Source organism: Pseudomonas sp. LLC-1, from assembly GCF_002992185.1.
Classification (GTDB): Bacteria; Pseudomonadota; Gammaproteobacteria; order Pseudomonadales; family Pseudomonadaceae; genus Aquipseudomonas; species Aquipseudomonas monteilii.
On sequence record NZ_LUVY01000012.1, the window covers coordinates 113559 to 339280 of the forward strand.

Sequence of the window (225722 nt, forward strand, 5' to 3'; positions counted from 1 at the left end):
GCTGCGCGTGACCGGTTGATCACCAATGCAACCAGACGCCTGACGCTGGGCAAGAAATTGCTGCTGGTGTTCGTGACCGTGGGGGTGGGGCACCTGTTCGAGCCGCTGGTTTCATCGCTGGCACCCTTGCTGACCCGAGGCATGGCGGCATTCGTGGCCGCCGTGGTGGTCATCCCCATCAGCCTCAAGGTCATGGTCTGGCTGGATACGCTCGACCCACGCGAGCTCATACAGCGTTGGCGCCGCCGGGGTTAGCTGCCGGTGGCCTGGGGTAGCTGGCTGCGCAGTTCGCTCAATTGTTGTTCCAGCTGCTGGATACGTTGCTTGTCCTTGATGAGCAACAGGATGGTGTGGCGATCGTCCGGTGAGAGTGCGCGCAGGCGTTCGAGCACGTCGCCCTCCCAGCCGGCTTCACATTCGTGCCCGGGCCGCTGTGCCGTTTCACCCAGCAGTAGCCAGTCCAGGGAGCATGCATGCTGCCTGGAAATCTCCACGCAAAGTGCGTACGGGATGCTGTCGCGCACCTTCCAGCTACTGAGTGTTTGCGGGCTGATGGAAAGTGCACGGGACAGGTCGGCGTCGGACTGGGAGCGGGTAAGAAGCTTGAGGCGCGTGAGCACCTCGGCAAGTACGTGAGTACTCATAACAAATATCCATGACTGGTTTAATGATATTCCATGGGCTTAAACTACTCGTTATGAATACAGCCCTGCGTTTTAAGGAGCATTTCTGCAATGAGAACCACCAAATTGAAGAATACACCCATAGTTGCAGCCAATACTTACACACAGGCCTGCCTGGTCAATGCTAGCAGGTACTTGCCGTGAGTACTTACAAGCTGGTTTGTCCGCATTGCCACAGCCGTATGCGCATACGCACTAGCGAAGGGCGCCATATTTTCCTGCGGATCGCTTATTTGCAATGCACCACCGAGGCGTGTGGCTGGTCAGTGCGGGCCGAATTCGAAATGACCCACGAACTCTCCCCGAGCGGTATGCCCAACCCGGAAGTCTACCTGCCTTCAGCCAATGGTGATTTGCGCAAGGCCGCCTTGCCGGGTACAGGCCAGGGTAGCCCGCTTGGGTGAGGCACCGTCGGGTACAGGCAATAAAACGTGCAGATAAAAAAACACCCCGCCTAGGCGGGGTGTTTTGTTTTGCCGAAACTGCCGGGGTAATCAGCCGATCAGTTGCAGGCCGGCTTGCTGAACCAGTTCCAGCAGTGGCTGCGGGTACACACCCAGCACGAAGGCGAGAATGGCAATGGCCAGCAGCATGACGCCACCGGTGCGCTGTTCCCACTTCAGCGGGGCGTCGTGGCGACGCAGGTTCGGCTCGACCAGGTACAGGGTGACCATGACGCGCAGGTAGTAGTACACGCCGATGGCGCTACCGATCACCAGCGCACCGACCAGCCACCACAGGTGCGACTCGACGCCGGTGGCGATGATGTAGAACTTGCCGATGAAGCCAGCGGTCAGCGGGATACCCGCCAGCGACAGCATCATCACGGTCAGTACTGCGGTCAGGTACGGACGGCGCCAGAACAGGCCGCGGTACTCGTACAGCGCATCGGCGTCACGGCCGCCGTATGGCGAGGACATCAGGGTGATGACACCGAATGCGCCCAGGCTGGTGATCACGTAGGTGACCAGGTACACGCCCATGGCCTCCAGGGCCAGGCCCTTGCTGGCGACCAGGGCAATGACCAGGTAACCGAAGTGGGCGATGGACGAGTAACCGAGCAGGCGCTTGAGGTTGCTCTGGGTCAGCGCCAGCAGGTTACCGATCAGGATCGAAGCGACGGCGATCACTGCCAGTACGGTGCTCAGCACGCCGCTGCTGGCAGCAGGGGAGAGCATGAACAGGCGCACGACCACGGCGAATACCGCTACCTTGCTGGCGGTGGCCAGGAACGCGGCGACCGGTGCCGGGGCGCCTTCGTACACGTCCGGAGTCCACAGGTGGAACGGCACCAGCGACAGCTTGAAGGCCAGGCCGACCAGCATCATGCCCAGGCCCAGCTGGGCCACCAGGCTTGGCATGCTGGTGGTTGCCAGTGCCTTGCCGATCTGGTCGAAGCTCAGGCTGCCGGCATCGGCGTACAGCAGGGCCATGCCGAACAGCAGGAAGGCGGAACCGGCAGCCGACAGCACCATGTACTTGATGCCGGCTTCCAGTGACCGCTTGTTGAAGAAGGCATACGCCACCAGGCCGTAGACCGGTACCGACAGCAGCTCCAGGCCGATGAACAGGCCGGCCAGGTGGTTGGCGCTGACCAGCACCAGGCCACCCAGGGCCGACATCAGCAGCAGCAGGTACAGTTCTTCACGGTTGCCCGGGAAGCCCTTGGACCCTTCGCCCAGGTAGGCGTGGGCCAAGGTGACGCAAGCCAGCGTCGCCACCAGGATGATCGCCATGTACAGGCAGGCGAACTTGTCGATGGTGATCAGCGGGGTGACCGCCAGCGGCGCGACCTTCAGCGCCGGCAGGATCGACAGCAGGGCCAGGTTCAGGCCCACGGTGGACAGCAGGAAGGTCTGCGAGTGGTTGCGCTTCCAGGCGATCGCCAGCATCACCACCACCGTGGTGATGGTGGTGATCAGCATCGGCGCCAATGCGATGAAGTGTTGAGTGGTGAATTCCATAGCGCTCTTACCGGGCCGAAGCGAGTTGAGTGAAAGCGGAACCGAGCCACTGCTGCACACCACTCATGGTGGCGGCAGAGGTGTCGAGGAACGGCTGCGGATACACGCCCAGCAGGATCAGCAACACCGCCAGGCCCAGCACCATGACCAGCTCGCGACCGTCCATGCCGGCCAGCACGGTATCGCTCTTGGCCGGGCCGAAGTAGGCGCGGTGGATCATGATCAGCGAGTACACCGAACCGAAGACCAGGCCGGTGGTGGCGATCACGGTGATCCACGGCACATGCACGAAGCTGCCGATCAGGATCAGGAACTCGCCGACGAAGTTGCCGGTACCTGGCAGGCCCAGCGATGCCGCCGCGAAGAACAGGCTGATGGCGGGCAGGTAGGCGATGCGGTGCCACAGGCCGCCCATCTGGCGCATGTCACGGGTGTGCAGGCGCTCGTACAGCTGGCCGGACAGGATGAACAGTGCGGCGGCCGACAGGCCGTGGGCCAGCATCTGGATTACCGCGCCTTGCAGGGCCTGCTGGCTACCGGAGTAGATGCCGATCAGCACGAAGCCCATGTGCGAGACGCTGGAGAAGGCGATCAGGCGCTTGATGTCGGTTTGTGCGAAGGCCAGGAAGGCACCGTAGAAGATACCGATCAGGCCCAGGGTCATGGCGATGGGCGCGAACTCGGCCGAGGCGTTCGGGAACAGCGGCAGTGCAAAGCGCAGCAGGCCGTAGGCCGCAGTCTTCAGCAAGATACCCGCCAGGTCCACGGAGCCTGCGGTCGGTGCCTGGGCGTGAGCGTCAGGTAGCCAGGAGTGGAACGGCACCACTGGCAGCTTCACCGCGAAGGCGATGAAGAAGCCCAGCATCAGCACGTACTCGACACCGGCTGGCAGCTCGGCCTTGAGCAGGTCGCTGTAGTTGAAGGTGAGCACGCCGGTGGTGTTGTAGTTGACCAGCACCAGGCCCAGGATCGCCACCAGCATGATCAGGCCGCTGGCCTGGGTGAAGATGAAGAACTTGGTCGCCGCGTAGATCCGGGTTTTCTTGCCGTCTGCCGAGCTGTGACCCCAGAGCGCGATGAGGAAGTACATCGGCACCAGCATCATTTCCCAGAAGAAGAAGAACAGGAACAGGTCCAGGGCCAGGAACACACCGACCACGCCGCCGAGAATCCACATCAGGTTGAGGTGGAAGAAGCCGACGTGGCGCTGGATTTCTTTCCAGGAACACAGTACCGACAGCACACCGAGCAGGCCGGTGAGCAGGATCATCAGCAGCGACAGGCCGTCGAGGGCCAGGTGGATGCTGATGCCGAAGCGCTGGATCCACTGGATTTTGTATTCCACGGCCCAGGCAGGCTCGGCGCCCGGAGCGGGGGCGAGGGTGTAGTCGCCGGTGCCCCACAGCCACAGGCCGATGCCGAGCAGCAGGGACATGGTCAGCAGCGCGATCCAGCGCGGCAGGGTGGCGCCGAAGCGCTCACCCAGCCAGCACAGGAAGCCGCCGATGAAGGGGATCAGGATCAGCCAAGGCAAAATCATGACGGGTTGGTTTCCTTTGGCAAAGTCGCAAGATTCATAGTCATACCGCAGCCACTACCACAGCGCCGAGCACCAGCACGGCACCCACGGCGATAGAGGCGGTGTACCAGCGCAGTTGGCCTGTCTCGGTCTTGCTCATGGCGACGTGGCCGCCACGCGCCATGCGAGGGATCAGGCCGATGCTGCGGTCAACCGGGTCCTTGCGCAGGATGTGGCTGATCAGCAGGTACGGTTTGACGAAGAGCTTGTCGTAGATCCAGTCGAAGCCCCAGGCGGCGAACCACCAGGCCGACAGGACGCGGCCGATGCCGCTGTTGGCAACTGCGCTGACGAAGGTGCGCTTGCCCAGGAACAGCAGGGCCGACAGCAGGATACCGGCGATGGCGATGGCACCCGAGGTGATCTCCAGCGCGTGCTTGGCTTCGCCACCGGCATGGCCGGCGCTTTGAGGCAGCACGCCTGCCAGCGGCGGGTGAATCAAGGCACCGACGGCGGTCGACAGCACGATCAGCACGCCCAGTGGCAGCCAGTGGCTGATGCCGTGGCCGGCGTGGGCTTCGGTCTTGGCTTCGCCGTGGAAGGCGATGAAGATCAGGCGGAAGGTGTACAGCGAGGTCATGAACGCACCCACCAGGCCGGCGTACAGCAGGCCGGTGTTGCCGCTGGCGAAGGCTTCCCAGAGGATCTCGTCCTTGGAGTAGAAGCCCACGGTCACGATCGGCAGTGCAGCCAGAGCAGCGCCACCGACCACGAAGCTGGCGTAGGCCAGCGGCAGTTTTTTCCACAGGCCGCCCATCTTGAAGATGTTCTGCTCGTGGTGGCAGGCAACGATCACCGCACCGGAGGCAAGGAACAGCAGGGCCTTGAAGAAGGCGTGGGTCATCAGGTGGAAGATCGCCGCGTCCCAGGCACCGACGCCCAGGGCCAGGAACATGTAGCCGATCTGGCTCATGGTCGAGTAGGCGAGGATACGCTTGATGTCGGTCTGTACCAGCGCGGCGAAGCCGGCCAGCACCAGGGTCACACCGCCGACAACGCCTACCAGGTGCAGGATGTCCGGCGCCAGCAGGAACAGGCCATTGGTGCGGGCGATCAGGTAGACGCCTGCGGTCACCATGGTCGCGGCGTGGATCAGTGCCGAAACCGGGGTCGGGCCTGCCATCGCGTCGGCCAGCCAGGTCTGCAGTGGCAGCTGGGCCGATTTACCGACCGCACCACCCAGCAGCATCAGGGTTGCCAGCACCATCCAGGTGTCGCCCGCCTGGAACTTCTGCGGTGCCAGCACCAGCAGTTCCTGCACGTTCAGGGTACCCAGCTGGGCGAACAGGATGAACAGGCCGATGGCCATGAACACGTCGCCGATACGGGTGACGATGAAGGCCTTGAGTGCCGCGTTACCGTTGTTGCGGTTGCTGTAGTAGAAACCGATCAACAGGTACGAGCACAGGCCCACGCCTTCCCAGCCGAAGTAGATGAACAGCAGGTTATCGCCCAGGATCAGGAACAGCATGCTGGCGATGAACAGGTTGGTGTACGAGAAGAAGCGCGAGTAGCCGGCTTCGCCACGCATGTACCAGGACGCGAACAGGTGGATCAGGAAGCCCACGCCAGTGACCACGCCCAGCATGGTGACCGACAGGCCGTCCAGGTACAGGGTGAAGTTCGGCGCAAAGCCGTCTACCGACATCCACTGCCACAGCAGCTGGCTGTACGCGCCGCCTTCAGGCGGGGCGACGTTGAATTGCCAGATGACATAGGCGGCGGTGGCGGCCGAAAGGCCCACCGAGCCAACGCCGATCAGGGCGGACAGGTTCTCCGAGAACCGCCCGCGCGAGAACGACAGCAGCAGGAAGCCGACGAGGGGGAAGACGAAAGTCAGGAAGAGAAGGTTCATCCGCGCATCTCACTGGCAGCATCGATGTCGAGAGTGTGGAAGCGGCGATACAGCTGCAGCAGGATGGCCAGGCCAATACTGGCCTCGGCGGCTGCCAGGCTGATCACCAGAATGAACATCACCTGGCCGTCGGGCTGGACCCAACGGGCACCGGCGACGACGAACGCCAGGGCAGAGGCGTTCATCATGACTTCCAGGCTCATGAGTACGAAGAGGATGTTGCGGCGGACCATCAGGCCAACCAGACCTAAGCAGAACAGGATGCCGGCGACTGCCAGACCGTGCTCGAGAGGGATAGCACCCATGATTTACTCCTTCGCCTCGTTGCGGCCCAGGTGGAAGGCGGTGACGGCTGCAGCCAGCAGCAGCATCGACGCCAGTTCGACCACCAGCAGGTAAGGGCCGAACAGGCTGATACCCACTGCTTTCGGGCCCACGGTGGTACCGCTGATGCCAGCACCGCTCGGGGTGACGAACAGCACGTACAGCAGTTCTGCCAGCAGCAGGGCGCCGAGGATCACTGGCCCGACCCAGATGCCGGGCTTGAGCCAGCCCCGTTCCTGGGCGACCGAAGCCGGCCCCAGGTTGAGCATCATCACCACGAACACGAACAGCACCATGATGGCGCCGGCGTAGGCGATCACTTCCAGGGCGCCGGCGAACGGCGCACCCAGGGAGAAGAAGATCATGGCCACGGAAATCAGCGAAATGATCAGGTAAAGCAAGGCGTGCACGGGGTTGGTACCGGTCACCACCCGAAGGGTGGAGACCACGGCGATCCCGGATGCGAAGTAGAAAGCGAATTCCATCTTTCTGTCCTTATGGGAGCAAGCTCTTCACGTTGATCGGCTCGGCTTCGTTCTGCGCAGAGCCTTTCGGCTTGCCAGCGATGGCCATACCCGCAACACGGTAGAAGTTGTAGTCAGGGTTCTTGCCGGGGCCGGAGATCAGCAGATCTTCTTTCTCGTACACCAGGTCCTGACGCTTGAACTCGGCCATTTCGAAATCCGGCGTCAGCTGGATCGCGGTGGTCGGGCACGCTTCTTCACACAGGCCGCAGAAAATGCAACGCGAGAAGTTGATGCGGAAGAATTCCGGGTACCAACGGCCGTCCTCGGTCTCGGCTTTCTGCAGCGAGATGCAGCCAACCGGGCAGGCCACCGCGCAGAGGTTGCACGCTACGCAGCGCTCCTCGCCATCGGGGTCGCGGGTGAGGACGATGCGGCCGCGGTAGCGCGGCGGCAGGTACACGGGTTCTTCGGGGTATTGCAGGGTGTCGCGCTTGCGGAACCCGTGGGAGAACACCATGGCCAGGCTGCGCAGCTGTGTGCCGGTGCCCTTAACGATGTCGCCGATATACTTGAACATGGGTCAAATCCTCACTGGGCCGCGACGGCTGGCGTGTTGTAGAGCACGATCGCAGCGGTCACCAGCAAATTGATCAGGGTCAGCGGCAGGCAGAACTTCCAGCTGAAGTCCATCACTTGGTCATAGCGTGGGCGCGGGATCGAGGCGCGCAGCAGGATGAACAGCATGATGAAGAACGCGGTCTTCAGCGCGAACCACAGGAACGACAGTTGCGGCAGGATGCCGAACGGGCCGTGCCAGCCGCCGAAGAACAGGGTTACCAGCAGCGCCGAGATGAGGATGATGCCGATGTACTCACCGACGAAGAACATGCCCCATTTCATGCCGGCATACTCGATGTGGTAGCCGTCGGCCAGTTCCTGTTCTGCTTCTGGCTGGTCGAACGGGTGACGGTGGGTCACGGCGACGCCAGCGATGAAGAAGGTGCAGAAGCCGAAGAACTGCGGAATGATGAACCACAGGTTCTGGGCCTGGTATTCAACGATGTCGCGCATGTTGAACGAGCCCACCTGCACCACCACGCCCATCAGCGCCAGGCCCAGGAACACTTCGTACGACACGGTCTGTGCCGAAGCACGCAAGCTGCCCAGCAGGGCGTACTTGTTGTTCGACGACCAGCCGGCGAACAGCACCGCGTAGACCGACAGGCCGGCCATGGCGAAGAAGAACAGCAGGCCGATGTTCAGGTCAGCAACGCCCCAGGTCGGGGTGATCGGGATGACCACGAAGGCAATGAGCAGGGCGCTCATGGCCACGACCGGTGCCAGGGTGAAGATGACGCGGTCGACGAACGGTGGGTTCCAGTCTTCCTTGAAGAACATCTTCAGCATGTCGGCTGCGATCTGGAACATGCCGAACGGGCCTACGCGGTTCGGGCCGTAACGGTCCTGCCACCAGCCCAGCAGGCGGCGCTCGACGAAGCTGAGCAGCGCGCCGCAGACCACCACCGCCAGCAGGACCACGATGGCCCGCAGCACGGTGAGGATCACGTCGATTACTTCGGGGGTGAACCAGCTCATTGTGCTGCCTCCTGCAGACCTTCGACGGATGCACCGAAGATGGCAGGCGGAATGCCGGCCAGGCCTTTCGGCAACGCGACCAGGCCTGCGCCCAGCTCTTCATTGATGCGCAGCGGCAGGCGCAGGGCCACACCGGCCACGTTCAGGCTCAGCAGGGCACCGTCGTTGACGCCCAGGCGGTCGGCTTCGGACTTGGCCAGGGCCACGTAGGCAGCCGGGATGCGTTCTTGTACCGGGGCGGCGCGCGAGGAGCTTTCTTCGCTGCCGAACAGGTGGAAGAACGGCACGGCGGTCCAGGTGCCACGGGCCGGGTTGAAGGCACCCGGAATGGCGTTGAACCAGTTCAGGCGGTCGCCTTGCGACTCGATCAGGCGCACGCCCGGGTCACCGGCACGCAGGTGGCCACCGACCTCATCCTGAAACTTGTTCCAGGCTTGTGGCGAGTTCCAGCCCGGCGACCAGGCGAACGGCACCTGCTGGCGCGGTTCGGCGGAGCCCGAGTAGCCTTCCATGGAGAAGGCGAACGCGGTGTCCTTGTCTTGCGGGGTGCGCGGTTCGTGCACGCTGATGTTGGCGCGCATGGCGGTGCGGCCAGAGTAGCGCAGCGGCTCACGGGCCAGCTTCATGCCCTTGATGCGGAACGCGGCGCTTGGGGCGGCGTTGACGATGCCGGCCAGTTGCGGGGCGGCTTCGGCGCAGGCGCTGGTGACGTGGTCCAGCTGGGTCCAGTCGACCGGCTTGTTCAGCAGGGTGGCACGCAGGGCGTGCATCCAGCGCCAGCCTTCGTGGATCTGGATGCTGCTGTCCAGGTATTGCGGGTCGAACACCTGGAAGAAGCGCTGGGCACGGCCCTCCTGGCTGACCAGGGTGCCGTCGCCTTCGGCGAACGAGGCAGCCGGCAGCACCAGGTGGGCGCGGTCGACCGTCGGGGTTTTCGAGTGGTCGGCAACGATCACCACCTTGGCCGCAGCCAGGGCTGCATCGACCTTGGCGGCCGGTACGCGGGCGTACAGGTCGTTTTCCAGCACGACAATGGCGTCGGCCTTGCCACTGATGACCGCGTCCAGCGCAGCATCGACGGACTCGCCACCGAGCATGGCCAGGCCGATGCTGTTGGCTTCAGGCACCACCAGGCTCAGCGAGCCGTTCTTCTCGCGCAGCTTCAGGGCCTTGGCGATGTTGGCGGCCGCTTCGATCAGCGCCGGGTCGGCCAGGGAAGTGCCGGCGACCACCAGTGGGCGCTTGGCAGCGACCAGGGCGTCGGCGATGCGCTGGGCCAGGGCCTTGGCTTCGTCGTCCAGGCCGGCAACGGCAGGTGCGCTAGGGTCGATGGCGTGGGCCACGGCGAAACCGATGCGGGCCAGGTCGGCCGGGGCTGCGTGTACGCACTCTTCGGCAACGTCGTCCAGCTTGGTTTCAGCCAGGGAGGCGATGAACAGCGGGTACAGCGCGTGCTGGCCAATGTTCTTCACGGCGGCGTCGAGCCACGGCTGCACCTTCATGGCTTCGGCCATGGCCTCGGCCTTGCCTTTGGTGGCCTGGCGCACGGCCAGGGCAACGCGGGCAGCGGTCTGGGTCAGGTCTTCGCCGAGCACGAACACAGCGTCGTGGTCTTCGATGTCGCGCAGGGTCGGCACTGGCAGCGGGCTGTTGTTCAGCACGTTCAGGGCCAGGCGCACACGGGCCAGTTCGCCTGCTTCCATACCGGCGTAGAAGTAGTCGGCGCCGACCAGTTCACGCAGGCCGTAGTTGCTTTCCAGGCTGGCGCGTGGCGAGCCGATACCGACGATGGTGCGCCCGCGCAGCAGGTCGGCGGCCTTGTCCAGGGCGGCGTCCAGGCCCAACTTGGTGCCATCGGCCAGATGTGGCTGGCGTGGGCGGTCCTTGCGGTTGACGTAGCCATAGCCGAAGCGGCCACGGTCGCACAGGAAGTACTGGTTGACCGAACCGTTGAAGCGGTTCTCGATACGGCGCAGTTCGCCGTAGCGCTCACCCGGGCTGATGTTGCAGCCGCTGGAGCAGCCGTGGCAGATGCTCGGGGCGAACTGCATGTCCCACTTGCGGTTGTAGCGCTCGGAGTGGGTCTTGTCGGTGAACACGCCGGTCGGGCAGACCTCGGTCAGGTTGCCGGAGAACTCGCTTTCCAGCACGCCGTCTTCGACGCGGCCGAAGTACACGTTGTCGTGGGCGCCGTATACGCCCAGGTCGGTACCACCGGCGTAGTCTTTGTAGTAGCGCACGCAGCGGTAGCAGGCGATGCAGCGGTTCATCTCATGGGCGATGAACGGGCCGAGGTCCTGGTTCTGGTGAGTACGCTTGGTGAAACGGTAGCGGCGCTCGTTGTGGCCGGTCATTACCGTCATGTCCTGCAGGTGGCAGTGACCGCCTTCCTCGCACACCGGGCAGTCGTGCGGGTGGTTGGTCATCAGCCATTCGACGACGCTGGCGCGAAACGCCTTGGACTCGTCATCGTCGATGGAGATCCAGGTGCCGTCGGAGGCAGGGGTCATGCAGGACATTACGATACGACCACGGGTGTCGTTCTCGTCGGTGTACTGCTTGACCGCGCACTGCCGGCAGGCGCCAACGCTACCAAGCGCCGGGTGCCAGCAGAAATAAGGGATGTCGAGGCCGAGTGACAGACACGCCTGTAACAGGTTGTCTGCACCGTTGACTTCGAGCGCTTTGCCGTCTACGTGGATAGTGGCCATTGTTCAAAGTTCTTCGTTGGCCCGCGTGAGCGGGCGTGGCTAATGGAAATCGGTGAGCTTGCGGCACGCCTCGATGGACTCGGGCCTGTCGGCAAGCTGGCGAGTGGCACGGACCACCCGCCTTAATCGTCTTGTTATGCGCCGACCACGATCGGCTTCGCCAGGTTCGGGCGCAGGGTGCCAGCGCTTTCAGGCGCCACACCGGCCTCGAACTCCGAGCGGAAGTACTTGATGGCACTGCCCAGCGGCTCGACGGCACCGGGTGCGTGAGCACAGAAGGTGCGGCCTGGGCCGAGGAAGTTGACCAGCCCCAGCAGCGTCTCGATGTCTTCGGCGCGGCCCTGGCCTTTCTCCAGTGCGCGCAGCATCTTCACGCTCCACGGCAGGCCGTCACGGCAGGGGGTGCACCAGCCGCACGATTCGCGGGCGAAGAACTCTTCCATGTTGCGCAGCAGCGACACCATGTTGATGCTGTCGTCCACCGCCATGGCCAGGCCGGTACCCATACGGGTGCCGACCTTGGCGATGCCGCCGGCGTACATCTGCGCATCGAGGTGCTCGGGCAGCAGGAAGCCAGTACCGGCGCCGCCTGGCTGCCAGCACTTGAGCTTGAAGCCGTCACGCATGCCGCCGGCGTAGTCTTCGAACAGCTCGCGGGCGGTGACGCCGAACGGCAGTTCCCACAGGCCCGGGTTTTTCACCTTGCCGGAGAAGCCCATCAGCTTGGTGCCGTGGTCTTCGCTGCCTTCACGGGCCAGCGACTTGTACCAGTCGTTGCCGTTGGCGACGATGGCCGGCACGTTGCACAGGGTTTCGACGTTGTTCACACAAGTCGGCTTGCCCCACACGCCCACGGCGGCAGGGAAGGGCGGCTTGGAGCGCGGGTTGGCGCGGCGGCCTTCCAGCGAGTTGATCAGCGCGGTTTCTTCGCCGCAGATGTAGCGGCCGGCACCGGTGTGCACGAACAGCTCGAAGTCGAAGCCGCTGCCCAGGATGTTCTTGCCCAGCAGGCCTGCGGCCTTGGCTTCATCGATGGCGCGGTTGAGGTTTTTCGCTGCGGTGGTGTATTCGCCACGCAGGAAGATGTAGCCACGGTAGGCCTTCAGGGCGCGGGCGCTGATCAGCATGCCCTCGACCAGCAGATGGGGCTGTTGCTCCATCAGCATGCGGTCCTTCCAGGTGTTCGGCTCCATTTCGTCCGCGTTGCACAGCAGGTAGCGGATGTTCATGGATTCGTCTTTGGGCATCAGGCCCCACTTCACGCCAGTGGGGAAGCCTGCACCACCACGGCCCTTGAGGCCGGAGTCCTTGACGCTTTGCACGATGTCGTCAGCCGACATCTGCGCCAGCGCCTTGCGCGCCGCAGCGTAGCCGTTCTTGGACTCGTACTCGGCCAGCCATACCGGCTCGCCGTCGTCACGCAGGCGCCAGGTCAGCGGGTGGGTTTCGGCGGTACGCGCAATGCGGTTGGCCGGGCCGAAGGAAGTAATGGTCATACGTAACCCTCCAGCAGTTTGGAGACGCCAGCAGGCTGTACGTCGCCAAAGGTGTCGTCGTCGATCATCAGCGCCGGGGCCTTGTCGCAGTTGCCCAGGCAGCACACCGGCAGCAGGGTGAAGCGGCCGTCGGCGGTGGTCTGGCCAAGGCCGATGCCCAGCTCGCTCTGGATCTGGCTGACGACCGATTCATGGCCGCCGATGTAGCAGACCATGCTGTCGCACACGCGGATGATGTGGCGGCCGACCGGCTGACGGAAGATCTGGCTGTAGAAGGTGGCGACACCCTCGACGTCGCTGGCAGGGATGCCCAGCACTTCGCCGATGGCGTGGATGGCGCCGTCCGGCACCCAGCCACGTTCCTTCTGGACGATCTTCAGGGCTTCGATGGACGCCGCGCGCGGGTCCTCGTAGTGATGCATTTCGTGCTCGATGGCCGAGCGCTCGGTTTCGCTCAGGGCGAAACGGTCTGTCTGGATAAGCGTGCTGTTCATGCTTAGCGGTCCACGTCAGCCATAACGAAGTCGATACTGCCCAGGTACGCAATGAGGTCGGCGACCATGCTGCCTTTGATCACCGAAGGGATCTGCTGCAGGTGCGGGTAGCTCGGCGTACGAATCCGGGTGCGGTAGCTCATGGTGCCGCCATCGCTCGTCAGGTAGTAACTGTTGATGCCCTTGGTCGCCTCGATCATCTGGAACGACTCGTTGGCCGGCATGACCGGGCCCCACGAGACTTGCAGGAAGTGCGTGATGAGGGTTTCGATGTGCTGCAGGGTGCGCTCTTTCGGCGGCGGCGTGGTCAGCGGGTGATCCGCCTTGTACGGGCCTTCCGGCATGTTGCGCAGGCACTGGTCGATGATGCGGATACTCTGGCGCATCTCCTCGACACGGACCATGCAGCGATCGTAGGCATCGCCGTTGTGGGCCAGCGGTACTTCGAACTCGAAGTTCTCGTAGCCGGAGTAAGGGCGGGCTTTACGCAGGTCGAAGTCGCAACCGGTGGAACGCAGGCCGGCACCGGTGGTACCCCACTCCAGGGCTTCCTTGGTGTTGTACGCGGCAACGCCAATGGTACGGCCCTTGAGGATGCTGTTCTGCAGGGCAGCCTTGGTGTATTCGTCGAGGCGCTTGGGCAGCCATTCGACGAAGTCCTTGACCAGCTTGTCCCAGCCGCGCGGCAGGTCGTGGGCGACGCCACCGATGCGGTACCAGGCCGGGTGCAGGCGGAAGCCGGTGATCGCTTCGATCACGGTGTAGGCGCGCTGGCGGTCGGTGAAGGTGAAGAACACCGGGGTCATGGCGCCCACGTCCTGGATGTAGGTACCCAGGAACAGCAGGTGGCTGGTGATGCGGAAGAACTCGGCGAGCATGATGCGAATCACGTCGACTTTCTGCGGCACCTTGATACCGGCCAGCTTCTCTACGGCGAGCACGTACGGCAGGTTGTTCATCACCCCGCCGAGGTAGTCGATACGGTCGGTGTAGGGGATGAAGCTGTGCCAGGACTGGCGCTCGGCCATTTTTTCGGCACCACGGTGGTGGTAGCCGATGTCCGGTACGCAGTCGACGATCTCTTCACCGTCCAGCTGCAGGACGATACGGAAGGCACCGTGCGCCGAAGGGTGGTTGGGGCCGAGGTTGAGGAACATGTAGTCCTCGTTGGCGCCCTGACGCTTCATGCCCCAGGCTTCCGGGTTGAAGCGCGCCGATTCCTCTTCAAGCTGCTGCTTGGCGAGGGTCAGGCTGTAGGGGTCGAACTCGGTGGCACGGGCCGGGTAGTCCTTGCGCAGCGGGTGGCCTTCCCAGGTGGGCGGCATCATGATGCGGCTCAGGTGCGGGTGGCCGGCAAAGTCGATGCCGAACATGTCCCAGACTTCACGCTCGTACCAGTTGGCGTTTGGCCAGATACCGGTCACGGTCGGCAGGTTCAGGTCGCCTTCGCTGAGCGACACCTTGATCATCACGTCGCTGTTACGCTCGACCGACAGCAGGTGGTAGAACACGCTGAAGTCGGCTGCTGGCAGGCCACGGCGCTGGGTGCGCAGGCGTTCGTCGACGCCGTGCAGGTCGTACAGCATGCTGTACGGCTTGGCCACGCCACGCAGGAAGCTGAGCACCTCTTTGAGCTGGGCGCGCTTGACCCACAGCACGGGCATGCCGGTGCGGGTTTCCTGGGCGACAAATGCTTCGGCGCCAAAACGGTTGTTCAGTTCGACGACCACATCCTGGTCGTCAGCCTTGTAAGGCGGAATGAAAATAGCGTTGTCCGCTGTCATGGTCTCGGTCGCTTTGGGTCAACGTTAAGAATGAAGCCAGGCCGCCGGCTCCTTCGGGAGCGGGCGGCAGGTCGCTGGATCAGACTTCGTCGGGGCTGCGCAGGTTGGTTACTGCAATGCGCTGCTCACGACGCAGGTCTTTCTGGGCTGGCATCTCGGCACGGTAAATACCTTGATCACCAACAACCCAGGAAAGCGGGCGTCGTTCTTGGCCGATCGACTCCTGCAACAGCATCAAGCCTTGCAGGAAAGCCTCAGGGCGTGGCGGGCAGCCAGGCACATAGACGTCCACGGGGAGGAACTTGTCGACCCCCTGAACGACCGAGTAAATGTCGTACATGCCACCGGAGTTGGCGCACGACCCCATGGAGATGACCCACTTGGGCTCGAGCATCTGCTCGTACAGGCGCTGGATGATCGGCGCCATTTTGACGAAGCAGGTACCGGCGATGACCATGAAGTCGGCCTGACGCGGCGAGGCCCGGATGACTTCGGCGCCGAAGCGGGCGATGTCGTGGGGTGCCGTAAAGGCCGTGGTCATTTCCACGTAGCAGCAGGACAGGCCGAAGTTGTACGGCCAGAGGGAGTTCTTGCGACCCCAGTTGACCGCACCACGCAGCACATCTTCAAGCTTGCCCATGAAGATGTTCTTGTGGACCTGGTCCTCTAGCAGTTGGTCGGTGACGGTTTCCCGTTCACCTACCGGGTACTGCTCGTTAGGCGCATCCGGATCGATTCTGGTGAGATTGTATTGCATTGCCAAAGCCTCATTGTTTCAGCTTCGCTTGCCGCTTGCGGCGACCTTCGGGAGCCCAATCAAGAGCACCGACGCGCCATAGGTAGACAAGACCTGCCAACAGAATTGCTATGAAAACGAGAGCTTCGACGAACCCGGTCCAGCCGCTTTCGCGGACGGACACAGACCATGCAAAGAGAAAGAGGGCTTCAATATCGAAGATCACGAACAGCATCGCGACCAGATAGAATTTGGCGGACAGGCGCAGGCGGGCGCTGCCGACGGGCAGCATGCCGGATTCGAAGGGTTCGTTCTTGGCGCGGCCCCAGGCCTTGCTACCGAGCAGGCTGGACAGGCCGAGCATGAAGGCACACAGGCCGACGACACCCAGGAGGAAGATGGCAAAGCCCCAGTTGTGGGCGATGAGTCCTGCCGAATCGGACATGCTAGAGATCCTTATACAGAGACCCAGCTCTGCAGTCTGAAATAAGTAAAGCGGCGACGTGGTGTCGCAGGTGCAGTGACCAAATGTCGCAGCTGAATCAATCGCGCTGATTTTATGGGTAAACCCGGTGCAAGTAAAATTTCTGTCGCAAATTTATTCGTAGGATTAAGAACAAAACACGCTCGTAACTGGCTGAAAGCCTTGAGATTCGGGCATTGCGTGCTGTTTTGTTAATTATGTTTCTTGCGACTGGTAACGAATTACAAGTTTCGGAATGATAATTAATATCATTTGACCTGATGCCTTCTAATTTGGCTGTTCTGCGCCTTGTAAAGTTCATCTGGCGATTCCCCCTACTTGCAAATGCGAAGGGCTCTTGTTCTAGCAGCTTCCGGCGCTGCGCGCACCGCTCTGGGTCAATACTTTATCGATTGAGCCATGACCGACTGATGAAGCGATCGCCCACTGGCCGAGCCAGTAGGTAAGGATGATCAGGTAGGGCGCGGCAGCGAACGGGCTGACAAAGCGGTCAATGCCGATCAGGCTGTCGGAGAGCACGAACAGGCCGGCGCCGAGTGCGGCCAGCCCGCCGCAGGCCAGGGCGCGCCAGAGCATGGCGCTGATGGCCAAGGCGTAGAGCGCGACCGGGACCAGTAGCGGGCCAAGGCCGTGACTGGCCAGAACGCTGAGCAAGGTGAGGCCGGTGACGGCGCTAAGCAGCAGTGCGGGCAGGGCTGGGCGCAGGGTATGGCTGCAATACGCACGCAGGTAGGCGAGGTGGGCGCAGAGGAAGGCGGCCAGGCCGAACACGAAGAGGTCGGCGGGGATAGCGAGCAGGATGTCGCCGAGTACCGAGAAGGCCAGGCCGATCGAGATCCACGTGCGATAGGCTGAAGCGGGGGCGCTGCGCAACCAGGCGATCAGGGCCAGCACCGGGATGGGCTTGGCCAGCAGGGCAAGCACGGTGTTGTCGCTGGCCAGTGCATATATATAGAGAGCAGCGGCGGCCAGGGCGAGAATGATCAGGTGGCTTGGACGAGGCATGGGCGGTCCTTGCTACTGTGCTGCCTCAAGCATAGACCTGATCGTGAGATTTGCGTTTGTCTGTGCGGGCCCTTCGCGGATAAATCCGCTCCTACAGGTGCGCACAGGCTCTGTAGGAGCGGATTTATCCGCGAAGGGCCCGTACAGGCAAAAAAAGGCCCGGGGCTTTCGCAAGCCCCGGGCCTCTGTCAGCAACCCACTATCAGTGGAATTGCTCTTCCTCGGTCGAACCGGTCAGTGCAGTCACCGACGATGCGCCACCCTGAATCACGGTCGTCATGTCGTCGAAGTAGCCAGTGCCCACTTCCTGCTGGTGCGCCACGAAGGTATAGCCTTTGCTGGCGTCCGCGAATTCCTGCTCTTGCAGCTTCACGTAGGCGGTCATGTCGTTGCGGGCGTAGTCGTGCGCCAGGTTGAACATGCCGTGCCACATGTTGTGAATGCCGGCCAGGGTGATGAACTGGTGCTTGTAGCCCATGGCCGACAGCTCGCGCTGGAACTTGGCAATGGTGGCGTCGTCCAGGTTCTTCTTCCAGTTGAAGGACGGCGAGCAGTTGTACGACAGGATCTGGTCCGGGTACTCCTTCTTGATCGCTTCGGCGAAGCGGCGGGCTTCGTCCAGGTCTGGCTTGGCGGTTTCGCACCAGATCAGGTCGGCGTACGGCGCATAGGCCAGGCCGCGGGCGATGGCCTGGTCGAGGCCGGCGCGTACCTTGTAGAAGCCTTCACGGGTACGCTCGCCGATCACGAACGGCTGGTCGTACGGGTCGCAGTCGCTGGTCAGCAGGTCGGCGGCGTTGGCGTCGGTGCGGGCCAGGATGATGGTCGGAACGCCCGACACGTCGGCTGCCAAGCGCGCGGCCACCAGCTTCTGTACGGCTTCCTGGGTCGGTACCAGTACCTTGCCACCCATGTGGCCACATTTTTTGACCGAGGCCAGCTGGTCTTCGAAGTGCACGCCAGCGGCGCCTGCTTCGATCATGTTCTTCATCAGTTCATAGGCGTTCAGTACGCCGCCGAAACCGGCTTCGGCGTCAGCCACGATGGGCGCGAAGTAGTCGATGTAGCCATCGTCGCCCGGGTTCTTGCCGGCTTTCCACTGGATCTGGTCGGCGCGGCGGAAGGCGTTGTTGATGCGCTTGACCACGGTCGGTACCGAATCGACCGGGTACAGCGACTGGTCAGGGTACATGGACTCGGCCGAGTTGTTGTCGGCGGCTACTTGCCAGCCGGACAGGTAGATGGCCTGGATGCCGGCTTTTACCTGTTGCACTGCCTGGCCGCCGGTGAGGGCGCCCATGCAGTTCACGAAATCTTTTTCTGGGCGGAAGGACGGGTGGGCACCTTCGGTGACCAGCTTCCACAGTTTTTCTGCGCCTTGGCGAGCAAAGGTGTGCTCCGGCTGGATGGAGCCACGCAGGCGAACGACATCGGCGGCGGAGTAGGTACGGGTCACGCCTTTCCAGCGCGGGTTCTCGGCCCAGTCTTTCTCGAGGGCTGCAATTTGCTGTTCGCGTGTCAGTGCCATGGAAATAAGCCTCGTCGCATCGATCTTGGGTTAATTGTGCTGATGCCCGGGTGCAGATCAGGGTGCCTGGCGGCTGTCCTGTTCTAGAGAGTGCGGCGGCGAACGCGAAGGCTCGAAGGGGGAAGGGTGGGCAGGCCAGGCGAAGGTGTGCTCCGGCAGGTCGGCTCGTGGTTGCCTTGCTGCGGTGCTACGCGATTGCCAGTACTGCGGTGATGCGCTTCCGTCCCTCGGGACAACTTCTTCGTTGCAGTCGCAATCCCGTCGAACCGCCTTGTGGGCCGTATAGACACGAGGCGCCTCCAGGGGTGGGAGGAGTACGCCTCGAAGGCCCTTGCCAGGGCCCCTGATTAGCGGGAGCGAGGCCATCATGCCCTTGGGAAAAAGGGCATGTCAAATGTTTTGTAGTGGAATTTTTCACTTACTACATCTTTGGTCTAATGCGACTTGGCAGTCAGTTTCAAGGCCTTTGGTCGAGGCCTTGAATTGCCTGGGATCAGTCGAGAAGGTCGACTTTGACACGTAAAGTCATGTTTTCACCCCGCTGGGTGCTGTAACTGCGGCTTGACGTGCTGCGGTCGGCTTGGCTCTGCTGGTTGTAGCCTGTCAGGGTGATCCATTCGCCGAGCTTGCCGGTGACGGTCGTGTCGGTACTTTGCACTTTCACTACATCTGCACGTTCATGGCTGATGCGGTCATTATTGGTGCTTATTTGCAGACGAACCGTATCACCGCTCAGGCTTGGCGTAACGTAGAAACCCTGGGTCACGTTGCGGTATTCGGTGTTGCTCTGCAGGCGCCCGTAGCCGTCGGTGCTGGTGCTGGTGATCGGGATGCTCTGGCCAACCTGGATCAGCGCCGGCTGGCCTTCGCTGGCCTGGATCTGTTGCATGCCGCCGTCGCGGTTGCTGGTACCGTAGTGGATAACACGGGCATTGCCACGGTTGTCCTGAAAGTTGCTGTCGTTGTTGTCGACGCTGATCAGCAGGCGTTTGGGGGCGGTGTCCAGTTGTTGCAGCAGGGCGCGCAGGTCGTCGATGCGCTCGGGGCTGGCGTTGACGATCAGCTTGTTCTCGAAGGCGCTGACTGTGCCGTCCTTGCCGATGAATGCCTGCGCCGCAGGCAGCAGTTCGGCGCTGGCGCGGTGCTGCAGCGGCACCACCTCGGTGGCGGCCTGGGCGACGAGGCTGGTAACCAGCAGCAGGGTGGTGAAAAGGGGGCGTAGCGGCATGTCCATGATCTCCGCGGGGGGAATCGCCAGAATGGCCAAGGCATCCTGCTTGTGCCGGGTGCACATTAAAACCTGCCTTTTATACTGGCTTTATCTAGGCAACTATAAATTATAGTCAGCCAGATAATTGCAGATAATTCCACGATGCAGGCTTGGTTGGTCAGCTCGCGCACATCACGCTGTGGCTGCTGTCGGACAAATTACGTAACATTCCCGCTACAATTTTTTGCCCGTTCTAAAGGCCGTACAGCTGCCTCGGGCGCTCCTGTGGCTCTGTGGGAGTGCTCCAGACAAGTGCTCGCCATACACAGGAATCTCATGAAACCCGCCCGACTACGCGCCGACCTGCTCGCCGGCCTCACCACCTCGTTCGCCCTGGTGCCCGAGTGCATCGCCTTTGCCCTGGTGGCTCACCTCAACCCTTTGATGGGCCTGTATGGCGCATTCATCATCTGTACCCTGACTGCGCTGTTCGGCGGTCGGCCCGGGATGATCTCCGGCGCCGCGGGCTCAATGGCCGTGGTGATCGTCGCGCTGGTGGTGCAGCACGGCGTGCAGTACCTGCTGGCAACGGTGTTGCTGGGCGGTGTGGTGATGATCCTGTTCGGCGTGCTGCGCTTGGGCAAACTGGTGCGCCTGGTGCCGTACCCGGTGATGCTTGGCTTCGTGAACGGCTTGGCCATCGTCATCGCCATGGCTCAGCTGGAGCACTTCAAGGACGGTGAGCACTGGCTCAGTGGTGCGCCGCTGTATCTGATGATCGGCCTGGTAGCGCTGACCATGGCGGTGGTTTACGTGCTGCCGAAGCTGACCCGCGCAGTACCACCGGCGCTGGTGGCGATCCTGGGTGTTGGCCTGCTGGTGTACCTGCTGGGGCTGCCCACCCGCACCCTGGGTGACATGGCGCACATCGCTGGTGGCCTGCCAGGGCTGGCGCTGCCGGATGTGCCCTGGAACCTGGAAACCCTGAAGATCATCGCCCCCTACGCGGTGCTGATGGCCATGGTCGGCCTGCTGGAAACCCTGCTTACCCTCAACCTGACCGATGAAATCACCGAGAGCCGAGGTTTCCCGGACCGCGAGTGCGTGGCGTTGGGCGCGGCTAACATGGTCTCGGGCCTGTGCGGCGGCATGGGTGGCTGCGCGATGATCGGGCAGACGGTGATCAACCTCAGCTCCAATGGCCGTGGCCGGCTGTCGGGGGTGGTGGCCGGGGTAATGATCTTGCTGTTCGTCTTGTTCCTGTCACCGCTGATCGAGCGCATTCCGCTGGCGGCACTGGTGGGGGTGATGTTCGTGGTGGCCCAGCAGACGTTTGCCTGGGCGTCGCTGCGGGTGCTTAACAAAGTACCGGTGAACGATGTGCTGGCGATCATTGCGGTCACTGTCGTGACAGTGTTTACCGACCTGGCCATGGCGGTGCTGTTCGGCATCATCATCGCGGCCCTTAATTTTGCCTGGCAGCATGCGCGGGAGTTGTATGCGGACTGCCATGAGGATGCGCAGGGCGGCAAGCATTATCAGGTACATGGCACGCTGTTCTTTGCCTCTACCACCTCGTTCCTCAATCAGTTCGATACGGCCAGCGACCCTGCTCAGGTTACGCTGGATTGCCAGCATCTGAGCTTTGTCGATTACTCGGCGATTGCGGCATTGAAGACCCTGCGTGAACGGTATGCCAAGGCGGGCAAGCAGTTGCGCGTGGTGCACTTGTCGGAGCGCTGCAAGAAGCTGTTGAAGCGGGCTGGTGAACAGCACTGAAGATAGTTGCTGCCTGTGCTGGCCTCATCGCGGCTAAAGCCGCTCCTACAAGGGGTGTGCGATCCCTGTAGGAGCGGCTTTAGCCGCGATGAGGCCGGTGCAGGAGAACGGCTTACTCGCCGCGGTTCTTCTTCACAATTGCATCGGCAATACTGGCCGGTGCCTCGGCATATCGGGTGAACTCCATCGAAAAGCTCGCCCGGCCCTGGGTCATCGAGCGCATCGAGGTGGCGTAGCCGAACATTTCGCCCAGCGGCACCTCGGCACGGATCACCTTGCCTGCCGGCGTTTCGTCACCGTCCTGAATCATCCCGCGGCGCCGGCTCAGGTCGCCCAGAATGTCGCCCTGGTACTCCTCCGGCGTCACCACCTCCACCTTCATCACCGGCTCCAGCAGCACCGCGCCACCTTTCTGCGATAGCTGTTTGGTGGCCATCGACGCAGCGATCTTGTAGGCCATTTCGTTGGAGTCGACGTCGTGGTAAGAGCCGTCGAACACCGCGGCTTTGAGGTTGATCAGCGGGTAACCGGCGAGCACGCCGTTCTTCATCTGTTCCTCGATGCCTTTCTGGATCGCCGGAATGTATTCGCGTGGTACCACGCCACCGACAATCTCGTTGATGAACTCCAGGCCTTCCTTGCCTTCGTCGCCGGGGGCGAAGCGGATCCAGCAGTGACCATACTGGCCACGGCCGCCGGACTGGCGGACGAAACGCCCCTCGATCTCGCAGGTATTGCGGATTTTTTCGCGGTAGGCCACCTGCGGCTTGCCGATGTTGGCCTCGACATTGAACTCGCGGCGCATGCGGTCGACGATGATGTCCAGGTGCAACTCGCCCATGCCAGAGATGATGGTCTGGCCGGTTTCTTCGTCGGTGCGTACGCGGAATGACGGGTCTTCCTGGGCCAGCTTGCCCAGGGCGATGCCCATTTTTTCCTGGTCGGCCTTGGTCTTCGGCTCGACGGCCACGGAAATCACCGGGTCGGGGAAGTCCATGCGCTCAAGGATGATTGGCTTGTCCATGTCGCACAGGGTGTCGCCGGTGGTCACGTCCTTCATGCCGATCAGCGCGGCGATGTCGCCGGCACACACGTCTTTGATCTCTGCGCGCTGGTTGGCGTGCATCTGCACCATGCGGCCGATGCGTTCCTTCTTGCCCTTGACCGAGTTGAGTACCGCGTTGCCCGAGCTGAGCACGCCGGAATACACCCGGGCGAAGGTGAGGGTGCCGACGAAGGGGTCGGTGGCGATCTTGAATGCCAGGGCCGAGAACGGCTCTTTGTCGTCGGCGTGGCGCTCCAGGTGCTTCTCTTCGTCGTCGGGGTCGGTGCCCTTGATCGCCGGGATTTCCGACGGGGCGGGCAGGTAGTCGATGACCGCGTCGAGCATCAGCGGCACGCCTTTGTTCTTGAACGAGGAGCCGAGGATGGTCGGTACGATTTCGTTGGCGATGGTGCGTTGGCGCAGCGCAGCCTTGATCTCGTCGACACTCAATTCCTCGCCTTCGAGAAACTTCATGGTCAGCTCATCGTTGGCCTCGGCGGCGGCCTCGATCATATGCGCACGCCATTCGTCGGCCAGCGCCTGCAGTTCTGCGGGAATGGGTTCTTCGCGGTAGCTGGTGCCCTGGTCGGCATCGTTCCAGTAGATGGCCTTCATTTTCACGAGGTCGATCTGGCCGACGAAGTTTTCTTCGCTGCCGATGGCCAGCTGGATGGGTACCGGGTGGTGCCCCAGACGCTGGTCGATCTGCTTGACCACGCGCAGGAAGTCGGCGCCCTGGCGGTCCATCTTGTTGATGTAGGCCAGGCGTGGCACATGGTATTTGTTGGCCTGGCGCCAGACCGTCTCGGACTGTGGCTCCACCCCGTCAGCGCCGCTGAACACCACCACCGCGCCATCGAGCACGCGCAACGAGCGCTCCACCTCGATGGTGAAGTCGACGTGGCCGGGGGTGTCGATGATGTTGAAGCGGTACTTGTGCGCGAACTGTTTGGTCGAGCCTTGCCAGAACGCCGTGGTCGCCGCCGAGGTGATGGTGATGCCGCGCTCTTGCTCCTGAGCCATCCAGTCCATGGTCGCGGCGCCATCGTGCACCTCGCCCATCTTGTGGTTGACCCCGGTGTAGAACAGGATCCGCTCGGTAGTCGTGGTCTTGCCGGCGTCAACGTGTGCGACGATGCCGATATTGCGGTACAGCTCGATGGGCGTTGTGCGGGCCATGGCGGACTACCTGCGGATGGGCGGATTCCACCACGTTAGCAGACCGGTGGAATCCTGCCCTGCCGCCGGGCCGTCAGTCGGCCTGGGCTTGCAGCATCCATTGGCCATCGACTTCACGGGCCAGGCCGCTGGCTGGCAGCAGGGCCAGCAGGCGCGGGTGCAGGGCGGCTTCGGTGAAGGTCTTGAGGGTGGTCAGGTCCAGCGCGCCGACCAGGTTGAGATCGGCTTTGGTGTACGACAGCCAGGCCTTTTTCAGCGCTTGGGCAACATCGCTACCCGAGGTGCTGGCGAAGCGGCGGTGCCACTGACGGCCGTCGAAGGTGAAGCTGTGGGCGTGGCTGTAGGTGCTCTCGTCGCCACCTTCGGCGCAACGGTGGCAGCGGCACGGGCCTTCGCCGAAGGCATTGCGCAGGTAGCTGTTGAAGTCCACGACGGGCTTGAGGGACAGGCGTTTGTCGACATCGAACAGGTCGGCGATCAGGGGTTCTTCGGCGCTCACTCGGGATCCTCGTGTGGTGTGGCGTGCATCGGCGGGCACCCTAACAGATCGGGGCATTCAGATCACCTTTTGCAGGCCCGGCCTCTTCGCGGGCTCGCCCGCTCCCACAGGTGCTGTGCACACCCCGGGCAACATGCGATCCCTGTGGGAGCGGGCGTGCCCGCGAAGAGGCCGGTAGAGACAATAGAGATCACCTGCCGTACTCTACGCGCCCATACGCCTTCACACCCACAGAGGTAACCCGCTTGAGCACCAAGTACCCGTACATCGCCACCGTGACCATCAGCGCCGAAGACCGTGGTGGAGATACCGAGGCATCGGAAAACCCCAACATGCGCGTTGGCCTGGAGGCGGTGACCGAAACCCTGAAGAAGGTGCATTTCGTCGGTACGCTCGCAGCCCCCGAGAAATCGGCCACGCACATTTGCGTGACCCTGGAGAACGGCCTGACCTACTACGGCCCGATCGTCAACGGCCATGCCGAACTCGAAGGCGGCTGGATTGCCTTCGAGTCCGACATGCTCACCCCGCAAGAACTGGGGCTGTAAGCCTCAGTTCAGCTCGGCCAGGCACTGCTCGAGGATATCCAGGCCTTCTTCGAGCACCTCGGCCTCGATGGTCAGTGGTGCCAACAGGCGGATGATGTGCCGTGACTTACCGCTGGGCATCAGCAACAAGCCCTTGGCCCGCGCTGCGTCCATCACCTTGGCCAGTTGTGCCGGCGCCGGGCTGCCATCGGCATTGACGAATTCGATGCCACGCATGGCGCCCACGCCGGTCAGGCGGCCGATGAACGGGCTCAGGCCCGAGGCCTGCCAGCGCTGGTGGCGGCTGACGATGGCCTGCTCCTGGCGTTCACCCCAGGTGGCGATGTTCTCGTCGGTCATCTGTGCCAGGCTGGCCAGCGCCGCCGCACAGGCAATCGGGTTGCCCGAATAGGTGCCGCCCAGGCCGCCCTTGGGCAGGGCTGCCATCAATTCCTTGCGCCCGACCACCGCACCCAGCGGCATACCGCCGGCAATGCTCTTGGCCAGCAGCAACAGGTCGGGCTCGATGCCAAGGCGTGGGAAGGCGAAGCGTTGGCCGGTGCGGCCGAAGCCCGACTGGATTTCGTCGATGATTATCAGGATGCCGCGCTCGTCGCAGAAGCGACGCAGGGCCTGGGCGAAGGCGGGGTCAAGGGCGAGGAAACCGCCTTCTCCCTGCACCGGCTCGAAAATGAACGCTGCCACGTCTTCCACAGCCAGCTCGACGCTGAACAGGCGGTCCATGGCCTTGAGCGCCTGCTCGCAGGTCACGCCGGTGTCGGCGCTGGGGTAGGGCAGGTGGTACACCGGCCCAGGCAGTTCACCGACCCGCTGTTTGTACGGGGCGACCTTGCCGTTGAGGTTCAGGGTGGCCAGGGTGCGGCCATGGAAGCCGCCGTCGAAGGCGATGATGGCCCGCTTGCCGGTGGCACCACGGGCCACTTTCAGGGCGTTTTCTGCCGCTTCCGCGCCGCTGTTGGTGAGCATGCCGGCCAATGGGTAGCTGACGGGCACGAACTCGCTCAGTTGTTCCATCAGTGCCAGGTATGGGCCGTGCGGGGCGGCGTTGAAGGCGTAGTGGGTCAGGCGGGTGGCCTGGGTCTGGATCGCCTCGACCACGGCGGGGTTGCAGTGGCCCAGGTTGAGCACACCGATACCACCGACGAAGTCGATGTAACGTTTGCCGTCGGTGTCCCAGACTTCGGCATTACGGCCATGGGAAAGTGTGATCGGGTGAACGATGGCAATGGATTGGCTGATACTTTCCTGGTTCATGGGCACGCGGGACCTTGTTCGAGTTTCTTATTATCCAAGCGTGTTGAGGGGTTATTCCGCAAACGAATTATTCGATTGCGGTCATTCCGTGGATTCGTGATCTTGCCGGCGTGGTCAATATCAATCGCCCTCAGCCACCCGCTCCCGGATCCATTGTACAAAAGCCCGGATCTTGGGCACTTCGGCCGCATGCTCGGCATGGGCGATGAAGTGCCGGCCATTGCTCGCCACTGGGTGATCCCAGGCCACCACCAGCTTGCCCTCGCTCAGTTCCTCTGCCACCAGGTAGCGCGGAATCAGGGCGATACCGCAGCCCGCAATCGCTGCGCGAATGCACAGGTAGAACGTGTCGAAACGCGGCCCGTGGTAGCTGTTCTGGCTATGCAGCCCCAGCCCCAGAAACCATTCGTGCCAGGCCTCCGGCCGCGACACGCACTGCAGCAGCCGGTGCTCGGTCAGCGCCTGGGCACTGTCGAAAGGGTGGTTGGCCAATAGCTGCGGGCTGCACACCGGCACCACTTCTTCGCTGAACAGCTCGATGCAGGTTGCCCCCGGCCAAGTGCCCTGGCCGAAGAAAAACGCGATATCAGCCTTGGCCTGCACCAGGTCGAACGGTTCCAGTTCGTTGCGCACGTCCAGGTGAATGCGCGGGTAGCGGTCGCCGAAACCCTTGAGTTTGGGCACCAGCCAGCGGGCGCCAAAGGTGGGCTGAGTGGCAATGCGCAGCACTTCAGTTTCATCGCCGTAGCTGAGGATGTAGCGGCTTGAGATATCGATCTGGGTGAGGATCTTGTTCACTTCGGTGAGGTACAGCGCGCCGGCCGGGGTCAGGTGCAGGCGGCGGCGAATGCGCTGGAACAGCGAGTGCGAGAGCATGTCCTCAAGCTGCGCCACCTGCTTGCTGACGGCGCTCTGGGTCAGGTGCAGTTCCTGCGCCGCGCGGGTGAAGCTGAGGTGGCGGGCGGCCGCTTCGAAGCACTGAAGGGCGGTGGTCGAAGGCATCAGGCGTTTGGACATGACGGGCAAATACCGAGCAAAAAAGGAAGGAGTTCATTCCAAAGAGGAATCATGTGGTTCGAAAAGGTCGTTTGTTGACCCCGGCCTATAGATTAATACTGACCTGGATCAACGATTACAACCGGTCATGCGAAGAGGAGGTCAGTACCCGCTTCCGGCATCTGCAAAACAACAACAACGACTATCAGAAATTTAAAAGAATTCTGCTCCGACCTTCAGCCGCCTCGCTGCGGCCGACCCATTCGAGGGTTCTTCATGGCTTCGCAAGACAACAAGAAACAGCGTTCCCTGCAGCACGGCCTGACCTCCCGTCAGGTGTCCATGATCTCCATTGCGGGCATCATCGGCGCCGGCCTGTTCATCGGCTCCTCCAACGCCATCGCCACCGCCGGCCCGGCCATCCTGATCTCCTACGCCATGACCGGCCTGCTGGTCTTGCTGGTGATGCGTATGCTGGGCGAAATGGCCATCGCCAACCCCAACAGCGGCTCGTTCTCCACCTATGCCTCCGAAGCCATCGGCCCATGGGCGGGCTTTACCATCGGTTGGCTGTACTGGTGGTTCTGGGTGCTGATCATTCCGGTCGAGGCCATTGCCGGTGCGGACATCCTGCATGCCTACTTCCCTGGGGTGCCATCGTGGCTGTTCGCCTTCCTGATCATGCTGGTGCTGTCGGGTACCAACCTGATCAGCGTGAAGAACTTCGGTGCCTTCGAGTACTGGTTCGCCCTGGTCAAGGTGGTGGCGATCATTGCCTTCATCGTGGTCTGCACCTTGGCCGTGCTCGGCTTCTGGCCGCTGGCCGAAGTGTCCGGGGTCAGCCGACTGTGGGACAACGGCGGCTTCATGCCCAACGGCTTCGGGACCGTGCTGGGTGGTGTACTGATCACCATTTTCTCGTTCTTCGGTGCCGAAATCGTCACCATTGCCGCTGACGAAACCGCCAACCCGAAAGACAAGATCCGCCGTGCCACCAACCTGGTGGTGTACCGCATCGCCATCTTCTATCTGGCGTCAATTTTCCTGGTGGTGTCGCTGGTGGCCTGGAATGACCCTGAACTGAAGGCGGTCGGTTCGTTCCAGCGCGTACTGGAGGTGCTGAACGTGCCGGGTGCCAAACTGCTGGTTGACCTGGTGGTGCTGGTAGCGGTGACCAGTTGTATGAACTCGGGGCTGTATACCGCGTCGCGCATGCTCTATTCGCTGGGTGCCCGTGGTCAGGCTCTGAGCGTTACCAAGCGCATCTCCGGCTCCGGCGTACCGACCGTGGCGGTGATCTTCTCTACCCTGGCAGGCTTTGCCGGTTGCTTCGTCAACTATGTGTTCCCGGGCAAGGTGTTCGGCTTCCTGCTGTCCACCACCGGTGCCATTGCCTTGCTGGTGTACCTGGTGATTGCCGTGTCGCAACTGCGCATGCGTGCCCGTGCCGAGCGCGAAGGGCGGCCGCTGGAGCTCAAGATGTGGCTGTTCCCGTGGCTGACCTGGCTGGTGATCGGCACCATCGTCATGGTGCTGGGCTACATGCTGTTCAGCGATGCCTACCGCTACGAAACCCTGATGACTGCTGGCGTAACCCTGTTCATCCTGCTGGTTTCGCTGACCCAGCGGCGTGCCAAGGTGGTTGCCCAGACGGCCTGATGTTTCTGCTTTAATGGGGGCGTTGCGCGCCCCCATTTCAATAAGCACAGGAAGCGTATGAACGACCAAGCCCTTTCTCTCCAGGCCCTCGCGGCACCCGATGGCACGTGTTATGGCTGCGGGTGCTCCCACCCCAGCGGGCTGCACCTGCAAAGCCACTGGGACGCCGACGGCGTTCATCTGATATGCCGTCATGCGCCCGACAGCACCTTCATCGGCTGGCCCGGCCTGGTTTACGGCGGCCTGCTGGCGATGCTGGTCGACTGTCATTCCAACTGGACGGCCATGGCTTACCACTACCGCAATGAACGCCGCGAGCCGGGCAGCCTGCCGCGCATCGACTGCGTCACGGGTACGCTCAACCTGACCTACCTGAAACCCACGCCCATGGGCGTCGCGCTGTTGCTCAAGGCGCGTGTGGAAGGGGACGTGGGGCGCAAGAGCCGGGTGATCTGCGAGGTCTGGGCCGACGATGTGCTGACCGTGACCGCCGACTCGGTGTTCGTGCGTGTCGACACCGAAAAACTCAAGCTCAAGGCCCACGGTCAGGCCTGAGTTGCCAGCGCTGATGCGTGGTCGGTGATGGTCAGCGGCCGGGGATGTCTCTAGAGTGACAGGTTCATTCCCCAGGCAAGGTTGATCATGACCGATCTCAGTGCTTTCCCGATTACCCGCAAGTGGCCCGCCAAACACCCAGAACGCCTGCAGCTGTATTCGCTGCCGACACCCAACGGCGTCAAGGTGTCGATCATGCTCGAAGAAATCGGCCTGGCCTACGAGGCGCACAAGGTCAGTTTTGACAACGATGACCAGTTGAGCCCCGAGTTCATCTCGCTCAGCGCGAATAACAAGATCCCGGCCATCCTCGACCCCAACGGGCCGGGTGGTCAGCCGCTGCCGCTGTTCGAGTCGGGGGCGATCCTGCAGTACCTGGCGGAGAAAAGCGGCCAACTGCTCAGTCAGGACCCTGCCCAGCGTTACCAGACCCTGCAGTGGCTGATGTTCCAGATGGGCGGCATCGGGCCGATGTTTGGCCAGGTTGGCTTTTTCCACTTTTTTGCTGGCAAGGAATATGAAGACAAGCGTCCGCGTGATCGTTATGTCAACGAGTCCAAACGGCTGCTGGGTGTGCTGGATCGGCACCTGAAAGGGCGGGAGTGGATGGTTGACGAATACAGCATCGCCGACATCGCCATCTTCCCGTGGGTACGCAACCTGGTGGAGCGTTACAACGCCCGTGAGTTGATTGGTTTCGATGCGTTCAAGGAAGTGCAGCGCGTGCTGGCCGCCTTCCTCGAACGGCCAGCCGTGCAGCGCGGCCTGAAGATTCCTGCCTGACGGACCTAGAAGACCTGGTTCAACAACCAGTACAGCGACCCTGCCAGCACCATGGCTGCCGGCAGGGTCAGCACCCAGGCCATCAGCAGGTTGATCAGTGTGCGTTTCTGAATGCCTGAGCCGTTGGCGACCATGGTGCCGGCCACACCAGAGCTCAGCACATGGGTGGTCGAAACCGGCAACCCGAACATGTCCGCCGCGCCGATGGTGCACATCGCAACCACTTCAGCCGAGGCGCCCTGGGCATAGCTCAGGTGGGTCTTGCCGATCTTCTCGCCCACCGTCACCACGATACGCCGCCAGCCAACCATGGTGCCCAGCCCCAGCGCGATGGCCACGACCACCTTCACCCACAGTGGAATGTAACGGGTGGCATCGTCCAGCTGGGCCTTGAACAGTTCTACATGGCTGCGGGTGTCGGCATCGAATGCCACCAGCTGGTTTTTCTCGATCAGGCGAATGGCTTCGCTGGTCAGGTACATGTCGTTGCGCACATTGGCCATGGCTTCGGCCGGCACGCGCTTGAGCGAGCCATAGCCTTTGACCTGGTCGCCGATCATCCCGGTCAGCGCCGCGAGTGCCGGTATCAGTTGCGGGCTGGCCTTGGGCTCGGCAATGAACAAGGTCAGTACCTTGTGCGGGTCGGCCGGGGCCGCTTGCGGGTCGCTGCGCACCAGCGCCTGGCGGGTTGCTTCGGCAACGGCAGAAAACTGCAGGGCCTGTTCGTTGGGCATGGTCTTGTTCAGGGCATAGGCCATGGGCAGGGTGCCGACCAGGATCAGCATGATCAGGCCCATGCCTTTCTGGCCGTCGTTGGAGCCATGGGCAAAGGATACGCCGGTGCAGGTGAGGATCAGGACGCTGCGGATCCACCACGGTGGCGGGGTGCGGCCTTCCGGTGCCTGATACAGTTCCTTGCGCTTGACCAGTGCGCGTAACGCCATCAGCAACAAGGCCGCGCAGGCAAAGCCGATCAGAGGTGAGAACAGCAAGGCATAGCCGACTTTGCTGGCTTGGGCCCAGTCCACGCCACTGGTGCCGTCACGCCCATGCATCAGCGCGTTGGCCACACCCACGCCGATGATCGAGCCGATCAACGTGTGGGAGGACGATGCCGGCAGGCCCAGCCACCAGGTGCCGAGGTTCCAGATGATGGCTGCCAGCAGCAGGGCGAAGACCATGGCAAAGCCGGCCGAGGAGCCGACCTGCAAGATCAGCTCTACCGGCAGCAGGGCAATGATGCCGAACGCTACCGCGCCGCTGGAAAGCAACACGCCAAGGAAGTTGCAAAGCCCGGACCAGACGACCGCCACTGGTGCTGGCAGCGAGTGGGTGTAGATGACCGTGGCGACTGCATTGGCGGTGTCATGAAAACCATTGACGAATTCAAAGCCCAGGGCAATCAGCAGCGCCAGGCCCAGTAGAAGGAACGGTGTGACCGTGGTGATCACCGTGCCGCTGGCCGTCACATCCTGTTTCAGGCTCCAGACGGTATAGGCAATACCGGCCAGTAGCAGGCCGAAGAACAACACGAGGGTGGCGCGCCCTGGCGTGTGGGCAAGCTGCGGGCGGGAATCGCGCTGGGCCAGTTGCGGCTGGCTGGCCAGTGGCGGGGTTGCCATGGGTGCTCCGGTTGGCGTTGGGCGTGGGTGCCGAAGGCCTTGAGCATAGAAACAATTCGTAACCCGGCCGTGACCTCGATCAATGAATTATCTAGGCTCAAGACAGACGGTAATGGCAGGAGTAACTGATGATTCGCTGCAAGCGTGTCTACGAAGGGGTTGAGGATGAAGATGGCCAGCGCGTGCTGGTCGACCGCCTGTGGCCGCGCAACATACGCAAGGAAGACCTGCATGGGCAGTGGTTGCGCGAAGTGGCACCTTCGTCGGCATTGCGCAAGGCATTTCACCAGGGCGAGGTCGATTTTGCCGGGTTTACCCAGTGCTATCGGCAAGAACTGGCGGCCCGCCCCGAACACTGGTATCCGCTGTTGGATATGGCCGCGAAGGGCACGCTGACATTGCTGTATGCCGGCAAGGACACGGGGCATAACAATGCCCAGGTGCTGGCTGAGTGGCTGGAGGCCGAACTGGACAGGCGTGGGCCTGGCAGTTCGCCAGTGTGTTACGCCCAGTGAGCGATATGCGATGTCTTTACAGTTAACCCCCGCCAGCGACCGCCATTGTACCTTTGCCCGAGACCTCACGCGCCGCGCCATGTTGCCGTACTACCGCGAGTACGACCTGTTGTGGATCGAAGAAGCCTTCGACGAGGCCTGGGGCTGGCGCGAGCAGTGGCTGGTGACCGAAGGCGACACCCTGCTGGGTTTCTGCAGCCTCAGCCAGGACCGCCAGGCGTTGTTCATCCGCGAGTTGCACCTGTTGCCCGAGCACCGTGGGCGCGGGGTCGGCAGCTGGGTATTGGAGCAGTTGGCGCTTTGGGCCAGGCAGCGGCGCCTGCCGCTGCTGCGGCTGATGGTGTTTCGCAGCAACCCGGCCCGTCAGCTGTATCAGCGCCACGGTTTCGTTGAAATGGGAGAAGACGATTGCTTTGTGCGTATGCAGCGCGCCATCAACTAATAGCCCAATGATGGCTTGTCGCGGTCCAAGAGCATGTGCATAGTGGATCCACGTGCCTAGGGCTGCCTGCAGAGGGTTGGCCGGGCATCAGGGATATCAAGGAAGAGGAGAAACCCCAATGAATGGAATCGGTCCGCGGCTGCGGGAAGAACGCGAACGACTGGGCATGACCCAGCGAGTTTTTGGCGATATCGGCGGTGTCGAGCCCAATGCTCAGGGCAAGTATGAAAGCGGTGAGCGTACCCCTCGGATCGATTACCTGGCCGCGTTGTCTGTCAGGGGGGTGGATGCACTGTATGTGCTTAGCGGTACACGCACCCCTGCACCGCTCGAAGGTTTGAGTACGGATGAGTCCGGTTTGCTGGGGGCATTCCGCCAACTGCCGTTCGAGGATCAGGCGGCGATTTGGCACCTGTTGGGGCGTTTGTCCAGCAACGGTAAACCCCGGCAAACAGCGAGGCCTCTGCCCGTTGAGCGTCAGGCGTTTCTGACGGAATCAATGCGTTAGGCCCACCGTGAAAAATTTTGTTAAGGTGGCGGGATCCAATCGCCCTGCTGACGAGGTGTGTGCTTGATTAGGGTCTTAGTGGTCGATGATCACGATCTGGTACGAACCGGTATTACGCGCATGCTTGCCGACATCGACGGCCTGCAGGTAGTGGGTGAGGGGGACTCGGGCGAGTCGGCGCTCAAACTGGCCCGTGAGCTCAAGCCGGATGTGGTGCTGATGGACGTGAAAATGCCCGGCATCGGTGGCCTGGAGGCTACCCGCAAATTGCTGCGCAGCCATCCGGACATCAAGGTAGTCGCCGTGACGGTGTGCGAGGAAGACCCGTTCCCCACGCGCTTGCTGCAGGCCGGCGCTGCCGGCTATCTGACCAAGGGGGCAGGCCTTGATGAAATGGTCCAGGCTATTCGGCTGGCCTTTGCCGGCCAACGCTATATCAGCCCGCAGATCGCCCAGCAGTTGGCACTGAAACCGTTTCAGCCGCAGGGTTCGCCGTTTGACGCGTTGTCCGAACGGGAAATCCAGATTGCCCTGATGATCGTCGGCTGCCAGAAAGTGCAGATCATCTCTGACAAGTTGTGCCTCTCGCCCAAGACCGTCAATACTTACCGTTATCGGATCTTTGAAAAACTCTCGGTCACCAGCGACGTCGAACTGACCTTGCTGGCCGTTCGCCACGGTATGGTCGACGCAAGCCTGTAAAACCTCATGTCTCAAGTGTTTGATGCCAGCGCATTCCTGGCGACCTGCAGTGGTCGCCCGGGCGTTTACCGGATGTTCGATGCCGAAGCCCGGCTGCTTTACGTGGGCAAGGCCAAGAACCTCAAGAAGCGCCTGGCCAGCTATTTCCGCAAGACTGGCCTGGTGCCCAAGACCGCCGCGCTGGTAGCGCGCATTGCGCAGGTCGAAACCACCATCACCGCCAACGAAACCGAGGCGTTGCTGCTGGAACAGAACCTGATCAAGGAGTGGCGCCCGCCCTACAACATCCTCCTGCGCGACGACAAATCCTACCCCTATGTGTTCCTGTCCGATGGCGAGTTCCCACGGTTGGGCATTCACCGTGGGGCGAAAAAGGCCAAGGGCCGCTACTTCGGCCCGTACCCCAGCGCCGGGGCCATCCGCGAAAGCCTCAGCCTGCTGCAAAAGGCCTTTTCCGTGCGCCAGTGCGAGGACAGCTATTACGCAAACCGCACCCGGCCTTGCCTGCAGTACCAGATCAAACGCTGCAAAGGGCCCTGCACCGGGTTGGTGACTGCCGAGGAATACGCTGAGGATGTGCGCCACTCGGTCATGTTCCTGGAAGGGCGTAGCCAGCAGTTGGGCAACGAACTGAATGCCGAGATGGAAACGGCCGCCATGGCCCTCAATTTCGAGAAAGCTGCCGAACTGCGTGACCAGATCGCCCTGCTGCGGCGCGTGCAGGACCAGCAGTACATAGAAGGTGGCAGTGGCGACGTCGATGTCATCGCCGCTTTCGTCAACCCGGGCGGCGCCTGTGTGCACCTGATCAGCGTGCGCGGTGGGCGAGTACTGGGCAGCAAGAACTTTTTCCCGCAGGTGGGTATCGAGGAAGAGGTGGCCGAGGTCATGGCCGCATTCCTTTCCCAGTACTACCTGGGCAACGCAGAGCGCGAACTGCCTGGCGAGTTGATCGTCAACGTGGTTCACGAAGACTTTGAAGCCATCACCGAAGCGCTGCACACGCTGCGTGGCCGCGAACTGACCATCAGCCACCGGGTGCGCGGTACACGCGCCCGCTGGCAGCAGCTGGCCGTGACCAACGCCGAGCAGGCGCTCAACGCCCGCCTGGCCAACCGCCAGCACATGGCTGCCCGCTTTGAGGCCCTGGCCGAAGTGCTGGGCCTGGATGAAGTGCCGCAGCGCCTGGAGTGCTACGACATCAGCCATTCCAGCGGCGAAGCCACCGTGGCCAGCTGCGTGGTGTTCGGCCCCGAAGGCCCGCTGAAGTCCGATTACCGTCGGTTCAACATCGAAGGCATTACCGGCGGTGATGACTATGCCGCCATGCATCAGGCGCTGACTCGCCGCTACGGGCGTATCAAGGACGGCGAGGGCAAGCTGCCCGATGTGTTGCTGGTGGACGGCGGCAAGGGCCAGCTGAACATGGCCCGCGATGTGATGCAGGAACTGGGCTTCAACGACCTGACCCTGCTTGGTGTGGCCAAAGGCGTCACCCGCAAGGCAGGCTTCGAGACCCTTTATCTGAACGACGTGCACCACGAATTTACCCTCAAGGGTGATTCTGCGGCTCTGCACCTGATCCAGCAGATCCGCGATGAAGCCCACCGTTTTGCCATCACCGGTCACCGCGCCCGTCGTGGCAAGGCCCGTCGGGTCTCCAGCCTTGAAGATGTGGCCGGGGTAGGGCCGAAGCGCCGCCGTGACCTGCTGAAACATTTCGGCGGCCTGCAAGAGCTCAACCGCGCCAGTATCGATGAAATCGCCAAAGCCCCCGGCATCAGTAAAAAGCTTGCCGAATCAATTTATGCCAGCCTGCATAGCGAGTAGAATGCCGGGCTCAACTTGCAGCCAGTCGTACCGATGAATATTCCAAACCTGCTCACCGTTCTACGCGTCCTGCTCATCCCGATCTTCATCCTGCTGTTCTATGTGCCCTATCACTGGAGCTACATGGCCGCCAGCAGCGTGTTCGCCGTTGCCGCTGCCACCGACTGGCTGGACGGCTACCTGGCGCGTCGCCTGCAGCAGAGCACGCCGTTCGGTGCCTTCCTGGACCCGGTGGCCGACAAACTGATGGTGGCCGTGGCCCTGGTGCTGCTGGTGCAGACCCACGCCAACTTCTGGCTGACCCTGCCGGCTGCAGTCATCATCGGCCGCGAAATCGTGGTGTCGGCACTGCGCGAGTGGATGGCCGAGCTGGGCGCACGCGCGCATGTGGCGGTGTCCAACCTTGGCAAGTGGAAGACGGCAGCGCAGATGCTGGCACTGGTGATTCTGCTGGCCAACCCGCCGGCGGTGACTTTCTGGGTCATCCTGGGTTACGGGCTGCTGCTGGTGGCGGCGGGGCTGACGCTGTGGTCAATGGTGCACTACCTGCTGGCGGCCTGGCCGCACCTGCGCGAAGGTTCGGAGCAGAAATAAAAGTTTTTTTGAATCAAGGGGTTGACGCTGTTTTAGAAATCGCTAGAATGGCACCCATCACGACGCGGGAATAGCTCAGTTGGTAGAGCACGACCTTGCCAAGGTCGGGGTCGCGAGTTCGAGTCTCGTTTCCCGCTCCAAATAAAGATCTACAGATTTTTATTCGAAGTCTGTAAGTCGTGAAAAAAGGGCCTTCGGGCCCTTTTTTCGTTTCTGCGGTAATCATCTTGGCAAGCTGGTTATTCACCCCGTGCCGGCAGTAGTGAAGACTGTCCAGCAATAGCCTCGGGGGAAGTACAAGGTACGCCGTCTTCAGGCAGCGTACCGGCCCATCACTGTGCTTTCAGCACCTTCGGATTCGAGTTGCCCCAGATCGTGTAGAGGTCGGCCAGCAACGCGCCGTTGATGGTTTCCAGCTCTGCCTGGGTGATTTCCTGATCGCCCTGCTTGCCGTAGAGCACCACTTCATTACCCGGCTTGACCCCCGGAATATCGGTCACATCGACCATGAGGGTGTTCATGGTGACCTTGCCAATTACTGGCGCCCGCTTGCCATTGATCAGTACCGAGGCCTTGTTGGAGAAAGCCCGGCGATAGCCGTCTGAGTAGCCTGCGGGAATGTTGGCAACCAGCGAGTCGCGATTCAGGGTGTAGGTGCGGTCGTAGCTGATGGTACTTCCGGCGGGGTAGTGGTTGACAGCTGCGACCTGCGACTTGAACTGCATGACACGCTGGAACTCTTCGTGGCCGCCAACCGGGTAGCCATACAGCGCCGCGCCGGGGCGCACCATGTCCAGCCAGCCCTCAGGTACTTCTAGCGTGGTGAAGGTATTGGCGCAGTGCAGTAGCAGTTTGCTGCGATCCAGTTTGGCCTGTTCGATCAGCAACGCTGACTGTTCCTTGAATGTGGCAAGCCCTTTGAGGACATCCTCACGCGCCTCCTCCGGGAAGTGGGTCATGATGCCGACCACTTGCAGGTGCGCGAGGGTAGCCATGGCAATGGCGTCTTTGCGACCCTGGGGCGTCCCCATCTCCACACCGTTACGTCCCATTCCGGCCGAATTGAGTGCCAGGTGCACTTTCAATGGGTGGCCATTGCGCTTGGCCAGGGCATCCAGTTGCTGTGCCACCTCCAGGTTGCCTACCAGTTCGTCCATGTCGTAGGGAAGTGCATCCTGTACCTCGCCAAGGCTGGCAGTTCGCAGTCGCATGAGCCGGCCTTTGAAGCCTTTCTCACGGGCGACGCGTGCTTCTTCATTACTGGCAACGCCAATGCAACCGATACCCATACGAATGGCCGATGGCACCAGCAGGGCAATCCCGTTGCCATAGGCGTCAGCTTTCATGACTGCGCAGACCTGACTCTTGCCGGCGACCAGCTTCTGTATGCGTGCGATGTTGTGTTCGAAGGCAGCCTGGTCGATTTCCAGCCAGGCATTGCTTTGCGCCATGCGTGCTGCTGCAGGTACGTCGTTGCTGCTGGCGTCAAGCAGCGGCGCGGCGTGTACGAAGCTTGCGCTGCTGGCGAGCGCCATGGCGATAGCGATGCGACTGAGGGCGTGTCGGGTCATGTCTGGCTTCCGTTCTTATTGAGGAGAGCGAGCCGGCGCCCCCTCGGGAGCGCAGACCCGTCTCGAAAGTTTCTCGGATAAAGAGACGCGAAACCTGTCGTGATGCAGGTGGCCGGCAGCGGATCAGGTCGTTGCGACCGGGACAACGACGGTTTGCGCTGAGGCTCGGAAAGCGCGGCGGGTTCGTTACGCTCGCCTCAGGATTTATCGACAGTCGCCAACTTATGCTGCAACCCCTCCAGAAATACCCCTTCTGCCATCGTCAGCTTCTGCTCCCGATTCCACAGCAGATACACGTCCACATCAACGATTCCCTCAGCCGGTGGTAATCGCCACAGCAACCCTTCCTCGATATCCTTTTGCAGCATATGGTCCGGCAAACACCCGATTCCGTACCCCGCGCACACCAGTCGGTGAATCTCCTCGAAGCTGGAGGAGGAGGCCACAATTCGCCCGGTGAACCCCTGTTGATCCCGAAATACCGCCAACGGCGACAGGTTTCCGCCCAACTGATCGCTCACGAAGCTGACAAAGTTCTCTCCCTGCATCTCCTCCAGCGCCACGTCTGCGCGCCCGAACAACCGATGACGTCGTCCGCAGAAAAATGCATAACGCTGGCGCAGCAGTTGCCGCTGCTCCAGTTTCTGTTGCGGTATCCGGCATAGACCTAAACCCACCGTCGCCGTCTTCTGCAGCAGTGAACTGATGATGTCCGAACTGCGTAGCACCTCGATCTCCACCTCCACCCGTGGGTGCGCTTCGTGAAAATCTGCAAGAAATTCGTCGTACAGCGTCGACTGCAGCCCGCTGATGGTCAGCAGCCGGACTTTGCCGGCCACGCCATCGTTTCGTTCCTCGACGGCAGCGCTGATCCGCGAAACATCGCCATAGATATCCGTGGCAATGCGCAACACTTCCTCGCCGGCAGAGGTCAGGTCAAAACGCGGCCCACGCCGCAGAATCAGGGCACAGTCCAGCTGCTCCTCCAGGCGCTTCAGTGCTTGGCTTACCGCCGACTGGGTGATGTGCAAACGCGCGGCTGCGCGGCTGACACTGCCTTCCTGGCCGATCACCAGGTAGGTGCGTAACAGGTTCCAGTCGAGCCGGTCGTTGAGGAAGCGACGACCCTCCCATTTGTTGACCAAGCCGTCAGCTTGCGACGCAGGCACTTTCATCTCAGGCTCCATTAGTAGCACTGCTAATACGGCGATTAAGAATTAGCAAATTGACTAATCATAGCCAGCGGGGCGATAAAAGACAAAAGCGCCAAAGAGCGCACCGTTTTAGCCAGAAACACTGCCTTTACAATTATTTCAAGAAGGGCCTTGCCATGCACACGTCCACTCAGCCGAGGCGCGCTGCGGCTGCCGCATTCGTCGGCACCACCATCGAGTTCTACGACTTTTACATCTACGCCACCGCCGCGGCGCTGGTGCTCGGCCAGGTGTTCTTCCCCAGCTCCAATCCACTGCTCAGCACCCTTGGCGCTTTTGGCACCTTCGCCGTCGGCTTTATCGCCAGGCCCATGGCCGGCATGGTCTTCGGCCATCTGGGTGACCGTCTGGGTCGCAAGAAGATGCTGTTGGTGACCATGGCGCTGATGGGCCTCGCCACCACCGGTATCGGTCTGCTGCCAAGTTACGCAACGGCCGGTATCTGGGCGCCCATCGGGCTGATCGCGCTGCGTATCGTGCAGGGCATCTCGGTAGGCGGGGAGTGGGGCGGTGCGGTGTTGATGGCCAGCGAACACGCCCCGGCCAAGCGCAAGACCTTCTATGCCTCTTTTGCTCAGCTGGGTAGCCCGGCCGGCCTGTTGCTGGCGCTGATCGCCTTCCGCCTGGCCTCGATGCTTGACCAGGACGACTTCGTCAGCTGGGGTTGGCGCATTCCGTTTCTGATCAGCGGACTGCTGATGATGGTTGGTCTGGCGATCCGCTTCGGGGTCGACGAGTCACCCGAGTTCAAGGCCGCGCGCGAGAATAAAGAGGTAGTCGAATATCCGGTCGCTGAAGTGATCCGCAGTTGCTGGCGACAAATCCTCTTTGCCGCGCTCGCCGTAACCATCGGCTCGGCCGGGTTCTTCTTCACCAATACCTTCATGATCACGTACGTCACTACCTACCAGGGCATTGCGCGCTCGACGATCCTGGACTGCCTGTTCCTGGTGACTATCCTCCAGTTCCTCACCCAGCCTTTGGCCGCGTTGCTGGCCGAGCGCATCGGCGAAGGGTGCTTCCTCAAAGGGGTCGCATTGCTGTGCATGGCCGTGCCCTATCCGATGTTCATGCTGGTGGGTACCCAGAATCTGTTGCTGATGACCCTTGGCATCGCCTTGGCGGTAGTCACCTTGTCGGCCCTCTACGCGGTGATCGCGGGCTACATGGCCCAAGCCTTCCCGGCCCACCTTCGCTACTCGGGCATCTCGCTGGCCTACCAGTTGATCTGCGCCCTGGCCGGGGGCAGTACGCCGATCATCGGCACACTGCTGGCCAACCAGTTCGCCGGGCAATGGCTGCCGCTGGCGCTGTTCTTCACCTTGCTGTCCACGCTTTCCCTGATCGGTGTCTGCGGCCTGTCGCGCCTGCGCAGCGACACTCAACCCGACGCCGTACTCGCTCGTTAACCAGGAGTTTCCATGAGCAAGCCCCATCACATCAGCGACGTCGAATGGCACGCCCGTTGCGAACTGGCCGCGCTGTACCGCCTGGTCGCGCACTTTCGCATGACCGACCTGATCGACACCCACATCACCCTGCGTATCCCAGGGCCGGAGCATCACTTCCTGATCAACCGCTACGGGGTGATTTTCGACCGTATGCGCGCCTCGGACCTGGTGCGCATCGACCAGTATGGCAATGTCGTTGGCGGTAACACCGACGCGCAACGGGTGAACGCCGCCGGGTTCGTGATCCATTCGGCCATCCACATGGCCCGCCCGGACATGGCCTGCGTGGTGCACACCCATACCGCCGCCGGCATCGCGGTGTCGGCCCAGGAGCACGGGCTGTTGCCAATCAGCCAGCATGCGCTGAAGTTCTACGGCAAGCTCGCCTATCACCAGTACGAGGGCATCGCGCTGTCGCTGGACGAGCGCGAGCGGCTCATCGCCGACCTTGGCCCGCACAAGGCGATGATCCTGCGTAACCACGGCCTGCTGGCCGGTGGGCAGAGTGTGGCCCATGCCTTCCACGAGCTGCATTTCCTGGAGCGCGCCTGCCAGGCCCAGGTGCAGGCCCTGGCCGGTGGCAGCAAGCTGATCTTCCCCTCGGAAGCCGTGTGCCGGCATACCGCGGCGCAGTTCGACCGGGATGAGGCGGACGAGATCATCGCCCTGAGCTGGAACGCTGCCCTGACCCTGATCGAAACCCAACGCGAGTCTTACTGCTCATGAAACCGCTGGTGCTTTTATCCGCCGACAATGTGTTGCTTGGGCAGTTGCAGGCAGCGTTCGCCCGCCAGGCGCCGGGGCTGCGCGTGGTACTGGCTGGCGACCCGGCCGCCGTGGATGCAGAAGTCGCCGCCTGCTGGTTTCCGCCAGCGGGCAGCCTGAAGGCATTGCCCTGCCTGAAGCTGATCCACTCGGTGGCTGCCGGTGTCGATCACTTGGGCACCGACCCCGACCAACGCAACCTGCCGGTATGCCGCGTGGTCGACCCGGCGCACCGCCAGGGCATGGCCGAATACGTGCGCTGGGCCGTGACCCACTACCACCGGGATTTCGACCGGGCCATGCAGCAGCAAGCGCGTCAGGTATGGCAGCGTCACCCGCAGAAACCCGCCGCACAATACCGCGTGGGCATCATGGGGCTGGGCTCGCTCGGCGGCGTCATTGCCGAAGAACTGAGCGCTGCGGGTTACGTGGTACGCGGCTGGTCGCGCACCCTGAAAGCGATAGAGGGCGTGCAGACTTTCGCCGGCGAAGCGTCCTTCGTCGCGTTCCTCGATGGCCTTGATCTGCTGGTGAACCTGCTGCCGCTGACCAACGCTACACGCGGCATTCTCTGCCAGAAGACCTTTGACTCACTGGCGCCTGGCGCGGCCGTGGTGAACTGCGGGCGTGGCCAGCATGTGCAGGTAGACGAGCTGATCGGCGCCGTGGAAAGCGGCCGCCTGCGCGGGGCCTTGCTGGACGTGTTCGAGAAGGAACCGTTGGCACCGGACAGCCGACTCTGGATCACGCCAGGCATCGTCGTCACGCCGCACATGGCGTCGGCGGCGTCACACGATTGCATCGCCCAGCAGATCGCAACAAATGCCCGGCGCCTTCACGAAGGCCAGCCGTTGCTCAACCGGGTGGATGTGCACCTCGGTTACTGAACCCACCGCCTGAACTGATGAGGAAACACACCATGCTGACATGCAATGGGGACCGGCTGTGGGACAGCCTGATGCAGATGGCCAAGGTAGGCCCAACGGAAAACGGTGGCAACTGCCGGCTGGCGCTGTCTGCCGAGGACAAGGCCGGGCGCGAGTTGTTTGCTGGCTGGTGCCGCGACCTGGGGATGACTGTCCATTTCGACGCCATTGGCAACCTGTTCGCCCGCAAGGTTGGGCGCGATGAGTCGATGCCGCCGGTAGTGATGGGTAGCCACCTGGACACCCAACCCAAGGGCGGGCGTTTTGATGGTATCTACGGCGTGTTGGCCGGGCTGGAAGTGCTGCGTAGCCTGCGCGATCAAGGTATTGAGCCGCTGCGGACGCTGGAAATTGCGGTATGGACCAACGAGGAGGGCGCTCGCTTCACCCCGGCGATGCTCGGCTCGGCGGTGTTCACCGGCGACCTGGCGCTGGAGCGTGCATTGGCGGTGAAGGACGCGGCCGGGGTCAGCGTGGCGCAGGCACTGGAGGACACCGGTCATGCCGGCAGCCTGCCGCTGGCGCGTGAGTTCGATGCCTATTTCGAAGCGCATATCGAGCAGGGGCCGATCCTTGAGGATGCCGGCCTGCCGGTTGGCGTGGTGACGGGCGGGCAGGCGATCTGCTGGCTGGACATCGAGGTCAAGGGCATTCCCGCGCACGCTGGCACCACGCCGATGCCGCTGCGCCGTGATGCGATGTTTGCGGTGGGTGAGATGGTCACGGCACTGGAACAACTGGCCCGGGACTTCGCGCCCAAAGGGCTGGTCACGGTGGGGCAACTGGAGATCGCCCGGTCTTCGCGCAATACCATTCCAGGCCGGGTGGCGTTCACGCTGGATCTGCGGCACCACGAGGATGAGCAGATCGCCGCGATGGAGGCCAGTGCGCGTGAGCTGATCAATGCCATTGCACTGCGCCGAGGGTTATCTGTGAGCGTTGAGCGCCACTGGCTGAGCCCGGCGACGCCGTTCGATGCGCAATGCATCGCGGCGGTGCAGCAGGCGGTTGACGAGCTGGGTTATGCGCACCAGCGAATTGTCAGTGGAGCGGGGCATGACGCCATTCACCTGGCGCGGCATTGCCCGACGACCATGGTGTTCATTCCGTGTGTTGGGGGGCTCAGCCATAACGAGGCGGAGGATGCCCTGCCTGACGATGTGAGCAAAGGGTGTGATGTGTTGCTCAATGCCGTGCTGAAGCGCGCCGACCGGAGCTGACACGGCCCGGCGTTGCCGGGCATCGCCAGCCATCGACCGCGAAGCGGTCGCGGCAACAAAAAAGTCATGAACTTTTCCAGTAATTGGCGCCCGCCAGCCGCGCGCCACGGCTTCGCTTTGCCCGAAAAACAAGAAATTGCCGTACCGATTGCACCTGCCAAACAACAACCAAAACCCACTTCCGGGAGTAAATGGCATGAACAGCCCTGCGTACACCAAGGTTGCCAGCGAGCAACCGACCCAGACCACCGATATGAAAAAGGTCGCCATCGCCAGCGTGATCGGCACCACTGTCGAATGGTACGACCTGTTCCTTTTCGCCACGGCCTCGGCCCTGGTGTTCAACAAGATCTTCTTCCCAGGCTTCGATCCGCTGGTCGGCACGCTGCTGGCCTTTGGTACCTTCGCCTCAGCCTACGGCGCGCGGATCGTCGGCGCCGCACTGTTCGGCCACTTCGGTGATCGCCTCGGGCGCAAATCGATGCTGCTGATCTCGCTACTGGCCATGGGGGCTGCCACCTTTGGCATCGGTCTGCTACCGGACTACCAGTCCATCGGCATCTGGGCCCCCATTTCACTGCTGACGCTGCGCATCATCCAGGGCCTGGCCCTGGGGGGAGAATGGGGCGGCGCCGTGCTGATGGCGGTGGAGCATGCGCCCAAACACCAGCGTGGCCTGTACGGTTCGTGGGTTCAGATCGGCGTTCCGGCCGGCACCATGCTTGCCAACCTGGTGTTCCTGCTGATCGCCACCACCTTGAGCACCGAAGAGTTGCTTGCCTGGGGCTGGCGCATCCCGTTCCTGGGCAGCGTGCTGCTGATTGCCCTGGGCCTGTACATCCGCCTGAACATTCACGAAACCCCGTCGTTCAAGGCCGTGGAGAAAACCGGTGAACAGGTGAAGGTTCCGCTGTTCGAGGTGTTCCGCAAGTACTGGAAACAAGTGCTGCTCGGCGGCGTGGCGACCATGTCCACCGGTACTTCCTACAACCTGATCGTTGCCTTTGGCCTTACTTACGGCACCCAGACCCTCGGCTTCTCACGCGGCGAGATGCTGACTGTGGTGCTGGTGTCCTGCGCCGCGTGCATCTTCATGCTGCCGTTTTTCGGCGCGCTGTCGGACAGGATCGGGCGCAAGCCGATCATCATCGGCGGGATCATCGCCGAAGCGCTGGTGGCCTTCCCGATGTTCTGGCTGATGGACACCAAGGAGCTGCCGCTGGTGTTCGCCGGTTACCTGCTGCTGATGACCGCCTTCGCCGCCAACTACGGCCCCATCGCGACGTTCCTGGCCGAATTGTTCGGCACCCGCGTGCGTTACTCGGGGTTGTCGATCAGTTACATGCTCTCGGGCCTGCTGGGCAGTGCGGCCACGCCGCTGGTGACCACGGCATTGCTGTCGATGACCGGCAAAGGCTCTTCGGTGGCCTGGTACATGGTCGGTTCGGCGGTGGTGTCGCTTGTGGCCTTGCTGCTGCTCACCGAAACCTTCAACAAAGACATCAACACCAAGGCACGTGGCTGAGCCCAGGGAGAGCATCGATGAAAAAGACCTTGCTGGCCGTCAGTGCCATTGTCGTGCCGCTTAGCCCGACTGCCTTCGCCGACCTGGTGAAAGACAGCCAGGCGAGCCTCAACCTGCGCAACTTCTACTTCAACAACGATTTCCGTGACAAGCCCGGCGCTGCCGGGCAAAGCAAGACTGAGGAATGGGCCCAGGGTTTCGTCTTCAATTTCGCCTCTGGCTTCACCGACGGCACTGTGGGCGTGGGCCTGGACGCCATCGGCCTGATGGGGGTAACCCTGGACAGCGGCGCTGGCCGCCACCGCGGCAGTAGCATGATCCCGGACGACGGTGCCGGTGCAGCCAGCGAGTGGAGCCGCTTTGGGCTTACACCCAAGATGAAGTTCTCGAAAACCGAGCTGCGCTACGGCAGCCTGCTGCCCAAGTTGCCGGTGCTTACCTACAACGATGGCCGACTGTTGCCGCAAACCTTCGAAGGCGGTCAGGTGACCTCCAGCGAGATCGATGGGCTGACCCTGACCGGCGGGCGCCTGGAGCATGTCACCGGGCGTGGCTCCAGTGACCGTACCGGGCTGGCGGTGGCAGGCGGCAGCCGCGAAAGCAATGAGTTCCTGTTTGCCGGTGGTGACTACAAGTTGGGCAAAGACCTGCTGGCGCAGTACTACTTCGCCAACATGCAGGACTACTACAACCAGCACTTCGTCGGCCTGACCCATACGCTGCCGTTCGCCGACGGGCAGTCCTTCAAGACCGAGCTGCGTTACTTTCGCACCACTTCTGACGGTGGCAACGGCAGCGCCGCCGGGCGTGCGAGCGGTTACCGGGTGAGCGGCTACACCGAGGACGGCAATGGTGAAATCGACAACCGCACCTGGAGCGCGGCGTTCACCTACAGCGTGCAGGGCCATGCGCTGATGGCCGGTTACCAGGTGGTTTCCGACGCCAGCAACTTCGTCCAGGCCAACCAGGGCTCCCTGGCCGGCAAGGGTGCCGGTGGGGCGAGCGTGTACCTGCACACCGACCGCATGCTGGCCAGCTTCAACCGGGCCGGTGAGCGTACAGGCTTCGCTCAATACAGCTACGACTTCGCCGCTGCCGGTGTGCCTGGGCTCAAGGCCTCGCTGATGTACCTCAAGGGTGACGACATCAAACGTGTCGGGGCGGATGACGGTTCTGAATGGGAGCGAGACATCGGCCTGGACTACGTGATCCAGAGTGGCACCTTCAAGGGGCTGGGCCTGGCCTGGCGCAACGGTGTGCTGCATTCCGACATCGATCCGAATCAGGACCAGAACCGCCTGATTCTGAGCTATAGCCTGGCGCTTTTCTGAAGGAGACAGCCATGGAACGTATCAACGCGGCACCCGGCACCATTGGTCCGGTCGGACCTTACTCGCAAGCGGTGGTGAGTGGCCACCTCGTGTTCACGGCGGGCCAGATTCCCTCGATCGGCAGCCTTGAAGAGCAGCCTGAAACCTTTGCTGAACAGGTCCGACAGACGTTTGCCAACCTGGGGGCGATTCTCGACGCGGCGGGGTCCAGCCTGAGCCACATCGTCAAGGTCAATGCCTATCTCACCGACCCGGCGTTGCTGGAGGAATTCAACCAGGTCTACCGGGAAGTCCTCGGCCATGCGCCGCCAGCGCGCACCACCGTGTGCGTGCAACTCTGGGGCGTCAGCCTGGAAATCGACTGCATTGCAGAGCTCGTCGAAGGGGGTTGCTGATGGACGATGTAGCCCTCTCACAGTTGCTCGACCAACTGCGGTCAGTGAGTTTCGCCACCCTTGGGCACTTCCTGGAGCAAGGGTTCGTCAGCCATGAGATTCGCGCGATGGTGCCGAATGTCCACTTGGTCGGTCGGGCAGTGACCTTGCGTGTGGCCCATGCGGATGCCATTGCCGTTAACCGTGCACTGGCTTCTTTGAGGCACGGCGACGTACTGGTGATCGACATGGCAGGCGATCATGCCCACGCCTGCGTTGGAACCGTCACCCAGTGCGCTGCGCTCTGCGCTGGCGCGATGGGTATTGTCGTTGACGGTGTGGTCACTGACCTCGTCGAGTTACGTGCCGCCGGGTTGCCGGTGTTCGCCCGTGGCACCACGCAACTCACAACCAAGCTGCTGGGTAGCGCTTCCAGTGCCTTCAACATACCGGTGTGTTGTGGTGGCGTAGTGGTCAATCCGGGGGATGTGGTGATGGCCGATGACAATGGCGTGCTGATTTTGCCACCGCAGGTGGTCGCAAAAGCCATTGCGCAAGCGCAGGCGTCGGACCGGGGCGAACCGGCGCTACTGGCCCGCTTGAGAGCAGGTGAGGCCGTGGAATCGGTGCTTATGACCGAACCGGTCGAGGCTTAGGAAAGGCGCACGACAGAATCGGCTGTTTTGCCTGGTTAAACAGCTTGTTCTGGTCGTGCCGGTGCAGTTTTACGACAACAACAGGGAAGGGCGAGAAGGCATTCTGGCTGCGTCCGATAGCGGTTTCATGCGGCTTCGGACGACCTACGAGGCAAAACAAAAACAGGATGCTTCATCATCTCTCGCTCCATGTTCTCTGCCCTGATGAAAAGTGCGGGCCGCCCCTCATCGGCCCGCGATAAATCAAAACTCACTGGGACCCTGCTCATGAAGATCAATTGGTTGACCTTGTCCGCAATGATGCTCGCGCTATCCTCCGGCGCTGCGTACGCCAAGGACTGGAAGGAAATTCGTTTTGGTGTGAACCCGGCCTATCCGCCGTTCGAATCCACCGCCCCTGATGGTTCCCTGCAAGGTTTCGATATCGACCTGGGCAATGCCATATGCGCTGAACTCAAGGTCAAGTGCACCTGGGTGACCAACGATTTCGATGGCCTGATCCCGTCACTGAAGGCCCGCAAGATCGATGCCGTGCTGTCCTCCATGACGGTGACCGAACCCCGCAAGAAACAGGTCGACTTCTCTGATCGGCTCTTCTCCGGCCCGACTTCCATCGTGACGCGCAAAGGCTCCGGTCTGGAGCCCACTGCCGAATCGCTCAAGGGCAAGACCGTAGGCTTCCAGCAGGGCACCATTCAGGAAGCCTATGCCAAGGCGAAACTGGCGCCAGGAGGCGTTCGGATAAAGGCCTACCAGAACCAGGATCAGGTGTACTCGGACTTGGTGTCTGGCCGGTTGGACGCCTCGATCCAGGACATGCTCGAAGCAGAACTGGGCTTCCTCAAGTCTGCGCATGGCGCCGACTTCCAGAGCAGCAAGGGCATCAGTGACCCTATGGTGCCTTCCGATATCGCCATCGGTATCCGCAAGGGCGACGATGAATTGAAAGGCCTGCTCGACAAGGCCATTGCACAGATGCATGCCAGTGGCACCTACCAGGAGATCCAGCGCAAGCACTTCGGCGACCTGGACCTCTACAACAACTGACGATCTCGTCATCCGCGCGGTTGCTTGCGGCAGCTGCGCGGTGTTTTCAATCAGGTAGGTATCGTGAACGATCTCTTTCCATCTCTGTCGTTGCAGGGTTTCGGGCCGTTGCTGCTGCACGGCACTTGGGTCACCCTGAAGCTTTCTTTACTCTCGCTGGCGCTGAGCATTGGTATCGGCTTGCTGGGTGCGGTGGCGAAGCTGTCACCCCTGTCGATCTTGCGGGTTCCGGCAACCCTCTATACGACGCTGATCCGTGGTATTCCCGATCTGGTGCTGATGCTGTTGATCTTCTATAGCCTGCAGGGCTGGCTGAGCAGCCTGACCGATGTCATGGGTTGGGAACACATTGACGTCGACCCCTTCGCTGCTGGCGTCGTCACGCTCGGGTTCATCTATGGTGCGTACTTCGCCGAGACATTCCGAGGCGCGATCCTTTCGGTACCACGGAGCCAGGTAGAGGCGGCCACGGCTTATGGCCTGGGACGTACCCAGCGCTTCGTTCAGGTGGTCTTTCCGCAGATGATGCGCTTCGCCTTGCCGAGCCTGGGCAATAACTGGCTCGTTTTGCTCAAGGCTACTGCGCTGGTGTCGATCATCGGCCTGGCTGATGTCGTCAAGGTGGCCCAGGATGCCGGCAAGGCCACGTTCAACATGCTCTATTTTCTGGTCCTGGCTGCGCTGCTGTACCTGCTCATCACCAGTTTTTCCAATATCGTCCTGCGCCGGTTGGAAGCGCGATACAACCTTGGGGTGAGAGGGCACGATCATGCTTGAACTGATTCAGGAGTACTGGAGACCCTTCCTTTACAGCGATGGGTACAACATGACCGGGCTCGCCATGACGCTCTGGTTGCTGTGTTTTTCCCTGGCCTTGGGCTTCGTGCTGTCGATTCCGCTGGCTATCGCTCGCACGTCTCATTGCCGAGTGGTGCGTTGGCCAGTGCAGTTCTTTACCTATCTGTTCCGCGGCACGCCGCTCTACATCCAGTTGCTGATCATTTACACCGGCCTGTACGGAGTCGCAGCCGTACGCGAGCAGCCGGTGCTGAATGCGTTCTTGCGCGATGCAGTGAATTGCACATTACTGGCTTTCACACTCAACACGTGTGCCTACACGGTGGAGATCTTTGCCGGGGCCATCCGCAGCATTCCCCATGGAGAAATCGAGGCGGCGCGCGCCTATGGGCTCAAGGGCTGGCGGCTCTACACGCAGCTCATCGTGCCTTCGGCGCTGCGCAGGGCATTGCCGTATTACAGCAATGAAGTGATTCTCATGCTGCATGCGACCTCGGTGGCCTTCACGGCAACTATCCCGGACATTCTGAAGGTCGCCCGTGACGCCAATGCAGCAACCTTCCTGACTTTCCAGTCTTTTGGACTCGCCGCGCTGATGTACCTGGGCCTGACCTTCGCTTTCGTCGGCCTGTTTCGGCTGGCTGAACGGCGCTGGCTGGCCTTTCTCGGCACCCCTCATTAAGTCCCCGGATCTTGATTCGCAATGAAAATGCTGCGTCGAAGTAACGCAGCCATTGGAGAGCCTTATGTACAAGCTGACAGTAGAAGCACTGCACAAGCGATATGGCGACAACGAAGTCCTTAAAGGCGTGTCGCTGAATGCCCGCCAAGGGGACGTGGTGAGCATGATCGGTGCAAGTGGCTCGGGCAAAAGTACCATGCTGCGTTGTATCAATTTCCTTGAGCAGCCGGATGCCGGTGCCATCATCCTTGATGGTGAGGCCATACGCATGCGCGGGCCTGCGGGGGCCATGCGTCCGGCGTGCGGCAAGCAGTTGCAGACATTGCGCACACGGTTGGCCATGGTGTTCCAGCATTTCAACCTGTGGAGCCACCTGAGCGTGCTGGACAACATTACGCTGGCGCCCGTTCGCGTCCTCGGCGTCAGTCGAAAGGAGGCGCAGGAGCGCGCCCGGTCGTATCTGGACAAAGTGGGCTTGCCATCGCGCGTCGCCGACCAGTACCCGGCCTTCCTCTCCGGGGGCCAGCAACAACGGGTGGCGATAGCCCGTGCGTTGGCGATGGAGCCAGAAGTCATGCTCTTCGACGAGCCAACATCGGCCCTCGACCCTGAGCTGGTGGGTGAGGTGCTGAAGGTTATCCAGTCGCTGGCGGAAGAGGGCAGAACGATGCTGATGGTTACCCACGAGATGGAGTTCGCCCGCCGCGTTTCCAGCCAGGTGCTGTTCCTGCACCAAGGCAAGGTGGAGGAGCAAGGTGGTTCAGAGATACTCGACAAACCGCAGAGCGGGCGCTTGCAGCAATTTCTTTCTGGTCGGCTGAAGTGAGCCGCTGGAAATGATCGAGAGCAGCGAATCATCCCTCGCTCTGGACCGTATTGACCAAGCCATTCTGGAAGTGCTGCGCCATGAAGGGCGCATCACCTACCAAAAGCTCTCCGAGCGCGTACACCTCACGCCACGCCCCTGCCTGGAGCGGGTGCGCAAGCTGGAGCGCATGGGCGTCATCCGTGGCTATTCGGCCGTGATCGATCAGCGCAAGCTGACACCCGGTTTGTCACTGCTGGTGCTCGTGGCGCTGTCCAATCAGAGTGGTCGGGCTGCGCAGAAAGCCTTCGAGGCCAAGGTGCAGAATTGCCCGCAGGTGCTGGAATGCCACTTGGTCAGCGGCGCGTTCGACTACAGCTTGCGCATGCGTTGCCGTGATATGGAACACTACCGGGTGTTGACTGAAACCTGGTTCGACGATGCGGAGCTGCATATCGACAAGCTGGTCAGTCACCCCGAGTTGGCCGTCGTGAAGACGGTCAAGGAATAGCCTCGGGAGAGCGTGCAAGGTACGCCGACTGCTGACGGCGTACCGTTCCATCGGCGCTGATCAGGCCCACAACCCAAACAGCACCAACGCAACGACACCAAGCCCGACCGCAACCGAACAACCGCCCAGCGACAACGCCGCCCGGCCTTGCCGGTACCAGCCGTCGTGGCCAAGCTGCCGAGCCGGTGCCAGCAGGCTGCGCCAGCGCAGCTCCGTCTCGTGAAACGCCTGCAAGTTTGCCGTATCCGCATCCAGCCAGCGGCGGAAGTCGATCCGCTCGCACGCCGTTACCTGAGGGCTTTGCAAGCGCACATACCATTGCCCGGCAACACTTGCCAGTACGTCCCGGCGCGAGCGGCCGGCCTGCAACGCCTGGTCCATGTGCCGCTCGATACTGGCCAATGGCAGGTCGAGGCGGGCGGCGATGCTGGCGAAGTCCAGTTGATCGAGGCGGTTGAGCAGGAACACTTGCTGTACGCGCCGGGGCAGCCGCTTCAGGGCATGCAGCAGGGCGTGGTCGGCATCGTGTTCGGCAACCGGGCCTGGGTGCTCAAGGGGCAGTAGCAGACGGGTCATGGACAGCTCCTTGCTTTACAAAGGGGGAGGGGATGGGGGCATCTTCCTTGATGCGTGATCAGCGTAGACGAAACGAGATTGATTCTCAACTGCTGATTCCGCAAAGTTTTGTAATGAGCGTTCACGCCCTGAAACACCTTTGCTATCATGCGCGCCATCACGATCTTCATTAGCCTGAAGAGCCAAAAAAAAGACCCGGCAAAAAGCCGGGTCAAAAACCGTGATTAGCCTGATGAGGAGATAATCTGAGAGCGACCTAAGCTCCAGGTTATCCAGCGGATCTCGCGATCAGCTGAGTGCAATAATAATCGTTATCATTTGCCAGTCAAATGAATTTTCGTCCTTTCGGTAAAAAAGTTTTACCGATGCGCTTCCTTGTCCCGGCAATCGGGGCCTTTGCCGTTACGCGGCTATCACGTTTTCTCCCTTCTTTCTTGCCTATAAACCCGGATCTGCGGTGCGTTTGTGCTCCAGCAGTGCGCGGGCCATGTCCATCATGTGCATCAGGGCGAAGGTCAGCTCGCGCTGGCTGCCGTGCTGGTGGGTGGCTGTTTCCTGGGCGGTGGCTGCAGCGCAGCGCAGCAGGGCGATGGCGTGCTCCTGGGCTTGGTCGCCGGTTACACCCTCGTGCAAGGTCCAGATCTTGTTGTCCAGCGTGGGGCGTGGCGGGTTGGGGTTGAGGTAGTAGTCGAGCGCGCGACGGGCTGCTTCGCTGTCGAGATCTGTTTCGTCGTTTTTCGATGGTTTCATCCTGATACCTGCTAGAGCCAGTAAGTAAAGGGTGAACCCGATACTAATACCTAGAGTATTTTTATGCGTTGAGATAAATAATACTGAATGTTTATTGAGCGCCTGAAGGCAGTCCGTATCGTGCCAGCGATGAATATGGATAAATGGATTGCCCTCGTCCGCGACCGGATGGAGGAGCTAGGGCTCACCCAGGAGCAGCTTGCCGAGCGCGTTGGTGTGTCTCAAGGCAGTGTGGGGCATTGGGTGAACAAGCGGCGTCAGCCGAAGATCGAGTCGATGAACCGCACGTTTGTCGAGATTGGCATGCCCCATTACAACGTCAGTCTGCAGCTGCGCATTCAGGGCCAGGTTGGCGAGGAGCGTGGCGCCTACGGGGTGGATGATGCCGAGGACGACCTGGACCTCATGCAGTACATCGTGTGTTTCCGCTACCCGGTCAAGGACTGGAGTGAGTTGGGTGCTACAGATGCTGAGGAGCCCAGCGTGTTCGAACAGACGGATTACCTGGCCCAAGGCAAAGCATTCTGGCTGACAGTTGAGAACGACGCGATGAGCACCGTCAGTGGTCGCAGTGTGCCACAGGGCATGCGGATGCTGGTTGATCCTGGGGTGGAGGTTGAGGCGGGGCGTTTGGTTATCGCTCGTCAGCCGGGCAAACCCGCGATTTTTCGCGAGTTGGCTGAGGACGGCGGGCAGCGGTACCTGAAGGCCCTCAATAACAACTACCCGACGCTGCTCTGTGAAGAAGGTTGCGAGTTTCTCGGAGTGGTCGTGCGAGTGCACGGTGCCTTCTAGCATGAAGGGGCTGCAAAGCAGCCCCCACTGACCTCACTCTGTCAGCTCGACCAGCACCGTCCCTTCGCTGACCATATCCCCTTCCTGGCAGAACAACGCGTTCACCGTCCCGCCATGCGGCGCACGAATGCTGTGCTCCATCTTCATGGCTTCCAGCACCACCAGCGCGGCACCTGCTTCCACCACTTGCCCCGGCTCGACCAGTACCCGCACGATGCTGCCGTTCATGGGCGCGCCCAAGCCGCCCTGATGGCTGTGGCTGGCCTCGGCTTCGGCAATCGGGTCGAAGGCCTCGATGGCGTGCATCTCGCCATCCCAGTGCAGGTAAAGCGTGCCACCCCGGCGGATCGCCAGGTGCTGGCGGCGCACACCGGCCTGGTCATGCACCAGCTGTTCGCCCACCAGCTGGTAGGTGGACGTAGCGCTGCGCTCCAGGGCAACCGCCTGGTCCTGGCCACTGCTTACTAAATGCAGGCTGGTGCGTGCCGGCAGGCCCAAGCGCAAGCCGTTGCGCTCACCCCACGGCGAACGGCGGTCGTCATCACGCTGATGCCCGGCCTGGCCTTGCAGCCAGGCTTCGGCTGCGGCTTCCCAGAAGCTGGCCGGCAGTGCGTTTGGCGCTGGTAGCAACACCTCCTGGTGACGCGGAATGAAGCCGGTATCCAACTCAGCCTCAGCAAATGCCGGGTGGGCCAGAATGCGGCGCAGGAAGGCGATGTTGGTTTTCAGCCCGCCAATGGCGAACTCGTCGAGCATGGCCAGCAAGCGCAGGCGTGCCTGTTCGCGGTCTTCGCCCCAGGCGATCAGCTTGCCCAGCATCGGGTCGTAGAACGGCGACACCACGTCACCTTCACTGACCCCACTGTCCACCCGCCGGCCTTCACCCGGCGCCGACTCACGGTACAGCGCCAGCTTGCCTGTTGCCGGCAGGAATTCGTTGGCCGGGTCCTCGGCATACAAGCGCACTTCGATGGCATGACCGATCAGCGGCACTTGTTCCTGGGTAATCGGCAACGCCTCACCGCAGGCCACGCGAATCTGCCAGGCCACCAGGTCCAGGCCGGTGATGGCCTCGGTGACCGGGTGTTCCACCTGCAGGCGGGTGTTCATCTCCATGAAGAAGAACTCACCGCGTGCGTCGAGCAGAAACTCTACGGTACCGGCCCCTACATAGCCGATGGCCTGGGCTGCGCGTACTGCCGCCTCACCCATGGCCCGGCGCAGTTCAGGTGACAGGCCGGGAGCAGGGGCTTCTTCGACTACTTTCTGGTGGCGGCGCTGAATGGAGCAGTCGCGTTCGTTGAGGTACAGGCAATTGCCGTGCTGGTCGGCGAACACCTGGATCTCTACGTGGCGCGGCTTGAGCACGTACTTTTCAACCAGCATGCGCGCGTCACCGAACGACGACTGGGCTTCACGCTGGGCCGAAGCCAGGGCGTCGGCCAGCTGGCTTTCTTCCTCGACCACTTTCATGCCCTTGCCGCCGCCGCCGGCACTGGCCTTGAGCAGCACCGGGTAGCCGATGCGTTCGGCAGCGGCGCGGAAGGTGTCCAGGTCCTGCGCTTCACCGTGGTAGCCCGGCACCAGCGGCACCCCGGCAGCCTCCATCAGCGCCTTGGCTGCCGACTTGCTGCCCATGGCATCGATGGCGCTGGCCGGTGGGCCGAGGAAGATCAGCCCGGCCTGTTCGATGGCGCGTGCGAAGCCTGCGTTCTCGGACAGGAAGCCATAGCCCGGGTGGATGGCCTGGGCGCCACTGGCCTTGGCGGCGGCCAGCAGTTTGTCGACCAGCAGGTAGCTTTCGGCGGCCTTGGTGCCGCCCAGGTCAACGCGGATATCCGCTTCGCGGCTGTGCCGGGCGTCACGGTCGGTGGCGCTGTGCACGGCGACGGTGGTCAGGCCCATGGCCTTGGCGGTACGCATTACCCGGCAGGCGATTTCGCCGCGGTTGGCGACCAGCAGGGTGGTCAAAACGGGGCGGCTCATGGGCGCGGCTCCTTCTTGTCATCGGTTTGCCAGGCGGGGCGGCGTTTTTCCAGGAAGGCGCGCAGGCCTTCCTGGCCTTCGGCGCTGACGCGGATGCGGGCGATGGTGTTCTCGCAGTAGCGCCGCAGGGCCGGGCTGAGTTCGCCGTCGTCCACTTCGCGCAGCAGGTCCTTGGTGGCGCGCAACGCCTGCGGGCTGTTCTGCAGCAGGTTGGTTACCCAGGCTTCGACCTGAGCGTCCAGTTCGCTGGCCGGATACACCTCCGCCAACAAGCCCAGTTCGCGGGCCCGCACGCCACTGAAACGCTCGGCAGTGAGGGCATAGCGGCGCGCGGCGCGCTCACCGATCGCCTTGACCACGAACGGGCTGATCACTGCCGGGGCCAGGCCGATGCGTACTTCCGACAGGCACAGCTGGGCGTCTTCGGCGCCAATGGCCATGTCGCAGCAACTGATCAGGCCCAGCGCGCCGCCAAAGGCTGCACCTTGCACCACGGCCAGGGTAGGGGCCTTGAGGCGGTGCAGGGCGTACATCAGTTCGCCCAGTTCGTGGGCATCATCCAGGTTGGTGTTGAAATCCAGCTGCGCCGATTGCTGCATCCAGGCCAGGTCGGCGCCGGCGCTGAAGTGCCGGCCACGGCCGCGCAGCAGCACGAAGCGCAGGCTGGCGTCTTCGGCCAACTGGTCGATGGCCACGATCAGCTCGCGGATCATCTGCGCATTGAAGGCGTTGTTCTTGTCCTCGCGGCTCAGCCACAGGGTGGCGAAACCGCGTGGGTCGCGGATCACTTCGAGGGTGCTGAAATCGCTCATGGGTCACATCCGGAAAATGCCGAAGCGGCTCTGTTCGATCGGCGCGTTCAGCGCGGCAGACAACGCCAGGCCAAGCACGTCGCGGGTTTGTGCCGGGTCGATGACGCCGTCGTCCCACAGGCGGGCGCTGGAGTAGTAAGGGTGGCCCTGGTGCTCGTACTGGTCGAGGATCGGCTGCTTGAGCCTGGCCTCGTCCTCGGCACTGAACGGCTGGCCGCTACGCTCACTTTGCTCGCGCTTGACCTGGGCCAGCACGCCTGCGGCCTGTTCGGCGCCCATCACGCCAATGCGTGCATTGGGCCACATCCACAGGAAGCGCGGGTCGTAGGCGCGGCCGCACATGCCATAGTTGCCGGCGCCGAAGCTGCCGCCGATGATGACCGTGAACTTGGGCACTTGGGCGCAGGCCACGGCGGTCACCAACTTGGCACCGTGCTTGGCGATGCCGCCTTCTTCGTACTTCTTGCCGACCATGAAGCCGGTGATGTTCTGCAGGAACAGCAGCGGGATGCCGCGCTGGCAGGCCAGTTCGATGAAGTGCGCGCCTTTTTGCGCGGCTTCGGCGAACAGGATGCCGTTGTTGGCCAAAATCGCCACCGGGTAGCCATGCAGGTGGGCGAAGCCGCACACCAGGGTGGTGCCGAACAGCGCCTTGAACTCATCGAACACCGAGCCATCGACCAGCCGGGCGATCACCTCACGTACATCGAACGGTTGCTTGGCGTCGGCCGGCACCACGCCATACAGCTCGTCGGCCGCATACAGCGGCGCCACAGGTGCCAGGCGCTGCAGCTTGCCCAGTTTGTGCCAGTTAAGGTTGGCCACGCTGCGCCGGGCGATCGCCAGGGCGTGTTCGTCGTTGTCGGCATAGTGGTCGGCCACGCCGCTGGTGCGGCAATGCACATCGGCGCCGCCGAGGTCTTCGGCGCTGACCACCTCACCGGTGGCGGCTTTTACCAGCGGCGGGCCGGCGAGGAAGATAGTTGCCTGTTGGCGCACCATGATCGCTTCGTCGGCCATGGCCGGCACATACGCACCGCCAGCGGTGCACGAACCCATCACCACGGCGATCTGCGGGATGCCCTGCGCGCTCATGTTGGCCTGGTTGAAGAAGATCCGCCCGAAGTGTTCGCGGTCCGGGAATACTTCGTCCTGGCGTGGCAGGTTGGCGCCGCCCGAGTCCACCAGGTAAATGCACGGCAGGCGGTTTTGCAGGGCAATGGTCTGCGCGCGCAGGTGCTTTTTCACCGTCAGCGGGTAGTACGAACCGCCTTTGACCGTGGCGTCGTTGGCCACGATCATGCATTCCACGCCTTCGACGCGGCCGATACCCGCAATCACGCCCGCAGCCGGCACGTCTTCGCCGTACACCTCATGGGCGGCCAACTGGCCGATTTCGAGGAACGGCGAGCCTGGGTCCAGCAGGCGGTCGATACGCTCGCGTGGCAGCAATTTGCCGCGTGAAGTGTGCCGCTCCTGGGCTTTGGGCCCGCCGCCCTGGGCCACCTGGGCAAGCAGGCCGCGCAGGGCCTGGACCTGTTCAAGCATGGCCGCGCTGTTGCCGGCGAATTCCGCCGAACGCGGGTTGATCTGGGTGTGCAAGGTAGCCATGTGCGCCCGTCCTTTATGTTCAGCGGGTTTCGTTGAACAGTTCGCGGCCAATCAGCATCCGGCGGATTTCGCTGGTGCCGGCACCGATCTCGTACAACTTGGCATCGCGCAGCAGGCGCCCAGCCGGGAACTCGTTGATGTAGCCGTTGCCACCGAGAATCTGGATCGCCTCCAGGGCCATTTGCGTGGCGCGTTCGGCGGTGTAAAGGATGACCCCGGCGGCGTCCTTGCGGGTGGTCTCGCCACGGTCGCAGGCCTGGGCGACGGCATACAGGTAGGCACGGCTGGCGTTGAGCTGGGTGTACATGTCGGCGATCTTGCCCTGGATCAGCTGGAACTCGCCGATGCTCTGGCCGAACTGCTTGCGGTCATGAATGTAGGGGACCACCAGGTCCATGCAGCTTTGCATGATGCCGGTCGGGCCGCCGGACAGCACCACGCGCTCGTAGTCCAGGCCGCTCATCAGCACGCGCACGCCGCCGTTGAGCTGGCCGAGAATGTTCTCTTGCGGCACTTCCACGCCGTCGAAGAACAGCTCGCAGGTGTTGGAACCGCGCATGCCCAGTTTGTCGAACTTGTTGCTGCGGCTGAAACCTTTCCAGTCACGCTCGACGATGAAGGCGGTGATGCCGTGCGGGCCTTTGTCCAGGTCGGTCTTGGCATAGATCACGTAGGTGTTGGCGTCGGGGCCGTTGGTGATCCAGGTCTTGCTGCCGTTGAGCACGTAGTGGTCGCCGCGCTTTTCGGCGCGCAGCTTCATCGACACCACGTCGGAGCCGGCGTTGGGCTCGCTCATGGCCAACGCGCCGATGTGCTCGCCGCTGATCAGCTTGGGCAGGTACTTGAGCTTCTGCTCATGGGTGCCGTTGCGGTTGATCTGGTTGACGCACAGGTTGGAGTGGGCGCCGTACGACAGTGCTACCGAGGCCGAGCCACGGCTGATTTCTTCCATCGACACCACGTGGGCCAGGTAGCCCAGGCCGGCGCCGCCGTACTCTTCTGGTACGGTGATGCCCAGCAGGCCCATGTCGCCGAACTTGCGCCACATGTCGGCGGGGAACAGGTTGTCGTGGTCGATTTGCGCGGCGCGCGGGGCCAGTTCGGTCGCGACAAAAGCGCGGACCTGGTCGCGGAGCATGTCGATGGTTTCGCCCAGGGCGAAGTTCAGGGAGGGGTAATGCATGCTGGGGCACCTTCTTGTTCTTGAAATTGGGTTACACCGTAGCTCAAGGCCTTTAAACCGGCCCTGTGGGAGCGGGTTCACCTGCGAATGGGTCAGCAGGGTCACCGTCATTGCCTGACTGATCGCATTCGCGGGTGAACCCGCTCCCACAGGGCCGGTGTCATGCCAACAAACCCGGTGTTGTTGATCACCTTTACGTTAACGTAAACCTGCATGCGATCACTGTCAATCTGCTCGTCACCTTTACGTAAACGTAAATCTGCGCCAGAGTATTCCCGCTGCTTCAGCCGTGCCCAGAACAACCACAAGAAGGGACACTCATGAGTCAACCGAGCTATACCCGCGGTCGCCAGGACCAAGCCTTGCTGACCCAGACCATCGGCCAGGCCTTCGATGCCACGGTGGCCCGCTGTACTGACAGCGAGGCGCTGGTGTCGCGTCATCAGGGCTTGCGCTACAGCTGGCGACAGCTGGCCGAGCAGGTCGATACCCATGCCCGCGCCCTGATGGCCCTGGGCGTCAACACCGGGGACCGGGTCGGCATCTGGTCACCCAACTGCGCGCAGTGGTGCATCCTGCAACTGGCCAGCGCCAAGGTCGGCGCCATTCTCGTCAACATCAACCCCGCCTACCGCGTGGGCGAACTGGAGTACGTGTTGCGCCAGTCCGGCTGCCGCTGGCTGGTGTGCGCCGATGCCTTCAAGACCTCCGATTATCACGCCATGGTCCAGGAACTGGCGCCGGAACTGGCCAGTGCCACGCCAGGCGAACTGGCCTGCGAATGCCTGCCCGAGTTGCACGGGGTCATCAGCCTGGCGGCCAACCCGCCTGCCGGCTTCCTGCCTTGGCAAGCGCTGGCTGAATGGGCAGGGCAGACCTCGACAGAGGCCTACACCGCTCGTCAGCAAAGCCTGCAGTTCGACCAGCCGGTGAACATCCAGTACACCTCCGGCACCACTGGCGCGCCCAAGGGCGCCACGCTCAGCCACTACAACATCCTCAACAACGGCTTCATGGTCGGCGAAAGCCTGGGCCTGACCGAGCACGACCGCATGGTGATCCCGGTGCCGCTGTACCATTGCTTCGGCATGGTCATGGCCAACCTCGGTTGCATCACCCACGGCAGCACCATGATCTACCCCAACGACGCCTTCGACGCCGAACTCACCCTGCGCGCCGTGGCCGAGGAGCGTGCCAGCATCCTGTACGGCGTGCCGACCATGTTCATCGCCATGCTCGACCACCCTTTGCGTGCGCAAATGGACCTGTCGACCCTGCGCAGCGGCATCATGGCCGGTGCCACTTGCCCGATCGAAGTCATGCGCCGGGTCATCGACCAGATGCACATGGCCGAAGTGCAAATTGCCTACGGCATGACCGAAACCAGCCCGGTATCGCTGCAAACCGGCCCCGACGATGAGTTGGAGCTGCGCGTGACCACCGTCGGCCGCACCCAGCCGCAGCTGGAGAACAAACTGGTGGATGCCGACGGCTGCATCGTCCCGCGCGGTGAGATCGGCGAACTGTGCACCCGTGGTTACAGCGTGATGCTGGGTTACTGGAACAACCCCCAGGCCACGGCGGACGCCATCGACCCGGCGGGGTGGATGCACTCGGGCGACCTGGCGGTGATGGACGAACACGGGTACGTGCGTATCGTCGGGCGTAACAAAGACATGATCATTCGTGGCGGTGAGAACATTTACCCGCGTGAGCTGGAAGAGTTCTTCTACACCCACCCGGCGGTGGCCGATGCGCAGGTGATCGGCATTCCGTGCAGCCGATACGGCGAAGAGATTGTGGCCTGGATCAAGCTGCATCCGGGGCACAGCGCCACAGTGGAAGAATTGCAGGGCTGGTGCAAGGCACGCATTGCGCACTTCAAGGTGCCGCGGCATATCCGTTTCGTTGACGAATACCCGATGACGGTGACGGGCAAGGTGCAGAAGTTCCGCATGCGGGAGATCAGTGTGGCGGAGATTTCGGCTGTAACTGCGCAGTGATGTGTTGGCTCTACTGGCCTCTTCGCGGGTAAACCCGCTCCTACAGGTACAGCGCCAACCGTAAATGCGGCGCTGTACCTGTAGGAGCGGGTTTACCCGCGAAAGGGCCATACCTGCCAGTGCAAAAACCTGGTCTACCCTTAGGCTTTCACCGGTGGCTCCTGGCTCGGCGGGTCGCCCACCGTCGGTGGCACAGTCGGCTTGATCGGCAGTTCGTCCGGCTCTTCTTCCGGCACGGGCGGCGGCAAGCTGGGGTCGTCGATGTTGGGATCGGGGGTTTCCGGTGGAATGGGAATGTTCATGGCCTGACCTCGCGTGGGTGAATGAAGAGGTGCTGCAGGCTTCGACTTCGCGCAGCTGCCGTTCGCTCAATTTTTTTGAACCCCACGCCTGTGCCCGGCTCTGAACCCTTACCGCCACCAGCCTGAGGGAGCAAGGTCGATGTCACGTAACGAGCCCTTTGAAAGCGTGCCCATGGCGAACGATCACCCGGACCAGGCCATCGGCCTGTCCCAGGCGCTGCTGGCGCCGCGTATCGTGATCGAAGACACCCAACCCGTGCTCGAAGCCGGCACCTTCGCTGCCAAGGCCATCAGCGGCCAGCCGGTGGCGGTCAGCAGTAACGTCTATTGCGATGGCCACGACCGCCTGGCGGTGATGCTCAGCTGGCGGCAGGCCAACAGCCGCCGCTGGCATTGCGTGCCCATGCACTCACCGGGCAACGACCTTTGGCTGGCCGAATTCACCCCCACCGAGCTGGGCCCACACCTGTTCAGCATCGAAGCCTGGGTCGACCCCTTCGCCACCTATTGCCACGACCTGGAGAAAAAGTACCACGCCGGTGTCGAGGTAACGCTGGAGCTGGAAGAGGGCCGGTTGATGCTGGGCAAAGGCATCGACCTGTGCAAAGGCGCCCTGCGTGAGGAGCTACAGGCCACGCAGCAGCGCCTGGCTACACTCGGCACCGACGACCAGGTAGCGCTGTTTCTCGACCCGGCCACCGCACGCCTGATGAGTGAGGCCGAACACCGCAGCTACCTGGCCCGCAGCCGTGAATTCCCCGTTGATGTCGACCGCCCGGCAGCCCAGTTTGCCAGCTGGTACGAGCTGTTCCCACGCTCGATCACTGACGACCCCAAGCGCCACGGCACGTTCAACGATGTGCATGAACGCCTGCCGATGATCCGCGACATGGGCTTCGACGTGCTGTACTTCCCGCCCATCCACCCCATTGGCATGCAACACCGCAAAGGCCGCAACAATGCACTCACGGCCCAGCCGGGCGACCCGGGCAGCCCTTACGCCATCGGCAGCGCCGAAGGTGGCCACGATGCGATCCACCCGCAACTGGGCAGCCGCGACGACTTCCGCCGCTTGGTGGCTGCGGCTGCCGGGCATGGCCTGGAAATCGCCCTCGACTTCGCCATCCAGTGCTCCCAGGACCACCCCTGGCTCAAGGAGCACCCGGGCTGGTTCAGCTGGCGCCCGGACGGCACCATCCGCTATGCCGAGAACCCGCCGAAAAAGTACCAGGACATCGTCAACGTCGACTTCTACGCCCCCGACGCAGTGCCGAGCCTGTGGCTGGCCCTGCGCGATGTGATCATCGGCTGGGTGGAGGAGGGCGTAAAAACCTTCCGCGTCGACAACCCGCACACCAAACCGCTGCCGTTCTGGCAATGGCTGATTGCCGACGTGCGCGCCCGGCACCCGGACGTGATCTTCCTCGCCGAGGCATTCACCCGGCCGGCCATGATGGCGCGGCTGGGCAAGGTCGGCTATGCGCAGAGCTATACCTATTTCACCTGGCGTAACACCAAACAGGAGCTGCGCGAGTTCTACGAGCAGCTCAACCAGCCGCCGTGGAGCCAGTGCTACCGGCCCAACTTTTTCGTCAACACGCCGGATATCAACCCGTACTTCCTGCATACCTCCGGCCGTGCCGGCTTCCTCATCCGCGCCGCACTGGCCACCATGGGCTCGGGCCTGTGGGGCATGTATTCGGGGTTTGAACTGTGCGAAGGCACGCCGCTGCCGGGCAAGGAGGAGTACCTGGATTCGGAGAAATACGAAATCCGCCCACGGGACTTCACCCAGCCTGGCAACATCATTGCCGAGATCGCCCAGCTCAACCGCATCCGCCGCCAGAACCGCGCCTTGCAGACCCACCTGGGCGTGGCGTTCTTCAACTGCTGGAACGACAACATCCTGTACTTCGCCAAACGCACGCCCGAGCGCGACAACTACATCCTGGTGGCAATCAGCCTCGACCCGCACAACGCCCAGGAGGCGCATTTCGAGCTGCCGCTGTGGGAGCTGGGCCTGGACGACAACGCCGAAACCCATGGCGAAGACCTGATGAACGGCCACCGCTGGTCGTGGTATGGCAAGACCCAGTTCATGCGCATCGAGCCCTGGCATCAGCCATTCGGTATCTGGCGTATCGAAAAGGCCCGCTAGGGCTTTGAACCATGGGGCCGCTTTGCGGCCCATCGCCGGCAAGCCAGCTCCCACTGGGATAGCGCGATGCTGAAGATCTACGCCGTACTTGTGGGAGCTGGCTTGCCGGCGATGGGCTGCGCAGCAGCCCCAAAACCAGGCAACACGGACCTGTAGAAGAAAGGAGTCCCCCATGGCCAAGCGTTCCCGCCCGGCAGCCTTCATCGACGACCCGCTGTGGTACAAGGACGCCGTCATCTACCAGCTGCACATCAAGTCGTTCTTCGATTCGAACAACGACGGCATCGGCGACTTCGCCGGCCTGATCAGCAAGCTCGACTACATCGCCGAGCTGGGCGTCAACACCCTGTGGCTGCTGCCGTTCTACCCCTCGCCACGGCGCGACGACGGTTACGACATCGCCGAATACAAGGCCGTGCACCCTGATTACGGCAGCCTGGCAGACGCCCGCCGCTTCATCGCCGAAGCCCACAAGCGCGGCCTGCGCGTCATCACCGAGTTGGTCATCAACCACACCAGCGACCAGCACCCGTGGTTCCAGCGTGCCCGCCATGCCAAGCGCGGCAGCAAGGCGCGCGATTTCTATGTGTGGTCCGACGATGACCAGAAGTACGACGGCACGCGCATCATCTTTCTCGACACCGAAAAGTCCAACTGGACCTGGGACCCGGTCGCCGGCCAGTACTTCTGGCACCGCTTCTATTCGCACCAGCCCGACCTCAATTTCGACAATCCGCAGGTGCTCAAGGCGGTGATCGATGTCATGCATTTCTGGCTAGACCTGGGCGTCGATGGCCTGCGCCTGGATGCCATCCCCTACCTGATCGAACGCGACGGCACCAACAACGAAAACCTCGCCGAAACCCATGATGTCCTAAAGGCCATTCGCGCCGAGATTGACGCCAACTACCCCGACCGCATGCTGCTGGCCGAGGCCAACCAGTGGCCCGAGGACACCCGCCCGTACTTCGGCGAAGGCGAAGGCGACGAGTGCCACATGGCCTTCCATTTCCCGCTGATGCCGCGCATGTACATGGCCCTGGCCATGGAAGACCGCTTCCCGATCACCGACATCCTGCGCCAGACGCCGGAAATCCCCGCCAACTGCCAATGGGCGATCTTCCTGCGCAACCACGATGAGCTGACCCTGGAAATGGTCACCGACCGCGAGCGCGACTACCTGTGGAACTACTACGCCGAAGACCGCCGCGCCCGCATCAACTTAGGGATCCGCCGGCGCCTGGCGCCACTGCTGCAGCGTGACCGCCGGCGTATCGAGCTGCTCACCAGCCTGCTGCTGTCGATGCCCGGCACACCGACCTTGTACTACGGCGACGAACTGGGCATGGGTGACAACATCTACCTGGGTGATCGCGATGGGGTGCGCACGCCCATGCAATGGTCGCCAGACCGCAACGGCGGCTTCTCCCGCGCCGACCCGCAGCGCCTGGTGCTGCCGCCAATCATGGACCCGCTGTACGGCTACCAGACCGTCAACGTCGAAGCCCAGAGCCACGACCCGCATTCGCTGCTGAACTGGACGCGGCGCATGCTGGCGGTGCGCAAGCAGCAAAAGGCCTTTGGCCGCGGCAGCTTGCGCACGCTCACGCCCAGCAACCGGCGCATCCTCGCCTATATCCGCGAGTACACCGATGCCGATGGCAACACCGAGGTGATCCTGTGCGTGGCCAACGTTTCCCGTGCCGCTCAGGCCGCCGAACTGGAATTGTCACACTACGCCGACAAAGTACCGGTAGAGATGCTCGGCGGCAGCGCCTTCCCGCCGATTGGCCAGTTGCCGTTCCTGCTCACCTTGCCACCCTATGCCTTCTACTGGTTCCTGCTGGCCCCCCACGACCGCATGCCCAGTTGGCACGTACAGGCCACCGAGGGGTTACCCGAATTGACCACGCTAGTGCTGCGCAAACGCCTGGAAGAACTGCTGGAAGCACCGTCAAGCGACACCCTGCAAAACAGCATCCTGCCGCAATACTTGCCAAAACGGCGCTGGTTCGCCGGCAAGGAAGGGCCAATCGACGCAGTCAGGCTGTGCTATGGCGTACGCTTCGGCACCGCCACCACGCCGGTTCTGCTCAGCGAAATCGAAGTGCTCAGCGACGGCACGGCCAATCGGTATCAACTGCCGTTCGGCCTGTTGCGCGAAGAGGACATCAACACCGCGCTGCCGCAGCAACTGGCCCTGTCGCGGGTGCGTCGCGCCCATCAGGTCGGCCTGATCACCGATGCCTTCGTCCTCGAACCCTTCATCCGCGCCGTGCTGCGTGCCTGCCAGGAGGGCATGCGCCTGCCGTGTGGCAACGGCGAGGGTGAGCTGCGCTTCGAAAGCACGGAGCCGTTGGCAGGCCTGGCGTTGAACGACGAAAGTGCAGTGCGCTACCTCAGCGCCGAACAGTCCAACAGCTCGGTGGTGATCGGCGACCGGGTGGTGCTCAAGCTGATCCGCCGGGTCAACCCGGGTATCCACCCCGAACTTGAAATGAGTGCCTACCTCACCGCTGCCGGCTTTGCCAATATCTCGCCGTTGCTGGCCTGGGTCAGCCGGGTGGACGAACAACATGCGCCCCATTTGCTGATGATTGCCCAGGGCTACCTGAACAACCAGGGCGATGCCTGGGCCTGGACCCAGAACACCCTGGAGCGGGCCATCCGCGACCAGATGGAGCCCACCGCCAATGAGGCCGAGCCGCACACCGACGCGTTGGCCGAACTCAGCGGCTTCGCAGCCTTGCTTGGCCAGCGCCTGGGTGAAATGCACCTGCTGCTGGCCGCCCCCACCGACGATGAGGCGTTCCGCCCGCGCCCCAGTAATGCCTGCGACAGCCAGCACTGGGCCACGCAGATCAGCGCCGAGCTGACCCGTGCCCTCGACTTGCTGGCCCAGCACCGCGACAACCTCGACAGTGACAGCCAGGCCTTGGTCAACGACCTGCAGCAACAACGCGACGGCCTGGCCCAACACGTCAGCCAGCTGGCCGGGCAGGCCCAGGGTGGCCTGCTGATGCGCGTGCACGGTGACCTCCACCTGGGCCAGGTGCTGGTGGTGCAGGGCGACGCCTACCTGATCGATTTTGAAGGCGAACCGTCCCGCCCACTGCAAGAGCGCCGGGCAAAACACAGCCCTTACAAGGATGTGAGCGGCGTGTTGCGATCCTTCGACTATGCTGCTGCCATGATCCTGCGCAGCGCGTCTGCGGTCGACCTTTCCGGCCCGGCGCGGCAGGCTCGTCAGCGGGTTGCCCGGCAGTACCTGCATCAGTCGCGCCACGCCTTCGTCGAAGCCTATGGCCTGGCCACCGCCGCCTTGCCCCATGCCTGGCAACAGGCCGAGGGCGAGCGCGCCGCACTGGAACTGTTCTGCCTGGAAAAAGCCGCCTACGAGATCACCTACGAAGCCGAAAACCGTCCGAGCTGGCTGGCCGTGCCTTTGCATGGCCTGCATGGACTGATCAGTACCTGGGGAGAGTCAGAATGAACGTTACAACGCGTGAAAACGGTGGCCTTCGGCAACGGGACCTCGACGCCCTGGCCCGCGCCGAACACGCCGATCCCTTTGCGGTACTCGGCCCCCATGGCGACGGCGCAGGCGGGCAGGTGGTTCGCGCCTTTCTGCCCAATGCCCTGAATGTGCGCATCCTGGCGCGGCATGACGGGCGCGTGCTTGCCGAAATGGAGCAGGGTAGCCTGCCCGGGTTGTTCAGCGCGCACCTTGATGAGGCACAGCCGTACCTGTTGCACATCGGCTGGGCCGGCGGCGAGCAAGTCACTGAAGACCCTTACAGCTTTGGCCCGCAACTGGGCGACATGGACCTGTACCTGTTCGCCGAGGGCAACCACCGCGACTTGTCCGGGCGTTTCGGCGCCCAGCCGATCCAGGTCGATGGCATCGACGGCGTGTGCTTCTCGGTGTGGGCACCCAACGCCCGGCGGGTGTCGGTGGTGGGCGACTTCAACAACTGGGATGGCCGCCGCCACCCCATGCGCTTGCGCCACAGTGCCGGGGTGTGGGAGCTGTTCGTGCCGCGCCTGGGCGTAGGTGAAACCTACAAGTTCGAGGTGCTGGGCAAAGAGGGGATTCTGCCGCTGAAGGCAGACCCGCTGGCCCGCGCCACCGAATTGCCGCCGAGCACCGCGTCCAAGGTCGCCAACGCACTCAGCCATGACTGGCAGGACCACGACTGGATGGCACAGCGCGCGCAGCGCCATGCCTACAACGCGCCGCTGTCGATCTACGAGCTGCACCCCGGGTCGTGGCGCTGCGAGCTGGATGAAACGGGCGAAGTCGGGCGCTATTACAACTGGCGCGAACTGGCCGAGCGCCTGGTGCCTTACGTGCAGCAACTGGGCTTCACCCACATCGAACTGCTGCCGATCATGGAGCACCCGTTCGGCGGCTCCTGGGGCTACCAGCCGCTGTCGATGTTCGCGCCTACTTCTCGCTACGGCAGTGCCGAGGACTTCGCCGCCTTCGTCGACGCCTGCCACCAGGGCGGCATTGGCGTGCTGCTGGACTGGGTGCCCGCGCATTTCCCCACCGATGAACACGGCCTGGCGCGTTTCGACGGCACCGCCCTGTACGAATACGACAACCCCCTGGAAGGCTACCACCAGGACTGGAACACCCTGATCTACAACCTGGGCCGCAACGAAGTGCGCGGCTTCATGATGGCCTCGGCCCTGCACTGGTTGAAGCACTTCCACATCGACGGCCTGCGGGTCGATGCGGTGGCTTCCATGCTGTACCGCGACTACTCGCGCAAGGCCGGCGAGTGGGTGCCCAACCGCCACGGCGGGCGTGAAAACCTGGAAGCCATCGACTTCATCCGGCACCTCAACGGCGTGGCGGCCCACGAGGCCCCGGGCGCGCTCATCATCGCCGAGGAATCCACCGCCTGGCCTGGTGTCAGCCAGCCGACCCAGCAAGGCGGGCTCGGTTTTGCCTACAAGTGGAACATGGGCTGGATGCACGACACCCTGCATTACATCCAGAACGACCCGGTGCACCGCACCTACCACCACAACGAGATGAGCTTCGGGCTGATCTATGCCTACTCCGAACACTTCATCCTGCCCATCTCCCATGACGAAGTGGTGCATGGCAAGCATTCGCTGATCGACAAGATGCCCGGCGACCGCTGGCAGAAGTTCGCCAACCTGCGTGCCTACCTCACCTTCATGTGGGCGCACCCGGGCAAGAAGCTGCTGTTCATGGGCTGCGAGTTCGGCCAGTGGCGTGAGTGGAACCATGACAGCGAACTGGACTGGTACCTGTTGCAGTACCCCGAGCACCAAGGCGTGCAGCGGCTGGTAAGCGATCTCAACCGGCTGTACCGCGAGGTGCCCGCACTGCATGAGCAGGACTGCCAGCCGCAGGGCTTCCAGTGGCTAATCGGTGATGATGCGCAGAACAGCGTGTACGCCTGGCTGCGCTGGAGCAGCAGTGGCGAGCCGGTGCTGGTGGTGGCCAACTTCACCCCGGTGCCGCGTGAGGGGTATCGGATTGGCGTGCCGTTTGGCGAGCGTTGGCAGGAGTTGTTGAACAGTGATGCCGAGCTGTATGCCGGGTCGAATGTGGGCAATCTGGGGGCGGTTGCCAGTGAGGCATTGGCCAGCCATGGGCAGCCGTTGTCGCTAGCCCTCAACTTGCCGCCGCTTGGGGTATTGGTAATGAAGCCGGCTTGATCTGTCGTCTGTACTGGCCCTTTCGCGGGCACGCCCGCTCCCACAGGGACCGCACATGGCCTGAGTGTTGTGCAATCCCTGTGGGAGCGGGCGTGCCCGCGAAGAGGCCGGGCCTGCCTACCACCGCATCCGCACCCCAAGGCTACCAATCAGCCCATTCAGGTCATTGTCATCCACATCACTGCTGTAATCTGCACTCACAAACAACGCCACCGAAGGCGTCACCCGCGCCACCAGCCCCAACCCCAATTCCACCGTGGTCGAGTAGCGCGAGCTGGAGATCTTGTCGACCTGGTCCAGCTTCACCTCGTCGGCATTGCTGAAGTCATACCACACGTTGGTCCGCACATAGGGTTCAATCGGCATGCCGCGCACTTCGTAGCGCCCGGACAATTTCGCACCCACCCGGCCACTCCAGCTCGGCTGGCTGTCGAAGGCCTGCAGGGTTTCTTCCTGCACCTGGTTACCGGGGAAAAACTGTTGGTTGATCAACTGTGCCTGGGGTTCGATCACCCAGTTGCCACCCAGGCGAATCGGGTAACCACCTTCTACCGAAAAGGTCATCGCGTGGCCGCTGTCGTCCACGCGCTGGCCGTTCTCGCCACGCCCCAGCACATCGATGCGCGAGCCCATGGCCACGGCGTCCAGGTGCCAGCCCTGTTCATGGGTCATGCTCCAGTAAACGCCCAGGCTTTCCCCGCTCAGGTTCACCGCATTGCGCTGCTTGTCGCCCAACAGTGGGCGCATGCCATTGAAGCTGCTTTGCAGGTTGTTGTGCCCCACGAAAATCCCGGCGCGGTGCACATTGCCCGCAGCCGTTTCACGCACGAACAGGTCCGGGCCGATCATCAGTTGCTGGCTGGGCGCCTCAAGCTGCTCCGGGGGGGGCGCGCCGTTGCGCGAGGTGGTCGGGAAAAACTGCGCCCACTGGCTGGCAACCAGGTCCGGTGCCGCCTGCCCGTGGCGCTCGCTCATCTTCTGTGAAAAGGCATTCAGCGTGCCGATGCTCAGGCCACTGGCGCTGACCGGGTCAAGCGACAGCTGCGGTACCGCAGCCTGCTGCAAAAAGCCGGGCGAGGTGGGGTCACCCTGCAATTCGTACGCGAACGTTTCCACCGGGGTTGCCAGAAGCAGCGACGTGGAAACCGCGTAGAAAATGCTGTCGAAGCGCAAGGGGTTCGAGGTGCATTTCATGGCGGATCTCCTTTGTTTTTGTGAGTTACAGCCCGAGGACCTGGCCTGTTGTCACGAGCTGTACGGCAAAAACAGAGGGCGACCCAAACCAGCACGCCAGCCTTCGCAAGCGCGCACAAAGGCGCGAGCTAGAGGCCCGGCGCGAGATCTTTACTGCTAGATAATGTTCAGCTAAGGAGACGACGCCGCTTGCGTCAAGAAAGCGTGAAAGAACTGTTCACGCTTCGTGGTTGGGCTCAAGCCCTTGATTTTTTGAGCAAAGAAGTAGGGCATAGCCGGGTTAGCTATTTGCCGCGCCCCGGCTATGAAGAATGATTGCTAGCGCTCACCTGCACTGCCAGGTGATTCAGTCTTCCTCGTGCTGCAATACCATCAGCAGCATCGACCGCCCTTTGACCTCGAACGTGCTGTCGAACTGCAAGTGCTGCCCCTTGCGCAGCTCCGGCCGGTCGGTATCGACCAGGCAGCTCCAGTACTCGCCTTCAGGCACAGCCGGTAACTTGAACGGCACAATGTCATGGTGAGCATTGACGATCAGCAATACGGTGGCCTCGGCACCCGGCCGGGCAATACCGCTGACCTGCGCACGGCCGTCGATCAGCATGCCCAGGCAACGCCCGTGCGGGTCTTCCCATTGCTCCACGCTCATTTCGCTGCCATCGGGCGCCAGCCAGGTCACGTCCTTGACCCCGATGGCCTCATTGTAGTCCCCCACCAGAAAGCGCGAGCGGCGCAGCACCGGGTAGGCCAGGCGCAGGCGGGTGAGGCGTTTGACAAAGGCCAGCAGCTCCTCGCCGTCCTGGTCCAGGTCCCAGTTCACCCAGCCGATCTCGCTGTCCTGGCAGTAGGCGTTGTTGTTGCCGTGCTGGGTACGGCTGAACTCGTCGCCGGCAACGATCATCGGCGTGCCTTGGGCCAGCAGCAAGGTGGCGAAGTAGTTGCGCATCTGGCGCATGCGCAAGGCATTGATGCCCGGGTCGTCGGTCGGCCCTTCCACGCCGCAGTTCCACGACAGGTTGTTATCGGTGCCGTCCTGGTTGTTCTCGTCGTTGTCTTCGTTGTGCTTGTGGTTGTACGACACCAGGTCGCGCAGGGTGAAACCATCGTGGGCGGTGACGAAGTTGACCGAGGCATACGGGCGCCGGCCACGGTTGTTGAACATATCGCCCGAGGCGGTCATGCGCGAGGCAAAGTCGGCCAGCTGGCCTTCGTCGCCTTTCCAGAACGCCCGCACGGTGTCGCGGAAGCGGTCGTTCCATTCGGCCCAGCCCGGGGCAAAGTTGCCGACCTGATAGCCGCCGGGGCCGCAGTCCCAGGGTTCGGCAATCAGCTTGACCTGGCTCAGCATCGGGTCCTGTCGGCAGGCAACGAGGAAACCATGGCGCTCGCTGTAGCCTTCGCGGTAACGGCCCAGGATGGTTGCCAGGTCGAAGCGGAAGCCATCCACATGCATTTCGCCGGCCCAGTAGCGCAGCGAGTCGGTGACCAGTTGCAGCACGCAGGGGTGGCTCAGGTCCAAGGTGTTGCCGGTGCCGGAATCGTTGATGTAGTAGCGCTTGTCGTCCGGCATCAGGCGGTAGTACGAGGCGTTGTCGATGCCGCGCATCGACAGGGTGGGGCCACGCTCGTTGCCTTCGGCGGTGTGGTTATAGACCACGTCCAGAATCACCTCCAGCCCGGCGTCGTGCAGGTGCGCGACCATCTCCTTGAACTCGGCGATCTTGCCGCTGGCCAGGTAGCGCGGGTGGGGGGCGAAGAAGGCGATGCTGTTGTAGCCCCAGTAGTTGTTCAGGCCTTTGTCCAGCAGGTGCTGATCATTGACGAAGGCGTGGATTGGCAGCAGCTCGATGCTGGAAACGCCCAGCTCCTTGATGTGCTTGAGCAGTTCGTCATTGGCCAGGCCGGCGAAGGTGCCGCGCAGCGCTTCTGGTACGGCCGGGTGGCGCATGCTGATGCCGCGGGTGTGCGCTTCGTAGATGATGGTGCGTTCCCAGGGGATGAGCACGCGCTGGTCGCGACCCCAGGTGAACGCGGGGTCGATCACCTTGCATTTGGGCACGAAGGGCGCGCTGTCGCGTTCGTCGAACGACAGGTCGCCGTCGGGGTGGCCGATGGTGTAGCCGAACAGCGCCTCGGACCATTTCAGGCTGCCGACCAGCTGCTTGGCGTAGGGGTCGATCAGCAGTTTGTTGGGGTTGAAGCGGTGGCCGTTCTCTGGCTCGTAGGGGCCGTATACCCGGTAGCCATACACAAGCCCGGGGTGAGCGTCGGGCAAGTAGCCGTGGTAGATCTCGTCGGTGTACTCGGGCAGTTCGATGCGCTCGATTTCCTGTTCGCCGCTGGAGTCGAACAGGCACAGTTCGACCTTGGTGGCGTTGGCCGAGAACAGGGCGAAATTCACCCCAAGGCCATCCCAGGTGGCGCCGAGGGGGAAGGGCAGGCCTTCGCGGATGCGCGATGGTGCAACTGAGCGGGTTTTCTTTGGGGTGCGGGGGCTCATGGCAATCCTCAGGTGGCCTTGGTGGAAGGGGAGTTGTGCAGTCCTGCACTGGCCCTATCGCCGGCAAGCCAGCTCCCACAGGATCTCCACAAGGTTTGAAATCTGCGGTGCACTTGTGGGAGCTGGCTTGCCGGCGATAGGGCCGGTACAGGCTTAACCGGCAGTAGGCTTTTTCACTGCCCGGGGCTTTTTCGCCGCAGCAGGTTTGACACCCGGCAGTGCAGCAACCTTGGGTTCTGCGGGTGCTTTGGGCTCAGCTGCTACCTTGGGCTTGGCCGGTGCCTTTTTGCGCGGCGCCGCCTTGGGCGCTAGTGCCTCAGCCTCGGCCAGCTTGCGGCCCATGTCCCAGTGGCGGTCTTCCTGGCCGGCGGGCTTACCTTCGGACTCCCAGATCTGGTAGGCAAATTCGCGAATACGTTTTTCATCGACACTCATCATGACGCTCCTGATGCTCAAGATTGTTGTATCAACAGGTTGACCGGAAACTCCGCCAGCACGGCGCTCAACATCAGCTCCCTTGAAGGGCTGACCGCCGCACAGGGGAAAAGTCCCGTCGAGTTGACAGGCGACAAGGCAAACGGCAGTACCAGCCGGGTGTCGTCCCAGTTCTGTGCCGGGATCAACGGGGTTGCAGCGCCGCCCAGCAGGCCACTGGCCAGGCGCGGGGCGACGACGATGGCGCGTTCGCCTTCACCCAGGCGGGCAAAGGCGATCACATGGTCTGCATGCCGGCCTTGCACCGTCAGCGGCAGGTAAGCGCCGCGGCGGAACAGGTCGGCGTGGGCCTGGCGGCAGTCCAGCAGCCGGGCGATCAGGGCCTGCTTGATGCGGCCGTCGCGCCAGTGGGCCAGCAGCTCGGTGGCGGGCGTGGCATCGTCCAGGGTGGCACGCCTGCAAGCGTAGTCCACCGCACGGCGGTTGTCCGGGTCGACCAGGCTGAAGTCCCAATACTCGTTGCCCTGGTACAGGTCGGGTACACCGGGCGTGGTCATGCGCAGCAACGCCTGCACCAGGCCATTGAGGGCGCCGGGGCAGGCCAGCAGCTGCGCGGCATCGGCCACGGATTTGCGCAGCTGCTGGTTCTCGTTGTCCAGCAGCAGGCTGTCGATGTAACGGGCACAGGCGTTTTCGTAGGCGTCGTTCGGAGCGCTCCAGCTGCTGCGCAACTTGGCTTCGCGCAGGGCCTTCTGCTGCCACTGGCGGATGCGTTCGGCGTACTGGCGCAGGGCGTTGCCGTCGTGCAGGTCGAGGGCCAGCGGCCAACTGCCCAGCAGGGTTTGCAACAGCATCAGCTCGTCGCCGGGGCTGGGTGCCAGGCCATCGTCCAGCTGCGTACGCAGGGGCTCGGCCAGTTCGCGCCAATGCTCCACCCGGCTGGCCAGCCACGGGCCGCGCTCGCTCAGCACGGCCAGGCGTGCGCGGGTGTCTTCGCCGCGCTTGTGGTCGTGCGTGGCGGTGGCCAGCAGGTTGTCGGGGAAGTCGCGCAGGCGCCGCTGGGCTTCGTTGTGGAGGTGCATGGGCGGGGCGCTGAAACGTTCGGCCTCGAAGCCTACGTCGTTGCGCGACAGCAGCCGGGCACTGCGGTAGAAGGCGGTGTCTTCCACGGCCTTGGCGGCACTGGGCGCGGTCAGCTGCTGGAAACGCACGCAGGCATGGCGCAACTGCTTGCGGGCGCGGCCCGGTGGCAGGTGTCGCCAGCCTTGCCCGCCCAGCCATTGCTCAAGGTGCTCCAGCAGCGGCCAGTCGGCTTCGCCGAGGTCTTGCCGGGCGTTGGTCAGCGCCTGCTGGAAAAACCCTTCGTCTTCAGCCGGCCGCCCGCAGGCGTTGAAGTAAGTGCGGTACACCGGGTAATGCGCTACCAGTGCCTGCAAGGCCCGGCGAATGGCGCCCAGGGTCAGGTCGCGGGTCATCAGGTCGTTGCGTGCGACCTGCAACAAGGCCTGGGCTACCGATTCGCAGTCCCCGGCCAGGCTGGCGTTGAGCACCAGGTGGCGCGCCTGACGCATTTCTTCTGGGAAGTCCGGGCGCTCGGTGACGCTGGCCCACAGCTCCGTCAGCGGCGCTTCGCCAGCCGGGTCGTGCTGCAACAGCGAGATTTGGTTCATGAACTCGTAGCCGGTGGTGCCGTCGGTGAGCCAGTCTCGGTGCAGGTGCTCGTTGGCGCCGAGGATCTTCTCCACATAGATCGGGAAGTGCTCCAGGGCAGCCTGCAAAGGCCGGCGTGCCAACAGGCCATCGACGCGCCGGCGCAGCTTGCGGCAGTAGCCACGCGGGTCGGCAAGGCCGTCGATATGGTCAATGCGCAGGCCGTCCACCAGGCCGCGTTCGATCAGTTCGAACAGCTTGGCGTGGGTGGCCTCGAACACCGCCGTGCGCTCCACCCGCAGCCCGCCGAGTTCGTTGATGTCGAAAAAGCGCCGCCAGTTGATGTCGTCGGCGGCGGTGCGCCAGCTGGCCAGGCGGTAGGTCTGGCGCTCCAGCAGCAGGTGCAGGCGCTTGAAGCCGGCCTCGCTGCGGCTGTCGAACGCCAGCAGGGCCGAGTCGAGGTCGGCGCCCTCGCGGGCCAGGCGGGCCAGTTCGGCTTGCAGCGGGAGGGCATCGGCAAGCGGCGTGGCCGAGTCGCTCAAGGCGGTGAAGTGCTCGGCCAGGGCTTTCAGGGCCGGCTCCGGGCTGAGCGCCAGGATCCAGCCATAGTCGACCGGGCAGATCGGGAAGCGATGCTCGTAATGCGCCACTTGCAGCAAGCCGTGATGCTTGTCGAATTCCAGCGGTATCTCGCCATGCTTCAATGCCACGCCATAGTCGCTGCCCAGGAATGGCAGCAGCAGTTGCCCGGCCAGCAGCGGGTCGCTGGAATGCCACTGGATGTCGAAGAATTCTGCATACGGGCTGCGCCGGCCCCAGGCCAGCAAGCTCTGCCACCAGGGGTTGTCGGCGCCGCCCACGGCCATGTGGTTGGACACCGTGTCGAGGATCAGCCCCATGCCATGCTGGCGCAGGGCGGCGACCAGCCGTTCCAGCGCGGCCTCGCCGCCCAGTTCGGGGTTGACGCAGGTCGGGTCGACCACGTTGTAGCCATGGCGCGAGCCAGCACGGGCTTTGAGGATGGGCGATGCATACAGGTGGCTGATGCCCAGCTGGGCGAAGTACGGCACCAGCGGCACGGCATGGTCAAGGGTGAAGTCGCTGTGAAATTGCAGGCGCAGGGTCGCGGTCAGCGGCTTCATCGGTCGCGCTCCCAGGCCTGTTCGCGGGCCTGGGCCAGCAGTTCCAGGCGCCGTGCGGCATCTTCGTCATCGAGCAGATCGCGGACTGGCAAGGCGAAACGCCGGCGCCAGTTGGGGTGCCCGGCGGTGGTGCCCGGCAGGTTGGGCTGCTCGTCACAACCGAGGAGGTCTTCCAAAGGCACCAGCACCAGCGGCGCGCGGGTATGGCCGACGTAGCGGATGGCGGCATCGATCAGCGCGTCGTTGTCTTTCAACGCACCGTAGTTGGCTTCCAGGGTACGGCGCAGGCCGTCGTGCTCTTTCTGGCGGTCATGGCGCCAGTGCAATTCGGTGGCGGCATCGATCAGCTGCAAGCGGTGGCTCCAGTCGATGTCGCGGTTTTCCAGCCAGCCGGCCAGGGGCGCCAGGTCGTGGGTGCCGGTGGTGGCCAGCGCGTTGTCCGGCCAGTCGAGAATCGGCTTGAACTGGCCGGGCTGGGTTTGCTCGAAGGGCAGCACGCGCATGCCCAGCACGGCTTTCTCTGCCAGGGTTTCGCGCAGGCCATCGGGCACGGTGCCCAGGTCTTCGCCCAGGATGATCGCCTGATGGCGCACCGACTCCAGCGCCAGCAGGCGCAGCAGGTCGTCCAGTGGGTAATTGAGGTAGGCACCTTCACTGGGCTTGGCGCCCTGTGGGATCAGCCACAGCCGGCGCAGGCCCATCACATGGTCGATGCGCAGCCCGCCCGCGTGGGCGAGGTTGGCCCGCAGCATTTCGATGAAGGCGCGGTAGCCATTGCGCTTGAGGCCTTCGGGCGAGAACGCGCAGATGCCCCAGTCCTGCCCGGCGCGGTTGAGGATGTCGGGCGGCGCACCCACCTTGAGGCCCGCCAGCAGTTCGTCCTGGCGGCTCCAGGCCTGGCTGCCGGCACCGTCGGCACCCACGGCCAGGTCGGCGATCAGGCCAACGCTCATGCCGTTGCTGCGTGCGGCGTCCTGCGCACGCTGCAGGCCCCGTTCGGTCAGCCATTGGCAAAAGGCATGGAACTCGACCTTGGCCGGGTAGGCGTTGGCAAAAGCTTCAACTTCAGGGTGGTACGGGTCGTGCCAGGCCTTGGGCCAGTTGCGCCAGTCGGCGCCCAGGCCATGCTCTACCGCCTGTGCTTGCAGTACCTCGAAGCGGCAGTGGTGCTCAAGCGCCTGGCCGCCGGCTTCGCGGAAGCTGTCGAAATCCGCGCGCAGTGGATGGTTGCCCTGGCTAAAGCCTTGGTACAGCGCTTCGAACAGGCGCAGTCGGGCGCTGGCGGCGCGTGGCCAATCGACCAGTGAGCGTTGTTCCAGGTCTTCCAGTTGCTGCTCCAGGCCGCAGGCTTCGATGGCCATGCGCACCTCCCGTTCACCCAGCAGCGCAGCGGGGCTGGCGTACAGGGTGTTGAGCAGCAGGCGGCTGGAGGGCGAGTAGGGGCTGTAGTGTTCCTGGTCGATGGCCGACAGGGCGTGGATCGGGCTGATGGCCAAGGCATCGGCGCCGCGTTCGGCAGCGGAACGGGCCAGTTGCTCCAGGGCCAGGCAATCGCCGTAGCCGCCGTCGCCGGGGCGGCGCAGGCTGTACAGCTGCACGGCCAGGCCCCAGCAGCGTGGCGGGGGTTGCGGCACCTTGTCTTCCAGGCTGTGACAGCGCGGCGGTGCCACGGCCACGGTGAAGCGGCGGCTGTCGATTTCCACGTGGTGGTAGCCAATGGGTAGCTCGCCGGGCAGGCGCGCCTGATCGTCGAGGCTGAGGGTACGTGAGGTGTGGTCTTCCAGGGTGCAGTGCGCGACGCTGGCAGCACTGAAGTAGCGTGCGAGCGCCAGTGGCTGGCCAAGGTCGGCGGTCAGCAGGGGTGGCAGGTGCTCGCTGTCTTCTGCGGCCTCCACAGCGCGCAGGCTGGCGGCAATGGCGGTGTCATCGGCGGCGGGGTGGCCCAGGCCTTCCAGGATACTGCGCAGCACCTCATCACTGACGCGCTGGGGCCGGGCGTTGGCGTCGATCCAGTCGCGGCTCAGCCCGACGCGGTTTGCCAGGCGGTGCAGGGCGGTTTCGCTCATGGACGCTCCAGATCAGGGGGAAGCAGGCTGACCACACAGCTGTAGGCCGCCAGTTGGCTATCGGGGTGTCGGGTGTCGCTGCTGTCGAACAGCCGAGTGGACGCGGCGGGTAATTCGATGGACTGCGGTGTGTCGCCCAGGTTCAGGTCGATACGCAGGGTGTTGCCATCGCCCAGGTGCCAGCGTGCGGTCAGCGCCTTTTCGCCGTGCACCTCGGTGCCCAGTGAACGGCTACCGGGCAGGTGCGGGATGACATGACGGCGGCGCAGGTCGAGCAGTTGCTGGTACAGGCCGTGCCAGCCGGCGATCACTTCGTTGTTTTGCGGGCGTGACGCTTCGAAGGTCTGTTCGGCGTTGGGGTCGGGAATACGCGCGCGTTGCTCGGGGTCGGCGAACGCGTTGAAGTGGGCGAATTCGCCGCGCCGGCCTTCGCGCACGGCGTCGGCCAGTTGGTCATGAAAGTCGGTGAAAAACAGGAACGGCCGGCAGCTGCCATCGTCATCACCCATGAACAGCAGCGGGATCATCGGGGCCAACAGCAGCAGGCCAGTGGCCGCCCGCAAGGCCGGCGGCGGGCACAGGCGGGTCAGGCGTTCGCCCAGGGCGCGGTTGCCGACCTGGTCGTGGTTCTGCAGGAACAACACAAAGGCGCTGGGCGCCAGGTGCCCGCTGGGTTCGCCGCGGGGCGTGCCATGGCGGTTGGCCTGGCCCTGGAACACGAAGCCTTCGGCCAGGCAGCGCGCCAGTTGCTCGATGGGGCGTTGCTGGTAATCGGCGTAGTAGCCTTCGGTTTCGCCGGTCAGCAGCACATGCAGGGCATTGTGGCCGTCGTCGTTCCACTGGGCGTCGAAGCCTTGCTCCAGCAGGCCGGCCTGGTTGTGCTCGTTTTCCAGCACCAGCCACACCTGGCGGCCGGGTTCCACGGCGGCGCGCACGCGTTGCGCCAGCTCGATCAGGAAGTCGGGCTGGTCGATGGCATGCACGGCATCCAGGCGCAGGCCGTCGCAGCGGTAGTCGCACAGCCACATCAGGGCGTTCTGGATGAAGTACTCGCGCACCTGCGGGCGGCGGAAGTCGATGGCGGCGCCCCAAGGCGTCTGCCGGTCTTCGCGGAAGAATGGGCTGGCGTACTGGTGCAGGTAATTGCCGTCGGGGCCAAAGTGGTTGTACACCACGTCCACCAGCACCATCAGCCCGTGGCCGTGGGCTTGATCGACCAAGGCGCATAACTGTTCGGGGCTGCCGTAGGTGTTTTGTGGTGCGTACGGCAGCACGCCGTCATAACCCCAATTGCGTTCACCGGGGAACTGCCCAAGTGGCATCAGTTCGACGGCACTGATGCCCAGTTCGGCCAGGCGTGGCAACTGCCGTGCGACGCCGTCGTAGCCATCGAGCAAGCCGACATGCAGCTCCTGGATCACCGCTTCGTGCCAGCGCCGACCTTGCCACGTGTGTTGCCAAGGGTAACCGGCCACATCCACCACTTGGCTCGGCCCCTGTACCCCTTCAGGCTGGTAGCGCGAGGCCGGGTCGGCAACCCGCAGTTCGCCGTCGATGCGGTAGTGGTAACGGTCACCGGCCTGGCACGGGGCCACGCCGGTGTACCAGCCATCTTTATCCGGCAGCAGCGCGATGGCCGGCTGCTGCTCCAGTTCCACGCTCACGCTGCGCGCATCGGGTGCCCAGAGGGCGAAGCGCGCCGACGTGGCGTCCAGCAAGCGTGCGCCATGCCTGTGCATCTTCTGGCCCTCGCTCAGTAATGGCTCAGCTGTGCCTGCTTGACCAGGTCCTCATAGAGACGGGCATAGGGTTCCACCGCTTGGCACCAGTTGAACGGCTGAGTCATCGACAGGCAGCGCATGGCGTTCAGCAGGTCCTTCTTGCCGTACACATAGAAGGCGCGGCTGAGTGCCTGGCGGTAGCTCTCGACGGTGGACTCGTTGAACAGGAAGCCGGTAACACCGCACTCGATGGTGTCGGCCAGGCCGCCAGTATTGCGCGCCACCGGCAGCGAGCCGAAGCGCTGTGCGTACATCTGGCTGAGGCCGCACGGCTCATAGCGCGACGGCATCAGCAAGAAGTCGCTGCCGGCGAACATGCGCCGTGCGTCGGTTTCGTTGAAGCCGATGCGCACGCCGATGCGGCCCGGGTGGCGCAGCGCCAGTTCACGCATGGCCTGTTCTTCTTCCGGCTCGCCACGGCCGATGATCGCAATCTGCCCGCCTTGCTCGACGATGTAGTCGGCCACGCCCAGGGTCAGGTCCAGCCCCTTCTGATAGACCAGCCGCGAAACGACGGCGAACAGCGGGCCTTCCGAGGCTTCCAGGCCGAATAGATCACGCACTTCCTGGGTGTTGCGTGCCTTGCCTTCCCAGTCGTTGATGCTGAAGTTGTGTTGCAGGTGCTTGTCGGTGGCTGAATCCCAGCTTTCGTCGATGCCGTTGGGGATGCCACCGAGCAGCCCTTGCTGGGCCTTGCTGGCCAGAAAACCGTCCAGGCCGCAGCCAAATTCCGGGGTGGTGATTTCCCGGGCATAAGTGGCGCTGACCGTGGTGATGTGGCTGGAGTAGGCCAGGCCCGCCTTGAGGAACGACAGCTTGCCGTAGAACTCCATGCCTTCCTGCTGCATGGCGTGGTCGGGAATCGCCAACTCCGGGCTGCAACCCCGGCTGTACACACCTTGGTAGGCCAGGTTGTGAATGGTGAACAGGGTAGGCGTGCTTAGCCCGCGCCAGTGCATGTAGGCCGGGGCCAGGCCGGCGGGCCAGTCATGGGCGTGCACCACTTCGGGTGTCCAGTGGATCTTGCCTTCGCCAGCAGCAATTTCGGCGGCGGCCAGGCCCAGGCGGGCGAAGCGGATGTGGTTGTCGGGCCAGTCGCGGCCATTGTTGGCACCATAGGGCGTGCCGTCGCGCTGGTACAGTTCGGGGCAGATCAGCACATAGATCACCAGGCCATCGGCCATGTCCATGCGCCCGATCTTGCACGGCGGCAGTGCCGCGTGGCCGCCCAGTTCACCGACGATGTGGATGGGGTTGTCGCTTTCCATCACCTGGCGGTAGCCGGGGATCAGCACCCGCACATCGTGCAGGTGCGCCAAGGCGCGGGGCAGGGCGGCAGATACGTCGCCCAGGCCACCGGTTTTCACCAGGTCGGCGATTTCCGACGTCACGAACAGGATCTTGCGCTTGTTGGGGTTGTGCTGGCGCTGGGCGCCGGGTGCCGTGCCTGTCTTGGCGAAGTCCGGGGTGAGCGGCTCGCGGTTGTCCGGGTTGAATGAATCTACGTGAGGCTCGACAGCGGCACTGATCATACTTCTCTCCGTCCCTATGCTTTGGCCGGGTGCTGGCACCCGTGGCGATATATCGTGTTGGTTCTCTCTAATTCGAATCTGCGTAGTGCGTTCCATGCCCCTGAGTCGTGCGCGCAGGCACAGCACTGTCGGCATTCCGGCCGCAGGCGATTGGACTGGTTGGGGTGGGTGGGCCGTGGATGGGAATGCCCCATGCGTGTGGCCTACTTAATTCCTGACCCGCCGGCTTTCCTTAAAGTTCGACTTTTTTACGTCACTCTTCCCTTGAGCAAATGGCGGGCCGAAAACCGAGTGTAGGAGAGAAAGCGATAAAAAGGTGACCCACTGGTCACTATTGTCAGGTGCGAAATAGACGCAAACGTTGGCGTATGTGACCAGATGTGAAAAGGTTTGCCGAAGGCGTTTCGCGGGTGCGCCAAATTGTGGCTGGAGTGGGCGGTTGCACCATAGTGGGGCATTGGATGGGCGTTTGCTTCTTCGCGGGTGAACCCGCTCCCACAGGTTATGTGGGATATCAGAGGCAACATGAATCCTGTGGGAGCGGCGGTGCGGCGATCCGATTTACCCGCGAAGGGGACTGACCTGGAAAAGTAGAGTCAGCAGGTGGGAGCCCTACAGCCCCCACTGAGAGGAAGGAAAGATCAGAGGCTGACGGCTTTGCCGTCGGTACGCGCTTGCGCCAGCAGCAGGTTCAGTTGGGCGACCTGCTGGCGCAGCTGGTCACGTTCGTCTTTCAGTTTACGCAGCTCATCACGGCGCACGGAGACATAGAGGGTCTGGGTTGGGGTTGCAGGCATCAAGGTACCCATGAGCACACCTCGCGGTTTTGGCTGGTGACAAGTCAAAGCGTAGACGCTTCACGCGGGGCGCATTCTGAATTCTTTCGCAGGGCTTGGGAACTTTTTTGTTTATCGTGGTCTCGCCGTTCGTCGCTGAACCCTCATGCGGTACGCTGGACTAATCTGAAAAGCTGGACTGTGTCGTCAACCATTTCGAAAGGGGAGCATCGGCTCATGCAACTGGGAATCGTCGGGCTGGGCCGCATGGGCGGCAATATCGCAAGGCGCCTGATGCGCGCCGGCCACCGCACCGTGGTACACGACCGCAACCGTGAGGCCATCACCGGGCTGGAGGGCGAGGGTGCTCAAGGCGCGCACGACCTCGGTGCGCTGGTACAAAAACTGAAAGCGCCGCGCGCAGTGTGGGTCATGCTGCCGGCCGGTGAGCCGACCGAGCAGACCATCGCCCAGCTGGCCGAACTGCTGGAGCCGGGCGATGCGATCATCGACGGCGGCAACACCTTCTACAAGGATGACATGCGCCGCGCCGCTGAACTGGCCAAGCGCGGCCTGCATTACCTGGACGTGGGCACCTCCGGCGGTGTGTGGGGCCTGGACCGTGGCTACTGCATGATGATCGGTGGCGAAAAGGACGTGTTCGAGCGCCTGGAGCCGCTGTTCAAGGCGCTGGCGCCGGGCGTGGGCGACATCCCGCGTACTCATGGCCGTAGCGGCGAGCACCAGCGTGCCGAACATGGCTACATTCACGCCGGCCCACCCGGTGCCGGGCACTACGTGAAGATGGTGCACAACGGCATCGAATACGGCCTGATGCAGGCCTATGCCGAAGGCTTCGACCTGCTGCGCAGCAAGGGCGGCAACGAGCTGCCCGAAGACCAGCGCTTCGACCTGAACGTGGCCGAGATCGCCGAAGTGTGGCGGCGCGGCAGTGTGGTCACTTCGTGGTTGCTCGACCTCACCGCCGATGCCTTGGTGGCCGACCCGCAGCTTTCGCAGTTCAGCGGTTCGGTGTCCGACAGTGGCGAGGGCCGCTGGACCATCGACGCCGCCGTGGAACAGGCGGTGCCGGTGCCGGTGTTGTCTAGTGCGCTGTTCGCCCGTTTCCGCTCGCGTCAGCAGCAGGGCACTTACGGTGACAAGATCCTCTCGGCCATGCGCCTGGGCTTTGGTGGCCATGTCGAGAAGAAAGCCGAATGACCAAACAGACCATTCCTGCTGCACCGCCTTGCACCCTGTTCCTGTTCGGCGCCAATGGTGACCTGGTCAAGCGCCTGCTGATGCCGGCGCTATATAACCTTAGCCGCGACGGTTTGCTGGACCGCAACCTGCGCATTGTCGGCGTCGACCACAACCCGGCCAGCGCCGAGGATTTTGCCGGGCGCCTGCATGCGTTCATGGTCGAACGGGACAAGGGCACGGCCAAATGCCTGGACGAAAAGCTGTGGGCACGCCTGGCCAAACGCCTGGATTACCAGACCGGCGATTTCCTCGATCCGGCGACCTATCAGGCTATCGCCAAGCGCATCGAAAAGACCAGCCATGGCAATGCGATCTTCTACCTGGCAACCTCGCCGCGGTTCTTCCCCGAAGTGGCCCAGCGCCTGGGGCAGGCCGGCTTGCTCGACGAGTCCGCCGGGGGCTTTCGCCGGGTGGTGGTCGAGAAGCCGTTCGGCACCGACCTGGCCAGCGCCGAGGCGCTCAACGCCTGCCTGCTGAAGGTGATGGGCGAGCGGCAGATCTACCGTATCGACCATTACCTGGGCAAAGAAACGGTGCAGAACATTCTGGTCAGTCGTTTTTCCAACGGCCTGTTCGAATCGTTCTGGAACAACCACTACATCGACCATGTGCAGATCACCGCTGCGGAAACGGTTGGCGTCGAAACCCGTGGCGCGTTCTACGACAGCACCGGCGCCCTGCGCGACATGGTGCCCAACCACCTGTTCCAGTTGCTGGCGATGGTGGCGATGGAGCCCCCCGCAGCGTTCGGCGCTGACGCCGTGCGCAGTGAAAAGGCCAAGGTGGTCGGCGCCATCCGCCCGTGGTCGGCGAAAATGGCCCTGAAAAACTCCGTGCGCGGCCAGTACGTCGCCGGCAAGCAGGGGCGCAAGCCGTTGCCCGGCTACCGCCAGGAGGCCAATGTCGCTGCCGACAGCCAGACCGAAACCTTCGTGGCACTGAAGGTCATGATCGACAACTGGCGCTGGGCCGGCGTGCCGTTCTACCTGCGTACCGGCAAGCGCATGAGCGTGCGCGATACCGAAATCGCCATCTGCTTCAAGCCCGCGCCCTATGCGCAGTTTCGCGAGTCGGAGCTGGAGCGGCCCAAGCCCAACTACCTGAAAATCCAGATTCAGCCCAACGAAGGCATGTGGTTCGACCTGCAGGCCAAGCGGCCGGGGCCGGAGCTGGTGATGGAGAACGTCGAGCTGGGCTTTGCCTACAAAGACTTCTTCAAGATGACCCCGGCGACCGGCTACGAGACCTTGATCTACGACTGCCTGACCGGTGATCAGACCCTGTTTCAGCGCGCCGACAACATCGAGAACGGTTGGCGCGCGGTGCAGCCGTTTCTCGATGCCTGGGCGCAGGATGGCGAAGTGCATGAGTACCTGGCGGGTGACGATGGGCCCGAGGCAGGCAACGAACTGCTGGCGCGGGACAAGCGGGAGTGGCACCGGTTGGGGTGAGGTTTTTGTAAGCCTGTGCCGGCCCCTTCGCGGCTAAAGCCGCTCCCACAGGGATATCACTTCCCTCAGGTACGATGCGGTCCCTGTGGGAGCGGCTTTAGCCGCGAAGAGGCCGGCACAGGCAATCACATCAAGGAGGTTGAATGCCCACCCACATCGAAGACTACGCCCTGCTGGGCAACTGCCGCAGCGCCGCCCTGGTCAGCCGCGATGGCTCACTCGATTGGCTATGCCTGCCCCGTTTTGACGCCCCGGCCGTATTCGCCGCACTGCTGGGCAACGAAGAAAACGGCCGCTGGCGCCTGGCCCCCTGCGACCCGGTCGAGCACAGCAGTCGCCAATACCTGGACGACTCCCTGGTGCTGGAAACCACCTGGGTCACTGCCACTGGCCGTACCCGTGTGCTCGACTTCATGCCACTGGGCGAAGTCAATTCGGTGGTGCGAATCGTCGAGGGCATCTCTGGTGAAACCAACTTCGAAATGGACTTGGTCATGCGCTTCGACTACGGGCGCAGCGTGCCCTGGGTGGAACGGCTCGACCCACTCACCCTCAGCGCCGTCGCTGGCCCTGACCGACTGATCCTGTGCAGCACCGTGCGGCCCCATGCCCGCGACCACCATACCGTCGCCCGTTTTCGCGTTGGCACAGGTGAGCGGCACATCTTCAGCCTGCGCCATCAGCCCTCGCACCTGCCCGTGCAACCCGACTGCGACAGTGACCTGGCCCTGAACCACACCATCGACCAATGGCAGGCCTTTGCCGCCCGCTGCCCGCACGTAGGTCCCTACACGGCTTTGGTGCGCCGCTCGTTGCTCACCCTCAAGGCGATGACCTACGCCCCCACGGGTGGCATCGTCGCCGCCGTCACCACCTCGCTGCCCGAGCGCGTGGGGGGGGAACGTAACTGGGACTACCGCTTCTGCTGGCTGCGCGACGCCACCATGACCCTGCTGGCGTTCATGAACCTTGGCTATTTCGACGAAGCCCAGGCCTGGCGTGAATGGCTGCTGCGTTCGGTGGCCGGCAACCCCGAACAGATGCAGATCATGTATGGCCTGGCTGGTGAACGGGATTTGCAGGAATACACCTTGCCGTGGCTGGCCGGTTACGAGCATTCGCAACCCGTGCGGGTGGGCAACGCCGCTTCGCAGCAGATGCAGCTGGACATCTACGGCGAACTGGCCGATGCCATGACCCAGGCGATCAAGGGCGGTTTGCCGCGCCACCCGCGCAGCGCCGCCATCTCGCGGCTAATCCTGCCTTACGTCGAGCGTATCTGGCGCGAGCCGGACGAAGGCATCTGGGAAGTACGCGGTGGCCGGCAGCAATTCGTGCACTCCAAGGTGATGGCGTGGGTCGCCTTCGACCGTGCTGCGGGGCTAGCCGACACCACGGAGGAAGGCCGTGAGCGTGGGCGGCATTACCGACAGGTAGCCGATGAGATTCACCGTGAAGTCTGCGAGCGCGGCCTTGATGCCAGCGGACGTTATTTCGTCCAGGCCTACGGTTCTACAGAAATGGACGCCAGCCTGTTGCAGGTCGCCCTGACCGGATTTCTGCCGGCAGATGATCCACGCTTTTTACGCACGCTTGAACAGATCGAACAGCGCTTGCTGAAGAACGGCCTGCTGTTGCGTTACGACAGCGACAGTTGCAGTGATGGCCTGACGCCCGGGGAGGGTACTTTCCTGGTGTGCTCGTTCTGGCTGGCTGACGTGTATGTATTACTCGGGCGCCAGGCAGAGGCGCAGGCGCTGTATGAACGCCTGACCGGCCTGTGCAACGACCTTGGCCTGCTGGCCGAGCAATATGACCTGGCCGGCCAGCGCATGCTTGGCAACTACCCTCAGGCGTTTAGCCATATCGGCATCATCAACACTGCACTCAACCTGCACCGGGCACAGTGCCCGGTGCGTGATCGGGCGAGTTGCAGATAGGTGCGACGTGCACCAAGGGATTGCACCACGTTGGAGCAAGCGGAGTAGACTAGGCCAAACCCCTTAGGCACGGAGCACCCATGGGCATTCGCGGTACTGATCGGCAGATCGACAACATCGAGTTCAATGTCAGCGACATCGCACGGAGCAAGGCCTTCTATGGCAGCGTGTTCGGCTGGGCGTTCACCGACTACGGGCCTACCTACACCGAGTTCAGCGATGGCCGGTTGACTGGCGGTTTTACCACAGGCGAGCCGGTGACTCCGGGTGGGCCGCTGATCATTCTGTATGCCGACGACCTGGAGGCCACGCAGCAGCGGGTCGAGGCGGCGGGGGCGAAAATCAGCCGGGCAACTTTTGCCTTCCCCGGCGGGCGACGCTTCCACTTCATCGACCCGGACGGTTATGAACTGGCGGTGTGGACGGCCCAGGGCTGATGGCCAACCACAAGATCGAAATCCGCCGGCGCAATATCGAGAAGATTCTGCAGGCGGCGGAAAAGGTGTTCGCTGAAAAAGGCTATGGCGCCACCTCCATGGGCGACATTGCCGAACAGGCCGAGTTGCCGCGCTCCAACCTGCACTATTACTTCAGCACCAAGGACGACCTGTTCCGCGCGGTACTGCAAGACTTGCTGGACGTGTGGAAGCAGGACGCACTGTGCTTCGAGAACTTCGACGACCCACGCGTGGTGTTGACCAGTTACATCCGCGCCAAGATGGGCCATTCGCGTTCGCGGCCGCTGGGTTCGAAGATCTGGGCCGAAGAAATGCTGCACGGGGCGCCGGTGCTGGGGGTGAACCTGGATGAAAGCCTGGTGCCCTGGGCCAAGTTGAAAGAGACCAAGATCCGCCGTTGGGTAGAGGAGGGGCGCATTCTGCCGGTGGAGCCGTCGGCGTTGCTGTACATGATCTGGGCTTCGACCCAGCACTATGCTGACTTTGGCTACCAGGTTGAACTGCTCAATGGCGGGGAGATGCTCTCGGACATGGCGTTCGAGAGCGCGGTGCAGACGGTGACCAGCGTGATCTTGCGGGGGATTGGGCTGGAGCCCTGAACCTGAGAAAAGGGGCCGCATAGCGGCCCCAATTGCTCAGCTGGCTTCGCGATAGGGGTTACGCGGATCCTGCGTCCAGTTCAGGTACGGCTTGCCGGTATCCTGCGCCTCCATCTCGATGCAGCTTTCCACCGGGCAGGTGATCTGGCACAGGTTGCAGCCCACGCATTCCTCCTCGATCACGCTGTAGGCATGCGTGCCGTCAGCCTTCAGCGTGCTGGCAATGGCCTGGTGTGAGGTGTCCTCGCAGGCTATGTGGCAGCGCCCACAACCAATGCAGGCCTCCTGGTCGATATGGGCCACCGATTTATAGTTGATGTCCAGGTACTTCCAGTCGGTGGTATGCCCCACCGCCTGTCCGCGAAATGCTTCGATGGTGGCATGCCCATGCTGGTCCATCCAGCGCGCCAGGCCATCTTTCATGTCCTCGACAATGCGGAACCCGTGCAGCATCGCCGCCGTGCACACCTGCACGGCGCCGCTGCCCAGGGCCATGAACTCCGCTGCATCACGCCAGTTGCCAATGCCGCCAATGCCGCAGATTGGCAAACCGCGTGTTTCCGGGTCGCGGGCGATTTCCGCCACCATGTTCAGCGCAATCGGCTTGACCGCCGAGCCGCAGTAACCGCCGTGGGTGCTCTGGTCCCCCACGATGGGGTGGGCGACCATGCGGTCGAGGTCGACACTGGTGATGGAGTTGATGGTGTTGATCAACGACACCGCATCGGCCCCGCCCCGGTGCGCGGCACGGGCCGATTGGCGTATGTCGGTGATGTTCGGCGTAAGCTTCACGATCACCGGCAGCGAGCAGTGCGTCTTGCACCAGCGGGTGACCATTTCCACGTACTCCGGCACCTGGCCGACCGCCGCGCCCATACCCCGTTCAGGCATGCCGTGCGGGCAGCCGAAGTTAAGCTCGATGCCGTCGGCCCCGGTGGCTTCCACCAGTGGCAGGATGAACTTCCACGATTCTTCCACGCACGGCACCATCAGTGACACGATCAATGCGCGATCGGGCCAGTCCTTCTTCACCTGGGTGATTTCGCGCAGGTTGATGTCCAGCGAACGGTCGGTGATCAACTCGATGTTGTTGATGCCCTGCACCTGGCGGTTGGCGCCGTAGTGTGCTGAGTAACGCGACGACACGTTGACCGCCGCCGGGTCCTCGCCCAGGGTTTTCCATACCACGCCGCCCCAGCCGGCCTCGAAGGCGCGGACCACGTTGTAGGCTTTGTCGGTGGGCGGCGCGGAAGCCAGCCAGAACGGGTTCGGTGCCTTGATGCCGGCAAACACAATAGACAAGTCGGCCATTTACGCTGCCTCCACGTTGAGCATGAGTCGGGCATGGATGGCTTCGGCGGCCAGCTTGCCGTGCTGTACGGCCTGGACGGTAAGGTCCTGGCCCAGGGCGGTGCAGTCACCGCCGGCATACACGCCCGGCAGGCTGGTTTGCAGGGTTTCGTCGACACGGATGCGCTCACCCTCGCGGGCCAGTTGTGCAGCCACCGGGTCGCCGAGGCTGGCATCGTCGAAGCGTTGGCCGATGGCCTTGAAGATGGCATCGGCGGCCAGCTCAAAGGTTTCGCCGGTGTCGCGCAGGCGGCCGTCGGCCAGCTCGGTGCGGGTGAAGCGCATGCCGCGCACCTTGCCAGCCTCATCCAGCAGTACGGCATCGGGGCGGGCCCAGGTGTGCAGGCGCACCTGGTTGGCCTTGGCAATGTCTTGCTCGTGGCCGGTGGCGCCCATGTCGGTGTGGCCACGGCGGTACACCAGGTTGACATCGCGGGCGCCCAGGCGGCTCATCTGCACGGCCATGTCTATGGCGGTGTTGCCGGCACCGATCACCAGGCAGCGGTCGGCCAAGGGCAGTTGGCTCAGGTCATCGGCCTGGCGCAGTTCGCGGATGTATGCGGTGGCGGCGAGCAGGCCGGGGGCTTCTTCATCCGGCAGGCCCAACTGGCGCACGGCATTCAGGCCGAGGCCAAGGAATACCGCGTCGTACTGGTCGCGCAGTTCGCCCAGGCTGAGGTTGCCGCCCAGGCGCTGGCCATGGCGAATTTCGATACCACCGATGCCCAGCAGGAATTCCACTTCACGTTGCGCATAGTCGTCGACCAGTTTGTAGCGGGCGATGCCGTACTCGTTGAGGCCGCCAGCCTTGTCGCAGGCCTCGAACACCACCACGTCATGCCCGTGCATGGCCAGGCGATGGGCACAGGACAGCCCGGCAGGCCCGGCACCGACCACGGCGATGCGCTTGCCGGTAGCCGGGGAACGCTTGAACGGGTGTTCGGTGAAGTGGGCGTTGTCCAGGGCGTAGCGCTGAAGCTGGCCGATCAGTACCGGCGCACACTCCTGCGCGTTGTTGCGCACGCAGGCTTGCTGGCAGAGGATTTCGGTGGGGCATACACGGGCGCAGCTGCCGCCGAGGATGTTGGCGGAGAGGATGCGCTCGGCGGCGCCTTGCAGGTTTTCGTCACTGATGCGGTGGATGAACGAGGGGATGTCGATGTCACTGGGGCACGCGTTGACGCAGGGCGCGTCGTAGCAGTACAGGCAGCGCGCGCTTTCGACGGCGGCCTGGCGAGCGGTGAGGGGTGGGGCCAGGTCGCCGAAGCGCTCGGCCAACTGGTCGGCGCCGGCCCGGGGGCGCGGCAAGTGGTTCAGGGCGTCGATCACGGTTGTAGCCTCTCTATTTTTATAAGTGGCTTGGAATGGGGGCGCGGTGCGCCCCAATCGCCGGCAAGCCAGCTCCCACAGGTACAGTGATGTCCTTGAGGCTGGTGCTATCCCTGTGAGAGCTGGTTTTTCAGGAAAGTCATGCCTGTGAGAGCAGCACTATTCCTGTGGGAGCTGGCTTGCCGGCGATGGGCTGCATAGCAGCCCCAATAGCCTCAGCGCTGTACCGGAGTCGGGCGCTGATGCTCGGCCCTGCGCTCCAGCACCTCATACACCGACGGATAAGCCGGCCGTTCCACATACCGCCCCGCGCCCGCTTCGGCACGCAGGTCGCCATCGGCCCACAGCACCTTGCCCTGGCTGATGGTGTGGCTGGGGATGCCACGCACGGTGCGGCCTTCGAAGATGTTGAAGTCCACCCGCTGGTGGTGGGTCTGGGCGGAGATGGTGCGGGTGCCCTGCGGGTCCCACAGCACCAGGTCGGCATCGGCGCCAACACGGATGGCACCCTTGCGCGGGAACAGGTTGAAGATCTTCGCCGTGTTGGTGGAGGTGAGCGCAACGAACTCATGCATCGACAGGCGCCCGCTGTTCACCCCGGCATCCCACAGCACTGCCATGCGGTCCTCGATGCCGGCGGTGCCGTTAGGAATACGGCTGAAGTCGTCGCGGCCCATGGCTTTCTGCTCGGCGCAGAAGCAGCAGTGGTCGGTGGCGGTGGTGTGCAGGTTGCCCGACTGCAAGCCGCGCCACAGGGCTTCCTGGTGTTCACGCGGGCGGAACGGCGGGCTCATCACGTAGCCGGCTGCAGTGGCCCAGTCCGGGTCACGGTAGACGCTGTCGTCCAGCAGCAGGTGGCCGGGCAGCACCTCGCCATACACCGGCTGCCCCTTGCCCCGGGCGTAGGCAATTTCATCCAGTGCCTCGCGGCTGGACACGTGCACCAGGTACAGCGGCGTGCCGAGGGTTTCGGCAATGCGGATGGCGCGGCTGGCCGCCTCGCCCTCGACTTGGGACGGGCGCGACAGCGGGTGGGCTTCCGGCCCGGTCAGGCCTTGGGCCAGCAGTTTTTTCTGCAGGTGGTACACCAGTTCGCCGTTTTCGGCATGCACGGTAGGCACTGCACCCAGTTGCAGGCAGCGCTCGAAGCTGGCCACCAGGGTGTCGTCGGCGGCCATGATGGCGTTCTTGTAGGCCATGAAGTGCTTGAAACTGTTTACCCCGTGCTTGGCCACCAGCTCGCCCATCTCTTCGGCCACCTGCTCGCTCCACCAGGTGATGGCGACGTGGAAGCCATAGTCGCTGGCGCTTTTATGTGCCCACCCGCGCCAGGTGTGGAAGGCCTCCAGCAACGATTGCTGCGGGTTGGGGATGACGAAGTCGATGATCGAGGTGGTGCCGCCGGCCAGGCCCGCAGCGGTGCCGCTGAAGAAGTCCTCGCTGGCCACGGTGCCCATGAACGGCAACTGCATGTGGGTATGCGGGTCGATGCCACCGGGCATCAGGTACTGGCCACTGCCGTCAAGGATCTCGCAGTCGGTCGGGGGTTCGAGGTTTTGCCCGATGGCGCGGATCAGGCCATCGGCACACAGGACATCGGCGGGGTAACTCTCTTCGTGGGTAACCACGGTGGCGCCACGGATCAACAGGGACATGCCGTTTTCCTCGCAGGCTGACCGGTCTGGGCCGGTTCTTGGAATTGTCACGGGTGCAGGGCGGGCAGGGCGGTTAATCCTGTCAGGCCTGACAAGATTCGAGGCTAGATGCTGATTGGTGATTCATCAAGAAAATTTTCCTATTATTTTTGTGGTTTTTAACTAGCTGATATTTAACGATTAATAATTCAGTTAGCGCTGGTTGTGGGGGTTTCGAAGGTTTTTGACTTACTTGACAAGATGAAATTCTGGTCAAGATTTTTAAGCACGATTACGCGTGCGTACTCCGGCCATCGAATTAGCCCGATGAGCAAACAATTAAAAGAAATCTGGAGAAGGGCCCATGCAACAGAGCAGATCGGAAGTGGTCGAGCAGGATGGCCTGTTCGAGCTGTCCGAGGGCAGTGATGTCCTCGACAGCCCACGCTACAACCACGACATCGCGCCCACCAAAGTGCACCAGCGCACCTGGAACAAATGGCACATCACAGCCCTGTGGGTAGGCATGTCCATCTGCGTACCCACCTACACCTTGGGCGGCGTGCTCACCGCTTACTTCGGCCTCAGCGTGGGCGAGGCGTTGCTGGCTATCCTGCTGGCCAACGTGATCGTGCTGATTCCGCTTACCCTCAACGCGTTTCCCGGCACCAAGTACGGCATCCCGTTCCCGGTGTTGCTGCGTTCGTCGTTCGGCATTCTCGGCTCCAATGTGCCGTGCCTGATCCGCGCGGTGGTCGCGTGCGGCTGGTTTGGTATCCAGACGATGTTTGGCGGGCTGGCCATTCATCTGTTCCTCGGGTCGGTGTTCGATGACTGGAAAGCACTGGGCGGCACCGGCGAGGTGATCGGCTTCATGATCTTCTGGTGCCTGAACCTGTGGGTGGTGCTGCGCGGCGCCGAATCGATCAAGTGGCTGGAAACACTGTCGGCACCGCTGCTGGTGGCGGTGGGCGTTGGGCTGCTGTTCTGGGCGTTGCCGCACATGTCGATGACCGAACTGCTGGCCCAGCCACCCAAGCGTCCGGAAGGGGCGAGCGTGGTCAGTTACTTCTGCGCCGGGCTTACCGCCATGGTCGGTTTCTGGGCCACGTTGTCGCTGAACATTCCCGACTTCAGCCGTTACGCCCGCAGCCAGAAAGACCAGATTCTGGGGCAGATCTTCGGCCTGCCGCTGACCATGTTCCTGTTCGCTTCGCTGGGTGTGGTGCTGACCGCTGCCTCGGCGTCGCTGGTGGGCGAAACGGTGTCAGACCCGGTCAGCCTGATCGGCAAGATCCACAGCCCGTTCTGGGTGGCCCTGGCCATGGCGCTGATCGTGATCGCCACGCTGTCGACCAACACCGCCGCCAACATCGTGTCACCGACCAACGACTTCCAGAACATTGCCCCTCGCCTGATCGGGCGCAGCCGTGCGGTATGGCTGACCGGCTTTATCGGTTTGGCGTTGATGGGGCATGAGCTGCTGAAAAAATTGGGATGGATCGTCTCCGACCTGAGCCTGGAGAGCGTGTATTCCAACTGGTTGCTTGGCTATTCCAGCCTGCTCGGGCCGATTGCCGGGATCATGGTGGTGGACTACTTCCTGATCCGTCGGCAGCAGCTGGACCTGGCCGGGCTGTACCGGGATGACGTGTATCCGGCGTGGAACTGGGCCGGGTTTGCCGCCTTTGCATTGCCGGTGGCGCTGACCGTGATGGCCATTGGCAACAGCAGTTTCAGCTGGTTTTACGACTACGGCTGGTTCACCGGCTCACTGCTGGGTGGGGCGTTGTATTACCTCTTCGCCGGCGTGGTCGCTCGCAGCCCGGCGCGGGTGGCCAAGCCCCTGCCGTAAGGACCGCGAAGAGGCCAGAGCAGAAAACAATAAAGCCTGAAGGAGAAACCTGTGAATCCAGTTCAAGACATCCTGAAGACCACCGCTCACCATGTCGACAGCAACCGTCTGTGGCAATCGCTGATGGACCTGGCCCGCCTCGGTGCCACCGTGAAAGGGGGCGTTTGCCGCCTGGCGCTGACCGACCTCGACCGCCAGGCCCGCGACCTGTTCGTGCAATGGTGCGAGGCCGCCGGTTGCACGGTCAGCATCGACGCCGTCGGCAACATCTTTGCCCGCCGCCCCGGGCGTAACCCCAAGCTGCCCCCGGTGATGACCGGCAGCCACATCGACACCCAGCCTACGGGCGGCAAGTTCGATGGCTGCTTCGGGGTGATGGCCGGGCTGGAGGTGATCCGCACCCTCAACGACCTGGGGTTGGAAACCGAAGCACCGCTGGAAGTCGTGGTGTGGACCAACGAAGAAGGCTCACGTTTTGCGCCGTGCATGATGGGCTCGGGGGTGTTTGCCGGCAAGTTCACACTGGAAGAAACCCTGGCCAAGCGCGATGCCCAAGGCGTGAGCGTTGGGGAGGCCTTGAATGCCATCGGTTATGCGGGCCCTCGTGCAGTGCTGGGCCACCCGGTGGGGGCGTATTTCGAAGCGCATATCGAGCAGGGGCCCATCCTCGAAGATCAGGCCAAGACCATTGGCGTGGTGCTGGGTGCGCTGGGCCAGAAGTGGTTCGACCTGACACTGCGTGGTGTCGAGGCCCATGCCGGCCCGACGCCCATGCACCTGCGCAAGGATGCATTGGTCGGTGCCGCTGCGGTAGTGGAAGCGGTCAACCGCACCGCCCTCGGCCATCAGCCCCACGCCTGCGGCACCGTGGGATGCCTGCAGGCGTACCCCGGGTCGCGTAACGTGATCCCGGGTGAAGTGCGCATGACCCTGGACTTCCGCCACCTGGAGGGCGAGCAGCTGAATGCGATGATTGCCGAGGTGCGCGGGGTGATCGAGGCCACCTGTGCCAAGCATGGCCTGAGCCATGAACTGGTACCCACGGCGGACTTCCCGGCGCTGTACTTCGACAAGGGCTGTGTCGATGCGGTACGCGAGTCGGCCAAGGCATTGGGCCTGCCGCACATGGACATCGTCAGCGGCGCGGGGCATGACGCGATCTTCCTGGCCGAACTGGGGCCGGCGGGGATGATATTCGTGCCATGCGAGAACGGCATCAGCCACAACGAGATCGAGAACGCCACGCCGGGTGACCTGGCGGCAGGGTGTGCGGTGTTGCTGCGGGCGATGCTGGCGGCATCCGAGGCCATTGCCAGCGGGCGGTTGGCAGCCTAGTCAGAGAAAGATGTCGACTGCACTGGCCCTATCGCCGGCAAGCCAGCTCCCACAGGTACTGCATATGCCCTGAGGCTGATGCAGTACCTGTGGGAGCTGGCTTGCCGGCGATCAGGCCGGAACAGGTAATGAAAGACTGGCCAGAAATGCCGATATCTGCTGCCCACCACGCAAATGCACCACCGGTACCTGCGGCCCGATGGCTTGGTGGTTCGCCTCGATCCCTGGCCGATAACCCCGGTCGAACGTCCACACAAACTTCAGGAAACCCAGAAACGCCCGATCCAGCCGCTCGGTACACCCTGCCGGCAAGTCTGGCCGTGGCTTGTTCAGCACACTGCGCAGGATCACCCGCTTCAGGCACGTCAGCCGTGGCGTATCCAGCCAGATGACCAGGTCGGCCCGTGGCAAGCGCAGGTCGAACGTGCGGCGGCTATAGTTGCCCTCGCACACCCACGCATCCCCGGCAACCGCATCACGTACCCGGTTGCGGAAAGTCTCGGCATCCGGTTCTACCCAATCCGCCTCCCAGAACAAGGTATCGAGGTGTACCACCGGCACGCCCAAACGGGCGCCTATCTGCCGGGCGAGGGTCGACTTACCACTGCCTGCGTTGCCCAGAATCACGATGCGTTGCATGGCCAAGTCCTTTTGGAAAAACCGGCAATGCTAATTCATTCGGCCCGCTCAAGACAGCCATCGCGACCAATGTGATAACGCTGCAGGTCCTGCGCCAGGGTCAGTTGCCCGTTGTAGTGGGCAAGGGCTTCGTCACGCACGTTATCGATATTCGGGCTGCGTCTGGGATCGCTCTGGTAGCGGGCGCTGAAATGCGTCAGCACCAGGTTGCGCACGCCTGCCGCTTCGGCAAAGCGCGCTACCGCTGCTGCGGTGCTGTGGCCGAAGGTGACCCCGGTGCGCTCGACCACTGCCTGGGTGAACGTGGCTTCGTGCACCAGCACATCCGCGCCTTTGGCGGCATCGGCCAGCAATTCGGGGTTGTCGTTGTCCCCGCACACGATCACCCGGCGCGGCGGGCGCGAAGGGCGCAAGTAGTCGTTACCGTCCAGCCACTGCCCGCCATGCTGCGTCTTCAGGCCTTTGGCCAGCTCACCCCACAATGGCCCGCGTGGAATGCCTTCGGCTTCCAGGCGCTGGATGTCCAGGCGCGGCTCGGGGTTGAGTTCGGTGAATACGAAAGCGACGCTCGGTACCCGGTGTGACAACTGCACGGTGGTCACTTGCAGGGTCTCGCTGCGCCATTCGGCCACGTCCTCCACGGCCAGCAGGCGCAGTTCGAAGGGCAGGAAGGTGTCGCTGGCCAACAGGCCCTGACGTACCCAGTCATGCAGTGCAGCGGGCAAAATCAGCGCCAGCGGCCGGGTGCGCCCGCTCATCCCGGCACTGGCCAGCAGGCCAGGCAGGCCAAAGCAATGGTCGCCGTGCACATGGGTGATGAAAATGGCACGCAAGTCACGGATCGACAGCGGCGTGTGCAGCAACTGATGCTGGGTACCTTCGCCACAGTCGACCAGGTACCAGTGGCTGCCACTGGCTTCGATCACGGCAGTGGCGCTGACGTTGCGCGCCTTGGTCGGCACCCCGGCAGAGGTGCCCAGGAACAGCAGGTCCATGCTCAGGGCTCCTGATTCAGTCCAGCAGCGACAGGTTGCGCAGCATCACCTGCAGCCCCTGTGGCACCAGTGGGCCGATGCGAGCGAAGTCGGCGCTGTTGCACCAGCGGGCGCGGAACGGGCTGTTGTCGGACTCGTGGCCGTCCAGCCAGTCTTGTTCGTACAGGCCGGCGTCATCGAAGCGCGCATCGTACACCTGCACAATCTCATGCCCTGGCTTGCCGGCATAGGTGAACAGGCTTTCGAGGGTGCCGAGCAGTCTTGCATCGCTGATCGGCTGGCCCAGTTCTTCGTGGATTTCCCGGGCAATGGCATCCTGGGCCAACTCACCGAACTCGACGCCACCCCCCAAGGGGCGGCACAGCGTCTGGCCGGTGGCCGGGTCGTCAAACACGTTGACCAGGATCTTGCCCTGGTGATGGAACACGCACAGGGCCAGAAAACGGATACGGGGTACTTGCAGCGGTTTAGTGCTCAACGGGCTCGTTCCTTCGAGTCGATAAAGGGCGCACACCTTAGCCGGATTACCGCATGCCGTCGATGGTGAGCTAGTCTGCCTGCCGCCAGATAAGCTTGCTGGTGTCATAGCCTTGCTCCTGCGCGATGCTCAGCAGTTGCTCGCGTTGCTGGTCGGTGACCGCCGGCGTGCGCGACAGCAGCCACAGGTACTCACGGTCGGGGTGGCCGACCAACGCCACGCGGTAGTCCTTGTCGTGGTACAGCACCCAGTATTCGCCCTTGGTCAGGCCGGGGGTCAGCCGGCTGAACCAGTTGTCGAAGCGTACCCACAGCTTGTCGGTGCTGCCCGGTTGCTGGGCTTCGGCGACACCTTTGGCTTCATTCCACTGGCCGTCTTTCTCCTTGCATCGGTTGGTCACGTCGATGCGACCGTCGGGGCGCAGGCCGTAGTGCGCCTCGGACTGCACGCAGTTGCGCTGGAAGAACATCGGCAACCGCGCCAGTTCGTACCAGGTGCCTTGATAGCGTTGCAGGTCGACCTGCTGGGTACGCGGCGGCGCCGGGTGATCGTTGCCGGCGCAACCGAGCAGGGCCAGGGTGATGCAGGACAGCAGCAACGGGGTGCGTAGTGCCATGGCGAACCTCCTTGGAACGGATGGGGGCTTACCTGTGTTTCGATGCGGGCGCGGGGCAAAAGTTGTACGGGATTTGCCTTATTCGAACGAGCCGGTCTGCACCTGGCCTGCGCGCACGTAGCGGGCGATGACCACGCCCTTGGGCGACACCTGCGAGTGCTGCAAGGTGAAGGCTGCTGCGGCCGCGTCATCGCCGAACAGGCGTTTTCCGTGGCCCAGCAGCAGCGGGTGGATCAGCAGTTGCAGTTCATCGACCAGATCTGCCGCCAGCAGTTGCTGCACCAGTTCGGCGCTGCCCTGGGTCAGCAGGTCGGCACCGTCTTGCTGTTTGAGAGTGTGTACCGCCGCAGCGATGTCCGCGCCCAGGGCGTGGCTGTTGTGCCAGCCGAGGGTGCCTGGGTTATGGGTGGCCACGTGCTTGGGCACACGGTTGAACAGGTTGGCGATGGAGAAATCTTCCGAGTCGTCTTTTATCTTTGGCCAGTAGCCCGCGAAGATGTCATAGGTACGCCGGCCCAGCAGCAGCTCGAAGGGCTGGCTGAACAGCGCCTGCATTGCCTGGCCGAAGACTTCCTCGGCGTAGGGGACGATCCAGCCGCCGTAGGTGAAGCCACCGCTGGTGTCTTCCTGCGGGCCGCCGGGGGCTTGCATGACGCCGTCGAGGCTGATGAAGGCGGCTACGATGAGTTTGCGCATGGAGACTCTCCTGTTTTCAGCCAGGTTGGCTGTTGGCATGGATGGTCGAATGGCAGCAGGCAGAATCGACAGGGCTTTGTGTTTTTCTGTACTGGCCCTATCGCCGGCAAGCCAGCTCCCACAGGATCAGCACAGGTTTCAAATGCAGTGCAGTACCTGTGGGAGCTGGCTTGCCGGCGATAGGGCCGGTGCAGGCCTACATCACAACCAGTAGGTCACCGCCCACCACCCCAGTCCACCCATCACCACGGTATAGGGCAAGGCCATCCACACCATCCGCCCATACGACAGCCGGATCAACGGCGCAATTGCCGAGGTCAGCAGGAACAGGAACGCCGCCTGCCCGTTCGGTGTCGCCACGCTGGGCAGGTTGGTACCGGTATTGATCGCCACCGCCAGCGTCTCGAAATGCTCACGGCTCATGCCGCCATTGAGAAACGCCTGCTTCACTTCGGTGATGTAGATGGTGGCAACGAACACGTTGTCGCTGATTGCCGACAGCAGGCCGTTGGCCAGGTACAGCATGCCCGGCTGTTGCTCGGCAGGCAGCGTCAGTACCCAGCTGATCAAGGGGCTGAACAGTTGCTGCTGGTGAATCACTGCCACCACGGCGAAGAACACCACCAACAAGGACGTGAACGGCATGGCGTCCTGGAAGGCACGGCCCAGGCGGTGCTCATCGGTGATGCCGGTAAAGGCCGTGATCAGCACAATCACCATCAGGCCGATCAGACCAACCTCGGCCACGTGCAGCCCCAGGCATACGATCAGGATCAGCGCAGCCAAACCTTGCACCCACAGCGCCAGGCGCTGGGCCTGGGTGCGCGCCGCGTCGTCTTCGGCCGCATAGGTGGCCAGTACCTGACGCACGGGTTCAGGCATCAGCGTGCCGTAGCCGAACAGGCGAAGCTTCTCCAGCAGCACGCAAGTGAGCAGGCCGGCACCCAGCACCGGCAGCGACACGGGCGCCACCTTGAAGAAGAAGTCGGCGAAGTGCCAGCCCATTTCATGGCCGATCAGCAGGTTCTGCGGCTCGCCCACCAGCGTGCAAACACCGCCCAGGGCAGTACCCACCGCGCCGTGCATCAGCAGGCTGCGCAGGAAGGCGCGGAACTGGTCGAGGTCTTCGCGGTGCAATTGTGCCACTTGCTGATCGCTATCGAGCGCGCTGTCTTCACGCGGGTTGGCCCCGGAGGCGACACGGTGGTAAACGGCGTAAAAACCCACCGCAGCGCTGATGATCACCGCCGTTACGGTCAGCGCATCGAGAAACGCCGAGAGGAATGCCGACAGCACGCAGAACAGCAACGACAGGACCGCCTTCGAGCGAACGCCCAGCAGGATGCGTGAGAACAGGAACAGCAGCAGCTCCTTCATGAAGTGGATACCGGCAACCATGAACATCAGCAGCAGAATAACCGGGAAGTTGTGCTGCAGTTCCTCGTACAGCGCCTGTGGCGTGGTCATCTGCAACAGCAGGGCTTCGATCAGCAGCAGGCCACCGGGCATCAGCGGGTAGCACTTCAGCGCCATACCCAGGGTAAAGATGAACTCAAGCACCAGCGCCCAGCCTGCGGCAACCGGGCCTACGGTTACCAGCAGCAACGGGTTGAGCACCAGGAACAGGCAGATGACCGCCTTGTACCAAAGCGGCGACTGGCCCAGAAAACTGTGGGCGAGGGCGCCGGTCGGGGAGCGTGACATGTATTTGTATCCTTATAATTCGGCGATGGCGCACGGTGCCGGATCGGCGCGTCTTAGGCAAGGCGTGCAGTCCCGTTTTTGGCACAAGTGCGGTCATCGGGCTGGGTTACCATCCGAGCCATGAACCCTTCACCCGCAGGAGTGCCGCCCGTGACCGAGTACAGCGCATTCAAGGTCGAACTGACCGACAACATCGCCCACGTTCAGATCAACCGCCCGGAAAAGGTCAACGCGATGAACGCCGCCTTCTGGGAGGAGATCATCGACATCTTCCAGTGGATCGACGACACCGATGCGGTGCGCGCGGTGGTGATCAGCGGCGCCGGCAAGCATTTCTCCGCCGGTATCGACCTGATGATGCTGGCGTCGCTGGCCGGGCAGATGGGCAAGGATGTGGGCCGCAATGCGCGCTTCCTGCGCAAGACCATCCAGCGCCTGCAGGCTTCGTTCACTGCCGTGGACAATTGCCGCAAGCCGGTGCTGGCTGCCGTGCAAGGCTACTGCATCGGTGGTGCCATCGACCTCATCTCGGCCTGCGACATGCGCTACTGCAGCAACGATGCCCAGTTCTCGATCAAGGAAATCGACATGGGCATGGCCGCCGATGTCGGCACACTGCAACGTTTGCCACGTATCATCGGTGACGGCATGATGCGTGAGCTGGCCTACACCGGGCGCAACGTTGCGGCGGACGAAGCCCTGCGCATCGGCTTGGTCAACCGGGTCTATGATGATCAGGCTGCGCTAGTCGACGGTGTCTTTGCCATCGCCCGCGAGATTGCCGCAAAATCGCCGATCGCCGTGGCCGGCACCAAGGAAATGCTCAGCTACATGCGCGACCATCGCATCGACGATGGCCTGGACTACATCGCCACCTGGAACGCCGCGATGCTGCAGTCCGAAGACTTGCGCGTGGCTGTGGCGGCGCACATGAGCAAACAGAAACCGACGTTCGCCGACTGATCGGGCCGGGGGACGCGCAGTAAAGGAACCCCCGACATGTCAGCACGCTGGACTACCGCAGTACTCGACCCGCAGATCACCGGGGGGCTGGCCGTGGCCCGCAGCCCGGAAGGGTTTTTGGTGGACGACAACGGCGCGCTGTTCCCCCGAGATTGGCTCAAGCGCCAGGACCTCGACGTGCTGTGCGAGCACGGCATCGGTCAGTTCGACGGCCAGCCCGTGTTCCTGCTGGAGCTGCGTAGCGCGACGGACGTGCCAGGTTGCAACTGGCGCGGCCTGCGCGCGTTCATGCTCGAAGGTGACTTCGACACCTACAAGGTGCTGGGTTATGCCGCGCAGATTGGTACCTGGGCCAGAGAGCACCGTTTCTGCGGCAGCTGCGGCCAGGCCATGACGCAAATTCGCTGGGAGCGCGCAATGTATTGCCAGCCGTGCGACCTGCGCAGCTACCCGCGTATTTCACCCAGCATGATCGTGCTGGTAACCCGTGGCGATGAAATCCTGCTGGCGCGCTCGCCACGCTTCGTCACCGGGGTGTACAGCACCTTGGCCGGTTTTGCAGAGCCGGGTGAGTCGGCCGAAGACTGCCTGGTACGCGAAGTGCGTGAAGAAGTGGCGGTGGAGGTACAGAACATTCAGTACGTCGGCAGCCAGTGCTGGCCGTTCCCGCATTCTATGATGCTCGGCTTCCATGCCAAATATGCCGGGGGCGAGATTGTGATGCAGCCGGACGAGATCGAGGATGCCAAGTGGTTCAGCGTCCACGACCTGCCGCCGCTGCCGGCCGGGCGCTCCATTGCCCGGTATCTGATCGATTTGTACGTTGCGCGTCGCTTAGGATTGGCCGAACCAGTGCTGCCACGCTAGGCGCACGGTCAACGCCAGCACCACGGTGATGAACACCGGGCGGATGAACTTGCTGCCGCCGCTGATTGCCGTGCGTGCGCCGAAGAAGGCACCCACCATTACCGACAGGCCCATGCACAGGCCGACGATGTAGTCCACCTGCCCGGAAATGATGAACACCGTCAGCGCCGCGATGTTGCTGACGAAGTTCATGCTGCGCGCCACGCCGCTGGCGCGGACCAGGTCGATGGGGTAGAGCAGCAGGGTACTGACGGTCCAGAAGGCCCCGGTACCCGGCCCGGCCACACCATCGTAGAAGCCCAAGGTGAAGCCTTGTGGCATCTGCCATTTCTTCTTGATCGGTGCATCGGCATCCAGCGGCGCCTTGGGCGTGCCACCGAACAGCAGGTAAATGCCACAGGCGAAGACGATGACCGGCAGCATCTTGTTGAGCCATTCGGCGGGCATGTAGTGGGCAACCACTGCGCCAATCGATGCCCCGACCAGGGTTGCAAACAGCGCCGGGCGCCATTGTGCCGGGTGGAACAGCTTGCGTTTGTAGTAGGTGAAGCCGGCAGTGGCCGAGCCGAAGGTGGAGCTGAGCTTGTTGGTGCCCAGTACCAGGTGCGGCGGCATGCCGGCGGTGAGCAGGGCAGGGGTGGTGAGCAGGCCGCCGCCACCGGCGATGGCATCGATGAAACCGGCGACGAAGGCGACCAGGGCCAGGATCAGTAGGGTGAGGGGTTCTACGGTGAGTTCGAAGGGCATGGGGTTTTGGCAGGCAGGGAGGCAAGGGCGCGACAAAGGGTCGCGTTAGAAGGGTGACATGGTAATCCTGAGGTGGGTGTGTTGCCAGTGCCGGCCTCTTCGCGGGCGCGCCCGCTCCCACAGGTCTAATGCACATTTCAATACCTGTGCAGTACCTGTGGGAGCGGGCATGCCCGCGAAAGGGCCGGTACAGGTGATCACATCAACTACGGATAAACGCCAGCAAATCCGCATTGATCACATCGGCATGGGTAGTCGGCATGCCGTGCGGGTAGCCCTTGTAAGTCTTCAGTGTGCCATTGGGCAGCAGCTTCACCGACAACACCCCGGAATTCTCATACGGCACGATCTGGTCATCGTCCCCATGCATCACCAGCACTGGCTGCCGGATGCCCTTCAAATCCTCGGAGAAGTCCGTCTGGGAAAACGCCACGATGCCATCGTAATGGGCCTTGGCACTGCCGATCATGCCTTGGCGCCACCAGTTGCCGATGATGCCTTCGCTGGCTTCGACACCGGGGCGGTTGTAGCCATAGAACGGCCCGGCCGGCACATCCCGGTAGAACTGCGCCCGGTTGCTGGCCACCTGTGCCTGGAAGTTGTCGAACACCGACTTGGGCAGGCCGCCGGGGTTGCCGGGGGTTTGCACCATCAGTGGCGGTACGGCGGCGATCAACACGGCCTTGGCCACCTTGTCTTCCGGGTGCCGGGCCATGTAGCGCACCACCTCGCCACCCCCGGTGGAGTGGCCGACATGCACGGCGCCCTGAGTGCCCAGGTGGGTGACCACGGCTGCCACGTCGTCGGCATAGTGGTCCATGTCGTGGCCGTCCCATACCTGACTGGAACGCCCATGGCCACGGCGGTCGTGGGCGACCACGCGGAAACCCTGGGCCAGGAAGAACAGCATCTGCGCGTCCCAGTCATCGGCGCTGAGCGGCCAGCCGTGGTGGAAGTGGATGACCGGTGCGTCGCGTGGGCCCCAATCCTTGTAGAAAATCTGCACCCCGTCCTTCGTGGTTACATAGCTCATGGTCGTGTCTCCTGTGTGCAGGAACCGAAGGGAGCTTTTGAGAATAGGAGAGATTTCCGGGCAGCAAGTACCGGCCGTCTTCAGGCGCGGTCGCGCATTCTGTACCAGGCCTTGGCGGCCGCTTCCAGCGGTGCTGCCAGCAGGTCGCCGCCGGGGAAGCGGCCATTGTCGATGCCTTGGTACAGTGCCAGCAGGTCGTCGTCACCGAGAATTGCATCACTGACTGCCCGTGCCGCTGCCAGGGTTGGCAGCACGCCATGGCCGGAGAAACCTTGCAGCCAGTAGCGTTGGCCCTCGCGTCCGACGTCCGGGGTACGCTGGATACTGCAGTCGATATGGCCGCCCCAGGCATAGTCGATGGCCACCCCGGCCAGTTGCGGGAAGACGCGCTCCAGGTAGGGCCGGGTGGCGCTGGCAACGTCCTTGGGGATGCCGCCCAGGTAGGTACAGCCGCCACCGAACAGCAGGCGGTGGTCCGGCGTAAGGCGGAAGTAGTCGGGTACGAACTGGTTGTCGATCACGCAGCTGTTGCGCGGTAGCAGCGAACGGGCGAAGTCGGCGTCCAGTGGTGCGGTGGCCACCTGGTAGGAGCCGACGGGTAACAGGCGGCGAGACAGGCTGCGGTCGAGGCGGTCGATGTAGGCGTTGCAGGCCAGCACCAACACGTTGCAGCGCACTTCGCCCTTGTCGGTTCGGGCAACGTAGCCATTGCCTGCCTGCTGGTAGCCGAGTACCTGGCTTTGTTCGTAGATATGGCCGCCAGCGGCTTCGATGGTGCTGGCCAGGCCTTGTGCCAGCTTCAGCGGGTTGAGGTGGGCGCCTTTGGCGTCATACAGCGCGGCCTGATAGCGCGGGCTGTCGATCCATTGCGGCAGCTCTTCACGGCCGATCAGGCGCAGGGCGTCGTAGCCCCATTTGTGTTCAGCCTCGTGCTGGGCTTCCTCAAGCAGTTTTACCCGGCGCGGTAGCACGGCGGTCCATAGGCTGCCCAGCCGGTAATCGACATCGAAGCCGTGGCGCTGGGGGAGGTCGCGCATTTCGTCAGCGGCCCAGCTCATGCTGGCCCACAGCCGTTGGGTGCGTTCGATGCCCAAGGCCTTTTCCAGCGGCGGCATATCGCACGACCAGCCCAGTAGCGCCTGGCCGCCGTTGCGCCCGGAGGCGGCCCAGGCCACGCGGCTTGCTTCCAGCAGCGTCACGCGCTTGCCCGCCTGGGTAAGGCGCAGGGCGGTGTGCAGGCCGCTGAAACCGGCGCCGATGATCAGCACATCGGTGTCGTGGCTGCCTTGTAGCGTTGGGCGTAGGGGGATGTTGGCGGGGTAGGTCTGGGCGTAGTAGCTGGCGACGTGCTGGGCGGACTGTTTGAACATGCAAAGACCTCGTGAAAATTATTGTGATTATTTTCATGAAAACTTAGCAGGTAAAATTCACGGTGCCAATGTGTCGGGCGGGTTTTAGGGTTTTCCTGTTATTAATGTGCTGCTTGAGCTGGCCCTATCGCCGGCAAGCCAGCTCCCACAAGTACCCCGCTGGTTTCAGAGCCTGTGCACGACTTGTGGGAGCTGGCTTGCCGGCGATAGGGCCAGTAATGACAGTGCAGAAGCTTCAGGTTGAAGCCTTTCTCCGAGGCTGACGCGGCTTGCTGGCGGCCGACTTGCTGCCAGCCGTTTTGCTTTTCCCGCCACTGCGCCGCTTCTTCTTCCAAGGCGGTGCCGCCCCGGCCGCCGGCCCGCTAATGGTCATGCGCATGCCGCTGCAGCGCTCGACCAGCTTGCCCATCCACGCCGACTGCCGCGAAACGAACTCTTCCAGGCTCATCTCGCCACTTTGCACCATGTCCAGCGCCTGCTCCCAGATCGCCGTTGTGCCAGGGTCAGCAATGGCCTTCGGCACCGCATCAATCAGGCTGAAAGCCGTCGGTGTGGCCGACAGCGCCTTGCCGTTCTTCACCAGGTAGCCGCGGTCGAGCAGGCCCTGGATGATGCTGGCGCGGGTGGCTTCGGTGCCGATGCCGGTGGTTTCCTTCAGCTTCTGTTTCAACCGTGGGTCGTCCACCAGCTTGGCCACGTTTTTCATGGCCTTGATCAGGTCGCCTTCGGTGAACGGCTTGGGGGGTTGAGTCCACAGGTCTTTCAGTTGCAGACCTTGTACGTTGCAGTCCTGGCCTTCGCGCAGCGCTGGCAGCACCTGGGCGGGTGGCGCCTCGCGGCCCTTGGCCGGGGTCAAAGCCTCAGGCAGGGCGCGGCGCCAGCCCGGCTCGACAATCTGCTTGCCCACCGCACGCAGGGCATGGCCGGCACAGTCGAAGTCGGCCTGGGTGCGGTCGTACTCATGGTTGGGCAGGAACTGCGCCAGGTAGCGGGCGCGGATCAGGGTATACACCGCCTTGTGCTTGGCCGGCAGGCGCGACGGGTCACTGGCGGCGGCGGTGGGGATGATGCCGTGGTGGGCGCTGACCTTGGCATCGTTCCATGCCCGCGAGCGGCGTTGCGGCTCCAGGTAGGGCTGTAGAGGCGCCAGGCTGGCATCGGCCCGTTGCAAGGCAGCGAGGATGGCCGGCGCTTCGGCGTGCTGGCTTTGCGGCAGGTAGCCGCAGTCGCTGCGCGGGTAGGTGATCAGCTTGTGGGTTTCGTACAGGGCCTGGGCGATGTCGAGGGTTTCCTGGGCGCCGAGGCCGAACTTTTTCGAGCACAGCTCCTGCAGGGTGCCGAGGTCGAAGGGGAGTGGTGCGGCTTCACGCACGCGCTCGGTGGCAACCTTGACGGCGCGGGCCGTGCCGGCATTGCCGATGTCGGTGGCCGCTTGTTGTGCCAAGGCTTGCTTCAGGCAGCGGCCTTGGTCGTCGCAGGCGTCCTCGGGGGCGCGCCATTGGGCATTGAAGTGTTGGCCGGCGAGTTCCAGTTGCACATCGATGGCCCAGAACGGCACGGGCACGAAGTCGGCGATGCTGCGGTCGCGGTCGACCACCAGGCGCAAGGTGGGCGTTTGCACCCGGCCCACCGGCAACACACCCTGGTAGCCGGATTGGCGGCCCAGCAGGGTGAACAGCCGGCTCATGTTCATGCCGATCAGCCAGTCGGCGCGCGAGCGGCCCAGTGCCGAGTGGTACAGGTTGAAGGTTTCGTGGCCGGGCAGCAGGCGGGCCAAGGCCTTGCGGATGGACGCGTCGTCCAGTGCCGACAGCCACAGGCGTTGCACCGGGCCGCGATAGCGGCAATGTTCGACCAGTTCGCGGGCGATCATTTCGCCTTCGCGGTCGGCGTCGGTGGCGATCACCAGTTCCCGCGCTTCGCCAAGCAGGCGTTTGACCGCCTTGAACTGGCTGGCGGTCTTGGGCTTGACCAGCATCTTCCACTTGTCCGGGATGATCGGCAGGTCGGCCAGGTTCCAGCGCTTGTAGCGTTCGTCGTAGCTGTCGGGCGGGGCGGTTTCCAGCAGGTGGCCGATGCACCAGGTGACGCAGACGTCGGTGCCTTGCCAGCAGCCGTCGCCCTTGCGGTTGGCGCCGAGCACTTTGGCGATGTCTTTTGCCTGGGAGGGTTTTTCGCAGAGGAACAGGCGCATGGCCGGGAACGCTTCATCGGGGGTGATGGGCACTAGGATGCGCAAGCGGGGGCGCAGAGGCAAGTTTTATCTGGATGGATGTACAGGTTTTTGTCAGTGAGCGTGTCATTGGCCTGTGCCGGCCTCTTCGCGGACTTGCCCGCGAAGAGGCCGGCACAGGTTACCGATCAGACGCGCGAGTCGCGCACCATGTCCACGTGCGGGATACCGGCTTCGAGGAATTCCTCGCTGACCACGCGAAAGCCCAGGCGCTCGTAGAACGGCGTGGCATGCACCTGAGCGCTGAGCATCTGCTGCTTCAGGTCGCGGTTCTGCGCTTCGACGATGACTGCGTTCATCAGCGCGTCACCCACTTTCAAGCCGCGCCAGTCCTTCAGCACCGATACCCGGCCGATAGTCCCGTCTGGCAGCAGGCGGGCAGTGCCGATCGGGTAGTCGCCTTCCAGGGCCAGGAAGTGTGCCGCGGTCGGGTCATCCGAGTCCCACTCCAGCTCCGGCGGTACATGCTGCTCGGCAATGAACACCGCCTCACGGATACGGCGAATGTCGGCGTTGTCTTTGTGCCAGTCGGCGAGGCGAACGCTGATCTTATTCATTGGCGAATCCCAGGCTTCCTTGTTTGACCAGCTGCTGTACCAGCATAAGGCCATCTTCGTCTTGCAGCCAGTCTGCCAGGTTGTCGATATGCAGGGCATCGGCCGCGCACACCAGCTTCAGCAGCTCGCGCAGTTTGCCCGGCAGCGGGCAGCTGCGGCCGCTGGCGAACAGCAGCAGGTCGTCTTCGAACTCGGACCAGGCCAGGCGTGCGCTTGGGTTGCGGATCAGGATGGCGCCTTGTTCCAGGGCATCGATCAGTTCTTCTTCGCTCAGTTCTTCGCCAACGATCTGCTCGGGGTAACGCGGCTCGGTCATGAACTGACCGAACCAGGTCAGCAGCAGGTCCTTGTCGTTCATGTGCTTGTCGAGCAGCGCCTTGAGGCGGTCGAGGGCGTCGTGCTGGATCTGGTGCGGGTCGCTGGCCGGCTGGGCGTCGGCATCGCTGTAGCGCTCTTCGTCAGGCAGGAACTGGCCCAGGAAGTCGGTGAAGTGGGTCAGCACTTCGGCGGCGCTTGGGGCGCGGAAGCCGACCGAGTAGGTCAGGCAGTCGTCCACGGCCACGCCGTAGTGGGCCAGGCGCGGAGGCAGGTAGAGCATGTCGCCCGGCTCCAGGGTCCACTCGTCGCTCTGTTCGAAGTCAGCGAGGATGCGCAGGTCGGCGTGGTCGATCAGCGGGCTGTCGCTGTTGCACATCTGGCCGACTTTCCAGTTGCGCTTGCCGTCGCCTTGCAGCAGGAACACGTCGTAGTTGTCGAAGTGCGGGCCAACGCTGCCACCCGGGGCGGCGAAGCTGATCATCACGTCATCGATACGCCAGCTGGGCAGGAAGCGGAAGTTTTCCAGCAGTTCGGCCACTTCCGGGACAAACTGGTCCACGGCTTGTACCAGCAGGGTCCAGTCTTTTTCTGGCAGCTCGGCGAAGGTGTCTTCGTTGAACGGGCCGCGGCGCAGCTCCCACGGGTGGGCGCCGTGCTCCAGCACGATACGCGACTCGACTTCGTCTTCCAGGGCCAGGCCGGCCAGTTCGTCGGGGTCGATGGGGCTGATGAAGTCCGGGAAGGCCTGGCGCACCAGCAGCGGCTTCTTCTGCCAGTAGTCGCGCATGAATTCGCGGGCCGAGATGCCGCCGAGCAGCTGCAGTGGAGTATCAGGATTCATGTTCAACCTATTGAAAAAACGTAATTTTCGTACGGGAATAAAAACGCCCGGCCAGGCCGGGCGTTGTACGCGACGGTCAGCTTAGATGCGTTTGGCCTGCGCTGCCGCGTTACCGATGTAGGTAGCGGGGGTCAGCAGCTTGAGCTCGGCCTTGGCGTCGGCTGGCATGTCCAGGCCGTCGATGAAGGTCAGCAGCGCGTCCGGGGTGATGCCCTTGCCACGGGTCAGCTCTTTGAGCTTCTCGTAGGGGTTTTCGATGTTGAAGCGGCGCATCACGGTCTGGATCGGCTCGGCCAGCACTTCCCAGCAGGCGTCCAGGTCTGCGGCGATGCGGGCTTCGTTCACTTCCAGCTTGCCGATGCCTTTCAGGCTGGCTTCGTAGGCGATGACGCTGTGGGCAAAGCCCACGCCCAGGTTACGCAGCACGGTGGAGTCGGTCAGGTCACGCTGCCAGCGCGAGATCGGCAGCTTGCTGGCCAGGTGCTGGAACAGCGCGTTGGCGATACCCAGGTTGCCTTCGGAGTTTTCGAAGTCGATCGGGTTGACCTTGTGCGGCATGGTCGACGAGCCGATTTCGCCAGCGACAGTCTTCTGCTTGAAGTAGCCCAGCGAGATGTAGCCCCACACATCGCGGTCGAAGTCGATCAGGATGGTGTTGAAGCGGGCAATGGCGTCGAACAGCTCGGCGATGTAGTCGTGCGGCTCGATCTGGGTGGTGTACGGGTTGAACTGCAGGCCCAGCTCGTCTTCGATGAAGGCGCGGGCGTTCTGCTCCCAGTCGATCTGCGAGTAGGCCGACAGGTGGGCGTTGTAGTTGCCCACGGCGCCGTTGATCTTGCCCAGCAGCGGCACGGCGGCAACCTGGGCGATCTGGCGCTCCAGGCGGTACACGACGTTGGCCAGTTCTTTGCCCAGGGTGGTCGGCGAGGCTGGCTGGCCGTGGGTACGCGACAGCATCGGCACGTCGGCGTGGGCGTGGGCCAGGGCACGGATGGCGTCGGCGATCTGGCGCATCAGCGGCAGCAGCACGTCGTCACGGCCGGCGCGCAGCATCAGGGCGTGGGACAGGTTGTTGATGTCCTCGCTGGTGCAGGCGAAGTGGATGAATTCGCTGACCTTGGCCAGCTCAGGCAGCTTGGCGGCCTGCTCCTTGAGGAGGTATTCGATCGCCTTGACGTCGTGGTTGGTGGTGCGCTCGATTTCCTTGACGCGCTCGGCGTGTTCAAGCTTGAAATCGGTGGCCAGGCTGTCCAGCAGGGCGTTGGCTTCGGCGGAGAACGCCGGTACTTCGCCGATCTGCGGGTGGGCGGCCAGGCGCTGCAGCCAGCGCACTTCGACCAGGGCGCGGAAACGGATCAGGCCGAATTCGCTGAAAATGGGGCGCAAGGCCTGGGTTTTGCCGGCATAACGGCCGTCTACAGGGGAAACCGCAGTGAGCGAAGAAAGCTGCATGGGGTGTTCTCGGACAGTCAGGCTTTTGGAAGGGCGCATATCATACATGAAAATTGCGCCCGAGTCGGGTGGCTGACCAAAGGTCGGGCCTATAAAAGCGTCTTCAGGAAGGCGAACGCATCATGTCGTACAGTTCGTTCAGCAGCTTGCGCCGGCTGAACACCAGCTGCCAGCGGTGCCCGCCCAGCTGGCGCCACAGGCGCGCGGCGCGGATGCCGGCCAGCAGCAGGGCACGGATCTTGGAAGCGTTGCTGGCCTGCTGCAGGAAACGCATGTCGCCATGCACCTGGATGCGCTGGCGCAAGGTGCTGAGCGTGTCCTGATACAAGGCTCCGCTGGAAGCGATGACGTTTTCATGAACCAGGCCGAAATGCTCGGCCTGGGACTGGATTTGCGGCAAGCGGTTGCCGATGGTGTCGAGCAGGTCGCCACGCTTGTTCAGCTGGCGCTCCAGGCCCAGCATCGACAGGGCATAGCGCAGCGGCTCGCGCTGCAGGCTGCTGGGGTCGCGCTCCAGGGCGCCTGCCAGTGCACGGTAGCCGTCGCGCAGGTTCAGATCGTCGCCGCCGAACACTTCCAGGGTGTCCTTGGGGTCGCGGACCAGCAGGCTGCCGAGCATGCAGCCAATGTTGGCCTCGCTGGCCTGGCCGGTGCGGGCGATACGGTCAACCAGCACGGCGGCCTGGAATACACCGCCCAGGGCAATCAATTGCTCCTGCAGGTTGCTCATGCGCGCGGGCTCCACGGCTCGGCGGCTTCGATCACGCCGCCGCCCAGGCACACTTCGCCGTCGTAGAACACCACCGACTGGCCCGGGGTGACGGCGCGCTGCGGCTCGTCGAACACGGCGCGGTAGCCGGTTTCGGTCAGCTCAAGGGTGCATTGCTGGTCGCTCTGGCGGTAACGCACCTTGGCAGTCAGCTGGCGTGGGCGGCTGAGGTCGATCGGGTTGACCCAGAAGATCTCCGAGGCGAGCAGGGCGCGGGAGAACAACCATGGGTGTTCGTTGCCCTGGCCGACCACCAGCACGTTGCGGGTCAGGTCCTTGTGCAGCACGTACCACGGCTCGTCACCGGCATCTTTCAGGCCGCCAATCCCCAGGCCCTGGCGCTGGCCGATGGTGTGGTACATCAGGCCATGGTGGCGGCCGATCACTTCACCTTCAGTGGTTTCGATATCGCCCGGCTGGGCCGGCAGATACTGCTTGAGGAAGTCGCTGAAACGGCGCTCGCCAATGAAGCAGATGCCGGTGGAGTCCTTTTTCTTGGCGGTGGCCAGGCCGTGTTTCTCGGCAATGGCGCGCACCTCGGGCTTTTCCAGCTCGCCGACCGGGAACAGGGTGCGGGCGATTTCCTTGCCGCCGACGGCGTGCAGGAAGTAGCTCTGGTCCTTGTTCGGGTCCAGGCCCTTGAGCAGTTCGGTGAGCTCACCGGTGTCGCGGCGGCGTACGTAGTGGCCGGTTGCGATCAGGTCGGCACCCAGCGACAGGGCGTAGTCGAGAAACGCCTTGAACTTGATTTCGCGGTTGCAGAGGATGTCTGGGTTGGGCGTGCGGCCAGCCTTGTATTCTTCAAGGAAGTGCTCGAACACGTTGTCCCAGTATTCGGCGGCGAAGTTGGCGGTGTGCAGCTTGATGCCGATGCGGTCGCACACGGCCTGGGCGTCGGCCAGGTCTTCGCGGGCGGTGCAGTATTCGGTGCCGTCGTCTTCTTCCCAGTTCTTCATGAACAGCCCTTCCACCTGGTAGCCCTGCTCCATGAGCAGAAGGGCGGAGACGGAAGAGTCCACGCCGCCGGACATGCCGACGATGACGCGGGTCTTGGCGGGTTCTTTGAGTGCTGGGCTGGTCATGGGTACCGGTGTGTATCAGAGGGGAAAAACGCCGATTCTATCAAACCCGCGACGTTGCGTCAGTCGCGTAGCAGTTCGAGGCTGTGCAGGGGGCCTTTGAGGTAGTCGTCGAGGCAGCGCGGCACCAGCTCGCTGCGCCAGCGGGTGGGGTCGGCCAGCAGCTCGTCGCGGGTCAGCCACACGGCTCGGACGATGTCGCTGTCCAGGGCCAGGTCGGCGTGGTGGCGTACGGGGCGGGCGGCGAAGCAGATGCGCTGGTAGGTCACGCCGTTGCTGGGGGCGGTGTACAGGTAGATGCCGACTACACCGGTGAGCTCGACTTCCCAGGCGGTTTCTTCCAGGGTTTCGCGCAGGGCGGCCTGGGGCAGGGTCTCGTTGGATTCGAGGTGGCCGGCGGGTTGGTTGAAGACGTGCTGGTTGGCTTTGAACTCTTCGACGAAGAGGAACTTGCCTTCGTGCTCGACGATGGTGGCGACGGTGATGTGGGGTTGCCAGGTCATTGGTAAGTCCTTGTAGATTGCCGGGACCGCTGTGCGGTCCATCGCCGGCAAGCCAGCTCCCACAGGTACGGTGCAAGGCCTAAGGCATTCACAATACCTGTGGGAGCTGGCTTGCCGGCGATGGGCTGCACAGCAGCCCCAATCCCAGAAAGCACAAACCCCGGTGCGTGGCCGGGGTTTGTGCTGTTACTTCAAGCGAACCTTACAGTGCGGCAATGGCGCTGTTCAGGGTCTGGCTTGGGCGCATCACCTTGGCGGTCAGCTCGGCATCCGGGGCGTAGTAGCCACCGATGTCGGCTGGCTTGCCCTGAACGGCGTTGAGCTCGGCGACGATAGTCTCCTCGTTCTCGGTCAGGGTTTTTGCCAGCGGGGCGAAGCGTGCCTGCAGGGCAGCGTCGTCAGCCTGGGCAGCCAAAGCCTGGGCCCAGTACAGGGTCAGGTAGAAGTGGCTGCCGCGGTTGTCGATACCACCGACTTTGCGCGAAGGCGACTTGTTGGTGTCGAGGAACTTGCCGGTAGCCTGGTCCAGGGTGTTGGCCAGAACCTTGGCACGCGGGTTGTCGTAGGTGTTGCCCAGGTGCTCCAGGGAAGCGGCCAGGGCCAGGAATTCACCCAGCGAGTCCCAACGCAGGAAGTTCTCTTCAACCAGCTGCTGCACGTGCTTCGGAGCCGAACCGCCGGCGCCGGTTTCGAACAGGCCACCGCCGTTCATCAGCGGCACGATCGACAGCATCTTGGCGCTGGTGCCCAGCTCCATGATCGGGAACAGGTCGGTCAGGTAGTCGCGCAGCACGTTGCCGGTCACCGAGATGGTGTCCTTGCCTTCGCGGATGCGGGCCAGGGAGAACTTGATGGCGTCGACCGGGGCCAGAACACGGATGTCCAGGCCAGTGGTGTCGTGATCCTTCAGGTACTTTTGTACCTTCTCGATCATCACGCCGTCGTGGGCGCGGGCCGGGTCCAGCCAGAACACTGCAGGGGTGTTGCTCAGGCGGGCACGGTTGACGGCCAGCTTGACCCAGTCCTGGATCGGCGCGTCTTTGGTCTGGCACATGCGGAAGATGTCGCCAGCTTCGACGTTCTGCTCCAGCACGACGTTGCCCTTGCCATCGACCACACGGACCACGCCGTCGGCCTTGATCTGGAAGGTCTTGTCGTGGGAACCGTACTCTTCGGCCTTTTGTGCCATCAGGCCAACGTTCGGCACGCTGCCCATGGTGGTTGGGTCGAAGGCGCCGTTTTTCTTGCAGTCTTCGATGGTGGCCTGGTAGATGCCAGCGTAGCAACGGTCCGGGATCACGGCCTTGGCGTCTTGCAGTTCGCCAGCGGTGTTCCACATCTTGCCCGAGTCACGGATCATGGCCGGCATCGAGGCGTCGACAATGACGTCGCTCGGTACGTGCAGGTTGGTGATGCCTTTGTCGGAGTTGACCATGGCCAGGGCTGGGCGCTGGGCGTACAGGGCCTGGATGTCGGCTTCGATTTCGGCCTGCTTGTCGGCTGGCAGGTCCTTGATGCGGGCGTACAGGTCGCCGATGCCGTTGTTGGCGTTGAAGCCGACTTCAGCCAGTGCGGCGGCGTGCTTGGCCAGCACGTCGTTGTAGAACTCTTCGACGATGACGCCGAACATGATCGGGTCGGAAACCTTCATCATGGTGGCTTTCAGGTGTACCGACAGCAGTACGCCGGAGGCCTTGGCATCGGCGATCTGCTCGGCGATGAAGGCTTTCAGGGCCTTGCGGCTCATGGTGGCGCAGTCGATCACTTCAGCAGCTTTGACGGCGGTCTTTTCTTTCAGCACGGTGGTGCTGCCGTCTTTGGCAACCAGCTCGATGCGCAGGCTGTCGTCAGCTTCGATCAGGGCAGCTTTTTCGCTGCCGTAGAAGTCGCCCTGGGTCATGTGGGCAACGTGCGACTGGGAGTCGGCGGCCCAGGCGCCCATTTTGTGCGGGTGCTTGCGAGCGTAGTTCTTCACCGACAGCGGCGCGCGGCGGTCGGAGTTGCCTTCGCGCAGTACCGGGTTCACGGCGGAACCCTTGATGCGGTCGTAGCGGGCGCGGGACTCTTTTTCTTCCGCGGTGGCCGGCTCGTCGGCGTAGTCAGGGATGTTGAAGCCCTTACCTTGCAGTTCCTTGATCGCGGCTTTGAGCTGCGGTACCGAGGCGCTGATGTTCGGCAGCTTGATGATGTTGGCTTCAGGGGTGGTAGCCAGCTGGCCCAGTTCCGCCAGGTGATCGCCTACTTGCTTCTCTGCGCCCAGTTGCTCCGGGAAGGCGGCGAGGATACGGCCGGCCAGGGAGATGTCGCGGGTTTCGACGGCGATGTCAGCCGAAGCGGTGAAGGCTTCGACGATCGGCAGCAGCGAGTAAGTGGCGAGGGCGGGGGCTTCGTCGGTGAAGGTATAGATGATCTTGGAACGGGTGGGCATGCGGGTTAACTCTCTGTGTGCTGAGCGTGCTCGAGTCTCGTGGTGCGCAGGGTAGGCGCATCGCCCTGGCAACGCCATGAGCGGAAAGTCGAGAGGCTGCGAGCGGTGATGGTGGATGCATCAGTCGAGCGTCAAGTGCTGAACTGCGGTAACAGCCCAGGCTTTACGGCCATTCATGGCCTAGGGCGGTCCGCATTTTCCTGGGATTCGCCCCGATGACCCTTCGGTCGCGGCGGAGTATACCAAACCATTCGGGCTAATCAGCAAGGCCAAGTGATATCGGCCCATTTATAAGACCAAAGACTAAGCGGCAATGTGGCGGGTTGTCGCATGCCTTGCAGGTCGGCAGATGTGGTTTAGGCTCATTGCATCGCATGATGTCCAAACCACACCCGACAGCGGAGTAGTGCAAGCATGGGATACCAGAAAATCAAGGTTCCGACCGACGGCACCAAGATCACCGTCAATGCAGACCATTCGCTTAACGTGCCTGACCACCCGATCATTCCTTACATTGAGGGTGACGGGATCGGCGTCGATGTTTCGCCTGTGATGATCAAGGTGGTCGATGCCGCCGTGCAGAAGGCCTACGGCGGCAAGCGCAAGATTGCCTGGATGGAGGTGTACGCCGGCGAGAAGGCCACCCAGGTGTACGACCAGGACACCTGGCTGCCTCAGGAAACCCTCGACGCCGTGCGTGATTACGTGGTGTCGATCAAGGGCCCGTTGACCACCCCGGTGGGTGGCGGCATCCGCTCGCTCAACGTGGCCCTGCGCCAGCAACTGGACCTGTATGTGTGCCTGCGGCCGGTGCTGTGGTTCCAGGGTGTACCGAGCCCGGTGAAAAAGCCTGGCGACGTCGACATGGTGATCTTCCGTGAGAACTCCGAGGACATCTATGCCGGCATCGAGTGGAAGGCCGGCTCGCCCGAGGCCAACAAGGTGATCAAGTTCCTCAAGGAGGAAATGGGCGTCACCAAGATCCGCTTCGACCAGGACTGCGGCATTGGCGTGAAGCCGGTCTCGAAAGAAGGCACCAAGCGCCTGGTGCGCAAGGCGCTGCAATACGTGGTGGACAATGACCGCGAGTCGCTGACCCTGGTACACAAAGGCAACATCATGAAGTTCACCGAAGGTGCCTTCAAAGACTGGGGGTACGAAGTGGCCCGGGATGAGTTTGGCGCCGAACTGCTCGATGGCGGCCCGTGGATGAAGTTCAAGAACCCCAAGACCGGCCGCGAGGTGATCGTCAAGGACGCCATCGCCGACGCCATGTTGCAGCAAATTCTGCTGCGCCCGGCCGAGTACGACGTGATCGCCACCCTCAACCTCAACGGTGACTACCTGTCCGACGCCCTGGCGGCGGAGGTGGGCGGTATCGGCATCGCACCGGGCGCCAACCTGTCCGACACCGTGGCCATGTTCGAGGCCACCCATGGCACCGCGCCCAAGTATGCGGGGCAAGACAAGGTCAACCCGGGGTCGGTCATTCTCTCGGCGGAGATGATGCTGCGGCACATGGGTTGGACCGAGGCGGCCGACCTGATCATCAAGGGCACCAATGGCGCGATTGCGGCCAAGACCGTGACCTACGACTTCGAGCGGCTGATGGACGGCGCCACGCTGGTCGGCAGTTCAGGTTTTGGTGATGCAATGATCAAACATATGTAAGGCAAGAGAAAACCGGTCGCCTGGGTAAAGGGGCGACCGGTTTTTTCGTATTACGACACGGGGCGGCGATCAGGCGCGCACGGTTTCGCTCGCGGTCTGGCCTTGGGCCTTGGCAGCCGCAGCGGCAGCGGCGTCCATTATCTTGACCGCGTGCAGGCCTTTGGGGCCCTGGATGATTTCGAACTCCACGGCCTGGCCCGCCTTCAGTGTCTTGTATCCGTCCATCTGGATGGCCGAGTAATGAGCGAAAAGGTCATCGGATTTACCTTCCTCGTTGATGAATCCGTAGCCCTTGGCATTGTTGAACCACTTGACTTTACCGCTTGCCATCCCTATGTCCCTCTGCAAAGGACTCCATCACTGGAGTATCATCCACTTCATCCGCATACGAACCATGCGAAAAATCTGGTTGACTGCGCGGATCTTTATCGACCACGGTGGGTTCTTATTGGTTGTAACACCGTTTTGCCGATAGTCAAGGTCGCCCGGCGCCTGCGCCGTTCGTGGCCTGTGCGGTCAACCCACAACCTTAACCTGACGCTCATGATGAAATTCTTTCCATGCATGCACCTAGTGAGATTCGACTAACATTCAATCAGGATCGCCCGCAATCGAATGAGGACGACGGCTCAGGTCTTGCAGTTCAGGAAGCCAAGCCGATCCTGCAGGCGCCACCGATGTACAAGGTGGTTTTGTTCAACGATGACTACACGCCGATGGATTTCGTCGTCGAAGTGCTCGAGACGTTCTTTAATCTGAACCGCGAGCTGGCGACCAAGATCATGCTGACTGTCCATACCGAAGGGCGGGCAGTGTGCGGATTGTTTACCCGTGACATCGCCGAAACAAAGGCTATGCAGGTCAACCAATACGCCAGGGAAAGCCAGCATCCGCTACTCTGTGAAATCGAGAAGGACGGTTAATCGCCGACCACTTGGGTATGAGGTGAAGCTATGTTAAACCGCGAGCTCGAAGTCACCCTCAATCTTGCCTTCAAGGAGGCCCGTTCGAAGCGTCATGAGTTCATGACCGTCGAACATCTGCTGCTGGCACTCCTTGACAATGAGGCTGCCGCGACCGTTCTGCGCGCCTGTGGCGCCAATCTCGACAAGCTCAAGCACGACCTGCAAGAGTTCATCGATTCCACTACGCCGCTGATTCCTGTCAACGACGAAGACCGTGAAACCCAGCCGACCCTGGGCTTCCAGCGGGTGCTGCAGCGTGCCGTGTTCCACGTGCAAAGCTCCGGCAAGCGCGAAGTGACCGGCGCCAACGTGCTGGTGGCGATCTTCAGCGAACAGGAAAGCCAGGCTGTGTTCCTGCTGAAACAGCAGAGCGTGGCCCGCATCGACGTGGTCAACTACATCGCCCATGGCATCTCCAAGGTGCCGGGGCATGGTTCGCAATCTGAAAGCGACCAGGACATGCAGGACGAAGAGGGTGGCGAAACCTCCTCTTCGAGCAACCCGCTGGACGCCTATGCCAGCAACCTGAACGAGCTGGCCCGTGCTGGCCGTATCGACCCGCTGGTGGGCCGCGAGCAGGAAGTGGAACGCGTAGCGCAAATCCTGGCACGCCGGCGCAAGAACAACCCGTTGCTGGTGGGTGAGGCGGGCGTTGGCAAGACTGCCATCGCCGAAGGCCTGGCCAAGCGCATTGTCGATGGCCAGGTGCCCGACCTGCTGGCGCAAAGCGTGGTGTATTCCCTTGACCTGGGCGCGCTGTTGGCCGGTACCAAATACCGCGGCGACTTCGAGAAGCGCTTCAAGGCGCTGCTCGGCGAGCTGCGCAAGCGCCCGCAGGCGATCCTGTTCATCGACGAAATCCACACCATCATCGGTGCCGGTGCGGCATCGGGCGGGGTGATGGATGCCTCCAACCTGCTCAAGCCGCTGCTGTCGTCGGGTGAGATCCGTTGCATCGGCTCGACCACGTTCCAGGAATTTCGCGGCATCTTCGAGAAAGACCGTGCCCTGGCGCGTCGCTTCCAGAAAGTGGATGTCAGCGAGCCGTCGGTCGAAGACACCGTGGGCATCCTGCGCGGCCTGAAAGGGCGCTTCGAGAGCCACCACAACATCGAGTACAGCGACGAAGCCCTGCGCGCCGCCGCCGAACTGGCCTCGCGCTACATCAATGACCGGCACATGCCGGACAAGGCCATCGATGTGATCGACGAAGCCGGTGCCTACCAGCGCCTGCAGCCGGAAGCCATGCGCGTCAAACGCATCGATGTGCCTCAAGTCGAGGACATCGTCGCCAAGATCGCGCGGATTCCGCCAAAGCACGTCACCAGCTCCGACAAGGAGCTGCTGCGTAACCTTGAACGTGACCTGAAGCTGACCGTGTTCGGCCAGGACCAGGCCATCGACTCGCTGTCTACGGCCATCAAGCTGTCCCGTGCTGGCCTGAAGTCGCCAGACAAGCCTGTCGGTTCGTTCCTGTTCGCCGGCCCTACCGGCGTCGGCAAGACCGAAGCGGCGCGGCAGCTGGCCAAGGCGCTGGGCGTGGAGCTGGTGCGGTTCGACATGTCCGAGTACATGGAGCGTCACACCGTGTCGCGCCTGATCGGTGCGCCTCCTGGTTACGTAGGGTTCGACCAGGGTGGCTTGCTGACCGAGGCGATTACCAAGCAACCACACTGCGTATTGCTGCTCGACGAAATCGAGAAGGCCCACCCGGAAGTCTTCAACCTGCTGCTGCAGGTGATGGACCACGGTACGCTGACCGACAACAACGGGCGCAAGGCCGACTTCCGTAACGTGATCCTGATCATGACCACCAACGCGGGTGCAGAAACGGCAGCGCGGGCCTCGATCGGCTTCACCCATCAGGACCACGCGTCCGATGCCATGGAAGTGATCCGCAAGAGCTTTACGCCAGAGTTCCGCAACCGTCTGGATACCATTATCCAGTTCGGCCGCCTGAGCACCGAGACGATCAAGAGCATCGTCGACAAGTTCCTTATCGAACTGCAGGCGCAGCTGGAAGACAAGCGTGTGCTGCTGGAAGTCAGCGATGCCGCGCGCGGCTGGCTGGCGGTGTCGGGCTACGACGTGCAGATGGGTGCGCGGCCGATGGCGCGGCTGATCCAGGACAAGATCAAGCGGCCGCTGGCCGAGGAGATCCTGTTTGGCGAACTGGCCGAGCATGGTGGCGTGGTGCACGTCGACCTGCGCGATGGCGAACTGGTGTTCGACTTCGAGACCACGGCTGAGGTTGCCTGAATCGTCGGGGGCTGCTTTGCAGTCCCCTACAACCCGACAGGCACAAAAAAGCCCGGCACATGGCCGGGCTTTTTCATGGCTTGAGCTTAGCGCGCACGGTAAGTGATGCGGCCCTTGCTCAGGTCGTATGGCGTCAGTTCGACGCGGACCTTGTCGCCAGTGAGAATACGGATGTAGTTCTTGCGCATCTTTCCGGAGATGTGCGCGGTTACGACGTGCCCGTTTTCCAACTCCACGCGGAACATGGTGTTGGGCAGGGTGTCGACGACAGTACCTTCCATTTCGAAGCTGTCTTCTTTCGACATGCAGTAGAGCCCTCGGATCCAGTGTTGGCCCGACGCATATCCGCACCGGGCAAAAAAGTGGCGTGGATTATGCCCGAAAACTGTGTGTCAAGCCAATGCTTTCAGTTGAGGGTGACCCAGCGCTGGTTTATCAGCAATTCGATGGGCCGATACTGCGTCTTGTAGTTCATTTTCTTGCAGTTCTTGATCCAGTAACCCAGGTATACCGCCTCCAGGTCCTGGCGCAGGGCTTCGGTGATTTGCCACAGGATGGCAAAGCGGCCCAGGCTGCGTCGCTCTTCGTCCGGTTCGTAGAAGGTGTACACCGCCGACAGGCCGTTGGGCAACAGGTCGCACACGGCCACTGCCATCAAGCGGCCTTCCAGGCGGAACTCGTAGAACCAGCAGAACGGCAGGTCGCGCACCAGAAAGGTGGAAAACTGGTCGCGGCTGGGCGGGTACATGTCACCGTCGGCGTGGCGTGTTTCGATATAGCGCCGGTACAGCTCGAAATACTCTTCCTTGAAGGTTGGGCGCGCCGCCGTCACGGTCAGGTCGGCATTGCGCTTGAGGATGCGCCGTTGCTGGCGGTTGGGGATAAAGCGCGCCGCCGGGATGCGTGCCGGCACGCAGGCGTTGCAGTTCTGGCAGTGCGGGCGGTACAGATGGTCGCCACTGCGGCGGAAGCCCATTTCCGACAGGTCGGCGTACACGTTCACGTCCATCGGCTGGCTGGGGTCGAGGAACAGCGTGGTGGCCTGCTCCTCGGGCAGGTAGCTGCAGGAGTGGGGCTGAGTGGCATAAAACTTCAACCGCGCCAACTCTGTCATGATCAACCCCCTCGGTGAGACTTTGTTTTAAGTGTAAGCCAGCTACGGGAACTCGCCTAGGCAACCCACGTGGCGCTGTTGGGCTGGTCGAGGTGGCGTGCCAGGTAGCCAGCGAATTCGGCGCGGCTGATGGCGTGGGCGCCCAGGCTGTGCAGGTGGTTGGTGGGCATCTGGCAGTCGATCAGCACGAACCCGGCCTGACGCAGGTGGTTGACCAAGGTCACGAAGCCGACCTTGGAGGCGTTGTCGGCGCGGCTGAACATCGATTCACCGAAGAACAACTGGCCCATGGCCAGGCCGTACAGGCCGCCGACCAGTTCGCCGTCCTGGCGCACTTCCACCGAGTGGGCAATGCCGCGTCGGTGCAGTTCGCAGTAGGCGTTGCGCATGGTGTCGGTGATCCAGGTGCCGTCGGCGTAGTCGCGTGGCGCGGCGCAGGCGGCGATCACGGCCGGGAAGTCGGTGTCGAAGCTGACCTGGTAGCGGCCTTGGCGCATCAGCTTGGCCAGCGAGCGCGACACGTGCAGCTGGTCGGGCAGCAGCACCGTGCGCGGGTCCGGTGACCACCACAGGATCGGCTGGCCATCCTGGTACCACGGGAAGCAACCGTGACGATAGGCCTGTACCAGGCGCTCGGGGGTAAGGTCGCCGCCGGCGGCCAGCAGGCCGTTGGGGTCGTGCAGGGCCTTTTCCAGGGGCGGGAAGGTCAGCGAGTCGCGGGTCAGCCAGGTGAGCATGGTCTATCGTGCGGTGGGGGAGGGGAGAGGGCAGCATGGCTTGCGCGCATGGCAGGGTCAATGGTTGTGGCTGCTTTGCGGGGGGCGAATTCAGGCAATTTCCTACACATTCATGAAACCGCAGGCACCATCCGCTACATTTGCTGTCACACCTGTGCAAAAACACAGCATAAGCCTTTGTCACAAAAGAAAATGCATGCTCAAATTGCAGGTATATGAAAGTCGCCCCCGGCCAAACCCCCATACGGCGTGCCGCCATGGCGGCTGTCGGGCAGTAATGTTAAAAGTAGTGGTTCATTGGCCGCACCGCCGGCCGATCACTATTGGACGCGCAGCACGCGCAGGAATAGACGCGTTTTGAAGAAATCCACCGCAACCCCAGCTCCCTTGCCCGTGCCCCTGTGGCGGCAGCAGCTGCATTATCGCCTCAAGGAAGGTGCGTTGATCGCTGTCGGCGCCCTGTGCCTGTACCTGTGGATGGCCCTGCTGACCTACGACACTTCGGACCCGGGCTTCAGCCACACCGCCACCGTCGACCAGGTGCAGAATGCCGCCGGGCGTGCCGGCGCCTACTTCGCCGATATCCTGTTCATGGTGCTGGGTTACTTCGCCTATATCTTCCCGCTGCTGCTGGCGGTGAAGACCTGGCAGATCTTCCGCGAACGCCACCAGCCGTGGGACTGGAGCGGCTGGCTGTTCTCCTGGCGGTTGATCGGCCTGGTGTTCCTGGTGTTGTCCGGGGCGGCGCTGGCGCATATCCACTTCCATCCGCCGGCGAGCTTGCCGTTCTCTGCAGGTGGCGCATTGGGCGAAAGCCTTGGTGATCTGGCGCGCAACCTGCTGAACGTGCAGGGCAGCACGCTGATGTTCATTGCCCTGTTCCTGTTCGGCCTGACGGTGTTCACCGACTTGTCGTGGTTCAAGGTGATGGACCTGACCGGCAAGATCACCCTCGACCTCTTCGAACTGGTGCAGGGCGCCGCCAACCGTTGGTGGGAAGCCCGCAACGAGCGCAAGCGCCTGGAGGCGCAACTGCGCGAGGATGAGCCGGTGGTCAAGGCCGCGCCGATGGCCGCCGAGAAGCGTGAACCGGCCAAGCCGGCGTTGCGTGAGCGTATTTTCAAGCGTGAAGAAGCGCCGGCCCCGGTCGTTGAGCCCCGTGAGCCGACGCTTGGCCGTGAGCCTGTCGTGCCACCACGTGAGGCCACCCGTGAGCCCGTAGTGCCGCGTGAAACCGTGGTCCCTCGCGAGCAGCACGCCGCCCCGACGATCGTGCCACCCGCTGCCGCCAAGGCTCCGGAGCCGAGCAAGCGGGTGATGAAGGAAAAGCAGGCACCGCTGTTCATCGACAGCGCGGTGGAAGGCACCTTGCCGTCGATTTCCATCCTCGACCCTGCCGAGCAGAAGAAAATCGAGTATTCGCCAGAGTCCCTGGCCGGTGTCGGCCAACTGCTGGAAATCAAACTCAAGGAATTCGGTGTAGAAGTGTCGGTGGACTCGATCCACCCCGGGCCGGTGATTACCCGTTACGAAATTCAGCCGGCCGCTGGCGTGAAGGTCAGTCGCATCGCCAACCTGGCCAAGGACCTGGCGCGCTCGCTGGCCGTGACCAGCGTGCGCGTGGTCGAGGTGATCCCCGGCAAGACCACCGTGGGTATCGAGATCCCCAACGAAAACCGGCAGATGGTGCGCTTCTCCGAGGTGCTGGCCACGCCGCAGTACGACGAACAGAAGTCCCCGGTCACGCTGGCCCTGGGCCATGACATCGGCGGTAAGCCGGTGATTACCGACCTGGCCAAGATGCCCCACCTGCTGGTGGCCGGTACTACCGGCTCCGGTAAGTCGGTGGGTGTGAACGCGATGATCCTGTCGATTTTGTTCAAGTCCAGCCCGGAAGACGCGCGGCTGATCATGATCGACCCGAAAATGCTCGAACTGTCGATCTACGAAGGCATCCCGCACTTGCTGTGCCCGGTGGTCACCGACATGAAGGACGCCGCCAACGCCTTGCGCTGGAGCGTGGCCGAGATGGAGCGGCGCTACAAGCTGATGGCGGCCATGGGCGTGCGTAACCTGGCCGGCTTCAACCGCAAGATCAAGGACGCCCAGGAAGCCGGCGAAATCATTCACGACCCGCTGTACCGCCGCGAGAGCATGGACGACGAGCCGCCAGCGCTGAAAACCTTGCCGACCATCGTGGTGGTGGTGGACGAGTTTGCCGACATGATGATGATCGTCGGCAAGAAGGTCGAAGAGCTGATCGCCCGTATCGCCCAGAAGGCGCGGGCAGCCGGTATTCACCTGATTCTCGCCACCCAGCGCCCGTCGGTGGATGTCATTACCGGCCTGATCAAGGCCAACATTCCGACCCGCATGGCGTTCCAGGTGTCGAGCAAGATCGACTCACGCACCATCATCGACCAGGGTGGTGCCGAGCAGCTGTTGGGTCATGGTGACATGCTGTACATGCCACCGGGTACCAGCCTGCCAATCCGCGTGCACGGTGCGTTCGTTTCCGACGACGAAGTGCACCGTACGGTCGAAGCGTGGAAGCTGCGCGGCGCGCCGGATTACAACGACGACATCCTCAACGGTGTGGAAGAAGCCGGCAGTGGCTTCGACGGCGGCGGCGGTGGTGGCGGTGATGGTGAAGATTCGGAGAGCGACGCCCTGTATGATGAGGCTGTGCAGTTCGTGCTGGAAAGCCGCCGCGCGTCCATTTCGGCTGTGCAGCGCAAGCTGAAGATCGGTTACAACCGCGCCGCCCGCATGATCGAAGCCATGGAAATGGCCGGCGTGGTCACCCCCATGAACAGCAACGGCTCGCGGGAAGTGATTGCCCCGGGCGGCCCGCGCGACTGAAGAACACCTTGCCGGGCGCCAACGGTGGCGCCCGGCCTTTTCAATGCTCAATGAGGATTCCCATGCGCGCGATTCGCATGCTGTTGGTTTCTGCCCTGACCCTGGGCTCGGTTACTGCTTATGCCGGTGAGCAAGACGTACAACGCCTGACCCAGTTGCTGGAAAAGTCGCAGACCATCGAGGCCAACTTCTCCCAGCTGACCCTGGGCGCCGATGGCACCAGCCTGCAGGAAACCTCGGGCAAGATGGCGGTCAAGCGCCCGGGCCTGTTCTACTGGCACACTGATGCACCGCAGGAGCAGGTGGTGGTTTCGGACGGCAAGAACGTCACCCTGTGGGACCCGGACCTGGAACAGGCCACCATCAAGAAGCTCGATGTGCGACTGAACCAGACCCCTGCGCTGCTGCTGTCCGGTGATGTGTCGAAGATCAGCCAGAGTTTCGACATTGCTTCCAAGGAGCAGGGCGAGGTGATGGACTTCACCCTCAAGCCGAAGACCAAGGACACCCTGTTCGACTCGCTGCGCGTGTCGTTCCGCAAAGGCCTGATCAATGACATGCAGCTGATCGACAGTGTCGGCCAGCGCACCAACATCCTGTTCAATGGCGTCAAGGCCAACCAGGCGGTGCCGGACAGCCAGTTCAAGTTCGACATCCCCAAAGGCGCGGACGTGATCAAGGAGTAACCAAGGCTCACCATGGACCTGTTTCGAAGCGAACCCGTCGCCCAGCCCCTGGCCGCTCGCCTGCGCCCGTCCAACCTGGACGAGTACGTGGGCCAGGAGCACCTGCTGGCGCGCGGAAAGCCGCTGCGCGAGGCGCTGGAACAGGGTGCGCTGCACTCGATGATCTTCTGGGGGCCGCCGGGGGTGGGCAAGACCACCCTCGCGCGGCTGCTGGCGCAGTTTTGTGACGCGCATTTCGAAACCGTGTCGGCGGTACTGGCCGGGGTGAAAGAAATCCGCCAGGCCGTTGAAGTGGCCAAGCAGCAGGCCGGCCAGTATGGCCGCCGCACCATCCTGTTCGTCGACGAAGTGCACCGCTTCAACAAGTCGCAGCAGGATGCCTTCTTGCCCTACGTGGAAGACGGCACGCTGCTGTTCATCGGCGCCACCACTGAAAACCCGTCCTTCGAGCTGAACAACGCGCTGCTGTCGCGGGCGCGGGTGTACGTGCTCAAAAGCCTGGACGAGGCGGCACTGCGCAAACTGGTCAACCGCGCGCTGACCGAAGAGCGCGGCCTGGGCAAGCGCAACCTGCGGGTGGGCGACGATGCTTTCAAGATGCTGATGGCTGCCGCCGATGGCGATGGCCGGCGCATGCTCAACTTCCTTGAGAACGCCTCGGACCTGGCCGAAGACGGCAGCGAAATCGACGTCGAGATGCTGCAAAGCCTGCTCGGTGACAGCCGCCGTCGTTTCGACAAGGGGGGCGAGGCGTTCTACGACCAGATCTCAGCGCTGCACAAGTCGGTGCGCGGCTCCAACCCCGATGGCGCCCTGTACTGGTTTGCGCGCATGCTCGACGGTGGTTGCGACCCGCTGTACATCGCCCGCCGTGTGGTGCGCATGGCCAGCGAGGATATCGGTAACGCCGACCCGCGAGCGCTCAGCCTGTGCCTGGCGGCGTGGGATGTGCAGGAGCGCCTGGGCAGCCCCGAAGGCGAGCTGGCAGTGGCCCAGGCCATCACTTACCTGGCCTGCGCGCCGAAGAGCAACGCGGTGTACATGGGCTTCAAGACCGCCCTGCGCGAAGCGGCCGAACATGGCTCGCTGGAGGTGCCACTGCACTTGCGCAACGCCCCGACCAAACTGATGAAACAACTGGGCTACGGCGACGAGTACCGCTATGCCCATGATGAGCCCGACGCTTATGCCGCCGGTGAAGACTACTTCCCCGATGAACTGGAGCCTCGCCAGTACTACGAGCCAGTGCCCCGTGGCCTGGAACTGAAGATTGGCGAGAAGCTACGCCACCTGGCCGAGCTCGACCGCAACAGCCCCCGTCAACGGAGAAAACCGTGATTGCACTCATCGCCGCGGTCAGCGCGGGCGGTATCGCCGGCACCTTGTTGCGCTTTGCTACCGCCAACTGGGTAGCGGCCCACTGGCCACGGCACTTCTATGCCGGTACGCTGGCGGTCAACCTGGTTGGCTGCCTGCTGATCGGCCTGCTCTATGGCCTGTTCCTGCACAAGCCGCTGGCGCCGGTCGAGCTGCGCGCCGGCCTGATTGTCGGTTTCCTCGGTGGCCTGACAACCTTTTCCTCCTTCTCGCTCGATACCGTGCGCCTGATGGAAAGCGGGCAGGTGCCCCTTGCCTTGGGCTATACCAGTATCAGCGTGGTGGGCGGGCTGCTCGCGACCTGGGCCGGCCTGTCCCTGACCCGATTCTGAACCAACACCTACTTATAACGAGAGAACGATATGCTCGATTCCAAACTGTTACGCGGCCAACTTCAGGAAGTGGCAGATCGCCTGGCCTCCCGTGGCTTCAGCCTGGATGTCGCGCGCATCGAATCACTGGAAGAGCGCCGCAAGGCAGTGCAGACCCGCACCGAGCAGCTGCAAGCCGAGCGCAACGCCCGTTCCAAATCCATCGGCCAGGCCAAGGCCAAGGGCGAAGACATCGCGCCATTGATGGCCGACGTCGAGCGCATGGCCAATGAGCTGGCTGCTGGCAAGACCGAACTGGACGCCATCCAGGCTGAACTGGACGGTATCCTGCTGACCATCCCCAACCTGCCGGACGCCAGCGTACCGGTCGGTGTCAGCGAAGACGACAACGTCGAAGTGCGCCGTTGGGGCACGCCGAAGGCCTTCGACTTCGAAATCAAAGACCACGTCGCCCTGGGCGAAGTCAGCGGTGGCCTGGACTTCGAAGCCGCTGCCAAGCTGTCCGGCGCCCGTTTTGCCGTGCTGCGTGGCCCGATCGCCCGCCTGCACCGCGCCCTGGCGCAATTCATGATCAACCTGCACACCGGCGAGCACGGCTACGAGGAGCACTACACCCCGTACCTGGTGCAGGCCCCGGCCCTTCAAGGCACTGGCCAGCTGCCGAAGTTCGAGGAAGACCTGTTCAAGATCACCCGCGAAGGTGAGGCGGACTTCTATCTGATCCCGACCGCCGAAGTGTCGCTGACTAACCTGGTGGCCGGTGAGATCCTCGACGCCAAGCAGCTGCCGCTGAAACTGGTTGCCCACACCCCGTGCTTCCGCAGTGAAGCCGGTGCTTCCGGCCGTGACACCCGCGGCATGATCCGCCAGCACCAGTTCGACAAGGTCGAGATGGTGCAGGTGGTAGAACCGGCCAAGTCGATGGAAGCCCTGGAAGGCCTGACCGCCAACGCCGAACGTGTACTGCAACTGCTGGAACTGCCTTATCGCGTACTGGCCCTGTGCACGGGCGACATGGGCTTTGGCGCCGTCAAAACCTACGACCTGGAAGTGTGGGTACCGAGCCAGGACAAGTACCGCGAAATCAGCTCGTGCTCCAACTGCGGCGACTTCCAGGCGCGCCGCATGCAGGCCCGCTGGCGCAACCCGGAAACCGGCAAGCCAGAGTTGGTGCACACCCTCAACGGCTCCGGCCTGGCCGTCGGCCGTACCCTGGTTGCCGTGCTGGAAAACTACCAGCAGGCCGATGGTTCGATCCGGGTGCCGGACGTGCTGAAGCCTTACATGGGCGGCGTCGAGGTCATCCGCTAAATGGATTACCTGCCGCTGTTCCACAAGCTGCAGGGCGGCCGCGTGCTGGTCGTCGGCGGCGGTGAGATCGCCTTGCGCAAGGCGCGCCTGCTGGCGGATGCCGGTGGCGTGCTGCGCGTGGTGGCGCCGGATGTCGACGGCCAGTTGGCTGCGTTGGCCCGGGAGGGTGGCGGTGAGGTGCTGGTGCGTGGCTATCAGGCCGCTGACCTGGTCGGTTGCCGGCTGGTGATCGCAGCAACCGACGACCCAGGGCTGAACGCCCAGGTGTCGGCGGATGCGCAGGCCCTCAGCCTGCCGGTCAACGTGGTGGATGCACCGGCCCTGTGCACGGTGATCTTCCCGGCGATCGTTGACCGTTCACCCCTGGTGATTGCGGTATCCAGTGGCGGTGACGCCCCGGTACTGGCACGGTTGATTCGTGCCAAGCTGGAGGCCTGGATTCCGTCGGCCTATGGTGAGCTGGCCGGGCTGGCAGCGCGCTTTCGGCACAAGGTGAAATCCTTGTACCCGGACGTCAACCAGCGCCGCGGCTTCTGGGAAACCGTGTTCCAGGGGCCGATTGCCGAGCGCCAGCTGGCCGGGCAGGGCGTCGAAGCCGAACGCCTGTTGCAGGCGATGGTAGACGGCGCGCCGGTGCAGCAGGGGGGCGAGGTTTACCTGGTAGGTGCGGGCCCGGGTGATCCGGACTTGCTCACCTTCCGTGCCTTGCGCCTGATGCAGCAGGCCGACGTGGTGCTGTACGACCGCCTGGTGGCTCCTGCGATCATCGAGATGTGCCGGCGTGATGCCGAGCGTATCTACGTGGGTAAGCGCCGCGCCGACCATGCTGTGCCGCAGGACCAGATCAACCGGCTGCTGGTCGATTTGGCCCAGCAGGGCAAGCGTGTGCTGCGACTTAAAGGTGGCGACCCGTTCATCTTTGGCCGTGGTGGCGAAGAGATCGAAGAGCTGGCCGAGCATGGCATTCCGTTTCAGGTGGTGCCAGGCATTACGGCGGCCAGCGGCTGTTCCGCTTATGGCGGGATTCCGCTGACTCACCGCGACTACGCCCAGTCGGTGCGTTTCGTGACCGGGCACCTGAAGGATGGCACCAGCAACCTGCCGTGGGATGACTTGGTGGCGCCAGCGCAGACCTTGGTGTTCTACATGGGGTTGGTGGGCTTGCCGACCATCTGTGCCGAGCTGATTCGCCATGGGCGGGCGGCGAGTACGCCAGCTGCGTTGGTTCAGCAGGGCACTACGCGTAACCAGCGGGTGTTTACCGGTACCCTGGCGGATTTGCCAGAGCTGGTGGCGCGGCATGAAGTGCATGCGCCTACCCTGGTGATTGTGGGGGAGGTCGTGCAACTGCGTGAAAAACTGGCCTGGTTTGAAGGTTCGCAGAACAGCTGATATTGCTGGGGCTGCAAAGCAGCCCCCGGCTATCTCAATCCTGCCAAATCCCTTTACCCGCCAACCGCTCCCGATCATGCGCCAGGTTGAAATCTTGCAACGGCCCCTTGGGCACGATCCCGGTCGGGTTGATGGTCTTGTGGCTCATGTAATAGTGCTTCTGGATATGCTCCATATCCACCGTGCCCGCCACCCCAGGCCACTGATACAGCTCGCGAAGCCAGTTCGACAGGTTGTGATAGTCGCTCAGGCGGCGCAGGTTGCACTTGAAGTGCCCGTGGTACACGGCATCGAAGCGCACCAGCGTGGTGAACAGACGCACATCAGCCTCGGTCAGGTATTCACCCGCCAGGTAGCGATTGCGGCTTAGCAGGTCTTCCAGATAATCCAGCTCATTGAACACATCGTCGAACGCCGCTTCGTACGCTTCCTGCGTGGTAGCAAAGCCTGCGCGGTACACGCCGTTGTTCACGGCCGGGTAGATGCGCTCGTTAAGCGCCTCGATGGTTGGGCGCAGCGGTTCGGGGTACAGGTCCAGTGTATTGCCGGTCAGCTCGTTGAGCGCGCTGTTGAAGATACGGATGATCTCTGACGATTCATTGTTGACGATGCGCTTCTCTTTCTTGTCCCACAGCACGGGTACGGTCACGCGGCCGGTGTAGTGCGGGTCATCCTGGGTGTAGCGCTGGTGCAGGTACTGCAAGGCGTCGAGGTGGTCGCCCGTGGAGCCTTGCTGCACGTCGAAGGTCCAGCCGTGGTCCTGCATCAGCCAACTGACTACCGACACATCGATCAAGGGCTCCAGGCCTTTGAGTGCGCGGACAATCAGGGTGCGGTGGGCCCATGGGCAGGCCAGCGAGACGTATAGGTGGTAGCGGCCGGCCTCGGGGGCGGGCAGTTGGTTACGGCGTTGGGCGTTTTCGCGTTTGAACGTGCCGTCCTTGCCGTTTTCATACCACTGATCATGCCAGCGGCCGTCGATCAAAAGGCCCATGAGTGAGCTCCTCGGAACAAAGTTGTTTGTCGTTGGAGCCCAGTCTAGGCCAAATCGTTCGAATAAATAGCGCAAATAACCGGGGGTTATGATCGGTTAAATCGATTTGTTCCGCGTATCCCAATAACTTTGTGCTGTTGCGAAGGCCTGCTCGCGCTCTTGCCCCAAACCACGCAAGGCCAAGGCCATGGTGGCGATGAGGGCCTTCTCGCCATAGCTGTCTTCCACTTCGCCCCGCCAGAATGCCAGCAAGTGTTCGGCTTGCAGGCTGGCCGGTTTCACATGGCGGCGTTCGCTCAGCGCTGGCCACTCCTCATCCCACGCTTCGCCTGCCGTGGTGCCGTAAAGGTGGCTGATGACATCGGGGTTTACTTCGATCTCGCCGCCATCGCCCTTGATTACCACCGCATGATCGCCCAGCAGGCGACTGGCCTCGCGGTGCACCGCCTGGTAGCCGGGGTGGAAGATGCTTTGCAGGCCACAGCGTGCGCCCAGCGGGTTAAGCACACGCGCCAGTGAGTGGATGGGCGAGCGCAGGCCCAGGGTGTTGCGCAGGTCGATCATGCGCTGCAACTGCGGCGCCCAGTCGTGCAGTGGGAAGAACGCCAGTTGGTGCTGGTCGAGGGAGCTGCCGACAGCGGCCCAGCCGTGGCACAGGGGGATTTGCAGCAGCTCAAGCAGTTGCTCGGTGTACATGCGCCCGGCGGTGTGGGCGCCGCCACCGTGCATCAGGATGCGCACGCCGTTGCCGGCCAGGCATTTGGCCGCCAGCAAGTACCAGGGCAGGTGGCGCTTTTTGCCGGCGTAGGTGGGCCAGTCCAGGTCCACTGCAATGCTCGGCGCCTGCAGGTGGGCGCGCAGGGCCTCGGTGAAGCCGGCCAGCTCCTCGGCGCTTTCTTCCTTGTGGCGTAGCAGCATCAGGAAGGCACCCAGCTGGGTGTCCTCGACTTTGCCTTCCAGCAGCAGGGTCATGGCTGCGCGTGCTTCTTCGCGGGTAAGGCCACGCGCGCCGCGCTTGCCTTTGCCGAGGATGCGCACGAATTCGGCGAACGGGTGTTCGGCCGGGGTTTCCAGTGTCAAAGGGCGAGGTTCGGTCATATGCAGTTGGTCGGCTTGGGCAGGCCCGCCAGCTTGGCGGCAAGTTTGGCGGGGGTGCCGTTGAACAGGCGGTTCAGGTGCGGGCTGTTGCCCTTTTCCGGGCCCAGCTTCAGGGCCGTGTACTTGATCAGCGGGCGCGTGGCCGGGGACAGCTGGTACTCCTGATAGAACTGGCGCAGCAGTTCGAGGATTTCCCAATGGTCTGCCGTCAACGGGATGCCCTCGCGCTCGGCCAAGGCCTCGGCGGCAGCATGGGACCAGTCCTGCAGGTCGACCAGGAAGCCGTCCTTGTCCAGGGCGATGGCGTTTTCGCCAACGTTGAGCGTATTCATAGCCAGCTGTTGACCTTGTCGTAGTGCAGGGACAGTTCGACGAAGCCAGCGTAGTCCACGGCCTTGGCCAGGTCGTTGCCGACTGCGCGGGCCTGAACGTCCTCTTCCAGGGCGAACAGGCGCTGTGCCAGGCCGGCAGCTTGCAGCTGGTGGTGCGGCTCGCTGCCGCTGCGCAAGGCATACACCGCATCGCCGCACAGTAGCAGCGCGTCGTCGGCACCGAGCAGGCGCAGGCAGCTGGCCAGGCGCTCGTCGCCGAACGGGGAGTGGGCAATTACATGCAGGGTCGTCATCAGAGCGTTACCACCTGGTCGAAACGGGCGATCAGCGCGGTTAGCGCTGCGTCATCGAGCACTTGTACCGGCAGTGCCAGGGTGTCGGCTGCCAGGCCGCGGCGGGTGAGGCTGTGGCTACAGGCAAACAGCTCTTCAACACCGAACATCGGCAGTGCTTGCAGGTTGGCGGCCAGGTTCTTCTGTTGCACGGCGGTGGGTTGCTGGTTGGGCGCAAGCTGGAACACGCCATCGTCCAGGAACAGCATGCCCAGCGGCAGGTCGAACGCGCCGCCGGCCAGGGCGATGTCCAGTGCTTCACGGGCGGATGGGCCGTTCCACGGTGCCTGGCGGCTGATGATCAACAAGGATTTGGCCATTTCAGTCGCCTCCGAAGCAGACAAGGCGGTCGGCTACCTGCGCAGCCTCATGCAACTGGCCAAGCCCCGACAGCTCCCAAGGCTTGGGCAGGTTCACGGCCGGGCGCTGGTAGCGGCTGGCTTCGGCTTCATCGAGCACGCCACGGCGCAGGGCGGCAGCGATGCACACCACGGCGTCCAGCTGGTTGGCCTCGATAAAGGCGCGCCATTGGCCCGCCACGTCCAGTTCGTCCTGGGGTGCGACCACGTTGGCCGAGGCACTGTGCACCCCGTCCTGATAGAAGAACAACCGGGCAATCTCATGCCCGCCGGCCAGCACCGCCTCGGCGTAGCGCAAGGCGCGCCGTGAAGAGGGCGCATGGGCCGGAGAGAACACCGCGATAGCGAATTTCATGGGTAACTCATGCAAAGGAATGGTGCCATGATAAAGCAAAAAAGCCCGCGCCCGCTTGTGCATGGCGGGGCGGGCTTTCTGTCAGGCCTGAAGGGCTCAGGCGTGTTCCTTGCTCTCCGGCAGGAACCAGTTCAACACCAGGGCACAGATACCGCCCGTGGCTACCCCCGACTCCAGCACATTGCGGATCGCAGCCGGCATATGCGCCAGGAATTCCGGCACCTGTGCCACACCCAGGCCCAAGGCCAGCGACACCGCAATAATCAGCAGTGCGCGGCGGTCCAGCCGGGTGCTAGCCAGAATATTGATCCCCGAAGCCGCAACCGCACCGAACATCACCATGGCCGCACCACCCAGCACCGGCTCCGGCACCGCCTGAATCACCCCGGCAACGCTCGGGAACAGGCCCAGCAGCACCAGCATCACAGCAATCCAGATCCCGATATGGCGGCTGGCAATACCGGTCAGCTGAATCACGCCGTTGTTCTGCGCAAAAATCGAGCTGGGGAAGGTGTTGAACAAGCCGGCCAGCAGCGAGTTGGCACCGTTGACCAGCACGCCGCCTTTGATCCGCTGCATCCACACCGGCCCTTCGACCGGCTGGCGCGACACCTTGCTGGTGGCGGTAACGTCACCAATGGCTTCCAGCGACGTCACCAGGTAAATCACCAGCATTGGAATGAACAGCGCCCACGAGAAGCCCAAACCAAAGTGCAGTGGCGTAGGCACCTGGAACAGCGCGGCTTCATGCATGCCGGTGAAATCCAGGCGGCCCATGTAACCGGCCAACGCATAACCAACCGCCAAGGCGATGACGATGGCGCAGCTGCGCATCCACACCACCGGGACGCGGTTGAGAATTACGATAATTGCCAACACCACGCCCGACAGCAGCAGGTTATCGCCATTGGCGAAGGTGCCGTTGGCCATGGCGCCAAAGCCGCCACCCATGCTGATCAGGCCGACCTTGATCAGCGTCAGGCCGATCATCAGCACCACGATGCCGGTCACCAGCGGGGTGATCAGGCGCTTTACGAAGGGCAGGATGCGCGAAACGCCCATCTCCACGAACGAGCCTGCGATCACCACGCCGAAGATAGCCGCCATCACGCCTTCTACCGGCGTGCCTTGCTTGACCATTAGCGCACCGCCAGCAATCAGCGGCCCGACGAAGTTGAAGCTGGTGCCCTGAACAATCAGCAGCCCGGCGCCGAATGGCCCGAAGCGCTTGCACTGAACGAAGGTGGCAATACCCGAGATCACCAGCGACATGGAAACGATCAGGTTGGTATCACGCGCCGAAACACCCAGCGCCTGGCAGATCAGCAGGCCAGGGGTCACGATCGGCACGATGATCGCCAGCAGGTGCTGCAGGGCCGCCAGCAGGCCGATCACCAGCCGTGGCTTGTCCTCAAGGCCAAGCACCAGTTCATTGGCAGGCGCCGCCGCGCCTGGGCTGTGTTCGTGTGAGCTCATTGCTGGAAGCTGCCCCGGAAGAAAAAAGGAGCGCATTCTACGGGGTGATGAGAGATTGCGGTAGAGAAAAGCACGATGGCGGCACGATCGGCGACCATGCGCCTAGTTATCTGACTTTTTGGTCAGTTATTGGTTGTGCTTTCTGGGGCTTGATAGCGCCCACAAAAAAGCCCGCCGAAGCGGGCTTTCTCGCACAGTCATCAATCAGTCATCACGACCCATGATGCCGAACAGCTGCAGCAGGCTGACAAACAGGTTGTAGATCGACACATACAGGCTGATGGTCGCCATGATGTAGTTACGCTCGCCACCATGAATGATCGCGCTGGTCTGGAACAGGATGCACACCGACGAGAACAGCACGAAGCCAGCGCTGATCGCCAGTTGCAGGCCGCTGATCTGGAAGAAGAAGCTGGCCACGACAGCACCCAGCAGAACGAAGAAGCCAGCAGTGATGAAGCCACTGAGGAAGCTCATGTCCTTGCGGGTGATCAGCACATAGGCCGACAGACCACCAAACACCAGTGCAGTCATGGCAAACGCCGAGCTGACCACTTCAGCGCCGCCGGCCATGCCCAGGTAGCGGTTGAGAATCGGGCCGAGGATGAAGCCCATGAAGCCGGTGAGGGCAAAGGTAGACACCAGGCCCCAGGCCGAATCACGCAGCTTGTTGGTGAGGAAGAACAGCCCGTAGAAGCCGATCAGCACCACGAACACGTTCGGGTAGCCGACGCGCATCTGCTGGGCCACGAAGGCCATGACACCGCTGAAGGCGAGGGTAAGTGCCAGCAGGCTGTACGTGTTGCGCAGGACCTTGCTGATCTCCTGCTGCTCGACCTGCTGGCCGTGGTGTACGGCGTAATCCTGTTCGCGCATGGCGACACTCCTTGGTAAAACCTGTGGTTTCGAACGTTCAGATGCTAGGAGTCTATCAGAGCTCCCACAACCCGCGACACAGAGAGTTTGACAGCGTGTTTCATTAAGGTATTATGGCGGCCGCAAAACGAGCTGGAAGCGTGGCCGAGTGGTTTAAGGCAACGGTCTTGAAAACCGTCGATGGGCAACTATCCTAGAGTTCGAATCTCTACGCTTCCGCCACATTCAAAGCCCTGATTATTCAGGGCTTTTTGCGTTTTTGGGGCCGTAAAATGAGTCTCTGAAGGCAGAGGGCCTGAGTCCAACAAGTCCAACGACTTTCAAGTCCAGAAAAGCCCAGATCTTCTCAGGGCTTCGGCATCACGCCTTTCGCAGAATCGCATCAATCCGATGCCAGTTCACCGTTCCGGAATCGATGACCATGGCTGATTCGGTTTCGCGCAGCAGGACGGTTTCCAACCCCGCAGCAAGCGCTTGAACATTTTCAACGCTATGAAACGACATATGCCCCTGGCCAGCCCAGCCGTGCCTTAGCCCGAAGAAATGACCTGTAAAGACACCTCCGGGAACCAGCGCTTTGCAAATCAGATTCCACAGGTGATCGAATCGCCCAGGGTGGCAAAAGGGAAGGGCAAGCCCGGCATGGATCAGGCTCGACGGCGGTAGCTCGGCAAGGTACTCAAAGTCTGCCACCTTGGCGTCCAGCATACGGGCCTCCTCCACTGAGCATTTGCTGGCCGTGCGTGCGATGGCTTCAGGCTCTTTATCAATGGCCAGCACCTGCCAGCCCGCCTGAATCAGTTGCAACGTTTCATTACCGGCACCGCACCCCAGGTCTACCGCATGCAGGGGGCGTAGGTGCTTGGCATGATCAATGGCGCAACTGAGCAGCAGAGAGGGAGCGCGCCTGTTTGTGCGTTCGTAGAAAGCGTTCCAGCTCGTCATGGATAAAGCATCCTTACCTTTCCATCTTGTGTAGGGCGGTGACCGCAATGCCTGAATGGCAGATGGTATCCCATTGGCGGTTACCGCTTGGCGGCTTGAGTATTTCCACAGGTTACCGGCCTCGTTACGAAATCCTGACCAGCGCGGGCGCTGTCTCTGTGTAGACTGTGCCTCTTCACACATTCTGTCGCTCGCACTCGGAATACCAAAATGAACAAACTGATCCTGCCCGCCGCCATCTTCGTAAGCGTGATGATCGTAGGGACGATAGCCGATAACTTTGGCGTGGAAGGAGGGTGGAAAATAGGTGTGCTGTGCCTTGTGGCCGGTGCTGTTCAATTTGTGGTTACACGCTTTCAACGTGCTTCGCGCAACAACGTCCAATCTTAAGCGCTGCTTCTAAAGCTAAGACGATCAGGTTTTACGTGCTGTTGTTCTATGGGAGAGCGGCGCAGGCTGTGACAATGGGTGCAATTACAAGGGCCATGTCATGCTGACCATCTCCAACAACGTGCATCTGCCGGATGCCGAAATCGAACTGACCTACATCCGTGCGCAAGGCGCGGGTGGGCAGAATGTCAACAAGGTATCCAGCGCGGTGCACCTGCGGTTCGACATCCCGGCCTCGTCGTTGCCCGAGTTCTACAAGGCGCGGCTGCTGGCGCTGCGTGACAGTCGCATTACCGGCGATGGTGTGTTGATCATCAAGGCCCAGCAGTACCGCACCCAAGAGCAGAACCGGACCGACGCACTGGCGCGTCTTGCCGAGTTGATCATCGCTGCCGGCAAGACCGAAAAGAAACGCCGCCCGACCAAGCCGACCCTTGGCTCGAAGACCCGCCGCCTTGAAGGCAAAGCCAGGCGAAGCACTGTCAAGGCGGGGCGGGGCAAGGTGGATTTCTAGTGCGGGTGGTGGACCGTCGCGTAGCTAGTCAACCCAATCAGCGCATCATGCCCAACTCGGCATCATCCATCAGCGCCTTGGCCAGCGCGCTCAGGTAGTGCGCAGCCCAGATCATCATCGGCTTCTCATCCATCAACCCGACAATGGTCAGTTCGCGCACATACCCTATCAACTCCGAAGCCTGCTCGCGGGCGTTCTGGCAAGGGATGCCGGCTTCGATGCGAAACAGCGGGTGGGTCTGGTTTTCACCTTGGTAGAACGTGGTCTTGCCTACAGTCGTCTTTTCGTTCGGATCGTCAGTCATCTTTAACATTCCTATATCTCCAAATGATCTGCACCGATCCCGCTGTCAAACAGGTTGGGTGGCAGCTGTGCGTGGGTTGACAGACCGGCGGACATAGGAAGTTCCGGCGCACGCAAGCGTGCCCCACGCGCAGCCGCCATCGAGGGCGCTGCAGAACCTATATACCGTTACGGCCTGTCAAAGCCGTGTCGCTGATGAGCAGCAACAGCCCCAGACTAGAGGCCCAGCAGGGCGCCCGCAACGGAAAATAGGCGGCAACAGTATCTTTGGGAAATGCCCTACAAGATAGCGAAAAATTCTGATCTTTCGAAGCAGATTGACATCATTTGGGATGGGATAGCCTGCTGTGGTCGCGGGCTGAAATGGTGTGGGGCTTGAGATCGTGGTTGCTGGTTGGGGCCATGGGGGCTGCTGTGCAGCCCATCGCCGGCAAGCCAGCTCCCACACCGACCGCATCGCACTCAAGCCATGCGCTGTACCTGTGGGAGCTGGCTTGCCGGCGATGGGCCGCAAAGCGGCCCCAATAATCTAATCTGACTGGCATTAGGATGAACCCGCTCCCACAGGGACTGCGTTTTGCCGGAAGGTTGCGGCTGATCACTTGATCAGCGGCACGCCACTCAGCTTCTGCAGTTCGTCAAAGTCGATATCCGCACAAATCTCGACCACTTTCAGCCCTTCAGGCGTCACTTCCAGCACGGCCAGGTCAGTGTAGATACGGCTGACGCAAGCAATGCCGGTCAGCGGGTAGGTGCACTCAGGCACCAGTTTGCTTTCGCCGGATTTGGTCAGGTGGTCCATCATCACGAACACCTGGCGGGCGCCGGTGGCCAGGTCCATTGCGCCGCCTACGGCCGGGATCGAACCTTCGGCACCGGTGTGCCAGTTGGCCAGGTCGCCCTTCACCGACACCTGGAAGGCACCCAGTACGGCGATGTCCAGGTGGCCGCCACGCATCATCGAGAACGAGTCGGCATGGTGGAAGAACGCACCGCCAGTCAGCAGGGTCACGTGCTGCTTGCCGGCGTTGATCAGGTCATCGTCTTCCTCGCCCGGGGCCGGGCTCGGCCCCATGCCCAGCAGGCCGTTTTCGCTGTGCAGGAACACTTCCTTGTCGCCCAGGTAGTTGGCCACCAGGGTGGGTGCGCCAATGCCCAGGTTGACGTAGGCACCTTCCTGAATGTCTGCGGCCACGCGTTGGGCCATCTCGGTGCGGGAGAGCTTTTTGGTGATGGTCATGGCAGGCCTCAGACAGCGTTGGCGATCGAAGAAGCGGCAGCGCCGGTAACGGCGACCACGCGCTGGACGAAGATACCCGGGGTGATGATGTGTTCCGGGTCCAGTTCACCGAGTTCGACAACCTGGTCGACCTGGGCGATGGCGGTCTTGGCGGCCATGGCCATGATCGGGCCGAAGTTGCGGGCGGCCTTGCGGTAGGTCAGGTTGCCCCAACGGTCGCCCTTGTGCGCCTTGATCAGCGCAAAGTCGGCGTGCAGCGGCATTTCCAGCACGTACATGCGGCCGTCGATTTCACGGGTTTCCTTGCCTTCGGCCAGCAGGGTGCCGTAGCCGGTTGGCGAGAAGAATGCACCAATGCCCGAACCCGCGGCGCGGATACGCTCGGCCAGGTTGCCCTGCGGGACTACTTCCAGCTCGATCTTGCCGGCGCGGTACAGTTCGTCGAACACGTAGGAGTCGGACTGGCGCGGGAACGAGCAGACCACCTTGCGCACGCTGCCTGCCATGAGCAGGGCGGCCAGGCCGATCTCACCGTTACCGGCGTTGTTGCTGATGATGGTCAGGTCGCGGGCACCGGTGGCGATCAGGCCGTCGATCAGCTCGGACGGCATGCCAGCCGTGCCAAAGCCACCGACCATGATGGTCGAACCGTCGGTAATCCCTTCCACCGCGCTGGCGATGGACTCGTACGTTTTATTGATCAAGGCGAGCTCCTGGTTGTTCCTGGAGTTGTGGTTGTCGGGCTGGCCGGAGCGCGTGACGCGATGGGGCCTGTCAGCGCTTGAAATTACTTGCTGACTTTCGCTATAGCGTGCCGCAAGATAGGGCAACAGTAGAGGGGGTTTGGCTGAATTTGTGCGATTATCGAACTGTTGTGCGATGTGCGAGCAGTTTCGGAAGCTATTTGCCTCACTCAAATTGAACGTGTGATCCCTTCATTGTTGCCCCTCGCTGGTGCGCTCTGCGCTTATCTGCCACGGTTCTGCACTGATCAAGTGCAGCAAGCTCGCGAAATCACCGATTAATCACCCCTGCCGCGTTGGCGTGCGACTTGCTATCAGATTGCCATTCGATGTCGCGTATGGTGAAGATAATGTCGCTTTCCAGTGGTTCGATGCAGTTGTCGTCGCATGAAAAGGGCTGGCTGCCGTGGTTTGGTAAAACCGGCAAATTCAGCATGGGCTGGGCGTGCCGCCTTAACCGGGCCAGTTACCCGCAGATCGAGCAAACCTTCGAAGCCATCGCCCACACCCGTGTGCAGTTGCTGCATGAGTGGACGCGCGAGCAGTGGGAGCATCTGGCCGAGCTGGCCGATCAACTGGCGCCCGGGCTCGCTCAAGTCGATAGCGCGATGTTGCGCAGCACGCTGGCCCAGGCCGAGGACTTTTCCGAACTGTTTGTCGTCGATGCCCACGGCAGCGTCATCGCTTCGACCTGGCCCCAACGTGGCACGCCGCGTATCGAGCACATGTCAGCCCTGGCACAAGGGCTGAAAGCCCCCTTCCTGCACGGGCCCTACAGCGACCCACTGACCTTGCAGATCGGCCCGTCATCCTCACGCTTTCACGACGAAGTCACGCTGATGTTCTACCAGCCCCTCAGGCGCGCGGGCAAAGTGCTCGGTTGCCTGTGCGGGCGGGTGCCCAACGACGTGCTGGGCGATCTGATCCAGCGCGAGGCCGGGCACATCTACCCCGAGTCGGGTGACAATTACCTGTTCATGGCGCAATCGCGCTTCGACCTTGCCATTCAGCCTGGCATCGCGCTGTCCCGCTCGCGCTTCGAAGACGCCACCTTCACCCATGGCGAAAACCTCAAGAGCGGCGTGCACACCCCCTGGACCACGGTGCAGGTCCAGCGCCATACCGAACTGGAGCTGCGTTTCACCGACCCCTCCACGCGGGAACTGCACCCGGGCGTAAGGGAGACCATCAGGCGCGGTGAAAACCTGTTCGTGACCTACCCCGGCTATTCGGACTATCGCCACGTACCGGTGGTAGGTAAGGGCGTAACGTTCCAGTTGCCGGGCTCACCCGACCGCTGGGGCATGATGTGCGAGGCAGACCTGGAGGAGGTCTACCGCCGGCGCTCGCTGAGCTACGGTTTGATGAAGCCCTATGTGGCGATCATGGCGGGCCTTTTCGGCTGCAACTACCTGGTGCAGCACTGTGCAGGCCTGCCGCAAGGGTTGAACGACGCGATCGAGGCCGCGAGCATGCTCGGCGCCACGTTGCTGTTCGGTGTGCTCGGGCCCAAGCGCCTGGCGGCCAGGCTGAATGGCATGAGCGGCGTGCTGCGCACCATCGCCGAGGGAGAAGGCAACCTGCGCCAGCGCCTGGACACCAGCACCTTGGCCAACGACGAAAGCGGCGACATGGCGCGCTGGATCAACAGCTTCATCGACCGCCTGGACGCGGTGGTGGGGCAGGTGGTCAAGGCCAGTCGAACCGTCGGCAGCACCAACCAGATGATGCTCGGGCGCAGCCAGGAAGCCAGCGTGAGCTCCGCCGATGTGGCAGACGCCGTGCACCAGATGATGATCATCATGGAAGAGCAGCTTGGCGAGTTGCAGCAGGCCTCGGTCAGTGCCGAGCAGATGAAGCAGGCCATGGACGAAGTGGTCAGCCGCGCACGCGAGCAGTACCTGGCGGTGCAGGCGGGCACGCAGTCGATCCGCGATGTGGTGGCGCGCTCGTCGTCCAGCGTGCAGCGGCTCGACAGCCGCATGGTCGAGATCGACAACATTACCGGGTTGATCAGCGAAATCACCAACCAGACCAACCTGCTGGCGCTCAATGCCGCCATCGAGGCGGCGCGCGCCGGGGAGCATGGCCGTGGCTTTGCAGTGGTGGCCGACGAGGTGCGCAGCCTGGCCGCGCGTACCTCGCGTGCTGCCGACGACATTCGCCATATGGTCGAAAGCCTGCAGGGCGAAACCCGTCAGGCCGTAAGCTTCATGGAGCAGGGCGTGCAGGACGTCGACAACAGTCTGCGCCTCGCCGAGGACGCCTCTTCGGAAAATGTGCAACTGCACCAGGCGGTGGAGGGCATGTTCGCCATCATCCAGCAGCTCAACCGGCGCAGTGTGGAATACGGCAAGACCATCGAGCAGGTCAACCAGTCGTCCAGCGAGATGCGCCAGACCGCCGTGGTGCTGCAAAGCAGTGCGCAGAAGGTGAAGGTGGATGCCGGCAAGTTGCAGAAGCTGGTGGGGCAGTTCGAAGTCAGCGATGATGGCGAACGAGGCGTTGCTGCTTGAGTAACGCACTATCCGGTAACCAGGGAGACCGTCATGATCCGGCTGGCCGTAGCAACCGATGAGCCTGAAGTCAGGCAGTGTGCCGAGCAGGCCTACGCTCGGTATGTGCCACTCATCGGGCGCAAGCCTGCCCCGATGACCGCAGACTTCGCCAGGCAGATAGCGGACGGTGTGGTGTATGTTGCGACGGATGATCGGGCGGTCTTCCAGGGTTTCATTGTGTTCTATGCCGAGCACGGCCACATGCTGCTGGAAAACGTCGCGGTCCTGCCCAGCGCAGCCGGGCAGGGTGTAGGAAAGGCGTTGATCCGCTTCTGTGAAGATGCAGCCCGGCAACAGGGGGTAGGCGCCGTCCATCTCTATACCAACGAGAAGATGACCGAGAACCTGTCGATTTACCCCAAGCTCGGCTATGTGAATGTAGGGCAACGGACGGAAGACGGTTTCAAGCGCGTTTATTTCGAGAAGACCCTGGTGCCCTGACAGGCCGTTCGTGCATGCGTACAAAGCATGCCCCGCACGCGGGCAATGCGTCATGCGCCCCGGCTTCAGGCATCATGTACCCAGCCCTATCGAAAAGCTGAACGCGCCAAATGCCTGAATCCCCCAACCCCAACCGCGCCATCTACGACCTGGACATGCTCCGCACCGTGGTCATGGTGGCCGACTGCGGCAGTTTCACCACCGCCGCAGCCCGCCTGCATTCCACCCAGTCTACAGTCAGCCAGAAGGTGCGCCGGCTGGAAGAAATGGTCGGCCACCAGCTGCTCGACCGCAGCAACCGCGAGGTGCACCCGACCGACGCCGGTGAAACCCTGCTGCGTTACGCTCGGCACCTGCTGGCGGTGAGCAGCCAGTTGACCGAGGCCATGTCGGGTGGGGTGACGGTAACCGTGCGCATCGGCCTGCCGGACGATTTTGTCGCGGGCAAGACGATGCAGGCGTTGGCGGCGTTCAACCGGCGTAATCCGACGGTGAAACTGGAGATTACCGGTGGCCTTAGCCGTGACCTGATGAGCACCTATGATCGGGGCGAACTGGACTTGGTGTTGATCAAGCAGCGGCGGCACAGCCGTGAGGCCAATGCTTGCCAGCCAGAGCGTATCGAGTGGATCGACAGTGCGCAGTACCCGTGCTTTGCCCAGGACCCGATTCCGCTGGTGACCTTCCCGCCGCGTGGGCTGTACCGGGACGACATGATCAGCGCGGTCGAGGCCATGGGGCGGAGCTGGCGTATCGCATTCACCAGTTCGAGCCTGGCAGGGATTCAGGAGGCCGTCGCCAATGGGTTAGGGGTAAGCCTGTTGCCATTGCGGGTGGTGACGGCGGGGCATCGGGTGCTAGGGGGGGAAGAAGGATTCAAGCCGATTAAGGTGTTTGAGGCGGCGATATTTCATCGGCCGACGGCAGACCCGATGGTTATGGAGTTGGCCGAAATTCTGATTGGAATTTTGCGGGCAGAGGCAGAGTAAGTCTTGGTCTAGTGGCTGTCAGTCAGGGCCATGGGGCGCGAAGCGGCCCCAGGTTTTTTTGCCTGTTAGTGGCGGCGTACTTCTGCAGCAAACTGCGTGGCCTTCAACTGCAAATGCGCAGGCCCGCCCCAGAATGCACCGTGGCGCACGATCACTCGCTCATGAATGGCAGCCGCCACTGCCGCAGCGGCATTCGGTGCCTTGAACAGGATGAAGCTGGCTTCATTGCCCACCTTCAAGCCGTAATCCTTTTTACCCATCACGCCGGCACCCGCTTCGGTCGCCATGTGCAGCGCTACCCGCAGTTCCTCGTCGGTGTTGAAGCCTGAGCGGTAGCTGACCAGCATGGCCCGTTGCAGCATGTCGCCGTTGCCGTAGGGCCACCAGGCATCCTGGATGTTGTCGTTGCCGGTAAACACCCGCACGCCGCCTTTACGCAGGCGTAGGACGGGTGGGAAAGCATGCTCGCCGGGGGCGTTGGTCATGATGGAAATACCGGCGCCAGCCAGCGCTTCGGCGGTGCGGTCGACCACGGCATCGGATACGTCGCCCAGCCCATAGGCGTGGCTGACCGCCACCAGGCCTTGCATGCCCAGTGCCTGGGTGCGGGCGGCGATGCGTTCGAGTTGGGCGATACAGATATCGCCAGGCTCATGCAGGTGGATATCGACCTTCACGCCATGTCGGTCGGCGATGCCGAACACGATGTCGAGCTGGCCATCGGCATCGCCATCAAGGGTGGTCGGGTCGATGCCGCCGACCACCTGCACGCCTTCGCGGATGGCCGCTTCCATCACTTCAGCGGTGCCGGGGCAGGTCACCACTCCGGCCTGGGGGAAGGCCACCAGCTCGATGGCGAGCAGGTCTTTCCACATGTCCCGGGCTTCGAGCATTGCATGCAGGTTGGAAAGGCCGGTGGTGGCGTCCACGTCCACATGGCAACGCATGGCCAGGGTGCCAAACGAGGCGGCCTGGCGCATCAGCGCATCGGCGCGCTCGACGATGGGCGGGGCGCTGGCGAGTTCGCGTTTCTCCACGGCCAGGCGCTCGCGCAGGCTGGCCGCGGGTTGATGCGGGCGCCAGCGATCGCCGACGAAGCTTTTGTCCAGATGGATGTGGCCGTCGACAAAGCCCGGCAGCGCCAGCAGGCCTTCGAGGTCGATGGTTTCGCGGGCGGGCGTGCTGGCGCGTTGCGGGCCGATGTGGCTGATGCGGCCGTTGCTTACGGCAATGTTCAGAGGCAGGCCATCGGCGTCGATGGCGTTGATGAACTCACGGTCGTTCATGGTTGGGCCTTTTTTACTAACGGCTTGGGTGACGTACCACGGTAGGGCGGATGTGGGCATGTCTCCAATTAATTATCAGGATCGACAGCAGTGCGTTTCTGGATACAGGCAGTGGAGGTTGGCCTGCATTAAAAAGCCCACTGAAGAGGATTGCGATAATTAACTGTCAAAGCCTTCGATCTCGGCCCAGGATTGACCGCGTGCCCCGTCCTACCGCTTGCTGCAGCGTGTTCCGGGCAGGTCATCACACACAATAAAAACAAATGCCGTGTCGGAGTCCTTCCATGATCAATGATTCCAAGCTGCTGCGTGCCGCCTTGATTTTCATTGCCTGTACTTCATTCATCGTCTGTGGCGTGCAACCCATTTTCATGGGTTTGGTCACGGAACAACTGAGCCTGTCACTGGATCAGCAGGGCTGGGTGGTGTCGGTCGAGATGATCGGCATGACCCTGGGCACCTTGCTATGCCCGCTGCTGATGAAGCGCCATGGCGGGCGTAGCCTTTGCCTGTTCGTGGGGGCGCTGTGCGTGGCGTTGAGCATTGCGACCGCCTTTTCCACCACCAATAACGTGTTGCTGATCGTGCGCCTGGCGGCCGGCACCTGTGCGGGGCTGGTGTACGCCTACGCCGTTTCCACGCTGGGACGCTTGCCCAACCAGGACCGGTCGTTCGGGTTGATGCTGTTGCTGCAAACCCCCGAGTACTCGCTGTTCTCGGCAGCGTTGCCGTTGCTGGCCGCGCAAAGTGGCACGGTGACTGCCTTGTGCGCGTTCGGCCTGTGGTACTTGCTGATCTGCGGCGCCAGCCTGGTGTTGCCGCGCCGTCCGGCGGCGTTGCTGGCCAGTGGCGAAGGCTCACCTGCCCAGGGTGGTTCGGCACGTACAGGGCGTACGGCGCTGGTGGGCATGCTGTTCATGCAGATCGCCATCTACTGCGTGTGGGGCTTCATCGACCAGCTGGCGCGAGACCAGGGCATCAGCGGCGTCGACATCGGTTGGGCGTTCGGCCTGTCTGCCATTGGCGGGTTGCCTGGGGCAGGGCTGCCAAGCCTGCTGGGGGCGCGGGTCAACCGCCAACTGATGATTGCTGTGGGGTTGGTGGCGGTGTTCGTTTCCATCGCCATGCTCACGGGCCATACCCGCACACCGACGCAGTTGTTCGTGGCGTTGTTGCTGATCAACTTTGGCTGGGTGCTGTCACTGTCGTACTACATGGCGCTGATCACCACCAACGACCCGACCGGCAAGCTGACGCCGCTGGTCAGCATCACGTTGATGGGAGCTGCAGCCGTGACGCCCGCACTGATTGCCATGCTGGTGGAGGGCTCCAACCAGCAGTTGATTTTCCTGTTGGGTACCGGGGCGTTGGTGATTGCTTTTGCGGTCACTTGCCTTGGGGTAGGTCGCAGGGGGATGTCCAGCAAGGCGGCTTACTGAGCATATCCCTGGTGTCAGGCATTGCCGGTTCAGGCTTCAGCCCCCGGCAATCGGCTCCGGCAGGCCTTTTACGCCGGGGTTCAGTGCGAACACGCCGCCGGCCAGTGGCTGGTCGCTCAGGTCGATGCCTTGTGGGCGAATCGACGTCACGAACAGCGTATCCAGCTGCGGGCCGCCGAATGCGCACATGGTCGGTTTCTTCACCGGTAGCGGCAGGGCGCGGTCCAGTTTGCCTTCGGGGGTGAAGCGCAGTACCTGGCCGGCATCGATCGCACAGATCCAATAGCAACCTTCGGCATCCACTGCGGCCCCGTCCGGTCGGCCGGCGTGCTGGTTCATGTCGATGAAGATTCGGCGGTTGTGCGGTGTGCCGCTGTCGATGTCGTAGTCGAAGGCCCAGATCAGCTGGACGCTGGGGTGTGAGTCAGAGATATACAGTGTTTTGCCGTCCGGGCTGAAGGCCATGCCGTTGGGCACGATCAGCTTGTCCAGTCGTGCCTGCAATGGTTTTACCGTTGCGTCTGCCGTCGCGTCATACCGGTAAAGTGCACCCACCGGCTCGGCGCCCATGCTGGTTTGCATCGTACCGGCCCAGAAGCGCCCTTGGCGGTCACAGCGCCCGTCATTGAAGCGCATGCCGGGCCTGGCGTGTTCGACGCTGGCACGTTTGTCGGCCAACAGGCGGCCGTCTGCCTGAGGGGTGAGGTGAAAGATCCCGCTCTCCTGGGCCCCCAGCCAATAGCCTTGCTGGCTGCGGACAATGCAGCCCAGCATTTCGTCTGCGGTCCAGTGGGTTGTCTGGCCGTCCATCTGCCAGCGGAGCAGGCGACCTGCTGGTATATCCACCCAGTACAAGGCATTTTCCTGCGGGTGCCAGACCGGGCTCTCGCCCGTGGCATTGCGTGCGTCGGTAATCAGTTCGGCTGTCATGGAAGCATTCTGCGCTCTATCGGGGTCAGTCGCCAAAAGGGCCGGCAGCGGTGAAGGCGCCGCCTTGCAGATGGGCCGTCGGGTCATTTGCTGCGGGCTTTGGCTGCTGCTCCAGTGCCGGGCGGAAGCGCTCCGCGCTGTCCTTCGGGTTGAAGTCCAGGTGTGCGGCGTGGCGGTTGTTCCACCACAGGTCGCGGTTGGCCGAGACGCCATACACCACGGTGTGGCCAACGTTCTCGGCCAGCAATGCGCGCTCCACCAGGTGTGCCAGGTCTGCGTAGCTCAGCCAGGTGGACAACATGCGGACATTGCGGGGTTCGGGGAATGAAGAGCCGATGCGCAGGCTGACCGTTTCGATGCCGTAGCGATGGAAGTAGAACGTCGCCAGGTCTTCGCCGTAGGCCTTCGACAGCCCGTAATAGCAGTCTGGCCGGCGTGGCGAATGCGCATCCACTTGTTCGTCCTGAGGGTAAAAGCCGGTGACATGGTTGGAGCTGGCGAACACCACGCGTTTGATGCCGTGCTTACGGGCGGCCTCATAGATGTGGAAGGTGCCGACGATGTTGGCTTGCAGAATTTCTTCGAAGGCGCGCTCGGTGGAGATGCCTCCCAGGTGCACGATGGCGTCTACATCCTTGGCCAGGGCCAGTACGCCGGCCTTGTCCGCCAGGTCGCAGTTGATGACTTCTTCATGCTCGCCCGTAGCTGTTGCCATGGGGCTGATGTCCGATGCGCGCACGATGGTGGCGTGCGCTTGCAGTGCTTCGCGAAGCACGTGCCCGAGCCCGCCGGCGGCACCGGTGAGCAGCAGGCGGTTGAAGGGTTTGCGTGTGATCTTGGTCATTGTCTTGGGGCCTTTTACTGAAACGGCATGAAGGTGCCGTGGGGGAACGACACCGGCATGGGCGGGCGGTTGCCCTTACAGGAAGTTGTACTGGATGCCCAGGCGCCAACGGGCCTGGCGATCGTCCGTGTAGCTGTTGACCTTGATGTCACCCACTTCCATGAACGGTGCCCACTGCTTGTTGAGCTTGTACTTGATGATCAGGTTCTGCTCGTAGTCGCGCTTCTTGTTGTCGTAGCGGATGTAGTCGGTGGTGAAGTGGATGTACTGGTACTCGAATGCCCACGGCCCGCTGGGGGTGTAGCCGAGCCAGCCTTCAAGGCGGGTGGTGTTCTGGTCGTCCTTGGCGCGGTCAGCCTTGCTGTGGTCGACCTGATCCCGGTCGAGGCTACGGGCGTCGTGGCGCACGCGGGTGGCGACATACCAGGTGTCGCTGAGCTTGTAGCTGTACTTCAAACCGAACTTGTAGGTGGTCGCATCCTTGGAACTGTCCATCTGGAAGGCGGGGGTCCAGGTCGACTTGGGGCTGGTCTTGTAGTTGTAGTCCACGGTGAACTCATGGCCGTTGTTGACCATGTTGTCGTAGGCGACGTCTTCGCGGTCGCCGGCAGTCTTGTATTTGATTTCTGCGGCAAACCCCAGGCCGCTGTCCTTGCGGTAACTCAGTTTTATCCGGTCGGAGTGAATGCTGTCGTCTTCGGTGAAGCCGTGCCGGTAGTTGATGCTGGCGGAGTCCGCGCAGGCGTAGAACGACAGGCCGAGCGTACTGGCGGCGATGAGGCGGCGAAGTGTGATGTTCATGCGATCTCTTTTTTTGTTTTTGTTGAGGACGTGATGAGGCGTGTGAGCAAGGTGGGGTGAGGTGGTGAGCGCTCCGTGATTTTTCAAATAAGTTATCGTACGACCGTGAGGCTGTCTACGAATTATTGAAATGTTGTCTGATCACCTGTTTGGATGGCTCTATTTCGGTATTTTCAGCTATTGCAATGCTTTGTGATGGGGTTCTCATGATTGCCGTAAGCATCATGAATCGGGGTTTTTCGCGACTTTAAAGTCATGCTTTTCAAATGTTGTATGATGACGTAGGATGGCCTCCAGAGCGTGACTCACCCGCCACAAATCCAATAAGAAGGCTCAGACGTCCATGATCATTACTGCTGTAAACGTCCAGGTGTATTCCTACCCCACGCGCCGCGCCGTAGACAGCGCCGGCCATGCCCACCCAGGTGATGTGACCCAGGCCAGAATGGCCCTGCTGCGCATCAGGACCGAGTGCGGCAGCGAAGGCTATGCGCTGGGTGCGCCCGAACTCATTCGCCCTTATGTGCTGGATAACTTCGTGCGCAAGGTGCTGGTTGGCGCCAATGCCTTCGACCGTGAAAAAATCTGGCACGACCTGGCCCACTGGCAGCGCGGCAGCGCCAGCCAGCTGACCGACCGTGCCCTGGCGCTGGTCGAACAGGCACTGTGGGACTGGGCCGGTCGCAAGCTGAACCTGCCGGTGCACAAGCTGATTGGTGGCTACCGCGACAAGGTGCCGGCCTATGGCTCGACCATGTGCGGTGATGAGTTGCCGGGCGGCCTGTCGACGCCGGAGGAGTACGGCCGCTTCGCCGAAACCCTGGTCAAGCGCGGCTACAAGGCCATCAAGCTGCACACCTGGATGCCACCAGTGTCGTTCGCGCCCAGCGTGAGCATGGACATCAAGGCATGCGCCGCCGTACGCGAGGCCGTGGGCCCGGACATCGCGCTGATGATCGATGGCTATCACTGGTACAGCCGTACCGAGGCCCTCACCATCGGCCGCGCCCTGGAAAAGCTCGACTTCGCCTGGTTCGAAGAGCCGATGATGGAAGACTCCGCCGAGTCCTACGCCTGGCTGGCCGGGCAGCTGGATATCCCGGTGCTTGGCCCGGAAAGCCTCGGCGGCAAGCACCTGAGCCGGGCCAGCTGGGTGAAGAACGATGTGTGCGACATCCTGCGAGCGGGGGTTGCTGGTGTGGGGGGTATTGCACCGTGCCTGAAGGTTGCGCACATGGCCGAATCGTTCGGCATGGATTGCGAGATCCATGGCAACGGTGCCGCCAACCTGGCGGTCGTGGGGGCGATCAAGAACTGCACCTGGTACGAGCGCGGCCTGCTGCACCCGTACCTTGACTATGACGAGGTGCCTGCCTACCTCAAACGCCTGGTCGACCCGATGGACGAAGACGGCTTCGTGCACCTGTCGAACTTGCCGGGCCTGGGTGAGGACATCGACTTCGACTACGTCGAAACCAATACGCTGCAGAGCTTCTGATTCGTCATGGCGGCACGCGTCGCTGCGTGCCGCCCGAGCGTCCAATAACTATAAGAAGGCGATCTCACATGAGCGTTATCCCCACACTCTGGGCGGGGGTCTTTGCTGCGTCTCTGGCGCTGACCTCGGTACCTGCTGCTTTTGCGAAAACCCCGGCCGATCAGTTGATCGTCGGCATGAGCATGATCAACCTGCTGTCCCTCGACCCGGCGGCAGCCACCGGGCTGGATGTGTCCGAGGTCAATGCCAACCTCTACGACATGCTGCTGGTGCAGGACGTGCGGCAGCCGGACCGGCTGCTGCCGGCCCTGGCTGAAAGCTGGCAGGTCAGCGATGACCGCAAGACCCTCACGTTCAACCTGCGCAAGGGCGTGACGTTCCAGTCCGGTAACCCGCTGAGTGCCGAGGATGTCGCCTGGTCGCTGCAGCGTGTACTCAAACTCAATCTGGCGTTGGCGTCGACCTGGAAGGCCTACGGGTTTTCGGCGGGCAATGTCGACCAGCACATGCGCGCTGTTGATGACGCTACTTTCGTCATCGAGCTGCCACGGCCGACTGACCCGTTGCTGGTGCTCAATACCCTGGCAACCTCGCCCAGCGCTTTCATCCTCGACCGCAAGGTGGTGCAGCAGCACCAGAAGGGCGATGACATGGGCAGTGCCTGGCTGACCACCCACGCGGCGGGCAGTGGGCCGTTCGTGCTCAAGGAGTGGCGCGCCAACGATGTCATCCTGATGAACCGTTTTGACGGGTACTGGGGCGGCCCGGCCAAGCTCAAGCGCATCGTCATGCGCAACATGACCGAGTCGCAGTCACTGCGCTTGATGGTGGAGCGGGGCGACCTGGACCTGGCCAAAGGCATGTCCGCGCCAGACATCGAGGCGCTGGAGAAGTCTGACAACGTTCGCACCCAAACCGTGCAGCGCGGAACCTTGTACTACGTGGCCCTCAGCGTGAAGAGCAAGCCCTACGACGATGTGCGCGTACGCCGGGCGGTGCGTTCGCTGATCGACTATCAAGGCATCAACCAGACGGTGATGCCGCACTATGGCCAGCTCAATCAGCGCCCGCTACCGCTTGGCCTGCCAGCACGGCTGGATGACCCGGGCTATGCCCTGAACGTGGCCGAAGCGAAAAAGCTGCTGGCCGAAGCCGGTTACCCCGAGGGTTTCAAGACCACCATCCGTGTGCTCACCGAGCCGCCCTTCATCAACATTGCGTCCAGCCTGCAGTCGACCCTGGCCCAGGCCGGTATCAAGGCCACCATCGTCACCGGTACCGGCAACCAGATCTACGGTGCCATGCGTGAGCGCAGCTTCGACATCCTGGTCGGGCGCGGTGGTGGTGGCGCTGAGCGGCACCCGCATTCAAGCCTGCGCACCCTGGTGTACAACCCGGACAACCGCGACGAAGCCAAGCTGAGCAACTTCCAGGGCTGGCGTACCTCGTTCTACAGCCCCGAGCTGAACCGCCTGATCGAGCAGGCGGAAGTCGAGCCCGACAAGGCGCAGCAGCTGGCTCAGTACCAGCAAATCCAGAAAACCCTGGACGAGCAGGTGGGGGCCATCCTGCCTGTGTCGCAGATGACCGACACCGTGGTGCTTTACCACGATGTGCAGGACTACCAGGGCCATACCGCGGCCACCACCCGTTACAAAGACGTCTACAAGTCGCGTTGAGGCAAAGCCTGCGTGATTGGTGAATGCTTTTTCAGGAGCCTGTTATGTTTGCTTCGACTGCCTCTGTAATGGGTGCCCGTGTCTCGGGCACCGCTCGCCGGGCCAGCACGGTGCTGGTGACCTTGCTTGGCCTGCTGGCGCTGACGTTCTTCATCGGACGGGTCATGCCGCTGGACCCGGTGCTGGCAGTGGTCGGCCCGGATGCCGACAGCTCCACCTACGACCAGGTGTACCGGGCGATGGGCCTGGACAAACCGATCTGGGTCCAGTTCGGGCTCTACCTGAACGACTTGCTGCATGGCGACTTCGGCAATGCGCTGCTCACCGGCCACCCGGTGCTCGAAGACATCAAGCGCGTGTTCCCGGCCACCATCGAACTGGCGACCCTGGCAATCCTGTTCGGCGTGCTGATCGGCCTGCCGTTGGGGGTGGTCGCGGCCAGCAACCAGGGCCGGGTCGGCGACCATGTGGCGCGGGTGATTACCCTGTTTGGCTACTCCACACCCATTTTCTGGGTCGGGATGATGGGCCTGCTGGTGTTCTATGCCTGGCTGGGTTGGGCAGGTGGGGCAGGGCGCATCGACCTGGCCTATGACGGCATGGTCGATGAGGTTACCGGCCTGCTGCTGATCGACACGGCACTGGCGCGTGACTGGGAGGCCTTCACCAGCGCGTTGCGCCATATCGTCCTGCCGGCGTTGATCCTGGGGCTGAACTCGGTGGCCTACATCAGCCGCATGACCCGTAGCTTCATGCTCGAGCAGCTGTCGCAGGAATACATCATCACCGCCAGGGTCAAGGGGCTGTCACGGCGCCAGGTGGTCTGGAACCACGCGTTCCGCAACATTCTCGTGCAGTTGCTCACGGTGGTCGCCCTAGCCTACGGCTCGTTGCTGGAGGGGGCGGTGCTGATCGAAACCGTGTTTGCCTGGCCCGGTTTCGGCCAGTACCTCACCAGCAGCCTGATGCTCGGTGACATGAACGCGGTGATGGGCTGCGTGTTGATCATCGGCCTGATCTTCGTCGCACTCAACCTGATCAGCGACGCCCTGTACAAGGTGTTCGACCCAAGGACCCGCTAGCCCCCAATCAGCGTGAACACATTGAATAACTATAAAAAGAAGGATGCCCCATGAAGACTGTATTCCCACCGCTGCGCATGGCTGTGCTGGGCGCGGCGCTGCTGCTCGGCCCGCTCGCGGCGGTGCAGGCGAAAACCCCTGCCGACCAGCTGATCGTCGGCATGAGCATGGTCAACCTGTTCTCCATCGACCCGGCCAACGCCCCCGGCCTGGATGCCTCTGGCATCAACGCCAATCTCTACGACACACTCATCAAGCGCGACCAGGGCAACCCGGACAAGCACCTGCCGCAACTGGCCGAACGCTGGGATATCAGCGAAGACGGCAAGCAGATCACCTTCCACCTGCGCACTGATGTCACGTTCCATTCCGGCAACCCGCTCACTGCCGAGGATGTGGCCTGGTCGCTGTACCGGGTGATGAAGCTCAACTATGGCCTGGCCACCACCTGGAAGGCGTACGGCTACAGTGTCGATAACATTCAAACGCTGATCCGCGCGACTGATAGCCATATCTTGGTGGTCGACCTGCCGCAGCCGGTAGACCCTTTGCTGGTGATCGACTCGCTGGCCGTATCGCCCAGCGCTGTGGTGGTCGACCGCCAGCAAGTGCTCAAGCATGAGAAGAACGGCGACCTGGGCGCGGCCTGGCTGGTCACCAACGAAGCCGGCAGCGGGCCATTCACCCTGACCAAATGGAGTACCAACGATGCGCTGGTGATGACCCGCTTCGACGGTTACTGGGCAGGCCCGGCCAAGATGAAACGGGTGCTGGTTCGCCACATGACCGAGTCGCAGTCGCTGCGCCTGATGCTCGAACGCGGCGACCTGGACCTGGCCTATGGCATGGCGGCGCCGGATATCAAGGCCATTGAAAGCTCGGACAAACTCCAGGTGCAGGCTCTGCAGCGCGGCACTATGTACTACGTCGCGATGAGCATGAAGCAGCCGGAGTTCGCCAACCGCAAAGTCCGCGAAGCGGTGCGCAACCTGATCGACTACCAAGGCCTGGACCAGCAGGTGATGCCGCATTACGGCAAGCTCAACCAGCAACCGATGCAGCTTGGGCTCGAGGCCCGGTTGCCCGACCCTGGCTACAAGCTGGATGTTGCCAAAGCCAAGGCACTGCTGGCCGAGGCGGGCTACCCACAAGGTTTCAGCACAACCATCCGCACGCTGTCCGAACCGCCCTTCATCGATATCGCCGCACGCATGCAGTCGACCCTGGCCGAAGGTGGCATCAAGGCCAGTATCGTCACCGGTACCGGCAACCAGGTGTATGGCGCCATGCGCGCGCGCAACTTTGAAATGATCGTGGCGCGGGGCGCCGAGCGTTACCCGCACCCGTATTTCAGCCTGCGCACCTTCGTCTACAACCCCGATAACAGTGACAGCGCTGGCCTGCCCAACTTCCAGGGCTGGCGAGCGTCGTTCTTCAGCCCCCCGCTGAATGACCTGATCGACCGGGTAGGTGTCGAGCGCGATGCGGCCAAACGCCTGGGCATGTACCAGCAGGCGCAGAAGCTTTACGACGACGAGGTGGGGCCGATCATGATGATTTCCCAGATGACCGACACCGCAGTGAGCGCAGCCGACGTCAAGGGCTTCAGCGGCGATGACGCCGAGGCCACCCGCTACCTGGGCGTCTACAAGCAACGTTGAGAACCACCCGGGGCACCTGCGGGTACCCCGAGTGGCCATGACTCCACATCGAGAACATGCCGATGATTGCCAACATCTCTTCCACCGAAACCACCGCCAAGCGGCAGGCCGACGCCCCCGCGTCCAGCCTTGAGGCCCTTGGCAAAAGCAGCCTTCGGGTGCTGCGCCTGCTGGTGCGCAACCCGATGACCCTGGCAGGCCTGCTGGTGGCCTTGCTGCTGGTCGTGGTGGCGGCGTTCGCGCCGTGGATTGCCACCCACGACCCGGTCATCCAGAACCTGGCCAACGCCTTGCAGGCACCCAGTGCCGCGCACTGGTTCGGCACCGACGAATACGGCCGGGACATCTTCAGCCGGTTGGTCTACGGTGCCCGCATCACCCTCTACATCATCGCCCTGGTGACGGTCATCGTCGGCCCCATCGGGCTGTTCATCGGCACGGTGTCGGGCTATTTCGGCGGCATTGTCGATACCGTGTTCATGCGCGTCACCGACATTTTCATTTCGTTCCCCAGCCTGGTGCTGGCGCTGGCCTTCATCGCTGCACTGGGCCCTGGCCTTGAGCATGCGGTGGTGGCTATCGCGTTAACCTCCTGGCCACCGATCGCACGGCTGGCCCGCGCCGAAACCCTGTCGCTGCGCAAGGCCGACTTCGTGGTGGCTGTCGAGCTGCAGGGCGCGTCGTCGACCCGCATCATCCTGCGCCACATCGTGCCTATGTGCCTGTCGTCGGTGATCATCCGCCTGACCATGAACATGGCCGGCATCATCCTCACGGCGGCGGCGCTGGGCTTCCTCGGCCTGGGGGCGCAGGCGCCCTTGCCGGAGTGGGGGGCGATGATCTCCACGGGGCGGCGCTACATGCTTGAGTGCTGGTGGCTGGTAGCGGTGCCCGGTGCGGCAATCATGCTGGTGAGCCTGGCGTTCAACCTGCTGGGCGATGGCCTGCGGGACATTCTCGACCCGCGTAGCGAGTAACCGGAGGCTTTATGTCAGCAGTCAAACTCAATGTCGAATCGCTCAATGTGCGCTTCGTCAATGGCAAGAAAGTGATGCACGCAGTGCGTGATGTGTCGTTCACCCTGGGCCGGGAAAAGCTCGCCATCGTCGGTGAGTCCGGCTCGGGCAAGTCCACGGTTGGCCGCAGCTTGCTCAAGCTGCACCCTGGCAGCGCGCAGATCACCGCAAAGGCCCTGCAGTTCGGCGATGTCGACCTGCTCAGTGCCAGCGAAAAGGCCATGCAGAAAATTCGCGGCCAGCGTATTTCGATGATCATGCAAGACCCCAAGTATTCGCTCAACCCGGTGGTGCGTGTGGGGGACCAGATTGCCGAGGCCTACCTGGCACACCACAAGGCCAGCCGCAGCGAGGCCCGTGAACGGGTGCTGCAGATGCTCGACAAGGTGCATATCCGCGACCCGAAGCGCGTCTACGACCTTTATCCGCATGAGGTGAGCGGCGGCATGGGCCAGCGCATCATGATTGCGATGATGGTCATCACCAACCCGGAAGTGATCATTGCCGACGAACCGACCTCGGCGCTGGATGTGTCGGTGCGCCAGCAGGTGCTCAACGTGCTCGAAGAGCTGGTGGTAGAGCAGCAGATGGGGCTGATCTTCGTCAGCCACGACCTGAACCTGGTGCGCAATTACTGTGACCGGGTGCTGGTGATGTATGCCGGGCGCGTGGTGGAGTCGCTGGCTGCCAGCGACCTGCACCGTGCCGAACACCCCTACACCCGAGGCCTGCTGGCCGCCTTGCCAAGCATGGACAACCGCCGCCCGCGTTTGCCTGTGTTGCAACGCGACCCGCTGTGGCTCTCCTGCTGAGGTAACTGACCATGTCCATGATCCAAGCACACGCGTTGAACCTGAGCTTTGGCGTTGGCGCCGCGCTCAACCAGGTGCTGCACAATGTCGACCTGAGTGTCGAAGATGGCGAGTCCTTTGGCTTGGTAGGGGAGTCCGGCTCTGGCAAGACCACGGTGTTGCGCTGCCTGGCCGGCCAGTACCGGCACTGGAGCGGGGCGCTGAGCATCGACGGTGTACCGTTGCAGCACAAGCTTCCCAAGGAGCACTTTCGCAAGGTGCAGATGGTGTTCCAGGATCCCTATGGTTCGCTGCACCCGCGCCATACCATCGACACTGCACTGCGCGAGCCGTTGGTGATCCACGGTATGGATGAGCGCAACGATCGCATCAACGACATTCTCATCAAGGTAGGCCTCAACGACAGTTACCGTTACCGCTACCCGCACCAGTTGTCTGGTGGGCAACGCCAGCGGGTGGCCATTGCCCGAGCGTTGATTCTGGAGCCGCGGGTGCTGTTGCTCGATGAGCCCACGTCGGCCCTCGATGTGTCGGTGCAGGCCGAGATTCTCAACCTGCTGTCGGACCTGCGTCAGCGCGAGAAGCTCACCTACCTGATGGTGACGCACGACCTGGGTGTGGTCAGCCACCTGTGCGACAAGGTCGCGGTGATGCAGCAGGGGCGTATCGTCGAGCAACTGGACTGCCGGGCGCTGAGCCAGGACCAGGCCACCCACGATTACACCCGAATGCTGGTGCAAGCCAGCCGCGACTTCAGCGCCGACGCCGCCCCGGCTCTGTCGGCCTGAACCCGGCAATTACAAGGAAGACAAGAACATGCCGAATGCCAACCCTGCGCCCGCTTCGCGGGTGCGTGCTGCCGTGGCTGCCCTGGCCATGGGCAGCAGCTTGCCACTGTGGGCCGTAGAGGCCCCTGCAAAGGTCCAGGTGCCGACGCTGGCCTACGACGACCGGCAGATCATCCTGGTGTGGGAAAAGCCCGCCAGCCATGCCGAAATCGTCGACTATCACGTGTATGCCAATGGCAGATTGCTGGGTGCCAGCAACGCCAACAACGATCAGGTGTCACCGGCCAAACCCTACATCGACCGGTTCTACGAGCAGGACCTGCACAACTTCCACCACCGCATCGCCATTCACAGCTTCACCGCCCAAGGGCTTGCACCTGATACCGAGTACCGCTTCACCGTGCGCTCGGTCGATCGCCATGGCAAAGAGTCTGCTGACAGCCCCGTGGTGGTGCAGCGAACCACCGCCGTACCGGCACTGTTCAACGTGCAGCGCTACGGCGCCAAGGGCGATGGCAAGGCGCTCGACACGGCTGCCATTCAGCGCGCCATCGATGCTTGCAGCAAGGGCTGCAAGGTGTTGCTGCCGGCCGGTACGTACAAAAGCGGCGCACTCTACCTCAAGAGCAACATGACCCTGGAAATCGCCGAGGGCGCTACCCTGTTGGGTTCCGAACGTGCCGAGGACTACCCGCGCCAGGGCTATATCCAGTACCCGTATTCCACCACCGTGCGCCCGGCTTCGCTGATCAATGTCTTGCCGCGCGACCCGCATGCGCACCAGGCCTTCGAGAACATCCGCATCGTCGGCAAGGGCACCATCGACGGCAATGGCTGGAAGCGTAACCCGGACGTGGTCGACGAGCGCGGGCAAGCCTTGCCCTTCTACCTGCCCAGCGACAACACCCGCTACATGCACGATGGCGTGCTGGCCAAGGCGCAAGTAGAGCGGGCGGTGGCCGAGGGCATGAACGTCAAGGACGCCTACGGCCAGATGCGCTCGTCGCTGATCACCCTGCGCAATGTGACGAACGTGTTCTATGGCGGCTTCACGGTGGTGAACCCGGCCTACCACGGCATCATGAACCTGGAAACGCAGAATGTGGTGCTGGCCAACACCACGCACCGTACCTACGACGCCAACAACGGCGACGGTATCGAGTTTGCCAACAGCCGCGGCGCCCTGGTGTTCAACAACTTCTTCGACACCGGTGACGACTGCGTCAACTTCGCCGCCGGTACCGGGGCGGATGCGGTCCACCAGAAGGCGCAGGAGGATGCCTGGATCTTCAACAACTATTTCCGCAAAGGCCATGGCATGGTCGTGGCGGGCAGCCATACCGGCGCGTGGATTCAGAACATCCTGGCCGAGGACAACGTCTCGGATGGCACCGATGCCGGGCTGCGCATGAAAAGCACCAACTTCATGGGCGGTGGTGCGCGCCACGTCACCTTCCGGGATTCGGCCATCCGCAACACGGCGAAACAGGCCTTCATCTTCACCCTGGATTACAACGACCCGAATGCCAAACTCGATTACAAACGCTCGACGGTGGCGGGGCAGTTCCGGGATATCACGGTCAGCGACGTGAGCGTGGAAAACGCCCGCACAGCCGCCATCGAGGTGAAAGGCGATAGCAGCCATGGCGCCTGGCACCAGGGCTTGGTGTTCGAGCGGGTGCGCTTCAGTGGGCCGGCCCCGGTGAAGATCGATGGCCTGAAGGATTCGCGCTTCGACGGGCTTCGCTTTACCGATACCGGGGGCGCCAACCCTTGGCAGGTACAGGGCAGCCAAGGGCTTGCCTACACGGACGTGGAGCCCGCACCGTAGCCTCAGTCAGGCCTCGCTGTAGAATGCCTGTAGCCGTTGCGCCTCCCGCAGGCGCATACGGCTGTTGCTCAGGTGCAGGTACATGGCGGCGCGTGCCGCGTCGACCTGGCGGCTGGCGATGGCGTCGTAGATCTGCTGATGTTCGGCGTTGATGCCGGCCAGGTAGGTGCTGCGGTTGCTCTGCCCGGTGTAGGCAGAGTTCATGCGCGTGCGGGGGATCATCTTGGTGCCTAGGTGCTTCATGATGTCGATCAGGTACTGGTTGCCTGCGGCCTTGGCGATTTTCAGGTGAAACTGGAAATCGGCGTTGGTCGTGCTGCCGGATTTTTCCGGGCCCTGCATCAGCGCCTCCAATGCTTGCTGCAATTCTTCGAGCGCTTGCGGCGTGGCCCGTTCGGCGGCCATGCCGGCGGCTTGCACTTCAAGGCTGAGGCGGTATTCCAGCAGGTCGAGCACATCGGACAGCAGGCTGATGGTTGCCGGCCCCACGTTGAAGCTCTCCGGTGCAGGCATGTCCAGCACGAAGGTGCCCACACCGTGGCGGGTTTCGACCAGGCCCGCTGCCTGCATGCGCGATAGCGCTTCGCGTACCACAGAGCGGCTGACACCTTCGGTTTCGATCAGCGTCGCTTCGGTCGGCAGCTTGTCACCACGCTTGAGTGTGCCCTCGCGCATGCGTTGGGCAAAGCGTTCGACCAGCGCTTCGGCCAGGCGGCGGGGCGGTTGGGTGGGGCTGGTGGTAGGGTCCGGCATTGCTGTGCTCTTGTGTGGGCAGCGGCCAGTATAGTGCGTTTTGGCCCCGGGCAGCGGGTATACTCCGGGCTCTTCCGTATTGCAAAGGTTCGCCCAATGGCTTCTGCCACCCCGGAAAAACGCCTGAATCTCGCCCAGCAACTGGTACAAGACCTGTCGCAGCAGATTCTCTCGGGTGAATTGCCGGCGGGTAGCAAATTGCCCACCGAAGAAGCCGTGACCAAAGCGCGTGGCGTAAGCCGTACCGTGGTGCGTGAAGCCATGTCACGGTTGCAGGCCGAAGGCCTGGTAGAAACCCGCCGTGGTATCGGCACCTTCGTGGTAGATGCCATCCCGGCAGGTGACTTCCAGAGTGCCAGCCCCGGAATGGGCGGCGCATACAACGCGGTGGCGATCATCGAGTTGCGGCTGTGCCTTGAGGTCGAGGCGGCTGCCATTGCTGCCCAGCGTGCCACCCCGGAGCAACTGGCTGCGATGCGGGCGGCGCTCGATGGGGCCGTCGATACGCAGTCTGCGCCCTGCATGCGCACCGACTTCGAGTTTCACTTGCAGATAGCCCAATGCACGGGCAACAGCTTTTTCATCGACACCATGACCCACCTTGGGCATACCTTGCTGGCGGCGGCCCAGCCAGCAGTGTCAGGGGGCGATGCCGAGCAGCGGGCACTGGAAGCGCGGGAGCGCGAGCAAGTGCATGCCGCGATCACCCGCAAGGATGCCGGCGCTGCCCGTGCTGCCATGCGGTTGCACCTGGTCAACTGCCTGACACGCGCCCGGCGAGCGGTCAGTGAGTGTCCGAAAACAGATCGAACATCAGTTGCCTGAGCCATCGGTTGGCCGGGTCCTTGTTGTACCGCCCGTGCCAGAACAGGTTGATCTCGATGTTCGGCAACGCCACCGGTGGCGGCAGGACGCTCAGCCCGAACGGCACCTCGCAACTGGCGGCAAACCGCTCGGGCACCGTCGCCAGCAAATCAGTGCGCTGCAAGATATGCCCCACGGCCACAAAGTGCGGCACTTCCAGGCGAATGTTGCGCACCACCCCCGCCCGTGCATAAAACGTGTCCACCTCGCCATGCCCGGTATTGGCTGCCACCACGTTCACATGATCGAAGCCTGCGAACCGCTCCACGGTCAGTGGCTGCCGCGTAGCGGGGTGCCCTTTGCGGCACAGGCACACATAACGATGGTGGAACAGTCGCCGCTGGAAGAACCCCGCCTGCAAATGCGGCAACAGGCCAACCGCCAGGTCAATGGCGCCGTTTTGTAGCCCTTCGGCGAGGGTGTCGGTGGAGTTGCGCAGTGTGCTGATGGTGCACCCGGGCGCCAGGCTGGCAAAGGCGTCCATCAGCTTTGGCATGAAGTAGATTTCGCCAATGTCGGTCATGGCCATGGTGAAGCGGCGGTTGCTGGTGCGCGGGTCGAAGGTGTCTTGCCTGGCAAATGCATCGCGCAGTGTGTGAATGGCAGTGGTCACCGGCTCTGCCAATTGCAGGGCGTAGGGGGTGGGTTCCATGCCTTGGTAGGTGCGCACGAACAATTCGTCTTGCAGCACCGTGCGCAAGCGCTTCAGTGCGTTGCTCATCGCCGGCTGGGTCAGGTTCAGGTTTTCGGCAGCGGTCGAAACTTTGCGGTCGATCAGCAACTGGTTGAAAACCAGAAGCAGGTTAAGGTCCAGATCGCGTAATTCCATGATACCTCTCAGGTATTGATCGAGACGCGATGGGTATTGTTTTCTTGTTGAATCAGCGTCCCGATACAACGCTACCCGAAACCAGACTTGCTGGGTATGCATAAGCAGTATTCACACCCGAAATAGCCACTATTCGGGTGGCTGCATAGGAGCGGTGTTGCGCCTTGTTCATGATGGTGCTCGCTAGTCAATCAGGGGCTTGCCCCACCCATAACAATTACAAGAACGAGCGATGCCATGCGAAACATCAATGCAGCGGCCCTGTTGGACGGGGCCCGGTTCAATGCCTTTCACGCGCGGTTACTGTTCTGGTGCGCGCTTATCATCATCTTCGATGGCTACGACCTGGTGATCTATGGCGTGGTGTTGCCCTCGCTGATGAGCGAATGGAACCTGAGCGCCGTGCAAGCGGGGGCCTTGGGCAGTTGTGCGCTGGTCGGGATGATGGTGGGGGCGCTGTTCTTCGGTTCGCTCTCGGACCGCATCGGGCGGCGCAAGACCATCATGGCCTGCGTGTTGCTGTTCAGCGGCATCACCGCGCTGAATGGGCTGGCCACGTCCCCCGAAACCTTTGCCCTGTGCCGTTTCGTTGCCGGGCTTGGCATCGGTGGCGTCATGCCCAATGTGGTCGCGTTGATGAACGAATACGCCCCCGGCAAGTTGCGCAGCACCTTGGTGGCAATCATGTTCAGCGGCTATTCGCTGGGCGGCATGTTGTCGGCCGGGCTGGGCATGCTGTTCATTCCACAATGGGGGTGGCAGGCCGTGTTCTATGTGGCAGTGATCCCGTTGTTGTTGCTGCCATTGCTGATCAGCCAGTTGCCAGAGTCCATGAACTTTTTATTGCGCAGCGGGCAGACCGAACGGGCCAGGGCTTTGCTGGCGCAAGCGACGCCGACTTATCTGCCAGATTGCAATGATCAACTCGCCCAGGCCTCTGCGCGTGGGGCAAACGTATCAATTCGCGAAATATTCAAAGAAGGCCGTGCGTTCAACACGCTTGCGTTGTGGGTCGCATTTTTCTGCTGCCTGCTGATGGTTTATGCCCTGAGTTCATGGCTGCCCAAATTGATGAGCAGTGCCGGCTACGGGCTCAATTCAAGCCTGGCGTTTTTGTTGGTGCTCAACTCGGGCGCCATCATTGGTGCGATAGCAGGTGGCTGGTTGGGCGACCGTATCGGAATCGCCAACGTGTTGTTGTGTTTCTTCGCCTGCGGGGCGTTATCCCTCAGCCTGCTTGCGCTCAAGGCTCCGGCGGCAGTGCTTTACCTGCTTATTGCGGTGGCGGGTGCTTCTACCATCGGCACGCAGATTCTGGCCAATGCCTGTGCGGTGCAGTACTACCCGTCGCACATACGTTCCACCGGCCTTGGCTGGGCGATGGGGATAGGGCGGCTTGGCGCGATTGTCGGGCCGCTGTTGGGCGGAGTGCTGCATGGCGCCAACTTGCCTTATCAAAGCAGCTTCCTGGCGTTTGCCCTACCCGGTGCCATCGGCGCAGTGGCTGTTCTGCTGTTCATCCGGCGTCAGGCTGGCACACCCGGTATTCGCAGCGCTCGGCAACTACCCGGCTGAGGGATATTCAGGCGGGTGATGCCAGTTATGGGTTTCGCAGTATTTATCAAGGGTGGGCCAGCCGTAATGATTGGCGTATTCCAATAACAATCAGCCCCGAGGTACCTTGCAATGCACAACGCTACTGCGCTTGAAGTTTCCATTATTGGTGGGGGTATCGCAGGTGTTGCACTTGCGCTCGACCTTTGCCGCCATGCACACCTGAACGTTCAATTGTTCGAATCGGCCGCTGCCTTTGGTGAAGTGGGCGCGGGCGTGTCGTTTGGTGCCAATGCCGTGCGTGCCATCGCCGGTTTGGGCATTGCCGAGCCCTACGCCAAAATTGCCGACAGCACGCCGGCGCCGTGGCAGGACGTGTGGTTCGAGTGGCGGGACGGGCGCGATGCGCAGTACCTGGGCAGCAGCGTGGCGCAGGGCGTCGGTCAGTCGTCGGTGCACCGGGCCGACTTTCTCGATGCGTTGGCCAGCCAGTTGCCGGCAGGCATCGCCCAGTTCGGCAAGCGTGCTCAGCGGGTCGAGCAAGTGGGGGAGCGGGTGCGTGTGTGCTTTACCGATGGCACGGAACACCACTGCGATTTGCTGATCGGTGCCGATGGTATCAAGTCGTCGATCCGTGACCATGTGCTTGATGGACTGGGCGTGTCGCGAGTTTCGCCTCGGTTCAGTGGCACGTGCGCCTACCGCGGGCTGATCGACAGCGAGCAGTTGCGCGAGGCCTATTGGGCGCGTGGCATTGGTGAGCATCTGATCGATGTGCCGCAGATGTACCTGGGGCTCGACCGCCATATCCTGACCTTCCCGGTCAAACAGGGACGGTTGATCAACGTGGTGGCGTTTGTGTCGGACCGCAGCCAGCCGAACCCGGCATGGCCGAGCGATGCGCCTTGGGTGCGCCAGGCAACGCAGGCAGAAATGCTGAAGGCGTTCGAAGGCTGGGGCGATGCGGCGCAGGTGCTGTTGGAGAGCATCAAGACGCCGTCGTTGTGGGCGCTGCACGACCTTGCCGAATTGCCGGGGTACAGCCATGGCCGGGTTGGGCTGATTGGCGATGCAGCTCACGCCATGCTGCCGCACCAGGGGGCAGGGGCAGGGCAGGGGCTGGAGGATGCATGGTTGCTGGCGCGGCTGTTGGCTGACCCGGCTGTTTTACAAGGTAGCCCGCAAGCGGTGCTGCAGGCATATGACGCGGTGCGGCGCCCGCGCGCATGCCGGGTGCAACGCACCTCGTGGGAGGCGGGTGAGCTATATGAGTTTCGTGACCCTGCCGTGCTGGACGATCCGCAGGTGCTGGGCAAGGTGCTGGGTGAGCGGTTCGATTGGTTGTGGAACCATGATTTGCAGGATGACCTGAAGCAGGCAAGGCAGTTGTTGGGGATGCAGGTGCAGGCTGCCTGATGGGTTGAGAGGGCGGTGGCGCCTGGCACCGGCTTTGCCGGTGTTCGCGGCTAAAGCCTAATGCCAGTCAGTTAAGCGAATCGGGGCTGCTGCGCAGCCCATCGCCGGCAAGCCAGCTCCCACACCGACCGCATCGCACTCAAACCATGCGCTGTACCTGTGGGAGCCTGGCTTGCCGGCGATGGGCCGCAAAGCGGCCCCAATAACCTTAACTGACTGGCATTAGGCTAAAGCCGCTCCTACAAATGGCTGGAATTCAACATTACAACGCATCCCGCGCCTTGCCCCGGTACACCCGCAGTACATCTGCCATCACCGCCAGCGCGATCTCCGCTGGCGACTTGCTGCCCAGGTCCAGCCCGATGGGCATGTGCAGCCGTTCAATCTGCTTGTCGGTCAGTCCGCCAATCCGCTGTAATCGCTCGGCGCGCTTGGCCGAAGTGGCCGACGAGCCCATTGCGCCGATGTAGAACGCCGGGGTATGCACCGCTTCCATCAACGCCAGATCATCGATTTTCGGATCATGGGTCAATGCGACCACTGCTGTAGCCGCATGGCAACCACCCGCCGCGATAAACAGCGAGGGCAGCACCCGGTGCATCTGTGCGCCCTCGATTTCGACATGCGCCATCTCTTCACGTGGGTCGCAGGCGATGACTTCGCAGCCCAGCGTGCGGGCAATGTCGGCGCAGGCTTCGGCGACGGGCGACAGCCCTGCCAGCACCAGCCGCAGCGCGGGGCCGATGCCGATATGCACGGCGCTTTCGTCCATGCGCACGGCCACGCTGTTGTCGCCATGCAAGCTGAAATCACCTGCCGGCAAACTGACCTTGCGCGTTACCCGCTGCTGGCCCAACAGCGCCCCGCGCAGCGATTGCAGGTGTTCCAGCCATGCGCCGTCCGCCTGTCGCCGCTCCACCAGCACCACCAGTACGCCACCGCAAGGCAGGCGCAAGCGCCGGCTCTGTTCCTGGCCATCGCCATAGCGCACCACCTGTGCCTGCCGGGTAAATGCACCTTGCGCCAGGTTGCCGAGAAATTCCTCTTCGACACAGCCGCCAGACAATGAACCGACCCAATCCTGTGCGCTGCGGCAAGCCAGCATCGCCCCGGGCGAGCGAGGGGCTGAGCCATAAGTGGACAACACCGTGCACAGCCACACCGTGTCCCCGGCCCTGGCCCATTGCAGGGCCTTGTCGATCACCTGCAGGTCGAGATGCTGCATGCTCCGCTACCTCGCTCATATCGTCTCAGCCCAGCCGAAAAAGCCGCGCAATGGCCCAACGTCTGTGGCAGTGTTGGGTATCTGGCCAGCCCCACAGGGACCGACATGCAAACTCGCAAAACCGGTGTACGCGCCCAACAGGCCGACCGCACCCGGGACAACATCCTCAAGGCCGCGGTGAAGGTCTTCAGCAAGGAAGGCTTCACCGGTGGGCGTATCGAGCAGATCTCCACGCTGGCCAAGTCCAACGACCGGATGATCTATTACTACTTCGGCAACAAGGAAAAGCTGTTCATCAGTGTGCTGGAGCACATCTACGCCAGCTTCAACCAGGCCGAAGCCAAGCTGCGCATCGACCTGGCCGACCCGGAAAAAGCCCTGCGTGAGCTGGTGGCGTTCATCTGGGACTACTACGTGCGTCACCCCGAATTTGTCACCATCCTGGCCACCGAAAACCTTCACCAGGGCCAGCACGCGCGCAAGTCGCAAAACCTCAAGGCATTGTCCGGCGAGGCGGTCGGCGTGCTGCGGCCGATCATCGAGGCGGGCCAGGCCAAGGGCCTGTTCCGCGACGACATCGACATCACCCACGCCTACCTGATGATTGCCTCGCTCTGCTATTTCTATAATTCCAACCGCCATACCCTCAGCTCGTTCCTGGCCGTGGACCTGGCCGACCCGCAGGCCAAGGCCGATTGGCTGGCCTTCATCAGCGACCTGGCCCTGCGCGGGTTGCGCCGCTGACCTTCAGTGGCTGCCAGGGTTGGCGCGTATTTGCGCGGCCTTGGCTGCCAGCCCTTGCCAGGCCGGTTTGTCGGTGGCGAAGCGCTGGCGCAGGTAGGCGGCCAGGTCGGCGACCTGTCGGTCCGACAGGCTGTCCTTGAAGCCGGGCATGTAGCCCAGGTCGCGGGTTGCCGGGGTGGGTATGCCGTGCAGCACCACGCGCAGCAGGTTGTCCGGCAGGTCGCTGTGGACGTTGCTGTTCACCGCCATCGACGGGCTGACACCAAACAGCTTCGGCCCCAGGCCATCGCTGTGGCAGGCCAGACACGCGCCCTTGAATACCCGCTCACCGTTGCTCAGCGACACCTGGATATCTGCTTGCGGTGCAGCTTTGGCTGCAAGCGTCGCAGGCTCGCCGTCGAGCGAGCTGAGGTAATGGGCGATGGCGCGTACGTCGCTTTTGGGCAATGTGGCCAACTCGCTGACCACTGGCCCCATCGGGCCTGCCGCCACGCCGTGCTTTTCGGAAAAGCCGGTGCTCAGGTAGCTGAACAGTTCGTCCTCGCTCCACGGCGTTGCCGACTTGCCCAGGGCATTCAGGGCCGGCGCCTCCCAGCCATCGACCATGCCACCGGCAAGGTAGCTGCCGCCGCCTTTTTCCGCGCCCATCAGGTTGCGCGGTGAGTGGCAGGCTGTGCAGTGGCCCAGTCCGTCGACCAGGTAGGCGCCACGGTTCCACTGCGCGCTGCGTTGCGGGTCGGGCTGGTATTCGCCGCGTTGCAGAAACAGCGCATTCCAGCCCGCCATCAGCGGCCGCTGGTTGAACGGGAAGCGCATGTCGTTGGCGGGCGCCGCTTGGCGTACCGGGGTTTGCGACATCAGGTAGGCATACAGCGCCTGCATGTCGGCATCGTTGATGTTGCGAAACGAGGTGTAGGGGAAGGCCGGGTAGAGGTGCCGGCCATCGCGGCTGATGCCTTCGCGCATGGCCCGCTCGAAGGCGGCGAATGACCAGCGGCCAATGCCGGTTTCCGGGTCGGGGGTGATGTTGGTGCTGTACAGCGTGCCGAACGGCGTTTCCATCGCCAGCCCACCCGCATTGACCTTACCGCCGCTGACCGTGTGGCACACGGCGCAGTCACCGGCTGCCGCCACCTGGCGCCCGCGTTCGAGCATCGCCGCGCTCCAGCTGCCGGCACCAGGCGGGGTTACCGGGGCGATTTCAGCGCGCCAGGGCAGGGCGGTGGCGAGCATGCCCAGGGCGGCGCCCACTACCCCGGCCAGCGAGCCGAACCACCACTTCGAGCGTTTCTTTGTGGGGTGTTCCTGTGTGGGTGCATCAGGCCCCTGGCCCTCGCCACCGAGCGCGGCGCGCACCCGTTCCGCCGTGATCGGCAGTTCGCGAAAGCGGATGCCGGTGGCGTCGAAAATGGCGTTGGCGATGGCGGCCGCGCTGGGTACCGAGGCCGACTCGCCACTGCCCATCGGCGGTTCGTGCTGGCGCGGCAGCATCATCACGTCAATGGCTGGCAACTCGGGGAAGGTCAGGATCGGGTAGCCGCCCCATTCCTTGCTGGCCACGGTCGATTCTTCAAAGCTGACTTGTTCCTTGAGCACCCGGCTGGTGGACTGGATGACGTTGCCGTGGATCTGGTGTCGCACGCCCTCCGGGTTGACCATCATCCCGGCATCGTGGCCGATCACCACGCGGGTGACGGCGACCTCGCCGGTGCGCCGGTCTACCGCGACATCAGCCACCCACGCCGCCCAGGCCGCGCCGAAGCCGGGAAACTTGCTGTGGATGTAGCGTGCGTAGGCAAAGCCCCTGCCGCGCAGCACATCGCCTTCGGCCGGCGTTTGCATGGGCTCGGTATGCGGCTGCCACGCGGCGCGTTCGGCGGTGGCCTTGACCAGGTCGATGGCACGCGGGTCGGACAGGTGCCTGAGGCGGTATTCGACCGGGTCGACGCCAGCAGCAAAGGCCAATTCGTCAATGTACGACTCGTGGGCGAAGCTGTTGGGCATGGCCGACACACCGCGCATCCACGAGGCGCGCACCAGCGGCGTCATGTCGTTGATGGTGACGCGCATGTGCTCGTAGTCATACGGCGGGATCGAGGTACGGTCGCCCATCTCGAACAGTGCCGGCACCGGTTCCACGGCGCCGGTCAGTAGCAGCGCCAGGGTTGGGGCGCCGTTGGACGGGTAGCTGGTCTGGAAGTCGTAGGCGGCCACGCTGCCGTCGGCGTTCAGGCCGCCGTCGATTTCCATCAACTGTGCGGTGCCTTTGGGCTCCCACACATGTTCCTGCTCGCGCGTCAGCTGCACCCGCACCGGGCGCTGCACGGCACGCGACAGCAGCACCGCATCGGCGCACACATCGTCGGCGCAGTTGCGGCCATAGCAGCCAGCAGCCTCCATGCGGATGATTTCGATGCGGTCTTCGGCGCACTCCAGCAGCCAGGCCAGGTCGGCGCGCAGCAGGTGCGGGTTTTGTGTGCCGGACCACACGCGGATCAGCCCTTCAGTGAAATCGGCCAGTGCGCAGGAGGGGCCGATAGAGGCATGCAACTGGTAAGGCCACAAGTAACTGCGGCTAAGGCGCTGGCTGGCATTGGCAATGCCGCCATCGACATCACCCTTGTCCAGCACGGTGCGTTGCACACGCGGGTTATCGCGGATGGCCTGGGCGACATCGCTGAGGTCAGGCAGCTTGGCAGTAAAGGGCTTCCAGCTGACTTTCAGGTCATGGGCGGCGCGAATGGCCTGTTCCTCGCGCTCGGCCACCACGCCGACAAAGTCGCGGATGACCACCACCGCGACCACGCCGGGCACGTGGGCGATGGAGGCTTCATCGACCGCCAGCAGGCTGTTGCCGACGAAGTCACCGCTGTCGTGGCCGGCGTACGGTGGGCGGATGACCCGGCCGTGCAACATGTCGGGCAGGCGCATGTCATGCACGTAGGTCAGCTCGCCAGTGGCCTTGCCGGGGATGTCCACCCGAGCGGCACTGCGCCCGACCAGGCGGTAGTCCTCAATGGCCTTGAGCGGCGCATCGTCGGCGATGTACAGCTGATGGTTTTCGCCTTGCACCAGTTCGGCAAAGCTCAGTGTACTGCCATTGCTGGCGATCACCGCGCCTTCTTCAATGCGCAGGGCTTCGGGGGCGCAAGCAAGCCGTTGCGCGGCCTGTTGCAGCAAAAAACGCCGCGCCGTGGCCGCCGCTTTGCGCAAAGGCACGGCGGAAATCTGCAAGGTAGCGCTGGCAATGGTTGCGCCCTGGTTCGGCGCCCGCTCGGTGTCGCCCAGCACCATGTGTACCTGGTCCATGCGCAGGTCCAGTTCTTCGGCAACGATCTGCGCCAGCGAGGTGCGAATGCCGGTGCCTAGGTCGACGTGGCCGTTGAAGGCGTAGACCAGGCCGTCGTCGCTGACGGCGATGAACAACGCCAGTTCGCGTTCCTTGACCACGGGCGTCACGCCCTTGGCCACGGGGCCGGAAGGCGGGGTGATCTGGTCGACGATCAGCAACACGCCGGCCTTGGCCAGCAACTGGTCGCGGCTGGGCACCTGTTGAGAGTGGTTCATGCTTTGCTCCGGGTCTGGGCAGCGCGGCGCACGGCGCGCAGGATTTCGACGTGGGTGCCACAGCGGCACAGGTTGCCGCGCAGTTCATTGCGGATCTGTTCGTCGCTGGGGTTTGGGATGCGGTCGAGCAAGGCCTTGGCGGTCATGATCATGCCGTTCATGCAGTAACCGCACTGGGCGGCCTGTTCGTCGATGAACGCCTGTTGCACTGCGTGCGGCGCGGCCTTGCTGCCCAGCCCTTCGAGGGTGGTGATGTCACGGCCCTCGGCGCCGGCCAAGGGAATGACACACGAGCGGGCAGCCACGCCGTCGATGATCACCGTGCACGCCCCGCATTCGCCCAGGCCGCAGCCGTACTTGGGGCCGTTCAGGCACAGGTCGTTGCGCAGGACCAGCAGCAGCGGTGTGTCGGGCGCGGCGCTGGTTTCGACGGCTTGGCCGTTGACCCGCAGGGAGAGGGTTGTTTGCATTATTGGCTCATCTCTGGAGGTTGCTTGCGCTACCGAAGGACTCAAATGAAGAGAGAAATTCGGTAAGTACTCACTACATGAAATGAGTGAGCAAGAAGCAGGCCAGGGATGGTTTTGAAGGGGAGTGCCTCAGAGGCGGTGGGGTACCTGTGGGAGCGGGCGAGCCCGCGAACACCGGCGAAGCCGGTGCCATACACCGCGTCGCTCGCTTCGCGGGCATGCCCGCTCCCACAGTGACCGCGCAAGATTCTGGGCTTTGGGCAGGTCTTGTCCGGGAGTGGCTTCAGCCAGCGCTTTCGTCGCTGTCGATCATCTTGCGCAGCAGGTACAGGATGGCCACGCGTTCACCGGCATTCAGGCTGCCCATGCTCAGCTCGCTGATCTGCCGGGCGCAGGGGATCATTTCGTCCAGCAAGGCAGCACCGCTGACGGTGAGTTCAACGATAACCTTGCGTCGGTCGCTCGGGTCTGGCGACAACTGCACCAGTTCGCGTGCCTTCAAGCGGTCGACGATGCCGCGGATGGTTGCCTGGTCGACCGCAGTGGCCTTGATCAGCTCGGCCTGGGAGCTGGGGCCGTGGTCGCGCAGGGCGCACAGGGTGACGAACTGGATCGAGGTCAGCTGCGGGTCGCAAGCCTGCTGCTGGAAGATCGCCGTGTGCCGCTGGTAGGCCTTGCGCAGCAAGTGGCCGACCTGTTCGGTAACGTCGTAGGGGGTGTTGTCAAGCGGGGCGCTGCTGGGGGTGGTTTTTTTTGACATAGGATGGCTTGGGCTGGGTGAAAAGAGGCTGGCCGGCCGCCAATAGCGGAGCGCCCGGCCAGTATAACCACTATCTTGCCCGCGACTCCTCTGGTGCTACCACGTCGCCGGCCAGGACCACGGCCTTGTCATCCAGGTAGATGTCGCAATTGCGCAGCGGAATGTCCAGGTGGCACGGGGTCTTGCGCTTGCCGCCGACCTCGGTGTTGGGGCCGGTGGAGAACAGGAAGTTGCCGTAGAAGGCGCGGGCGTCCATGCACATGCCATCGTTGCGGTCGTGCAGGCCCATGGCCGTCCACTGCGCGCGTGGCTGCAGGCCCCAGCCGATGTGCGAAATGCCGTACACCTCGGGGTCGTTGAAGTATTTCATGTAGTCACGCAGGTACTCGGCCTCGAAGCCGCCATGAATGCCGGTGATGAAGCCTTTCTCGATCTCCAGGGTGATGCGCTCGCGGCAGTAGTTCTTGAACGGCAGGATGATGTCCCCCACGTCCAGCACCAGCGTGCCCTCGGCGCTGTCCTCGTTCGGCCAGGTGAACAGGAAGCCGCTGGGCCAGTGGTCCCAGCGCCCCGGCTCGTCGGCATAGCCGTATTCGGTCACGGCCGGGTACTGGCCGAGCGGGGCGTGGAAGTCGCTGCCGGCCTTGGACCGCACATGCATGCTGCGCGCCTGTTTCAGCAGGGTTTCGGCAGCCAGGACTCGGCGCTTGTCGTCTTCGGTCGGCAGCATGCGCGCCAGCACTTCCGGCGGCTCTACGGCCAGCAGGATGCGCGTGCCGGTCTTGAGAATCTGCTCCTGCTCGGGCGAGTGCAGCAGCATCATGGTGTCGACGACCAGGTCGGCCGCTTCCAGTGCCCGTTGTGCCGCCAGGTTGCCGGTAAGCGCGGTGTCGCCGCAGTAGGCGGTCATGTCATTGCCCATCGCCGTGGGGTGGTTGAACGCGGGCAGCTCCACCGCATACACCTTGGCCTTCAGGCGCTGCGCAGCTTCCATCGCCGCGTTGACCGTGCGCGGGTCGGAGTAGTGGCTCTTGAGCACGGCGACGCTCTGCGTCTCGTCCACGCGGGACAGCTTCAGTACGTGCTCGAACATCTGGGTCAGTTGCGCATTGCTCACCGGCATTGGGGTTCTCCTGGGCGGCGTTGATGGGGGAGAGGTGCTGCACCAAGGCGGTGCCTGGCGCTTCAACTCGGTGCAAATTAATAGTGTGTACACCATACTTTTGCAGATGAAAGCGCATCCCGCCGACAAGCGCAAGTTATCTGTAAAACGTTACCTATCCACACATTTGCCCAGTAATTACGGTAACAATTCGCTGGTCATGCTTTTCGATCAGTTGTTTGAAAAATATTTGCCTGCCCCTCTTTTCAAAATTCAATTACAGCGTATACGCTCTAAATCGTCAGGCGGTCGAGCCGCCGGCCACACATCAGAACAAGAGGAGAAATACCCATGCGGGGTAGGCAGAAAATCGCAATCGTCGGTGCGGGTCTGGGTGGGGCAGCCGCCGCCACGTTGCTGCAACAGGCCGGGTTCGATGTCGAGGTGTTCGAGCAGGCGCCGGAGTTCACCCGCCTTGGCGCGGGCATTCATATCGGCCCTAACGTGATGAAAATCTTCCGCCGCATGGGGCTGGAGCAGAAGCTGGAGCTGATGGGCTCGCACCCGGACTTCTGGTTCAGCCGCGACGGCAATACCGGTGATTACCTGTCGCGCATTCCGCTGGGCGAATATGCCCGTCGCGAGTACGGCGCCGCCTACATCACCATTCACCGTGGCGACCTGCACGCGCTGCAGATCGACGCGATCAAGCCGGGCACCGTGCACTTCGGCAAGCGCCTGCAAAAGATTGTCGACGAAGGCGACCAGGTGCGCCTGGACTTCGCCGACGGCACGCACACCGTGGCCGACATCGTCATCGGTGCCGACGGCATCCATTCGAAGATCCGCGAAGAACTGCTGGGCGCTGAAGCGCCGAACTACAGCGGTTGGGTCGCGCACCGGGCACTGATCCGCGGGGTGAACCTGGCGCAGCATGCCGATGTGTTCGAGCCCTGCGTGAAGTGGTGGTCCGAAGACCGCCACATGATGGTCTACTACACCACCGGCAAGCGTGACGAGTACTACTTCGTCACCGGTGTACCGCATGAAGCCTGGGACTTCCAGGGCGCTTATGTGGACAGCAGCCAGGAGGAAATGCGCGCCGCCTTCGAGGGTTACCACCCCACCGTGCAGAAGCTGATCGACGCGACCGAATCGATCACCAAGTGGCCGCTGCGCAACCGCAATCCGTTGCCGCTGTGGAGCCGTGGCCGCCTGGTCATGCTGGGTGACGCCTGCCACCCGATGAAGCCACACATGGCCCAGGGTGCCTGCATGGCCATCGAGGATGCGGCCATGCTGACCCGCTGCCTGCAAGAGACCGGGCTGTCCGACCACCGCACCGCGTTCGCCCTGTACGAAGCCAACCGCAAGGAGCGGGCATCGCAGGTGCAGTCGGTATCCAACGCCAACACCTGGCTCTACACCCAGGAAGACCCGGCCTGGGTCTACGGCTACGACCTCTACGGGCAGCCGCTTAAAAGCGGGGAGGCGGCATGAGTACCTTCGTCGCCGGCGGCAACGTCAGCGCCAATGGCATCCGCCAGCATTACCTGCGCTACGGCGGCAAGGGCCCTGCGTTGATCCTGGTGCCGGGCATCACCAGCCCGGCGGTTACCTGGGGCTTCGTGGCCGAGCGCCTTGGCCAGTACTTCGATACCTATGTGCTGGATGTGCGTGGGCGCGGCCTGTCTGAGAGCGGGCCAGGGCTGGATTACGGCACGGACGCCTGTGCCGCAGACATCCCCGCGTTTGCTGCTGCGCTGGGCCTGGGCAGCTATCACCTGGTCGGGCACTCGATGGGCGCGCGCTTTGCCATTCGTGCAGCTGCCCAAGGGGCGCCGGGGTTGCAGCGGCTGGTGCTGGTCGACCCGCCGGTATCCGGGCCGGGGCGCCGCGCCTACCCGAGCAAGTTGCCGTGGTATGTCGATTCCATCCGCCAGGCCACGGTTGGCATGAGCGGCGACGACATGCGCGCCTTCTGTGCCACCTGGAGCGACGAGCAACTGGCCCTGCGCGCCGAGTGGCTGCACACCTGTTACGAGCCGGCAATCGTGCGCGCCTTCGATGACTTCCACGAGGTGGATATCCACCAGGACCTGCCTGCCGTGCGCCAGCCGGCGCTGCTGATGGTGGCGGGGCGCGGCGGGGTGATCGAGCCCCACGACATAGCCGAAATCCGCGAGCTGAAGCCGGATATCCAGGTGGTACAGGTAGACAACGCCGGCCACATGATCCCTTGGGATGACCTTGAAGGCTTCTTCGCCGCCTTTGGCGACTTCCTCGACCAACCCCTCGTCTGACGGAGCACGAGACATGACCCAGCTATACCGCATCGGCCAGATCGTGCCGAGTTCCAACACCACCATGGAAACCGAGATCCCGGCGATGCTCAATGCACGCCAGGCCATCCGCCCCGAGCGCTTCACCTTCCATTCCAGCCGCATGCGCATGAAGCAGGTAAAGAAGGAAGAGCTGGCCGCGATGGACGCCGAGTCTGACCGCTGCGCCGTGGAGCTGTCCGACGCCAAGGTCGATGTGCTGGGCTACGCCTGCCTGGTGGCGATCATGGCCATGGGCCTGGGCTACCACCGCCAATCGGAAAAGCGCCTGCAACAGGCCACTGCCGACAATGATGCGTTGGCACCGGTCATCACCAGTGCCGGTGCGCTGGTAGAGGCCTTGCATGTGATGAAGGCCAAGCGCATTGCCATCGTCGCCCCGTACATGAAGCCGCTGACCGAACTGGTGGTGAACTACATCCGCGAGGAAGGCTTTGAAGTGCAGGACTGGCGCGCGCTGGAAATCCCCGACAACCTCGCCGTGGCCCGACACGACCCGGCCAACCTGCCAGGCATCGTCGCCGGCATGAACCTGGAAGGCGTGGATGTGGTGGTGCTCTCGGCCTGCGTGCAGATGCAGTCGCTGCCAGCCGTGGCCAAGGTCGAGGCGCAAACCGGCAAGCCAGTGGTTACCGCGGCCATCGCCACCACCTACGCCATGCTCAAGGCGCTGGACCTGGAGCCGATCGTGCCGGGCGCCGGTGCCTTGCTGTCGGGCGCTTACTGAAACCGGGAGGCTGACATGAGCGACACACAAAGCGCCCGTGACAACTATCAGGGTGTGTGGGGCCAGCGCATCGGCTTCGGCCGCAAGCCAGCCCTGTTGATGATCGACTTCATGCAGGGTTACACCACGCCTGGCGCGCCGCTGTATGCCCCGGGTGTTGTCGCGGCGGTCGAGCAGGCTGCCGGCCTGCTGGCGCTGGCCCGCGACTGCGGTACCCTGGTGGTGCACACCAACATCCGCTACCAGCCGCCGCATTTTGTCGACGGCGGTGTGTGGGTGCGCAAGGCACCGGTGATGAAGGATATGGTCGAAGGCAACCCGCTGGCCGCGTTTTGCGAGGCCGTCGCACCGCAGGCGGGGGAGGTGGTGTTGAGCAAGCAGTACGCCAGTGCCTTCTTCGGCACCAGCCTGGCCCCGCTGCTGCATGCTCAAGGCGTGGACACCGTGGTGCTGGCCGGCTGCTCCACCAGCGGCTGCATCCGTGCCAGTGCGGTGGACGCCATGCAGCACGGCTTTCGAACCATCGTGGTGCGTGAGTGTGTGGGTGACCGCCACAACGACCCGCATGAAGCCAACCTATTCGACATCGACAGCAAGTATGGGGATGTCGTTACCCGGCAGGACGCCATGCAACACCTGCGGCACCTGGCCGGCTGAACGCCGGGCGGCCTTTACCCAATAACAATCAAGGAACGGTGCCGGAAGCCCGTCCATGACCGCCTGCTGTCCGGGCGGTCGCCCCGCAGGAGCACTCGGGGTCTTCAGGCGTTGCCGGGGCGCGCCGCGTATAGTGCGCGGGGTGCCCGGCGCGTCGAAAACTGCTGGCCTTAAAACAACCACAAAGTCGCCCGCCAGGAGACAGGAAATGCCAATTGCGAATGCAACCACGGTCCACAGTGACATCGACCATGGCACCAAAGCGCTGTACAGCAAGATCACCTGGAGGCTAATACCCTTCCTGTGCTTCTGCTACCTCGCCGCGTACCTCGACCGCATCAACGTCGGTTTCGCCAAGCTGCAAATGCTCGAAGACCTGCAGTTCAGCACCGCAGCCTACGGCCTGGGTGCCGGTCTGTTCTTCGTCGGCTATATCATCTTCGAAGTGCCGAGCAACCTGATCCTGCAGCGCGTTGGTGCCAAGCTGTGGATCGCCCGCATCATGATCACCTGGGGCTTGCTGTCGGCCTGCACCATGTTCGTCAGCACCACCACCCAGTTCTACATCCTGCGGTTTCTGCTCGGGGCTGCCGAGGCTGGCTTCCTGCCGGGCGTGTTGTACTACCTGACCATGTGGTACCCCACCTACCGGCGCGGGCGCATCATCGCCCTGTTCATGATCGGGCTGCCGTTGTCCAGCGTGATCGGCGGGCCGATCTCTGGCTGGATCATGGGCCATTTCGACCAGGTGCACGGCCTGCATGGCTGGCAGTGGCTGTTCCTGCTGGAGGCGATTCCCAGCGTGCTGCTTGGCATCCTCACGTTCTGGGCACTGCCCAACCACTTCCAGCAGGCCAAGTGGCTGTCGGCTGACGACAAGGCCCAACTGGCGGCAGACCTGGCCGCCGACGATGCCGAGGGCAAAGACAGCAAGCACAGCTTCCGCGACGGTTTCTTCAACCTGAAGGTGTGGATGCTGGGGGGTATCGACTTCTCGATCCTGCTCAGCGCTTATGCCATGGGTTTCTGGATGCCGACCTTCATCCGTGATGCAGGCGTCAGTGATACCTTCCACATTGGCCTGCTCACGGCCATCCCGAGCCTGGCAGCGCTGGCCGGCATGCTGATGATCGGGGCCAGCTCCGACCGCCACCGCGAGCGCCGCTGGCACATCATCGTGCCGTTCATCATCGGTGCGATTGCCATGGCCAGCAGTACCTTGTTCAGCCAGAACCTGGTGATGACCGTGGTGCTGTTCGCCATCGCCTCGGCGGCCATCATCGGTGCCGTGCCGGTGTTCTTCAGCCTGCCGGCCACCTTCCTCAAGGGCACGGCCGCGGCTACCGGCTTCGCCCTGGCTTGTTCGGTGGCCAATATCGCCGGCCTGGTCAGCAACTCGCTGATGGGCCTGGTCACTGACCTGACCGGTACTTCTCACGCGGCACTGTGGGTGTTTGCCGGCTGCCTGATTCTCAGCTGCTTCCTGGTTATTGCCTTGCCGGCGAAGCTGGTCAACCGCTAGCGGCCCAGCGCTTCACGCGATGGCAGTGCAGGCGGGCCGGGTGCCCGCCTGCCAATCCTCTCTCAAAGCAACCTGCACGTCGGTGGCCGTTCAAGGCCGCCGCGCCGGGTGGCTGTTGCCCGAATCCAGGAGTAGCCCCATGCAAGGTTCCACTGCACCGCGTTTTTCTTCGTCTGCGCGCCTGGCCGGCGGTTGTATTGCCGCCGCGCTGTGTGCCGAGGCTTCGGCCGAAGAGGCCGGTTTCATCGAAGGCGCCCGCGCCACGCTGCAGGCGCGCAATTACTTTTTCAGCCGTGACTACGCCGACATCAAGGGGGCGAGCACCCAATCGCGTACCCAGGAGTGGGCGCAGGGGTTCATCCTCAATGCCAGCTCCGGCTATACCCAGGGCACGCTGGGCGTCGGTGTCGATGTTACCGGCCTGCTTGGCTTCAAGCTCGACAGCAGCCCGGCGCATGCCAAGTCCGGCTTGTTGCCCAGCCTGGACAGCGGCAAGTCAGCGGACGAATACAGCCGCCTGGGTGCGGCGATCAAGTTCAAGGTGTCGCAGACCGAGTTGAAGGTGGGCGAGTTGATGCCAAACCTGCCCGTGCTGCTGTTCAGCGACCTGCGCCTGCTGCCTCCGACTTACCAGGGGGCGATGCTGGAGTCCCGCGAGTTTGCCGGGCTGACCCTGAATGCCGGGCAGTTCCGCTCCACCAGCCTGCGTGACTCGTCCAACAGCCAGAAGATGTACGCGCTGGTCAACGACCCGATCAACCCGGCGCGGCTGGCACGTTTTACCAGCGACCGTTTCAACTACGTGGGCGCCGACTATGCCTTCAATGACAACCGCACCAGTGTTGGCGTATGGCAGGCGCAGCTGGAAGACATCTACCAGCAGCGCTTCTACAGCTTCAAGCATGCCGAGCCGTTGGGTGACTGGACGCTGGGGGTGAATGCCGGCTACTTCGATGCCCGTGAGGACGGGCGCAAGATTGCCGGCGATTACGACAATCACGCACTGTTCAGCCTGTTCTCGGCCAAGACCGGCGGGCATACCTTCTACGTGGGGTACCAGCAGATTGGCGGTGATGACGGCTTTATCCAGGTGGGCGCCAACACCAACCCGATGGGCAACACGCTGCCGACCTACGAGTTTTCGGCGCCGGGGGAGCGGTCGTGGCAGGTGCGGCACGACTATAACTTTGTCGCCTTGGGCATTCCGGGCCTGACGTCGACCTTGCGCTATGTGAAAGGGCGGGATGTGGACACCGGGCTGGGCTTTGAAGGGCGAGATCGGGAACGTGATCTGGACCTGGCCTATGTGGTGCAAAGCGGGCCGTTGGCCGGGTTGGGGGTGCGGGTGCGTAACGTAATGGCGCGTTCCAATTACCGGACGGACATTGATGAGAACCGGCTGATCCTGAGTTATACGGTTAAGCTGTTCTGAGTTCGTAATTGCTCAAGCGTCTGCGTGCTCCCACAGGTTTGCGCTGGTTTCAGCTATCGCGCAATCCTGTGGGGGTAGCAGGTCATGCTGGAAGTCACTGCAAAGTCGCGGTTTTAAACTCATCCGGTAACTGCTGGATAGCCGCCTCTATCCTGGCGATCGGTTCAGCCAACGCGTCCGCTTCGTTGTGCTTACCCTCCCTTCTCAGGCGATCGCGCTCAAGGCGCAGGTTCAGCAAATTCTTCTGCAGCTTCAGGGCCGAGGCATTGTACGGGTCCATGCTTTTCTCACGCTGTGGGCTTCCGTGCCGTTGTAGGAAAACCGGACCGTAGCAGCTCGATTTTGCTGCAGAAACTGATCTTTCATACAGGGAAATCCCTTCGAGGCGAATACTCCTACGTTGCGTGGTAAAAGATCCTACAAGCTGCATTTCAAATCGTTTCATTCAATCTTGGCTGAACCCCGCGTGATACCTGGCCACAACGGGGCTTCGTCCCTACTGGCTCTCGGCAATTTCCTGTAAATGGCTTGCCGTGCCCTTCGCAACTTCGTGTAGCAATTGCTTGCGCGTTACAAGTGGTCCGCATCGACGACCGCCTGGGCAAACGCTTTTGGCGCTTCCTGCGGCAGGTTGTGGCCAATGCCACCGCTGATCAGCCGGTACTCGTACTTGCCGGTAAAGCGCTTTGCATACGCTTCTGCAGGCGGGTGCGGGGCGCCGTTGGCGTCGCCCTCCAGGGCAATGGTCGGTACAGTGATGCCGGGGAAGCTGGCCAGCTTGGCTTCCAGCGGGTCATAGCGGGTTTCGCCTTGGGCCAGCCCCAGCCGCCAGCGGTAGTTGTGCACGGTAATTGCCACTTGATCGGGGTTATCCAGGGCCTGGGCGCTGCGTTCGAACGTGGCGTCATCGAAAGCCCACTTGGGCGAGGCGGTTTGCCAGATCAGTTTGGCGAAGGCATGGCGGTTCTGCTCGTAGCCCGCCTGGCCGCGCGGGGTGGCGAAGTAGTACTGGTACCACCACTGAAGTTCCGCGCTGGGTGGCAGCGGGGCCTTGGCGGCTTCCTGGCTGCTGATCAGGTAGCCGCTGACCGACACCAGGGCCTTCACCCGCTCTGGCCACAGCGCAGAGACAATATCGGCAGTGCGCGCACCCCAGTCGAAACCGGCGAGTACTGCACGCTGGATATGCAGCGCGTCCATGAACGCGACGACATCGCTGGCCAGGGCGGTGGGTTGGGCATTGCGTGGCGTTGCGGCAGACAGGAAGCGGGTTTGGCCGTAGCCGCGCACGTAGGGCACCAACACCCGGTAACCTTTTGCCGCCAGGGCAGGTGCAACTTCCTCGAAGCTGTGAATGTCGTAGGGCCAGCCGTGCAGCAGGATCACCACCGGGCCATCGGCGGGGCCTTGCTCCACGTAAGCCACATCGAGCACGCCCGCGTTGATGTGTTTCAGCGGGCCGAACCTGTCTGCCACTGCGCTTGCTGGCTGGGGCTGTATGGGTGCGGCGGTGGCCATGGCCGCCGCCATCAGCCCGAGCGGCAGCACGGCGCAGGCCAGCAGGGCATGGTTGAAACGGCGTGACAGGGTGTGGGTCGAGTGGCGGGCGGGCATCGGGCATCTCCTTGGCATGAGCCAGTGGGGCGGGTTGATGTGTGCCAGTAAAGTTGACGGCTGTATCGCCGATATGTCCGGTTGACCCGTTGGAAACGTATTTGTGTATCAGGTCTCAATGGGTACACATAACGATACAAACGCGGTGCAGCGGTGGTTTCTCCGCTGCTGTACCAATCGAAGGTTTACCCGGCCAAGGAGAGGCCCATGCATTACGTTGTCACTGAACCTCATCGCAGTGAATACCCGCGGCCCATTCGCTTCGCCAAGGGCACGTTGCTGAACATCGGGCCACGCTACGAAGGCGAGCCAGGTTGGCAGGACTGGTACCTGTGTACCTGCAGTGGTCAGGAGCCTGGCTGGGTACCGGCCCAGTTGATCGAGCGGATCAGCGTGTGCCAGGGCAGGGCACTGGACAATTACTCAGCGCATGAGCTCGATGCCGACCCCGGGCAGCGGGTGCAGATGCTGCGCCCGCTCAACGGGTGGGTCTGGTGCCGTCGCCATGGCAATGGCGAACTGGGTTGGCTGCCTGCAGAAAAGCTTCAGCAGGTTTCCATCTGATCCGCTTTTTTTCCACAAAGCTGAATCTGTAACCGTATCAGCCCAAGGCCGAGAATATGCCCATTCCCGCATCACAACTGTAGAGGTTCCAATGGGCAAGCTGGCGCTATTCCTGGGTGGTTTTCTGCTACTGACCATTCTGATTGGTCTTCTTGGCACGATTCCGCCAAGCTGAGGTTCAACGTTTATCCGCGCATGGGATAAGTCATTCTTTGCGCTGGGAAATCTGTCCACAAAAAACGTGGGTAGGTCTGTGGATAAAGTGCTGTAAGCCAAGCCCACGGCGGGCTCTGTTAAATTGAGCAGAAATTGAACAGCCGTTTCAGTGGCTGTTTCATTGGGCCATGCCGGCTCGGCGCAGGGCCGCCAGCAAGTCACGTACCCGTGCCGGCAGCTCGCCGGCAGGGTATAGCGCATGCATCTGTGGGTCCTGGCCGCTGCTGGAGGTCAGGCGGTACTGCGGGCACACCCGCACCAGACGCCCGGTTTTGACCTGCGCTTCGCCAACCCAGGCGGCCAGGCGGGCGATACCGGCACCGGCCAGGGTGCTGTGGTACACCGCATCACCCGAACCCAGGCGCAGCCTGGGCCTGGGGCGCAGGCTGGTGATCTGGCCCTCGCGGCAGAAATGCCAGGCCTTGAGGATGCGTGGCGCGGTATGCAGGATCAGCGTATGCCCCTCCAGGTCTTCCGGGTGTTGCGGTGTGCCGGCCTGGCCCAGGTAGGCGGGGCTGGCATACAGGTGGCGCTGATAGGGCCAAAGCGGGTAGCCGATCAGCTCGCTTGATTGGGGGAAGGCGCCGCGCACCACGAAATCGAATTTGCCTTGCAGTGGGTCGAGGGCTTCGTCGCTGTACTGCACGTCCAGGGTCACTTGCGGGTGGCAGCGAGAAAACTCGGCAAGCACCTGCGGCAACACATGCTCCCCCAGCAACTGCGGCACGGCAAAGCGGATCCAGCCCTGGGCACTGCCGCTGAGCGCGGCCAGTTCGTCGGCTGCATCGCGTTGCACATCCAGCAAGCGTTCGGCGTGCGGCAACAGTCGCTCGCCGGCTTCGGTCAAGGTCACGGCGTTGGCGTTGCGGTTGAGCAGCTTGCTTCCGGCGTTGTCTTCCAGGGTTTGCACAGCTCGGGTAACTGCGCTGGGAGAACGCCCCAATGCGCGGGCAGCGGCGACGAAGCTGCGCTTGTGTGCCACGCTGACGAACGCCTGGATTTCCCGCAGCATGTCCAATGCCATCGCCTGCTCCTTGTTGCAGTTTTCGCAATATGGCATTTCAACACAAGCACGGTACTTTGATTAGCCTTGCAGGCGTCTTCTCTGCCTCTGGGCCTGCATCATGATGGATATCGCTGTACTTTCCGTGTTCGCTTTTGCCGCTGGGCTGATCGATGCCGCCGTGGGGGGCGGTGGGCTGATCCAGATCCCGGCCTTGTTCAATGTGCTGCCCACCGCACAGCCAGCGGCATTGCTCGGCAGCAACAAGCTGGCGTCGGTGTGCGGCACGGCCTTCGCGGCGCGGTCGTTTATCCGCAAGGTGACGCTGGACTGGGGGCTGATCGTTCCCGCTGCACTCAGCGCCTTTGTCATGTCGTTCGCCGGTGCCGCCACGGTGTCGCTGGTGCCGCCCAGCGTGATGCGGCCGGCGGTGCTGGTGCTGATCGTGCTGATGGCCATCTACACCTTCTGCAAGAAAGACTTCGGCACCCTGCACAAGCCTGCGCAAATCGGCCGCAAGGAGCAGTGCCTGGCGGTGCTGATCGGCGGTGCGATCGGCTTTTACGACGGCCTGTTCGGCCCGGGCACCGGTAGCTTCCTGATCTTCCTGTTCATCCGCTTCTTTGCCCTGGACTTCCTGCACGCCTCGGCGTCGGCCAAGGTGGTGAACATCGCCACCAACCTGGCGGCACTGGTGTTCTTCGTGCCGACGGGCAACGTGTTGTATGCCATCGCCCTGCCCATGGCGGTGTGCAACATCCTGGGCGCGCTGACCGGTACCTGGCTGGCAGTGCGCAAGGGCGCCGGCTTTGTCCGCGGGTTGTTCCTGGTGCTGTTGTGCGTGCTGATCGCCAAGCTGTCGTGGGACTTGCTGGCCGGTTGACTCAGATCACCTGGCGCTGCGCCTCGGCCTGCTCGACGCGATTGCGGCCATGGGCCTTGGCCCGGTACAGCGCCTGGTCGGCGCTTGCCAGCAGCGCGTCCAGGCTGGGGGCCGGGCGGTCGGCGTCGCAGCCGGCCAGGCCGATACTGACGGTAATTTGCAGGCGCTGGTCGGCCTGCACCACATGCAGGTCCTGTACGGCGCGGCGCAGGCGTTCGGCGGTGAACTTGGCCCGTTCTGGCGCAAGGCCCGGGAGAATGACGACGAACTCCTCGCCACCCAGGCGCGCGAGCAGTTCATCGTTGTGCAACTGGTCTTGCAAGGTGCTGGCGAACTGGCGCAGCACCTGGTCACCGACCGCGTGGCCGTGGGCATCGTTGATCGACTTGAAATGGTCGATGTCCAGCATCATCAGGGTCAGCGGCAGCGCCTGGGCATGCTGTTGGCGGCTGTCCAGCAACGCGTTGGCACGGCGGGTAAAGGCACTGCGGGTGAGCACGCCGGTAAGGTGGTCGATGGTCGCCTGGTGCGCCAGGCGGGCCATCAGGCTGCGGTTGGCCTGGCTGACGCAGGCCACCACCAGCGGGCCAAGCACCAGCATGGCGATGCCCAGGCGCGCCGACATCAGCGTGGTCACCCCTGGCTCGCTTTGCGGCACGCTAAAGTGCATGAGGTTTTGCGCCACCGCCACAATCAAGGTACTGCCGGCGGTGAGTGCCAGCAGCGAAACCATAAAGGGCGAATAGGTCCAGGCACACCAGAGCAAGGCGGCAATCGGGAAGGCAATGGCCCCGGGGCCGCCAAAGGCAATGCTGAACGCCAGCGAGGCCAGCAGCACCAGCAGCGGTGCCAGGCGGATGGCCTGGGCACCACCACGCACCAAGGCCCGCACCGAGGGCGCAGTCAGCAGCACCGGCAGCACCAGCACGCTGGTCGAGAACTGTTCGCTGAACCAGGCCAGCCAAGTGGCGCGCAACGATTGTTGGAACCAGGGCGCGGCCATCGCCGCGGCCATGCTGGCCGCCACCATGGCGCCAGCGGCGCAGGCGGCAAATACGCTGAGTACGCCGTGCGGGGTACGCATGCGTCGGTGCAGGCGCGGCAAGCGCGACAGCAATTGCCAGAGGGTCACCACCACGCCCAGGTTGCACAGGTTGAACCACAGGGCCGGGGCCCAGGCGCTGCCGCACAGCAGGTCGGCACCGACCATGGCCAGCCAGACGAGGCCAAAGCCGGTAAGCGTGGCCTGGCGAGGGTAGCGCAGCAGTACACCGGCCAATACGGCATTCACCGGCCAGAACAGCGACAGCGATTCGATCGGGCGTGCCAAGATGCCGCCCAGGGTGAGGGCAAAGGTCAGGCAGAGCAGAACGACGTAAGGCAACAAGCGCGATTGGGCAGCAAAAACCATGGGCTCGACCGGCAAGCGGAAACGAAATCCAGGACAACGCCTTGAAGCACCTGGGGCAATGACCCGCAGTGTGTTTCGTCAGGGCAGTTGATGTCAATCTGCCGCGATCGGTCGAGATAATGCCAAATTGCCTTCATTCCTCGATTGTGTCGTCACAGCCCGAAGAACCACGGCACCATCAACACGGTCACCAGCATCACCAGCAGGGTGAACGGTACGCCGATTTTGACGAAGTCGGCGAAACGGTACTGCCCCGGGCCCAGCACCAGCGTATTGACCGGCGATGACACCGGCGTCATGAACGCCGCCGATGCGGCCAACGCCACGGTCATGGCGAACGGGTAGGGCGACATCCCCAGCTGTGCTGCGGTACTGACAGCCACCGGCGCCATCAGCACCGCAGTGGCCGTATTGGAAATGAACAGGCCAATCACCGCCGTGACGGCAAACAGGCAGGCGAGAATGGCACTGGGGCCGGCCCCCCCCAGCACGCTGACCAGCCCGCTCACCGCTAGGTCGATGCCGCCGGTTTTCTGCAGCGCCTGGGCAAAGGGCAGCATGCCGACGATCAGCACCAGGCTTTGCCAATGAATGGCCCGATAAGCGCTGTTCATGTCGATGCAGCGGCCGGCGCCCATCAGCAGGCAGCCGATCAGCGCGGCCATGACATTAGGCACGGCACCGCTGACCATCAGCCCGACCATCACCGCCAGGCTCAGCAGCGCTTGCGGCGCGCGGGTGCGGGCGGGGGCCACCTGGTCGATTTCGGCAGGCAGGCTCAGCACCAGGAAGTCCCTGGGCTTGCTTTGCAGCTGGCGTACGGCCTTCCATGGGCCGACCACCAGCAGCGTGTCGCCAAGGCGCAGCTTTTCTTCCACCAGTTGGTCTTCGATCGCTGCCTGCTCGCGGCGCAGGCCGACCACGTTGAGGTCGAAGCGGGTACGGAAGGCCAGTTCGAGAATGGTCTTGCCAATCAGCTGCGACCCCGGTGGTAGGGAGACCTCGGCCATGCCCAGTTCCTGGGACTGGTCGATGAAATAGGCGGCCTTGAAGTGAAGTGGCTCCAGTTGCATGGTCTGGCACAGGCTGCGCAGGTCGTCGCGGTTGGCGAACAGGTCGAGCAGCAGCACGTCGCCCTGGTGCAGCACGGTGCTGGAGTCGGCAGCCATCACCCGCGTGGTGAACTTGTGCTGGCGTTCGATGCCGATCACGTTGGCGCCGTGCCGGGTACGCAGTTCCAGTTCGCCGAGGGTGTGGCCGATCAGCGGCGAGTGGGGGCGGATGCGCAGGCGCCGTTCGCGGCCGTTGAGCTTGTAGTCCAGCACCAGGTCCAGCAGTGTCCGGCGGGTTTCCACGCGGCCGTCCTTGCGCACTTCGCCGTTGAGCCAGTGGCGGGTCAGCAGCATGTAGCCGATGCCCAGCACCAGCACCACCAGGCCAAACGGGGTAAAGCTGAAGAAGCTGAAACCGGCTTCGCCATTGCGCACCAGCTCGCTGTGCACCACCACGTTGGGCGGTGTGGCCACCAGGCTGAGCATGCCGCTGATCAGGCCGGCGAACGCCAGCGGCATCATCAGGCGGCTGGGCGAGAGTTTCAGGCGTGCGGCAATACTGAGCACCACCGGGATGAAGATGGCCACCACGCCGGTGGAGCTCATGATCGAGCCCAGCCCGGCCACCGCCACCATCAGCAGCACCAGCAGGCGTGCCTCGCTGTTGCCGGCCCGCTCGCTCATCCATTCGCCGATGCGGTAGGCAATGCCGGTACGCACCAGGCCTTCGCCAATCACGAACAGGGCGGCGATCAGCACCACGTTGGGGTCGCTGAAGCCGGCCAGGGCCTGCTCGACGGTGAGGATGCCCAGTAGCGGCAGGGCGAGAATCACCAGCAGTGCGACCACGTCCATGCGCGGGCGGTTGATGACGAACAGGAGGATGACGATGGCCAGCAGGCCGAGGACCCAGAGCAGCTCTTGGTTCATGGGGAGGGGGTGTTCCTTCACACAGGGGCACGATAGACAGTAGCAGCCAGTGTGCCAGCTTGTGATGAAGGGGGTGTTGATGTGCTGCAGGGTTTGCCAAACAAAAGGGGCCGCATTGCGGCCCCTGGGGTCACCGGATCAGTGACGGTGACGGCGGTGCTTTTTGCTGCCGTTATTGTCGCCCAGGTGGTTGCCGATGGCACCACCGGCCGCGCCGCCCAGGCCGGCACCGACGGTAGAGCCGGTCTTGCCGCCCACCGCGCCGCCCAGCAGCGAGCCGCCGGCCGAGCCCAGGCCACCGCCGATGGCGGCTTCGGTACGGTTGCCCTTGCGTGCACCTACCGCACTGCCGGCTGCGCCGCCGAGGCCCGCGCCGATGGCCGCCCCGGTCTTGCCACCGATCGATTGACCGACAACGTTACCCAGGGCACCACCCAGGCCACCGCCAATGGCGGCAGTACCGTCACCGGCGAAAGCGCCCTGGCACAGCAGCAGGCCAAGGGCAAGGGAAGGCAGAGTCAGACGCATGATACGAACCTCAAAGAAATCATCAGGTTAAGGTGCCGCGCAACGGGCGGCGGGTCAGGGGTGCAAAGACGCTTCAGCGGTAGTAGCGGTCACCGCGATACTGGCGATTGTCATCGTCATCATCGTCGCGGTCATGGCGATGGTGGTGCCGATGGTCACGGTCGCGGTCACGCCAGCCATCGTCGTCGTCATGGTAGCGATGGCTGTGGCAGCCTGCGGTCAGCAGGACAGCAGCAACCAGCGAAAGGCTTGCAAGGCGGGTCATCACGATATAGGTCCTTGATCCGCAATGGTTTACAGGGCACTTGCTGAGACTGGGAATGATCCATTTGGTTTCCCTGGCAGGCAAAAATTTGTCGCGCCAGTGATGAGCGGCGTGCTTGTGGGCTGCTGTTCTGTCCCATTCGGTCATGGTCGAGCCGGTAATGCCCCTCTAGACTGTGGGGTAAGCCGCAGGCAAGACGGCAATCTGCCACACAGTGAATCATGATGATCGCCCATACCCCCACGTTGTTCGCCGCCGTTGCCTTGGTTGCAACCATTCTGGCCTTCTGCCTGTTGCTGGTCGGGCGCAGTAACCGCCGTGACAACCTTTTGCTCACGGGGTGCGGGCTGCTGGTGCATGCCCTGGCCTATGTCTGCTACACCGTCTACGCCCAGGCCCCGCTGTGGCTCAGCTATGGCCTGGGCAACAGCCTGTTGTCGCTGGCCCTGGCGTTCTATACGGCCAGCCTGTTCCGGGTGCGTCAGCAGGTGGTGCCTTGGCGCAGTATCTTCATTATCCCGGCGTGCATGCTGGTGGGGTTGATGCTGCTGCTCGATACGGTGGAGCCACGTATGCTGCTGGCAACGCTGGTGCTGATGCTGCAGTGTTCGATGATTCTGTACTGGGCGCGACGCTATGCCGAGCGGCCGGGCAAGGCCCACTTGCTGCTGCAGATCGGTGCGTTGATCAGCCTGGTCGGCCTGGGCATGCGTGTGGTGGCGGTGGCCAATGGCACGGCGGTGGAGTTGCGCTATGACACCAGCAACCTCAAGCAGAGCATTTCCGTGGCGATTGGCACAGCCACGGTGATGATGTATTCGATCGGGCTGGTGTTGATGGCCAAGGAGCGCAGCGAATCCCGCTTGCAGCACCTGGCCCTGCACGATGTGCTGACCGGCACGCTGAACCGCAGGGCGATCCTTGAGCGCTTTGCCGTGGAACTGGACCAGGCTCGCCAGCAGCAGGGCAGCCTGGCTGTGGCGATGATCGACATCGACCATTTCAAACGCATCAACGACCTGTATGGGCACCTGGCAGGTGACGAGGTGCTGTGCCATTGCGTGCGGCAGTTGCAACAGCGGCTGCGCCAAGGTGACTGCCTGGGCCGTTATGGTGGTGAGGAGTTCCTGTTGCTGCTGCCGGGCGCTGACCGCAGCGGGGCGATGGCTGCGCTGCAAGGGCTGCGTGAGGCCATTGCGCGCAACCCGGCGAGTTTTGCCGGTGACCAGATCGAACTGCGCTTCAGCGTTGGCTTGTGGTGCGGCGTGCCTGGGCTCAAAGACAGCACCGCCAGCCTGTTGGCCCAGGCTGACGCAGCGCTTTACCAGGCCAAGGCCGCCGGGCGCAATACGGTGCATATGGCGGCAATGGCCGAAGCGGGTTGAGTGCGAACAAGCATTCACGCGTGATGCCGGCCAGTGCTAGAGTCGCGTTCTTTTTTACCCTGAGGATGGAACATGCGTGCGATTCTGCCGATGGCCGCAGCACTGATGCTGGTCGGTTGTGCTTCTGCGACCATGGAGACGGCCCGCGGCGGCAAGCCGACGGCGCAGCTCGATTCGCACAAGGCACCAGAGCTGGTGGCCCAGTGCATTCAGTTCAGCTGGCAGGAAGAGAAGGTGTTCGGCGACGATGCCAGTGGCTATCTGGAGCCGCGCAAGCAGGGCGGGTTCACCGTGTATACCCGCGAAGCCGAAGCGTTCGTGGATGTTTACCCGCAGGCGGGTGGGGCGCGGGTTGACTATTACGCACAGAAAAATGACGGCGTGGCATTGCAGCGCCGGGCGGCAGCGGCTACCTGTTTGTAAGCTTGGAGTGGCCTGTTCTGGCCTCATCGCCGGCAAGCCGGCTCCCACAGGTGTTGCGCAAACCTTCAGCATTGTGCGAACCCTGTGGGAGCTGGCTTGCCGGCGATGGGCTGCAGAGCAGCCCCAGCGGCGCGAGCGGGGCTTTACAATTTTTAGCAAGGCAGTTGTGTCACAAGACGCGTGGTGACGGCTAGCATGGGCCGTTACCACTCAAGGACGACACCATGGATCGCTCACTGCAACTCAACCGTGCCAGCTGGGACGAACGCGCTCCGCTACATGCTGCCTCCAAGGACTACGAAGTCGAGCTTCTGGTCCAGCGCCCCGGGCACCTTTCCGAAACCGTCCGCTTCGACCTGCCATTGCTAGGCGATATCGACGGGTTGAACACCGTCCACCTGCAGTGCCACATCGGCACCGACACCCTCTCGCTGGCGCGCCTTGGGGCCAAGGTCTGCGGCCTGGACTATTCCGCAGCCTCGTTGGCCGAGGCGCGTGCACTGGCCGAGCGTTGTGCGGTGCCGATCGACTATGTCGAGTCCGACGTCTATGCCGCCGACAGCGTGCTGCCGGCAGGCACCTTCGATCTGGTTTATACCGGTATCGGCACACTGTGCTGGTTGCCCCGCATCGAGCCGTGGGCGCGTACGGTGGCAGCACTGTTGAAACCAGGCGGGCGGCTATTCCTGCGCGATGGGCACCCGATGCTGATGGCGGTCAACGAAGACCATCAGGACCGCCTACAGCTCGAATACCCGTATTTCGAGCACGAAGCGCCGACGGTGTGGCACAACGACCAGACCTACGTCGAAACCGACCAGCGCCTTGCCCACACCGAAACCCACGAATGGAACCACGGCCTGGGCGAAGTGGTGACTGCCTTGCTGGCGCATGGGCTGCAACTGAGGGCACTGGTCGAGCACCAGAGCATCCCCTGGGAGGCGTTGCCGGGGCAGATGGTCAAGGGCAGCGACGGTGAGTATCGCTTGCGCGAGCAGCCCGCACGTCTGCCCTTGAGCTACACCTTGGTGGCAATCAAGGCTTGATCAGGACAGGTAGCCGCCGTCTACATTGAGTGCCGTGCCGGTGGTGTAGCTGGACGCATCGCTGGCCAGGTACAACACTGCGCCGGCCATTTCTTTTGGGTCGGCCACGCGCTTGAGCGGGATCTGCTGCAGTGCGGCGTTCAGGATGGCGTCGTTCTTCACCAATGCCGAGGCGAACCTGGTGTCGGTCAGGCCCGGCAACAGGGCGTTGCAGCGAATGCCAAACTGGGCGCACTCCTTGGCGAAGACCTTGGTCATGTTGATGACCGCCGCCTTGGTTACCGAATAGATCCCCTGGAAGTGGCCGGGCGACACACCGTTGATGGATGCCACGTTGATGATGCTGCCGCCGCCGTGCTCGCGCATCAGCTTGCCGGCTTCCACCGACATGAAGAAGTAGCCGCGGATGTTCACGTCCACGGTCTTCTGGAAGGCATTCGGGTCGGTGTCCAAGACGTTGCAGAACTGCGGGTTGGTGGCGGCGTTGTTGACCAGCACGTCCAGGCGACCGAACTGCTCGCGAATACCGGCGAACACCTGTTGGATCTGCTCCAGTTCACCGATGTGGCAGGCTACTGCCGTGGCCTTGCCGCCGGCGGCGATGATGGCGTCGGCCACCTGCTGACAACCGTCGAGCTTGCGGCTGGAAACGATCACATGGGCCCCTTGCTGTGCCAGCAAGTGGGCGATGGCCTCGCCAATGCCACGGCTGGCACCGGAAACGAAAGCAATCTTGCCGTCGAGGTCGAACAGGTGGGTCTTGGACATGCTGTTTTCCTTCTTATCCGTCGTCGTGGTCGGTGCTCAGAGGCTGGACTTGGCAATGACCTGCAAGGTCATCTGTTCCAGCAAACGGTTCATGTGGATGAACTGGGCGAAGCGCTTGTCCTGGGTCTGGCCGTGGTAGTAGCGGTAGTAGATTTGCTGGACGATGCCGGCCAGGCGGAACAGGCCATAGCAATAGTAGTAATCGAAGTTGTCGAGCTGGATGCCCGCACGCTCGGCGTAGTAATCGACGAACTGGCGACGGGTAAGCATGCCTGGTGCATTGCTCGGCTGGCGGCGCATCAGTTGCACCGGTGCCGGATCGTCTGCCTCGATCCAGTAGGCAAGGCTGTTGCCCAGGTCCATCAGCGGGTCACCCAGGGTGGCCATTTCCCAGTCCAGTACCCCGATGATGCGCATGGGGTTGTCGGCGTCGAGGATCACGTTGTCGAAGCGGTAATCGTTGTGCACGATGCCGGGCTTCGGGTGGTCGGCGGGCATCTTGTCGTGCAACCAGGCGATCACCTGCTCCCAGCGCGGGGCATCTGGGGTCAGGGCTTTTCCGTAGCGGCTGGTCCAGCCCTCGATCTGGCGTTGCACATAGCCTTCCGGCTTGCCCAGGTCGGCCAGGCCGCAGGCGTTGTAGTCCACCTGGTGCAGCTCGACCAGGCGGTCGATGAAGCTTTTGCACAGGGCCTCGGTGTGGCTGGCGTCCAGGTTCAGTTCGGCGGGGATATCCGAGCGCAGAATGATGCCCTTGACCCGCTCCATCACGTAGAACTCGCCGCCGATCAGGCTGCTGTCGGTGCAGTGCACATAGGCCTTGGGGCAGTAGGGGAAGCCACTGTTCAGCTGGTTGAGGATGCGGAACTCGCGGCCCATGTCGTGGGCCGACTTGGCTTTCTGCCCGAACGGTGGGCGGCGCAGTACGAAGTCACGGCCCGGGTAGCTGACCAGGTAGGTAAGGTTGGAGGCGCCCCCCGGGAACTGGCTGATGCTGGGCAGGCCATCCAGGCCGGGGATATTGGCCTTGAGGTAAGGGTCGATGACGGCCGCGTCGAGTTCTTCGCCGGGGCGTACCTGGGTGGACTGGTCGGTGAGCGTCATGCGTTTTCCTTATTCTCGATCGCAAGGACTATTGGCTAATCTAATGGCCTGCCCAGGCTGGAACAAGCGTGCCAGGTGCCATATAGGTGCGGGTGTTGCCGGTGGATCACTGCACCGAATGCCGGGCAAAAAAAAACCGAAGCCGCGAGGGCTTCGGTTTTCGATCATCCGGTATCCCCAGCCCTCAGGACGGGAACAGCTCGCTGAGTTTCATCGACAGCATCATGTCGCCTTCAACGCGCAGCTTGCCGCCCATGAAGGCCTGCATGCCGTCGGTTTCGCCACTGACGATACCCTTCAGGGTTTCGCTGTCCATTACCAGGGTGCAGTTGGCATCCGGGTTTTCGCCTTCCTGCAGGTCGCAGGTGCCGTCTTTGACGATCAGCGCGTACTGCTTGCCTTCGTCGGTGATGTTGAAGCCGAACACCAGGTCCAGGCCGGCGGCAGCGGATGGGTTGAACTTCTCTTGCATCTTTTTGACGGCATCAGCTACGGAGGTCATGGCGCATTCCTTATAGAGTGATTTACACGTCCCCGCAGGGACACAACAAAGCCGGGCTTATCGGTAGGTGACAAACTCCGGCGCCCTCAACAGCTGCACATGGGCTTGGCTGTTGAAGGAAGCCAGTGCCACGTCGCGGCCGCGGAACTTCAGCTGGCTGAGCGACGTGTTGATGATCTGCCAGTTCAGCGCGAACGCCTGGCTGGGGGTGATACGGGTAACCAGGTGGAGCAGGGCGGCAATGGTACCGCCCGAGGTGAAAATGGCGATATTGTCGCCGCTGCCGGCGGTATCCAGCACGCGTTGCAGCCCACCCTGTACGCGGGCAGTAAAAGCGTGCCAGGTTTCGAGGCCGTCGTCGGCATGCTCTCCGTCGTGCCAGCGCTGCACCATCAGGGCGAACAGGCGCTGGAACTCGCTGCGGTGCTGCGCAGCATTGCGCAGGATGTGCAGGGCGTTTGGCTCTTGCGGCAGCAGCCCGGGCAACAGGGCGCGGATGACGCCGTCTGCATCGAACTCATTGAACGCCGCGTCGGTCTCAACCGCTGGCACCGGGCAGCCGTTGGCCTGCAAGGCCTCCAGGGCCAGGCGCGCGGTATCTTGCTGACGGCGCAGGTCGCCTGCCACGCAACGGTCCAGCTGCACACCCAGCTGGGCAAGGTGCTCACCCAGGGCCTGGCTCTGGCGCACGCCCACGGGGGAGAGGACGTCGTAGTCATCGGCACCGAATGAGGCTTGGCCATGTCGGATCAGGTAGAGGTTGCCCACGAAAGGTTCCGGCCTGTTGGAGGTTGCTGCGAGGTTAGGATGCGGCACACGGGCTGTCAACGAAAAAACATACAAGCGTTTGAAAAGGTTGTTTGAAAGATGTTGCCAGCGTTTGCACCGGCTGGCAGCACCTCGGGTGCAACGGTATGCTTGCAACAGTTACGCGCCGCCGTGGCGCAGGTATTTAAGGAGTCAACGTGGAGTTTCTTGCCGAATACGCAAGCTTTCTCGCCAAAACCGCCACCCTGGTCATCGCCATCCTGGTGGTGCTGTCAGCCATCGCCGGGCTGCGCGGCAAGGGGCGGCGCAAACCGGGTGGGCAATTGCAGGTCACCCGCCTGAACGAGTTCTACAAGGACCTGCGCGAGCGCCTGGAGTCTGGCCTGCTGGACAAGGCCCAGCTCAAGGCCTTGCGCAAGCAGCAGGCCAAGGCGGAAAAACAGCAGAAGAAGGGCAAGGCCGAGGAAAAGGGCCGGGTCTTCGTGCTGGATTTCGATGGCGACATCAAGGCCTCGGCCACTGAAAGCCTGCGTAACGAAATCACCGCGCTACTGACCCTCGCCACCCCGCGTGACGAAGTGGTGCTGCGCCTGGAGAGTGGCGGTGGCCTGGTGCACAGCTACGGCCTGGCAGCGTCGCAACTGGCGCGCATTCGTCAGGCTGGCATCCCGCTGACCGTGTGCATCGACAAGGTGGCCGCCAGCGGTGGTTACATGATGGCCTGCATCGGCGAGAAAATCGTCAGTGCGCCGTTCGCCGTGCTGGGTTCGATCGGCGTGGTGGCGCAGCTGCCCAACGTCAACCGCCTGTTGAAGAAGCATGACATCGACTTCGAAGTGCTGACCGCTGGCGAGTACAAGCGCACCCTCACCGTGTTTGGCGAAAACACCGAGAAGGGCCGGGAGAAGTTCCAGGAAGACCTGGACATCACCCACCAGCTGTTCAAGGACTTCGTTGCACGCTACCGCCCACAGTTGCACATTGATGAAGTGGCCACCGGCGAAGTCTGGCTCGGGGTTGCGGCCCTCAACCGAAAGCTGGTGGACGAACTGCAGACCAGCGACGAATACCTCAGCGAGCGTGCGCGCAATGCCAGCCTGTTCCACCTGCACTATGCCGAACGCAAGAGCCTGCAGGAACGCATCGGCATGGCGGCCAGCGGCACGGTGGAGAACACGGTGGTAGGTTTGTGGAGTAAACTCGGGCGTCTGCGCTAACACCTTGAACCCGTTGAAATTTTTTTTCGTTCAGGGGGTTGCAAGGTTAAAGGAATGAAGACATAATGGCGCCCATCGAAACGCAGCAAACTTTGAAAAAGGTTCAGCGTTTCAAGGAGATAGCAAAGCGCAAGCAGCTAGATCCGACCTTTGAGGCCGAGTAGCAAAGTGGTTATGCTCCGGATTGCAAATCCGTCTACGCCGGTTCGATTCCGACCTCGGCCTCCACCATTCGAAAACCCCGCAGATTAACGTCTGCGGGGTTTTTATTTGCGCGCTGGAAAATCTGATCGTTTCCGCTTGGGCGCTAGCCTTCAGGCAAGGTTACGCCACAGACAAAATCACGCGACCCCAGGCGATGCGAGCCGAACTCCACGACGTAACCTTCCCCTCGGCGCTTTGCCTCCGCTTCGGCCGTCTTCTGATCGGCATAGACATCGACGAAATGCCAGGGATGCCTGTCTCTCAGAACGCCCCATCCCAGAACCCAGCCCGCTCTGGAAGGATCTGGCGGTAGATGCTTGGCCAAGCTTCGAATCGACATGCCCATCTCCTCCTGTGTACAGGCCCGATGCTGCATCTTGAGCACTTATCTTGAACCGCGCCACCCATACGCGGGTCATCAGAAGGGAGGGTGGTAATGACGCCCCGGTTCCCTCACCACGTATTGAAATGTTCGCGAGCTAAAGTTGAGCTCAAGCCCATTCCACCAGCGAGGTTGTCAGGAAATGGATTATTCCAGCATGGTTGAAGCGTTGGACAAGATGTTGGAGAAAGCGGCTGTAACGCAGGCATGCGCGCAGGCACCCGCCAATGAAAGTCAGCGATGCATCCGTAACCATTCATCCGCGACGTCGCCCATAGTGGACGGCGTACCGCTCTTGATCCACGCCATGAAGGCTCGGTCGAACTTGAATGCCTGGCCACACTCGTCGAGCAGAAACTGACGCACCTTTTGCGTGTTGCGGTAGTGCTTGTCCAGGGGCGTGGTGCGGGTAATCGGCCCGGCGTGCCAGTCGAAGCTCATGGTCTGTTCCTTGACTATGAAAAAGGGCAAAAGCCCGTGAATGATCATCCACGGGCTTTGGGTCGTTCGAAATGATCGGCCTTCAGGCTATCAACCTTCGAACTGGATCACCATGCGGCCTTTGATCTTGCCTTCCAGCATCTCGTCGAAGATCTGGTTGATGTCCTCGATCGGCCGCAGGGTTACCTTGGGCACTACTTTGCCTTCAGCGGCAAACTGGAAGGCCTCTTGCAGGTCTTGCCGTGTGCCGACCAACGAGCCAACCACTTCGATCCCGTCCAGCACCAGGCGGGGGATATTCAGGTCCATGGACTCTGACGGAAGCCCGACGGCAACCAGGCGGCCGCCTGCGCGCAGCGCATCTACAGCTGAGTTGAATGCACCTTTGGCAACGGCCGTCACCACAGCGGCATGGGCGCCCCCGGTCTTGGCCTGGATGACCTTCGCTGCGTCTTCGGTGCGTGAGTTGATCACCAGGTCGGCGCCCATTTCGCTGGCGAAGCGCAGTTGCTCTTCGTTGACGTCAATGGCGATCACTTTGGCGTTGAACACGTTCTTGGCATATTGCAGCGCCAGGTTGCCCAGCCCGCCGAGGCCGTAGATGGCGATCCATTGGCCAGGGCGGATGTTGGAGATTTTTACCGCCTTGTAGGTGGTTACGCCGGCGCAGGTAACGCTGCTGGCGGCGGCGGAGTCGAGGCCGTCAGGTACTTTGACCGAATAGTCGGCTTTGACGATGCAGGCTTCTGCCATGCCGCCGTCCACGGTGTACCCGGAGTTCTTCACTTCGCGGCACAGGGTTTCGTTGCCGCTGGTGCAATAGTCGCAATGCCCGCACCCCTGATAAAACCATGCCACGCTGGCACGGTCGCCCGGCTTGAGCGAGGTAACGCCCGGCCCGACTTCCTGGACCACGCCGATGCCTTCATGGCCCAGCACGATGCCGGTCTTGTCACCGAAGTCGCCATTTTTCACATGCAGGTCGGTGTGGCACACACCGCAGCATTGCATCTTCAGCAGCGCTTCACCGTGTTCGAGGGGGCGCAGGGTTTTCTCAACCACATCCACGCGACGGCCTGGCGCAACAACAGCAGCTTTCATAAGAGCCTCCGTGTCTATCCGAGTGAGCTTGGGTTATCGCTGGGTTAGCATAGCCCTTGCGTGGCCGGGCAAAACTGCTTCAGGTCATGATCGCCGGCATAAGCCGGAACATCAGCAGAAATCGCGAAACATCTCGAACATGGATGGAGGTAGCCCTTATGGAAGCATCAGCCACTTTTTCTACCAGCAATTTCAAACCCGTCAGCGTAAGCCTTGAGCCTCGGGTCGAAACGGGTTTGCCAGTCTCCATCAGCACCATGGAAAAACGGTATTCAGGCGCCATCGAGGGCACGTCCTCGACAGTGTTCACGGCGGCATTCAATCAAGCGACCAGAACCGGGAGCTACATCGCGATTGAAAGCTTCAAGGGCGCAGTGAACGGGAGGCAGGGTGCGTTCAACTTCATTCACTCTGCATCTACGAGCGGTACGGATCGTGCGGACGAGTTCTTCAGCATTGTCGCTGGCAGTGGTACGGATGAGTTGGCAGGGATCACCGGGGCGGGCGGTATCGCTATCGAAGCGGATGGCACGCACCGCATCTGGCTGAGTTATCAGTTCCAGCAAGGCTAGCTGCGGGCGCCACAAAAAGAAAAGCCCGCGGCAATGATGCGGCGGGCTGCAAGAACGTACGGAGCAGGGTCAGTGTGCCCATCCGTTTGTCAGTATTTCGTGAAGCGCAGGTCATGAGGCTGTCATGTGCGCAACACCATAAAAAAGCCCGCCATGAGCGGCGGGCAAAAGACGTTTGAAGGGAGAGCCTGCAGGTTGCGCCCGGCTGGTTAACCCAGGATTAAGTGGCAACGCATTGACCTCGGAACCTGATCAGCCTATACAGGCCTGCCATCACGCCAGGAGCCAGCATGCACGACGAAGACGACCTGCACGAACCCGAACACGATCACCTGCTCGACCATGAGTTTCTCTACGACGACATGGAGCACGAGGCAGATGCCCAGGGCGCCGAGGATGAAGTGGAAGAAGACGAGGAAACGCTGGATGACCTCGATGACGAGGAGCGGGATCACCCAGCCTGGTTCGACGATTGCGAAGACGACTGACCTAGCGGCCGTCCACCGAGAAGCGCCCTGGGCCGCTTACGGCCAGCAATAGCAGGCCGCCCATGATGGCGAGGTTTTTCAGGAACTGGGTCATGTTGGCACTGCGCTCAGGGTCGACCATGTTCCAGAACGGGTGGCCCAGCAGTGCCGTGCCCAGCACGAACAGTGCGAACAGGAACGCCAGCGGCCGGGTATAGAAGCCCAGGATCAGCAGGATGCCGACCACGAACTCCATGAGCACGGCAATCGCAGCCGCCAGCATGGGGGCAGGGGCACCCAGCGAGGTCATGTAGCCGACCGTGCCGTCAAAGCCGGTCAGCTTGGCCCAGCCAGACAAGACGAACAGGATCATCAGCAGCACGCGGGCTATCAGGATAATGATGTCGCGTTGGCCATCAAACAGGGAGTAGCGCATGGCGGCGTTCCAGTGGACGAGTACAAGCTCCACTCTAGCAGCTGCGCGAGACATTGCCGGCAGGCAGCAAAAAGGCGCCGCAAGGGCGCCTTTTCAACGAAGTTTGGTGCGAGTGGCGGGACTCGAACCCGCAAGGCTCACGCCGACAGATTTTAAGTCTGCTGTGTATACCAATTCCACCACACTCGCACGCTTGAAGGGGTCGTAACGACCGGCTCGCTTCTAAGCAGAAGGGCTTCGCAATCAAGCGCGCTTTATAACCCATTGTTATAGTTGAGTCAACTGCAGCACCTATGATCAACAGAATGAAGGGTCGAGCGAACGGATAATTGACACCTTGCTGTCATTACGCCACTGTTGCCCTTTTATTGGATCCAAGAGTATGCGGCGATGACTCAGTCCGACGCTTGCGAGCGTGTCGTGCGCCCACGGCTGTTCTGGCGGCTGCTGTTTGCGCAGGTGATCGTGTTGTGGGCTTTTCTCTACCTCAGCCTGGTCAGCCTGGGTGTTTACCTGCTGATGTTGGGGTTCGATGCCGAACATCCTCAACCGCAGCGGCTGATGGCCCTGGCAGGTGGCGGGGTTATCATGCTGGTTGGCGTGTGGCTGCTGAAAGTCGCCATGCCGCGACGCATCAGCCCGATACTGGTCGAGCCTGAACGGTGACTTTCGGTAGCCGCACGGCTGCCTGTCGCCGGGCGTGTTCGGCTAAGCTCATTTTGTTCCTCCCGCTGTGCCAGTGGAGCTTGCATGGTTTCAGCTGACTGCCCCGACCACCCCGTCATGCCTGCCCACCGCTACGAGCAGCTGGTTCAGTCGGTGGTGGACTACGCCATCTACATGCTTGACCCAGCCGGCCATGTGGTGTCGTGGAATGCCGGTGCGCAACGGATCAAGGGTTACCGCGCCGATGAAGTGATCGGCAAGCATTTCTCGCTGTTCTTCACGCCGCAGGACTGTGCCGACGGCCGCCCGGAGCGCTTGTTGCGCCAGGCGCTGGAGCAAGGTGTAGCGCAGGATGAAGGGTGGCGTGTGCGCAAGGATGGTACACAGTTCTGGGCCTTGGCGGCGCTGGACGTGATCCGCGACGACCAGGGCCAGATCATCGGCCTGGCCAAAGTTACCCGGGACATCACCGACCGCCGCGAGTCGGCGATGCAACTGGACGCGGTGCGCGCCCAGCTGTTCCAGGCACAGAAACTGGAGGCCCTCGGCCAACTGACTGGCGGGCTGGCGCATGACTTCAACAACATGCTGACCATCATCATCAGTTCGGCGCGCCTGGCGATAGCCACCCAGGACCCGGCGCGTGCCCAGCGCATGCTGCAGCATATTCTTGATGCCGGGCAGCGAGGCACTGAACTGACCCAGCAACTGCTCAGCTTTGCCCGCCACCGAAAACTCGATGTGGCGTGTGTAGCGCCAGCAGACCTTGTAGCGGCCACGCGTGGGCTCCTGGAACATGCCCTGCCCAGTTCGGTTGACCTGCAGGTGCAGTTGCAGGCGGACTTGCCGCTGATCGAAGTGGATGCCGGGCAATTGCAGATGGTGCTGCTGAACCTGTTGTTCAACGCCCGCGATGCCATCGCAGGGGAGGGCCGGATAGGCTTGACGGCCGAAGTAGTTGAGCTGGCGGGCGAAGTGGAAGGGTTGCAAGGCCGTTTCGTGCGCTTTGTGGTGGAAGACAGCGGCGAAGGCATTGCGCCTGAGGTATTGCCACGCATCTTCGAGCCGTTCTTCACGACCAAGCCTTTCGGCAAGGGCACTGGCTTGGGCCTTAGCCAGGTATATGGTTTTGCCAGGCAGAGCGGCGGCGCCATTTTTGTCGACAGCGAGCCCGGCCACGGAACTTCCATGCAACTTTACTTGCCAACGTATCAGGACAAGACCCACAGCAATCTCGACAGGTGAGCATCATGGCGCAGGCACTCAGGCGGCTGGTGACGGGTATCGAAGGGCTCGATGCCTTGCTCAAGGGTGGCTTGGTAGCCGGTGCCTCCTACATCATTCAGGGCCCGCCGGGCGCGGGCAAGACCATTCTCGCCAACCAGCTGGCCTGCGGCCATGTACGCGGCGGTGGCCGGGTGCTGGTGGCCACCTTGCTGAGCGAGTCGCATGAGCGGCTGTTCCAGTACCTGGGCACGCTGGACTTCTTCGAGCCTGCGCTGGTCGGCGACCAGATCCAGTTCGTCAGTGCCTTCGATACCCTTGAGCAGGAAGGGCTGGATGCCGTTGTGCGGCTGCTGCGCCAGGAAATTGCCCGGCAGCAGGCCAGCTTGCTGATCGTCGACGGTGTACTGAATGCCCGGGTGCGCGCGGAAACTGCGCTGGATACCAAGAAGTTCGTCTCCGAGCTGCAGGGTCATGCGGCCTTCGCCGGCTGCACGGTGCTGCTGCTCACCAGCGCACGGCTGGACGAGGGCAGCCCGGAGCACACCATGGTCGATGGCGTGATCGAGTTGGGTGAGCAACTGGTGGGCAGCCGCGCCGTGCGCCATATCCAGCTGCGAAAGACGCGCGGCAGCGGGGCGTTGTCGGGGCGCCATGAGTGCCTTATCGATGAAAGCGGCATGCATGTCTACCCTCGCCTTGAGGCGTTGTTCAGCCACCCCAGCCAGATGGGCAGCGCCATCCCTGTACGCATCAGCAGCGGCGTGCCAAGCCTGGATGAGATGCTCGACGGTGGCCTGTCCACGGGGTCGGTCAGCTTGCTGATCGGGCCTTCGGGTATTGGCAAGACATCCTTGGGGCTGGCCTTTCTGGGGACCAGTACTGCGCAAGCGCCGGGGCTGCATTTCGGCTTCTACGAAACACCCGAACGCCTGCGTAGCAAGGCTGCATCACTGGGTTACGACTTTGCAGCGATGGAGCAGGCCGGCAGCCTGCAGCTGTGCTGGCAACCGACCACCGAAGGCTTGCTGGACCAGGTCGGGGCGCGTCTGCTCGAACGTGTCGAGGCGCAGGGCAGCAAGCGCGTGCTGATTGACAGCCTCGGGGCGTTCAGCCGACTGGCTGTCGACCCGGCGCGTCTCAATGCATTTTTCCGCGCCTTGACCGGTGAACTTCGCGCGCGTGATGTGAGCGTGATGCTGACCTGGGAAATGCGCGATATCTTCGGCTCGGAAATCAGCGCCCCGGCCCCGGACCTGTCGAGCATCGTCGACAACCTGATGCTGATGCGCTTCGTCGAGCTGGATTCGCAGCTGCGGCGCATGCTGTCGATCCTCAAGGTGCGTGACAGTCACCATGACCCTGCTTTGCACGAGCTGTTGATCGGGCCGCAAGGCATTACCCTACGCAAGGCGTTCGAAGGCGCCTGTGGCGTGCTCTCGGGAACGCCGGTGCCGCAAGGGGGCGGGTGACGGAGCAGGCCCATGAACACCATCCTGATCGTCGATGACGAGTACCTGATTGCCGATATCCTCGGTTTTGCCCTGGAGGACGAAGGCTACCTGGTGGAAAAGGCGAGCAACGGCTGCAAGGCGCTGGAAGCGCTCAAGGAGAAGCGTGTTCAGCTGGTCATCACCGATTACATGATGCCGCTGCTAAACGGTGAAGAGCTGGTGCGCTCGATGCGTGAAGACCCGGCCTTGAGCGAGTTGCCGGTCATCCTCATGAGCGGCGCGCAGGCCAACCAGGGATGCCCGGAACTGTTCGCCGCCGTGTTCGACAAACCGTTCGACATGGACTGTATGATCGCCAAGGTGCACGAACTGCTCGGCACCTGAGGCGTGGGGCGATCAAGCGCGTCCGTGCGGCTTGAGGCAGGTCGCTCAGTGCGAGTCGTCGTGCTTTTCCGGGGCTGGGCTGCCGGCCTGGATGCGCTTGAAGATTTCTTCGCGATGAACCTGAACATCTTTCGGTGCATCGATCCCGATCCTCACCTGCATCCCTTTGACGCCCAGAATGGTGACTTTGATGTCATCGTTGATGACGATGCTTTCGCCAACCTTGCGGGTGAGTATCAGCATGTAGTTCTCCTTGGTGATGTAAAAGACCGCCGGGCTAATTGCCGTGGCGGCGGGAGCGGGTCCCTCTTCCTTCTCATTAAAGACGCTTTCGGCGGATAGTAATTCCCCGACAGACAAATTCTGTTGCGAGTCTTCAGTTGCAGGTGCCGAAGCAAACCGTCAGCGGTTTGTCGGTCAAGGTGCTCGGTGGCAAGAATAGGGGGCTTGGCGGCCAATGGGAAATTTCTTCGCATCATGAGGTGAATAGACAGGCTTAATGGTCATCCTGTTCCTCAAGTGCCTGCAGAAATACCAGCAACGCCACTTCTTGGAGGCCAGTTTCTCAGCCCAACAGGGCCACCGACTTGATCTGGGCAAACAGCGCCTGGCCCGTGTGCAGGCCGAGCTGGTCTGCCGAGAAGCGGGTGATGCGGGCGAGCAAGGCATTGCCGCCGGCATCCAGGCTCACCAGCACATGGGCCGGGTTATCGGCCGGGCGGCTTTCGCGCACACGCACCGGCAGGCGGTTGAGAATGCTCGATGTGCTGTCAGCCGTCAGCGCCAGGCTGACGTCCCGGGCCTGCACCTTTACCCGCAGGGTACTGCCCATCACATGTGCCGGGTGGGCGATGCGCAACAGCGGCGCGCCGCTGCCGGGCAGACGCAGGTCGAGCAGGTCGTAGTGCGGGTCATGCCCCACCACCATGCCTTCGAAGACGACGCCGGCATCCTCGCCCTGGGCCAATGACAGGTCCAGGCGTGCCAGGGTTTCGCCGATCGGGCCGCTGGCCACCGCCTGGCCTTGCTCCAGCAGCACCAGATGGTCGGCCAGGCGTGCCACTTCATCCTGGGCGTGGCTGACATACACCAGTGGAATGTCCAGTTCGTCGTGCAGGCGCTCCAGGTAAGGCAGGATCTCGCGCTTGCGCGGCCCGTCCAGGGCCGCCAGGGGCTCGTCCATCAACAGCAGGCGCGGGCTGCTGAGCAGGGCGCGGGCAATGCCCACCCGCTGCGCTTCGCCGCCCGACAAGGTAGCGGGGCGGCGATCCAGCAGGTGGCCGATACCCAGTAGCTGGCAGGCCTGGTCGAGGCTGACCTTGCGTTCGGCAGCGGCCACCCGGCGCCAGCCGAACTCAAGGTTGCCGCGCACTGACAAGTGCGGGAACAGACTGGCCTCCTGGAACACATAGCCAACCGGGCGCAGGTGCGGTGCCTGAAAGTAACCGCGGGCGCTGTCCTCCCAGACTTCGCCGTTAACCTCGATGTAGGCGCTGGCGGCCCGTTCCAGCCCGGCCAGGCAGCGCAGGCAGCTGGTCTTGCCAGAGCCCGAGTGGCCGAACAGCGCGCTGATGCCGCGCCCCGGAAGGTGCAGGTCGACGTCCAGGGTAAAGTCGTCGCGCGCCAGGTTCAGGCGCGCCACAATCGATGCGGTCATTTCAGCTCCAGCCAGCTTTGCCGCGGCGTCCGGCGTACAGCAGGAGCAGCACCAAGAAAGAGAACACCAGCATGGCACCGGCCAGCCAGTGGGCTTGCGAATACTCCATGGCCTCGACGTGATCGAAGATCTGCACCGAAACCACGCGGGTCTTGTCGGGGATGTTGCCACCAATCATCAGCACCACGCCAAACTCGCCCACGGTGTGGGCAAAGCCAAGAATGCTGGCGGTGACGAAGCCAGGCCGGGCCAGTGGCAGCACCACATGCACGAAGGTGTCCCACGGGCTGGCGCGCAGGGTGGCAGCGACTTCCAGTGGACGCTGGCCGATCGCACCAAAGGCATTTTGCAACGGCTGCACCACGAACGGCATGGAATACACCGTCGAACCGATCACCAGGCCCGTGAAGCTGAACACCACGCTGCCCAGGCCAAGCGCCTGGGTAGCCTGACCGAGCCAGCCGTGCGGGCCGAGGGCGATCAGCAGGTAAAAGCCGATCACCGTCGGTGGCAGCACCAGCGGCAGTGCCACCACCGCACCCACCGGCCCGCGCAGCCATGAGCGCGTGCGCGCCAGCCACCAGGCGATGGGTGTGCCGATAACCAGCAGGATCAGGGTGGTCAGGCTGGCCAGTTTAACGGTCAGCCAGATTGCCCCCAGGTCACTGGCATCCAGTGGCATCAGAGTTCATAGCCGTAGGACTTGATTACCGCTGCGGCTTTTGGGCCTTTCAGGTATTCGACCAGCGCCTTGGCGGCGGCGTTGTCCTTGCCTTTGTTGAGGATTACGGCGTCCTGGCGGATCGGGTCGTGCAGGTTGGCTGGCACAATCCAGGCCGAGCCGCTGGTCACCTTGCCGTCCTTGTAGATCTGCGACAGGGCGACGAAGCCCAGTTCGGCATTGCCGGTGGAGACGAACTGGAAGGCCTGGGTGATGTTCTGGCCTTCGACGATCTTGCCTTTGGTGGCTTCGGTGAGCTTCAGCTTGTCCAGCACCTGGGTGGCGGCCAGGCCGTAGGGTGCCGCTTTCGGGTTGGCGATCGACAGGTGCTGGTAGGTGTTTTTCTTCAGTACTTCACCCTTGGCATCTACGTAGCCTTCTTTGGCCGACCACAGGGCGAGGGTGCCGATGGCGTAGGTAAAGCGCGAACCGGGGACGATTTCTTTTTCGTCTTCAAGCTTTTTCGGGGTGGTGTCGTCAGCGGCGAGGAACACTTCGAACGGTGCGCCGTTCTTGATCTGGGCATAGAACTGCCCGGTGGCGCCGTAGGCCGCGACCAGCTTGTGGCCGGTGTCTTTCTCGAAGTCTTTGGCAATGGCCTGGATAGGGGCTGTGAAGTTGGCTGCGACCGCGACCTGAACCTCATCGGCCCAGGCAGTGTTGAAGGCGAACAGGCTGGCCAGGGCGGTGAAGGCCAGGTGGGACGGGCGGATACGCATGAAAACAGCTCCTTGGGGTTATCGTTATGTCCTGAACTATATAGCGATAGGCCATTTGCCGGGAAGAGGGCCAGCCTGCTGAAGCAGAAGCCTAACGATAAACCACGGCCAGCGCCTTTTCGGCAATCTCCCGGGTCAAAGCCCCGGCCGGCATGTGCCGCCCCAGCCGCAGCGCCTGCCCCGACCACAAGTTGCTGAAATCACTGTTGCCCTGTGGCTCGGTAATCGCCCGCAGTGGCATCAATGCCCCACCCGCCAGCGGGAAGCGTGGTGCAAGCGCGCTCATCGGGCCCAGCTCACGCATGATGCGGTTGTTGATGCCACGCGCCGGGCGCCCGGTAAACAGGTTGGTCAACGCGGTCTCGCTGGCAGGTGCGCTGTCCAGGGCCTTGCGATGAGCCGGCGAAACCTTGGCCTCGGGGCAGAACAGGTAAGCGGTTCCAATCTGCACAGCCGAAGCGCCCAACGCCAGTGCCGCCACCAGGCCACGGTGGTCACCGATACCGCCAGCGGCGATGACCGGCACACTGACCGCATCCACTACCTGCGGCACCAGGGCGAAGGTGCCAATCTGGCTGGTGATGTCATCGCTAAGGAACATGCCGCGGTGGCCGCCGGCTTCGTACCCCATGGCGATGACCGCGTCACAACCGTGGCGCTCCAGCCAAACCGCTTCTTCCACCGTGGTGGCGCTGGACAGTACCTTGGCACCACTGGCCTTCACCCGTTGCAGCAGTTCAGCTTGCGGCAGGCCGAAGTGAAAGCTGACCACTTCCGGGCGCAGTTGCTCGACCAGTTGGCAGCTTTGCTCATCGAACGGCGCACGGTTGGACACCGGCGTGGGTGCCGAAAAGTCGGCACCTGTTTCACTGTAGTAAGGCGCCAGGGCCTGCTTCCAGCGTACATCGCGCGCGCTGTCGGGCGCGGGTGGCTGGTGGCAGAAGAAGTTCAGGTTCAGCGGGCGGCCCGGGCAACCGGCGCGGAATGCGGCGATTTCCGCGCGTATCTGTTCGCCGGTAAGCATGGCGCAGGGCAGGGCGCCCAGCCCGCCTGCCAGGCCCACGGCGATGGCCATGGGCGAGCCTGTCGCACCGGCCATGGGGGCCTGGAGAATGGGCAGCTCGATGCCCAGCAGATCGAGGATTCGGCGGTCGGGCCAGTGGCTCATGCGGTTCTCCATGTGCGGGGCGGGCGGCGCTACAGGGGCTTGAAGCGGGTTTTACAAGGCCTTGCTGACCTGGATGTCGCTGATCTTTTCGGCGTCTTCGCCGTGGATCTTGCGCAGGGCTTCCAGGGCTTGCTCCTGAGAGGCATCCGGCATGAGTGCGAAGTCCCAGCGGCGCTGGCCGTCGAGCTTGTATTTGATGACGTACTTGATGGTCTGGGTCATGGGGGCCTTATCTGAGTTTCGACGACGAACGGCGGATGATCTTGATCTTGTGGGTCAGGGTCGGCTTGCGGGTGACCGAGATCGGGCGGGTGGTGACGGTATCGATGGTGATGTTCCAGAAGCCCGTGCTGGGTACGGTGATTTTCGCCGGGAACTTCTCGAAATGGCCGCCGTGGTAAGTGTGACGGCCGCCATTCTTGAAGCTGCGGAAGTTGGCGTCGTTCATCAGGCGGATATTGCAGCGCTGGGAGCACTCGATGACGACGATGTCGTCCTCGTTCAGGTGCTCGCGCTGGTGTACGAATTTCATGTGATGCTCCGCAAGGTTTGGATCTGCAAACGCAAACGATACCACGATGTGCCGTTACACTGCCGCGCTGTTCACCCGGCGCAGATAATTCTGCCAAAGCAGGGAGCAAAACCGCCCGGCTGTGGTCGAACCGAACTCTTGAAGGCAGAGGTGTTGCAAATGAAGTGGATGGTGGCCGCGTTAGCGGTGACGCTCGGTGGCTGCGTGAGCGTTACGGAGCTGGAGCAATCACGCGAAACGCTGGATGTGATTTCTGGCAAGAGCCCGCGTGAATATGCCGACTGCGTCAAGCAGAAGCTGGCCGATACCCGCGACCCGCTGACTGAAGAGCAGCGCGGTGACGGCCTGCGGCTGATCGTGCCGCAAAAACTCACGTCGGGTGCCGGGCCGGCGGCGCTTGTGGATATCGACAAGCGTGGCAGCGGTAGCAGCATCAAGCTGCACGAGCGGCTGAACAACTTCCCCCTGCGCCTGGGCGATGTGCGTACCGCAGCCACCCAGTGCATCTCCGGAAATTGATCTGAGGCAACGGACCTTCCGCTCTTTGCTTATATGTTTTAAGCCTAAACATATAACAAAAGAAAAGGAGTTTCGTGATGACACCGTTGAGACGCGTCGTGATCGGCAGCCTGCTGATCCTGGCCTGGCCGATGGCGCATGCCGCCGATGGCCAGATAATCTTCAACCAGGGTGGGGCCAACCCCGCCGCCATGGCCTGCCTCGGCTGCCATGGCCCGGACGGCAAGGGTATTGCTGCTGCCGGCTTCCCTCGTTTGGCCGGGCTACCGGCCGGTTACCTCAGCAAGCAATTGCATGACTGGCGCAACGGCAGCCGCAAGCAGCCGGTGATGGAGCCGTTGGCCAAGGCCCTGAGCGAAGATGAAATCAAGGCGGTCAGCCTGTACCTGGCCAGCCTGCCGGCAGACCCCGTTGGCGACCTGCGCCGCCAGCAGATTGCCGATGACCCTACCACTCGCATGGCCCTGTACGGCGACTGGAGCCGGCAGATTCCCGGCTGCGTGCAATGCCATGGCCCCGGTGGCGGTGGGGTCGGCGAACACTTCCCGCCCTTGGCCGGCCAGCCCGCCAGCTACCTGGTGGCGCAGCTCAATGCCTGGCGCGACGGTAGCCGCAGCAATGACCCCAACCAGCTGATGGTCGGCGTGGCCAAGGCCATGACCGATGACGAGATCAAGGCCGTTGCCGAGTTCTTCGCCCGCCCCGTCAGCCAGGAGGTCAAGCCATGAAACCGATGATTCCAGCCTTGTTGCTGCTGGCCATGGGCAGCGCCCAAGCCGCGCCGATCGCCATGGAAGACCAGTCGCAGTTGAAGGTGCCTGATGTGCAGGTCGCGCCGCAGTTCATGCCGCCCGCCGAAAGCGAGTTGCCTGACAATGCCTTTGGCAAGACAGTGCGTGAAGGCCACGCTTTGTTCGTCGACACCCGTCGTTTGATGCCAGAGGCCGTGGGCAACGGCATGAACTGCAGCAACTGCCACCTTGATCAGGGGCGGCTAGCCCATTCGGCACCGATGTGGGGCGCCTACCCGATGTATCCGGCGTATCGCAAGAAAAACGACAAGGTGAATACCTATGCCGAGCGCATCCAAGGGTGTTTCCAGTTCAGCATGAATGGCAAGCCGCCTGCTGCCGACAGCCCGCAGATGACGGCGCTGGCCGTGTACTCGTACTGGCTTTCGACCAAGGCACCCACCGGCGTGGAGATTGCCGGGCGTGGCTACCCTGAGGTGCCGCAACCCAAGGGCGGCTACGACTTCAAGCGTGGCCAGCAGGTGTACCGCGAGCAATGCGCGATTTGCCACGGTGACAGCGGCGAAGGGCAGAAGGTGGCGGGCGAATACGTGATGCCACCGCTGTGGGGCAAGGATTCCTACAACTGGGGCGCCGGCATGCACCGTATCAACACGGCGGCGTCGTTCATCAAGTACAACATGCCGCTGGGCAAACCGGGCAGCCTCAGTGACCAGCAGGCCTGGGACGTGGCGGCGTGGATCAACCGCCATGAGCGGCCTCAGGACCCACGTCTGGTGGAGGGCTCCATCGAGAAGACGCGGGTGAAGTTTCATGCCAATGATGGCGTGAACCTTTACGGGCAGAAGGTTGACGGGGTGTTGGTCGGGCAGGGCACGGGCAGTTGATGGGGGGCCTGTGCCGGCCTCTTCGCGGCGGTTCGATACCTCGATAAACCCGCGAAAAGGCCGGTACAGGCAACATCATTTTGCTGTCATCCATCCGTCATGTATGACCGTAATATTTACGATCCCCCGGAACTATCTACACTGGGATATCTCTATGATGGCATCGGTCGATACCGGGGGGCATTGTAAGGTGACTGCCGCCTGATTAGACTGCGCCGAATTCCACAGGCCTAGCCTTTTGTAAGGACGTTTATGATCAAGAAATGCTTGTTCCCGGCAGCCGGCTACGGCACTCGCTTCCTGCCCGCTACCAAAGCCATGCCCAAGGAAATGCTGCCGGTGGTCAACAAGCCACTGATCCAGTATGGCGTTGAAGAAGCATTGGATGCTGGTCTGAACGAGATCTCCATCGTGACCGGTCGCGGCAAGCGCGCCCTGGAAGACCACTTCGACATCAGCTATGAGCTGGAAAACCAGATCAAGGGCACCGACAAGGAAAAATACCTGGTTGGCATCCGCCGTCTGCTGGACGAGTGCTCGTTCTCGTACACCCGTCAAACCGAAATGAAAGGCCTGGGCCACGCCATCCTCACCGGTCGCCCGCTGATCGGTGACGAGCCGTTCGCCGTGGTGCTGGCGGATGACCTGTGCGTCAACCTCGAAGGTGACGGCGTGCTGGCGCAGATGGTTGCGCTGTACAAGAAGTACCGCTGCTCGATCGTCGCCATCCAGGAAGTCGATCCGCAGGAAACCAACAAGTATGGCGTCATCGCCGGTGAAGAAATCAAGGAAGGCATCTTCCGTGTCGACGCCATGGTCGAGAAGCCGAAGCCTGAAGATGCCCCATCGAACCTGGCCATCATCGGCCGTTACATCCTGACTCCGGATATCTTCGAGAAAATCGAGCAAACCGAGCCGGGCAAAGGCGGTGAGATCCAGATCACCGACGCCCTGATGAAGCAAGCGGCTGAAGGCAATGTGATCGCCTACAAGTTCAAAGGCAAGCGTTTCGACTGCGGTGGTGCCGAAGGCTACATCGAGGCGACCAACTTCTGCTTCGAGAACTTCTACAAGGCTGGCAAGGCTTACTGATAAGCCCTGCTGGTACGAGAGCCACCCTTCGGGGTGGCTTTTTTGTTTGCGGCGGCCAACGGCGTTATGCTGGGCGTCTGCCTAGGAGACTGAATACATGGCCTACGATTTTGATCTGTTTGTGATTGGCGCCGGTTCTGGCGGTGTGCGCGCGGCGCGCTTTGCAGCCGGCTTTGGCGCAAAGGTGGCTGTGGCCGAAAGCCGCTACCTGGGTGGTACCTGCGTCAACGTTGGCTGTGTACCGAAAAAATTACTGGTGTACGGCGCGCATGTCGCTGACGAGCTCGAGCAGGCCGCAGGGTTTGGCTGGACCTTGGAAGAGGGGCACTTCGACTGGGGTACGCTGATTGCCAACAAGAATCGCGAGATCGAGCGCCTCAACGGCATCTACCGCAACCTGTTGGTCAATAGCGGTGTGACACTGCTGCAGGGCCATGCGCGGCTGACCGGCGCCAATGAAGTGGAAGTCGAAGGCCAGCGCTATACGGCCGAGCATATCCTGATCGCCACCGGTGGCTGGCCACAGGTGCCGGACATCCCGGGCAAGGAGCTGGCCATCACTTCCAACGAAGCCTTCTACCTCAAGGACCTCCCTCGTCGGGTGCTGGTGGTGGGTGGCGGTTACATCGCCGTCGAGTTCGCTGGCATCTTCCAGGGCCTGGGGGCCGACACCACGCTGCTGTACCGTGGCGACCTGTTCCTGCGTGGCTTCGATGGCTCGGTGCGCACGCACCTGAAGGAAGAGCTGGAAAAACGCGGCCTCGACCTGCAATTCAACGCCGACATCCAGCGCATCGACAAGCTTGAAGACGGCAGCCTCAAGGCCACCCTGAAAGACGGCCGCGAGTTGGTGGCAGATTGTGTGTTCTATGCCACCGGGCGGCGCCCGATGCTGGACAACCTGGGCCTGGAAAACACCGGGGTAGAGCTGGACCCGCGCGGCTACATTCGTGTCGATGAGCAGTACCAGACAACCGCGCCGTCGATTCTGGCCATTGGCGATGTCATCGGCCGAGTGCAACTGACCCCCGTGGCCTTGGCCGAGGGCATGGCGGTGGCGCGGCGCTTGTTCAAGCCAGAGCAATACCGCCCGGTGGATTACCAGAACATCCCGACTGCGGTGTTCAGCCAGCCGCCTATTGGTACTGTTGGCCTGACCGAGGAGCAGGCGCTGGAGGCCGGGCACAAGGTGCAGGTGTTCGAAAGCCGCTTCCGCGCCATGAAGCTGACGCTTACCGATATTCAGGAAAAAACCCTGATGAAGCTGGTGGTGGATGCTGACACCGACAAGGTGCTGGGTTGCCACATGGTTGGACCGGATGCTGGCGAGATCATCCAGGGCCTGGGTGTGGCCCTGAAGGCCGGCGCGACCAAGCAGCAGTTCGACGAAACCATCGGCGTGCACCCGACGGCGGCTGAAGAGTTCGTGACCATGCGCACCGTTACCCGCTGATGCTAACGGCCTCATTGCTGGCTTGCCGGCAATGAGGCCCAAACGCACCCCGCAATCCTTTGCTCAGCCGATTCCCTTCTATTAATAAACCCCGGTTATAGCCAAAACCAATCGCAAGCATGAGCTTTGCCAATGAGCCATCTGCGGGATGATTAGTTAGGATTCTATCCATCAACTGATTCCAACCCCATGAAGGAGCGTCTCTCATGCCAATCATCAACAGCCAGGTCAAACCGTTCAACGCCACTGCCTACCACAAAGGCGAGTTCGTTCAGGTCAGCGAAGCCGACCTGAAAGGCAAGTGGTCTGTCGTGTTCTTCTACCCGGCCGACTTCACCTTCGTATGCCCGACCGAGCTGGGTGACCTTGCTGACAACTACGCCGAGTTCCAGAAGCTGGGCGTGGAAATCTACGGTGTGTCCACCGACACCCACTTCACCCACAAAGCCTGGCACGACACCTCGGACACCATCGGCAAGATCGAGTACCCGCTGATCGGTGACCCGACCCACGTCATCTCGCGCAACTTCGACGTGCTGATCGAAGAAGCCGGCCTGGCCGATCGCGGTACCTTCGTGATCAACCCGGAAGGCCAGATCAAGATCGTCGAACTGAACGACGGTGGTGTAGGCCGCGATGCTGCCGAACTGCTGCGTAAAGTGAAGGCTGCCCAGTACGTTGCCGCTCACCCAGGCGAAGTGTGCCCGGCCAAGTGGAAAGAAGGCGAAGCCACCCTGGCGCCATCGCTGGACCTGGTCGGCAAGATCTAAGGCCATGTGCATGCCGTGGGCGGTAGCCAGCCGCCAAAGCTGAAGTAGTCACCGCCCCGTAAAAGCGCCCGGGCGACCTCGCCTGGGCGTTTTTGTATCCGAGTTTTGAAAAAAGGAATCGCCCGTATGTTGGACGCCACGCTTAAATCGCAACTGAAAACCTACCTGGAGCGGGTCACCCAGCCGATCGAGATCGTTGCCTCCCTCGACGACGGCGCGAAGTCCCGCGAATTGCATGACTTGCTGGTGGAAATTGCCAGCCTGTCAACCTTGATTACCCTGCGCGCGGATGGTGATGACGCCCGTCGTCCATCGTTCTCGCTCAATCGCCCCAATGGCGAGATCAGCCTGCGTTTTGCAGGTATCCCCATGGGCCACGAATTCACCTCGCTGGTGCTGGCGCTGCTGCAAGTCGGTGGCCACCCGTCCAAGGCCAGTGCCGAAGTGATCGAGCAGATCCAGGCGCTGGAAGGCGAGTTCACCTTCGAAACCTACTTCTCGCTGTCGTGCCAGAACTGCCCGGATGTGGTTCAGGCTCTTAACCTGATGGCGGTGCTCAACCCTAATGTGCGCCATGTGGCCATCGACGGTGCGCTGTTCCAGGCAGAAGTGGAAGCGCGCAAGATCATGGCGGTGCCGAGCATCTACCTGAACGGTGAAGTGTTTGGCCAGGGCCGTATGGGCCTGGAAGAAATCCTCGGCAAGATCGACACCAACGCCGGTGCTCGCCAGGCCGAGAAGATCAACGCCAAGGACGCCTTTGATGTGCTGGTGGTCGGCGGTGGCCCAGCCGGCGCGGCAGCGGCCATCTACGCCGCACGTAAAGGCATCCGCACCGGCGTCGCCGCCGAGCGTTTCGGCGGCCAGGTGCTCGATACCCTGGCCATCGAGAACTTCATCTCGGTGCAGGAAACCGAAGGGCCGAAGTTGGCCACGGCGCTGGAAGAGCACGTCAAGCAGTACGACGTGGACATCATGAACCTGCAGCGCGGCGAAGCACTGATCCCGGCCACCGATGGCGGTCTGCATGAAGTACGCCTGGCCGGCGGCGCCTCGCTCAAGGCCAAGACCGTGATCCTGGCCACCGGCGCCCGCTGGCGCGAAATGAATGTGCCGGGCGAGCAGGAATACCGCGCCCGTGGCGTGGCCTACTGCCCGCATTGTGACGGCCCGCTGTTCAAGGGCAAGCGCGTGGCGGTGATCGGTGGTGGCAACTCGGGCGTGGAAGCGGCCATCGACCTGGCCGGTATCGTCGCCCAGGTGACGCTGATCGAATTCGACAGCCAGCTGCGGGCCGATGCGGTGTTGCAGCGCAAACTGCACAGCTTGCCGAACGTGAAAGTGATCACCAGCGCACTGACCACCGAAGTGCTGGGCAATGGTGAGAAAGTGACCGGCCTGCGCTACAAGGACCGCACCACCGATGAACAGCATGAAGTGGCGCTGGAAGGTATCTTCGTGCAGATCGGCCTGCTGCCGAACACCGACTGGCTGAAAGGCACCGTCGAGCTGTCGCCGCGTGGTGAGATCATCGTCGATGCCAAGGGCCAGACCAGCATCCCGGGTGTGTTTGCGGCGGGTGACGTGACCACCGTGCCGTACAAGCAGATCGTGATTGCGGTAGGCGAGGGGGCCAAGGCTTCGCTGGCAGCCTTCGATCACCTGATTCGGACCTCGGCGCCGGCATAAGCCTGTACCGGCCTCTTCGCGGCTGAAGCCGTTCCCACAGGTGCTGCACAGGTTTTGATTACTGTGCAGGCCCCCTGTAGGAGCGGCTTTAGCCGCGAAAGGGCCGGTATTGGCAAAGCTGTACTTGAAGGTGTCTATGCTTACTGCAGACCCTTCAGGAATAACCCTCATGACCCTGATCAGCCGCGAACCCTGGTGGTTAGTCCCTCCAAAGCCCGGGCAAAAAGAGCAGGACCTGCACTGGGGCTACCTGGAAATCTACGCCGACGGCCACACCGTGTTCGTCGACCAGCGCCCCAGTGAACGGGAGCTGGCCGAGCGCAAGAGCTGCCGCAACTTCCCCGACCCCGAGCCGTGACGGCTCAGCCTTCCAGCTCGGCCAGGCGCGCCTCCAGCGCCGCAATGCGGGCTTCCAGGGCTTCGATCCGTTCTTCCGACACACTGGCGCCACTGCTGCGCACGCCACCTTCCTGCTGGCGTGCAGCGAGGATCGCCTCGATTTCCGCCGGGTCGCCCAAGGCATGGGTGTAGCGGTCTTCACGCTGGCCGGCCTGGCGCGGCAGGTGCAAGGCCAGATCCCGCGATATCAGGCGTTCCAGCTGGTGCTGGATCTGTTCGGTGTCGTCGAAGTCGTGCAGGCGGTTACTGCGGGTCAGCAGTTCGTTGAGGGTTTGCGGGCCGCGCAGGAACATCAAGCCCATCAGTATCAGCTGCGCCGGCACCAGTTCCAGTACCTTGTCCACCCGCTGCTCCCAGCGATCGGCACGGCTGCCCATCTGCAGGCGGGTTATGTCTTGCCCTTCGAGGGCACGCAGGGCCTGGCCGACCTGGCCTTGGGTAAGGTTCATCACCGGCTCGCGGCTGGTCTTCTGGTTGCAGGCCAGGACCAGGGCATTGAGGGTCAGTGGGTAGCTTTCCGGGCTGGTGGCCTGCTTTTCGATCAGCGAGCCGAGAACGCGGATCTCGATGCTGTTGAAGCGGCCTTCACCTGCGGTTTCGTGTTCTGACATGGCCCTGTCTCATTGCTGGGGAAAGGCCACTAGGGTAGGTAATGCCACGGTGTATAGCAATTGGGGCCGCGATGCGGCCCCTACAATCTCAAGCGTTGCGTCGTTCTTCGGCTTGGCACGCCGCTGCCGTGAACAGCACATCGGTCGAAGAATTCAGCGCCGTTTCGGCCGAATCCTGCAGCACACCGATAATGAAGCCCACCGCTACCACCTGCATGGCAATTTCACTGGGGATGCCAAACAGGCTGCACGCCAGTGGAATCAACAGCAGCGAGCCCCCGGCCACGCCCGAGGCACCGCAGGCGCAAACGGCTGCCACCACGCTGAGCAGTACGGCAGTTGGCAAGTCCACGGGAATGCCCAAGGTATGCACCGCCGCCAGGGTCAGCACGGTAATGGTGATGGCCGCACCGGCCATGTTGATGGTGGCACCCAACGGGATCGACACCGAGTAGGTGTCTTCATGCAGGCCAAGGCGCTCCGACAGGGCCAGGTTGACCGGGATGTTGGCCGCCGAGCTGCGGGTGAAGAACGCGGTAATACCGCTTTCGCGCAGGCACAGCAGGGTGAGTGGGTAGGGGTTGCGGCGGATTTTCCAGAACACGATCAGCGGGTTCATGATCAATGCCACGAACAGCATGCAGCCAATCAGCACCGCGAGCAGGTGCAGGTAGCCGAACAGGGCGTCCAGGCCCGATTGCGCCAGGGTGGAACTGACCAGGCCGAAAACGCCCAGCGGGGCGAAACGGATGACAACCCGCACGATCAGCGTGACGCCGTTGGACAGGTCTTCGACCACGGTGCGGGTGGTTTCACCGGCATGACGCAGGGCCACGCCAAGGCCGATGGCCCAGGTGAGGATGCCGATGAAGTTGGCGTTGAGCAGGGCGTTGACCGGGTTGTCGACCGCGCTCAACAGCAAGTTTTGCATCACTTCAGCGATACCGCCTGGTGCGCTCAACGTGGCCTCGCCAGTACTGAGCGCCAGGTTGGAGGGGAACAGCATGCTGGCGACCACGGCTACCACTGCCGCGGCGAAGGTGCCCAGCAGGTACAGCCAGAGGATCGGGCGGATATGGGTTTCCTGGCCGTGGCGGTGGTTGGCGATCGAGGCCATGACGAGGATGAACACCAGTACGGGCGCCACCGCCTTCAGTGCGCTGACGAACACCTTGCCGAGGAAGGCCAGGTCGCGGGCGATGGCGGGCGCCAGAAGGGCCAAGGCAATACCGGCAAGCAGGCCAATGACGATCTGCGTCACCAGGCTGGTTCGGTTGAGTAGGCGAAGTACAGGGGACATGTGCAGCACAATCTCATTATTGTGAAAGGGCGCGACTTTAGCACAGAGCGCGGCGGCGCAGCCTCGGCTGTGTCGTCGCAGGGGCCAACGTCACCAGTGAAACAACTCCCGCCGTGCGCCTTCGGTAATCGCCACGATCCCCGGGTGCTTGACCTTGCGTTCCACCGAAATGGCATAGAACGACTCATGCACGGCCTCGGTCTGCCCGATCAGTTCCACGCCATACTGGCGGCACACTTCGTCGGTAATCACGCTGGGGGCGACGAAAATGCCGCTGCCTGACTGCCCGAACGCCTGCATCAAGGCACTGTCATCGAACTCGCCCACGATCCGTGGCTGCACCTGTTGCTCGCCTAGCCAGCGCAGCAGGCGGCTGCGCACCACGGTCTCCTGGCCGGGAACAAGCAGCGGTGCATCCTGCAGGCAAGCCGGGAAGGGGCCGTCCAGCCGTTGTGCCAGCGTCGGGGTGGCGAAGAAGCTCAGCCCGCATTCGCCCAGTTTCTGGCTGTAGCCTTTGATGTCCAGGTGGCTGGGCATGGGGCTGTCGGAAATCACCAGGTCCAGGCGCTGGATGGCCAGGTCTGCCAGCAACCGCTCGAGTTTGTCTTCGCGGCAGTTGATGCGTAGCACCTCATCCAGCTCCATGGTCGGCGCCAGCAGGCGGTAGACGATGGATTTGGGCACCACGTCGGCCACCCCCACGCGGAACAGGATCTGCTCTTGCGGGCCGGCGCGCAGCATGGCTTCCAGCTCGCCGCCGAGCTGGAACATCTGCTCGGCATAGACCAGCGCCTGGCGGCCTGTCTCGGTCAGCTCCAGCTGTCGGCCCGCACGCTGGAACAGCTCCAGGCCATAGGTTTGCTCGAACAGGCTGATCTGCCCGCTGATGGTTTGTGGTGTGAGGTTGAGCTGTTCGCTGGCGCGGGTGATGCTGCCCGTCTTGGCCACGGCCCAGAAGTAATGCAGTTGGCGATAGTTGAGCACCGTCGGTCGCCCCGATTCGTAAAAACCGAAGTATACGCCATGAAAATACGAATTTTCCTGAACTATTGGCGTCTCTAGAATGCACGGCATCAGGCGCCATGCGCCGCCGGGATATTTCATGCGAGGACACCATGCTACAACTCAAATCCATTGGCACCCCGTTGGTGCTGGCGTTGGCCCTGTTCACGCTCGCGGGTTGCGACCAGGCCGAGAAATCCGCCCAGCAGATGCTCGACCAGGCTGCGCAGTCGGCCAAGCAGGCGATCGACGACACCAACAAGGCCGCCCAGCAGGCCTTGAGTGAGGCCATCGGCAAGGAAGGCCACAAGCCTGAAGATGCCGACAAGAAAAAAGACACTCAGGAAATCTGACCCCAACCCGCCGCTGCAGGATTTGAACAATGGAATACTTGCTGGAACTCGCCGCTAGCCCTACCGCCTGGGTTGCCCTGGCTACGCTGGTGGCCATGGAAGTTGTACTGGGCATCGACAACCTGATCTTCATTTCCATCCTGACCAACAAGCTGCCGGTGGAATACCGGTCCAAGGCGCGACGCATTGGTATCAGCATGGCCTTGGTCATGCGCCTGGCCTTGCTCAGCACGGTGGCCTGGATCGTTCAGCTGACCGACCCGGTGTTCGAAGTGTTCGGCAACGCCTTCTCGTGGAAGGACGTGATCCTGATTGCCGGTGGCCTGTTCCTGCTGTGGAAGGCGACCAAGGAGATTCACGAAAACGTCGACCCGCACGGCGCCAAGGAAGAAGCCAAGGTGTCGTCGACGGTTACCTTGGGCTTTGCGGCGGCGATCTTCCAGATTTTGCTGCTGGACATCGTCTTCTCGGTGGACAGCATCATCACCGCCGTGGGCATGACCGAGCACTTGCCGATCATGATCATTGCCGTGATCACGGCTGTAATCGTGATGATGGTGGCCGCCGACCCGCTGGCCAACTTCATCAATGACAACCCGACGGTGGTCATGCTGGCTCTGGGCTTCCTGATCATGATCGGCATGACACTGATCGCCGAAGGCTTTGGTGCCCATGTGCCGAAGGGGTATGTGTATGCGGCCATGGCATTCTCGACCGCGATCGAGATCCTCAACATCCTGGCTCGCAGGGCGCGATTGAAGCGTGAGGCGGCTGAAGGTTGATAAAAAGACGGGGCGCTTTGCGCCCCGTTCGCGGTTTCTGAAAGCTTAGTGCACCCCGGCATGCCGCCGTGCCCGGCGCACAGGCTGCGGCCTGGCGGGTGCCTGCGGTGGCAGGTGGTGGTGGGAATGACGCCGCACGATACGCAGTACACCCCACAGCATGGCGGCTGCGACGCTCAGCCACATGCCCACCAGCATGAGGATTGCCATGGTCAGGCTCATCTGTGCCTCCATCTCCAAGGGCAGCGCACGGTCAGCCAGCGCTTGCCTTCCAGACACTGCTTTAGTCTAGCCCTTCGCCTGTGACGTTCCATCGAACAAAGGTCTATCTCTGGGTCCGATTTGCTCTAAGCCGCTGTCGGACTATACCCGCGCCGCTGTGGGACCTATGATCGTTGGCCAGAGCCAGGCGCTGCCTGCCTGGCGTTGAAACAAGCGAGCGTCCATGCAGCAACATTCCTTCAAAACCGTCCCCCGTCGGCTGCTGGCTGCCTGCCTGATTGCGGCCAGCCTGGCCGGCTGTGCCAGTGCACCGCCCGCCAACCTCAAGGGCCTGCCGCAGCGTGTCGAGATCAGCAGCGTGCCGTTCTACCGTGGCAACGCCAACCACAGTGGCGCCATGGCCCTGGCGGCCATGCTGTCGCAGCAGGGCGCGCCCATCACCCCGGGGCTGCTGGACAAACCGTTGAACCTGCCTCAGGGCGCCGAAGCGCTGGACACCGGCATTCCTCGTGTGGCGCGGGACTACGGCATGGTGGTGTACCCGCTGGACAAGCAGCTGGACGCGCTGCTGGCCCAGGTGGCGGCTGGCAACCCGGTGCTGCTGCGTTATGAGGACGGTTCGGCGTGGTGGGGCGAGCCGCGTTATGCGGTGCTGATCGGCTATGACCGCTACAAGCAACGGGTGCTGTTGCGCTCGGGCATGCACCGGCGGCAGGTGATGGCGTTCGATGACTTTGCCTCGGCGTGGGCGAAGCAGGGGAGTTGGGCGGTGCTGGTACAGCCGCCGAGGCAGTTGCCGGCACAGGTGGATCGTCAGCGCTGGTTGAAGGCGGCGGATGAGCTGGCGCGGGCGGGGCAGGAGATTGCGGCGAAGCAGGCTGTGAGTAGCCTGAACAAGTAACTTTTCCTGTGTTGGCCCTATCGCCGGCAAGCCAGCTCCCACAGGTACAGCACAGGATTCGAAACCTGTGTTGTACCTGTGGGAGCTGGCTTGCCGGCGATAGGGCCTGGCCTGCTTAGATCAGAAGCCCAGGCGGTCGCGCAGGCTGTAGTACCAGGCACCGATGGCGCTGAACGGCACGCGCAGCATCTGGCCACCCGGGAACGGGTAGTGCGGCAGGCCGGCGAAGGCGTCGAAACGCTCAGCCTGGCCACGCAGGGCCTCGGCCAGCACCTTGCCTGCCAGGTGGGTGTAGGTTACGCCGTGGCCCGAGCAGCCCTGGGAGTAGTAGATGTTGTCACCGATACGGCCAACCTGCGGCAGGCGCGACAGGGTCAGCAGGAAGTTGCCGGTCCAGGCGTAGTCGATCTTCACGTTCTTCAGCTGCGGGAAGGCCTTGAGCATCTTCGGACGGATGATCGCCTCGATGTTGGCCGGGTCACGCGCGCCGTACACCACGCCGCCGCCGAAGATCAGGCGCTTGTCGCTGGTGAGGCGGTAGTAGTCGAGCAGGTAGTTGCAGTCTTCGACGCAGTAGTCCTGCGGCAGCAGGGTGCGTGCCAGTTCGTCACCCAGCGGCTCGGTGGTGATCACCTGGGTACCACACGGCATGGACTTGGCGGCCAGTTCCGGTACCAGGTTGCCCAGGTAGGCGTTGCCGGCGACGATGATGAACTTGGCGCGCACTTTACCTTGTGGCGTGTGTACGACCGGGTTGGCACCGCGCTCGATGCGCACCGCCGGGGTTTGCTCATAGATGATGCCGCCCAGCGACTCGACCGCAGCGGCTTCGCCCAAGGCCAGGTTGAGCGGGTGGATGTGGCCGCCGCTCATGTCCAGCATGCCACCGATATAGCTGTCGCAGGCGACCACTTCGCGGATGCGCTTCTGGTCCATCAGCTCCAGCTGGTTGTGGCCGAAACGTTCCCACAGGCGCTTTTGCGACTCCAGGTGGCCCATCTGCTTGCTGGTGAGGGCGGCGAACACACCACCGTCTTTCAGGTCGCACTGAATGTTGTACTTGGCCACGCGCTCACGAATGATGCGGCCGCCTTCGAAGGCCATGTGGCCCAGCAGTTGCGCCTGCTTGGGGCCAACGGTGCGTTCGATGACGTCGATATCGCGGCTGTAGCTGTTGACGATCTGGCCGCCGTTGCGGCCCGACGCGCCGAAGCCGACCTTGGCCGCTTCGACGATGCTTACCTTGAAGCCGTTTTCCAGCAGGAACAGGGCGCTGGACAGGCCGGTGTAGCCGGCGCCGATGATGCACACATCGGTTTCCACCTCACCCTGCAGCGCCGGACGTGGCGGCACCGGGTTGGCCGAGGCGGCGTAGTAGGACTGGGGGTAGGGGGTGTTAGCCATGCTGCAGGAACCTCGTGTTTTATATTTTTAACGAATGTACCGATGCTATCAATAATAATAAACACCCGCTAGTCGTCTGATGAAAATCCTTTACGGGGTACCTGACAGCCCTTCTATCTATAAAGAGTTTAAGATTCAGTAGCTTAGCGCGAAAAAAAGTGTTGACAGGGTTTTAGGAATGCGTAGAATGCGCACCACACGACAGGCACATAGCTCAGTTGGTTAGAGCACCACCTTGACATGGTGGGGGTCGTTGGTTCGAGTCCAATTGTGCCTACCAAATCGAAGAAGGGGTGATCCGCAAGGGTCACCCCTTTTTTCATTGCCCGGTTTCGGGTGCTGCAAACCGTTGCGTGGGCGCGAAGCGCTTACATTCGAAAGTTTTTGATTTTTCTCAAAAAAAAGCTTTACAGGTGTGCATTCGATCACTAATATGCGCACCACACGACAGGCACATAGCTCAGTTGGTTAGAGCACCACCTTGACATGGTGGGGGTCGTTGGTTCGAGTCCAATTGTGCCTACCAAATCCGAAAAGGGCGATCAGAAATGATCGCCCTTTTTGCATGTGCGCGTGAAGCAGCGTGTAACGTTTGGTCGCGGTTCGGGACTGAGGTCGGCATGCTAGAATCCGCCCCTTCGAATCTGGAGGTACACGCGTGCGCAAACTGGCTGTGGTAATGGCAGTGCTCGCCCTGGCGGGCTGTGAGAACGAGGTCGAAGGCGTGCACAAGCAGGTGGCCGAACACCTGCACAACCCCAAAACCGCCAAGTTCGGCAACGTACGGATCGACACCCAGGGCACCATCTGCGGCCAGGTCCGTGGCAAGGATGATACCGGGCAGTACGAAGCCTACCGCAGCTACGTGGCGATCAAGCGCGATGGCCAGTACGACATCATCGTCGACGACACCGGCAACAACCTGCGCATCCGCGAGATGTGCGGCGGTGCCGACCTGCAGCGCCGTGCCGAGGCGCTGGCAGACCAACCGGCACCCGAGGGCTGGGATGTGGAGGTGGTTCAGGGTGCCAACATGGGCGCGCTGAGCGACATGACCGCACGGCTTATCGAAAAGGGCATCCCGTCTTCGGTGGAATACCGCGACGGCAAGCCAGTGGTGCTGATGGGGCCATTCCCTACCCGCGAAGAAGCACAAGCGCGCAGAGATGAAGTGATGGCCAAGCTGGGCACCGATTCGGTGGTTATCCAGCACGGGGCCACACGCTAACCGCTCCTGTCAGCCCCGCAAGGCACAGTTAACCCTGCGCTAGACAATGTTCACACAAGTTTGGCTATGCTTGGAGGGACGATGCCGAACGGGGAGGGGCCTCATGTCTACACTGGAGCGGGCCATTGCCGTGGCCGCCAGGGCGCATGAAGGGCAATACGACAAGGGTGGGGCAGCTTATATCCTCCACCCGCTACGCGTGATGATGCGGGTGTCCACACCCGAACAACGGATTGTCGCAGTACTTCACGATGTGATCGAGGACACCCCGCTGACCCTGTCCGACCTGGCGCGCGAGGGTTTCGCGCTTAAAATCCTTGCAGCCTTGCTGGCGCTCAGTCGCCGCGAGGGTGAGGCTTACCAGGACTTCGTGGTGCGTCTGGGCGATGACCCGCTGGCGCGAACCGTCAAACTGGCCGATCTGGCCGATAACAGCGACATTTCGCGCATTCCTTGCCCTGGCCCCGCCGACCTGGCGCGGTTGGCCCGCTACCGGGAAGCCAGCGCCTATTTGCAGGCGTTGGCCTGAGGCTCAGCCGCAGGCCTTGAGGTTCACCGGCCCGACGAACTCATTCCCCCGGCCCATCACGCAAGCCACCTGCTGGTTGCGTTGCCGCTCCCATGCCTGCGGCGGATAGGTCTTGTTCCAGGCCTCGAACAACTGGCGGTCCTGCCGGGACAAGCGCAGGTTGTACTGCTTGCTCATGTAGAAGTAGGTGCGGGCGATCATGCCGCGTATCGAGGGGCGTGGCATGACCTTCCTGGCTTTGAAGTCGACCTGGGTCAGGCAACTGCCATACTGGCCGCGTTGCTCCGGCAGCCAGCCAAAACTGAAGTTGCTGCGGTCGCCATTGACCTCGCCGATGCTCGGTACAAGGTTGTGCAGGTCAGCCTCGGCACGTTTGTACACCTCGTCATGCTGCGAGCACTGCTTGCGCCCGCCGTCCTGCCAGCACTGGCGCTGATGGCCGATCTGCCAGGCGGGCACGATGTGCTCCCACTCGATACGTGACGCGCGCTGGGCGTTCTTGCGCGGGGCATAGCCGCAGGACGCCAGGTCGACCTTGTTGCCTTTGTATTTGCAGCCGCAATAAAACTCGGTCGATTGCGGCGCATACAGCTTCCAGGCGACCTTCTTGGCCTCCTGAAAGGTGCGTGGGGCATCGGCTTGGGCAAGTGGAGCGGTCAGTAACAGGCAGGCTGCGGCAAAAAACGAAACTCTCATGCGGGGTCAGTCTTCCTTCGGTACGGTCCAGAAAACCTGTACGCCGCCATCGTCGCGGTGAGCGAGGGTAACGTTGTCGTTTTCTGCGATCTCCTCCAGCAAGGTTTCCCAATCTTCCGGGCTTTCCTGTTCCAGGCGGAAGATCAGCGCCGCTCGGCTGCGCTGGGCGGTAGGGCTGTTGATGATCTTCTGGATGCGTACACCCAGCTGTTCATAGCTGCTCGGGGTGGCGGAGGCGGTGCTGGACACAGGCATTTCCTTGTTTTGCTGTATGCACATACAGTATTTCACTGTAAGTAAATTCGCAACAGCTTGTCGGGGGAAATCCTTTCTTGGCCAGATATGGCGTTTGCGAAATCGCCGTTGCCAGCGTTACGTGTGGCCGCAGTTGCAAACGGCCCCACTCGTGCAGCGGGGCTGTTTGCGTTCTCTCTACCGACATGCCCTGTTTCTGTGGGCGCGCAGTTACCTGGTGCTGGCCAAGGCGCTGGCCACGGCGTCGAGGTTGCCCTCGTTGATGCCGGCAATGCAAATGCGCCCACTGCGTATCAGGTACACCGCATGTTGTTCGCGAATGTGGTCAACGGCCTGCGCACTGAGGCCGGTGTAGCTGAACATGCCTTTCTGTTGCAGCAGGTAGCTTACTTCCTGCTCGGGGTTCAGCGCCTTGATCCGGTCATGCAGTGCTTGGCGCATGGCGATCATGCGAGTGCGCATGGTCTCCAGCTCTGCACGCCAGGCGCGTTGAAGGCCGTCGTCACTGAGGATTGTCACCACCAGTTCGGCGCCGTGCCGTGGCGGGTTGGAGTAGTTGGTGCGTACGGTGCCTTTCAATTGCCCGGCAACACGCGTGGCGATGGCCGCGTGCTCACAGATCACCGATAACGATCCCACGCGTTCGCCGTACAGCGAGAACACCTTGGAGAACGAGTTGGCGACCAGCCCGGTAATGCCCGCCTTGGCCAGTGCACGGATGGCATAGGCATCCGCTTCGACACCGTCGCCCATGCCCAGGTAAGCGGCATCCAGGAAGGGGATCAGACGACGCTGGCGGCACAGCTCGAAGACGGTGTCCCACTGTTCAGGCGACAGGTCGATACCGGTGGGGTTGTGGCAACAGGCGTGCAGAAGCACGATCGAGTGCGCGGGTAGCCGGTCGAAGCAGGCGAGCAGGCGGTCGAACGCCACGTTGCTGCCGGTTTCATCCAGGTAGGGGTAGCGCTGCACGGTAAACCCGGCACCGCTGAAGATGGCCAGGTGGTTGTCCCAGGTCGGATCACTGACCCAC

215 protein-coding genes and 6 tRNA genes (2 of these 221 cut by a window edge) are annotated in these 225722 nt (G+C 62.6%); 104 read left to right on the plus strand and 117 right to left on the minus strand.

Annotated features, from left to right (window positions below; all coding sequences use genetic code 11):
* Window positions 1-255 carry the 3' portion of a hypothetical protein gene (locus tag A0O30_RS11375; protein WP_105946540.1) on the plus strand. Its footprint begins 108 nt before the window's first position, so the window shows 255 of its 363 coding nt (coding positions 109-363); the start codon falls outside the window, past its left edge; its stop codon occupies window positions 253-255.
* Here the strand turns inward: A0O30_RS11375 and A0O30_RS11380 are convergent.
* Window positions 252-644 (minus strand): helix-turn-helix domain-containing protein, encoded by a 393-nt coding sequence (locus tag A0O30_RS11380; protein ID WP_105946541.1) that lies wholly within the window; start codon window positions 642-644, stop codon window positions 252-254. The genes A0O30_RS11375 and A0O30_RS11380 overlap by 4 nt on opposite strands.
* 179 nt (window positions 645-823) lie before the next feature.
* On the opposite strand from A0O30_RS11380, the gene A0O30_RS11385 reads away from it, so the two are divergent.
* Window positions 824-1087, plus strand: a complete 264-nt coding sequence (locus tag A0O30_RS11385; RefSeq protein ID WP_028699011.1) for an ogr/Delta-like zinc finger family protein — start codon at window positions 824-826, stop codon at window positions 1085-1087.
* 90 nt (window positions 1088-1177) lie between these two features.
* Here A0O30_RS11385 and nuoN read toward each other — a convergent pair whose 3' ends face one another.
* The 16 genes from nuoN to A0O30_RS11465 all read right to left on the minus strand — a co-directional run bounded on the left by nuoN (window position 1178) and on the right by A0O30_RS11465 (window position 19934).
* A complete protein-coding gene (gene nuoN / locus A0O30_RS11390; protein ID WP_012273301.1) occupies window positions 1178-2647 on the minus strand; it encodes an NADH-quinone oxidoreductase subunit NuoN in 1470 nt (489 codons plus the stop codon).
* Between the two features lie 7 nt (window positions 2648-2654).
* Window positions 2655-4187, minus strand: coding sequence for an NADH-quinone oxidoreductase subunit M (nuoM, locus tag A0O30_RS11395; protein ID WP_060497816.1), 1533 nt, complete (start codon window positions 4185-4187; stop codon window positions 2655-2657).
* Between the two features lie 40 nt (window positions 4188-4227).
* Entirely contained in the window at window positions 4228-6081 is a 1854-nt protein-coding gene (nuoL, locus tag A0O30_RS11400; RefSeq protein ID WP_105946542.1) for an NADH-quinone oxidoreductase subunit L, read from the minus strand.
* Window positions 6078-6386, minus strand: coding sequence for an NADH-quinone oxidoreductase subunit NuoK (gene nuoK / locus A0O30_RS11405; protein WP_003251446.1), 309 nt, complete (start codon window positions 6384-6386; stop codon window positions 6078-6080). Before nuoK ends, nuoL begins: the two co-directional genes overlap by 4 nt.
* Window positions 6387-6389: 3 nt before the next feature.
* On the minus strand, window positions 6390-6890 hold the full coding sequence (gene nuoJ, locus A0O30_RS11410; RefSeq protein ID WP_016711598.1) for an NADH-quinone oxidoreductase subunit J: 501 nt from the start codon (window positions 6888-6890) through the stop codon (window positions 6390-6392).
* Between the two features lie 10 nt (window positions 6891-6900).
* The gene (gene nuoI, locus A0O30_RS11415; RefSeq protein ID WP_003251442.1) at window positions 6901-7449 is read right to left on the minus strand and encodes an NADH-quinone oxidoreductase subunit NuoI; all 549 of its coding nucleotides are present in this window, start codon (window positions 7447-7449) and stop codon (window positions 6901-6903) included.
* An 11-nt stretch (window positions 7450-7460) separates the two neighbouring features.
* Window positions 7461-8468, minus strand: a complete 1008-nt coding sequence (nuoH, locus tag A0O30_RS11420) for an NADH-quinone oxidoreductase subunit NuoH (protein ID WP_003251440.1) — start codon at window positions 8466-8468, stop codon at window positions 7461-7463.
* On the minus strand, window positions 8465-11179 hold the full coding sequence (gene nuoG, locus A0O30_RS11425) for an NADH-quinone oxidoreductase subunit NuoG (protein ID WP_105946543.1): 2715 nt from the start codon (window positions 11177-11179) through the stop codon (window positions 8465-8467). Before nuoG ends, nuoH begins: the two co-directional genes overlap by 4 nt.
* 134 nt (window positions 11180-11313) lie before the next feature.
* On the minus strand, window positions 11314-12675 hold the full coding sequence (gene nuoF / locus A0O30_RS11430; RefSeq protein ID WP_105946544.1) for an NADH-quinone oxidoreductase subunit NuoF: 1362 nt from the start codon (window positions 12673-12675) through the stop codon (window positions 11314-11316).
* On the minus strand, window positions 12672-13169 hold the full coding sequence (gene nuoE / locus A0O30_RS11435; RefSeq protein WP_003251433.1) for an NADH-quinone oxidoreductase subunit NuoE: 498 nt from the start codon (window positions 13167-13169) through the stop codon (window positions 12672-12674). The genes nuoF and nuoE overlap by 4 nt, the downstream gene beginning before the upstream one ends.
* 2 nt (window positions 13170-13171) lie before the next feature.
* Window positions 13172-14953, minus strand: coding sequence for an NADH-quinone oxidoreductase subunit C/D (gene nuoC, locus A0O30_RS11440; RefSeq protein WP_012273293.1), 1782 nt, complete (start codon window positions 14951-14953; stop codon window positions 13172-13174).
* Window positions 14954-15032: 79 nt separating this feature from the next.
* Window positions 15033-15710 carry an NADH-quinone oxidoreductase subunit B family protein gene (locus A0O30_RS11445; RefSeq protein WP_003251429.1) on the minus strand — a complete coding sequence of 226 codons (678 nt, stop codon included), beginning with the start codon at window positions 15708-15710 and terminating at the stop codon, window positions 15033-15035.
* Window positions 15711-15720: 10 nt separating this feature from the next.
* A complete protein-coding gene (locus tag A0O30_RS11450; protein ID WP_003251427.1) occupies window positions 15721-16134 on the minus strand; it encodes an NADH-quinone oxidoreductase subunit A in 414 nt (137 codons plus the stop codon).
* Window positions 16135-16515: 381 nt separating this feature from the next.
* Window positions 16516-17178 (minus strand): lysoplasmalogenase, encoded by a 663-nt coding sequence (locus A0O30_RS11455; RefSeq protein ID WP_105946545.1) that lies wholly within the window; start codon window positions 17176-17178, stop codon window positions 16516-16518.
* A gap of 202 nt (window positions 17179-17380) precedes the next feature.
* Complete coding sequence (gene aceA / locus A0O30_RS11460) at window positions 17381-18706, minus strand: isocitrate lyase (protein ID WP_016711593.1); 1326 nt, start codon at window positions 18704-18706, stop codon at window positions 17381-17383.
* Window positions 18707-19199: 493 nt separating this feature from the next.
* Window positions 19200-19934, minus strand: a complete 735-nt coding sequence (locus A0O30_RS11465; protein ID WP_105946787.1) for a secretin N-terminal domain-containing protein — start codon at window positions 19932-19934, stop codon at window positions 19200-19202.
* A gap of 318 nt (window positions 19935-20252) precedes the next feature.
* Here A0O30_RS11465 and A0O30_RS11470 point away from each other — a divergent pair, with 318 nt between their 5' ends.
* Window positions 20253-21695 (plus strand): SulP family inorganic anion transporter, encoded by a 1443-nt coding sequence (locus A0O30_RS11470; protein ID WP_105946546.1) that lies wholly within the window; start codon window positions 20253-20255, stop codon window positions 21693-21695.
* A gap of 112 nt (window positions 21696-21807) precedes the next feature.
* Here the strand turns inward: A0O30_RS11470 and fusA are convergent, their stop codons facing one another.
* Together fusA and A0O30_RS11480 are read right to left on the minus strand one after the other, a co-directional pair.
* Window positions 21808-23919 (minus strand): elongation factor G, encoded by a 2112-nt coding sequence (fusA, locus tag A0O30_RS11475; RefSeq protein ID WP_105946547.1) that lies wholly within the window; start codon window positions 23917-23919, stop codon window positions 21808-21810.
* Window positions 23920-23992: 73 nt separating this feature from the next.
* Window positions 23993-24418, minus strand: coding sequence for a hypothetical protein (locus A0O30_RS11480; protein WP_105946548.1), 426 nt, complete (start codon window positions 24416-24418; stop codon window positions 23993-23995).
* A gap of 245 nt (window positions 24419-24663) precedes the next feature.
* Here A0O30_RS11480 and A0O30_RS11485 point away from each other — a divergent pair, with 245 nt between their 5' ends.
* Complete coding sequence (locus tag A0O30_RS11485; protein WP_105946549.1) at window positions 24664-24966, plus strand: hypothetical protein; 303 nt, start codon at window positions 24664-24666, stop codon at window positions 24964-24966.
* 3 nt (window positions 24967-24969) lie between these two features.
* On the opposite strand, the gene A0O30_RS11490 is transcribed toward A0O30_RS11485, so the two are convergent.
* Window positions 24970-26220: an aspartate aminotransferase family protein gene (locus A0O30_RS11490; protein ID WP_105946550.1), complete on the minus strand. Its 1251-nt coding sequence runs from the start codon at window positions 26218-26220 to the stop codon at window positions 24970-24972.
* Window positions 26221-26340: 120 nt separating this feature from the next.
* The gene (gene gcvA / locus A0O30_RS11495; protein ID WP_105946551.1) at window positions 26341-27237 is read right to left on the minus strand and encodes a transcriptional regulator GcvA; all 897 of its coding nucleotides are present in this window, start codon (window positions 27235-27237) and stop codon (window positions 26341-26343) included.
* 255 nt (window positions 27238-27492) lie between these two features.
* Here gcvA and A0O30_RS11500 point away from each other — a divergent pair, with 255 nt between their 5' ends.
* The 3 genes from A0O30_RS11500 to A0O30_RS11510 all read left to right on the plus strand — a co-directional run bounded on the left by A0O30_RS11500 (window position 27493) and on the right by A0O30_RS11510 (window position 30213).
* Complete coding sequence (locus A0O30_RS11500; protein WP_105946552.1) at window positions 27493-28875, plus strand: amino acid permease; 1383 nt, start codon at window positions 27493-27495, stop codon at window positions 28873-28875.
* A 57-nt stretch (window positions 28876-28932) separates the two neighbouring features.
* A complete protein-coding gene (locus A0O30_RS11505) occupies window positions 28933-29430 on the plus strand; it encodes a PaaI family thioesterase (protein ID WP_105946553.1) in 498 nt (165 codons plus the stop codon).
* Between the two features lie 87 nt (window positions 29431-29517).
* Complete coding sequence (locus A0O30_RS11510) at window positions 29518-30213, plus strand: glutathione S-transferase N-terminal domain-containing protein (protein WP_105946554.1); 696 nt, start codon at window positions 29518-29520, stop codon at window positions 30211-30213.
* A 5-nt stretch (window positions 30214-30218) separates the two neighbouring features.
* Here A0O30_RS11510 and A0O30_RS11515 read toward each other — a convergent pair whose 3' ends face one another.
* Window positions 30219-31835: an inorganic phosphate transporter gene (locus tag A0O30_RS11515; protein WP_105946555.1), complete on the minus strand. Its 1617-nt coding sequence runs from the start codon at window positions 31833-31835 to the stop codon at window positions 30219-30221.
* A 128-nt stretch (window positions 31836-31963) separates the two neighbouring features.
* Here A0O30_RS11515 and A0O30_RS11520 point away from each other — a divergent pair, with 128 nt between their 5' ends.
* The 7 genes from A0O30_RS11520 (at window position 31964) to A0O30_RS11550 (ending at window position 36566) form a co-directional block, all read left to right on the plus strand.
* Window positions 31964-32350: a DUF488 domain-containing protein gene (locus A0O30_RS11520; RefSeq protein WP_105946556.1), complete on the plus strand. Its 387-nt coding sequence runs from the start codon at window positions 31964-31966 to the stop codon at window positions 32348-32350.
* 10 nt (window positions 32351-32360) lie between these two features.
* Window positions 32361-32792, plus strand: coding sequence for a GNAT family N-acetyltransferase (locus A0O30_RS11525; protein ID WP_105946557.1), 432 nt, complete (start codon window positions 32361-32363; stop codon window positions 32790-32792).
* Window positions 32793-32910: 118 nt separating this feature from the next.
* Window positions 32911-33300: a helix-turn-helix domain-containing protein gene (locus tag A0O30_RS11530; protein WP_105946558.1), complete on the plus strand. Its 390-nt coding sequence runs from the start codon at window positions 32911-32913 to the stop codon at window positions 33298-33300.
* Between the two features lie 63 nt (window positions 33301-33363).
* Complete coding sequence (uvrY, locus tag A0O30_RS11535; protein WP_003251380.1) at window positions 33364-34002, plus strand: UvrY/SirA/GacA family response regulator transcription factor; 639 nt, start codon at window positions 33364-33366, stop codon at window positions 34000-34002.
* Window positions 34003-34008: 6 nt separating this feature from the next.
* Window positions 34009-35832 (plus strand): excinuclease ABC subunit UvrC, encoded by a 1824-nt coding sequence (gene uvrC, locus A0O30_RS11540; RefSeq protein ID WP_105946559.1) that lies wholly within the window; start codon window positions 34009-34011, stop codon window positions 35830-35832.
* 33 nt (window positions 35833-35865) lie between these two features.
* Window positions 35866-36426 carry a CDP-diacylglycerol--glycerol-3-phosphate 3-phosphatidyltransferase gene (gene pgsA / locus A0O30_RS11545; protein WP_060492890.1) on the plus strand — a complete coding sequence of 187 codons (561 nt, stop codon included), beginning with the start codon at window positions 35866-35868 and terminating at the stop codon, window positions 36424-36426.
* 64 nt (window positions 36427-36490) lie between these two features.
* A tRNA-Gly gene (locus A0O30_RS11550) sits at window positions 36491-36566 on the plus strand.
* A gap of 192 nt (window positions 36567-36758) precedes the next feature.
* Here the strand turns inward: A0O30_RS11550 and alr are convergent.
* Window positions 36759-37997: an alanine racemase gene (gene alr, locus A0O30_RS11555; protein WP_105946560.1), complete on the minus strand. Its 1239-nt coding sequence runs from the start codon at window positions 37995-37997 to the stop codon at window positions 36759-36761.
* A gap of 197 nt (window positions 37998-38194) precedes the next feature.
* The gene (locus tag A0O30_RS11560) at window positions 38195-39172 is read right to left on the minus strand and encodes a LysR family transcriptional regulator (protein ID WP_105946561.1); all 978 of its coding nucleotides are present in this window, start codon (window positions 39170-39172) and stop codon (window positions 38195-38197) included.
* A gap of 155 nt (window positions 39173-39327) precedes the next feature.
* Between A0O30_RS11560 and A0O30_RS11565 the strand changes: the two genes are divergently transcribed.
* From A0O30_RS11565 to A0O30_RS11625, 13 genes are all read left to right on the plus strand, one after another.
* Window positions 39328-40620, plus strand: a complete 1293-nt coding sequence (locus A0O30_RS11565; protein ID WP_105946562.1) for an MFS transporter — start codon at window positions 39328-39330, stop codon at window positions 40618-40620.
* Window positions 40621-40632: 12 nt separating this feature from the next.
* Window positions 40633-41388 (plus strand): class II aldolase/adducin family protein, encoded by a 756-nt coding sequence (locus A0O30_RS11570; RefSeq protein WP_105946563.1) that lies wholly within the window; start codon window positions 40633-40635, stop codon window positions 41386-41388.
* Entirely contained in the window at window positions 41385-42314 is a 930-nt protein-coding gene (locus A0O30_RS11575; RefSeq protein ID WP_105946564.1) for a glyoxylate/hydroxypyruvate reductase A, read from the plus strand. Before A0O30_RS11570 ends, A0O30_RS11575 begins: the two co-directional genes overlap by 4 nt.
* A gap of 32 nt (window positions 42315-42346) precedes the next feature.
* On the plus strand, window positions 42347-43573 hold the full coding sequence (locus A0O30_RS11580) for a Zn-dependent hydrolase (RefSeq protein WP_105946565.1): 1227 nt from the start codon (window positions 42347-42349) through the stop codon (window positions 43571-43573).
* Between the two features lie 196 nt (window positions 43574-43769).
* Window positions 43770-45098 (plus strand): MFS transporter, encoded by a 1329-nt coding sequence (locus A0O30_RS11585; RefSeq protein WP_105946566.1) that lies wholly within the window; start codon window positions 43770-43772, stop codon window positions 45096-45098.
* A gap of 17 nt (window positions 45099-45115) precedes the next feature.
* Window positions 45116-46429 carry an OprD family porin gene (locus A0O30_RS11590; RefSeq protein ID WP_105946567.1) on the plus strand — a complete coding sequence of 438 codons (1314 nt, stop codon included), beginning with the start codon at window positions 45116-45118 and terminating at the stop codon, window positions 46427-46429.
* Between the two features lie 11 nt (window positions 46430-46440).
* The gene (locus tag A0O30_RS11595; protein ID WP_105946568.1) at window positions 46441-46824 is read left to right on the plus strand and encodes a RidA family protein; all 384 of its coding nucleotides are present in this window, start codon (window positions 46441-46443) and stop codon (window positions 46822-46824) included.
* Complete coding sequence (locus A0O30_RS11600) at window positions 46824-47459, plus strand: RraA family protein (protein WP_105946569.1); 636 nt, start codon at window positions 46824-46826, stop codon at window positions 47457-47459. Before A0O30_RS11595 ends, A0O30_RS11600 begins: the two co-directional genes overlap by 1 nt.
* 267 nt (window positions 47460-47726) lie before the next feature.
* Window positions 47727-48506, plus strand: a complete 780-nt coding sequence (locus A0O30_RS11605; protein ID WP_105946570.1) for an ABC transporter substrate-binding protein — start codon at window positions 47727-47729, stop codon at window positions 48504-48506.
* Window positions 48507-48569: 63 nt separating this feature from the next.
* On the plus strand, window positions 48570-49283 hold the full coding sequence (locus A0O30_RS11610) for an ABC transporter permease (protein WP_177410272.1): 714 nt from the start codon (window positions 48570-48572) through the stop codon (window positions 49281-49283).
* Window positions 49276-49986, plus strand: coding sequence for an ABC transporter permease (locus A0O30_RS11615; protein WP_105946571.1), 711 nt, complete (start codon window positions 49276-49278; stop codon window positions 49984-49986). Before A0O30_RS11610 ends, A0O30_RS11615 begins: the two co-directional genes overlap by 8 nt.
* Window positions 49987-50050: 64 nt before the next feature.
* Window positions 50051-50812 carry an ABC transporter ATP-binding protein gene (locus tag A0O30_RS11620; protein ID WP_105946572.1) on the plus strand — a complete coding sequence of 254 codons (762 nt, stop codon included), beginning with the start codon at window positions 50051-50053 and terminating at the stop codon, window positions 50810-50812.
* A gap of 10 nt (window positions 50813-50822) precedes the next feature.
* On the plus strand, window positions 50823-51302 hold the full coding sequence (locus A0O30_RS11625) for an Lrp/AsnC family transcriptional regulator (RefSeq protein WP_105946573.1): 480 nt from the start codon (window positions 50823-50825) through the stop codon (window positions 51300-51302).
* A gap of 60 nt (window positions 51303-51362) precedes the next feature.
* Here the strand turns inward: A0O30_RS11625 and A0O30_RS11630 are convergent, their stop codons facing one another.
* On the minus strand, window positions 51363-51878 hold the full coding sequence (locus A0O30_RS11630) for a DUF4880 domain-containing protein (RefSeq protein WP_105946574.1): 516 nt from the start codon (window positions 51876-51878) through the stop codon (window positions 51363-51365).
* 438 nt (window positions 51879-52316) lie between these two features.
* Window positions 52317-52628 carry a DUF6124 family protein gene (locus A0O30_RS11635; RefSeq protein WP_105946575.1) on the minus strand — a complete coding sequence of 104 codons (312 nt, stop codon included), beginning with the start codon at window positions 52626-52628 and terminating at the stop codon, window positions 52317-52319.
* A gap of 87 nt (window positions 52629-52715) precedes the next feature.
* Here A0O30_RS11635 and A0O30_RS11640 point away from each other — a divergent pair, with 87 nt between their 5' ends.
* On the plus strand, window positions 52716-53423 hold the full coding sequence (locus A0O30_RS11640) for a S24 family peptidase (protein ID WP_105946576.1): 708 nt from the start codon (window positions 52716-52718) through the stop codon (window positions 53421-53423).
* Between the two features lie 33 nt (window positions 53424-53456).
* Here the strand turns inward: A0O30_RS11640 and A0O30_RS11645 are convergent, their stop codons facing one another.
* The 4 genes from A0O30_RS11645 to A0O30_RS11660 are packed head-to-tail and all read right to left on the minus strand — an operon-like array spanning window position 53457 to window position 59015.
* Window positions 53457-55409 carry an acetyl/propionyl/methylcrotonyl-CoA carboxylase subunit alpha gene (locus A0O30_RS11645; protein WP_105946577.1) on the minus strand — a complete coding sequence of 651 codons (1953 nt, stop codon included), beginning with the start codon at window positions 55407-55409 and terminating at the stop codon, window positions 53457-53459.
* Window positions 55406-56221, minus strand: coding sequence for a gamma-carboxygeranoyl-CoA hydratase (locus A0O30_RS11650; RefSeq protein WP_105946578.1), 816 nt, complete (start codon window positions 56219-56221; stop codon window positions 55406-55408). The genes A0O30_RS11645 and A0O30_RS11650 overlap by 4 nt, the downstream gene beginning before the upstream one ends.
* Window positions 56222-56224: 3 nt before the next feature.
* Entirely contained in the window at window positions 56225-57832 is a 1608-nt protein-coding gene (locus A0O30_RS11655; RefSeq protein ID WP_012273265.1) for a carboxyl transferase domain-containing protein, read from the minus strand.
* Window positions 57833-57851: 19 nt separating this feature from the next.
* The gene (locus tag A0O30_RS11660; RefSeq protein ID WP_105946579.1) at window positions 57852-59015 is read right to left on the minus strand and encodes an isovaleryl-CoA dehydrogenase; all 1164 of its coding nucleotides are present in this window, start codon (window positions 59013-59015) and stop codon (window positions 57852-57854) included.
* Window positions 59016-59335: 320 nt separating this feature from the next.
* Between A0O30_RS11660 and A0O30_RS11665 the strand changes: the two genes are divergently transcribed.
* Window positions 59336-61018 carry an AMP-binding protein gene (locus A0O30_RS11665; protein WP_105946580.1) on the plus strand — a complete coding sequence of 561 codons (1683 nt, stop codon included), beginning with the start codon at window positions 59336-59338 and terminating at the stop codon, window positions 61016-61018.
* 140 nt (window positions 61019-61158) lie between these two features.
* Here A0O30_RS11665 and A0O30_RS27840 read toward each other — a convergent pair whose 3' ends face one another.
* Entirely contained in the window at window positions 61159-61320 is a 162-nt protein-coding gene (locus A0O30_RS27840) for a hypothetical protein (RefSeq protein WP_015271006.1), read from the minus strand.
* 139 nt (window positions 61321-61459) lie between these two features.
* Here A0O30_RS27840 and A0O30_RS11670 point away from each other — a divergent pair, with 139 nt between their 5' ends.
* The 3 genes from A0O30_RS11670 (at window position 61460) to glgB (ending at window position 69178) form a co-directional block, all read left to right on the plus strand.
* The gene (locus tag A0O30_RS11670) at window positions 61460-63478 is read left to right on the plus strand and encodes an alpha-1,4-glucan--maltose-1-phosphate maltosyltransferase (RefSeq protein WP_105946581.1); all 2019 of its coding nucleotides are present in this window, start codon (window positions 61460-61462) and stop codon (window positions 63476-63478) included.
* Window positions 63479-63650: 172 nt separating this feature from the next.
* The gene (treS, locus tag A0O30_RS11675; protein ID WP_105946582.1) at window positions 63651-66971 is read left to right on the plus strand and encodes a maltose alpha-D-glucosyltransferase; all 3321 of its coding nucleotides are present in this window, start codon (window positions 63651-63653) and stop codon (window positions 66969-66971) included.
* Complete coding sequence (gene glgB, locus A0O30_RS11680) at window positions 66968-69178, plus strand: 1,4-alpha-glucan branching protein GlgB (RefSeq protein ID WP_105946583.1); 2211 nt, start codon at window positions 66968-66970, stop codon at window positions 69176-69178. The genes treS and glgB overlap by 4 nt, the downstream gene beginning before the upstream one ends.
* A gap of 117 nt (window positions 69179-69295) precedes the next feature.
* Here the strand turns inward: glgB and A0O30_RS11685 are convergent, their stop codons facing one another.
* On the minus strand, window positions 69296-70372 hold the full coding sequence (locus A0O30_RS11685; protein WP_105946584.1) for an autotransporter outer membrane beta-barrel domain-containing protein: 1077 nt from the start codon (window positions 70370-70372) through the stop codon (window positions 69296-69298).
* 189 nt (window positions 70373-70561) lie between these two features.
* Between A0O30_RS11685 and A0O30_RS28005 the strand changes: the two genes are divergently transcribed.
* Window positions 70562-70687 carry a hypothetical protein gene (locus tag A0O30_RS28005; protein ID WP_256127519.1) on the plus strand — a complete coding sequence of 42 codons (126 nt, stop codon included), beginning with the start codon at window positions 70562-70564 and terminating at the stop codon, window positions 70685-70687.
* 31 nt (window positions 70688-70718) lie between these two features.
* Here A0O30_RS28005 and glgX read toward each other — a convergent pair whose 3' ends face one another.
* The 7 genes from glgX to A0O30_RS27845 form a co-directional block, all read right to left on the minus strand.
* Window positions 70719-72872: a glycogen debranching protein GlgX gene (gene glgX / locus A0O30_RS11690; RefSeq protein ID WP_105946585.1), complete on the minus strand. Its 2154-nt coding sequence runs from the start codon at window positions 72870-72872 to the stop codon at window positions 70719-70721.
* 153 nt (window positions 72873-73025) lie between these two features.
* Window positions 73026-73310 carry a DUF2934 domain-containing protein gene (locus A0O30_RS11695; protein WP_105946586.1) on the minus strand — a complete coding sequence of 95 codons (285 nt, stop codon included), beginning with the start codon at window positions 73308-73310 and terminating at the stop codon, window positions 73026-73028.
* Between the two features lie 14 nt (window positions 73311-73324).
* Window positions 73325-76099: a malto-oligosyltrehalose synthase gene (locus A0O30_RS11700; protein ID WP_105946587.1), complete on the minus strand. Its 2775-nt coding sequence runs from the start codon at window positions 76097-76099 to the stop codon at window positions 73325-73327.
* On the minus strand, window positions 76096-78165 hold the full coding sequence (gene malQ / locus A0O30_RS11705; RefSeq protein WP_105946588.1) for a 4-alpha-glucanotransferase: 2070 nt from the start codon (window positions 78163-78165) through the stop codon (window positions 76096-76098). The genes A0O30_RS11700 and malQ overlap by 4 nt, the downstream gene beginning before the upstream one ends.
* Complete coding sequence (gene treZ / locus A0O30_RS11710) at window positions 78162-79904, minus strand: malto-oligosyltrehalose trehalohydrolase (protein ID WP_105946589.1); 1743 nt, start codon at window positions 79902-79904, stop codon at window positions 78162-78164. Before treZ ends, malQ begins: the two co-directional genes overlap by 4 nt.
* A 14-nt stretch (window positions 79905-79918) precedes the next feature.
* Window positions 79919-81478, minus strand: coding sequence for a glycogen synthase GlgA (gene glgA, locus A0O30_RS11715; RefSeq protein WP_105946590.1), 1560 nt, complete (start codon window positions 81476-81478; stop codon window positions 79919-79921).
* Between the two features lie 641 nt (window positions 81479-82119).
* A complete protein-coding gene (locus A0O30_RS27845) occupies window positions 82120-82287 on the minus strand; it encodes a DUF6026 family protein (RefSeq protein WP_013973320.1) in 168 nt (55 codons plus the stop codon).
* A gap of 24 nt (window positions 82288-82311) precedes the next feature.
* Between A0O30_RS27845 and gnd the strand changes: the two genes are divergently transcribed.
* From gnd to A0O30_RS11740, 5 genes are all read left to right on the plus strand, one after another.
* Entirely contained in the window at window positions 82312-83475 is a 1164-nt protein-coding gene (gene gnd / locus A0O30_RS11720) for a phosphogluconate dehydrogenase (NAD(+)-dependent, decarboxylating) (RefSeq protein ID WP_256589655.1), read from the plus strand.
* Entirely contained in the window at window positions 83472-84968 is a 1497-nt protein-coding gene (zwf, locus tag A0O30_RS11725; RefSeq protein WP_105946591.1) for a glucose-6-phosphate dehydrogenase, read from the plus strand. Before gnd ends, zwf begins: the two co-directional genes overlap by 4 nt.
* 143 nt (window positions 84969-85111) lie before the next feature.
* Entirely contained in the window at window positions 85112-86908 is a 1797-nt protein-coding gene (locus tag A0O30_RS11730; protein ID WP_105946592.1) for a glycoside hydrolase family 15 protein, read from the plus strand.
* A gap of 80 nt (window positions 86909-86988) precedes the next feature.
* A complete protein-coding gene (locus A0O30_RS11735; RefSeq protein WP_105946593.1) occupies window positions 86989-87345 on the plus strand; it encodes a VOC family protein in 357 nt (118 codons plus the stop codon).
* Complete coding sequence (locus A0O30_RS11740) at window positions 87345-87965, plus strand: TetR/AcrR family transcriptional regulator (protein ID WP_105946789.1); 621 nt, start codon at window positions 87345-87347, stop codon at window positions 87963-87965. The genes A0O30_RS11735 and A0O30_RS11740 overlap by 1 nt, the downstream gene beginning before the upstream one ends.
* 36 nt (window positions 87966-88001) lie before the next feature.
* Here A0O30_RS11740 and preA read toward each other — a convergent pair whose 3' ends face one another.
* The 3 genes from preA to hydA form a co-directional block, all read right to left on the minus strand.
* Entirely contained in the window at window positions 88002-89276 is a 1275-nt protein-coding gene (gene preA / locus A0O30_RS11745; protein WP_105946594.1) for an NAD-dependent dihydropyrimidine dehydrogenase subunit PreA, read from the minus strand.
* The gene (locus A0O30_RS11750; protein WP_105946595.1) at window positions 89277-90644 is read right to left on the minus strand and encodes an NAD(P)-dependent oxidoreductase; all 1368 of its coding nucleotides are present in this window, start codon (window positions 90642-90644) and stop codon (window positions 89277-89279) included.
* A 215-nt stretch (window positions 90645-90859) separates the two neighbouring features.
* A complete protein-coding gene (hydA, locus tag A0O30_RS11755; protein WP_105946596.1) occupies window positions 90860-92299 on the minus strand; it encodes a dihydropyrimidinase in 1440 nt (479 codons plus the stop codon).
* A gap of 343 nt (window positions 92300-92642) precedes the next feature.
* On the opposite strand from hydA, the gene A0O30_RS11760 reads away from it, so the two are divergent.
* A complete protein-coding gene (locus A0O30_RS11760) occupies window positions 92643-94133 on the plus strand; it encodes an NCS1 family nucleobase:cation symporter-1 (protein WP_105946597.1) in 1491 nt (496 codons plus the stop codon).
* Window positions 94134-94184: 51 nt separating this feature from the next.
* Window positions 94185-95468, plus strand: a complete 1284-nt coding sequence (locus A0O30_RS11765) for a Zn-dependent hydrolase (protein WP_105946598.1) — start codon at window positions 94185-94187, stop codon at window positions 95466-95468.
* A gap of 111 nt (window positions 95469-95579) precedes the next feature.
* Here A0O30_RS11765 and A0O30_RS11770 read toward each other — a convergent pair whose 3' ends face one another.
* The 6 genes from A0O30_RS11770 to nhaB all read right to left on the minus strand — a co-directional run bounded on the left by A0O30_RS11770 (window position 95580) and on the right by nhaB (window position 100596).
* A complete protein-coding gene (locus A0O30_RS11770; protein ID WP_105946599.1) occupies window positions 95580-96107 on the minus strand; it encodes an AAA family ATPase in 528 nt (175 codons plus the stop codon).
* 35 nt (window positions 96108-96142) lie between these two features.
* Complete coding sequence (locus tag A0O30_RS11775; RefSeq protein ID WP_105946600.1) at window positions 96143-97102, minus strand: ribonuclease Z; 960 nt, start codon at window positions 97100-97102, stop codon at window positions 96143-96145.
* A 16-nt stretch (window positions 97103-97118) separates the two neighbouring features.
* A complete protein-coding gene (locus A0O30_RS11780) occupies window positions 97119-97565 on the minus strand; it encodes an NUDIX hydrolase (protein ID WP_164525259.1) in 447 nt (148 codons plus the stop codon).
* Between the two features lie 85 nt (window positions 97566-97650).
* Window positions 97651-98196, minus strand: a complete 546-nt coding sequence (locus tag A0O30_RS11785; RefSeq protein WP_105946602.1) for a lipocalin family protein — start codon at window positions 98194-98196, stop codon at window positions 97651-97653.
* Window positions 98197-98274: 78 nt separating this feature from the next.
* Window positions 98275-98892 (minus strand): dihydrofolate reductase family protein, encoded by a 618-nt coding sequence (locus tag A0O30_RS11790; protein ID WP_105946603.1) that lies wholly within the window; start codon window positions 98890-98892, stop codon window positions 98275-98277.
* 201 nt (window positions 98893-99093) lie between these two features.
* Window positions 99094-100596 carry a sodium/proton antiporter NhaB gene (nhaB, locus tag A0O30_RS11795; RefSeq protein WP_105946604.1) on the minus strand — a complete coding sequence of 501 codons (1503 nt, stop codon included), beginning with the start codon at window positions 100594-100596 and terminating at the stop codon, window positions 99094-99096.
* A 150-nt stretch (window positions 100597-100746) separates the two neighbouring features.
* Between nhaB and A0O30_RS11800 the strand changes: the two genes are divergently transcribed.
* Both A0O30_RS11800 and nudC read left to right on the plus strand, forming a co-directional pair.
* Window positions 100747-101559, plus strand: coding sequence for a crotonase/enoyl-CoA hydratase family protein (locus A0O30_RS11800; protein ID WP_105946605.1), 813 nt, complete (start codon window positions 100747-100749; stop codon window positions 101557-101559).
* 36 nt (window positions 101560-101595) lie between these two features.
* Window positions 101596-102426, plus strand: coding sequence for an NAD(+) diphosphatase (gene nudC, locus A0O30_RS11805; protein WP_105946606.1), 831 nt, complete (start codon window positions 101596-101598; stop codon window positions 102424-102426).
* Here nudC and A0O30_RS11810 read toward each other — a convergent pair.
* The 11 genes from A0O30_RS11810 to A0O30_RS11870 all read right to left on the minus strand — a co-directional run bounded on the left by A0O30_RS11810 (window position 102394) and on the right by A0O30_RS11870 (window position 115756).
* Entirely contained in the window at window positions 102394-103173 is a 780-nt protein-coding gene (locus A0O30_RS11810) for a TSUP family transporter (RefSeq protein WP_060497763.1), read from the minus strand. The two genes, nudC and A0O30_RS11810, sit on opposite strands and share 33 nt — an antisense overlap.
* 202 nt (window positions 103174-103375) lie before the next feature.
* Window positions 103376-104206 (minus strand): alpha/beta fold hydrolase, encoded by an 831-nt coding sequence (locus tag A0O30_RS11820; RefSeq protein WP_105946607.1) that lies wholly within the window; start codon window positions 104204-104206, stop codon window positions 103376-103378.
* 80 nt (window positions 104207-104286) lie between these two features.
* A complete protein-coding gene (locus A0O30_RS11825) occupies window positions 104287-105576 on the minus strand; it encodes an FAD-binding oxidoreductase (protein ID WP_105946608.1) in 1290 nt (429 codons plus the stop codon).
* A gap of 235 nt (window positions 105577-105811) precedes the next feature.
* Complete coding sequence (locus A0O30_RS11835) at window positions 105812-107770, minus strand: DNA topoisomerase III (RefSeq protein ID WP_105946790.1); 1959 nt, start codon at window positions 107768-107770, stop codon at window positions 105812-105814.
* 167 nt (window positions 107771-107937) lie between these two features.
* On the minus strand, window positions 107938-108366 hold the full coding sequence (locus A0O30_RS11840; RefSeq protein ID WP_105946610.1) for a GNAT family N-acetyltransferase: 429 nt from the start codon (window positions 108364-108366) through the stop codon (window positions 107938-107940).
* Window positions 108359-109525, minus strand: coding sequence for a cupin domain-containing protein (locus A0O30_RS11845; RefSeq protein ID WP_105946611.1), 1167 nt, complete (start codon window positions 109523-109525; stop codon window positions 108359-108361). The genes A0O30_RS11840 and A0O30_RS11845 overlap by 8 nt, the downstream gene beginning before the upstream one ends.
* Window positions 109526-109606: 81 nt before the next feature.
* Window positions 109607-110977: an adenylosuccinate lyase gene (gene purB / locus A0O30_RS11850; RefSeq protein WP_033693092.1), complete on the minus strand. Its 1371-nt coding sequence runs from the start codon at window positions 110975-110977 to the stop codon at window positions 109607-109609.
* 103 nt (window positions 110978-111080) lie between these two features.
* On the minus strand, window positions 111081-111707 hold the full coding sequence (gene hflD, locus A0O30_RS11855) for a high frequency lysogenization protein HflD (protein WP_016711506.1): 627 nt from the start codon (window positions 111705-111707) through the stop codon (window positions 111081-111083).
* Window positions 111704-112828 (minus strand): tRNA 2-thiouridine(34) synthase MnmA, encoded by a 1125-nt coding sequence (gene mnmA / locus A0O30_RS11860; protein WP_105946612.1) that lies wholly within the window; start codon window positions 112826-112828, stop codon window positions 111704-111706. Before mnmA ends, hflD begins: the two co-directional genes overlap by 4 nt.
* Window positions 112829-112887: 59 nt before the next feature.
* Window positions 112888-113328, minus strand: a complete 441-nt coding sequence (locus A0O30_RS11865) for an NUDIX hydrolase (RefSeq protein ID WP_105946613.1) — start codon at window positions 113326-113328, stop codon at window positions 112888-112890.
* Between the two features lie 202 nt (window positions 113329-113530).
* Window positions 113531-115756, minus strand: coding sequence for an NADP-dependent isocitrate dehydrogenase (locus A0O30_RS11870; protein ID WP_105946614.1), 2226 nt, complete (start codon window positions 115754-115756; stop codon window positions 113531-113533).
* A 414-nt stretch (window positions 115757-116170) separates the two neighbouring features.
* Here A0O30_RS11870 and icd point away from each other — a divergent pair, with 414 nt between their 5' ends.
* Window positions 116171-117427 carry an NADP-dependent isocitrate dehydrogenase gene (icd, locus tag A0O30_RS11875; protein WP_105946615.1) on the plus strand — a complete coding sequence of 419 codons (1257 nt, stop codon included), beginning with the start codon at window positions 116171-116173 and terminating at the stop codon, window positions 117425-117427.
* 69 nt (window positions 117428-117496) lie between these two features.
* Here icd and cspD read toward each other — a convergent pair whose 3' ends face one another.
* On the minus strand, window positions 117497-117757 hold the full coding sequence (gene cspD, locus A0O30_RS11880; RefSeq protein ID WP_105946616.1) for a cold shock domain-containing protein CspD: 261 nt from the start codon (window positions 117755-117757) through the stop codon (window positions 117497-117499).
* Between the two features lie 230 nt (window positions 117758-117987).
* On the opposite strand from cspD, the gene clpS reads away from it, so the two are divergent.
* Window positions 117988-118350 carry an ATP-dependent Clp protease adapter ClpS gene (gene clpS / locus A0O30_RS11885; protein ID WP_013973290.1) on the plus strand — a complete coding sequence of 121 codons (363 nt, stop codon included), beginning with the start codon at window positions 117988-117990 and terminating at the stop codon, window positions 118348-118350.
* Between the two features lie 30 nt (window positions 118351-118380).
* A complete protein-coding gene (gene clpA, locus A0O30_RS11890) occupies window positions 118381-120651 on the plus strand; it encodes an ATP-dependent Clp protease ATP-binding subunit ClpA (RefSeq protein WP_104834320.1) in 2271 nt (756 codons plus the stop codon).
* Window positions 120652-120737: 86 nt separating this feature from the next.
* On the opposite strand, the gene infA is transcribed toward clpA, so the two are convergent.
* The 3 genes from infA to aat form a co-directional block, all read right to left on the minus strand.
* A complete protein-coding gene (gene infA / locus A0O30_RS11895) occupies window positions 120738-120956 on the minus strand; it encodes a translation initiation factor IF-1 (RefSeq protein ID WP_002553999.1) in 219 nt (72 codons plus the stop codon).
* Window positions 120957-121057: 101 nt separating this feature from the next.
* The gene (locus A0O30_RS11900) at window positions 121058-121765 is read right to left on the minus strand and encodes an arginyltransferase (protein ID WP_016711499.1); all 708 of its coding nucleotides are present in this window, start codon (window positions 121763-121765) and stop codon (window positions 121058-121060) included.
* Between the two features lie 56 nt (window positions 121766-121821).
* The gene (aat, locus tag A0O30_RS11905; protein ID WP_019096728.1) at window positions 121822-122502 is read right to left on the minus strand and encodes a leucyl/phenylalanyl-tRNA--protein transferase; all 681 of its coding nucleotides are present in this window, start codon (window positions 122500-122502) and stop codon (window positions 121822-121824) included.
* 297 nt (window positions 122503-122799) lie between these two features.
* Here aat and A0O30_RS11910 point away from each other — a divergent pair, with 297 nt between their 5' ends.
* From A0O30_RS11910 to cysG, 6 genes are all read left to right on the plus strand, one after another.
* Entirely contained in the window at window positions 122800-125364 is a 2565-nt protein-coding gene (locus A0O30_RS11910; RefSeq protein WP_371920895.1) for a DNA translocase FtsK, read from the plus strand.
* 62 nt (window positions 125365-125426) lie between these two features.
* Window positions 125427-126050, plus strand: coding sequence for an outer membrane lipoprotein chaperone LolA (gene lolA / locus A0O30_RS11915; RefSeq protein WP_019096729.1), 624 nt, complete (start codon window positions 125427-125429; stop codon window positions 126048-126050).
* A 12-nt stretch (window positions 126051-126062) separates the two neighbouring features.
* Complete coding sequence (locus A0O30_RS11920) at window positions 126063-127388, plus strand: replication-associated recombination protein A (protein ID WP_105946618.1); 1326 nt, start codon at window positions 126063-126065, stop codon at window positions 127386-127388.
* Window positions 127385-127759, plus strand: a complete 375-nt coding sequence (gene crcB / locus A0O30_RS11925; RefSeq protein WP_016711494.1) for a fluoride efflux transporter CrcB — start codon at window positions 127385-127387, stop codon at window positions 127757-127759. Before A0O30_RS11920 ends, crcB begins: the two co-directional genes overlap by 4 nt.
* A gap of 30 nt (window positions 127760-127789) precedes the next feature.
* Window positions 127790-129070 (plus strand): serine--tRNA ligase, encoded by a 1281-nt coding sequence (gene serS, locus A0O30_RS11930; RefSeq protein ID WP_105946619.1) that lies wholly within the window; start codon window positions 127790-127792, stop codon window positions 129068-129070.
* Window positions 129071-130462: a siroheme synthase CysG gene (gene cysG, locus A0O30_RS11935; RefSeq protein WP_105946620.1), complete on the plus strand. Its 1392-nt coding sequence runs from the start codon at window positions 129071-129073 to the stop codon at window positions 130460-130462.
* A gap of 34 nt (window positions 130463-130496) precedes the next feature.
* On the opposite strand, the gene A0O30_RS11940 is transcribed toward cysG, so the two are convergent.
* From A0O30_RS11940 to A0O30_RS11980, 8 genes are all read right to left on the minus strand, one after another.
* On the minus strand, window positions 130497-131456 hold the full coding sequence (locus A0O30_RS11940; protein WP_105946621.1) for a glutathione S-transferase family protein: 960 nt from the start codon (window positions 131454-131456) through the stop codon (window positions 130497-130499).
* Window positions 131457-131552: 96 nt separating this feature from the next.
* Window positions 131553-132554, minus strand: coding sequence for a glycosyl transferase family protein (locus tag A0O30_RS11945; RefSeq protein ID WP_105946622.1), 1002 nt, complete (start codon window positions 132552-132554; stop codon window positions 131553-131555).
* Window positions 132551-132886 carry a TusE/DsrC/DsvC family sulfur relay protein gene (locus tag A0O30_RS11950; protein WP_105946623.1) on the minus strand — a complete coding sequence of 112 codons (336 nt, stop codon included), beginning with the start codon at window positions 132884-132886 and terminating at the stop codon, window positions 132551-132553. The genes A0O30_RS11945 and A0O30_RS11950 overlap by 4 nt, the downstream gene beginning before the upstream one ends.
* Window positions 132883-133179: a sulfurtransferase complex subunit TusB gene (gene tusB / locus A0O30_RS11955; RefSeq protein ID WP_105946624.1), complete on the minus strand. Its 297-nt coding sequence runs from the start codon at window positions 133177-133179 to the stop codon at window positions 132883-132885. Before tusB ends, A0O30_RS11950 begins: the two co-directional genes overlap by 4 nt.
* Window positions 133179-133538, minus strand: coding sequence for a sulfurtransferase complex subunit TusC (gene tusC, locus A0O30_RS11960; RefSeq protein ID WP_060497742.1), 360 nt, complete (start codon window positions 133536-133538; stop codon window positions 133179-133181). Before tusC ends, tusB begins: the two co-directional genes overlap by 1 nt.
* A gap of 1 nt (window position 133539) precedes the next feature.
* Entirely contained in the window at window positions 133540-133932 is a 393-nt protein-coding gene (gene tusD, locus A0O30_RS11965) for a sulfurtransferase complex subunit TusD (RefSeq protein ID WP_105946625.1), read from the minus strand.
* A gap of 96 nt (window positions 133933-134028) precedes the next feature.
* Complete coding sequence (locus A0O30_RS11970) at window positions 134029-135408, minus strand: nucleobase:cation symporter-2 family protein (RefSeq protein WP_105946626.1); 1380 nt, start codon at window positions 135406-135408, stop codon at window positions 134029-134031.
* A 204-nt stretch (window positions 135409-135612) separates the two neighbouring features.
* Window positions 135613-136284, minus strand: coding sequence for a Bax inhibitor-1/YccA family protein (locus A0O30_RS11980; protein WP_003251184.1), 672 nt, complete (start codon window positions 136282-136284; stop codon window positions 135613-135615).
* 134 nt (window positions 136285-136418) lie between these two features.
* Between A0O30_RS11980 and A0O30_RS11985 the strand changes: the two genes are divergently transcribed.
* Window positions 136419-136506, plus strand: a tRNA-Ser gene (locus A0O30_RS11985).
* 138 nt (window positions 136507-136644) lie between these two features.
* Here A0O30_RS11985 and A0O30_RS11990 read toward each other — a convergent pair.
* Window positions 136645-137229, minus strand: a complete 585-nt coding sequence (locus tag A0O30_RS11990; RefSeq protein WP_105946628.1) for a trans-aconitate 2-methyltransferase — start codon at window positions 137227-137229, stop codon at window positions 136645-136647.
* A 210-nt stretch (window positions 137230-137439) separates the two neighbouring features.
* On the opposite strand from A0O30_RS11990, the gene A0O30_RS11995 reads away from it, so the two are divergent.
* Complete coding sequence (locus A0O30_RS11995) at window positions 137440-137619, plus strand: hypothetical protein (RefSeq protein ID WP_105946629.1); 180 nt, start codon at window positions 137440-137442, stop codon at window positions 137617-137619.
* A 100-nt stretch (window positions 137620-137719) separates the two neighbouring features.
* Window positions 137720-138133, plus strand: a complete 414-nt coding sequence (arfB, locus tag A0O30_RS12000; protein WP_105946630.1) for an alternative ribosome rescue aminoacyl-tRNA hydrolase ArfB — start codon at window positions 137720-137722, stop codon at window positions 138131-138133.
* Window positions 138134-138170: 37 nt separating this feature from the next.
* On the opposite strand, the gene A0O30_RS12005 is transcribed toward arfB, so the two are convergent.
* The 3 genes from A0O30_RS12005 to A0O30_RS12015 all read right to left on the minus strand — a co-directional run bounded on the left by A0O30_RS12005 (window position 138171) and on the right by A0O30_RS12015 (window position 140380).
* Complete coding sequence (locus A0O30_RS12005; protein ID WP_105946631.1) at window positions 138171-138437, minus strand: DUF3077 domain-containing protein; 267 nt, start codon at window positions 138435-138437, stop codon at window positions 138171-138173.
* 597 nt (window positions 138438-139034) lie between these two features.
* Window positions 139035-139676 carry a 3-oxoacid CoA-transferase subunit B gene (locus A0O30_RS12010; RefSeq protein ID WP_060497646.1) on the minus strand — a complete coding sequence of 214 codons (642 nt, stop codon included), beginning with the start codon at window positions 139674-139676 and terminating at the stop codon, window positions 139035-139037.
* 8 nt (window positions 139677-139684) lie between these two features.
* On the minus strand, window positions 139685-140380 hold the full coding sequence (locus A0O30_RS12015) for a 3-oxoacid CoA-transferase subunit A (RefSeq protein ID WP_026020319.1): 696 nt from the start codon (window positions 140378-140380) through the stop codon (window positions 139685-139687).
* Between the two features lie 1904 nt (window positions 140381-142284).
* Here A0O30_RS12015 and A0O30_RS28215 point away from each other — a divergent pair.
* The 3 genes from A0O30_RS28215 to A0O30_RS12030 all read left to right on the plus strand — a co-directional run bounded on the left by A0O30_RS28215 (window position 142285) and on the right by A0O30_RS12030 (window position 144407).
* On the plus strand, window positions 142285-142935 hold the full coding sequence (locus A0O30_RS28215) for a methyl-accepting chemotaxis protein (RefSeq protein WP_371921622.1): 651 nt from the start codon (window positions 142285-142287) through the stop codon (window positions 142933-142935).
* Between the two features lie 33 nt (window positions 142936-142968).
* On the plus strand, window positions 142969-143418 hold the full coding sequence (locus A0O30_RS12025) for a GNAT family N-acetyltransferase (RefSeq protein ID WP_105946633.1): 450 nt from the start codon (window positions 142969-142971) through the stop codon (window positions 143416-143418).
* A 110-nt stretch (window positions 143419-143528) separates the two neighbouring features.
* On the plus strand, window positions 143529-144407 hold the full coding sequence (locus A0O30_RS12030; protein ID WP_105946634.1) for a LysR substrate-binding domain-containing protein: 879 nt from the start codon (window positions 143529-143531) through the stop codon (window positions 144405-144407).
* 65 nt (window positions 144408-144472) lie between these two features.
* Here A0O30_RS12030 and A0O30_RS12035 read toward each other — a convergent pair whose 3' ends face one another.
* A complete protein-coding gene (locus tag A0O30_RS12035; protein WP_105946635.1) occupies window positions 144473-145693 on the minus strand; it encodes an amidohydrolase family protein in 1221 nt (406 codons plus the stop codon).
* Window positions 145694-145977: 284 nt separating this feature from the next.
* Between A0O30_RS12035 and A0O30_RS12040 the strand changes: the two genes are divergently transcribed.
* Window positions 145978-147132, plus strand: a complete 1155-nt coding sequence (locus A0O30_RS12040; protein ID WP_105946636.1) for an MFS transporter — start codon at window positions 145978-145980, stop codon at window positions 147130-147132.
* A 36-nt stretch (window positions 147133-147168) separates the two neighbouring features.
* Here A0O30_RS12040 and A0O30_RS12045 read toward each other — a convergent pair whose 3' ends face one another.
* The 3 genes from A0O30_RS12045 to A0O30_RS12055 all read right to left on the minus strand — a co-directional run bounded on the left by A0O30_RS12045 (window position 147169) and on the right by A0O30_RS12055 (window position 149707).
* The gene (locus A0O30_RS12045; RefSeq protein ID WP_105946637.1) at window positions 147169-148062 is read right to left on the minus strand and encodes an SMP-30/gluconolactonase/LRE family protein; all 894 of its coding nucleotides are present in this window, start codon (window positions 148060-148062) and stop codon (window positions 147169-147171) included.
* Window positions 148063-148087: 25 nt separating this feature from the next.
* Window positions 148088-148906: an NAD(P)-dependent oxidoreductase gene (locus A0O30_RS12050; protein ID WP_105946638.1), complete on the minus strand. Its 819-nt coding sequence runs from the start codon at window positions 148904-148906 to the stop codon at window positions 148088-148090.
* A gap of 75 nt (window positions 148907-148981) precedes the next feature.
* Complete coding sequence (locus tag A0O30_RS12055) at window positions 148982-149707, minus strand: oligogalacturonate-specific porin KdgM family protein (protein WP_016711473.1); 726 nt, start codon at window positions 149705-149707, stop codon at window positions 148982-148984.
* Between the two features lie 343 nt (window positions 149708-150050).
* On the opposite strand from A0O30_RS12055, the gene A0O30_RS12060 reads away from it, so the two are divergent.
* The 8 genes from A0O30_RS12060 to A0O30_RS12095 all read left to right on the plus strand — a co-directional run bounded on the left by A0O30_RS12060 (window position 150051) and on the right by A0O30_RS12095 (window position 160074).
* Entirely contained in the window at window positions 150051-151205 is a 1155-nt protein-coding gene (locus A0O30_RS12060; protein ID WP_105946639.1) for a mandelate racemase family protein, read from the plus strand.
* Window positions 151206-151273: 68 nt separating this feature from the next.
* Window positions 151274-152884: an ABC transporter substrate-binding protein gene (locus tag A0O30_RS12065; protein ID WP_105946640.1), complete on the plus strand. Its 1611-nt coding sequence runs from the start codon at window positions 151274-151276 to the stop codon at window positions 152882-152884.
* A 68-nt stretch (window positions 152885-152952) separates the two neighbouring features.
* Entirely contained in the window at window positions 152953-153966 is a 1014-nt protein-coding gene (locus tag A0O30_RS12070; protein WP_016711470.1) for an ABC transporter permease subunit, read from the plus strand.
* Between the two features lie 50 nt (window positions 153967-154016).
* Complete coding sequence (locus tag A0O30_RS12075; RefSeq protein WP_105946641.1) at window positions 154017-155627, plus strand: ABC transporter substrate-binding protein; 1611 nt, start codon at window positions 154017-154019, stop codon at window positions 155625-155627.
* A gap of 62 nt (window positions 155628-155689) precedes the next feature.
* A complete protein-coding gene (locus A0O30_RS12080; protein ID WP_105946642.1) occupies window positions 155690-156604 on the plus strand; it encodes an ABC transporter permease in 915 nt (304 codons plus the stop codon).
* Window positions 156605-156615: 11 nt separating this feature from the next.
* On the plus strand, window positions 156616-157455 hold the full coding sequence (locus A0O30_RS12085) for an ABC transporter ATP-binding protein (RefSeq protein WP_105946643.1): 840 nt from the start codon (window positions 156616-156618) through the stop codon (window positions 157453-157455).
* A gap of 11 nt (window positions 157456-157466) precedes the next feature.
* Window positions 157467-158243, plus strand: coding sequence for an ABC transporter ATP-binding protein (locus A0O30_RS12090; RefSeq protein ID WP_025753685.1), 777 nt, complete (start codon window positions 157467-157469; stop codon window positions 158241-158243).
* 28 nt (window positions 158244-158271) lie between these two features.
* Window positions 158272-160074 (plus strand): glycosyl hydrolase family 28 protein, encoded by a 1803-nt coding sequence (locus A0O30_RS12095; RefSeq protein WP_105946644.1) that lies wholly within the window; start codon window positions 158272-158274, stop codon window positions 160072-160074.
* Between the two features lie 6 nt (window positions 160075-160080).
* Here A0O30_RS12095 and A0O30_RS12100 read toward each other — a convergent pair whose 3' ends face one another.
* Window positions 160081-160827 (minus strand): FadR/GntR family transcriptional regulator, encoded by a 747-nt coding sequence (locus A0O30_RS12100; RefSeq protein ID WP_016711466.1) that lies wholly within the window; start codon window positions 160825-160827, stop codon window positions 160081-160083.
* Between the two features lie 96 nt (window positions 160828-160923).
* Here A0O30_RS12100 and A0O30_RS12105 point away from each other — a divergent pair, with 96 nt between their 5' ends.
* Window positions 160924-161652, plus strand: coding sequence for a FadR/GntR family transcriptional regulator (locus tag A0O30_RS12105; RefSeq protein ID WP_105946645.1), 729 nt, complete (start codon window positions 160924-160926; stop codon window positions 161650-161652).
* Here A0O30_RS12105 and A0O30_RS12110 read toward each other — a convergent pair.
* The gene (locus tag A0O30_RS12110) at window positions 161612-162520 is read right to left on the minus strand and encodes a LysR family transcriptional regulator (protein WP_105946646.1); all 909 of its coding nucleotides are present in this window, start codon (window positions 162518-162520) and stop codon (window positions 161612-161614) included. The two genes, A0O30_RS12105 and A0O30_RS12110, sit on opposite strands and share 41 nt — an antisense overlap.
* A 237-nt stretch (window positions 162521-162757) precedes the next feature.
* Here A0O30_RS12110 and A0O30_RS12115 point away from each other — a divergent pair, with 237 nt between their 5' ends.
* Window positions 162758-164095: an aromatic acid/H+ symport family MFS transporter gene (locus tag A0O30_RS12115; protein WP_105946647.1), complete on the plus strand. Its 1338-nt coding sequence runs from the start codon at window positions 162758-162760 to the stop codon at window positions 164093-164095.
* Between the two features lie 111 nt (window positions 164096-164206).
* On the plus strand, window positions 164207-165490 hold the full coding sequence (gene salA / locus A0O30_RS12120) for a salicylate 1-monooxygenase (RefSeq protein ID WP_105946648.1): 1284 nt from the start codon (window positions 164207-164209) through the stop codon (window positions 165488-165490).
* Between the two features lie 262 nt (window positions 165491-165752).
* Here salA and A0O30_RS12125 read toward each other — a convergent pair whose 3' ends face one another.
* Window positions 165753-166715: an XdhC family protein gene (locus A0O30_RS12125; RefSeq protein ID WP_105946649.1), complete on the minus strand. Its 963-nt coding sequence runs from the start codon at window positions 166713-166715 to the stop codon at window positions 165753-165755.
* 105 nt (window positions 166716-166820) lie between these two features.
* On the opposite strand from A0O30_RS12125, the gene A0O30_RS12130 reads away from it, so the two are divergent.
* Window positions 166821-167459 carry a TetR family transcriptional regulator gene (locus tag A0O30_RS12130; RefSeq protein ID WP_105946650.1) on the plus strand — a complete coding sequence of 213 codons (639 nt, stop codon included), beginning with the start codon at window positions 166821-166823 and terminating at the stop codon, window positions 167457-167459.
* A gap of 3 nt (window positions 167460-167462) precedes the next feature.
* On the opposite strand, the gene A0O30_RS12135 is transcribed toward A0O30_RS12130, so the two are convergent.
* From A0O30_RS12135 to A0O30_RS12155, 4 genes are all read right to left on the minus strand, one after another.
* A complete protein-coding gene (locus A0O30_RS12135) occupies window positions 167463-171026 on the minus strand; it encodes a molybdopterin cofactor-binding domain-containing protein (protein ID WP_105946651.1) in 3564 nt (1187 codons plus the stop codon).
* Window positions 171023-171496: a (2Fe-2S)-binding protein gene (locus A0O30_RS12140; protein WP_019096755.1), complete on the minus strand. Its 474-nt coding sequence runs from the start codon at window positions 171494-171496 to the stop codon at window positions 171023-171025. Before A0O30_RS12140 ends, A0O30_RS12135 begins: the two co-directional genes overlap by 4 nt.
* A 283-nt stretch (window positions 171497-171779) precedes the next feature.
* Window positions 171780-172256 carry a MarR family winged helix-turn-helix transcriptional regulator gene (locus tag A0O30_RS12150; RefSeq protein WP_105946653.1) on the minus strand — a complete coding sequence of 159 codons (477 nt, stop codon included), beginning with the start codon at window positions 172254-172256 and terminating at the stop codon, window positions 171780-171782.
* Between the two features lie 70 nt (window positions 172257-172326).
* Entirely contained in the window at window positions 172327-173379 is a 1053-nt protein-coding gene (locus tag A0O30_RS12155; RefSeq protein ID WP_003251118.1) for a 2,5-dihydroxypyridine 5,6-dioxygenase, read from the minus strand.
* Window positions 173380-173709: 330 nt separating this feature from the next.
* Here A0O30_RS12155 and nicC point away from each other — a divergent pair, with 330 nt between their 5' ends.
* From nicC to A0O30_RS12185, 6 genes are all read left to right on the plus strand, one after another.
* Complete coding sequence (gene nicC / locus A0O30_RS12160; protein ID WP_019096757.1) at window positions 173710-174858, plus strand: 6-hydroxynicotinate 3-monooxygenase; 1149 nt, start codon at window positions 173710-173712, stop codon at window positions 174856-174858.
* On the plus strand, window positions 174855-175661 hold the full coding sequence (nicD, locus tag A0O30_RS12165; RefSeq protein WP_105946654.1) for an N-formylmaleamate deformylase: 807 nt from the start codon (window positions 174855-174857) through the stop codon (window positions 175659-175661). The genes nicC and nicD overlap by 4 nt, the downstream gene beginning before the upstream one ends.
* 13 nt (window positions 175662-175674) lie before the next feature.
* Window positions 175675-176427, plus strand: coding sequence for an Asp/Glu racemase (locus A0O30_RS12170; RefSeq protein ID WP_086977785.1), 753 nt, complete (start codon window positions 175675-175677; stop codon window positions 176425-176427).
* Window positions 176428-176442: 15 nt separating this feature from the next.
* Window positions 176443-177084, plus strand: a complete 642-nt coding sequence (locus A0O30_RS12175; RefSeq protein WP_105946655.1) for an N-carbamoylsarcosine amidohydrolase — start codon at window positions 176443-176445, stop codon at window positions 177082-177084.
* A 208-nt stretch (window positions 177085-177292) separates the two neighbouring features.
* Entirely contained in the window at window positions 177293-178606 is a 1314-nt protein-coding gene (locus tag A0O30_RS12180) for an MFS transporter (protein ID WP_105946656.1), read from the plus strand.
* 139 nt (window positions 178607-178745) lie between these two features.
* Entirely contained in the window at window positions 178746-180038 is a 1293-nt protein-coding gene (locus tag A0O30_RS12185; RefSeq protein WP_105946657.1) for an OprD family porin, read from the plus strand.
* Window positions 180039-180132: 94 nt separating this feature from the next.
* Here the strand turns inward: A0O30_RS12185 and A0O30_RS12190 are convergent, their stop codons facing one another.
* Together A0O30_RS12190 and A0O30_RS12195 are read right to left on the minus strand one after the other, a co-directional pair.
* Window positions 180133-180318 carry a hypothetical protein gene (locus A0O30_RS12190; RefSeq protein ID WP_105946658.1) on the minus strand — a complete coding sequence of 62 codons (186 nt, stop codon included), beginning with the start codon at window positions 180316-180318 and terminating at the stop codon, window positions 180133-180135.
* A 290-nt stretch (window positions 180319-180608) separates the two neighbouring features.
* Window positions 180609-181652 (minus strand): alpha/beta fold hydrolase, encoded by a 1044-nt coding sequence (locus A0O30_RS12195; RefSeq protein WP_105946659.1) that lies wholly within the window; start codon window positions 181650-181652, stop codon window positions 180609-180611.
* Window positions 181653-181859: 207 nt separating this feature from the next.
* Here A0O30_RS12195 and A0O30_RS12200 point away from each other — a divergent pair, with 207 nt between their 5' ends.
* The gene (locus A0O30_RS12200; RefSeq protein WP_105946660.1) at window positions 181860-182216 is read left to right on the plus strand and encodes an SH3 domain-containing protein; all 357 of its coding nucleotides are present in this window, start codon (window positions 181860-181862) and stop codon (window positions 182214-182216) included.
* 334 nt (window positions 182217-182550) lie between these two features.
* On the opposite strand, the gene A0O30_RS12210 is transcribed toward A0O30_RS12200, so the two are convergent.
* A complete protein-coding gene (locus A0O30_RS12210) occupies window positions 182551-183456 on the minus strand; it encodes a LysR family transcriptional regulator (RefSeq protein WP_105946661.1) in 906 nt (301 codons plus the stop codon).
* A gap of 100 nt (window positions 183457-183556) precedes the next feature.
* On the opposite strand from A0O30_RS12210, the gene A0O30_RS12215 reads away from it, so the two are divergent.
* Window positions 183557-184318 (plus strand): TSUP family transporter, encoded by a 762-nt coding sequence (locus A0O30_RS12215; protein WP_016711449.1) that lies wholly within the window; start codon window positions 183557-183559, stop codon window positions 184316-184318.
* A gap of 1 nt (window position 184319) precedes the next feature.
* Here A0O30_RS12215 and A0O30_RS12220 read toward each other — a convergent pair whose 3' ends face one another.
* From A0O30_RS12220 to A0O30_RS12235, 4 genes are all read right to left on the minus strand, one after another.
* Window positions 184320-185744: a GGDEF domain-containing protein gene (locus A0O30_RS12220; protein ID WP_105946662.1), complete on the minus strand. Its 1425-nt coding sequence runs from the start codon at window positions 185742-185744 to the stop codon at window positions 184320-184322.
* Between the two features lie 137 nt (window positions 185745-185881).
* A complete protein-coding gene (locus A0O30_RS12225) occupies window positions 185882-187711 on the minus strand; it encodes an SLC13 family permease (protein WP_105946663.1) in 1830 nt (609 codons plus the stop codon).
* A 138-nt stretch (window positions 187712-187849) separates the two neighbouring features.
* Window positions 187850-188239 (minus strand): glycine zipper domain-containing protein, encoded by a 390-nt coding sequence (locus A0O30_RS12230; RefSeq protein ID WP_025753699.1) that lies wholly within the window; start codon window positions 188237-188239, stop codon window positions 187850-187852.
* Between the two features lie 73 nt (window positions 188240-188312).
* Window positions 188313-188504 (minus strand): hypothetical protein, encoded by a 192-nt coding sequence (locus A0O30_RS12235; RefSeq protein WP_105946664.1) that lies wholly within the window; start codon window positions 188502-188504, stop codon window positions 188313-188315.
* A gap of 224 nt (window positions 188505-188728) precedes the next feature.
* Between A0O30_RS12235 and A0O30_RS12240 the strand changes: the two genes are divergently transcribed.
* From A0O30_RS12240 to A0O30_RS12250, 3 genes are all read left to right on the plus strand, one after another.
* Window positions 188729-189889, plus strand: a complete 1161-nt coding sequence (locus tag A0O30_RS12240; protein WP_105946791.1) for a GGDEF domain-containing protein — start codon at window positions 188729-188731, stop codon at window positions 189887-189889.
* A 72-nt stretch (window positions 189890-189961) separates the two neighbouring features.
* The gene (locus A0O30_RS12245; RefSeq protein WP_016498900.1) at window positions 189962-190312 is read left to right on the plus strand and encodes a hypothetical protein; all 351 of its coding nucleotides are present in this window, start codon (window positions 189962-189964) and stop codon (window positions 190310-190312) included.
* A gap of 224 nt (window positions 190313-190536) precedes the next feature.
* Window positions 190537-191358 (plus strand): bifunctional 2-polyprenyl-6-hydroxyphenol methylase/3-demethylubiquinol 3-O-methyltransferase UbiG, encoded by an 822-nt coding sequence (locus tag A0O30_RS12250; RefSeq protein ID WP_105946665.1) that lies wholly within the window; start codon window positions 190537-190539, stop codon window positions 191356-191358.
* Here A0O30_RS12250 and A0O30_RS12255 read toward each other — a convergent pair whose 3' ends face one another.
* From A0O30_RS12255 to A0O30_RS12270, 4 genes are all read right to left on the minus strand, one after another.
* Window positions 191359-192126: an SDR family oxidoreductase gene (locus A0O30_RS12255; RefSeq protein WP_105946666.1), complete on the minus strand. Its 768-nt coding sequence runs from the start codon at window positions 192124-192126 to the stop codon at window positions 191359-191361. It abuts the gene before it with no gap.
* 36 nt (window positions 192127-192162) lie between these two features.
* On the minus strand, window positions 192163-193230 hold the full coding sequence (locus A0O30_RS12260) for a phosphotransferase family protein (RefSeq protein ID WP_105946667.1): 1068 nt from the start codon (window positions 193228-193230) through the stop codon (window positions 192163-192165).
* Window positions 193231-193414: 184 nt separating this feature from the next.
* On the minus strand, window positions 193415-193732 hold the full coding sequence (locus A0O30_RS12265) for an SCP2 sterol-binding domain-containing protein (protein WP_016487959.1): 318 nt from the start codon (window positions 193730-193732) through the stop codon (window positions 193415-193417).
* Window positions 193733-193789: 57 nt separating this feature from the next.
* Entirely contained in the window at window positions 193790-194500 is a 711-nt protein-coding gene (locus A0O30_RS12270; protein WP_105946668.1) for a histidine phosphatase family protein, read from the minus strand.
* Between the two features lie 197 nt (window positions 194501-194697).
* Here A0O30_RS12270 and sohB point away from each other — a divergent pair, with 197 nt between their 5' ends.
* Together sohB and A0O30_RS12280 are read left to right on the plus strand one after the other, a co-directional pair.
* On the plus strand, window positions 194698-195717 hold the full coding sequence (gene sohB, locus A0O30_RS12275; protein ID WP_105946669.1) for a protease SohB: 1020 nt from the start codon (window positions 194698-194700) through the stop codon (window positions 195715-195717).
* 154 nt (window positions 195718-195871) lie between these two features.
* A tRNA-Cys gene (locus tag A0O30_RS12280) sits at window positions 195872-195945 on the plus strand.
* A 79-nt stretch (window positions 195946-196024) separates the two neighbouring features.
* On the opposite strand, the gene A0O30_RS28010 is transcribed toward A0O30_RS12280, so the two are convergent.
* From A0O30_RS28010 to adhP, 3 genes are all read right to left on the minus strand, one after another.
* Window positions 196025-196261 carry a hypothetical protein gene (locus A0O30_RS28010; RefSeq protein ID WP_081717231.1) on the minus strand — a complete coding sequence of 79 codons (237 nt, stop codon included), beginning with the start codon at window positions 196259-196261 and terminating at the stop codon, window positions 196025-196027.
* 276 nt (window positions 196262-196537) lie between these two features.
* Window positions 196538-196744 (minus strand): DUF6434 domain-containing protein, encoded by a 207-nt coding sequence (locus A0O30_RS12290; RefSeq protein ID WP_105946792.1) that lies wholly within the window; start codon window positions 196742-196744, stop codon window positions 196538-196540.
* A 90-nt stretch (window positions 196745-196834) separates the two neighbouring features.
* Window positions 196835-197845, minus strand: coding sequence for an alcohol dehydrogenase AdhP (adhP, locus tag A0O30_RS12295; RefSeq protein WP_105946670.1), 1011 nt, complete (start codon window positions 197843-197845; stop codon window positions 196835-196837).
* Between the two features lie 158 nt (window positions 197846-198003).
* Between adhP and A0O30_RS12300 the strand changes: the two genes are divergently transcribed.
* Both A0O30_RS12300 and A0O30_RS12305 read left to right on the plus strand, forming a co-directional pair.
* Complete coding sequence (locus A0O30_RS12300; protein ID WP_105946671.1) at window positions 198004-198417, plus strand: DUF3224 domain-containing protein; 414 nt, start codon at window positions 198004-198006, stop codon at window positions 198415-198417.
* A 290-nt stretch (window positions 198418-198707) separates the two neighbouring features.
* Window positions 198708-198905: a hypothetical protein gene (locus A0O30_RS12305; protein ID WP_105946672.1), complete on the plus strand. Its 198-nt coding sequence runs from the start codon at window positions 198708-198710 to the stop codon at window positions 198903-198905.
* A 1-nt stretch (window position 198906) separates the two neighbouring features.
* On the opposite strand, the gene A0O30_RS12310 is transcribed toward A0O30_RS12305, so the two are convergent.
* Entirely contained in the window at window positions 198907-199320 is a 414-nt protein-coding gene (locus tag A0O30_RS12310) for a DoxX family protein (protein ID WP_016711429.1), read from the minus strand.
* A gap of 104 nt (window positions 199321-199424) precedes the next feature.
* A tRNA-Leu gene (locus A0O30_RS12315) sits at window positions 199425-199509 on the minus strand.
* A 201-nt stretch (window positions 199510-199710) separates the two neighbouring features.
* On the opposite strand from A0O30_RS12315, the gene A0O30_RS12320 reads away from it, so the two are divergent.
* The 4 genes from A0O30_RS12320 to A0O30_RS12335 all read left to right on the plus strand — a co-directional run bounded on the left by A0O30_RS12320 (window position 199711) and on the right by A0O30_RS12335 (window position 203048).
* Complete coding sequence (locus tag A0O30_RS12320) at window positions 199711-199986, plus strand: hypothetical protein (protein WP_105946673.1); 276 nt, start codon at window positions 199711-199713, stop codon at window positions 199984-199986.
* Window positions 199987-200070: 84 nt separating this feature from the next.
* On the plus strand, window positions 200071-201231 hold the full coding sequence (locus A0O30_RS12325) for a nitrogen regulation protein NR(II) (protein ID WP_105946674.1): 1161 nt from the start codon (window positions 200071-200073) through the stop codon (window positions 201229-201231).
* A 5-nt stretch (window positions 201232-201236) separates the two neighbouring features.
* Window positions 201237-202682, plus strand: coding sequence for an ATPase domain-containing protein (locus tag A0O30_RS12330; protein WP_105946675.1), 1446 nt, complete (start codon window positions 201237-201239; stop codon window positions 202680-202682).
* 12 nt (window positions 202683-202694) lie between these two features.
* A complete protein-coding gene (locus tag A0O30_RS12335; protein WP_105946676.1) occupies window positions 202695-203048 on the plus strand; it encodes a response regulator in 354 nt (117 codons plus the stop codon).
* Window positions 203049-203093: 45 nt separating this feature from the next.
* On the opposite strand, the gene csrA is transcribed toward A0O30_RS12335, so the two are convergent.
* From csrA to A0O30_RS12365, 7 genes are all read right to left on the minus strand, one after another.
* Entirely contained in the window at window positions 203094-203291 is a 198-nt protein-coding gene (gene csrA, locus A0O30_RS12340; protein ID WP_004375914.1) for a carbon storage regulator CsrA, read from the minus strand.
* Between the two features lie 322 nt (window positions 203292-203613).
* Window positions 203614-204705, minus strand: a complete 1092-nt coding sequence (gene modC, locus A0O30_RS12345; protein ID WP_105946677.1) for a molybdenum ABC transporter ATP-binding protein — start codon at window positions 204703-204705, stop codon at window positions 203614-203616.
* A gap of 1 nt (window position 204706) precedes the next feature.
* On the minus strand, window positions 204707-205387 hold the full coding sequence (gene modB, locus A0O30_RS12350) for a molybdate ABC transporter permease subunit (RefSeq protein ID WP_016487935.1): 681 nt from the start codon (window positions 205385-205387) through the stop codon (window positions 204707-204709).
* Window positions 205387-206145: a molybdate ABC transporter substrate-binding protein gene (modA, locus tag A0O30_RS12355; RefSeq protein WP_105946678.1), complete on the minus strand. Its 759-nt coding sequence runs from the start codon at window positions 206143-206145 to the stop codon at window positions 205387-205389. Before modA ends, modB begins: the two co-directional genes overlap by 1 nt.
* Window positions 206146-206236: 91 nt before the next feature.
* On the minus strand, window positions 206237-207313 hold the full coding sequence (locus A0O30_RS12360) for a nitronate monooxygenase family protein (RefSeq protein WP_105946679.1): 1077 nt from the start codon (window positions 207311-207313) through the stop codon (window positions 206237-206239).
* Between the two features lie 51 nt (window positions 207314-207364).
* Window positions 207365-207535, minus strand: coding sequence for a hypothetical protein (locus A0O30_RS27850; protein ID WP_012051910.1), 171 nt, complete (start codon window positions 207533-207535; stop codon window positions 207365-207367).
* Window positions 207536-207542: 7 nt separating this feature from the next.
* Entirely contained in the window at window positions 207543-207845 is a 303-nt protein-coding gene (locus A0O30_RS12365; RefSeq protein WP_003250918.1) for a DUF1883 domain-containing protein, read from the minus strand.
* 159 nt (window positions 207846-208004) lie between these two features.
* Between A0O30_RS12365 and A0O30_RS12370 the strand changes: the two genes are divergently transcribed.
* The 8 genes from A0O30_RS12370 (at window position 208005) to A0O30_RS12405 (ending at window position 215365) form a co-directional block, all read left to right on the plus strand.
* On the plus strand, window positions 208005-208364 hold the full coding sequence (locus A0O30_RS12370) for a hypothetical protein (protein WP_060497618.1): 360 nt from the start codon (window positions 208005-208007) through the stop codon (window positions 208362-208364).
* 77 nt (window positions 208365-208441) lie between these two features.
* Window positions 208442-209092 (plus strand): cytochrome c, encoded by a 651-nt coding sequence (locus A0O30_RS12375; RefSeq protein ID WP_105946680.1) that lies wholly within the window; start codon window positions 208442-208444, stop codon window positions 209090-209092.
* Window positions 209089-210003: a c-type cytochrome gene (locus A0O30_RS12380; RefSeq protein WP_105946681.1), complete on the plus strand. Its 915-nt coding sequence runs from the start codon at window positions 209089-209091 to the stop codon at window positions 210001-210003. Before A0O30_RS12375 ends, A0O30_RS12380 begins: the two co-directional genes overlap by 4 nt.
* A gap of 252 nt (window positions 210004-210255) precedes the next feature.
* On the plus strand, window positions 210256-211095 hold the full coding sequence (gene galU / locus A0O30_RS12385; RefSeq protein ID WP_105946682.1) for a UTP--glucose-1-phosphate uridylyltransferase GalU: 840 nt from the start codon (window positions 210256-210258) through the stop codon (window positions 211093-211095).
* Between the two features lie 97 nt (window positions 211096-211192).
* Window positions 211193-212548: a glutathione-disulfide reductase gene (gorA, locus tag A0O30_RS12390; protein WP_105946683.1), complete on the plus strand. Its 1356-nt coding sequence runs from the start codon at window positions 211193-211195 to the stop codon at window positions 212546-212548.
* Between the two features lie 206 nt (window positions 212549-212754).
* Window positions 212755-213318 carry an alkyl hydroperoxide reductase subunit C gene (ahpC, locus tag A0O30_RS12395; protein WP_003250537.1) on the plus strand — a complete coding sequence of 188 codons (564 nt, stop codon included), beginning with the start codon at window positions 212755-212757 and terminating at the stop codon, window positions 213316-213318.
* A gap of 126 nt (window positions 213319-213444) precedes the next feature.
* The gene (gene ahpF / locus A0O30_RS12400) at window positions 213445-215007 is read left to right on the plus strand and encodes an alkyl hydroperoxide reductase subunit F (protein ID WP_025753711.1); all 1563 of its coding nucleotides are present in this window, start codon (window positions 213445-213447) and stop codon (window positions 215005-215007) included.
* A gap of 169 nt (window positions 215008-215176) precedes the next feature.
* Entirely contained in the window at window positions 215177-215365 is a 189-nt protein-coding gene (locus tag A0O30_RS12405) for a hypothetical protein (RefSeq protein WP_105946684.1), read from the plus strand.
* 4 nt (window positions 215366-215369) lie between these two features.
* On the opposite strand, the gene A0O30_RS12410 is transcribed toward A0O30_RS12405, so the two are convergent.
* The 3 genes from A0O30_RS12410 to nhaR form a co-directional block, all read right to left on the minus strand.
* Window positions 215370-216017 (minus strand): YceH family protein, encoded by a 648-nt coding sequence (locus tag A0O30_RS12410; protein WP_105946685.1) that lies wholly within the window; start codon window positions 216015-216017, stop codon window positions 215370-215372.
* 88 nt (window positions 216018-216105) lie between these two features.
* Complete coding sequence (gene sstT / locus A0O30_RS12415; protein ID WP_105946686.1) at window positions 216106-217317, minus strand: serine/threonine transporter SstT; 1212 nt, start codon at window positions 217315-217317, stop codon at window positions 216106-216108.
* A gap of 90 nt (window positions 217318-217407) precedes the next feature.
* Complete coding sequence (nhaR, locus tag A0O30_RS12420) at window positions 217408-218301, minus strand: transcriptional activator NhaR (protein WP_019096846.1); 894 nt, start codon at window positions 218299-218301, stop codon at window positions 217408-217410.
* A gap of 131 nt (window positions 218302-218432) precedes the next feature.
* Between nhaR and A0O30_RS12425 the strand changes: the two genes are divergently transcribed.
* Window positions 218433-218672 (plus strand): hypothetical protein, encoded by a 240-nt coding sequence (locus tag A0O30_RS12425; protein ID WP_105946687.1) that lies wholly within the window; start codon window positions 218433-218435, stop codon window positions 218670-218672.
* A gap of 29 nt (window positions 218673-218701) precedes the next feature.
* Window positions 218702-219454, plus strand: coding sequence for a TerC family protein (locus A0O30_RS12430; RefSeq protein WP_019096844.1), 753 nt, complete (start codon window positions 218702-218704; stop codon window positions 219452-219454).
* Window positions 219455-219499: 45 nt separating this feature from the next.
* Here A0O30_RS12430 and A0O30_RS27855 read toward each other — a convergent pair whose 3' ends face one another.
* A complete protein-coding gene (locus tag A0O30_RS27855) occupies window positions 219500-219676 on the minus strand; it encodes a hypothetical protein (RefSeq protein ID WP_164524771.1) in 177 nt (58 codons plus the stop codon).
* Window positions 219677-219899: 223 nt separating this feature from the next.
* Between A0O30_RS27855 and A0O30_RS12435 the strand changes: the two genes are divergently transcribed.
* Complete coding sequence (locus A0O30_RS12435; RefSeq protein ID WP_105946688.1) at window positions 219900-220577, plus strand: peptidase C39 family protein; 678 nt, start codon at window positions 219900-219902, stop codon at window positions 220575-220577.
* Window positions 220578-220697: 120 nt separating this feature from the next.
* Here A0O30_RS12435 and A0O30_RS12445 read toward each other — a convergent pair whose 3' ends face one another.
* Window positions 220698-221981 carry an FAD-binding oxidoreductase gene (locus A0O30_RS12445; RefSeq protein ID WP_060497609.1) on the minus strand — a complete coding sequence of 428 codons (1284 nt, stop codon included), beginning with the start codon at window positions 221979-221981 and terminating at the stop codon, window positions 220698-220700.
* 203 nt (window positions 221982-222184) lie between these two features.
* Between A0O30_RS12445 and A0O30_RS12450 the strand changes: the two genes are divergently transcribed.
* The 4 genes from A0O30_RS12450 to A0O30_RS12465 all read left to right on the plus strand — a co-directional run bounded on the left by A0O30_RS12450 (window position 222185) and on the right by A0O30_RS12465 (window position 223738).
* A tRNA-Val gene (locus tag A0O30_RS12450) sits at window positions 222185-222261 on the plus strand.
* 169 nt (window positions 222262-222430) lie between these two features.
* Window positions 222431-222507: transfer RNA gene (locus tag A0O30_RS12455), tRNA-Val, on the plus strand.
* 132 nt (window positions 222508-222639) lie between these two features.
* Window positions 222640-223209, plus strand: coding sequence for an SPOR domain-containing protein (locus A0O30_RS12460; protein ID WP_105946689.1), 570 nt, complete (start codon window positions 222640-222642; stop codon window positions 223207-223209).
* Between the two features lie 103 nt (window positions 223210-223312).
* Entirely contained in the window at window positions 223313-223738 is a 426-nt protein-coding gene (locus tag A0O30_RS12465; protein WP_019096842.1) for a GTP diphosphokinase, read from the plus strand.
* 3 nt (window positions 223739-223741) lie between these two features.
* Here A0O30_RS12465 and A0O30_RS12470 read toward each other — a convergent pair whose 3' ends face one another.
* The 3 genes from A0O30_RS12470 to A0O30_RS12480 all read right to left on the minus strand — a co-directional run.
* A complete protein-coding gene (locus tag A0O30_RS12470) occupies window positions 223742-224434 on the minus strand; it encodes an endonuclease (protein ID WP_105946690.1) in 693 nt (230 codons plus the stop codon).
* A 6-nt stretch (window positions 224435-224440) separates the two neighbouring features.
* Window positions 224441-224683, minus strand: coding sequence for a DUF1654 domain-containing protein (locus A0O30_RS12475; protein ID WP_016711353.1), 243 nt, complete (start codon window positions 224681-224683; stop codon window positions 224441-224443).
* Between the two features lie 216 nt (window positions 224684-224899).
* On the minus strand, window positions 224900-225722 hold the 3' portion of the coding sequence (locus tag A0O30_RS12480) for an amino acid aminotransferase (RefSeq protein WP_105946691.1). It continues 368 nt past the right edge of the window; the window shows 823 of its 1191 coding nt (coding positions 369-1191); its start codon lies off the right edge, out of view — the gene reads right to left on this strand; the stop codon is at window positions 224900-224902.

Bases quoted from the DNA above. Each gene is read 5' to 3' on its own strand.
- A0O30_RS11380 (WP_105946541.1), bottom strand. From the start codon at position 644: ATGAGTACTCACGTACTTGCCGAGGTGCTCACGCGCCTCAAGCTTCTT.
- nuoN (WP_012273301.1), bottom strand. From the start codon at position 2,647: ATGGAATTCACCACTCAACACTTCATCGCATTGGCGCCGATGCTGATC.
- nuoM (WP_060497816.1), bottom strand. From the start codon at position 4,187: ATGATTTTGCCTTGGCTGATCCTGATCCCCTTCATCGGCGGCTTCCTG.
- nuoL (WP_105946542.1), bottom strand. From the start codon at position 6,081: ATGAACCTTCTCTTCCTGACTTTCGTCTTCCCCCTCGTCGGCTTCCTG.
- nuoK (WP_003251446.1), bottom strand. From the start codon at position 6,386: ATGGGTGCTATCCCTCTCGAGCACGGTCTGGCAGTCGCCGGCATCCTG.
- nuoJ (WP_016711598.1), bottom strand. From the start codon at position 6,890: ATGGAATTCGCTTTCTACTTCGCATCCGGGATCGCCGTGGTCTCCACC.
- nuoI (WP_003251442.1), bottom strand. From the start codon at position 7,449: ATGTTCAAGTATATCGGCGACATCGTTAAGGGCACCGGCACACAGCTG.
- nuoH (WP_003251440.1), bottom strand. From the start codon at position 8,468: ATGAGCTGGTTCACCCCCGAAGTAATCGACGTGATCCTCACCGTGCTG.
- nuoG (WP_105946543.1), bottom strand. From the start codon at position 11,179: ATGGCCACTATCCACGTAGACGGCAAAGCGCTCGAAGTCAACGGTGCA.
- nuoF (WP_105946544.1), bottom strand. From the start codon at position 12,675: ATGACCATTACTTCCTTCGGCCCGGCCAACCGCATTGCGCGTACCGCC.
- nuoE (WP_003251433.1), bottom strand. From the start codon at position 13,169: ATGAACAGCACGCTTATCCAGACAGACCGTTTCGCCCTGAGCGAAACC.
- nuoC (WP_012273293.1), bottom strand. From the start codon at position 14,953: ATGACAGCGGACAACGCTATTTTCATTCCGCCTTACAAGGCTGACGAC.
- A0O30_RS11445 (WP_003251429.1), bottom strand. From the start codon at position 15,710: ATGCAATACAATCTCACCAGAATCGATCCGGATGCGCCTAACGAGCAG.
- A0O30_RS11450 (WP_003251427.1), bottom strand. From the start codon at position 16,134: ATGTCCGATTCGGCAGGACTCATCGCCCACAACTGGGGCTTTGCCATC.
- A0O30_RS11455 (WP_105946545.1), bottom strand. From the start codon at position 17,178: ATGCCTCGTCCAAGCCACCTGATCATTCTCGCCCTGGCCGCCGCTGCT.
- aceA (WP_016711593.1), bottom strand. From the start codon at position 18,706: ATGGCACTGACACGCGAACAGCAAATTGCAGCCCTCGAGAAAGACTGG.
- A0O30_RS11465 (WP_105946787.1), bottom strand. From the start codon at position 19,934: ATGCCGCTACGCCCCCTTTTCACCACCCTGCTGCTGGTTACCAGCCTC.
- A0O30_RS11470 (WP_105946546.1), top strand. From the start codon at position 20,253: ATGAAACCCGCCCGACTACGCGCCGACCTGCTCGCCGGCCTCACCACC.
- fusA (WP_105946547.1), bottom strand. From the start codon at position 23,919: ATGGCCCGCACAACGCCCATCGAGCTGTACCGCAATATCGGCATCGTC.
- A0O30_RS11490 (WP_105946550.1), bottom strand. From the start codon at position 26,220: ATGAACCAGGAAAGTATCAGCCAATCCATTGCCATCGTTCACCCGATC.
- gcvA (WP_105946551.1), bottom strand. From the start codon at position 27,237: ATGTCCAAACGCCTGATGCCTTCGACCACCGCCCTTCAGTGCTTCGAA.
- A0O30_RS11500 (WP_105946552.1), top strand. From the start codon at position 27,493: ATGGCTTCGCAAGACAACAAGAAACAGCGTTCCCTGCAGCACGGCCTG.
- A0O30_RS11505 (WP_105946553.1), top strand. From the start codon at position 28,933: ATGAACGACCAAGCCCTTTCTCTCCAGGCCCTCGCGGCACCCGATGGC.
- A0O30_RS11510 (WP_105946554.1), top strand. From the start codon at position 29,518: ATGACCGATCTCAGTGCTTTCCCGATTACCCGCAAGTGGCCCGCCAAA.
- A0O30_RS11515 (WP_105946555.1), bottom strand. From the start codon at position 31,835: ATGGCAACCCCGCCACTGGCCAGCCAGCCGCAACTGGCCCAGCGCGAT.
- A0O30_RS11520 (WP_105946556.1), top strand. From the start codon at position 31,964: ATGATTCGCTGCAAGCGTGTCTACGAAGGGGTTGAGGATGAAGATGGC.
- A0O30_RS11525 (WP_105946557.1), top strand. From the start codon at position 32,361: ATGTCTTTACAGTTAACCCCCGCCAGCGACCGCCATTGTACCTTTGCC.
- A0O30_RS11530 (WP_105946558.1), top strand. From the start codon at position 32,911: ATGAATGGAATCGGTCCGCGGCTGCGGGAAGAACGCGAACGACTGGGC.
- uvrC (WP_105946559.1), top strand. From the start codon at position 34,009: ATGTCTCAAGTGTTTGATGCCAGCGCATTCCTGGCGACCTGCAGTGGT.
- pgsA (WP_060492890.1), top strand. From the start codon at position 35,866: ATGAATATTCCAAACCTGCTCACCGTTCTACGCGTCCTGCTCATCCCG.
- alr (WP_105946560.1), bottom strand. From the start codon at position 37,997: ATGACCCGACACGCCCTCAGTCGCATCGCTATCGCCATGGCGCTCGCC.
- A0O30_RS11560 (WP_105946561.1), bottom strand. From the start codon at position 39,172: ATGAAAGTGCCTGCGTCGCAAGCTGACGGCTTGGTCAACAAATGGGAG.
- A0O30_RS11565 (WP_105946562.1), top strand. From the start codon at position 39,328: ATGCACACGTCCACTCAGCCGAGGCGCGCTGCGGCTGCCGCATTCGTC.
- A0O30_RS11570 (WP_105946563.1), top strand. From the start codon at position 40,633: ATGAGCAAGCCCCATCACATCAGCGACGTCGAATGGCACGCCCGTTGC.
- A0O30_RS11575 (WP_105946564.1), top strand. From the start codon at position 41,385: ATGAAACCGCTGGTGCTTTTATCCGCCGACAATGTGTTGCTTGGGCAG.
- A0O30_RS11580 (WP_105946565.1), top strand. From the start codon at position 42,347: ATGCTGACATGCAATGGGGACCGGCTGTGGGACAGCCTGATGCAGATG.
- A0O30_RS11585 (WP_105946566.1), top strand. From the start codon at position 43,770: ATGAACAGCCCTGCGTACACCAAGGTTGCCAGCGAGCAACCGACCCAG.
- A0O30_RS11590 (WP_105946567.1), top strand. From the start codon at position 45,116: ATGAAAAAGACCTTGCTGGCCGTCAGTGCCATTGTCGTGCCGCTTAGC.
- A0O30_RS11595 (WP_105946568.1), top strand. From the start codon at position 46,441: ATGGAACGTATCAACGCGGCACCCGGCACCATTGGTCCGGTCGGACCT.
- A0O30_RS11600 (WP_105946569.1), top strand. From the start codon at position 46,824: ATGGACGATGTAGCCCTCTCACAGTTGCTCGACCAACTGCGGTCAGTG.
- A0O30_RS11605 (WP_105946570.1), top strand. From the start codon at position 47,727: ATGAAGATCAATTGGTTGACCTTGTCCGCAATGATGCTCGCGCTATCC.
- A0O30_RS11615 (WP_105946571.1), top strand. From the start codon at position 49,276: ATGCTTGAACTGATTCAGGAGTACTGGAGACCCTTCCTTTACAGCGAT.
- A0O30_RS11620 (WP_105946572.1), top strand. From the start codon at position 50,051: ATGTACAAGCTGACAGTAGAAGCACTGCACAAGCGATATGGCGACAAC.
- A0O30_RS11625 (WP_105946573.1), top strand. From the start codon at position 50,823: ATGATCGAGAGCAGCGAATCATCCCTCGCTCTGGACCGTATTGACCAA.
- A0O30_RS11630 (WP_105946574.1), bottom strand. From the start codon at position 51,878: ATGACCCGTCTGCTACTGCCCCTTGAGCACCCAGGCCCGGTTGCCGAA.
- A0O30_RS11635 (WP_105946575.1), bottom strand. From the start codon at position 52,628: ATGAAACCATCGAAAAACGACGAAACAGATCTCGACAGCGAAGCAGCC.
- A0O30_RS11640 (WP_105946576.1), top strand. From the start codon at position 52,716: ATGTTTATTGAGCGCCTGAAGGCAGTCCGTATCGTGCCAGCGATGAAT.
- A0O30_RS11645 (WP_105946577.1), bottom strand. From the start codon at position 55,409: ATGAGCCGCCCCGTTTTGACCACCCTGCTGGTCGCCAACCGCGGCGAA.
- A0O30_RS11650 (WP_105946578.1), bottom strand. From the start codon at position 56,221: ATGAGCGATTTCAGCACCCTCGAAGTGATCCGCGACCCACGCGGTTTC.
- A0O30_RS11655 (WP_012273265.1), bottom strand. From the start codon at position 57,832: ATGGCTACCTTGCACACCCAGATCAACCCGCGTTCGGCGGAATTCGCC.
- A0O30_RS11660 (WP_105946579.1), bottom strand. From the start codon at position 59,015: ATGCATTACCCCTCCCTGAACTTCGCCCTGGGCGAAACCATCGACATG.
- A0O30_RS11665 (WP_105946580.1), top strand. From the start codon at position 59,336: ATGAGTCAACCGAGCTATACCCGCGGTCGCCAGGACCAAGCCTTGCTG.
- A0O30_RS27840 (WP_015271006.1), bottom strand. From the start codon at position 61,320: ATGAACATTCCCATTCCACCGGAAACCCCCGATCCCAACATCGACGAC.
- A0O30_RS11670 (WP_105946581.1), top strand. From the start codon at position 61,460: ATGTCACGTAACGAGCCCTTTGAAAGCGTGCCCATGGCGAACGATCAC.
- treS (WP_105946582.1), top strand. From the start codon at position 63,651: ATGGCCAAGCGTTCCCGCCCGGCAGCCTTCATCGACGACCCGCTGTGG.
- glgB (WP_105946583.1), top strand. From the start codon at position 66,968: ATGAACGTTACAACGCGTGAAAACGGTGGCCTTCGGCAACGGGACCTC.
- A0O30_RS11685 (WP_105946584.1), bottom strand. From the start codon at position 70,372: ATGAAATGCACCTCGAACCCCTTGCGCTTCGACAGCATTTTCTACGCG.
- glgX (WP_105946585.1), bottom strand. From the start codon at position 72,872: ATGAGCCCCCGCACCCCAAAGAAAACCCGCTCAGTTGCACCATCGCGC.
- A0O30_RS11695 (WP_105946586.1), bottom strand. From the start codon at position 73,310: ATGATGAGTGTCGATGAAAAACGTATTCGCGAATTTGCCTACCAGATC.
- A0O30_RS11700 (WP_105946587.1), bottom strand. From the start codon at position 76,099: ATGAAGCCGCTGACCGCGACCCTGCGCCTGCAATTTCACAGCGACTTC.
- malQ (WP_105946588.1), bottom strand. From the start codon at position 78,165: ATGAGCGAAACCGCCCTGCACCGCCTGGCAAACCGCGTCGGGCTGAGC.
- treZ (WP_105946589.1), bottom strand. From the start codon at position 79,904: ATGCACAGGCATGGCGCACGCTTGCTGGACGCCACGTCGGCGCGCTTC.
- glgA (WP_105946590.1), bottom strand. From the start codon at position 81,478: ATGATCAGTGCCGCTGTCGAGCCTCACGTAGATTCATTCAACCCGGAC.
- A0O30_RS27845 (WP_013973320.1), bottom strand. From the start codon at position 82,287: ATGGGTACCTTGATGCCTGCAACCCCAACCCAGACCCTCTATGTCTCC.
- zwf (WP_105946591.1), top strand. From the start codon at position 83,472: ATGACCAAACAGACCATTCCTGCTGCACCGCCTTGCACCCTGTTCCTG.
- A0O30_RS11730 (WP_105946592.1), top strand. From the start codon at position 85,112: ATGCCCACCCACATCGAAGACTACGCCCTGCTGGGCAACTGCCGCAGC.
- A0O30_RS11735 (WP_105946593.1), top strand. From the start codon at position 86,989: ATGGGCATTCGCGGTACTGATCGGCAGATCGACAACATCGAGTTCAAT.
- A0O30_RS11740 (WP_105946789.1), top strand. From the start codon at position 87,345: ATGGCCAACCACAAGATCGAAATCCGCCGGCGCAATATCGAGAAGATT.
- preA (WP_105946594.1), bottom strand. From the start codon at position 89,276: ATGGCCGACTTGTCTATTGTGTTTGCCGGCATCAAGGCACCGAACCCG.
- hydA (WP_105946596.1), bottom strand. From the start codon at position 92,299: ATGTCCCTGTTGATCCGTGGCGCCACCGTGGTTACCCACGAAGAGAGT.
- A0O30_RS11760 (WP_105946597.1), top strand. From the start codon at position 92,643: ATGCAACAGAGCAGATCGGAAGTGGTCGAGCAGGATGGCCTGTTCGAG.
- A0O30_RS11770 (WP_105946599.1), bottom strand. From the start codon at position 96,107: ATGCAACGCATCGTGATTCTGGGCAACGCAGGCAGTGGTAAGTCGACC.
- A0O30_RS11775 (WP_105946600.1), bottom strand. From the start codon at position 97,102: ATGGACCTGCTGTTCCTGGGCACCTCTGCCGGGGTGCCGACCAAGGCG.
- A0O30_RS11785 (WP_105946602.1), bottom strand. From the start codon at position 98,196: ATGGCACTACGCACCCCGTTGCTGCTGTCCTGCATCACCCTGGCCCTG.
- A0O30_RS11790 (WP_105946603.1), bottom strand. From the start codon at position 98,892: ATGCGCAAACTCATCGTAGCCGCCTTCATCAGCCTCGACGGCGTCATG.
- nhaB (WP_105946604.1), bottom strand. From the start codon at position 100,596: ATGTCACGCTCCCCGACCGGCGCCCTCGCCCACAGTTTTCTGGGCCAG.
- nudC (WP_105946606.1), top strand. From the start codon at position 101,596: ATGTCAGCACGCTGGACTACCGCAGTACTCGACCCGCAGATCACCGGG.
- A0O30_RS11810 (WP_060497763.1), bottom strand. From the start codon at position 103,173: ATGCCCTTCGAACTCACCGTAGAACCCCTCACCCTACTGATCCTGGCC.
- A0O30_RS11820 (WP_105946607.1), bottom strand. From the start codon at position 104,206: ATGAGCTATGTAACCACGAAGGACGGGGTGCAGATTTTCTACAAGGAT.
- A0O30_RS11825 (WP_105946608.1), bottom strand. From the start codon at position 105,576: ATGTTCAAACAGTCCGCCCAGCACGTCGCCAGCTACTACGCCCAGACC.
- A0O30_RS11835 (WP_105946790.1), bottom strand. From the start codon at position 107,770: ATGCGCCTGTTCCTCTGCGAAAAACCCTCCCAGGCAAAAGACATCGCC.
- A0O30_RS11840 (WP_105946610.1), bottom strand. From the start codon at position 108,366: ATGAATAAGATCAGCGTTCGCCTCGCCGACTGGCACAAAGACAACGCC.
- A0O30_RS11845 (WP_105946611.1), bottom strand. From the start codon at position 109,525: ATGAATCCTGATACTCCACTGCAGCTGCTCGGCGGCATCTCGGCCCGC.
- purB (WP_033693092.1), bottom strand. From the start codon at position 110,977: ATGCAGCTTTCTTCGCTCACTGCGGTTTCCCCTGTAGACGGCCGTTAT.
- hflD (WP_016711506.1), bottom strand. From the start codon at position 111,707: ATGAGCAACCTGCAGGAGCAATTGATTGCCCTGGGCGGTGTATTCCAG.
- mnmA (WP_105946612.1), bottom strand. From the start codon at position 112,828: ATGACCAGCCCAGCACTCAAAGAACCCGCCAAGACCCGCGTCATCGTC.
- A0O30_RS11865 (WP_105946613.1), bottom strand. From the start codon at position 113,328: ATGACCTGGCAACCCCACATCACCGTCGCCACCATCGTCGAGCACGAA.
- A0O30_RS11870 (WP_105946614.1), bottom strand. From the start codon at position 115,756: ATGCCCACCCGTTCCAAGATCATCTATACCTTCACCGACGAAGCCCCC.
- icd (WP_105946615.1), top strand. From the start codon at position 116,171: ATGGGATACCAGAAAATCAAGGTTCCGACCGACGGCACCAAGATCACC.
- cspD (WP_105946616.1), bottom strand. From the start codon at position 117,757: ATGGCAAGCGGTAAAGTCAAGTGGTTCAACAATGCCAAGGGCTACGGA.
- clpS (WP_013973290.1), top strand. From the start codon at position 117,988: ATGCATGCACCTAGTGAGATTCGACTAACATTCAATCAGGATCGCCCG.
- clpA (WP_104834320.1), top strand. From the start codon at position 118,381: ATGTTAAACCGCGAGCTCGAAGTCACCCTCAATCTTGCCTTCAAGGAG.
- infA (WP_002553999.1), bottom strand. From the start codon at position 120,956: ATGTCGAAAGAAGACAGCTTCGAAATGGAAGGTACTGTCGTCGACACC.
- A0O30_RS11900 (WP_016711499.1), bottom strand. From the start codon at position 121,765: ATGACAGAGTTGGCGCGGTTGAAGTTTTATGCCACTCAGCCCCACTCC.
- aat (WP_019096728.1), bottom strand. From the start codon at position 122,502: ATGCTCACCTGGCTGACCCGCGACTCGCTGACCTTCCCGCCCCTGGAA.
- lolA (WP_019096729.1), top strand. From the start codon at position 125,427: ATGCGCGCGATTCGCATGCTGTTGGTTTCTGCCCTGACCCTGGGCTCG.
- A0O30_RS11920 (WP_105946618.1), top strand. From the start codon at position 126,063: ATGGACCTGTTTCGAAGCGAACCCGTCGCCCAGCCCCTGGCCGCTCGC.
- serS (WP_105946619.1), top strand. From the start codon at position 127,790: ATGCTCGATTCCAAACTGTTACGCGGCCAACTTCAGGAAGTGGCAGAT.
- cysG (WP_105946620.1), top strand. From the start codon at position 129,071: ATGGATTACCTGCCGCTGTTCCACAAGCTGCAGGGCGGCCGCGTGCTG.
- A0O30_RS11940 (WP_105946621.1), bottom strand. From the start codon at position 131,456: ATGGGCCTTTTGATCGACGGCCGCTGGCATGATCAGTGGTATGAAAAC.
- A0O30_RS11945 (WP_105946622.1), bottom strand. From the start codon at position 132,554: ATGACCGAACCTCGCCCTTTGACACTGGAAACCCCGGCCGAACACCCG.
- A0O30_RS11950 (WP_105946623.1), bottom strand. From the start codon at position 132,886: ATGAATACGCTCAACGTTGGCGAAAACGCCATCGCCCTGGACAAGGAC.
- tusB (WP_105946624.1), bottom strand. From the start codon at position 133,179: ATGACGACCCTGCATGTAATTGCCCACTCCCCGTTCGGCGACGAGCGC.
- tusC (WP_060497742.1), bottom strand. From the start codon at position 133,538: ATGGCCAAATCCTTGTTGATCATCAGCCGCCAGGCACCGTGGAACGGC.
- tusD (WP_105946625.1), bottom strand. From the start codon at position 133,932: ATGAAATTCGCTATCGCGGTGTTCTCTCCGGCCCATGCGCCCTCTTCA.
- A0O30_RS11970 (WP_105946626.1), bottom strand. From the start codon at position 135,408: ATGAGCTCACACGAACACAGCCCAGGCGCGGCGGCGCCTGCCAATGAA.
- A0O30_RS11980 (WP_003251184.1), bottom strand. From the start codon at position 136,284: ATGCGCGAACAGGATTACGCCGTACACCACGGCCAGCAGGTCGAGCAG.
- A0O30_RS11990 (WP_105946628.1), bottom strand. From the start codon at position 137,229: ATGACGAGCTGGAACGCTTTCTACGAACGCACAAACAGGCGCGCTCCC.
- A0O30_RS11995 (WP_105946629.1), top strand. From the start codon at position 137,440: ATGAACAAACTGATCCTGCCCGCCGCCATCTTCGTAAGCGTGATGATC.
- arfB (WP_105946630.1), top strand. From the start codon at position 137,720: ATGCTGACCATCTCCAACAACGTGCATCTGCCGGATGCCGAAATCGAA.
- A0O30_RS12005 (WP_105946631.1), bottom strand. From the start codon at position 138,437: ATGACTGACGATCCGAACGAAAAGACGACTGTAGGCAAGACCACGTTC.
- A0O30_RS12010 (WP_060497646.1), bottom strand. From the start codon at position 139,676: ATGACCATCACCAAAAAGCTCTCCCGCACCGAGATGGCCCAACGCGTG.
- A0O30_RS28215 (WP_371921622.1), top strand. From the start codon at position 142,285: ATGGACGAAGTGGTCAGCCGCGCACGCGAGCAGTACCTGGCGGTGCAG.
- A0O30_RS12025 (WP_105946633.1), top strand. From the start codon at position 142,969: ATGATCCGGCTGGCCGTAGCAACCGATGAGCCTGAAGTCAGGCAGTGT.
- A0O30_RS12030 (WP_105946634.1), top strand. From the start codon at position 143,529: ATGCCTGAATCCCCCAACCCCAACCGCGCCATCTACGACCTGGACATG.
- A0O30_RS12035 (WP_105946635.1), bottom strand. From the start codon at position 145,693: ATGAACGACCGTGAGTTCATCAACGCCATCGACGCCGATGGCCTGCCT.
- A0O30_RS12040 (WP_105946636.1), top strand. From the start codon at position 145,978: ATGATCAATGATTCCAAGCTGCTGCGTGCCGCCTTGATTTTCATTGCC.
- A0O30_RS12045 (WP_105946637.1), bottom strand. From the start codon at position 148,062: ATGACAGCCGAACTGATTACCGACGCACGCAATGCCACGGGCGAGAGC.
- A0O30_RS12050 (WP_105946638.1), bottom strand. From the start codon at position 148,906: ATGACCAAGATCACACGCAAACCCTTCAACCGCCTGCTGCTCACCGGT.
- A0O30_RS12055 (WP_016711473.1), bottom strand. From the start codon at position 149,707: ATGAACATCACACTTCGCCGCCTCATCGCCGCCAGTACGCTCGGCCTG.
- A0O30_RS12060 (WP_105946639.1), top strand. From the start codon at position 150,051: ATGATCATTACTGCTGTAAACGTCCAGGTGTATTCCTACCCCACGCGC.
- A0O30_RS12065 (WP_105946640.1), top strand. From the start codon at position 151,274: ATGAGCGTTATCCCCACACTCTGGGCGGGGGTCTTTGCTGCGTCTCTG.
- A0O30_RS12070 (WP_016711470.1), top strand. From the start codon at position 152,953: ATGGGTGCCCGTGTCTCGGGCACCGCTCGCCGGGCCAGCACGGTGCTG.
- A0O30_RS12075 (WP_105946641.1), top strand. From the start codon at position 154,017: ATGAAGACTGTATTCCCACCGCTGCGCATGGCTGTGCTGGGCGCGGCG.
- A0O30_RS12080 (WP_105946642.1), top strand. From the start codon at position 155,690: ATGATTGCCAACATCTCTTCCACCGAAACCACCGCCAAGCGGCAGGCC.
- A0O30_RS12085 (WP_105946643.1), top strand. From the start codon at position 156,616: ATGTCAGCAGTCAAACTCAATGTCGAATCGCTCAATGTGCGCTTCGTC.
- A0O30_RS12090 (WP_025753685.1), top strand. From the start codon at position 157,467: ATGTCCATGATCCAAGCACACGCGTTGAACCTGAGCTTTGGCGTTGGC.
- A0O30_RS12095 (WP_105946644.1), top strand. From the start codon at position 158,272: ATGCCGAATGCCAACCCTGCGCCCGCTTCGCGGGTGCGTGCTGCCGTG.
- A0O30_RS12100 (WP_016711466.1), bottom strand. From the start codon at position 160,827: ATGCCGGACCCTACCACCAGCCCCACCCAACCGCCCCGCCGCCTGGCC.
- A0O30_RS12105 (WP_105946645.1), top strand. From the start codon at position 160,924: ATGGCTTCTGCCACCCCGGAAAAACGCCTGAATCTCGCCCAGCAACTG.
- A0O30_RS12110 (WP_105946646.1), bottom strand. From the start codon at position 162,520: ATGGAATTACGCGATCTGGACCTTAACCTGCTTCTGGTTTTCAACCAG.
- A0O30_RS12115 (WP_105946647.1), top strand. From the start codon at position 162,758: ATGCGAAACATCAATGCAGCGGCCCTGTTGGACGGGGCCCGGTTCAAT.
- salA (WP_105946648.1), top strand. From the start codon at position 164,207: ATGCACAACGCTACTGCGCTTGAAGTTTCCATTATTGGTGGGGGTATC.
- A0O30_RS12125 (WP_105946649.1), bottom strand. From the start codon at position 166,715: ATGCAGCATCTCGACCTGCAGGTGATCGACAAGGCCCTGCAATGGGCC.
- A0O30_RS12130 (WP_105946650.1), top strand. From the start codon at position 166,821: ATGCAAACTCGCAAAACCGGTGTACGCGCCCAACAGGCCGACCGCACC.
- A0O30_RS12135 (WP_105946651.1), bottom strand. From the start codon at position 171,026: ATGAACCACTCTCAACAGGTGCCCAGCCGCGACCAGTTGCTGGCCAAG.
- A0O30_RS12140 (WP_019096755.1), bottom strand. From the start codon at position 171,496: ATGCAAACAACCCTCTCCCTGCGGGTCAACGGCCAAGCCGTCGAAACC.
- A0O30_RS12150 (WP_105946653.1), bottom strand. From the start codon at position 172,256: ATGTCAAAAAAAACCACCCCCAGCAGCGCCCCGCTTGACAACACCCCC.
- A0O30_RS12155 (WP_003251118.1), bottom strand. From the start codon at position 173,379: ATGCCGGTGAGCAATGCGCAACTGACCCAGATGTTCGAGCACGTACTG.
- nicC (WP_019096757.1), top strand. From the start codon at position 173,710: ATGCGGGGTAGGCAGAAAATCGCAATCGTCGGTGCGGGTCTGGGTGGG.
- nicD (WP_105946654.1), top strand. From the start codon at position 174,855: ATGAGTACCTTCGTCGCCGGCGGCAACGTCAGCGCCAATGGCATCCGC.
- A0O30_RS12170 (WP_086977785.1), top strand. From the start codon at position 175,675: ATGACCCAGCTATACCGCATCGGCCAGATCGTGCCGAGTTCCAACACC.
- A0O30_RS12175 (WP_105946655.1), top strand. From the start codon at position 176,443: ATGAGCGACACACAAAGCGCCCGTGACAACTATCAGGGTGTGTGGGGC.
- A0O30_RS12180 (WP_105946656.1), top strand. From the start codon at position 177,293: ATGCCAATTGCGAATGCAACCACGGTCCACAGTGACATCGACCATGGC.
- A0O30_RS12185 (WP_105946657.1), top strand. From the start codon at position 178,746: ATGCAAGGTTCCACTGCACCGCGTTTTTCTTCGTCTGCGCGCCTGGCC.
- A0O30_RS12190 (WP_105946658.1), bottom strand. From the start codon at position 180,318: ATGGACCCGTACAATGCCTCGGCCCTGAAGCTGCAGAAGAATTTGCTG.
- A0O30_RS12195 (WP_105946659.1), bottom strand. From the start codon at position 181,652: ATGCCCGCCCGCCACTCGACCCACACCCTGTCACGCCGTTTCAACCAT.
- A0O30_RS12200 (WP_105946660.1), top strand. From the start codon at position 181,860: ATGCATTACGTTGTCACTGAACCTCATCGCAGTGAATACCCGCGGCCC.
- A0O30_RS12210 (WP_105946661.1), bottom strand. From the start codon at position 183,456: ATGGCATTGGACATGCTGCGGGAAATCCAGGCGTTCGTCAGCGTGGCA.
- A0O30_RS12215 (WP_016711449.1), top strand. From the start codon at position 183,557: ATGATGGATATCGCTGTACTTTCCGTGTTCGCTTTTGCCGCTGGGCTG.
- A0O30_RS12225 (WP_105946663.1), bottom strand. From the start codon at position 187,711: ATGAACCAAGAGCTGCTCTGGGTCCTCGGCCTGCTGGCCATCGTCATC.
- A0O30_RS12230 (WP_025753699.1), bottom strand. From the start codon at position 188,239: ATGCGTCTGACTCTGCCTTCCCTTGCCCTTGGCCTGCTGCTGTGCCAG.
- A0O30_RS12235 (WP_105946664.1), bottom strand. From the start codon at position 188,504: ATGACCCGCCTTGCAAGCCTTTCGCTGGTTGCTGCTGTCCTGCTGACC.
- A0O30_RS12240 (WP_105946791.1), top strand. From the start codon at position 188,729: ATGATCGCCCATACCCCCACGTTGTTCGCCGCCGTTGCCTTGGTTGCA.
- A0O30_RS12245 (WP_016498900.1), top strand. From the start codon at position 189,962: ATGCGTGCGATTCTGCCGATGGCCGCAGCACTGATGCTGGTCGGTTGT.
- A0O30_RS12250 (WP_105946665.1), top strand. From the start codon at position 190,537: ATGGATCGCTCACTGCAACTCAACCGTGCCAGCTGGGACGAACGCGCT.
- A0O30_RS12255 (WP_105946666.1), bottom strand. From the start codon at position 192,126: ATGTCCAAGACCCACCTGTTCGACCTCGACGGCAAGATTGCTTTCGTT.
- A0O30_RS12260 (WP_105946667.1), bottom strand. From the start codon at position 193,230: ATGACGCTCACCGACCAGTCCACCCAGGTACGCCCCGGCGAAGAACTC.
- A0O30_RS12265 (WP_016487959.1), bottom strand. From the start codon at position 193,732: ATGACCTCCGTAGCTGATGCCGTCAAAAAGATGCAAGAGAAGTTCAAC.
- A0O30_RS28010 (WP_081717231.1), bottom strand. From the start codon at position 196,261: ATGTCGATTCGAAGCTTGGCCAAGCATCTACCGCCAGATCCTTCCAGA.
- A0O30_RS12290 (WP_105946792.1), bottom strand. From the start codon at position 196,744: ATGAGCTTCGACTGGCACGCCGGGCCGATTACCCGCACCACGCCCCTG.
- adhP (WP_105946670.1), bottom strand. From the start codon at position 197,845: ATGAAAGCTGCTGTTGTTGCGCCAGGCCGTCGCGTGGATGTGGTTGAG.
- A0O30_RS12300 (WP_105946671.1), top strand. From the start codon at position 198,004: ATGGAAGCATCAGCCACTTTTTCTACCAGCAATTTCAAACCCGTCAGC.
- A0O30_RS12305 (WP_105946672.1), top strand. From the start codon at position 198,708: ATGCACGACGAAGACGACCTGCACGAACCCGAACACGATCACCTGCTC.
- A0O30_RS12310 (WP_016711429.1), bottom strand. From the start codon at position 199,320: ATGCGCTACTCCCTGTTTGATGGCCAACGCGACATCATTATCCTGATA.
- A0O30_RS12320 (WP_105946673.1), top strand. From the start codon at position 199,711: ATGACTCAGTCCGACGCTTGCGAGCGTGTCGTGCGCCCACGGCTGTTC.
- A0O30_RS12325 (WP_105946674.1), top strand. From the start codon at position 200,071: ATGGTTTCAGCTGACTGCCCCGACCACCCCGTCATGCCTGCCCACCGC.
- A0O30_RS12330 (WP_105946675.1), top strand. From the start codon at position 201,237: ATGGCGCAGGCACTCAGGCGGCTGGTGACGGGTATCGAAGGGCTCGAT.
- A0O30_RS12335 (WP_105946676.1), top strand. From the start codon at position 202,695: ATGAACACCATCCTGATCGTCGATGACGAGTACCTGATTGCCGATATC.
- csrA (WP_004375914.1), bottom strand. From the start codon at position 203,291: ATGCTGATACTCACCCGCAAGGTTGGCGAAAGCATCGTCATCAACGAT.
- modC (WP_105946677.1), bottom strand. From the start codon at position 204,705: ATGACCGCATCGATTGTGGCGCGCCTGAACCTGGCGCGCGACGACTTT.
- modB (WP_016487935.1), bottom strand. From the start codon at position 205,387: ATGCCACTGGATGCCAGTGACCTGGGGGCAATCTGGCTGACCGTTAAA.
- modA (WP_105946678.1), bottom strand. From the start codon at position 206,145: ATGCGTATCCGCCCGTCCCACCTGGCCTTCACCGCCCTGGCCAGCCTG.
- A0O30_RS12360 (WP_105946679.1), bottom strand. From the start codon at position 207,313: ATGAGCCACTGGCCCGACCGCCGAATCCTCGATCTGCTGGGCATCGAG.
- A0O30_RS27850 (WP_012051910.1), bottom strand. From the start codon at position 207,535: ATGACCCAGACCATCAAGTACGTCATCAAATACAAGCTCGACGGCCAG.
- A0O30_RS12365 (WP_003250918.1), bottom strand. From the start codon at position 207,845: ATGAAATTCGTACACCAGCGCGAGCACCTGAACGAGGACGACATCGTC.
- A0O30_RS12370 (WP_060497618.1), top strand. From the start codon at position 208,005: ATGAAGTGGATGGTGGCCGCGTTAGCGGTGACGCTCGGTGGCTGCGTG.
- A0O30_RS12375 (WP_105946680.1), top strand. From the start codon at position 208,442: ATGACACCGTTGAGACGCGTCGTGATCGGCAGCCTGCTGATCCTGGCC.
- A0O30_RS12380 (WP_105946681.1), top strand. From the start codon at position 209,089: ATGAAACCGATGATTCCAGCCTTGTTGCTGCTGGCCATGGGCAGCGCC.
- galU (WP_105946682.1), top strand. From the start codon at position 210,256: ATGATCAAGAAATGCTTGTTCCCGGCAGCCGGCTACGGCACTCGCTTC.
- gorA (WP_105946683.1), top strand. From the start codon at position 211,193: ATGGCCTACGATTTTGATCTGTTTGTGATTGGCGCCGGTTCTGGCGGT.
- ahpC (WP_003250537.1), top strand. From the start codon at position 212,755: ATGCCAATCATCAACAGCCAGGTCAAACCGTTCAACGCCACTGCCTAC.
- ahpF (WP_025753711.1), top strand. From the start codon at position 213,445: ATGTTGGACGCCACGCTTAAATCGCAACTGAAAACCTACCTGGAGCGG.
- A0O30_RS12405 (WP_105946684.1), top strand. From the start codon at position 215,177: ATGACCCTGATCAGCCGCGAACCCTGGTGGTTAGTCCCTCCAAAGCCC.
- A0O30_RS12410 (WP_105946685.1), bottom strand. From the start codon at position 216,017: ATGTCAGAACACGAAACCGCAGGTGAAGGCCGCTTCAACAGCATCGAG.
- sstT (WP_105946686.1), bottom strand. From the start codon at position 217,317: ATGTCCCCTGTACTTCGCCTACTCAACCGAACCAGCCTGGTGACGCAG.
- A0O30_RS12425 (WP_105946687.1), top strand. From the start codon at position 218,433: ATGCTACAACTCAAATCCATTGGCACCCCGTTGGTGCTGGCGTTGGCC.
- A0O30_RS12430 (WP_019096844.1), top strand. From the start codon at position 218,702: ATGGAATACTTGCTGGAACTCGCCGCTAGCCCTACCGCCTGGGTTGCC.
- A0O30_RS27855 (WP_164524771.1), bottom strand. From the start codon at position 219,676: ATGAGCCTGACCATGGCAATCCTCATGCTGGTGGGCATGTGGCTGAGC.
- A0O30_RS12435 (WP_105946688.1), top strand. From the start codon at position 219,900: ATGCAGCAACATTCCTTCAAAACCGTCCCCCGTCGGCTGCTGGCTGCC.
- A0O30_RS12445 (WP_060497609.1), bottom strand. From the start codon at position 221,981: ATGGCTAACACCCCCTACCCCCAGTCCTACTACGCCGCCTCGGCCAAC.
- A0O30_RS12465 (WP_019096842.1), top strand. From the start codon at position 223,313: ATGTCTACACTGGAGCGGGCCATTGCCGTGGCCGCCAGGGCGCATGAA.
- A0O30_RS12470 (WP_105946690.1), bottom strand. From the start codon at position 224,434: ATGAGAGTTTCGTTTTTTGCCGCAGCCTGCCTGTTACTGACCGCTCCA.